Annotated in this window: 147 protein-coding genes, 3 tRNA genes, 1 pseudogene and 1 riboswitch; of the genes and pseudogenes, 61 read left to right on the top strand and 90 right to left on the bottom strand. The window is 71.8% G+C overall.

All coding sequences use genetic code 11. The features are described from left to right. Nucleotides 1–533: 533 nt before the first annotated feature. Nucleotides 534–1,025: pseudogene (locus ACZ5FU_RS01845) on the bottom strand (response regulator); the annotation flags it as partial. 160 nt (nt 1,026–1,185) lie between these two features. On the opposite strand from ACZ5FU_RS01845, the gene ACZ5FU_RS01850 reads away from it, so the two are divergent. After that, nucleotides 1,186–1,257, top strand: a tRNA-Arg gene (locus ACZ5FU_RS01850). Nucleotides 1,258–1,478: 221 nt separating this feature from the next. Here the strand turns inward: ACZ5FU_RS01850 and ACZ5FU_RS01855 are convergent. The 10 genes from ACZ5FU_RS01855 to ACZ5FU_RS01900 all read right to left on the bottom strand — a co-directional run bounded on the left by ACZ5FU_RS01855 (nt 1,479) and on the right by ACZ5FU_RS01900 (nt 7,928). Further along, nucleotides 1,479–2,885 (bottom strand): tyrosine-type recombinase/integrase, encoded by a 1,407-nt coding sequence (locus ACZ5FU_RS01855; protein ID WP_469044194.1) that lies wholly within the window; start codon nt 2,883–2,885, stop codon nt 1,479–1,481. Continuing rightward, nucleotides 2,882–3,052: a helix-turn-helix transcriptional regulator gene (locus ACZ5FU_RS01860; RefSeq protein WP_033526530.1), complete on the bottom strand. Its 171-nt coding sequence runs from the start codon at nt 3,050–3,052 to the stop codon at nt 2,882–2,884. Before ACZ5FU_RS01860 ends, ACZ5FU_RS01855 begins: the two co-directional genes overlap by 4 nt. After that, on the bottom strand, nt 3,052–4,416 hold the full coding sequence (locus tag ACZ5FU_RS01865) for a replication initiator (RefSeq protein WP_469044196.1): 1,365 nt from the start codon (nt 4,414–4,416) through the stop codon (nt 3,052–3,054). Before ACZ5FU_RS01865 ends, ACZ5FU_RS01860 begins: the two co-directional genes overlap by 1 nt. 101 nt (nt 4,417–4,517) lie before the next feature. Then, a complete protein-coding gene (locus tag ACZ5FU_RS01870) occupies nt 4,518–4,808 on the bottom strand; it encodes a SpdD protein (protein WP_469044197.1) in 291 nt (96 codons plus the stop codon). A 24-nt stretch (nt 4,809–4,832) separates the two neighbouring features. After that, nucleotides 4,833–4,988: a hypothetical protein gene (locus ACZ5FU_RS01875; RefSeq protein WP_382783691.1), complete on the bottom strand. Its 156-nt coding sequence runs from the start codon at nt 4,986–4,988 to the stop codon at nt 4,833–4,835. Between the two features lie 16 nt (nt 4,989–5,004). After that, the gene (locus ACZ5FU_RS01880; RefSeq protein WP_142265456.1) at nt 5,005–5,184 is read right to left on the bottom strand and encodes a mobile element transfer protein; all 180 of its coding nucleotides are present in this window, start codon (nt 5,182–5,184) and stop codon (nt 5,005–5,007) included. Between the two features lie 13 nt (nt 5,185–5,197). Beyond that, on the bottom strand, nt 5,198–5,890 hold the full coding sequence (locus tag ACZ5FU_RS01885; RefSeq protein ID WP_469044199.1) for a DUF2637 domain-containing protein: 693 nt from the start codon (nt 5,888–5,890) through the stop codon (nt 5,198–5,200). Between the two features lie 24 nt (nt 5,891–5,914). After that, a complete protein-coding gene (locus ACZ5FU_RS01890; protein ID WP_469044201.1) occupies nt 5,915–6,133 on the bottom strand; it encodes a hypothetical protein in 219 nt (72 codons plus the stop codon). Between the two features lie 80 nt (nt 6,134–6,213). Next, on the bottom strand, nt 6,214–7,575 hold the full coding sequence (locus tag ACZ5FU_RS01895) for an FtsK/SpoIIIE domain-containing protein (protein ID WP_469044202.1): 1,362 nt from the start codon (nt 7,573–7,575) through the stop codon (nt 6,214–6,216). A 5-nt stretch (nt 7,576–7,580) separates the two neighbouring features. Next, nucleotides 7,581–7,928, bottom strand: coding sequence for an SCO3933 family regulatory protein (locus ACZ5FU_RS01900; protein ID WP_366062107.1), 348 nt, complete (start codon nt 7,926–7,928; stop codon nt 7,581–7,583). A 323-nt stretch (nt 7,929–8,251) separates the two neighbouring features. Here ACZ5FU_RS01900 and ACZ5FU_RS01905 point away from each other — a divergent pair, with 323 nt between their 5' ends. Beyond that, on the top strand, nt 8,252–8,803 hold the full coding sequence (locus tag ACZ5FU_RS01905; protein WP_469044203.1) for a DUF4760 domain-containing protein: 552 nt from the start codon (nt 8,252–8,254) through the stop codon (nt 8,801–8,803). 138 nt (nt 8,804–8,941) lie between these two features. Here the strand turns inward: ACZ5FU_RS01905 and ACZ5FU_RS01910 are convergent, their stop codons facing one another. From ACZ5FU_RS01910 to ACZ5FU_RS01925, 4 genes are all read right to left on the bottom strand, one after another. After that, nucleotides 8,942–9,766, bottom strand: a complete 825-nt coding sequence (locus ACZ5FU_RS01910; protein WP_469044205.1) for an integrase — start codon at nt 9,764–9,766, stop codon at nt 8,942–8,944. Beyond that, nucleotides 9,763–10,614: a sigma-70 family RNA polymerase sigma factor gene (locus ACZ5FU_RS01915; RefSeq protein ID WP_469044206.1), complete on the bottom strand. Its 852-nt coding sequence runs from the start codon at nt 10,612–10,614 to the stop codon at nt 9,763–9,765. The genes ACZ5FU_RS01910 and ACZ5FU_RS01915 overlap by 4 nt, the downstream gene beginning before the upstream one ends. A 175-nt stretch (nt 10,615–10,789) precedes the next feature. Further along, nucleotides 10,790–11,191 (bottom strand): ATP-binding protein, encoded by a 402-nt coding sequence (locus ACZ5FU_RS01920; protein WP_469044208.1) that lies wholly within the window; start codon nt 11,189–11,191, stop codon nt 10,790–10,792. Between the two features lie 95 nt (nt 11,192–11,286). Continuing rightward, entirely contained in the window at nt 11,287–12,135 is an 849-nt protein-coding gene (locus ACZ5FU_RS01925) for a helix-turn-helix domain-containing protein (protein ID WP_469044209.1), read from the bottom strand. 577 nt (nt 12,136–12,712) lie between these two features. Between ACZ5FU_RS01925 and ACZ5FU_RS01930 the strand changes: the two genes are divergently transcribed. The 4 genes from ACZ5FU_RS01930 (at nt 12,713) to ACZ5FU_RS01945 (ending at nt 16,006) form a co-directional block, all read left to right on the top strand. Next, nucleotides 12,713–13,927: a DUF262 domain-containing protein gene (locus tag ACZ5FU_RS01930; RefSeq protein WP_469044211.1), complete on the top strand. Its 1,215-nt coding sequence runs from the start codon at nt 12,713–12,715 to the stop codon at nt 13,925–13,927. A gap of 14 nt (nt 13,928–13,941) precedes the next feature. After that, complete coding sequence (locus ACZ5FU_RS01935) at nt 13,942–14,457, top strand: HEPN domain-containing protein (RefSeq protein WP_469044213.1); 516 nt, start codon at nt 13,942–13,944, stop codon at nt 14,455–14,457. 146 nt (nt 14,458–14,603) lie between these two features. After that, nucleotides 14,604–15,677 (top strand): HNH endonuclease, encoded by a 1,074-nt coding sequence (locus ACZ5FU_RS01940; RefSeq protein ID WP_469044215.1) that lies wholly within the window; start codon nt 14,604–14,606, stop codon nt 15,675–15,677. After that, a complete protein-coding gene (locus ACZ5FU_RS01945) occupies nt 15,674–16,006 on the top strand; it encodes a hypothetical protein (RefSeq protein ID WP_469044216.1) in 333 nt (110 codons plus the stop codon). The genes ACZ5FU_RS01940 and ACZ5FU_RS01945 overlap by 4 nt, the downstream gene beginning before the upstream one ends. 82 nt (nt 16,007–16,088) lie before the next feature. Here ACZ5FU_RS01945 and ACZ5FU_RS01950 read toward each other — a convergent pair whose 3' ends face one another. From ACZ5FU_RS01950 to ACZ5FU_RS01960, 3 genes are all read right to left on the bottom strand, one after another. Continuing rightward, nucleotides 16,089–16,454: a hypothetical protein gene (locus ACZ5FU_RS01950; protein ID WP_469044218.1), complete on the bottom strand. Its 366-nt coding sequence runs from the start codon at nt 16,452–16,454 to the stop codon at nt 16,089–16,091. After that, entirely contained in the window at nt 16,454–18,451 is a 1,998-nt protein-coding gene (locus ACZ5FU_RS01955; protein WP_469044219.1) for a hypothetical protein, read from the bottom strand. The genes ACZ5FU_RS01950 and ACZ5FU_RS01955 overlap by 1 nt, the downstream gene beginning before the upstream one ends. Nucleotides 18,452–19,318: 867 nt before the next feature. Beyond that, the gene (locus tag ACZ5FU_RS01960; RefSeq protein WP_469044221.1) at nt 19,319–19,702 is read right to left on the bottom strand and encodes a DUF6083 domain-containing protein; all 384 of its coding nucleotides are present in this window, start codon (nt 19,700–19,702) and stop codon (nt 19,319–19,321) included. A 429-nt stretch (nt 19,703–20,131) separates the two neighbouring features. Here ACZ5FU_RS01960 and ACZ5FU_RS01965 point away from each other — a divergent pair, with 429 nt between their 5' ends. After that, nucleotides 20,132–22,888, top strand: coding sequence for a SpoIIE family protein phosphatase (locus ACZ5FU_RS01965; protein ID WP_469044718.1), 2,757 nt, complete (start codon nt 20,132–20,134; stop codon nt 22,886–22,888). A 115-nt stretch (nt 22,889–23,003) separates the two neighbouring features. Here the strand turns inward: ACZ5FU_RS01965 and ACZ5FU_RS01970 are convergent, their stop codons facing one another. The 4 genes from ACZ5FU_RS01970 to ACZ5FU_RS01985 all read right to left on the bottom strand — a co-directional run bounded on the left by ACZ5FU_RS01970 (nt 23,004) and on the right by ACZ5FU_RS01985 (nt 27,587). Further along, nucleotides 23,004–23,843: an ABC transporter substrate-binding protein gene (locus ACZ5FU_RS01970; protein ID WP_469044223.1), complete on the bottom strand. Its 840-nt coding sequence runs from the start codon at nt 23,841–23,843 to the stop codon at nt 23,004–23,006. 252 nt (nt 23,844–24,095) lie between these two features. Further along, a complete protein-coding gene (locus tag ACZ5FU_RS01975) occupies nt 24,096–25,175 on the bottom strand; it encodes a LacI family DNA-binding transcriptional regulator (protein ID WP_469044225.1) in 1,080 nt (359 codons plus the stop codon). Between the two features lie 138 nt (nt 25,176–25,313). Continuing rightward, nucleotides 25,314–27,071, bottom strand: a complete 1,758-nt coding sequence (locus tag ACZ5FU_RS01980; RefSeq protein ID WP_469044226.1) for a beta-galactosidase — start codon at nt 27,069–27,071, stop codon at nt 25,314–25,316. 129 nt (nt 27,072–27,200) lie between these two features. Continuing rightward, complete coding sequence (locus ACZ5FU_RS01985; RefSeq protein ID WP_469044228.1) at nt 27,201–27,587, bottom strand: hypothetical protein; 387 nt, start codon at nt 27,585–27,587, stop codon at nt 27,201–27,203. A gap of 442 nt (nt 27,588–28,029) precedes the next feature. Between ACZ5FU_RS01985 and ACZ5FU_RS01990 the strand changes: the two genes are divergently transcribed. Next, nucleotides 28,030–28,269 carry a hypothetical protein gene (locus tag ACZ5FU_RS01990; RefSeq protein WP_469044229.1) on the top strand — a complete coding sequence of 80 codons (240 nt, stop codon included), beginning with the start codon at nt 28,030–28,032 and terminating at the stop codon, nt 28,267–28,269. A 407-nt stretch (nt 28,270–28,676) separates the two neighbouring features. Here the strand turns inward: ACZ5FU_RS01990 and ku are convergent, their stop codons facing one another. Continuing rightward, nucleotides 28,677–29,696 (bottom strand): non-homologous end joining protein Ku, encoded by a 1,020-nt coding sequence (ku, locus tag ACZ5FU_RS01995; RefSeq protein ID WP_469044231.1) that lies wholly within the window; start codon nt 29,694–29,696, stop codon nt 28,677–28,679. Nucleotides 29,697–29,886: 190 nt separating this feature from the next. Further along, nucleotides 29,887–30,693, bottom strand: a complete 807-nt coding sequence (locus tag ACZ5FU_RS02000) for a nuclease-related domain-containing protein (protein WP_468642366.1) — start codon at nt 30,691–30,693, stop codon at nt 29,887–29,889. Nucleotides 30,694–30,802: 109 nt separating this feature from the next. Between ACZ5FU_RS02000 and ACZ5FU_RS02005 the strand changes: the two genes are divergently transcribed. The 9 genes from ACZ5FU_RS02005 (at nt 30,803) to ACZ5FU_RS02045 (ending at nt 40,643) form a co-directional block, all read left to right on the top strand. Then, nucleotides 30,803–31,309 (top strand): protein-tyrosine phosphatase family protein, encoded by a 507-nt coding sequence (locus ACZ5FU_RS02005; protein WP_451525548.1) that lies wholly within the window; start codon nt 30,803–30,805, stop codon nt 31,307–31,309. A gap of 306 nt (nt 31,310–31,615) precedes the next feature. Further along, nucleotides 31,616–32,428, top strand: coding sequence for a hypothetical protein (locus ACZ5FU_RS02010; protein WP_451525547.1), 813 nt, complete (start codon nt 31,616–31,618; stop codon nt 32,426–32,428). Further along, nucleotides 32,425–33,867, top strand: coding sequence for an ATP-binding protein (locus ACZ5FU_RS02015; protein WP_469044233.1), 1,443 nt, complete (start codon nt 32,425–32,427; stop codon nt 33,865–33,867). Before ACZ5FU_RS02010 ends, ACZ5FU_RS02015 begins: the two co-directional genes overlap by 4 nt. A 174-nt stretch (nt 33,868–34,041) precedes the next feature. Continuing rightward, nucleotides 34,042–35,409, top strand: coding sequence for an FtsW/RodA/SpoVE family cell cycle protein (locus ACZ5FU_RS02020; RefSeq protein ID WP_469044234.1), 1,368 nt, complete (start codon nt 34,042–34,044; stop codon nt 35,407–35,409). A gap of 173 nt (nt 35,410–35,582) precedes the next feature. Next, nucleotides 35,583–37,040, top strand: coding sequence for a peptidoglycan D,D-transpeptidase FtsI family protein (locus tag ACZ5FU_RS02025; RefSeq protein ID WP_468642359.1), 1,458 nt, complete (start codon nt 35,583–35,585; stop codon nt 37,038–37,040). Between the two features lie 257 nt (nt 37,041–37,297). Beyond that, entirely contained in the window at nt 37,298–38,236 is a 939-nt protein-coding gene (locus tag ACZ5FU_RS02030; protein ID WP_451525543.1) for an AurF N-oxygenase family protein, read from the top strand. 35 nt (nt 38,237–38,271) lie between these two features. Next, the gene (locus ACZ5FU_RS02035) at nt 38,272–38,922 is read left to right on the top strand and encodes a TetR/AcrR family transcriptional regulator (protein ID WP_451525542.1); all 651 of its coding nucleotides are present in this window, start codon (nt 38,272–38,274) and stop codon (nt 38,920–38,922) included. A 14-nt stretch (nt 38,923–38,936) separates the two neighbouring features. Continuing rightward, nucleotides 38,937–39,227: a hypothetical protein gene (locus ACZ5FU_RS02040; RefSeq protein WP_451775522.1), complete on the top strand. Its 291-nt coding sequence runs from the start codon at nt 38,937–38,939 to the stop codon at nt 39,225–39,227. Nucleotides 39,228–39,440: 213 nt separating this feature from the next. Further along, nucleotides 39,441–40,643, top strand: coding sequence for a C40 family peptidase (locus tag ACZ5FU_RS02045; protein ID WP_469044235.1), 1,203 nt, complete (start codon nt 39,441–39,443; stop codon nt 40,641–40,643). On the opposite strand, the gene ACZ5FU_RS02050 is transcribed toward ACZ5FU_RS02045, so the two are convergent. Genes ACZ5FU_RS02050 through ACZ5FU_RS02075 form a run of 6 tightly spaced genes read right to left on the bottom strand, consistent with a single transcriptional unit; the run spans nt 40,616 to nt 47,878 of the window. Further along, a complete protein-coding gene (locus ACZ5FU_RS02050; protein ID WP_469044236.1) occupies nt 40,616–42,085 on the bottom strand; it encodes a hypothetical protein in 1,470 nt (489 codons plus the stop codon). The two genes, ACZ5FU_RS02045 and ACZ5FU_RS02050, sit on opposite strands and share 28 nt — an antisense overlap. Before the next feature lie 54 nt (nt 42,086–42,139). Beyond that, on the bottom strand, nt 42,140–43,393 hold the full coding sequence (locus ACZ5FU_RS02055; protein ID WP_469044237.1) for a styrene monooxygenase/indole monooxygenase family protein: 1,254 nt from the start codon (nt 43,391–43,393) through the stop codon (nt 42,140–42,142). Between the two features lie 13 nt (nt 43,394–43,406). After that, the gene (locus ACZ5FU_RS02060) at nt 43,407–44,054 is read right to left on the bottom strand and encodes a GTP-binding protein (protein WP_451525537.1); all 648 of its coding nucleotides are present in this window, start codon (nt 44,052–44,054) and stop codon (nt 43,407–43,409) included. Then, nucleotides 44,035–44,466 (bottom strand): DUF742 domain-containing protein, encoded by a 432-nt coding sequence (locus tag ACZ5FU_RS02065; protein ID WP_451525536.1) that lies wholly within the window; start codon nt 44,464–44,466, stop codon nt 44,035–44,037. Before ACZ5FU_RS02065 ends, ACZ5FU_RS02060 begins: the two co-directional genes overlap by 20 nt. Further along, nucleotides 44,463–44,969: a roadblock/LC7 domain-containing protein gene (locus tag ACZ5FU_RS02070; RefSeq protein WP_451525535.1), complete on the bottom strand. Its 507-nt coding sequence runs from the start codon at nt 44,967–44,969 to the stop codon at nt 44,463–44,465. Before ACZ5FU_RS02070 ends, ACZ5FU_RS02065 begins: the two co-directional genes overlap by 4 nt. After that, nucleotides 44,966–47,878: a sensor histidine kinase gene (locus ACZ5FU_RS02075; protein WP_469044239.1), complete on the bottom strand. Its 2,913-nt coding sequence runs from the start codon at nt 47,876–47,878 to the stop codon at nt 44,966–44,968. The genes ACZ5FU_RS02070 and ACZ5FU_RS02075 overlap by 4 nt, the downstream gene beginning before the upstream one ends. A 368-nt stretch (nt 47,879–48,246) precedes the next feature. On the opposite strand from ACZ5FU_RS02075, the gene ACZ5FU_RS02080 reads away from it, so the two are divergent. Then, nucleotides 48,247–49,032, top strand: a complete 786-nt coding sequence (locus tag ACZ5FU_RS02080; RefSeq protein WP_451775510.1) for a hypothetical protein — start codon at nt 48,247–48,249, stop codon at nt 49,030–49,032. A gap of 42 nt (nt 49,033–49,074) precedes the next feature. Here ACZ5FU_RS02080 and ACZ5FU_RS02085 read toward each other — a convergent pair whose 3' ends face one another. Further along, nucleotides 49,075–49,590 carry a MarR family winged helix-turn-helix transcriptional regulator gene (locus ACZ5FU_RS02085; RefSeq protein ID WP_469044241.1) on the bottom strand — a complete coding sequence of 172 codons (516 nt, stop codon included), beginning with the start codon at nt 49,588–49,590 and terminating at the stop codon, nt 49,075–49,077. A gap of 309 nt (nt 49,591–49,899) precedes the next feature. After that, on the bottom strand, nt 49,900–52,323 hold the full coding sequence (lon, locus tag ACZ5FU_RS02090; protein WP_451525531.1) for an endopeptidase La: 2,424 nt from the start codon (nt 52,321–52,323) through the stop codon (nt 49,900–49,902). 176 nt (nt 52,324–52,499) lie between these two features. Here lon and ACZ5FU_RS02095 point away from each other — a divergent pair, with 176 nt between their 5' ends. Next, complete coding sequence (locus ACZ5FU_RS02095; protein ID WP_451525530.1) at nt 52,500–53,183, top strand: GNAT family N-acetyltransferase; 684 nt, start codon at nt 52,500–52,502, stop codon at nt 53,181–53,183. A 94-nt stretch (nt 53,184–53,277) separates the two neighbouring features. Here the strand turns inward: ACZ5FU_RS02095 and ACZ5FU_RS02100 are convergent, their stop codons facing one another. Further along, nucleotides 53,278–53,937, bottom strand: a complete 660-nt coding sequence (locus ACZ5FU_RS02100; protein WP_469044243.1) for a rhomboid-like protein — start codon at nt 53,935–53,937, stop codon at nt 53,278–53,280. A gap of 303 nt (nt 53,938–54,240) precedes the next feature. Between ACZ5FU_RS02100 and ACZ5FU_RS02105 the strand changes: the two genes are divergently transcribed. From ACZ5FU_RS02105 to ACZ5FU_RS02135, 7 genes are all read left to right on the top strand, one after another. Further along, the gene (locus tag ACZ5FU_RS02105; protein WP_451525528.1) at nt 54,241–54,918 is read left to right on the top strand and encodes a spermidine synthase family protein; all 678 of its coding nucleotides are present in this window, start codon (nt 54,241–54,243) and stop codon (nt 54,916–54,918) included. Nucleotides 54,919–55,041: 123 nt separating this feature from the next. Continuing rightward, nucleotides 55,042–55,782, top strand: a complete 741-nt coding sequence (locus ACZ5FU_RS02110) for a response regulator transcription factor (RefSeq protein ID WP_451525527.1) — start codon at nt 55,042–55,044, stop codon at nt 55,780–55,782. After that, complete coding sequence (locus ACZ5FU_RS02115; RefSeq protein WP_451525526.1) at nt 55,779–56,882, top strand: sensor histidine kinase; 1,104 nt, start codon at nt 55,779–55,781, stop codon at nt 56,880–56,882. Before ACZ5FU_RS02110 ends, ACZ5FU_RS02115 begins: the two co-directional genes overlap by 4 nt. A gap of 312 nt (nt 56,883–57,194) precedes the next feature. Further along, complete coding sequence (locus ACZ5FU_RS02120; RefSeq protein ID WP_451775502.1) at nt 57,195–61,010, top strand: multifunctional oxoglutarate decarboxylase/oxoglutarate dehydrogenase thiamine pyrophosphate-binding subunit/dihydrolipoyllysine-residue succinyltransferase subunit; 3,816 nt, start codon at nt 57,195–57,197, stop codon at nt 61,008–61,010. Between the two features lie 206 nt (nt 61,011–61,216). Next, nucleotides 61,217–61,396 carry a DUF6104 family protein gene (locus ACZ5FU_RS02125; protein ID WP_073491365.1) on the top strand — a complete coding sequence of 60 codons (180 nt, stop codon included), beginning with the start codon at nt 61,217–61,219 and terminating at the stop codon, nt 61,394–61,396. Nucleotides 61,397–61,576: 180 nt separating this feature from the next. Next, nucleotides 61,577–62,512 carry a DUF4097 family beta strand repeat-containing protein gene (locus ACZ5FU_RS02130; RefSeq protein ID WP_469044245.1) on the top strand — a complete coding sequence of 312 codons (936 nt, stop codon included), beginning with the start codon at nt 61,577–61,579 and terminating at the stop codon, nt 62,510–62,512. Nucleotide 62,513: 1 nt separating this feature from the next. After that, nucleotides 62,514–63,626: a PadR family transcriptional regulator gene (locus tag ACZ5FU_RS02135; RefSeq protein ID WP_469044247.1), complete on the top strand. Its 1,113-nt coding sequence runs from the start codon at nt 62,514–62,516 to the stop codon at nt 63,624–63,626. Between the two features lie 167 nt (nt 63,627–63,793). Here the strand turns inward: ACZ5FU_RS02135 and ACZ5FU_RS02140 are convergent, their stop codons facing one another. The 4 genes from ACZ5FU_RS02140 to ACZ5FU_RS02155 all read right to left on the bottom strand — a co-directional run bounded on the left by ACZ5FU_RS02140 (nt 63,794) and on the right by ACZ5FU_RS02155 (nt 67,247). Further along, nucleotides 63,794–64,360, bottom strand: a complete 567-nt coding sequence (locus tag ACZ5FU_RS02140) for a Clp protease N-terminal domain-containing protein (RefSeq protein WP_469044248.1) — start codon at nt 64,358–64,360, stop codon at nt 63,794–63,796. Further along, nucleotides 64,360–64,569: a helix-turn-helix domain-containing protein gene (locus tag ACZ5FU_RS02145; protein ID WP_382793163.1), complete on the bottom strand. Its 210-nt coding sequence runs from the start codon at nt 64,567–64,569 to the stop codon at nt 64,360–64,362. The genes ACZ5FU_RS02140 and ACZ5FU_RS02145 overlap by 1 nt, the downstream gene beginning before the upstream one ends. 126 nt (nt 64,570–64,695) lie before the next feature. Continuing rightward, the gene (locus tag ACZ5FU_RS02150; protein WP_451525521.1) at nt 64,696–65,661 is read right to left on the bottom strand and encodes a zinc-binding dehydrogenase; all 966 of its coding nucleotides are present in this window, start codon (nt 65,659–65,661) and stop codon (nt 64,696–64,698) included. A 353-nt stretch (nt 65,662–66,014) separates the two neighbouring features. Next, nucleotides 66,015–67,247, bottom strand: a complete 1,233-nt coding sequence (locus tag ACZ5FU_RS02155; protein WP_451525520.1) for an NAD(P)-dependent malic enzyme — start codon at nt 67,245–67,247, stop codon at nt 66,015–66,017. Nucleotides 67,248–67,848: 601 nt separating this feature from the next. Between ACZ5FU_RS02155 and ACZ5FU_RS02160 the strand changes: the two genes are divergently transcribed. The 4 genes from ACZ5FU_RS02160 (at nt 67,849) to ACZ5FU_RS02175 (ending at nt 71,444) form a co-directional block, all read left to right on the top strand. Further along, nucleotides 67,849–68,817, top strand: a complete 969-nt coding sequence (locus ACZ5FU_RS02160) for an ABC transporter substrate-binding protein (RefSeq protein ID WP_451775495.1) — start codon at nt 67,849–67,851, stop codon at nt 68,815–68,817. Nucleotides 68,818–68,855: 38 nt separating this feature from the next. Then, nucleotides 68,856–69,794: an amino acid ABC transporter permease gene (locus ACZ5FU_RS02165; protein ID WP_451525518.1), complete on the top strand. Its 939-nt coding sequence runs from the start codon at nt 68,856–68,858 to the stop codon at nt 69,792–69,794. Beyond that, complete coding sequence (locus tag ACZ5FU_RS02170) at nt 69,791–70,564, top strand: amino acid ABC transporter ATP-binding protein (protein WP_451525517.1); 774 nt, start codon at nt 69,791–69,793, stop codon at nt 70,562–70,564. Before ACZ5FU_RS02165 ends, ACZ5FU_RS02170 begins: the two co-directional genes overlap by 4 nt. Before the next feature lie 250 nt (nt 70,565–70,814). Next, nucleotides 70,815–71,444: a CGNR zinc finger domain-containing protein gene (locus tag ACZ5FU_RS02175; RefSeq protein WP_451525516.1), complete on the top strand. Its 630-nt coding sequence runs from the start codon at nt 70,815–70,817 to the stop codon at nt 71,442–71,444. Here the strand turns inward: ACZ5FU_RS02175 and sodX are convergent. Beyond that, nucleotides 71,348–71,782 carry a nickel-type superoxide dismutase maturation protease gene (gene sodX / locus ACZ5FU_RS02180; protein WP_451525515.1) on the bottom strand — a complete coding sequence of 145 codons (435 nt, stop codon included), beginning with the start codon at nt 71,780–71,782 and terminating at the stop codon, nt 71,348–71,350. The two genes, ACZ5FU_RS02175 and sodX, sit on opposite strands and share 97 nt — an antisense overlap. A 146-nt stretch (nt 71,783–71,928) precedes the next feature. Here sodX and sodN point away from each other — a divergent pair, with 146 nt between their 5' ends. Together sodN and ACZ5FU_RS02190 are read left to right on the top strand one after the other, a co-directional pair. Beyond that, complete coding sequence (sodN, locus tag ACZ5FU_RS02185; RefSeq protein ID WP_385061796.1) at nt 71,929–72,324, top strand: superoxide dismutase, Ni; 396 nt, start codon at nt 71,929–71,931, stop codon at nt 72,322–72,324. 184 nt (nt 72,325–72,508) lie between these two features. Then, nucleotides 72,509–73,267 carry a VOC family protein gene (locus ACZ5FU_RS02190; protein WP_468837738.1) on the top strand — a complete coding sequence of 253 codons (759 nt, stop codon included), beginning with the start codon at nt 72,509–72,511 and terminating at the stop codon, nt 73,265–73,267. An 84-nt stretch (nt 73,268–73,351) separates the two neighbouring features. Here the strand turns inward: ACZ5FU_RS02190 and ACZ5FU_RS02195 are convergent, their stop codons facing one another. From ACZ5FU_RS02195 to ACZ5FU_RS02210, 4 genes are all read right to left on the bottom strand, one after another. Then, a complete protein-coding gene (locus ACZ5FU_RS02195; RefSeq protein ID WP_451525513.1) occupies nt 73,352–73,600 on the bottom strand; it encodes a hypothetical protein in 249 nt (82 codons plus the stop codon). 18 nt (nt 73,601–73,618) lie between these two features. Beyond that, entirely contained in the window at nt 73,619–74,203 is a 585-nt protein-coding gene (locus ACZ5FU_RS02200; RefSeq protein ID WP_451525512.1) for a dihydrofolate reductase family protein, read from the bottom strand. Nucleotides 74,204–74,522: 319 nt separating this feature from the next. Beyond that, a complete protein-coding gene (locus ACZ5FU_RS02205; RefSeq protein ID WP_469044249.1) occupies nt 74,523–75,647 on the bottom strand; it encodes a family 2 encapsulin nanocompartment cargo protein polyprenyl transferase in 1,125 nt (374 codons plus the stop codon). A 109-nt stretch (nt 75,648–75,756) separates the two neighbouring features. Then, nucleotides 75,757–77,163, bottom strand: a complete 1,407-nt coding sequence (locus ACZ5FU_RS02210) for a family 2B encapsulin nanocompartment shell protein (protein WP_451525510.1) — start codon at nt 77,161–77,163, stop codon at nt 75,757–75,759. Between the two features lie 174 nt (nt 77,164–77,337). On the opposite strand from ACZ5FU_RS02210, the gene ACZ5FU_RS02215 reads away from it, so the two are divergent. Next, complete coding sequence (locus ACZ5FU_RS02215; RefSeq protein WP_469044251.1) at nt 77,338–78,249, top strand: 1-aminocyclopropane-1-carboxylate deaminase/D-cysteine desulfhydrase; 912 nt, start codon at nt 77,338–77,340, stop codon at nt 78,247–78,249. 28 nt (nt 78,250–78,277) lie between these two features. Here ACZ5FU_RS02215 and ACZ5FU_RS02220 read toward each other — a convergent pair whose 3' ends face one another. Continuing rightward, a complete protein-coding gene (locus ACZ5FU_RS02220; RefSeq protein WP_451525508.1) occupies nt 78,278–79,876 on the bottom strand; it encodes a Na+/H+ antiporter in 1,599 nt (532 codons plus the stop codon). Nucleotides 79,877–79,937: 61 nt separating this feature from the next. Here ACZ5FU_RS02220 and ACZ5FU_RS02225 point away from each other — a divergent pair, with 61 nt between their 5' ends. The 3 genes from ACZ5FU_RS02225 to ACZ5FU_RS02235 all read left to right on the top strand — a co-directional run bounded on the left by ACZ5FU_RS02225 (nt 79,938) and on the right by ACZ5FU_RS02235 (nt 82,033). Beyond that, nucleotides 79,938–80,198, top strand: a complete 261-nt coding sequence (locus ACZ5FU_RS02225; RefSeq protein WP_451525507.1) for a UBP-type zinc finger domain-containing protein — start codon at nt 79,938–79,940, stop codon at nt 80,196–80,198. A gap of 270 nt (nt 80,199–80,468) precedes the next feature. After that, nucleotides 80,469–80,882, top strand: coding sequence for an ATP-binding protein (locus ACZ5FU_RS02230; protein ID WP_366057168.1), 414 nt, complete (start codon nt 80,469–80,471; stop codon nt 80,880–80,882). Nucleotides 80,883–80,899: 17 nt separating this feature from the next. Beyond that, entirely contained in the window at nt 80,900–82,033 is a 1,134-nt protein-coding gene (locus ACZ5FU_RS02235) for an RNA polymerase sigma factor SigF (RefSeq protein ID WP_468837725.1), read from the top strand. 30 nt (nt 82,034–82,063) lie between these two features. On the opposite strand, the gene ACZ5FU_RS02240 is transcribed toward ACZ5FU_RS02235, so the two are convergent. Further along, nucleotides 82,064–82,549, bottom strand: coding sequence for a hypothetical protein (locus tag ACZ5FU_RS02240; RefSeq protein WP_451775482.1), 486 nt, complete (start codon nt 82,547–82,549; stop codon nt 82,064–82,066). A 146-nt stretch (nt 82,550–82,695) separates the two neighbouring features. Between ACZ5FU_RS02240 and ACZ5FU_RS02245 the strand changes: the two genes are divergently transcribed. Together ACZ5FU_RS02245 and ACZ5FU_RS02250 are read left to right on the top strand one after the other, a co-directional pair. Next, entirely contained in the window at nt 82,696–83,664 is a 969-nt protein-coding gene (locus ACZ5FU_RS02245) for a diacylglycerol/lipid kinase family protein (RefSeq protein WP_451525505.1), read from the top strand. Between the two features lie 319 nt (nt 83,665–83,983). Beyond that, nucleotides 83,984–84,241 (top strand): WhiB family transcriptional regulator, encoded by a 258-nt coding sequence (locus tag ACZ5FU_RS02250; protein ID WP_006142322.1) that lies wholly within the window; start codon nt 83,984–83,986, stop codon nt 84,239–84,241. A 169-nt stretch (nt 84,242–84,410) separates the two neighbouring features. Here ACZ5FU_RS02250 and ACZ5FU_RS02255 read toward each other — a convergent pair whose 3' ends face one another. Continuing rightward, on the bottom strand, nt 84,411–85,877 hold the full coding sequence (locus ACZ5FU_RS02255) for a sensor histidine kinase (protein ID WP_451525665.1): 1,467 nt from the start codon (nt 85,875–85,877) through the stop codon (nt 84,411–84,413). A gap of 583 nt (nt 85,878–86,460) precedes the next feature. On the opposite strand from ACZ5FU_RS02255, the gene nagB reads away from it, so the two are divergent. After that, a complete protein-coding gene (nagB, locus tag ACZ5FU_RS02260) occupies nt 86,461–87,246 on the top strand; it encodes a glucosamine-6-phosphate deaminase (protein WP_451525504.1) in 786 nt (261 codons plus the stop codon). An 89-nt stretch (nt 87,247–87,335) separates the two neighbouring features. Here the strand turns inward: nagB and ACZ5FU_RS02265 are convergent, their stop codons facing one another. From ACZ5FU_RS02265 to ACZ5FU_RS02280, 4 genes are all read right to left on the bottom strand, one after another. Continuing rightward, nucleotides 87,336–88,829 (bottom strand): glycoside hydrolase family 3 protein, encoded by a 1,494-nt coding sequence (locus tag ACZ5FU_RS02265; RefSeq protein WP_468642335.1) that lies wholly within the window; start codon nt 88,827–88,829, stop codon nt 87,336–87,338. An 8-nt stretch (nt 88,830–88,837) separates the two neighbouring features. Further along, on the bottom strand, nt 88,838–89,704 hold the full coding sequence (locus tag ACZ5FU_RS02270) for a carbohydrate ABC transporter permease (RefSeq protein ID WP_451775478.1): 867 nt from the start codon (nt 89,702–89,704) through the stop codon (nt 88,838–88,840). Further along, nucleotides 89,701–90,690: a carbohydrate ABC transporter permease gene (locus ACZ5FU_RS02275; RefSeq protein WP_451525501.1), complete on the bottom strand. Its 990-nt coding sequence runs from the start codon at nt 90,688–90,690 to the stop codon at nt 89,701–89,703. Before ACZ5FU_RS02275 ends, ACZ5FU_RS02270 begins: the two co-directional genes overlap by 4 nt. 292 nt (nt 90,691–90,982) lie before the next feature. Beyond that, nucleotides 90,983–92,266: an extracellular solute-binding protein gene (locus ACZ5FU_RS02280; protein ID WP_468642332.1), complete on the bottom strand. Its 1,284-nt coding sequence runs from the start codon at nt 92,264–92,266 to the stop codon at nt 90,983–90,985. 422 nt (nt 92,267–92,688) lie between these two features. Between ACZ5FU_RS02280 and ACZ5FU_RS02285 the strand changes: the two genes are divergently transcribed. The 5 genes from ACZ5FU_RS02285 to ACZ5FU_RS02305 all read left to right on the top strand — a co-directional run bounded on the left by ACZ5FU_RS02285 (nt 92,689) and on the right by ACZ5FU_RS02305 (nt 99,284). Continuing rightward, nucleotides 92,689–93,453 carry a GntR family transcriptional regulator gene (locus tag ACZ5FU_RS02285; RefSeq protein WP_451525499.1) on the top strand — a complete coding sequence of 255 codons (765 nt, stop codon included), beginning with the start codon at nt 92,689–92,691 and terminating at the stop codon, nt 93,451–93,453. A gap of 130 nt (nt 93,454–93,583) precedes the next feature. After that, nucleotides 93,584–93,850, top strand: coding sequence for a DUF3311 domain-containing protein (locus ACZ5FU_RS02290; protein WP_451525498.1), 267 nt, complete (start codon nt 93,584–93,586; stop codon nt 93,848–93,850). Continuing rightward, the gene (gene mctP / locus ACZ5FU_RS02295) at nt 93,847–95,481 is read left to right on the top strand and encodes a monocarboxylate uptake permease MctP (RefSeq protein WP_451525497.1); all 1,635 of its coding nucleotides are present in this window, start codon (nt 93,847–93,849) and stop codon (nt 95,479–95,481) included. The genes ACZ5FU_RS02290 and mctP overlap by 4 nt, the downstream gene beginning before the upstream one ends. 164 nt (nt 95,482–95,645) lie before the next feature. Next, nucleotides 95,646–95,781, top strand: a riboswitch (cobalamin riboswitch). A 123-nt stretch (nt 95,782–95,904) separates the two neighbouring features. After that, nucleotides 95,905–98,274 (top strand): ribonucleoside-diphosphate reductase subunit alpha, encoded by a 2,370-nt coding sequence (locus tag ACZ5FU_RS02300; protein WP_451525496.1) that lies wholly within the window; start codon nt 95,905–95,907, stop codon nt 98,272–98,274. Then, nucleotides 98,274–99,284 carry a ribonucleotide-diphosphate reductase subunit beta gene (locus ACZ5FU_RS02305; protein WP_451525495.1) on the top strand — a complete coding sequence of 337 codons (1,011 nt, stop codon included), beginning with the start codon at nt 98,274–98,276 and terminating at the stop codon, nt 99,282–99,284. The genes ACZ5FU_RS02300 and ACZ5FU_RS02305 overlap by 1 nt, the downstream gene beginning before the upstream one ends. On the opposite strand, the gene ACZ5FU_RS02310 is transcribed toward ACZ5FU_RS02305, so the two are convergent. Continuing rightward, nucleotides 99,197–99,403, bottom strand: coding sequence for a hypothetical protein (locus tag ACZ5FU_RS02310; protein ID WP_451525494.1), 207 nt, complete (start codon nt 99,401–99,403; stop codon nt 99,197–99,199). The two genes, ACZ5FU_RS02305 and ACZ5FU_RS02310, sit on opposite strands and share 88 nt — an antisense overlap. Before the next feature lie 92 nt (nt 99,404–99,495). On the opposite strand from ACZ5FU_RS02310, the gene ACZ5FU_RS02315 reads away from it, so the two are divergent. Next, the gene (locus ACZ5FU_RS02315) at nt 99,496–100,458 is read left to right on the top strand and encodes a GlxA family transcriptional regulator (RefSeq protein ID WP_451775471.1); all 963 of its coding nucleotides are present in this window, start codon (nt 99,496–99,498) and stop codon (nt 100,456–100,458) included. Between the two features lie 25 nt (nt 100,459–100,483). On the opposite strand, the gene ACZ5FU_RS02320 is transcribed toward ACZ5FU_RS02315, so the two are convergent. The 10 genes from ACZ5FU_RS02320 to ACZ5FU_RS02365 form a co-directional block, all read right to left on the bottom strand. Beyond that, a complete protein-coding gene (locus ACZ5FU_RS02320; protein ID WP_451525492.1) occupies nt 100,484–101,854 on the bottom strand; it encodes a bifunctional albaflavenone monooxygenase/terpene synthase in 1,371 nt (456 codons plus the stop codon). Next, nucleotides 101,851–102,966 carry an epi-isozizaene synthase gene (cyc1, locus tag ACZ5FU_RS02325; protein ID WP_451525491.1) on the bottom strand — a complete coding sequence of 372 codons (1,116 nt, stop codon included), beginning with the start codon at nt 102,964–102,966 and terminating at the stop codon, nt 101,851–101,853. Before cyc1 ends, ACZ5FU_RS02320 begins: the two co-directional genes overlap by 4 nt. Before the next feature lie 301 nt (nt 102,967–103,267). Continuing rightward, nucleotides 103,268–103,918, bottom strand: coding sequence for a peptide deformylase (gene def, locus ACZ5FU_RS02330; protein WP_451525490.1), 651 nt, complete (start codon nt 103,916–103,918; stop codon nt 103,268–103,270). A gap of 70 nt (nt 103,919–103,988) precedes the next feature. Then, nucleotides 103,989–104,969 carry a tetratricopeptide repeat protein gene (locus tag ACZ5FU_RS02335; RefSeq protein WP_451525489.1) on the bottom strand — a complete coding sequence of 327 codons (981 nt, stop codon included), beginning with the start codon at nt 104,967–104,969 and terminating at the stop codon, nt 103,989–103,991. 105 nt (nt 104,970–105,074) lie between these two features. Beyond that, nucleotides 105,075–106,334, bottom strand: a complete 1,260-nt coding sequence (locus tag ACZ5FU_RS02340) for an HD-GYP domain-containing protein (protein WP_451775468.1) — start codon at nt 106,332–106,334, stop codon at nt 105,075–105,077. A 151-nt stretch (nt 106,335–106,485) separates the two neighbouring features. Beyond that, the gene (locus ACZ5FU_RS02345; protein WP_451525487.1) at nt 106,486–107,886 is read right to left on the bottom strand and encodes an HD-GYP domain-containing protein; all 1,401 of its coding nucleotides are present in this window, start codon (nt 107,884–107,886) and stop codon (nt 106,486–106,488) included. Nucleotides 107,887–108,164: 278 nt separating this feature from the next. Further along, the gene (rsrA, locus tag ACZ5FU_RS02350) at nt 108,165–108,467 is read right to left on the bottom strand and encodes a mycothiol system anti-sigma-R factor (protein WP_451525486.1); all 303 of its coding nucleotides are present in this window, start codon (nt 108,465–108,467) and stop codon (nt 108,165–108,167) included. Next, nucleotides 108,464–109,159, bottom strand: coding sequence for an RNA polymerase sigma factor SigR (gene sigR, locus ACZ5FU_RS02355; protein WP_451525485.1), 696 nt, complete (start codon nt 109,157–109,159; stop codon nt 108,464–108,466). The genes rsrA and sigR overlap by 4 nt, the downstream gene beginning before the upstream one ends. Before the next feature lie 248 nt (nt 109,160–109,407). Continuing rightward, a complete protein-coding gene (locus tag ACZ5FU_RS02360) occupies nt 109,408–109,995 on the bottom strand; it encodes an alpha/beta hydrolase family protein (protein ID WP_469044720.1) in 588 nt (195 codons plus the stop codon). 277 nt (nt 109,996–110,272) lie between these two features. Further along, the gene (locus ACZ5FU_RS02365; protein WP_468837706.1) at nt 110,273–111,088 is read right to left on the bottom strand and encodes an SOS response-associated peptidase; all 816 of its coding nucleotides are present in this window, start codon (nt 111,086–111,088) and stop codon (nt 110,273–110,275) included. Nucleotides 111,089–111,138: 50 nt separating this feature from the next. On the opposite strand from ACZ5FU_RS02365, the gene ACZ5FU_RS02370 reads away from it, so the two are divergent. The 4 genes from ACZ5FU_RS02370 to ACZ5FU_RS02385 all read left to right on the top strand — a co-directional run bounded on the left by ACZ5FU_RS02370 (nt 111,139) and on the right by ACZ5FU_RS02385 (nt 114,725). Beyond that, complete coding sequence (locus ACZ5FU_RS02370; protein WP_451525482.1) at nt 111,139–111,861, top strand: M50 family metallopeptidase; 723 nt, start codon at nt 111,139–111,141, stop codon at nt 111,859–111,861. A 117-nt stretch (nt 111,862–111,978) separates the two neighbouring features. Beyond that, a complete protein-coding gene (gene aroA / locus ACZ5FU_RS02375; protein WP_469044255.1) occupies nt 111,979–113,304 on the top strand; it encodes a 3-phosphoshikimate 1-carboxyvinyltransferase in 1,326 nt (441 codons plus the stop codon). Nucleotides 113,305–113,315: 11 nt separating this feature from the next. After that, nucleotides 113,316–114,326 carry a ribosome small subunit-dependent GTPase A gene (gene rsgA, locus ACZ5FU_RS02380; RefSeq protein ID WP_451525480.1) on the top strand — a complete coding sequence of 337 codons (1,011 nt, stop codon included), beginning with the start codon at nt 113,316–113,318 and terminating at the stop codon, nt 114,324–114,326. A 75-nt stretch (nt 114,327–114,401) separates the two neighbouring features. Further along, entirely contained in the window at nt 114,402–114,725 is a 324-nt protein-coding gene (locus ACZ5FU_RS02385) for a DMT family transporter (protein ID WP_398099137.1), read from the top strand. A gap of 451 nt (nt 114,726–115,176) precedes the next feature. Here ACZ5FU_RS02385 and ACZ5FU_RS02390 read toward each other — a convergent pair whose 3' ends face one another. Both ACZ5FU_RS02390 and ACZ5FU_RS02395 read right to left on the bottom strand, forming a co-directional pair. Then, nucleotides 115,177–116,676, bottom strand: a complete 1,500-nt coding sequence (locus ACZ5FU_RS02390) for an RICIN domain-containing protein (RefSeq protein ID WP_469044257.1) — start codon at nt 116,674–116,676, stop codon at nt 115,177–115,179. A 61-nt stretch (nt 116,677–116,737) separates the two neighbouring features. Next, entirely contained in the window at nt 116,738–118,159 is a 1,422-nt protein-coding gene (locus ACZ5FU_RS02395) for a pectinesterase family protein (protein WP_469044259.1), read from the bottom strand. Between the two features lie 433 nt (nt 118,160–118,592). Between ACZ5FU_RS02395 and ACZ5FU_RS02400 the strand changes: the two genes are divergently transcribed. Further along, nucleotides 118,593–120,776: a sigma-70 family RNA polymerase sigma factor gene (locus tag ACZ5FU_RS02400; protein ID WP_469044260.1), complete on the top strand. Its 2,184-nt coding sequence runs from the start codon at nt 118,593–118,595 to the stop codon at nt 120,774–120,776. A 218-nt stretch (nt 120,777–120,994) separates the two neighbouring features. Here the strand turns inward: ACZ5FU_RS02400 and ACZ5FU_RS02405 are convergent, their stop codons facing one another. Beyond that, nucleotides 120,995–121,651 carry a TetR/AcrR family transcriptional regulator gene (locus ACZ5FU_RS02405; RefSeq protein WP_469044261.1) on the bottom strand — a complete coding sequence of 219 codons (657 nt, stop codon included), beginning with the start codon at nt 121,649–121,651 and terminating at the stop codon, nt 120,995–120,997. Between the two features lie 252 nt (nt 121,652–121,903). On the opposite strand from ACZ5FU_RS02405, the gene hisN reads away from it, so the two are divergent. Beyond that, complete coding sequence (gene hisN / locus ACZ5FU_RS02410) at nt 121,904–122,704, top strand: histidinol-phosphatase (protein ID WP_451525475.1); 801 nt, start codon at nt 121,904–121,906, stop codon at nt 122,702–122,704. A 142-nt stretch (nt 122,705–122,846) separates the two neighbouring features. Next, a complete protein-coding gene (locus ACZ5FU_RS02415; protein ID WP_451525474.1) occupies nt 122,847–123,242 on the top strand; it encodes a CBS domain-containing protein in 396 nt (131 codons plus the stop codon). Nucleotides 123,243–123,313: 71 nt separating this feature from the next. On the opposite strand, the gene ACZ5FU_RS02420 is transcribed toward ACZ5FU_RS02415, so the two are convergent. Beyond that, nucleotides 123,314–124,765 carry a catalase gene (locus ACZ5FU_RS02420; protein ID WP_451775450.1) on the bottom strand — a complete coding sequence of 484 codons (1,452 nt, stop codon included), beginning with the start codon at nt 124,763–124,765 and terminating at the stop codon, nt 123,314–123,316. A 144-nt stretch (nt 124,766–124,909) separates the two neighbouring features. Here ACZ5FU_RS02420 and ACZ5FU_RS02425 point away from each other — a divergent pair, with 144 nt between their 5' ends. Next, on the top strand, nt 124,910–125,338 hold the full coding sequence (locus ACZ5FU_RS02425; protein WP_451525473.1) for a Fur family transcriptional regulator: 429 nt from the start codon (nt 124,910–124,912) through the stop codon (nt 125,336–125,338). Between the two features lie 170 nt (nt 125,339–125,508). Here the strand turns inward: ACZ5FU_RS02425 and ACZ5FU_RS02430 are convergent. The 4 genes from ACZ5FU_RS02430 to ACZ5FU_RS02445 form a co-directional block, all read right to left on the bottom strand. Beyond that, nucleotides 125,509–125,582: transfer RNA gene (locus ACZ5FU_RS02430), tRNA-Met, on the bottom strand. 113 nt (nt 125,583–125,695) lie between these two features. Next, on the bottom strand, nt 125,696–127,567 hold the full coding sequence (locus ACZ5FU_RS02435; RefSeq protein ID WP_451525472.1) for a tetratricopeptide repeat protein: 1,872 nt from the start codon (nt 127,565–127,567) through the stop codon (nt 125,696–125,698). Between the two features lie 207 nt (nt 127,568–127,774). Continuing rightward, nucleotides 127,775–127,848: transfer RNA gene (locus ACZ5FU_RS02440), tRNA-Met, on the bottom strand. A 41-nt stretch (nt 127,849–127,889) separates the two neighbouring features. Next, entirely contained in the window at nt 127,890–130,865 is a 2,976-nt protein-coding gene (locus ACZ5FU_RS02445; RefSeq protein WP_469044722.1) for a UPF0182 family membrane protein, read from the bottom strand. A gap of 164 nt (nt 130,866–131,029) precedes the next feature. On the opposite strand from ACZ5FU_RS02445, the gene ACZ5FU_RS02450 reads away from it, so the two are divergent. After that, nucleotides 131,030–131,572, top strand: a complete 543-nt coding sequence (locus ACZ5FU_RS02450; protein WP_451525471.1) for a PPA1309 family protein — start codon at nt 131,030–131,032, stop codon at nt 131,570–131,572. 45 nt (nt 131,573–131,617) lie between these two features. On the opposite strand, the gene ACZ5FU_RS02455 is transcribed toward ACZ5FU_RS02450, so the two are convergent. From ACZ5FU_RS02455 to ACZ5FU_RS02470, 4 genes are all read right to left on the bottom strand, one after another. Further along, complete coding sequence (locus ACZ5FU_RS02455) at nt 131,618–132,718, bottom strand: YlbL family protein (RefSeq protein ID WP_451775447.1); 1,101 nt, start codon at nt 132,716–132,718, stop codon at nt 131,618–131,620. Nucleotides 132,719–132,781: 63 nt separating this feature from the next. Beyond that, nucleotides 132,782–132,946: a hypothetical protein gene (locus ACZ5FU_RS02460; RefSeq protein WP_451525469.1), complete on the bottom strand. Its 165-nt coding sequence runs from the start codon at nt 132,944–132,946 to the stop codon at nt 132,782–132,784. Nucleotides 132,947–133,103: 157 nt separating this feature from the next. Beyond that, nucleotides 133,104–133,562 carry a molybdenum cofactor biosynthesis protein MoaE gene (locus ACZ5FU_RS02465; protein ID WP_451525468.1) on the bottom strand — a complete coding sequence of 153 codons (459 nt, stop codon included), beginning with the start codon at nt 133,560–133,562 and terminating at the stop codon, nt 133,104–133,106. Nucleotides 133,563–133,765: 203 nt separating this feature from the next. Continuing rightward, nucleotides 133,766–134,875, bottom strand: a complete 1,110-nt coding sequence (locus tag ACZ5FU_RS02470; RefSeq protein WP_469044263.1) for an SDR family oxidoreductase — start codon at nt 134,873–134,875, stop codon at nt 133,766–133,768. Between the two features lie 193 nt (nt 134,876–135,068). On the opposite strand from ACZ5FU_RS02470, the gene ACZ5FU_RS02475 reads away from it, so the two are divergent. Continuing rightward, nucleotides 135,069–136,550, top strand: coding sequence for a zinc-dependent metalloprotease (locus ACZ5FU_RS02475; RefSeq protein ID WP_451775446.1), 1,482 nt, complete (start codon nt 135,069–135,071; stop codon nt 136,548–136,550). Further along, nucleotides 136,547–137,068, top strand: coding sequence for an NUDIX hydrolase (locus ACZ5FU_RS02480; RefSeq protein WP_451525465.1), 522 nt, complete (start codon nt 136,547–136,549; stop codon nt 137,066–137,068). Before ACZ5FU_RS02475 ends, ACZ5FU_RS02480 begins: the two co-directional genes overlap by 4 nt. 61 nt (nt 137,069–137,129) lie before the next feature. On the opposite strand, the gene ACZ5FU_RS02485 is transcribed toward ACZ5FU_RS02480, so the two are convergent. The 4 genes from ACZ5FU_RS02485 to ACZ5FU_RS02500 form a co-directional block, all read right to left on the bottom strand. Then, a complete protein-coding gene (locus ACZ5FU_RS02485) occupies nt 137,130–137,885 on the bottom strand; it encodes an AIM24 family protein (protein WP_451525464.1) in 756 nt (251 codons plus the stop codon). 18 nt (nt 137,886–137,903) lie between these two features. Then, a complete protein-coding gene (locus ACZ5FU_RS02490) occupies nt 137,904–138,584 on the bottom strand; it encodes an AIM24 family protein (protein WP_392240808.1) in 681 nt (226 codons plus the stop codon). Nucleotides 138,585–138,595: 11 nt separating this feature from the next. Next, nucleotides 138,596–140,272, bottom strand: coding sequence for a TerD family protein (locus tag ACZ5FU_RS02495; RefSeq protein ID WP_469044265.1), 1,677 nt, complete (start codon nt 140,270–140,272; stop codon nt 138,596–138,598). 136 nt (nt 140,273–140,408) lie between these two features. After that, the gene (locus ACZ5FU_RS02500) at nt 140,409–141,008 is read right to left on the bottom strand and encodes a M48 metallopeptidase family protein (protein ID WP_451525462.1); all 600 of its coding nucleotides are present in this window, start codon (nt 141,006–141,008) and stop codon (nt 140,409–140,411) included. 240 nt (nt 141,009–141,248) lie between these two features. On the opposite strand from ACZ5FU_RS02500, the gene ACZ5FU_RS02505 reads away from it, so the two are divergent. Both ACZ5FU_RS02505 and ACZ5FU_RS02510 read left to right on the top strand, forming a co-directional pair. Next, the gene (locus ACZ5FU_RS02505) at nt 141,249–142,466 is read left to right on the top strand and encodes a TOMM precursor leader peptide-binding protein (protein WP_451525461.1); all 1,218 of its coding nucleotides are present in this window, start codon (nt 141,249–141,251) and stop codon (nt 142,464–142,466) included. After that, nucleotides 142,459–143,829 carry an ABC1 kinase family protein gene (locus ACZ5FU_RS02510; protein ID WP_468642304.1) on the top strand — a complete coding sequence of 457 codons (1,371 nt, stop codon included), beginning with the start codon at nt 142,459–142,461 and terminating at the stop codon, nt 143,827–143,829. Before ACZ5FU_RS02505 ends, ACZ5FU_RS02510 begins: the two co-directional genes overlap by 8 nt. A 175-nt stretch (nt 143,830–144,004) precedes the next feature. Here the strand turns inward: ACZ5FU_RS02510 and ACZ5FU_RS02515 are convergent, their stop codons facing one another. The 4 genes from ACZ5FU_RS02515 to ACZ5FU_RS02530 all read right to left on the bottom strand — a co-directional run bounded on the left by ACZ5FU_RS02515 (nt 144,005) and on the right by ACZ5FU_RS02530 (nt 147,576). Further along, entirely contained in the window at nt 144,005–144,331 is a 327-nt protein-coding gene (locus ACZ5FU_RS02515) for a hypothetical protein (protein WP_451525459.1), read from the bottom strand. Further along, nucleotides 144,328–144,696: a WhiB family transcriptional regulator gene (locus tag ACZ5FU_RS02520; protein WP_451525458.1), complete on the bottom strand. Its 369-nt coding sequence runs from the start codon at nt 144,694–144,696 to the stop codon at nt 144,328–144,330. Before ACZ5FU_RS02520 ends, ACZ5FU_RS02515 begins: the two co-directional genes overlap by 4 nt. Before the next feature lie 177 nt (nt 144,697–144,873). Further along, the gene (locus ACZ5FU_RS02525; RefSeq protein WP_451525457.1) at nt 144,874–145,200 is read right to left on the bottom strand and encodes a hypothetical protein; all 327 of its coding nucleotides are present in this window, start codon (nt 145,198–145,200) and stop codon (nt 144,874–144,876) included. A 165-nt stretch (nt 145,201–145,365) separates the two neighbouring features. Continuing rightward, entirely contained in the window at nt 145,366–147,576 is a 2,211-nt protein-coding gene (locus ACZ5FU_RS02530; protein WP_451525456.1) for an ATP-dependent DNA helicase UvrD2, read from the bottom strand. A gap of 186 nt (nt 147,577–147,762) precedes the next feature. Here ACZ5FU_RS02530 and ACZ5FU_RS02535 point away from each other — a divergent pair, with 186 nt between their 5' ends. Beyond that, entirely contained in the window at nt 147,763–148,005 is a 243-nt protein-coding gene (locus tag ACZ5FU_RS02535; protein WP_382784432.1) for a mycoredoxin, read from the top strand. A gap of 94 nt (nt 148,006–148,099) precedes the next feature. On the opposite strand, the gene nudC is transcribed toward ACZ5FU_RS02535, so the two are convergent. The 5 genes from nudC to ACZ5FU_RS02560 all read right to left on the bottom strand — a co-directional run bounded on the left by nudC (nt 148,100) and on the right by ACZ5FU_RS02560 (nt 158,653). Beyond that, the gene (gene nudC, locus ACZ5FU_RS02540; protein WP_451525455.1) at nt 148,100–149,044 is read right to left on the bottom strand and encodes an NAD(+) diphosphatase; all 945 of its coding nucleotides are present in this window, start codon (nt 149,042–149,044) and stop codon (nt 148,100–148,102) included. Nucleotides 149,045–149,199: 155 nt separating this feature from the next. Further along, on the bottom strand, nt 149,200–150,603 hold the full coding sequence (locus ACZ5FU_RS02545; RefSeq protein WP_469044268.1) for a dipeptidase: 1,404 nt from the start codon (nt 150,601–150,603) through the stop codon (nt 149,200–149,202). Nucleotides 150,604–150,646: 43 nt separating this feature from the next. Next, the gene (locus ACZ5FU_RS02550) at nt 150,647–154,180 is read right to left on the bottom strand and encodes a UvrD-helicase domain-containing protein (protein WP_469044270.1); all 3,534 of its coding nucleotides are present in this window, start codon (nt 154,178–154,180) and stop codon (nt 150,647–150,649) included. 223 nt (nt 154,181–154,403) lie between these two features. Beyond that, a complete protein-coding gene (locus ACZ5FU_RS02555; RefSeq protein WP_451525452.1) occupies nt 154,404–157,922 on the bottom strand; it encodes an ATP-dependent helicase in 3,519 nt (1,172 codons plus the stop codon). A gap of 317 nt (nt 157,923–158,239) precedes the next feature. After that, entirely contained in the window at nt 158,240–158,653 is a 414-nt protein-coding gene (locus ACZ5FU_RS02560) for an MGMT family protein (RefSeq protein ID WP_451525451.1), read from the bottom strand. 185 nt (nt 158,654–158,838) lie between these two features. Between ACZ5FU_RS02560 and ACZ5FU_RS02565 the strand changes: the two genes are divergently transcribed. Next, complete coding sequence (locus ACZ5FU_RS02565) at nt 158,839–161,544, top strand: lysylphosphatidylglycerol synthase domain-containing protein (protein ID WP_451525450.1); 2,706 nt, start codon at nt 158,839–158,841, stop codon at nt 161,542–161,544. A 233-nt stretch (nt 161,545–161,777) separates the two neighbouring features. After that, nucleotides 161,778–163,340: an alpha/beta hydrolase gene (locus tag ACZ5FU_RS02570; protein ID WP_469044273.1), complete on the top strand. Its 1,563-nt coding sequence runs from the start codon at nt 161,778–161,780 to the stop codon at nt 163,338–163,340. 65 nt (nt 163,341–163,405) lie between these two features. On the opposite strand, the gene moeZ is transcribed toward ACZ5FU_RS02570, so the two are convergent. The 5 genes from moeZ to ACZ5FU_RS02595 form a co-directional block, all read right to left on the bottom strand. Continuing rightward, nucleotides 163,406–164,584: an adenylyltransferase/sulfurtransferase MoeZ gene (gene moeZ, locus ACZ5FU_RS02575; RefSeq protein WP_451525448.1), complete on the bottom strand. Its 1,179-nt coding sequence runs from the start codon at nt 164,582–164,584 to the stop codon at nt 163,406–163,408. A gap of 63 nt (nt 164,585–164,647) precedes the next feature. Then, on the bottom strand, nt 164,648–165,397 hold the full coding sequence (locus ACZ5FU_RS02580; RefSeq protein WP_451525447.1) for a spherulation-specific family 4 protein: 750 nt from the start codon (nt 165,395–165,397) through the stop codon (nt 164,648–164,650). After that, the gene (locus tag ACZ5FU_RS02585; protein ID WP_451525446.1) at nt 165,385–166,347 is read right to left on the bottom strand and encodes an NAD-dependent epimerase/dehydratase family protein; all 963 of its coding nucleotides are present in this window, start codon (nt 166,345–166,347) and stop codon (nt 165,385–165,387) included. The genes ACZ5FU_RS02580 and ACZ5FU_RS02585 overlap by 13 nt, the downstream gene beginning before the upstream one ends. A 220-nt stretch (nt 166,348–166,567) precedes the next feature. Beyond that, nucleotides 166,568–167,674, bottom strand: a complete 1,107-nt coding sequence (locus tag ACZ5FU_RS02590; protein WP_469044275.1) for a hypothetical protein — start codon at nt 167,672–167,674, stop codon at nt 166,568–166,570. 275 nt (nt 167,675–167,949) lie between these two features. Beyond that, nucleotides 167,950–169,800 carry a DUF3492 domain-containing protein gene (locus tag ACZ5FU_RS02595; RefSeq protein ID WP_469044276.1) on the bottom strand — a complete coding sequence of 617 codons (1,851 nt, stop codon included), beginning with the start codon at nt 169,798–169,800 and terminating at the stop codon, nt 167,950–167,952. Nucleotides 169,801–170,001: the final 201 nt, after the last annotated feature.

A 170,001-nucleotide genomic window follows, 5' to 3' on the forward strand; every position in this document is an offset into this window, starting at 1 on the left:
GTCGCGAGTCGTGAGGGGCGAGTCGTGAGGGGCGAGAGGCGAGGGGCGAGTCGTGAGGGGCACCGCCGGAGGCGGAGACAGCCGGTGGCTCACTCGACGACGGGCTCGGCCAGGGGTGCGGGAAGGGAGACGGGACCGGAAGGCGCGACGGGGCCGGGAACGCGGAGGGGACCATGGTCGGACGGGGACTCATCGAGGTGCCTGTGCCCGTTCCGGTGCCCCTGCCCGTTCCGGTGCCCCTGTTCCTGCCCGTAGCCGTGCTCGCATCCGGGCTCGTGCCCGGACCCGGGCCGCTGTCCCTGCACGTGTCCGTCGCGCAGCCCGAAACCGTCGGCCTCCTCACCACCCCCGACTTCGCTTTCGACTTCACCTCCGGCTCGGCTTCCGCCTTCGCTTCCGCTTTGACTTCCGTCCCGGCTTCCGTCCTCGCCTTCACCTTCGCCGCTGGGGGTGAGGTCGTGGCTCAGGGTGTGGGCGGGCCCGGAGCCGCGGCCGTGGGCGGTACCGGTACTGACACCGGTACCGCGGCAGGCCCCGGAAGCTGCGCCGAAGAGGAGACCGGGGACCGCACCGGAAGAGGCCCCGGGCCCGGACCCCCCGTCGACGCCGGCCGGACCCCCAGGAACGTCACCCCCGCTCCCCTCCCCTCGCTTCCCCTCGATGAGCCGACGCACGAGGCTGACGAGGTCGGCGGGGTCGAAGGGCTTGGAGAGGAAGGCGTCGACGCCCGCTTCGAGGCCGGACTCGACCTCGTACTGCGTGCAGGCGCTGATGATGGCGAGGGGAAGGTCGCGCGTACGCGGATCGGCGCGGAGCCGCGCGGCGGTCCGGAGGCCGTCCAGCCGGGGCATGACGACGTCGAGGGTCACGAGATCGGGCCGCACCTGATGGACGACTTCCAGGCACTCGGCACCATCGGACGCGGTCACGACCTCGAGGCCCTCAAGCTCGAGGTTGACCCTGATCAGCTGCCGGATGACCTTGTTGTCGTCGACAACAAGCACCCGGCCCGAAGCGCCTGACACCACTCGAGAGTAGGTCGGCCCCGGCCACCGCGTCCGGGTTTTCCCCACTTCCACCCCCTCCGGGGCGCCCGCCCCGCCCCCACCCCGGGAAACCCGTTCCTGATCACCCCGAGGGAGCTGGTAGTGTTCTGTCCGTCGCCGCGAGCAACGCGACCGACACGCCCCCGTAGCTCAGGGGATAGAGCAACGGCCTCCGGAGCCGTGTGCGCAGGTTCGAATCCTGCCGGGGGCACCTTGCAGAAGGTGCCCAAAGACCCCGTCACCAGCGGAAGCGCTGGAGCCGGGGTCTTCGCGTATGTGCAGCCGTGTGCCGCTCAGAGCGGGCGTATGTCAGGCGCTGTGGACTATGCGTGGACTGGCCGCAGGGCCTGAATCCGCAGGTCACGCCCGGCAAACGACGAAGCCCCCGGACCGTGGTCCAGGGGCCATCATGCCGCAGGTGTGCGTCTCGGGTCAGGGTGTGTCGCCGGGCTCGTCCTCCTGGTCGTCGTTCTCGCCGAGGAGTTCGGCGATCCGCCGATTGGCGACGTCCTGCCGGCCGTCGAGGCACTTGGCGTACCGGCTCAGCAGCACTTCGACACTGTTGCCCGCCCGCTCGGCAACCTCGGTGGGGTCCACGCCGGCGTTGAGCCAGGACGACAAAGCGGCGTGCCGCAGGTCGTACGGCCGGGCAGCCAGCGGAGAGGCCACCTGTTCCGGCGTGAGCGCCAGGTGCCGCGCCTCGTCCCAGACACGCCAGTACGTCGTCGAGGCGACCACTCCCCCGCGCTCGTTGGCGAACAGCCGGCCGTCCTTGGCCGTGCCGAATTCTTCGATGTGGGTTCGGAGCATGCGCACGAGGCGCGGCGGAATCGGAACGATGCGGGTTTCGTTCGCAGGCCGGTTCTTGAGCCCGCGGTTGTCGTGCACCTCCCCCGTTCCGGTCCAACGCTTGCCGACGGTGGGACGGCTCTTCTCCAGGATCAGCGAGCCCCATCCGGTGTCCGGCAGCGTGCAGTCCGGACGACGCAGGGCCACGGCCTCCGCCGGCCGCAGCCCACCGAAGTACATGCAGGCGAAGAGAGCGACGAGACGGCGCCCACGAGCCCGGCGGTACCCGCCGACGTACGAGACCGCGGCAAGGAGTTCGGCAGCCTGTCGAGGGTTCACCACGACCCGGCGGTCCACTTCCTTGGTGACCTTCGGCAGCTTCCACTTCACGAGCGTGACCGGGTTCTCAGGAAGTTCCCCCAGCTCAACCGCGTAGGCCAAGGCGTTGAAAAGGACGGCCCGCTTGCGCCGCACCGTCTCGGCGGCGGCAGAAGTCCCGGAGAGCGTGAGCTTGAGCGAGTCGAGGACGCGGCGGATGTCCGCCGGATTCTTGAGGGTCGACAACGGCAGCGACGCCTTGGCCACCCAGCGGAGGGCATTCGCGATGTCCACCGGCGGAGCATCCTCGCTCTCGGCCTGGACGACGAAGGCCCAGCCACGCAGAGCACGCCGCAGCACATCATCTGCCGGACGGCCGGGGCGGTCCCCAAGGAGCTGAGTCGTGACGAGCGTCAGCGTCTCGTTCAGGCTGTCCCGAGAGTTCGGAGCCGCATGCGGCCACTTCATGGCCACATAGGCCCGTCCGAAGTCGTACCAGGTGAGGGATTCTTTGACCGGCGCCATGGAGTCCGGCAGACCGGTTTCCGTGTCGAAGGCCTCCCCCTTCTGCGCAGCCCGGAGCAGCTTTGCGCGGAAGTTGTCGGCGAGTGCCTTCGTGCGGAAGGTCTCGGAGAACGGCGGAGCGGCGGCAACCTTCCATCGCACGTCGTACGACGGCGTCTTGTACGGCCGCTTACGGATGCTCCACACCTTCACGTCGTGCGACTTCACGCCGCCTCCCCGAGGCCGTGGAGCCATGACGTGAAGTCGCTCCGCCACACGCGGAGTTCGCCGTTCGGAAGCTTGATCGCCTCAGGCGCCTGCCCGAGTTCGCGCCAGCGGTAGAAAGTACGGCGGGAGACTCCGCCCAGCTCGGCGAGGATCTGCGGGACAGTCATCAGTTCGTCACGTCGGCGGTCCACGCCGAGTCTCCTTCCGTGTCGGGGGTGTCGGGTCGCCGTGAGGCAGCGAGCCAGGATTCCGCGGCTGTCAGGCCGGTGCCGGCGAAACGCCAGTGGGAGAGGACAAGGACGGTGTCCGGGTCCGGGAGGGGGTGGCCGGCTGCGGCGGCGCGTTCGCGGGTGAGGGCTTCGTTGCGGTCGGCGCGTTCCTGGCGGAGGGCGCCGAGGGTGACGGAGTAGGCACGGGATTTGGTGGAGAAGTGGCCGCGGAAGCCGAGCATGTGGGCCCACTTGCGCAGGCGGAGGTCTTCGAGTTCGGGCAGGGCGCCGAGGTGCCAGCAGGTGAGGATCAGTTGCCGGGCGTGGTCGGTGACGCCGGAGCCGATGAGATCGGTGATCGGGTTGCGGATGGGGCGGTCGAGGGTGCCCGCGGTCTCGGCGCCCTTGGTGGCGTACTTGGCGATATAGGCGGCAACAGCGTGGCTGGACAGGTCGGAGGTGCCGGCGAAGTCGGCGGAGCGGATGGGGCGGATGTCGAGCTGTGTGCCGAAGCGGAAGGCGTGGGCGCGGCCGTCGAGGAGCGGGCCGGGTGTCTCGGCGAGGTGGGCGGCCGAGCGGATCGCGTCGGTGAGGAGTTCCGTCGTGGCCCAGTGCGGCGGGGCGTCCTCGGCGCCTTCGGGGCCGTCGAGGCGGATCACGGCATGGAAGTGGACAGCGCCGCGCCGCTGGTACTCGGCGACCTTGGCATAGGACACCTTGAGGCAGTGGCGCAGCGCTGAGCGACCGATACCCGCGCGGGAGGCGAGCTGCTGGCGCAGGTAGGTGGTGAAGCGGGCCCACAGGGCGCCGGCGTGCGCGTTCCACAGGACGGCGGCGCGGTAGTCGTAGCGGTCGGGGTGCAGGGGTGTGCCGAGGGTGGGGTCGTCGTCGGCGTGGAGGCGGCCGCAGCGGCAGCGTCCGCCGCCGGGGCGGTTGTGGACGGGGCCGAAGGAGGGGGCGGTGAAGGTGGCGAAGACGCGGGGGTGCCCAGCGACGGTCGGGCCGATGCCCTTGCCGCCGCTGAGGCCAGCCGTGATGAGGTGGAAGGTGTCTTTGCGGTAGACCTCGGCGCAGGCGGCGCACCGGGTGGCACGGCGGTTGTTGCAGCGGATGAGGAGCTGTCCGGCGGGAAGGTCGCGGTCGACGACTTCACGGACGATCTCGCCGGTCGCGGCGTGGACGTCGAGGCGGTGGCCCTCCATCCGTACGGGCCGTTCGCAGCCGCCGAGCCGTTGGATCTGCCGTGCGTAGCCGCTGAGGTCGCCGAACTGGGCGAGGTTCGCCACCTGACGGACGACTCCGGTCGGAGTCTCGGGGCGCATGTGCGGGTTCCTCCAGGAAGTGACGGAGCTTGGGGCAAGTACCTCGGCTTGTCCAGGGGGCTAGACAGTGTGGGCAAGCCGAGGTGCGGGAGGCGATGAGGTCAGCGGCGGTCGCTCTTGAGGATCGAGCGGACGGTGACCGCGCAGACGGCCACGGAGGCGGCGGTGATCGCGACGGCGAGGAGCATGGAGACCAGGACCGCACCGACGACGAGGACCAGGGCGCCGCCGCCGGCCGCGAGGGCGAGGGTGCTGCCCGCGGTGAGCTGGACGGCCGGGCGGTTGGACGCTGAGGCCGGGGCCGGGGCGTAGGGCGTCGGGCTATAGGTGACCGGGGCCGAGGTGGTGGGGAGCGGGGCGGTGTCCTGCGGCGGGTACTTGGGGGTGAACACGTGGGTGATCCCTTCTGTGGGCGGTCAGTCGAGGAGGGTGGCGACGGCGGGGGCGAGGATGCTGTTGGCGACGAGGTAGCCGCCGAGGAGGAGCAGGGCGACCAGCCACCACGGCGGGCGGGCGAGCTGGATGCCGAGGACGGCGACGACGAGGACGGCGAACCAGAGCGGGACGTCCATGGCGGTGATCTCCTTCTCAGGCCTTGCAGCGGTGGGTGCGGGCGGCGAGTTCGGCGGCGGCGCGGCTGTCGTACTCGGCGGAGAAGTCGCAGTTCGGCGCCGTGCAGGCGGCGAGGTGGCGGTTGCGGCCGCGGGCGAGGTACGAGGCGACCTGTACGGGGCCGATGCGGCGGACGTTGCGGAAGCGCGGGTTCACGGGCGGTCCCTTCTCAGAGGTGGGCGGCGACGGACGGCGTCATGGAGGGCGGGAGGCCGAGCCGCGCGCGTACGGCGTCGGGGTCGGCCGCTTGTCCGGTGGTGGTGCGGTGTTCCTCGGCGAGGGCCTGGACGCGGTCGATGAGGGCGGGCGGCAGGGCGATGGGGGGAGCGGGCGGCGGTTCGGTGGCGAGGGCGGCGGGAGGCTCGTCGGCGGCCGGTTCCGTGGTCGGCGGCGGGAGCGCGTCACGGTCGGGTGCGTCGACCACGGGGAGCGGCTCTGAGGGCTCCGGGAGCTGCGGGGCCGCAGGTTCCTTCGGGGTGCGCGGTGTGTGCGGTGTGTGGGCCAGGAGGGTTCCGCCGAAGAAGGCGACGGCGGGCCAGCCGGCCACCACGACGCGGAGCGATGCGGGGACGTCGTCCAGGTCGAGGAGTCCGGCGGTGGCGACGTTGGCGCCGAGGGAGGCGGCCAGGGCGACCAGGAACCACAGCCGCGGTCCCCCGGCCGGGTGTCCGGCGCGCTGTGCTTCGCGCATCCGGCGCCAGGCGGCGACCAGGAGCAGGTCGACGCTGACGGGGTAGGCCCACGCCTTCCAGCCGCCCTGTCCGGCCGCTTCTGCGAGGTCGTGCAGGTGGGAGAAGGACAGGGCGCCCGCGATGACGGCTTGGACGATCACCGCGTCCACGCGGGTGAGGTGGGCACGCATCGGCTCGCGCTCCCTTCCGTGCGGTCAGTTGGCGGACGTGAGCGAGTCGGCACGCTCACGGGCCAGACGGGCCACCTCGGCGGCGCCGACGTCGCCGGGCGTGCCGGCCGCGATGCGCTCCAACAGGTCCGCCTTACGGCTCATGAGCGCCACGTACTCGGCGGAGGTGTGGTGCGGGTTGCGGCCGAGCGCGGCCAGGTCGGCGAGGAGTGCGCTGACTTCGGCGATAGAGGGGCGTGACACGGGAATTCCTTCCGGTTCGAGGCATGGGAGGGGTAGGGACGTGGCGCGAGGCGGTCACGCCGGCCGTGGGAGGGGTGTGGTTACTCGGTCACCGGGCGAGCGGTGGGCACGGGAGCGGCAGGAGTGGCCGCATCGGCGGGCTCGGCGGCGACGACCGGCCGGAAGGAATCGAGGCGGGGCAGCTCCGGCACTAGGGCGGCAGTTGCGCGGCAGACGGCCGCCGCCTCGTCGAGGGTGAGGTGCGGGGAGCGGGCGCGGGACCAGCCGCCGGAGGAGTCGCCGAGGATCGCGACGCCGGGCCGCTCGGCAGGGATGGCGGTGGCGGCCAGCGCCGCCTCGGGGGAGATGTCGGCCAGCGCCATGCTCGCCGACGACTCGTCGTTGACCCGGTGGCAGACACGGCCGGTGAGCTGGGCCCGGAGCATGGTGGCGCCCTTGCCGAGTTCGGAGCCGAAGCGCTGCCCGCACACCTCCAGATAGATGCCGGCCGCGCGGCCAAGCTGGGCGATGCGAATGAGCTTGGTGACCATCGCGTCGCGCCGCTTCTCGTCGTCCCTACTGGCCGCGAGGAAGAGTTCCGCCACCTCGTCGACGACGACCACGACCGGCACCGGCCGCACCTTGTCCGGCAGCCCCCACACGTCCGAGGTCAGGACGGTGTCCGGTCCGGCGGAGGCGAGACCGATCAGGCGGAACCGTGCCTCCATCTCTTCCAGCAAGGCGTCGAGGAGTTCGTTCGCCCGGTCCGGGGTGTCGGCGAGGGCCGACACCCGCGGAGCGAACGGCGCGAGTTCGACGCCCCACTTGCAGTCGATCCCGACCAGGACGACCGGTTGCCGGGCCAGGCCGCACAGCAGGTTGCGCAGATAGACGGACTTGCCGGACTGCGTTGCACCGAGGATGAGTTCGTGCGGCACGGCGCGGAAGTCCCGTACGTGCCAGCGTCCGTCATCGCGCAGCGCCAGCGGCAGGGAGAGCAGGCCGCCGCTCTGCTGCCGGGGACGCCGTACGTCCGCGAGGACGTCCCAGCCGATCAGCCGCAGTTCGAGCCGGCCCGGCTTGGTGGGACGGATGTGGACGGCATGAGCGGACCAGGCATGGCGCAGCCGGTCGGCCGAGGCCATGAAGTCCTCCGGTGCCTGCCCGGTCGCCATCCGCAGCCGCATAACGAGTCCGGACCCGGTCGGCACCGGGAACGACCGACGAGGCGGTACGGGTGCCGCTTCCCGCCCGACCATCCGGGCCGTGGCCCGACGGACGGCCGAAGCCGGCACCGTCAGACCACAGGCGTCCATGGTGGCCCGGTAGGTGGCGAGCACGCGCAGCGCGACGAGCGGATAGCCGACGAGCCACCAGAAGGCGACCGGCGTACGACGGCGCAGCACCAGCAGCGCGGCGAGTGCCACCAGGCAAAGCGTCAGTGCCCACAGGGTGTCGGTCACGGCGCTCAGCCCTTGACCGGGGCGGGAGCGTTGACCATGACGGCGTCCGCCCGGTAGGCGATGCCGTGCCGCATCCGGCCGCCGAACTCGCTCTCCCACGGCCGGGCGACAAGGCCCGACAGGATGACCGGAGCGCCCATCACCAGGCCCTCACCGATGCCCGCCTCCGGAACGGTCACCTTGATCATGTCCGAACCGCCCTGCGCGATGAACACCAGCTCCAGCACCATGAGCCGCTGGTTGGTCACCGGGTCCACGGCGACCTCACCGGTCTGGCGGTCCTTCACCTTCACTTCCGGCAGCTTCGTGACGAGCAGCGTCGCGGCCGAGACGTCCACGGGGATGACGCGCATTTTCTAAACCTCACTGGTTGGCGGCGCCGGTTGACCGGCACCGTTCCGACTGGATACCCCCCTAGACAGCACGGGGAGTGGCCCGCCCTAACTGTCTAGGGGGGTTGACGGCAACAGTAGACCTACGGCCCGTCAACTGTCTAGGGGGGTTGACGAGAGGGTGACCGGAAGGCGCGGACCTCTCGGTCGATCCGACGAACGCCCCGGTCTGTGGCGTACAGCAGAACCAGGGCAACACGGGCCTCCACGACCCCCGCAAAACCGCCGTCTTTCGTCCGAACCAGCTCGGGCGGTAGCACTGATTCCGCACCTACGATCAGAGAGTGGATGCAGCAACCTGGCTTAACGTCCTGGCCCTCGCGATCTCCATCTGCGCCCTAACGACCTCAGTTTGGTTGGCGGGTCACCAAGTGCGCGCAGCGCGGCAAGCCAACTGCCTACCAGCGTTCCTTGAGTTGCTGTCCGGGTTCCGCTCGCCAGAGTTGCATGATCAATACGACTACGTGTGCAGTCGATTGAGTCAGGAACACTCTCCTGACGGTGGCCTACGCGGCCTCCCGACCGGGCCCCGTGGTATCGCCTACAACGTCGCATACTTCTTTCAAACTTTTGCAAGCCTGTACGCACTTGGCATCATCGATGAGAACACGGCGATCATCATGATTCGAAGCCGAGCAATCAAGGTTTGGGAAGCCCTTCGCCCCTACGTCGAACGCGAGCGTCAGTACCCGGACGTCGATCCGAGCATGCTGTCGCTGCTGGAGGCGTTCGCGCGCATATCAGCTGAATACCGTGGCCCCACAGCCACCCAGGTCATGAACACTCGTCACAAGCGTGCCTCTTTGCTTCGCCGACTCCTCCCTCCACGCCTGTGAGAACGCCCCGCTCCTAGCAATCTGGGATGTCGAACGATGAGGGCAGTCGCTGCATGCTGGAGCGACAATTGCGCCGACCACTGACGGCAGAGACGTAGGTGAGTGGACCCATTCCCCTCCTTCGCTGAAACGCCGTAGTCACTGGCCCAGCGCCCAGTGAAGAACCGTGGCGTCATCGTGTGCTTTGCCCCGCGGCCAGCGTCGCCCGTCAGGGTCGCCGGCTTCGGCTTCCCGCACTCCGCGGATCAGCTCGGACGGCCCGGACGAGTCGAGGACGGCCACGGTCTCTTGCCAGGTGGTGAGTTCGAAGCGGTCGACGAGTCGCGTCGCTCCGTCGCTCAGCAGCGTCACGGAGGACAGGGAGTCCAGCTCTACTGTCCCCGTGAGGGCGTGCTCGGCCGCGCGAGGATCGGGCCCGGCGATCCAGAAGCCGTCCGGCCGGTTGCGCAGGCCGGTCAGCGCGTCGCGGTACTCGGCCAGGGCGGCGGCATGCTCGGGCGAGCCGGTGGGAAGTGCGTCGACCGGTCCGCGCAGCCGTTTGCCGACGTCGTCCAAGCGCCGGTCGGTGACGACAGCGACCCCCGTCCCCTTGTCCACGAGGAGGAGGGAGGAGTCACCGAGGACGAGGTATTCCAGAGCTCCAGCGCTGGTCCGGACGGCGACGACCGTACTGGTCGGACTGGCCCGGTGGACGAGGTCGCAGGCGTCCTCGTGCAGCGATCTGACGGCGCCGATCGCGTCGGCCAGGCATGCGGCCAGCGGCCAGGCGGGATGCGCGGTGATGGTGCTCAGCAGCAGCCCGCCCAGCGTCGCGGAGAACCAGGCGACGCCGTGCGTGCACCCAGTTTCCGCATCAGCGACGCCGGCGCCGTCCAGGAGAACGGCCGCTCCGGGAGCGGCGGCGGCGAAGTCCTCGTTCTCCCGGCCCGGTTCGGCGGGCAGCGAGCCGAGGGTGACCCTCACGCCGTCGGCTCCTCGTCGTGCCGGTAGAGGGGGGTGAGCAGCTCGACGGATCGCGGTTCGCTGGTATCGGGGTCGTATTCGACGCCGACCAGGGTGGAGAAGCGGTGCTCACCCACCTGCCCCCACACCGTGTTCAGGTCGGAGGCGAGCAGCTGGACGACGCCGAGGGAGCCTTGCGTGTGGATACCGGCGATGGCGAGCAGCGAGCCCTTGCCGTCGGGGCGTGGCAGCCGGCCGACGTATCCGACGTCGTACGGGCGGGCCGGATCGCTGTCCTGTCCGGACCGGTGCACCGTGCCGGTCCGGTGGTCGACGAGCGTCCACGGCCCGTCTTCCGCGCGCTCCCAGCGCAGTACCGGATCCTGCGCGTACGTGTCCCACATCTGCTGGGACATCCGCGGACCGCAGATGACGACCAGGCCGTCACGGTTGAGGTCGATCTCACCGGACACCGGCACATGCTCAGAGGTAACGTCCAGACCGTACGACCGGGCGAGGTCCTCGAGACGCTTACCCGAGCTGACATCATCCACAGCGACAACCGTGCGCCCGCGCTCGTCATCACGCCGCAGAGGGGTGGCGACGACGACGGAACCGCGCCCCAGAAAGGCACCTTCCGGCGCCGGGCCGGTATGGCGAATCTGATGGATCCGGCCCCGGCTCAGGCCGGCTTTCGTGGCGATCTGCGCGTACGAGAGCCCTTGCGCGTGGAGGTCCTGGACCACTCGGCGGCGAAGCCGGGCGAGTTCGGTCACCTCCTGCTGCGCGTCGGCCAAACGCGTCGTGACCTCCCGCAGAAGCAGGTACGGGTCATCGATCGCCATAATGCGCCGCAATTCGTCCGACATGGCTTCACCTCCTATGACTACCCCGGAGTCTAGGGCCCTAGACAGAAAGGGCGCGAGCCGCCGTCCAGACGGAATGCCGATCACGTAGAACCCAGCCCTTCGACGGGGCACCCCGCGAGGGCTCACCCTCCACCACCCGACGGGCAGAGACAGAGCACCGGGGCGCAGGCCGCCATCAACCGCTCACCCGCACCAGGTCGACCCAGACGCAGCGCGCACCGCCGGCCCGATCCTTCACTCCCCAGTCCTTGGCGTACGCGTCGATGAGCAGGAGACCACGGCCGCCCTCGTCTACCGGAGTGTTCACGCTGCGCACCATCGGCTCTTCGTCGCCGCCCTGGTCGGTCACCTGGATGCGCAGCAGATCGTCAGTGAAGCCGATGACCACGAGGAACCATCCGCGGTACCACCCGCTTCGCGTGTGCTGAACGGCGTTGGTCGCCAGTTCACCGATGACCAGGACGGCATCCTCGACGAGGTGCGAGTCCTCGCCCTCGAGGAGAGCGGCGACGAAGTGGCGCGCTTCCGCCACGTGCTCGGCTTGACCGGGGAACATGCGGGCCCACTTTTTGGGCATGGGAAAACTCCAGTTCGTCTAGGGGGCTAGACAGCACAGCGGCAGAGTATTCCCATGCACCGATCCCAAGCTAGGCATCTTGAGGAATTATTCCTCTAACGGGTGGTGGAGGACTCCAGCTCCCGGAACTCCCCCATCACTCGGAGCAGCAGTTCCCGCACCTCAGGCCCAAAGACCGCCGCCTCTTCGAAGCGGCTGAACATCTCCTCGTACGCGGCCACTTCGGCGGAGTCGTCCACGACCTGTTCGCCGCGGAAGGTCTCGACGACCACCGCGCGCGAGTCGCACAGGGTGAAGCCGTGCCGAGGCATCACCGGCACAGGCCGATGCCACGGGATGACGCCGAGGCGGACGGTGCTCAGGCTCTCCACGGCCAAAAGCCGGTCGAACTGGGCGAGCATCAGCGCAGGACTCCCCGGCCACGTCCTCAACACACCCTCCGTCAGCATGAACACCGACTCGCGCCCAGGCTCGTACAAGAGGCTCTGCCGCTCGATGCGGGCAGCAACGGCACGACCGACCGCCTCAGGAGTCGTGCGGGGTGCGCTGTCGAAGACGTGCCGGGCGTACTCCGCACTCTGGAGCATGGCCGGCAGGACGACGCATTGGAACGACCGGACCAGCCGGGCGGATCGCGCCGCTTCATAGAGGGTTGCTTCGTCAGGAGCCTCATTGGAAGCCTTGCCGGTCTCCGGTGCGGCCATCACCGCGACCAGGAGGTCACGCACCTCACGAGTGGTCACCCCGTCCAGGCCGAGAGCGTCCGACAGACGTTCCAGGACGTCGACACTCGGGACCATCCGCCCGTTCTCCACCTTGGACACGGTCGGTTGCCCTACACCGGCCCGCTCCGCCAAGGCAGCACCCGTCAGGCCGGCTTCTGCACGCAGCCCACGAAGACGTGCCCCAAGCGCCTTCATCAGCTCTCGCCGCTCACTCCCCATGCCAGGGTTCTACACCACGAGGGACGCGGTACCGGCCAACAGAAGCCAGTTCAGCACCGGCAGAGCAGCCATGATTCAAACTTTCTCTACTGGTTCAAGGCCCGCGCACGGCGCGGGCGCGCGCCGCCTGGCGCGGCCCGCCTCCTGTCTTCGCCCCGGCCGGCCGCGCCAGGCGGCGCGCTGCGTGCATGCGGCCTGAGGCAGGAAACCCACTGTGGCTGGGGCGGTCGGCTACGCGACTTTAGCCAGCCACTTTGGCGCGAGCCTCGAAGATCATGGCCCCAACGTCGTGCTTTACCGGGCAGGTCCACAGACTGCCCGACGCGCCAGAAGCTTACGGGGCCATGATCACTCGCGCCAAAGCAGCTCCCGGCCAAAGTCGCTACGCCGACCGCGCGTCTGGCACACCGCACAGGGTTACCGGACAACACGAGCCGTGGCCTGTTCCCATCCCTGGTACAGCGAACCCGCCGCACCGCCCGCACGGATCGTCATCTCTCCTTCGTATCTGCTCCCCTAGCGCCTGACACATCGTTAAAGTGTCGATCTACGCATCGGCATGTCAGGGAGCAATCTAGTGACGGAGCAGGACCTCGACGAGCACGGACTCGACCAGGAGTCCGACCTCAAGCATCTCAACGTCACGGAACTTTCCGAGGACGAGGTCGTCAGCCAGATCGACGAGTACGAGATCGTCGCCTCACCTAACGATTTCAACACCCGGACAATCAATAGTTTCATCGAAGAAGGCGCGATCAAGATCCCCCCCTTCCAGAGGAATTACGTGTGGGATCGGAAGCGGGCATCAAAACTAATCGAGTCACTCATCCTTGGCCTTCCCGTCCCGCAAGTATTCCTTTACGAAGAAGGAAACAATGACTTCCTCGTAATCGACGGCCAGCAGAGGCTGATGACCGTTTTCTTCTTCGCTAAGGGAAGGTTTCCACGCAAGGACAAGCGCAGCACTATCCGCAGGCTCTTCAACGCGGAAGGTGGGATTTCTGAAGAAATCCTCCAGGATGATGAGTATTTCGAGACTTTTAAGCTCAGCCTCCCCAGCATTCCCGGAGAGAAGAAGAATAAGTTTACGGGGCGGACTTACTCCACGCTCGACGAATTCAAGCGCCAATTCGACTTGCGGACAATTCGGAATGTGATCGTGAAGCAGGTGAGCCCTGCGGATGACGACTCTGCCATGTTCGAGATGTTCAACCGATTGAACACTGGAGGCGTGAACCTCAATCCTCAGGAAATCCGCGCCAGCTTGTATCATTCAAATTTCTTTCAAGAGATTTTCGGCCTGAACGAAAACGCTAAATGGCGCGATCTTCTCGGATCTTCAGAGCCCGACTCCCGCATGAAAGATATGGAGATCATCCTCCGCAGTCTTGCTTTGCGGGAAGGGACCGATGGCTACGCAGGCTCCATGACTGGTTTCGTCAACCGATTCTGCAAGAAGTCAAAGAAGTTCGGCCCTGAAAAGATCAAGCAAACCGCAGATGAATGGTCCTGGTTCATGAAACTGAACCGCGATTGCTCTCGGAGCACGTATCAGGCGGGGTCCGCCCGCTTCAGCCCCCTGCTCTTCGAAGCCGTCTATGTAGCTGCACTGGGACTACAAGAAGAAGGGGTGGAAATTCCTCCCCTCCGACCTGAGTGGATTGAGCACATCGGAAGGGACAAGCGCTTCAGCCAGTACGCCCAAGAGGGGTCGACCAAAACTGCTAATGTAAAGGGGAGACTAGCCGAGACCAAGCAACTTCTTAATGAGCTCATCGGCAGCGCCTCATGAGCAGGGTCGCGAGGATGTACGCCGACCACCGGAGCGTACTTGACTACCTAAGCGACCAACAACAGGCATCCCACCACGCCACTTTGCAAATCACCTTGCCGAAGGTGCTCCTCCTTGCTGCAGCCAGTGAATTCGAAGATAGGGTGTGCCAGGCCCTCAGGGATCATATTGCCGAAAACACTCTGGACTCGAAGATCGTTGATCTGGTAGACCAGACTGCAATCCGCAGAAAATATCACACACTCTTCAATTGGGACACTCGAAACGCGGGGCAGTTTTGGTCCCTTTTCGGTTCTGAGTTCAAAGTGGGGATGAAACAATATTGCCGCGAAGACTCGGAATTGACTAACCAGATAAGCGCCTTCATGGAACTCGGATCGCTCCGCAATAACATGGTCCACAACAACTATGCGAGCTTCGTCCTGGACAAGACGCTGGCCGAGGTGTACGGGCTTTATGAGCTTGGCGACTTGTTCGTTCAGCGTATCCCCGAGTTACTGAAGCTTTCCTTCAAAGAGGCCGAAGAGTGAAGAGGGCGGTCGTTCTTATCTCTGCGTAGCTGTGCCGGCCGCTCTCAACTCGACCGTCATCCGATTCGGCCCGAGGAAGACTACGAACTGGACGATCAGAACGAGAGTACTCCCGCACCGGCAGTCCCCTGCCTTAGTCTTCAGCCATGCGTAGAGGAGCGATCACCCGGGGGTCCGTGCTTAAGGCTATTGCCGAGCACGATGAAACAGGACGCGAGGCTTTCCTGTCGAAGTACGGCTTCGGCGAGGCCCGCTCGTACGTTCTAGTCTACGAGGGGCGGGAATACGACTCGAAGGCCCTTGCCGGAGTAGCACACAAATGGGACCAAGGGCGGGCGCTGGCTCCCAATGAGTTCAGTGGTGGCAAGGAGCACGCAGCCGCTTGGTTGAGGCGCCTAGGCTTCCAAATCAGAGCCGTCAAGAACCCCGACTGGGCACGCGATGAGATCATCCTCGCTTGTGATCTGGTCATGGGAAATAGCTGGAAGGGTCTGGACGCGCAAGATCCAAGGGTCGTCGAACTGTCTGCCTTGCTCCAGCTGCTGCCTATCCATGCGGATGCGGACCGCAACGACAGGTTTCGTAACCCCAACGGTGTGGCCCGTAAGACGTTCGACATTGCTACCCGGCATCCTGACTACCGTGGCAAGCCCACGAACGGTGGTGCCCTGGATGTGGAAGTCCTCCATGAATTCCTCGCGCGTCCAGACCGGATGACTAAGGTGGCGCGTCTCATCCGCGAAGGCATCAGCACTGGCGAGCTTCAGGATCTCACCCAAGCTGACGACGAGGAGTTTGACGACTTCAGCGCGCCCGAAGGGCGGTTGCTGCTGCGCCGGCACCGGGCGCGGGAACGGAACAAGGGGCTACGCAAGAAGAAGATCGACTCGGTCATCCGAAAGGGCGGCAGCCTAGCGTGCGAGGCATGCGGCTTCGACTTTGAGGAGGTCTACGGCGAGCGCGGAGCCGGTTATGTGGAGTGCCATCACGTCGTACCTCTGCACGAAGCCGGCGAAGGAAAGACCAGGCTCAGCGATCTAGCACTCATCTGCGCGAACTGCCATCGCATGATCCATCGTCGTGCACCTTGGCCGACTCCTACCGAGCTGAAGGCCGCCATTGAACACCGCGGCGCATCGCGACTTCGTGGTGCCGCCACCGTCGGGAGGCAGGGCGGCGAAGCCGCCGTGCGTTCCCCCGTTCAGGAGGGCCAGCGATGACCGATCCAGCGGACCCCGTGCTGCTCTTCGACGAGGATGGCCGCATGTTCATCGTGCATGAGCCGGCTCTGGCTGATGAACTGCTCGAGTCAGCAGACGAATTTTTCGAAGGCTATGACGGCCTCGGACGCCCAGTCTGCGCGTACGGAGACCCCGGACACGTTGCCCTAGCTCTGGCCTCGGCAGAAGCGCAGGGCGACGAGGTCCGTGGCCGAGTCGAGCGCTATTACGATGTATTTGCGGCCCGGCATCCCACACGAGTCCCTCCCCAAGAAGCTGACCTATCGAATTTTATTCGCGCCGTGGCAGAAGACTGGGTCGAGGAGTAGGACGCCGAGCATAAGCGAGCGTTTCCAAATAAGCCTGGGTGGCCGGGAGATTTCTGCCGCGGCCACCCGGCGTTCCACTTTTCTAGCCAGCTTGCGGCCAGCGTTCACGGTCATACGGAAGGAGCCATCCGGCGATATCCCCGCCGATGCTCCTTACTTCGGGCTCAGGCGTGTCAGGCCTGAGTGGGAGGGCGTACACCCCTGCCCACTTCTCCGCCTTGGGAAGGTCTGCCAGGTACTCAGCAACGTGGCTGCCCAGTCCCTGGGTGTCACTAGGCCTGCACACGGAACCGACATAACAGACGGCGTCGCGCTCGTCGACCGCCACATACACCGCACACGAGGCGAGCGGCATGGCCTCAGGGCTGGGCATCAGCCGCTCCGGCATCGGGCACAGCAGGTAGGGCCCGCACAGATCCGCGAGCGCCGTGTAGGTGCCCTTCTTCATCAGGCGGCCTCGTCCTCGTCGTCCTCATCCTCGTCGTCCTCCACCTCGGCCACGAGGGACGACGAGGAGGTGCTTTGCGCCTCAACCGCCTTCTCCCACCAGTCCTGGGCTTCTGCAGCAAGGTTCTGCAGCTTGTCCATGAGGAGCCGGGCGTGGGACTTCCCTTCCCGCTCAATCAGCGGCACGCCGTCGTCGTCCACCAGACCGGCCAGGTTGCGCATCTCCGCCTCCAGGCCGCGAAGGGCATCCTTGGTGGCCAGCACGCCGCGCTTGTAGTGCTCGTGCACTGCCTTGTCGGGGCTCAGGGGCGGCGGAGTCTGTCCGCCCTTCGGCGCGAGTTTGGTGCGCAGGAAGTCGTTGTCAATGGGGAGGTCGTTGCCCTCGCCATCCTTGCGCGGCTGGCCCTGGTCATCGACCTGGCGGGGCGGGAGCCCGGACCGGTCGTCTTCGATCACCTGACGCAGGTGGCGAAGTCCCTGCTCCGTGTCAGCCAGCGCCTCCATGACAGCCCCGGCTCGACGGCGGTCACCGCCGGCCCCCACGTCGTGGCGCGGCCCGCTAATGGCGTTGTGCTTAGCGAGGACGTAGGCAGCGCGCACCCACAGTTCGATACCGGCAGGCCGTTCGTCCTTTACTTCCTCGATCTCCTTGAGAGCTGCCTGATAGAGCTGCTCGGGGGAGCGCTTGGTCGGGCGCCACGGCGTCTTCTGCAGGTCGGCGGGAAGGGCCTCCGTAAGCACCTTGCGGAAGCGGTCAAGCTCGCCGTCAGACGAAGCACCCCTCTTTTCCCTGACGATGAGCTCAACGGCCAGGGGCAGCTTGGTCTTGGTGGTGACTCGGGTGCGCTTGCGGCCAGTCGGTTCGTTGGTGAGGACCAGGGCGATCGGCTGACGGACGGCGTTGTGGATCTGCTTGTCATCGGTGGTGAACAGGTGAACCGCACGGGCCGCGCGGTCGTCTCCGAACGCTACGATCTTGCGTGCCTCAGCCTCCTTGGGGGTGAGGCGACCTCCCAGCCAGTCTGCCTCCGCATCACTGGAAATGACCCCTGCGGCGCGGGCAGAGAGCAGGCACTCTTCGGCGAGGGCGGTGTGTTTGGCGGCGTCGGTCCAGGGCTCCTTGGTGTTGAGGTGGTCCTGGGCCACACGGGCCTTAATGGCCTGCGACAGGTCCACCGCTCCGGCTACGTCCGGCACCACGCCGATGATGAGCTCGAAGTCCGTGACGGCGCAGCGGATCGCGCCCTTCTCCGTCGCGGAGATGTCCTCGGCAGGCTTGCTGACGTAGCTGTTGATCTTGTCGATGTGGGCCTGCATTGAACTGGCGTTACGAGGAAGGGAGAAGAGAACCTCATCAGCAGTCGCGCCCACGTTGTACAGGCCGTGGCTGGTCCGACTGGAGCCCTCGCGGACGAAGATGTGCGTGGTCGGTGTCTCATCCGTGTCGTCGTAGAACACGGTCGTAGCCACGCCGATCGGCGGGTCCATGATGCCCTGTTCAGCAATGTCCGGCTGCGGACTGTTGCGGTTGCGGGTCGTCTCGATCGCCCAGTCAACCTGTTCGATAAGCGCGTCGCGGCTCTCGACGCGGATAGCCAGCTCGCCCTCACCCTCCTGCACGGCCGGCACCAGGGTGGCCGGCGGCGCGCCCTTGGCCTGGGCGAGCGCGAACTGAACATGGTCCAGGTTGCGCGGGTTGAGCGGATCGGGCACGAGCCGCGACGTGTAAACCGAGCCCGAAATCACGAGCAGGTACGCGCCCGGGATCCGACGGCGCTGGGGGTTATCCACCTGAGGCAGCACCGCAGCCGGATCGGTCCAGATCGTCGAGATAGCGCCGGCCACGCGATCCGCCATCCCCCGCTTCTTCAGAGCGGCGCGAAGATCCTTGTGCAGGGTGGGGTCGGGAATGGGAGGAACGCGACGGAGAGGCTTGGAGAGCTCGGTCCGTTCGCCGTTGACGGTCGGCTCGCCGCTGGTTGAGGGGTTGGGTGCCATGAGAGGGCCTCCTTGCCGGCTCCCTGCACCGCGAGAGTCGTTCTCCCGCGGTGTCACTTCACGCGGGAGCCAGGCACGCCGAACACCAGCCCTCGCACCCACGCCCGCGGATCCGGCCCGCATCGGTGGGAGCGGCACGAAACGCATCCAGACTGCGCTAGTCCGGCCTCGACACTCGCGTACGAGCGGTGGGGGTGGGCCTCGCTGCACTCCACAGAAGTCGGCGCTTCACAGGAGGGCGCAGTCACGCGTGTCTCGCGTCACTGCGCAGCAGTCTCAGCCCTCATGAAGATGCCGTGCAAGTCAAATGCCGATATCCATAAAAGACTTGACGTAACATCAGGTTTAGCGCTATAAGCCTGCGGACTGTCCTCAGGGCGTGGGTACGGCTCATGTGGATCGATGTGCGCGCGGCAAAGCCACCCGGATTTTGGTCGGACCTACCGGGGCGGCGGCCCCTACCCTTCACCCAAACTGCCCGATCCTGGCCGAACGCACGTCGTTACTTCGGCAATGCCCTGCCGACGCCAGCTCCGGCCGTGAGACACGGTGACGCCGGGTGTGCTGCACCGTGGACCATTCGTGGACTGGTAACCCGAGCCCGAACGGATGCAGGGGTGTGAGCTGCACATACGTGAGGTACGTCAGCGGCCTCCGGAGCCGTGTGCGCAGGTTCGAATCCTGCCGGGGGCACCCTGTATGAGGTGCCCAAAGACCCCGTCACCAGCGGAAACGCTGGAGCCGGGGTCTTCGCGTTTGTGCAGCCACATGCAACGCTGAGCGGCTTCATGACGAGGTCCGTGGGCTCTCGCGGGCGGGGCCTTCGGGCGTTTTCGCTGATCAGGCCTGGAGTTTCCGAGGCTTGCGTCAGCCGGCGTGCGGCCACTCCTCGGGAGGCGGGGGTGGCTCCGGGGCGCCCTGCCGCTCCGCTCGCCGCGCGTTCTCCTCCCGTAGGGACGTCAGCCACCGCCAGAGATCCGGCAGCGGCTGCGCCGGGCAGGCGAGACGGTGCTCGATGCGGCATCGCTGGAACTGATCCGGCGGACTGACCCCGTAGACCGTCACCCGCCCGTCGGACAGCTCGATCCACCGGTGCTCCGCCGGGACCGTGTGAGCCGGCGGGCGCGTGTCCGGCTCCAGCGGCACCCAGTCCTGTTCGAGTGTCGCCACCCGTTCCTGCGGCAACCCGCAATGCGGGCAGTGGGACTGCCCACCACCCAGCCGTCGCGACTTCTCCTCCGGGACCCCCATACAGTGAGGGTCGCCAGTCCGGCGGTCCAGGCGTAGAGCGCGAACCGGACGTAACTCCCGGGACGACCGTCCGCCGGCGGGACGGAACGCGACGCGGCAGGTGCGGACGGCAACCGACGACCGACGGCACACGGCCGGGACACGGCGAAGCCCTCCGGCCCGAGCGGGCTGGAGGGCTGGGGGGCTGGAGGGCTGAGGACCTGGGCGCGTGATCACTCGTACGCGTGCAACGACTTCTCGCCGCCCGCGGCCTCGGCGCGATGCGTGTCCGCCGCCGGGTCCGCGTGCGGGCCGCTCCTCGCACGCCACGGCACCGCCCCGGCCAGGCCCGGTCCACCGGGCAAGACCGGCCCGCGCCCGTCCTGGGCCGCGCCCGTCAGGGTGGTCACTGATACTGGGGAAATGGGTAGAATTGGGCGATACGCCCCGATGGGCCGACGGAACGGCCGGGTGCCGCCGGAGGCCGGGCCGCCTGAAGCCGGACCGGAGGCTCCTCGCCCTTCGGCCCCCCGGCGCGTGCTGGCGTCGTTGAAGCCGCGCAGTGTCGCCGGGCAGGTCTTCCTGCTGCAGTTGGTGGTCGTCCTGCTGCTCATCGCCACGGCCGTGGTGGTGCTCGTGGTCCAGGACCGCAACCGTGCGATCCAGGAGGCCGGCGACCGGTCGCTGGTGGCGGCCGAGTCGTTCGCGAACGCCCCGGGCACCGCCAAGGCCATGGAGAGCGACGACCCGACGGCGGCGCTCCAGCCGCACGCCGAGGCGGTGCGCAGGAGAACCGGTGTCGACTACGTCGTGGCGCTGAGCCCCTACGGCTTCCGGTGGACCCACCCGGACCCGGACCAGATCGGGAAGCACGTCTCCACCTCCTACGACGAGGCGCTCGGGGGCGAGCCCCACCAGACCACGTTCGACAGCAGCCTGGGCAAGGCGGTCGACTCGACGGTGGCCGTCTTCGACGAGAAGGGGACCGCGGTCGGCCTCGTCACCGTGGGCGTCACGGTGGGCAAGGTGACCAGTGTGGTGCGGCACCAGCTGCCGGTGATCTTCGTCGCCGGCGGTGTCGCGCTGCTGCTGGCCGCGGGTGGGTCGGCACTGGTCAGCGGACGTCTGCGGCGCCAGACCCGGGGCCTGGGGCCGGTGGAGATGACCCGCATGTACGAGCACCACGACGCGGTGCTGCACGCGGTCCGTGAGGGCGTGATCATCCTGGACGGTGCCGGAAGGCTGCTGCTGGTCAACGACGAGGCGCGCCGGCTGCTCGCGCTGCCGCCGGAGGCCGAGGGCAGGCCGGTCACGGGCCTCGGGCTGAACCCGGCCCTGGCCGGACTGCTGGGATCGGGCCGGGCGGCCACGGACAAGGTCTTCCTGGCCGGGGACATCCTGCTCGCGGTCAACGTACGGCCGGTGGACCCGAGGGGCGGCAGCGTGGCCACCCTGCGGGACACCACGGAGCTGCGCGCTCTCGCGGGCCGGGCGGACGTGGCGGGCGGGCGCCTGCGACTGCTCTACGAGGCCAGCACGCGGATCGGCACCACCCTGGACATCGAGCGCACCGCCGAGGAGCTGACCGAGGTGGCGGTGCCGCGCTTCGCCGACTTCGCCACCGTCGAGCTGATGGAGCCCGTGCTGCACGGTGGGGAACCGACGGGGGCGAGTACGCAGATGCGCCGTGTCGCCGCCGCGGGCATCCGGGGGGAGACGCCCCTCCATCCCGTCGGGACGCTGATACGCCACGTGCCCGGCAACCCGGTGGCCGTCGGCATGGCCACCGGCCGGCCGGTCCTGGTGGCGCGTCTCGCCACGGCCGACGGATGGCGTGCCCAGGATCCGGAGCGGGCCCGGAAGGTCATCGAGTACGGCATCCACTCCATGATCTCGGTGCCGCTCCGGGCCCGGGGCCAGTTGCTGGGGGTCGTGGAGTTCTGGCGTTCGCAGCAGGACCTCTTCGAGTCGGACGACCTGTCCCCCGCCGAGGAACTCGCCGCCCGGGCGGCCGTGTGCATCGACAACGCGCGCCGCTACACCCGCGAGCACACCACGGCCGTCACCCTCCAGCGCAGCCTGCTGCCCGGCGTGCTCCCCGAGCTGTCCGCCCTGGAGGTCGGACACCGGTACCTCCCCGCGCAGGCGGGGGTGGGCGGGGACTGGTACGACGTCATCCCGCTGCCGGGGGCCCGGGTGGCCCTGGTGGTCGGCGACGTCGTCGGACACGGTCTGCACGCCGCCGCGACGATGGGCCGCCTGAGGACCGCGGTGCACAACTTCGCCGCCCTGGACCTGCCCCCGGACGAGCTTCTCGCGCACCTGGACGACCTGATCACCCGGATCGACCAGGACGCGGCGGCGGAGGGCAACACCGAGGCCGTCACCGGTGCCACCTGCCTGTACGCGGTCTACGATCCGGTCTCCGGGGGCTGTGTTGTCGCCCGGGCCGGTCATCCCGGTCCGGCGCTGGTCTCGTCCGACGGCTCCGTGACCTTCCCCGACGTCCCCGTCGCCCCGCCTCTCGGCGTGGGAGGGGGCCTGCCGGTCGAGACGGCCGAACTCCGGCTGGCCGCCGACAGCCGGCTGGTCCTCTACACCGACGGCCTGGTCGAGGCCCGCGGCCGTGACATCGACGTCGGACTCGGCATGCTGAGGGAGGCGCTCGCCGGCACGGACGGCGCCACTCCGGACGACACCTGCCGGACGGTGCTCGACGCGATGCTGCGCGCCGGGTCGAGTGACGACGTCGCCCTGCTCGTCGCCCGCACCCGGCTGCTCGACCGGGAACAGGTCAGGGAGTGGGAGGTGCCCGACGACCCCGCGGCCGTCCCCCGGATCCGCGCCGAGGCCACCCGCAGGCTGGAATCCTGGGGGCTCGGCGAGAGCGTCTTCACGACCGAGCTGATCCTCAGCGAACTGGTGACGAACGCCATCCGGTACGGCGGGACCCCCATCAGTCTGCGGCTGCTGCGCGACCGCGACAGCCTGATCTGCGAGGTCGGCGACGGCACCAGCACCTCCCCGCACCTGCGCCGCGCGACCTTCACCGACGAGGGGGGCCGTGGTCTGTTCCTGGTCGCGCAGCTGTCCCGCCGCTGGGGGACCCGGTACACCGATCGAGGAAAGATCATCTGGGCCGAGCAGGCGCTCGACGCCGGAGCCGGCGGGGACCTGAGCGGTCTCCTGACGGCGGACCTCCTGTGACGCGGGCCTCCTGTGACGCGGGCCTGCGGAGCGGCACGGAGACCGGACCGCCGTCCGCCCCTGAGCCCGGGGCCCGGGGGCCCGGGGCCCGGGGCGTGCGCACGCCCCGGAGCGTTCAGGAGCCGTCGTCGACCGTGAAGTACCGGATCTTGGCCGGGTCCTGGCCGAAGGCGGCCCCGAGATAGACGGCCGACAGTTTGGTGAGCGTCCCGTCGTCGATCAGCTGCCTGATGATCCGGTCCAGCTCGTCCTTGTCGGGCGACCCCTTCGGATACAGGGCGCCGTACCCCTGGTCGGTCCTGTACTGGCCCACGAGGCGCACCCTGCCCTCCTGTTTCCGGGGGTACGCCAGCAGGATCGTCGTGTCGTGGACGACCGCGTCGATCCGCCCCTCCTCCAGCGCCGTGACCATCTCCGGGTCGTTGGCGAAGGCGGTGACGGGCTTGGTCGGATCGAGGCGGTTCTCGACGAACTCCTCGCCCGTGGTGCCCTCGGCCACCCCGATGCGGACGTCACGGATGTTGCCCCCGTCGATCCGCTCACCGTCCCTGATCAGCACTCCCAGGGTGGAGGAGAGGTAGGGCGGGGAGAACTCGGCGACCTCGCTCCTCTCCGGGGTGATCGTGATCTGTGCCAGGGCCAGGTCGAAGTCCGAGGTCCGGCCGGACACGACGTCCGGGAAGGGGGCGTTCTGCACCTTCACCCGGTCGAGTCCGGACCGGTAGGCGATGTTGGCGGCCATGCAGTACTCGTAGCCGCTCTTGACGGAGTCCGGCGTGTCGCCGTTCCACCAGCCGGGCGCGGGCAGGGTCGTCCTGACCGTGAGGGCGCCCGGCGTCTCGGGCGACAGGTGGAACTCCCCGTGATGTCCCGACACCTGGCAGCCGCCGTACCGGACGTCCGACGACTGCGCCCCGCCCTGGTCGCAAGCCGATGTCGCGAAGATGAGTGCCACGCTGACAGCCGGAGAGACGATCGCTGCCGCGGCGCGCATCATTGCACCTCCGGTGGGGGCGTACTCCTTGAGCCACCATAAAACACCCCGAACCATACGACTGCCGGAGCCACGGGGGAGGCGTCCCGGACCCCTGCCGGCTCCCCCGTCGGGTCACGGTCCGCGCCCGCCCTACGCGCCGCGGGAGAGATCATCCCCTGCGCTCCGGGGCTCCCGGGCTCCCGGGCTCCCGGGATTCTGCGCGCCCGTGCTTCAGCGCTTCCGTGCCGGTGCCGACGTGCTCTCGCGGACGAGGAGGTCCACGGGGGTGACCGTCAGGGGCGGCGGGGGTGCCGTCGGGGTGTCGATGCGGGCGAGGAGGACGTGGAGGGCGCGGGTGCCGATGTCCGTGAAGTCCGTGCGGACGGTGGTCAGCGGGGGGAGGAAGTGGGCCGCCTCCGGGATGTCGTCGTAGCCGACCACGCTGACGTCGTCGGGGACGCGGCGGCCCCCCTCGTGCAGGGCGCGCAGGACGCCCAGGGCCATCTGGTCGTTGGACACGAAGACCGCCGTGATCTCGGGGTCCCGCGCCAGTTCGCGGCCCAGGTCGTAGCCGGAGTCGGCGCTCCAGTCGCCGAGGAGGGGGGCGGGGACCGGGGCGCCCGCGGTCCTCAGGGTGGCCAGCCAGCTCTCCGCCCTGCGGTCCGCCGACGCCCAGCCCCTCGGGCCGGCCACGTGCCAGACCGTGGCGTGGCCGAGGGACAGGAGGTGTTCGGTGGCCTTGCGGGCCCCGGCGCGGGCGTCCGAGGTGACCACCGGGGTGCCGTCGCCGAGGTCGTTGTCCAGGACCACCAGCGGGGTGTCCAGGCGGGCCTCCGCCAGCGCCTTCGCCACGCGCAGCTGCGGGGCGATCGCGATCACGCCGTCCGCGCCCTCTGCCGACAGACGGTCGGCCGCCCGTACGACCGTGTCGCGGTCGACGGTGTTCAGGGCGATCGAGCTGACCAGGTAACCGGCCTCCTGCGCGGCCGCGTTGATCGCGGTCAGGGTGGAGGCGGGGCCGTAGCGGGCCGCGTCGAACGAGATCACCCCGAGCATCCGGGTCCGGCCGCTAGCCAGCGAGCGGGCACTGCGGCTGGGGCGGTAGCCGAGCGTACGCATCGCCGCGAGGACCGCCTCGCGGGTCTGCGGGCGTACGGCCGGGTGGTCGTTCAGCACCCGCGAGACCGTCTGCTTGGAGACGCCGGCCAGTTGCGCCACGTCGGCCATCACGGGGCGCGCGCCCGCGAAGTTGCGGCGGCTGCGGCCGCCTCCCTTGGTCGCCGGGCCGTCGTCGGCGGCGCTTGGGGTCATCCTGGGTGCCCTCTTCTGCTTGCTGTCCCTCGCCGGGTCCCGCTCCCGCCGGTCCACAGGATAGGCCGGTCGGTGCCGGGGGCCGTGGTCAGGTGGCGGGAGCGGGCCGGTGGTGCGGGCGGTGGTGCGGGCGGAGGGTCAGTGGCCCGCCGGGCCGAGGTCCGGCGCGTCCGTGAGGTGGGCGCGGGTGGCGGTGGTGGCCTGGAGCTCCAGGAGGACCAGGTCGTTGGTGCCGGGGCGCAGGACGGGCGCCGGGACGTACAGCGTGCGCTGGGGGCCGCGGTTCCAGTAGCGGCCCAGGTGGAAGCCGTTGATCCAGGCCTGGCCCTTGGTCCAGCCGGGCAGGGAGAGGAACGTGTCCGCGGGGGTCGCGACCTCGAAGGTGCCGTGGTGGAAGGCCGGTTCCGCGGACAGGGGGGCGGGGGCCGGGGCGTAGGGCAGCGGCGGCGGTACGTCCAGGGGCAGGGGGTGGCAGTCCCAGCCGTGCAGGGGTGTGCCGTCGAAGGTGACCGGCCCCAGCAGGCCCTTGGGGGTGCCGATGCGGGGACCGTAGTTGACCCGCCCCATGTTCTCGACCAGGACGTGGAGTTCGGCGCCGGCTCGTGGCACCCGGACCGGCAGGGTCTCCTCCTGGCGCTCGCGTTCGAGTACGCCGACGGGGGCGCCGTCCACGAAGAGCTGGGCGCGGTCGCCCACTCCGCCGGTGAAGTGGAGGAGGCCGAGTCCCTCCGTGGGGAGCGTGGTGCGGTACAGCGCGTGACCGGCGCGCAGGCCGAGGGCGTCGGCGGAGAGGGGGTCCGCGGGCGCGGGGACGGCCTTCGCGGGGACCGACGCGAGGAGGGGCCTGCGGTGGGTCAACTCCACTGTGGTCGGCGGCAGTTTGCGCGCCGGAGCGGGGGCCGGCTCGTCCGGGACGGGTGCGTGGCGGGCGATGACCTCGCGGAAGGCGTGGTACTTCGGGCCGGGGTCGCCGTGCTCGGTGAGGGGGGCGTCGTAGTCGTAGGAGGTGACGGTGGGGGCGTAGGTGTGGTGGTGGTTGGCGCCGTTGGTGAAGCCGAAGTTGGTGCCGCCGTGGAACATGTAGATGTTGACCGAGGCGCCCGCGGAGAGCAGGCGGTCCAGGTCGGCGGCGGCGTCGGCCGCGTCCCGGCCGTGGTGCGGGCCGCCCCAGTGGTCGAACCAGCCGATCCAGAACTCCGAGCACATCAGCGGGCCTTCGGGCTGGTGCTCGCGCAGGCGCTCCAGGGAGCGGTCGATCCGGCTGCCGAAGGTGCCGGTCGCGAGGACGCCGGGGAGGCTGCCCTTGGCGAGGTGTTCGGGGTCGGCCTGGTCGCAGGTGAAGAGGAGTTCCTCCACGCCACGGGTGCGCAGGGCGGCTTCCAGGTGCTTGAGGTAGTCCGTGTCGTCGCCGTAGGCGCCGTACTCGTTCTCCACCTGTACGGCGATGACCGGGCCGCCGGACGCGGCCATGTGCGGGAGGAGCGGGGGGAGGAGGAGGTCGAGGTAGCGGTCGACGGCGTCCGTGAAGCGGGGGTCGCTGCTGCGCGGGCGGATGTCGGGGTCGGCGGTGAGCCAGTGGGGCAGGCCGCCGCCGTCCCACTCGGCGCAGATGTACGGGCCGGGGCGGAGCAGGACGTTCAGGCCCTCGTCGGCGGCGAGGCGCAAAAAGCGGGGCAGGTCGAGCAGGCCGTCGAGGACGAGGGTGCCGGGCTCGGGCTGGTGGAGGTTCCAGGGGATGTACGTCTCCACCGTGTTCAGCCCCATCAGACGGGCCTTGCGGAGGCGGTCGGACCAGTGGTCCGGGTGGATCCGGAAGTAGTGGAGGGCGCCGGAGATGATCCTCAGGGGGGCGCCGTCGAGCAGGAAGCCGTCGGGGGTGGTGGTCAGGGCGGGCATGTGCGGTCCCTTCGAGGGCTGGAGGGGGACTGAGAGGGCTGGTGGTCGGGGGCTGGGGGCCGGGGTGGAGTGCGGGCGGAGGTGGAGGGGCGGCGGACGGTTGCGGGTGCCGCGCGGGTGTCCGGGGCGTCAGCGGCCGAGGGCGTCGGTGGCCGGGAAGGGGCGGTGTCCGGGGCCGGTGTCGGCCGTGCGGGTCGCCCGGACCAGCCGGAGGGCGGCTGCCGGGCAGGCCGCGGAGACCACGGTCGTGAGGAGGTGGGAGGCGGCGAGGAGGTGGGAGACGGCGAGGATCGGCCTGTCGCCGATCCGGCCGTGGCGCCGGCCGAGGAGGAGGACGCCTGCCACGTCGCCGACGAGGTGGGCGCTGAGCGCCGGTCCGGCGGTGGAGGGCGACGGCCCGAAGTTCCCGCGGAGGGCCGGGACGGCGGGGCCGTGAAGCACCCGGAGCGCATCGACCGGGACGCCCCGGGCGCAGGAGGCGGCGGTGGCGGGCCGGTCGAGGACGGGGGCGGGCACGTGACGGGCTCGTGGCGAGTGACGCACCGTGGGCTGACAGGTCACTCGGACTCCTGGGCGGTGGCTGGGCGCGGTGCGGCTCCGACGGGGAAATATGTTACCGGTAACAAAGGCGTCCGGGTCAAGATGTTCGCGGAGCGAGCGTGCGGCGAGAGGCGGCCGGCCGCCGCCCACCGTGCGAGACCTGCCGCACCCGTGAACGTTCCCGCTGGTCAGCGCCCACGCCTCACGATCACTCGTCGCGGTGAAGGGGGGTGGATCCGGCGAACCTGACGGGCGGCGCGGCTGTTGCTCCGATGTCGTCCGCGGAACGACAGATCGAGCCGATGCGCCACGACTCCCTCCGCACACTCCTCCGCCACGGCAAGGCGTGTGCCCAGCCGTTCGTCAAGGGGATCAAGCGCGCCGGCCGGTGCCACCACGTCACGAAGCGAGTCCCGGCATGATCGAGCAGCAGCGTCAGCAAGAGTCGGGGGCTCGCCCCGAAGCGCGGTGGAGGCGGAACGGGATCGTCGCCCTCTTCTGCGGGCTCGGCACGTCACTCGCCTTCTTCGCCTTCTTTCCCGGCCTGCCGCACGTCATCGACGCGGGTGCGGTCGTCGTCTCCCTCGCGGTGGGGGTGTCGACCCGGTGGGGCTTTCGGACGTGGTGGGGGCGTCGATCGGGAAGGGGCGGCGGGTGAGCAGCGCCGAGTGGGCCGCAGGCATCGCGGCCGGCGGCCGGGAAGTGGAGCGACGATGGCACGCCGACCGGGCGGAAGCCGGAGGGGACCGCCCGAGACCGGGCGGCGCGCACGGCGTGGGTGCGAGGCCTGCGGCTGCGGGCCGATCGCCCACGGTGCGGGGCTTCATCTGAGACCGGGCGGCGCGGACGGCGTGGGTGCGAGGCCTGCGGCTGCGGGCCGATCGCCCACGGTGCGGGGCTTCATCTGAGACCGGGCGGCGCGGACGGCGCGGGCACGGGGACACGGGGCGCGCAGGGCGGGACGGGGCCGGCGCAGGGCGGGACGGGGCCGGCGCAGGGCGGGACGGGGCCGGCGCGGGGCGTGTGGAAGAGGCCGCCCGAGGGGGTCCGGTTCGGGCCGGACCCTCACGCCGGCCGTTTGCGTGTCGTCGTCTTCTTGGTCGTCGGCTTCTTCGCCGTGCCGCTCGCCGCAGCCGTCCTCTTGGCCGTCGGTACCGGCTTCTCCGGCGGCTGGGTGGACTTCGTGGTCTTCCTCGGAGAGGCCGCCGCCTTCTTCGCCGCCGACGTGGACTTCTTGCCGCCGGTCCGTTTCGGGGCCGCGCGGGCCGCCCCTCGTCCGGTCCCGGCCTCCTCCCGCCCCGCCGGCTCGCCGCGTGCCTCCCGTACGGCGCGGACGCTGTTCTCCAGGGCCGTCACCAGGTCCAGGACCCTGCCCGCGGGGGCGGTGCCGGGCGCCTCGGGGGGTGCCTCGCCCGCCACCTTCGCGGCGACGACCTCCTCGACGGCCGCGCGGTACTCGTCGCGCAGGTCCGCCAGGTCGACCTCGCCGAGGGCGTCCATCAGGGCGTCCGCGAGGTCGAGCTCCCTGCCGCGGACCGTGACGTCGGCGGCGGGGGCCATGCCGTCCGGGGTGAGGACCTCGTCGGGCCACAGCAGGGCGTGCATGGCGATCGCGTCGCCGACCACCCGGAGCATGCCGAGGCGTTCACGGCCGCGCAGCGCGTACTTGGTGACGGCGACCTTGTTGCTGCGCTTGAGCGCCTCCCGCAGCAACGTGTACGGCTGGGCCGCGAGGACGCCGCCCGCCTGGAGGTAGTACGCGGCGTCCATCTGGAGCGGATCGATCCGGTCGGCCGGGACGAAGGCCACGATCTCGATCGTCCTGGCCGTGGGGAGCGGCAGGTGGGACAGGTCGTCCTCGGTGATCGGGATGATCGTCCCGTCGGCCGCCTCGTAGCCCTTGCCGATCTCCGCCTGGCTCACCTCGCGGTCCTCCAGCTCGCAGACCTTGCGGTGGCGGATGCGCCCGCCGTCCTCGACGTGGACCTGGCGGAACGGGATCGAGTGGCTCTCGGTGGCGTTCACCAGTTTGACCGGGATGCTGACGAGGCCGAACGAGAGGGCACCGTTCCATAGGGATCGCACGTGCAGCACCCTCCCGGTCTCGCCGGCCAAAGCCACCTATGAGACATATGGGAACCCGTGCGGGCCATCCTCGCAATTTCTGCCGTGCGGCGCCCGTCGCGGACCCGCCGTGGGCCCGTCACCGAGGGGGGAGGGCGACGGCACCCGTCTCCCGCGCACCTGTTCGCGAGCCCCGCGCGCGGGACGCGGCTCAGCCGCCGGAGGCCCACGTCCCTCGGTCGCGCGCCATCGCGTACAGCGCCTCCACGTCCGCGGGTTTCAGTACGCCGCCCAGCCGCGCCAGCCCCGCCAGTTCCGTGTCCCGCAGCACCCGCACCTCGCGCGGCGCGCCGTCCACGCGTACGTCGGCCGGGCCGACCAGGGCCAGTACCGGGCGGACCTCCGCGGTCAGCGCGTGGGAGGCGCGGTCGGCGTCGGCGCGGACCCGGCGCAGCAGGGGCCGGGGTTCGTGGCGGCCGACGGCGACGAGCGGGCCGGATACGCGGACCCGCTGCCTGCGGGCGTGCACGGTGTGCACGGCGAACAGTCCGGCGGGGCCGATCGCCAGGTGGTGGACGCGGTCGCCGCCGGGCAGCGGGACGGAGTGCAGGGTGTGCCAGCCGGCGCCGTCCAGCCGGTCCAGCAGTCCGCCGACCGTCTGCTCGGCCTCCAGGGCGCGGCGGCGCGGGTCGGGGCGCAGCAGACGGGTGGGGCCGGGGTCGCGCTCGAGGTCGATCAGGAGGGCCTCGCCGGGGCGGTTGGGGGCGAGGTCGTCGTCGGGGTGGAGGGTGAGGCGGGCCAGTTCGGCGGGGGTGGGGACGGGGGGTGGGCCCACCGTGACGGAGCCGGTCAGGAAGGGGCCGAGCGCCTCCAGGACGTCCGCCCGGCGGTCGTCGCTGAGGAGGCTGACCCGGCCGGCCTCCCTGTCGTACCAGGCGATGTTCCTGCCGTCCCGCAGACAGACGTACAGCCGCTCCCGGCCGTGGCGCCAGGCCGGTACGACGCGCAGTCCGTTCATGCACCATCACCCCATGACCATGGGAACAGGCGGGTGCCGCGGCGGCAAGAAGGCGATTACCTTGGGGAGGAGTTGGGCATGCCCCAGGGACGCGGTTGGGGAGGCGCCGTTGCGGACCCGCAGGAAGCAACCCGACGTACCGGCTCCGGACAGCCCGTGGAACGAGATCGTGCCCGGCCTGTGGATGGGCGGACACGAGTTCCGCGGTCGGAGCGGACAGCGGGAGTTCGCCGTGGTACGGGGCGAGTTCGATCTCGTCCAGACCTTGTTGCGGCTGCCCGGACACGGGCCCGACCGGGGCGTCGCGCACCATGTCTGGCCCATCCCGGACGGGCCCCTGGACGGCACCCAGCTCGCCGGGGTGATGCGGCTGGCGCAGGCGGCCGGTGAGGCGTTGGACGAGGGCCGTTCGGTGCTGGTCCGCTGCTGGCACGGGTACAACCGCTCGGGTCTGGTCGTCGCCCACGCGCTGGTGGGCCGGGGCCACTCGCCCGACGAGGCGATCGGGCTGATACGGTCGCGGCGCTCTCCCTGGGCCCTGCACAACGAGCTGTTCGTGGAGTACCTGCGGGCGGGCCTGCCGACGGCCCGGTTACTGGAGGAGCTGGCCGAGTAATCGTTTCTCCCGGCGGTACGCGACCGACCTCCCCGAGGGTCCGCGACCGCCTCCCCGGCTGCCCCGCGGCGGTTCCCCGGTCGTCCCGCGGCGGTTCATCCGGCCGCCCACGGACGGCCGGCCCACGGACGGCCGGCCCGAGCTCGCCGGTCGTCCGACGGTCGGGTCCGAAGGCCGGGGCCGACCGTCGTCCACCGGCCGGACCCGTCGGCCGGACCCGTCGGTCGTCCGCCACTCGTCGGCCGGTCGTCCCGGGCGGGCCGTCGATCGGCGCCCGATCGGTACGCAAAAAGGACTTCCTTACGAATGGCGTGCATAAGGTGTACGGGGCCGCCCGTCACCCCTGATCACAGGAGCCCCGTGCCGCACCCGCGCCCCGCCCGCACCGCCCTCGCGCTGGCGGCCGTCGCCCTGCTCGCGTCGGCGACCGCGGCCTGCGGCGACGCCGGCGGGCTGCGGAGCGCGGGGGCGACGCCGACGGCGGTCAGCCCGGAGAAGCTGTGGCCGGACCTGCCGGCGGCGTCGAGTCCGGCGTTCGACATCGACGAGGTGAACACCGCGGTCGTGAAGGGGGTCGCCGTCCCCGCCGACGACGTCCGCCGGGTGGACCCGGTGGACGTCGTACGCCGGGAGATCGCCGCGCATCCGGGCGACTACGAGGGCTCCGGGGCGCCGTACCACGAGACGGCCGACCGGCTCGCCGACTGCGCCGGGAGCGGTGCCGGGCGGAGTCCCTGCCCGGTGCTGCGGCCGTACTACCGCGATCTGACCGGTGACGGGCGGGACGAGTTGACGCTGGGCTTCCGGCGGCTGCCCGGCGATCTGACGGCTGTGCGCGTGTACACGGTCGACGGGCACCGGCTGGTGCAGGTCATGGGGTGGGAGGACGCCGTGAGCGCGGTGGAGCTGGCCGGGCGGTCGGTGATCATCCGCTCGCCCTCCGAGGTCGCCGGGTACGAGTACCGCCTGCAGTGGACGTGGGACCAGGACCAGCGGGCGATGCTGCTCACGCACGACGAGATGGTGCGGACCGGGGTGCGGGGCGGCGGGCGGACCCGGCCGCCCCGGCCGACGGCCGGCTCGGGGGTCTCCCCCTCGGCCTCGGCGAGCGGCCGATGAGGCCCGCGCTCCCCCGGTGGTCGGGCACGCTCGCCGTGAAGGCCGCCGTGTTCATCACGGTGATGTGCTGTGCGCTCGCCGCGCTGCTCGGCGTCCTCGTGCACGTCTCGGTGACCCGCCAGACCGTCGGCGAGGCCCGCGGTCTCGCGCTGTCCCGGCTGGAGGACGCCACCACGGCGTTCGAGGCGGGGGACACGCTCGGCTTCGGCGCGGGCGTCGACCCGCCGGGGCTGCCCGCGGCGTTGCGGGACCTGGCGGTGGCGGGAGAGCGCGGCACGATGGTCGCCGAGCACCGCGGGCGGCCGACGATGTGGGCCGCCGGGCCCGCCGACGGCGGGCGGGGCGGGACCGCGGGGCGGGGCAGGGCCCTCGCGGTCGCCGTCGACTACGCGCAGAGCGCCCGCACCATCGAGGCGCTGGACAGCGCGATCCTGGGGTCGTCGGCGCTCGCGATCGGGGCGACGCTGCTGGTGGGCGCGTTCGCGGTGACCCGGGTGACGCGGCGGCTGCACGCCACCGCGCGGGTCGCCCGGCGGATCAGCGCCGGTGACCTGGACGCGCGCGTGGACGATCCCCGCACCAAGGACGCGACCCGCCCGCAGGACGAGGTGGCCGCCGTCGCCGTCGCGCTGGACTCGATGGCGGCCTCGCTCCAGGGCAAACTGCTGAGCGAGCAGCGTTTCACCGCCGACGTGGCGCACGAGCTGCGCACCCCGCTGACCGGGCTGCACGCGGCGGCCGAACTGCTGCCGCCGGGACGGCCGACGGAGCTGGTGCGCGACCGGGTGGCGGCGCTGCGCACGCTCACCGAGGACCTGCTGGAGATCTCCCGCCTGGACACCGGCCGTGAGCGGCTGGAGCCGGACACCGAGGACCTGGGGGCGGTGGCGCGCCGGGTGGTACGGGCGGCGGCCTCCTCCGGCGCCCCGCCGGGCGGCCCCGCGGGTCCCCGCCCGGTCACGGGCACCGACACGGGCACGGGCACCGGCACCGGCACCGGCACCGGCACCGGCACCGGCACCGGCACCGAGGTCAGGGTCGTCCGGGACGCCCGGGTCGAGACCGACCGGCGCCGCCTGGAGCGGGTGCTGGGGAACCTCGTCGCCAACGCGCACCTGCACGGGCGGGCGCCGGTGGTGCTGACGGTGGACGGGCCGGTGGTGACCGTGCGGGACCACGGGGACGGCTATCCGGAGTACCTGACGGCGCACGGGCCGCAGCGGTTCCGCACCGAGGGGGGCGCCAGGGGGCACGGCCTCGGCCTCACGATCGCGGCCGGCCAGGCGGAGGTGCTGGGCGCCCGGCTGACCTTCGGCAACGCGCCGGACGGTGGCGCGGTGGCCACGCTGACGCTGCCTCACGCACCGCCCCCGGAGACGGTCGCCCGCGGCGGGACCACGCCCCCCGGCGGCCGCGGCCTCCCCGATGGCGCAGCGTGACGGGCGACCGGCGGCGACCGGTCCCAGGATGACGGCACGTCGGTTCCGTCCCCCGCCGGAGGCGCCCCGCGCCCCCGCGCCCGCCCGCACCCGGTCCGGCCCGACGCCACGCCGCCGCTGACACCGATCGTCCACCACGGCTCACAAGGGGCCACATTTGGGTAAGTTCCGGACATGACGCAAGCCGGAGCCGAAGCCATCGCCCCGACGGCGGACGCGCCGGCCCCGGTGGTGCGCCCGCCCGGACGCCGCGGCGTCGAGCTCTGCCTCATCGTCCTGGCCGTCCTGCTGTCGGTGTACGGCTACTGCGCCGTCGGCCTCGCCAGGAACGGCACCGTCCCGCCCGGCGCCGCCGGCTACGGCGCCGGGCTCGGGGTGCTCGCGCTGCTGGCCCACCTGACGGTCCGGCTGCGCGCGCCGTACGCCGATCCGCTGCTGCTGCCCATCGGGGTGCTGCTCAACGGGATCGGGCTGGTGCTGATCCACCGGCTGGACCTGGAGACGCCCGGCGACCGGGCGGCGCCCGCCCAGCTCGTCTGGTCGACGCTGGGCGTGGCCCTGTTCGTCCTCGTCGTCGCCGCCCTGCGCGACCACCGGGTGCTCCAGCGGTACGCGTACGTGTGCGTGGTCGCCGCGCTGGCCCTGCTGACGCTGCCGATCCTCTTCCCGGCGGTCAACGGCGCCCGGATCTGGATCAGGATCGCCGGATTCTCCATCCAGCCCGGCGAGTTCGCGAAGGTCCTGCTCGCGGTGTTCTTCGCGGCGTACCTCGCGGCCAACCGCACCGCGCTCGCGCACGCGGGCCGCCGGATCGGGTTCGCGCAGCTGCCGACCGGCCGGGTCCTCGGGCCGGTCGTCGCGGTCTGGCTGCTGAGCGTCGGCGTGCTGGTCCTGGAGCGCGACCTCGGCACCTCGCTGCTCTTCTTCGGCCTCTTCGTGGTGATGCTCTACGTGGCCACCGGCCGTGCCGGATGGACCGCGGTCGGGCTGCTGCCGGCCTCGCTGGGCGCGGTCGCCGTCGGCCTGCTGGAGCCGCACGTCCACAGCCGGGTCGAGGACTGGCTGCACCCGTTCGCGTCGATCGAGGCGGGCGAGGGCCCCGGCCAGCTGGCGCAGTCGCTGTTCTCCTTCGCCGCCGGCGACACCTTCGGCACCGGTCTGGGGCGCGGCCACTCCGTCCTGATCGGCTTCGCCGTCAAGTCGGACTTCATCCTGGCCACGGCCGGCGAGGAACTGGGCCTGGCGGGGCTGTCCGCGCTGTTCCTGCTGTACGGGCTGCTGGTGGAGCGCGGCTACCGGGCCGGGCCGGCCCTGCGCGACCCCTTCGGCCGGCTGCTGGCGGTCGGGCTCGCCTCGATCTGGGCGCTCCAGGTGTTCCTGATCGCGGGCGGGGTGACCGGACTGATCCCGCTGACCGGGATGGCGATGCCGTTCCTCGCGCAGGGCGGCTCCTCGGTCGTCACCAACTGGGCGATCGTGGCGCTGCTGATCCGCATCAGTGATGCGGCACGACGCCAGGACGACGGGAAGGCCGCGCCGTGAACGGACCCCGGCGGGCGGACGCGGAGACGGGCGGGCCGGCGGACACGGAGACGGGCGGGGAAACGGCCGGGAGGAGCGCCGCGCGCCGCGCGGGGTCCCCGCGGCGGGCGGCCCCGCCCCGGGGGAACGGCCGTGCGCCGGAGCCGCCGCCCGCGGTCCGGGGTGGCCCCGTGATGACCCGTCACGTCCGCCACGCCGCGTTCTTCTGCGCCCTCCTCCTGGTGGCCCTGCTGGTCAACGCCGCCCGCCTCCAGGTCGTCCGGTCCGACACCTACGACGGCAACCCGGCCAACCGGCGCGCCGCCATCGCCCGCTACGGCCAGCCCCGCGGGAACATCCTGGTGGGGGGCGTGCCGGTCACCGGCTCCCGGGACACCCGGGAGCAGCTGCGCTACGAACGGACCTACCTGGACGGCCCGTTGTACGCACCGGTGACCGGCTTCGCCTCGCAGACGTACGGGACGACGTTCCTGGAGCACTCCCACGACGACGTCCTCTCCGGCACCGCCCCCGGGCTGGCGCCGTTGCCGCTGTGGAACGACGTCACCCGCTCCCTGCCCGCCGGCGGGAACGTGGTGACGACCCTGAACCCGCGGGCCCAGCGGGCCGCGTACGAGGGGCTGACCGGGCGCAAGGGCGCGGTGGCGGCGGTGGAGCCGTCGACGGGACGGATCCTGGCGCTGGTGTCGGCGCCGTCGTACGACCCCGCCGTGCTGTCCGGGAACGGGCCCGCGGTGGAGCGGGCGTGGGAGCGGCTGAACTCCGACCCGGACCGGCCCATGCTGAACCGGGCGGTGCGGCAGACGTACCCGCCGGGGTCGACGTTCAAGGTGGTCACCGCGGCGGCGGCGCTGGACGCGGGCGTGATCAGGGATCTGGACGCGCCGACCGACTCGCCGGCGCCGTACCGGCTGCCCGGCACGAGGACGCTGCTGGCGAACGGGGGCGAGGGCTGCGAGGACGCGCCGTTGCGGGAGGCGTTCAGGTGGTCGTGCAACACGGTGTTCGCGAAGCTCGGCGTGGACGTGGGGCTCGCCGGCATGGCGGGGACGGCTCAGGCCTTCGGATTCAACGCGGCGGACGTGCGCATCCCGTTCGGTGTCGCGCGGAGCACCTTCGACATCTCGGTGGACCGGGCCCAGCTGGCCCTGTCCTCGATCGGGCAGTACAACACGCGGGCCACGCCGCTGCAGATGGCGATGGTCTCGGCGGCCGTGGCCGACGGGGGGTGGGTGCGGACGCCGTACCTGGTGGAGCGGACGACGCGCGGCGGCGGGGCGACCGTCGCCTCGGCCGGTGTGCGTCCGGCGCGGCAGGTGCTGCGGCCGTCGACCGCGCGGCGGCTGCGGGAGCTGATGGCGGACGTGGTGCGCGAGGGGACCGGGAGGAACGCCGCGATCGCGGGCGCGACCGTCGGCGGCAAGACCGGCACCGCCCAGCACGGCATCGGCAACGCCGGGACGCCGTACGCCTGGTTCGTCTCCTGGGCGCAGGGCGACCGGGACATGGAGCCGAAGGTGGCGGTCGCGGTGGTGGTGGAGGACTCGGCGGCGAGGCGGCGGGACATCACCGGGGGCGGGCTCGCGGCGCCGATCGCGCGGTCGGTCATGGAGGCGGTGCTCGGCCCCTGAGGCGGGACTTCCCGCACCGGGCTTCCCGCACCGGGCCGCCCCGGCGGGGCGCCGCCGCGGGCGGCCGCGCGGGCGGTCCGGGAGGAAACCGTTGCCGCGAAGGGGATTGACGAGCTTGCTGACAGGCAGTCTCATAAGAGGTACTGGGCAAGTGAACCGCCGGTAACCCCTCGCACGACCGCGTCCCGCACCCCGCTCGACCCGGCCCGCTTGCCGTACGACCCGTACCCGCCCCCGTACGACGAGGTGGATCAGCCATGACGACCCTGACGGAAGCCGACGCGCTGGACGGCCTGCGCGACGCGCTCGGACTGCTCAAGGACCGGGAGCAGGTGGCCGAGCGGCTGCTCGCCTCTTCCGCCAAGCACTCCTTCGACCCCGACCGGGAACTCGACTGGGACGCGCCCTTCGAGGAGGGCAAGTGGTTCTGGCCGCCGGAGCTGGTGTCGCTGTACGACACCCCGCTGTGGAAGAAGATGGGCGAGGAGCAGCGGATCCTGCTGTCCCGGCACGAGTCCGCCGCGCTCGCCTCGCTCGGCATCTGGTTCGAGATCATCCTGATGCAGCTGCTGTGCCGGCACATCTACGACAAGGCGGCGACGAGCGCGCACGTGCGGTACGCGCTCACCGAGATCGAGGACGAGTGCCGGCACTCGAAGATGTTCGCCCGGCTGATCGCGCAGGGCGGCACCCCCTGGTACCCGGTGAGCCGCGCCCACCAGCAGCTCGGCCGCCTGTTCAAGACGATCTCCACCACGCCCGGCTCCTTCACGGCCACGCTGCTCGGCGAGGAGATCCTCGACTGGATGCAGCGGCTGACCTTCCCCGACGAGCGGGTCCAGACCCTGATCCGGGGGGTCACCCGCATCCACGTGGTGGAGGAGGCCCGGCACGTGCGGTACGCCCGTGAGGAGCTGCGCCGGCAGATGGTGACCGCGCCGAGGTGGTCGCAGGAGTTCACGCGGGTGACCTCCGGCGAGTTCGCCCGGGTGTTCTCGGTGGCCTTCGTGAACCCCGACGTCTACACCAACGTCGGCCTCGACAAGCGGGAGGCGCTCGCCCAGGTCAAGGCCAGCGGCCACCGCCGCGAGGTCATGCAGACCGGCGCGAAGCGCCTGACGGACTTCCTCGACGACATCGGCGTGCTGCGCGGGGTGGGACGACGGCTGTGGAAGTCCTCCGGGCTGCTGGCGTAGGCACACCGCGGGGGCGGGCGATTACGCTGCACGTCATGAGCCCCGCCGCCCCCGCCTACCGTCGCCTCAGCGTCGAGGAGCGCCGCAGCCAGCTGCTGGAGGCCGCCCTGTCGCTGTTCGCGCACCGCGTCCCCGAGGACGTCTCGCTGGACGACGTGGCCGAGGCCGCCGGGGTCTCCCGGCCCCTGGTGTACCGGTACTTCCCCGGCGGCAAGCAGCAGTTGTACGAGGCCGCGCTGCGGACCGCCGCGGACGAGCTGCGGGACTGCTTCGACGAGCCCCACGAGGGCCCGCCGCTCCCCCGGCTCGCCCGCGCCCTGGACCGCTACCTCACCTTCGTCGGCCGGCACGACGCCGGGTTCAGCGCCCTCCTCCAGGGCGGCAGCGTCGTGGAGACCTCCCGCACGACCGCCATCGTGGACGGTGTGCGGCGGGCCGCGGCCGAGCGCATCTACAGCCACCTGGACGTGTCCGACCCCGGGCGCAGGCTGCGGATGACCGTCCGGATGTGGATCACGGCGGTGGAGGCGGCCTCGCTGATCTGGCTCGACGAGGACAAGCAGCCGCCCGCGGACGAGCTGCGGGACTGGCTGGTCGACCAGTTCGTCGCCGTCCTCGCGGTGACCGCGGAGCGGGACGCCCAGACCGCCGAGCTGCTGCGCGGTGCGCTCGCGGCGGAGACCTGATCGACACTGGTGCGGTGAAGAGCGAAGACACCCCCTTCGAGGGCGGCCCCATGGACGGCCGTGTCCTCCCCGTGCTGCTGGGCCCGACCGGCCACCCGCCGAAGACGTACCGCATCCCGGTGCCGGACGCCGCCGGCGGCCCGCCCACCGTCCTCGTCTACCGGCGCGTCCCGCGCGGCCCCGGCGGGAAGCTCGGCCTGCGGCGGGGCTGGAAGTACGCCTACGACCCGGAGGGCGGGAAGGGGGACACCCGGCCGAAGTGGCCGTGGTCCAAGCCGGACACCGGGCCCGACGCCGCGCGGTGAAGGACCGGGGCCCGACGCCGCGCCGCGAGAGGCCTCGGCCCGATGTCACGCCGGAAGGGCCGGAGCCCGGCGCCGCGCCGCGGGGGGACCGGGACGACGCCGACGGGTGACCCCGTTGCGCCGAACCGCCCACACCCGGCGCGCGGGATCCGCGCGCGCACCCGATGCTCGCCGTGCGGGGCGGAGGGGCCGCCCCGCGGCGGAGGTGATGACGTGTCAAGAAGGCTGCCGGGTCTGCTGGGCGCCCTCTGTACGGCGGCACTGGCCGCGCAGGTGCTGCTGCCGCCCCCCGGGGCCGCCGCGGCCGCACCGCGACCGCCGCGGAGCGGCGAGCGGTCGGCGGCCGAGCTGCTGACGGACCTTCAGAAGCTGTACCGGGACGCGGAACGGGCTACCGAGACCTACAACGCCACCGAGGAGAAGCTCAAGGAGCGCCGGGCCGAGGCCGACCGGCTCGCCGCGGCGCTGGCCAGGACCCGTCTGTCCCTGCGGGAGAGCCGGGAAGCGGCCGGCCGGCTGGCCAGCCGGCAGTACCAGACCAGCACCGACCTCTCCCCCTACGTACGGCTGCTGCTCGCCCGCGACCCGCAGCGCGCCCTCGACCAGGGCCGTGTGATCGGCCGGCTGGCGCGCGAACGCGTGGAGACGGTGGGGCGGCTGGAGGGCGGCGAACGCAGGGCCGACGCCCTCGCCCGCCGGGCCCGCGCCGCCCTCGACGAGCAACTCACCCTCACCGAGCGCCGGAAGAAGGAACGCGACGCGGTGCGCCGCCGGCTGGACGACGTGGAGGAACTCCTCTCCTCCCTCACCGCCGGCCAGCTCGCGGCCCTCGCCCGCCTCGAACGCGACGGCGTCGCCGCGGCCCAGGACGAGATCATGGCCTCCGGCACGCTCGACGACGGCCGCAACCCGTCGGAGGAGGGCGACCGCGCGGTGCGCTACGCCGTGCGCCAGATCGGCAAACCGTACGAGTGGGGCGCGGAGGGTCCGGCGTCCTACGACTGCTCGGGCCTGACCTCCCGGGCCTGGCGGGCCGCCGGCTCCCCCATCCCCCGCACCAGCCAGGAGCAGTGGGCCGAACTCGAGCACGTCCCGCTGGCCGAACTGCGCCCCGGCGACCTGGTCGTCTACTTCCCCGAGGCCACGCACGTCGCGATCTACCTGGGCGGGGGGAGGGTCGTGCAGGCCCCGCGGCCGGGGACGGCGGTGAAGGTGTCCCCGATCGCGGCCAACCCGATCCTCGGAGCCGTACGCCCGGACCCGCTGGAGCCGCCCCGTCCCCGGTACGAGCCGCCCGCGCTCCCGGAGACCGCGACGGAGGGCCCCGACGCGGGCAACGACGTCACGACCGCTCTCCCCGCTCCCGACGCCGGGGCCCCTTCCGGGCGTCAGGAGGCCAGCAGGGCCGCGCAGTAGGTGTCCACGCCCATCAGCGGAAGCGGTGGAGCGGGTGGCCGGACGGCGCGGACGAGCCGCGGCACCTCGCGGGACCAGCGGCGCAGCGGGAGCCAGGCGGCGGCGTAGGCCTGCTCGCGGTCGGTGCCGCGGCGGCCACCGCCTCCGACGTCGTGGCGCAGTCGCGGCGTGCGGCCGCGGAGCTCGACCGCGTTGCGGGTGAAGGTGCGGGCCACGGCGCGCATGTCGTCCCGGGTGAACACCTCGGGCAGGCCGGGGGCGTCGTGGTAGAGGCAGAGGAAGTCGAGGTCGATGAGGGCGTGCGTGACGTCCTCGGGCACGGTGACCGCGCGGTAGGAGGGGCGGACGTCGGAACCGTCGGTCTTCGGCGAACCGGTCGCCCGCCACCCCTGGTGCACCCGGCCGAAGCCGGGCCAGTACGGCCAGACCGCCGCGCCGTCGGTGACGGTGAGGTCGCCGTGCAGGGCGCGGGCCATCGCGGCGGCGCGTTCGCGCCAGCGGGCCTCGCCGGTGACCACGGCGAGCTGGACGGCGGTACGGCCCATCGCGAGGAACTCGTTGGTGGGCAGTTCGGCGCCCGCGAAGGAGACCGGCTCGTCGGGCAGCCAGCGGTAGAAGCCGCGTCCGTCGTCCGTCGTCCCCCACTGCTCGTCGTGCACGCGCAGCGCGCGGTCCACCGCGTCGAGGTAGCCGTCGACGCGCCGCCGCACCGCTGCCGGTACGGCGTCCGGGCGGTCGCGGGCGAGCCGGGCCAGTCCCGCCATCGGGTAGGTGATCATGCCGGTCTGGGCGGCGAGCGAGACCGTGGCCGGCCGCACGGCGAAGGTGCCGGGGCGCAGGCGCCGGGGGCCGGGGACCGGACGGTCGTGCGGGACGAGCCGGGCGGTGACCGCGGTGCGCTGTTCGTACGCGGCGTACACGGCCCGGTCCGCCCGGCGCTCGTCCAGCGGGTCGAGAGCGAACCCCGTCACGTCCACGTCCGCGCGCTGGGGACCGGTCACGGTGAGGCGGAAGTGCCGGTCGCCGTCCGCCGTCACGGTGACCCGGGCGGTCCTGGCGTGCGGCGGGCAGACCGTGACCTCCAGGGCGGGCCGGCCGTCCGTGTCGCACAGGACGGCGGAGGCGGCGGTGAACTTGTGGGCGCTGCTCCACACCGGCAGGCTGCGGCCGCGGAAGTCGTGCGCGCCGCGCACGTCGTCGCGGGCCCGGAGCACCTGGTCGATCAGCTCCGCGAGCCGTTCGGCGTAGGCGGGGCGGCCGGTGCGCTCCGCCATCAGCAGGTGGCCCTGCATCCGCCACGAGGTGCCCCAGCCGATCACGCCGGTCTCGTTGTGGGGCAGCACGTGCGGGCCGTTCACTCCCACGAGATCGCGCTCGATCTCGTGGAAGGAACGTATTCCGGTGCGGCGCAGGCCAGTGAGGCGTTCTCCGAGAGAGGGCATCGCGCGAGTATGCCACCGCAGCGGAGGGCTGTCCGCGGCTTCGCGCGGCGGCCCTCAGGCCCCGGTGACCGAGGCCAGGTAGGCGGCCGTCCTCTCCGGCTCGTAGAAGAAGTCCTCGAAGTCCGCGGGGTCGTCGAAGCCGTTGGCGAAGCGGTCGGCGACCGGCGGGAGCGCGCCCGCCGCGCCGATGAGGTTCAGGACGTGCTCCGGCGGCGGGGCCAGCATCGCGTTCGTCCACTTGGTGACGTGCCGGGCGGTGTCCCAGTAGCGGTCGAACGTCGCCTGCATCCAGGCCTCGTCGAACTCCTTCTCGCCCTGCTCGAGGATGGAGGCGAGGTAGGAGGCCGCGCACTTGGACGCGGAGTTGGAACCCTGGCCGGTGATCGGGTCGTTGGTGACGACGACGTCGGCGACGCCCAGCACCAGGCCCCCGCCGGGGAGGTGGCCGACCGGGTTGCGGACGGTGGGGGCGTAACGGCCGGCGAGGGTGCCGCCGGCGTCGGTCAGCTCGACCTTGGTGGCCCGCGCGTACTCCCAGGGGAGGAACTTCTCCATGAGCTCCAGGGTCAGGGCGAGGTGCTCCGAAGGATCCTTGACGCCCTTGAAGACGTCCAGCGGACCGCCGGGGACGCCCTCCCAGAACAGGATGTCGGCGCGGCCCGAGGTGGTGAGCGTCGGCATGACGAACATCTCGCCGACGCCGGGCACCAGGTTGCAGCGGACCGCCTCCATGTCCGGGTGCTCCGGGCGGGGGCCCAGGCCGTGCACGTAGGCCACCGCCAGCGCGCGCTGCGGCTCGCCGTAGGGGGAGCGGGAGGCGTCGCGGCCGAACATCTGCACCAGCTCGCCCTTGCCCGCGGAGACCAGGACGAGGTCGTAGGCGCGGGAGAAGTAGTCGAGGTCGGAGACCGCCGCGCCGTGGATCACCAGCTGGCCGCCGCGCTGCGCGAACGTCTCCATCCAGCCGGCCATCTTCACCCGCTGGTCGACGGACTGCGCGTAGCCGTCGAGCCTGCCCACCCAGTCGATCGCGCGCTGCGTGGGTCCCGGGTCGTGCGAGCCGGGGGCCGCGACCGAGACGCCGAGGCCCTCGATCTTCGGGGCCTGCTGCTCCCAGAAGTTCAGCTGGAGGTCGCGCTCGTGCTGGAGGGCCGTGTGGAACATGCACTGCGTCGACATCACCCGGCCGGCGCGGATCTCGTCCGCGGTCCGGTTGGACATCAGGGTGACCTCGTACCCGTGGGACTGGAGGCCGAGGGCGAGCTGGAGGCCGGACTGGCCGGCTCCGACGACGAGTATCTTCCGCATGCGGGGCTGTCTCCTACTCGGGGGTTTCGTCGAGCGCGTGGCCCACCAGGGCCAGGAGGGTCTCGATCACGGATATCCGGCGACGCGCGTCCATGATCATCACGGGTATGTGCCGCGGGACGGTCAGTGCCTCCCGCACGTCCTCCGGCTCGAACAGCTCGCCGTCGTCGAAGTGGTTGACGGCCACGACGTACGGCAGTCCGCAGCTCTCGAAGTAGTCGAGCGCGGGGAAGCAGTCCTTGAGCCGCCGGGTGTCGGCGAGGACGACGGCGCCGATCGCGCCGCGCACCAGGTCGTCCCACATGAACCAGAACCGCTGCTGGCCCGGCGTGCCGAACAGGTGGAGCACCAGGTCGTCGTCGAGCGTGATGCGGCCGTAGTCCATGGCCACCGTGGTGGTGACCTTGTCCGGGGTGCCGGTGAGGTCGTCGGTCTCCTCGCTCGCCTCGGTCATCAGCGCCTCCGTCTGGAGGGGCGTGATCTCCGAGACGGCCCCGACGAGGGTGGTCTTGCCGGCGCCGAAGCCGCCGGCCACCACGATCTTCGTGGCGACGGGGGCCCGGGTGCGGTCCGTCTGCCAGGACTTCAGTTCCTCGTCCGGTTCGTCGAGGAGCGGGGACACACCGAAGGGGGTGTCGGCGTCAGAGACGACGGAGTCCACTCAGCACCCTTTCCAGCAGAGCGCGGTCGGGACGGCCCGTACCGTGACCGGTCCCGGTGCCGTACACACGGATCTTTCCCTGGTCCGCGAGGTCGCTGAGGAGCACCCGGACCACGCCGAGGGGCATCCTCAGCAGCGCGGCGATCTCGGCCACCGTGCGCATCCGGCGGCACAGTTCGACGATGGCCCGCATCTCCGGCATGACCCGGGTGGTGAGCGATCCGTTCGTCAGTTCCCTGCGCCTCTCGGGCGCCTCGAGCTCGGCCGTGGTCGCCACGAACGTCTCGACCAGCAGGACGTGACCGAAGCGGGTGCGGCCGCCGGTCAGCGAGTAGGGGCGCACCCGGGCCGGCCTGCGGTCGCCGCCCCGGACGGGGAGCTGCTGCCTGCGGTTCTGCGGCGTCGTGCTCATCGGCCGCTCCCCGTCGTCTCCTCCGACTCCAGGGATTTTCGCAGTTCACTGCGGAGTTCGGGGGTCAGGACGTGACCGGCGCGGCCCACGAACAGGGCCATGTGGTAGGCCACCACGTTCATGTCGCAGTCGGCGGAACCGTGCACGCCGAGCAGCGAGCCGTCGCTGATCGACATCACGAAGAGGCTGCCCTCGTCCATGGCGGTCATCGTGTGCTTGACCCCGCCGAACCCGATGAGCTTGGCGGCGCCGATGGTGAGGCTGCCGATGCCGGACACGATGGTGGCCAGGTCGGCGGCGGAACCGCGCGGGCCGGTGGGCCGGGCTCCCAGCGACTCGCGCGCCGCGTCGTGGCGGCCTGGGTCCGAGGAGAGCAGCAGCAGGCCGTCGGAGGAGACGACGGCGACGGACCGGATGCCTGGCACCTCCTCCACGAGGTTCGTCAGCAGCCAGTGCAGGTTGCGGGCTTCACTGCTCAGTCCGAAGGTACTGGACGCGGTCAACTGCTTGCCTCCTCGACTGTGCCCCCCGTGTCTTCTGCGGCGTGTGCGTGTGTTTCCTGGGGTGACGGCACCTTGTCGCGGGCCGTCCGTTCGGCGATCTCCGCCTCCACGTCGCGGTATCCGGCCTCCGCCCCCCGGCGGAAGCCGCCGAGACGGCGGCGGAGAGCGTCGGCGTCCACGGATCCGCTCCGCCGGCCGGGGGCCGGGGCGGGTGAGGTCAGTCTGGGGGTGCGCTTCGGGAGCCCCTTGTCGGTGACGACGTCCTCCGAGGCGTCGGGGGTCCTGGTGTGCTCCGCCCGGTCGGCGCCGCCGTGGGCGGCCTCCGGTCCGGGGGCGGTTTCGGGGGCGGGGTCGGCTTCGGGACCGGGAGTGGCCTCCGGCTCGGGGGCGATCTCCGGCTCGGGAGTGACCTCCGGCTCGGGAGTGACCTCCGGCTCGGGGGCTGCCTCGGGCTCGGGGGCTGCCTCGGGCTCGGGGGCTGCCTCGGGCTCGGGGGCTGCCTCGGGCTCGGGGTCGGTGGGTCCGGAGACCGTCGGGTCCGTCTCCTGCCCGGCTTCCGCGTGCGCCTCGGAGTCCGCGTGCGTGTCCGAGTCCGTGTCCGCGTCGGAGTCCGCGTCCGCCGGGAGGAGGAGTTCCATCGTCGTCTCGGCCGGGGTCTCCGGTCCCGTCTCCCGTACGGCCCGCTCGGCGGCCTCGACCAGCGGGTCGCCGCCGGGCTCGGAGCGGCCGCCGGGCAGGACGTTGGAGTTGGCCTCCGCGTCCGCGCCGGGCAGGGCGAAGGTGTGCGTGCCGGCCCCCGGGGCCGACCCGGGGACCGCGGTGGCCGGCGAGGCGGCGAGCAGGGGCGTCGGGAGGACGACGACGGCCGCGATCCCGCCCTTCTTCTGCTCGCGCAGCTGCACGCGCACCCCGTGCCGGTGGGCGAGCCGTGCCACGACGTACAGACCGAGGCCGAGGCCCTCCTCGCCCTCCTGCTCGTACGGCGAGTCCGGGGTGAACTCGGCGAGGCGGGCGTTGAGGCGGGACAGGCGCTCCTCGGCCATGCCTATGCCCTCGTCCTGGACGGAGAGCATGACCTCGCCGTTCTCCAGGAGCCAGCCGGAGACCTCGACGGGCAGGTCCGGCGGGGAGAACGCGGTGGCGTTCTCCATGAGTTCGGCCAGCAGGTGGCTCAGGTCGTCGGCGGCGAAGCCGGCCACGTGCGCGTGCGGCGGCAGCGCGGAGATGCGGACGCGCTCGTAGCGCTCGATCTCGCTGACGGCGGCGCGGACGACGTCGACCAGCGGGATGGGTCCGGCGTGCTGCTGGACGTGTTCCGTGCCGGCGAGGACCAGGAGGTTCTCGCTGTGCCGGCGCATGACGGTGGCGAAGTGGTCGAGCTTGAAGAGGGTGGCCAGCCGGTCGGGGTCCTGCTCGCGCTCCTCCAGGCCCTCGATGACGGCGAGCTGCCGTTCGACGAGACCGAGCGTGCGCAGCGAGAGGTTGACGAAGGTGCCGCCGATGCTGCCGCGCAGCCGGTCCAGCTGGGCGGCGGAGTCGGCGAGTTCGGTGCGCAGCGCCTCGCGGGCGTCGGCCATCCGCTGGCGCTGCCCTACGAGGTGCTTGCGGTCGGACTCCAGGGTGGTGACGCGCTCGTGGAGGGCGGCGGCGTGCTCGTGCAGGGCGTTGACGGAGCGGACGACCTGGGCGAACTCGTCGTTGCGGCCGGTGAACCGGACGGGCTCCTCGGCCGCCGGGTTCTCGGCGCCGGCCAGCCGGGCGGAGCCGATGCGCAGGACGGCCAGCGGGCGGGTGAGGCTGCGGGCCATGCCGGTGGCGATGCCGACGGCCAGCAGGATCAGCGCGCCGAGCAGGGCGATGCGGATCTCCAGCGCGGTGACGTCGTCGTCGCGCAGCTGGGCGAGGTCCTTGGTGCGGCGGTCGTAGAGGGCGGACTCGGCGCCGCGCATCAGCTCCACGCGTGCGGCGAGCGCCGCGTCGAGCTTCTTGGTGCTGGTCCGCAGGTCGTCGTCGCTCAGTTCCGGCTGGTCGGTGAGGGACGCGAGGTACTTCTCCGCGGCCTCCACGTCCGTGCCGGTGACCGTGGAGTCGTAGGAGTCGACGGCCTGTTCGGGGCCGTTCTCCCGGAAGGCGGCGAGTGAGGCGTCGGAGCGCAGGCGGGCCTGCTGGGCGGCGGCCGTCAGGGCGTCGCGGCGCTTCGCGTCGGCGTCGGAGGAGACCTTCTCGGTGGAGGTCCCGCCGGTGACGGGGTCGTAGACGCTCTCGGTGGACGTGGGCACGTTCAGCGCGGCGAGCAGCAGTCCGCGGGTCGCGGCGGCCTGCTGGACGGCGGTGTCCAGTTCGGCGAGGGCGTACGCGCCGGAGCCCGCGCGGGGCGGCATCCGCTCGGCGAGCAGCTCGGCCAGACCGTGCAGCGCGGTGATCGCCTTCGAGTAGGCCTGGTGGGCCTGGAGCGCGGTGCTCCGGCCGGTGAGGGCCTCCTGGCGCACGGTCGCGATGCCGTCGAGGTCCTCGCGGAGCGCGGCGGGCGTGTCGGTGCCGGCGGTCAGCTCGCGCACCTGCCGGTCCACGCGGGCGCTGCCCTCCGGGGAGGGGGCCCTGGACTTGGTCCGGCCGGCCGCGACGTAGACGGTGACCTCGTCGCGTTCGTCGGCGAGCGCCTGGGCGAGCGCGAGCGCGTCCTGGGTCTGTTCGGCCAGGGTGACCAGTTCCTGGGAGTCCTTCAGCCGCCCGGAGGCGTCGAGGACGGAGGGCGCGCCCGCTCCGGCGATGGCGGCGGCGACGACGGTCACCGCGACGATCAGCCGGTTGCGTACGTGGGTGGGGCGGCCCTTGCCGACGGGGGTGGGCTCCGCGCCCCCCTCGGAGGCCGTGTTGCTGCCTGGGCGCCGAGGCCGCGTCTTCTGCACCGGTGCTCGCATTCCTGACTCGTGTACCCATGGGCCGGATGACACACCGTCAACTGGCATGTCCTGTCCGGTACGGTTCCCGACCCTCCCAGTGCCGGTGGGCAGGGGACGCGCATCGCATGCCCCGCCACCCGAAGGAGTGAACATCGGAGGAGAGTTGGCGGGCAAGTTCCCCTGGCGCGTGCGACGGCGGTGCCCGGCGGGCCGGTTGGACGTGGGCGGCAGCCTTTGGCAGTATTCGCCGCCACGCCTTCCCGGAGTGCTTCATTACCGTCCAAAACAGGCGTCTGACCTGCGGGGGTGCACCGGCCCGGCGAACATCGCGGGCCTTTCGCGGAGGGCGTGGAGGGCTCGTGCAGACTGGCCGGATGCGTACGGAGCTTGTGTCGGAACCCGGCGACCGCGGCCGGCCCAACGAGGACTTCGCGAGTGTCGGGCTTCCCGCCTCCGGACAGGGCGGCGCGCTGGTCGTCCTGGACGGGGTGACGCCGCCCCGGGGCAGCTCGGGCTGTCTGCATTCGGTCCCCTGGTTCACCGCGCGACTGGGCGGGGCCCTGACCGAACTGACCCTTTCCCTCCCGGATGTTCCCCTGGCGGAGGCCCTGGGGCGCGCTCTCGCGCGTACCGCCGGGGCGCACGCCGGAACCTGTGACCTTTCTCACCCGCGCACCCCGCAGGCGACCGTGGCCGTGGCGCGCTGGTCGCCGGAGCGGGTCGACTACCTGGTGCTGTCCGACGCGGTCCTCCTGCTGGCCTCCCCCGGCGGCACGGTCACGGCGGTCCGCGACGACCGGCTCGACCGGGTGCCGCGGGCCCTGCTGGCCAGCGCGGAGATCTGCGACGCGCGCGCCCGCAACCGGGAGGGCGGCTTCTTCACGGCCGCCGCGGATCCGTCGGTGGCCGCCCGCGCGGTGACCGGTTCCGTCCCGCGCGGGGAGGTGGCGGCCCTGGCCGGTCTGAGCGACGGGGTGACCCGCTGGGTGGAGACGTTCCGGGAGGGCGACTGGACCGACCTGTTCGCCCTTCTCTCCGGGCAGGGGGCGCGGGCGGTGGTGGAGCGGGTGCGCGAGCGGGAACGGGCCGACACCGAGCGGGTGTTCCTGGGGCGGGCCAAGACGCACGACGACGCCACGGTCGTCCACGTGGAGCTGTGATCCCTCCTGGCGCGGGTCCCCGCGCGAGCCCCGGTGCGGGGCCTACTTGGCCATGCCCTGGTTCAACTCGTGCAGCAGGTGGGCCAGTTCGGCGACCGCGCCGCGGTCCCAGTGGGCGAGCTGGCTGACGTACCGCGCGCGGCGGGCCTCGCGGACGCGGCCGACCCGGGTCCGGCCCTCCTCGGTCAGGGCGACCAGCCAGGCCCGCCCGTCGGCCGGGTCGGGCTCGCGGGCGACCAGTCCCAGCTGTTCGAGGGCGCGCAGCTGACGGGACATGGTGGCCTTGCCGACGCCGATGTAGGCGGCCAGCTCGGTCGCGCGCTGCCGGCCCAGCTCCTCCAGCCGGACGAGGAGGCCGTAGGCGGCGGGCTCCAGGTCGGGGTGGACCTCGCGGGCCATCTCGCCCTGGTTGGCGCGGGCGCGGCGCAGCAGCACCGTCAGCTCCCGCTCCAGGGAGAGGAACTCCCGGTCCGCGCCGCCCGGCGACGCCTCGGGCGCACCGCCCGGCGACGTCCGGGGGGTGCGCCCGTGTCCGTCGCCGTTTCCGTCCTCGTGCACGTCAGCACTCCTGATCAGGCCTCCCGCGCGGGAGGTCCTCGCCCGTTTCCGCCATTGCCGCAGCTCTCCCAGTATTTCGCAGGCGTGGATCCGCGGCGCCTGGCGACCCCCTCCCCCGCCTCCCGTCCCCGCGCGCGGCCGCTTCCGGCACGGGCGGGGCGGCGACCGGCACGCGTACGACGGCTGCGGCCGGCGCGCGCGGGGCGCCGGCACCCCGGTCCGCGCACGGTGAAGGCCCGGGCCTCCCTCACGGAGCCCGGGCCTTCCCTCATCCGGTCCCCGCACGGGCGGGACCCGCCGGGACCGGCGTCACGCGGCGACCGGGACCTCCGGCACGACCCCGTCCGCCGCCGGGGCCAGCGCCAGCTCCAGGACCTGGCGGACGTCGGTGACGGCGTGGACGTCGAGCGTGTCCAGCACCTCCGCCGGGACGTCGTCCAGGTCGGGCTCGTTGCGCTTGGGGATGACGACGGTCGTCACACCCGCCCGGTGCGCGGCGAGCAGCTTCTGCTTCACCCCGCCGACGGGCAGGACGCGGCCGGTGAGCGAGACCTCGCCGGTCATCGCCACGTCGGTGCGCACGAGCCGTCCGCTCAGCAGCGACGCCAGGGCCGTCGTCATCGTGACGCCCGCGCTCGGGCCGTCCTTGGGCACCGCGCCCGCCGGGAAGTGGATGTGCACGCCCCGGTCCTTCAGGTCGGCCACCGGCAGTTCCAGTTCGGCGCCGTGCGAGCGCAGGAAGCTCAGCGCGATCTGCGCCGACTCCTTCATCACGTCGCCGAGCTGACCGGTCAGGGTCAGGCCGGCGGCGCCCGTCTCCGGGTCGGCCAGGGACGCCTCGACGAAGAGGACGTCGCCGCCGGCGCCGGTGACCGCGAGCCCGGTGGCGACACCCGGCACCGCGGTGCGCCGCTCGGCCGGGTCCTGGGCGGACTCGGGCACGTGGTGCGGCCGGCCGATCAGCTCGCGCAGGTCCTCCGCGCGGACGGTGAGCGGCAGCTCCCGCTCGCCCAGCTCGTGCCGGGCGGCGACCTTGCGCAGCAGCCGGGCGACGGACCGCTCCAGGGTGCGCACGCCGGCCTCGCGCGTGTACTCGCCGGCCAGCCTGCGCAGCGCGTCCTCCTCGATGATCACCTCGTCCTCGGCGAGACCGGCCCGCTCCAGCTGGCGCGGGAGCAGGTGGTCGCGGGCGATGACGACCTTCTCGTCCTCGGTGTAGCCGTCGAGGCGGACCAGCTCCATGCGGTCCAGGAGCGCCTCCGGGACGGCCTCCAGGACGTTGGCGGTGGCCAGGAAGACGACGTCGCTCAGGTCCAGCTCCACCTCCAGGTAGTGGTCGCGGAAGGTGTGGTTCTGCGCCGGGTCCAGCACCTCCAGCAGGGCCGCCGCCGGGTCGCCGCGGAAGTCCGACCCCACCTTGTCGATCTCGTCGAGCAGGACCACCGGGTTCATGGACCCGGCCTCCTTGATCGCGCGCACGATCCGGCCGGGCAGCGCGCCGACGTACGTACGGCGGTGGCCGCGGATCTCGGCCTCGTCGCGCACGCCGCCGAGGGCGACGCGGACGAACTTGCGGCCCATGGCGTGGGCCACGGACTCGCCGAGGCTGGTCTTGCCGACGCCGGGCGGGCCGACGAGCGCGAGCACGGCGCCGCCGCGCCGGCCGCCGACGACCCCGAGACCCCGGTCGCTGCGGCGCTTGCGCACCGCGAGGTACTCGGTGATCCGCTCCTTCACGTCCTCCAGGCCGGCGTGCTCGGCGTCCAGGACCGCCTTGGCGCCCCGGATGTCGTAGACGTCCTCGGTCCGCTCGTGCCAGGGCAGTTCCAGGACGGTGTCCAGCCAGGTGCGGATCCAGGAGCCCTCGGGGGACTGGTCGCTGGACCGCTCCAGCTTGTCGACCTCCTTGAGGGCGGCCTCGCGCACCTTCTCCGGCAGGTCGGCGGCCTCCACGCGGGCGCGGTAGTCGTCGGACTCCTCGCCCTCCTGTTCGCCGTTCAGCTCGCGCAGTTCCTTGCGGACGGCTTCCAGCTGGCGGCGGAGCAGGAACTCCCGCTGCTGCTTGTCGACGCCTTCCTGGACGTCCTTGGCGATGGTCTCGGCGACGTCCTGCTCGGCGAGGTGGTCGCGCAGCTGGCGGGTGGCGAGCCGGAGCCGGGCGACCGGGTCGGCGGTCTCCAGCAGCTCCACCTTCTGCTCGGTGGTCAGGAACGGCGAGTAGCCGGAGTTGTCGGCGAGGGCGGAGACGTCGTCGATGGCCTGGACGCGGTCGACGACCTGCCAGGCACCGCGCTTGCGCAGCCAGGCGGTGGCGAGCGCCTTGTACTCCTTGACCAGCTCCGCGGCGTGGCCGGGCAGCGGATCGGGTGCGCTCTCGTCGATCCTCGTCCCCTCGACCCACAGCGCCGCACCGGGGCCGGTGGTGCCGGCGCCGATCCTCACGCGGCCGCGGCCGCGGATCAGGGCGCCCGGGTCACCGTCGGCCAGCCGGCCGACCTGCTCGACCGTGCCCAGCACGCCGGTGCTCGCGTACGACCCGTCGATGCGCGGCACCAGCAGGACCCTGGGCTTGCCGGGCTCGGAGCGGGCGGCGGCCTGCGCGGCCTCGACCGCGGCGCGTACGTCGTTGTCGTTGAGGTCGAGCGGAACCACCATCCCGGGCAGCACGACCTCGTCGTCGAGCGGCAGCACGGGCAGGGTGAGCGGTGTGAACGCTGCGGACTCAGCAGCCATGATCTCCCCTTAGGCAGTCAAGTTGAGTTATGCCGACTCAATGCACGTGAGTCCCCGAATGTTCCCCGCCCCGGCCGCCGTTCGCTGTCGGCGATCACGCCTGTCACCGTCACCGGACGGCGGCATAAGCTCACCGTAATAGCCTAATAACGCGAGAGACCATTACGGGAGATGTCGTGGGCGGCGTCGTGCGGGCATGGGTGGACGGTTGGGTCGTGTCGCGCGGGGCGGCCCCTCCGGTGCGGGAGCCGTGGGGGTTCACCGTGGACGTCGGGCAGCCGGCGCACGTGTCGCGGCACGTCCTCGCGGCGGTCGGCGACGACGTCGAGGAGGAGACCGTGCGCGAGGTCGCGGGCGGTGTGCGGGCCGCCGGCGTGTGGCTGAAGGTGTTCCGGGACCCGGCACCGGTCGGGAGCTGGCTCGGGAAGGGCTGGTGGGTGGATCCGGAGCCCGGCTGGCTGATGACCGTGCCGCTGCCGGCCCGGGCGGGGCACCCGCGCGTGCCCGACGGGTACCACCTGCGCCGCTGGACGCGCGGCGGCGTCACCCGCCTCCTGGTCACCGCGCCCGACGGTTCCTTCGCGGCCCGCGGCCAGGTCGCCCCGACCGGCGCCACGGCGGTGGTCGACCAGGTAGAGACCGCGCCCGGGCACCGGCGCCGCGGCCTGGGCGGCCTCGTCGTGCGCCTGCTGACCGAGCGGGCGGCCGCCGAGGGCGCGGAGACGGGCGTCCTGGCGGGGACCCCGGCCGGCCGGGCCCTCTACGAGTCCCTGGGGTGGACGGTGACGGCACCGCTGACCAGCGCGAGATTCACGGGGCCCGGCGAGGCCGCCGGCCAGCCGCGGGCCCGTACGCGTTAGCCGCGGGCACGCGCGCGTCGGCCGCGGGCCCGTACGCGTTGGCCGCGGGCACGTACGCGTGGCAGGGCGCCGGGCACCGCCGGCCCCCCACCGCTCACCCGTGCCCCGCACGCGCACCGCTCCCCGGACGCCGCACCCACGGCCAGGTCGCGACGCCGATCGCCAGGGCGATCAGATGGCCCCAGTCGCTCAGCGGGTCGGCGAGGACGAGCAGGTTCCTCAGGAGGATCCCGCCGGACACCGCGAGGAGCAGCCGGCGCGGCCAGGGACCCAGCAGGCCGGCCAGCGCGCCGGCGCTCGCCGCGACGCCGAAGCTGACGCCGTAGTCGAGGCGGTGCAGCGAGCTGTCCGGAAGACGGCCCGCGAGGACGGCCAGACCCACCGGGACCTCGGTCGCCAGGGTGGCCAGGACGTGTCCGAGCAGGAAGACGCCGGCCGCGCGGGCGCCTCCGACGCGCCGCTCCAGCGCGGCGAGGACCAGCAGGAAGCCGAGCGTGAACGGCGACCCGATCCCGCCGGCCACCCACAGCGCGCTGGCCAGCAGCACCGGCACCGGGGCGTGCAGCAGGTGCGCGACGTCGGTGCTGGAGTTCTCGTGCAGGACCCGTACGAGCGCGGGGTCGGCGTGCGCGGCGACGTACGACGTGACGGCGAGGAGGAGGGCGTAGAAGAAGGTGAAAGGGGTGCCGGCGGGCGTGGGCAGCGGGTGCCGCGGGCGCGAGCGGGACCGGTCGCGCGCCGGGTCCCGGGACACGGACGGACCGTGCCGGCCGGAGAGCGGTGCCGGTGAGCCGGCCGGGCCGGGCGGTGCCGCGGTGCCGGCCGGCGCGCGTTCCGCCGTGGCGCACTGTTCCACCCTGGGGCGCTCCTTCCGTTCCCCGCGTCCCTCGAGGCCCTTGTCCCGTGTCCGGCGCCACGCGACGGCCGGTCCTCGGCGCCCCCGGACGGCGTCGGCACCGGCGTACGTCAACCGCGCCTACCCCGCTCACCCCCGTTCGAACACGCCTGCCCCCGATATTCCCCGACGAGCCGCCAGGTCCGGTGCCAAGATGGCCCGATGCCCGTCTCCTACGACTCCCCCGAAGTCCTGGACCGTCGTGAGGGCCCCTACGGCGAGGTCGTCCTGCGCCGGCACGGGGGGCTGCTCCAGATCATCGCCAATGGCTGTTTCCTGATGGACACCTCCGACGGCCGCTCGGAACGCCTCCTGATGGACGCCGCGCTCGCCGCGCTGGACGGCCGTCCCGCACCGGATGTGCTGATCGGCGGCCTGGGCGTCGGATTCTCGCTCGCACACGCCGCCGCCGACCCCCGGTGGGGCCGGATCACCGTCGTGGAGCGCGAGCGCGCCGTGATCGACTGGCACCTCGACGGCCCGCTCGGCGCCGTCTCCCGCGCCGCCCTCGCCGACCCGCGCACCACCGTCGTGGAAGCGGATCTCCTCGATCACGTCAATGAGACATCCGACACGTTCGACGCCTTGTGCCTCGACATCGACAACGGACCCGACTGGACCGTCACGGAGGGCAACGGCGGCCTGTACTCCCCGGCCGGACTCGCAAGCTGCGCAAGGGTGTTGAGGCCCGGCGGGGTACTCGCGGTATGGTCCGCACAGCCGTCTCCCAAATTCGAGGGAACCTTGGGGAATGCCGGGTTCCAACAGGTGCGTACCGAAGAGATCCCGGTTGCCCGAGGCGTGCCGGACGTCGTGCACCTCGCCGTCCGACCTGGATAGCAAAGCCGCGGTGACTCCCCGTACGCTGCTGCCCTGACGCAGGTCATCAAGGCGTCAACCGCAGTCATGCGCAGAAAAGGAATCACCCCACTGGTTCCGGAAAGCACACTTCAGGGGCGGGCGATGGAGCAGACACACACCGCGCACAACGGCACGGCGACGGCGACACCCGGCGCGCAGCGCCGGGTCCTGGTGGTCGAGGACGACCCCACGATCGTCGACGCCATCGCGGCCCGCCTGCGCGCCGAGGGATTCCTCGTGCAAACGGCGGGTGACGGCCCGGCGGCCGTCGACACCGCGGAGGCCTGGCAGCCCGATCTGCTGATCCTCGACATCATGCTGCCCGGCTTCGACGGTCTGGAGGTCTGCCGTCGCGTGCAGGCCGCCCGCCCGGTGCCGGTGCTGATGCTCACCGCGCGCGACGACGAGACCGACATGCTGGTCGGGCTGGGTGTCGGCGCCGACGACTACATGACCAAGCCGTTCTCCATGCGGGAGCTGGCCGCGCGCGTGCACGTCCTGCTGCGCCGCGTGGAGCGCGCCGCGATCGCGGCCTCGACGCCGCGCAGCGGGATACTGCGGCTCGGCGAGCTGGAGATCGACCACGCGCAGCGCCGGGTCCGGGTGCGCTCGGAGGACGTGCACCTCACGCCCACCGAGTTCGACCTGCTGGTGTGCCTGGCGAACACCCCGCGCGCGGTGCTCTCCCGCGAGCAGCTGCTGGCGGAGGTGTGGGACTGGGCGGACGCCTCCGGCACCCGCACCGTCGACAGCCACATCAAGGCGCTGCGGCGGAAGATCGGGGCCGAGCGGATCCGCACGGTGCACGGCGTGGGCTACGCGCTGGAGACCCCGACGCCATGAGCCGCGGGCCGGACGGACCGAGAAGCCCCGGGGGCCCCTGGGGCGGTGTACGCCCGTTCTCGATCAAGACCAAGCTGGGGGCGCTGGTCGTCATCTCGGTGCTGATCACCACCGGGCTGATGATGATCGCCATGCGCACCGAGACCGAGCTGCGCTTCATCACGGTCTTCTCGATGATCGCCACCCTGCTGATCACGCAGTTCGTGGCGCACTCGCTCACCTCGCCGCTGGACGGGATGAACACCGTGGCCCGGTCCATCTCGCACGGCGACTACACCCGCCGGGTGAGCGAGAACCGCCGTGACGAGCTGGGCGACCTGGCCCAGACGATCAACGTCATGGCGGACGAGCTGGAGGCGCAGGACCGTCAGCGCAAGGAGCTGGTGGCCAACGTCTCGCACGAACTGCGCACCCCCATCGCGGGTCTGCGCGCCGTCCTGGAGAACGTGGTCGACGGGATCGCCGAGGCCGACCCCGAGACCATGCGCACGGCGCTGAAGCAGACCGAGCGGCTCGGACGGCTGGTGGAGACCCTGCTGGACCTGTCCCGCCTCGACAACGGCGTCGTACCGCTGCGCAGGCGGCGCTTCGAGGTGTGGCCGTACCTGTCGGGGGTGCTGAAGGAGGCCAACATGGTCGCCTCGGCGCGCGCCACGATGGGCTCGGGCGGCAGCCACACGCGCACGGACGTCCACCTGCACCTGGACGTGAGCCCTCCGGAGCTGACCGCGCACGCGGACCCGGAGCGCATCCACCAGGTCGTCGCCAACCTCATAGACAACGCGGTCAAGCACAGTCCGCCGCACGGACGGGTGACGGTCAGGGCGCGGCGCGGGCCGCTGCCGGAGTCGCTGGAGCTGGAGGTCCTGGACGAGGGACCCGGCATCCCCCGTTCGGAGTGGCACCGCGTGTTCGAGCGGTTCAACCGGGGCGCCGTCCGCCGTCCGCACGGTCCGGGCAGCGACGGCGGCACGGGACTGGGACTGGCGATCGCCCGCTGGGCGGTCGATCTGCACGGAGGCCGGATCGGAGTGGCCGAATCCGAGCGGGGTTGCCGGATTCTTATCACTCTTCCGGGAGACTCCTCCGTTCCAAGTTGACGTAAAGTCTGCGGCGGAGCCACAAGATCCACAGGCGTTCGCGCGGGCGGATCCGTGGGGTCGGGCATCCCGCCGGCCCAGGTCGGCCCAGGTCCGCACGCTGAGCGCGCGTGACCCGCATCGACCTGCGTCGACGCACCCGTTCCAGTGCGCAACCGCGTTTGTTTCCCGCCATTTCCTCCCCCGAAACAGCCCTTGTGATGTGACTTACGCGACGATGCGGTGGCCCGGTCTGACCTTCACCGGCTGGGAGGCGTAGCCTTTATTCCCGCTGTCCATCACCTTGTGAAGCGGAAGAGGGCGGTTGCCGCCGTGTCGCCACAGTCCCCCAGTAACGCATCGAGCTCCCCCGGTCTTCGGCCGGGCGGTGCCCCCACGACCGACGCAGACCAAGCGGGCAGGAATCCCGCTGCCGCGTTCGGACCGAACGAGTGGCTCGTCGACGAGATCTATCAGCAGTACCTCCAGGACCCGAACTCGGTAGACCGTGCCTGGTGGGACTTCTTCGCCGACTACAAGCCGGGCGCGGCCGCGCCGTCGGCTCCGGCGGGTACTGCGGCCGCGGGGGCCGCAGCGCCCTCCACCGCGCCCGCGGCGCCCGCCGCCCCGGCGGCTCCGGCCGCCCCGGCCCAGGCCGCCCCCGCGCCCGCCGCCCCCGCGCCCGCCGCGCCGAAGCCCGCCGCCGCGGCTCCGGCACCCGCGAAGGCCGCGGCCCCGGCCGCGAAGCCGGCCGCCAAGGCCGCGCCCGCCGCCTCCCCCGACGGCCCCGAGTTCGTGACGCTGCGCGGCCCGTCCGCCGCGGTCGCCAAGAACATGAACGCCTCGCTGGAGCTGCCCACGGCCACGTCCGTGCGCGCGGTCCCGGTGAAGCTGCTGTTCGACAACCGCATCGTCATCAACAACCACCTCAAGCGCGCCCGGGGCGGGAAGATCTCCTTCACGCACCTGATCGGCTTCGCGATGGTGCAGGCCATCAAGGCCATGCCGTCGATGAACTGGCACTACGCGGAGAAGGACGGGAAGCCCACCCTCGTCAAGCCCGCGCACGTCAACTTCGGCCTGGCCATCGACCTGGTGAAGCCGAACGGCGACCGCCAGCTCGTCGTGGCCGGCATCAAGAAGGCCGAGACGCTGAACTTCTTCGAGTTCTGGCAGGCCTACGAGGACATCGTCCGCCGCGCCCGCGACGGCAAGCTGACGATGGACGACTTCACCGGCGTCACGGTCTCCCTGACCAACCCCGGCGGCCTCGGCACCGTCCACTCCGTCCCGCGCCTGATGCCCGGACAGTCGGTCATCATGGGCGTCGGCTCCATGGACTACCCGGCGGAGTTCCAGGGCACCAGCCAGGACACCCTGAACAAGCTCGGCATCTCGAAGGTCATGACGCTCACGTCGACCTACGACCACCGGGTCATCCAGGGCGCCGCGTCCGGCGAGTTCCTGCGGATCGTCGCGAACCTCCTCCTCGGCGAGCAGGGTTTCTACGACGACATCTTCGAGGCGCTGCGCATCCCCTACGAGCCGGTCCGCTGGCTCAAGGACATCGACGCCAGCCACGACGACGACGTCACCAAGGCCGCCCGCGTCTTCGAGCTGATCCACTCCTACCGGGTCCGCGGCCACGTCATGGCCGACACCGACCCGCTGGAGTACCGCCAGCGCAAGCACCCCGACCTCGACATCACCGAGCACGGGCTCACCCTGTGGGACCTGGAGCGCGAGTTCGCCGTCGGCGGCTTCGCGGGCAAGTCCCTCATGAAGCTGCGCGACATCCTCGGCGTGCTGCGCGACTCGTACTGCCGCACCACCGGCGTCGAGTTCATGCACATCCAGGACCCCAAGCAGCGCAGGTGGATCCAGGACCGCATCGAGCGCTCGCACACCAAGCCGGAGCGCGAGGAGCAGTTGCGCATCCTGCGCCGGCTGAACGCGGCGGAGGCCTTCGAGACCTTCCTGCAGACGAAGTACGTCGGCCAGAAGCGCTTCTCCCTGGAGGGCGGCGAGTCCGTCATCCCGCTGCTCGACGCGGTGCTCGACTCGGCCGCCGAGTCGCGCCTCGACGAGGTCGTCATCGGCATGGCCCACCGCGGCCGGCTGAACGTGCTGGCGAACATCGTCGGCAAGTCGTACGCGCAGATCTTCCGCGAGTTCGAGGGCAACCTCGACCCGAAGTCGATGCACGGCTCCGGCGACGTGAAGTACCACCTGGGCGCCGAGGGCACCTTCACCGGCCTGGACGGCGAGCAGATCAAGGTCTCGCTGGTCGCCAACCCCTCGCACCTGGAGGCGGTGGACCCGGTCCTGGAGGGCGTCGCCCGCGCCAAGCAGGACATCGTCAACAAGGGCGGCACGGACTTCACCGTCCTGCCGGTGGCCCTGCACGGCGACGCGGCCTTCGCGGGCCAGGGCGTGGTGGCCGAGACCCTGAACATGTCGCAGCTGCGCGGCTACCGCACCGGCGGCACGGTCCACATCGTCATCAACAACCAGGTCGGCTTCACCGCGGCCCCCGAGTCCTCGCGTTCCTCCATGTACGCGACGGACGTGGCCCGCATGATCGAGGCCCCGATCTTCCACGTGAACGGCGACGACCCGGAGGCCGTGGTCCGCGTCGCGCGGCTCGCCTTCGAGTTCCGCCAGGCCTTCAACAAGGACGTGGTGATCGACCTCATCTGCTACCGCCGCCGCGGTCACAACGAGTCGGACAACCCGGCCTTCACCCAGCCGCTGATGTACGACCTGATCGACAAGAAGCGCTCGGTGCGCAAGCTCTACACCGAGTCCCTCATCGGTCGCGGCGACATCACCCTGGAAGAGGCCGAGCAGGCGCTGCAGGACTACCAGGGCCAGCTGGAGAAGGTCTTCACGGAGGTCCGCGAGGCCACCGCGCAGCCCACCTCCGGCACCTCCCCCGACCCGCAGGACGGCTTCCCGGTCACGGTGGACACCGCGATCTCGGCGGAGGTCGTCAAGCGCATCGCCGAGTCCCAGGTCAACATCCCCGACCACATCACCGCGCACCCGCGTCTGCTGCCGCAGCTCCAGCGCCGCGCCTCGATGGTCGAGGACGGCACGATCGACTGGGGCATGGGCGAGACGCTGGCCGTCGGCTCCCTCCTCCTGGAGGGCGTCCCGGTCCGCCTGGCGGGCCAGGACTCCCAGCGCGGCACGTTCGGCCAGCGGCACGCCGTGATCATCGACCGGGAGACCGGCGAGGAGTTCACGCCGCTGATGTACCTCTCGGACGAGCAGGCGCGCCTGAACGTCTACAACTCCCTGCTGTCCGAGTACGCGGCGATGGGCTTCGAGTACGGCTACTCGCTGGCCCGCCCCGACGCGCTCGTGCTGTGGGAGGCGCAGTTCGGCGACTTCGTCAACGGCGCCCAGACGGTCGTGGACGAGTTCATCTCGTCGGCGGAGCAGAAGTGGGGCCAGACGTCCGGCGTCACCCTGCTCCTGCCGCACGGCTACGAGGGCCAGGGACCGGACCACTCGTCCGCCCGCCCGGAGCGCTTCCTCCAGATGTGCGCCCAGAACAACATGACGGTCGCCATGCCGACCCTGCCGTCGAACTACTTCCACCTCCTGCGGTGGCAGGTGCACAACCCGCACCACAAGCCGCTGGTCGTCTTCACCCCGAAGTCGATGCTGCGCCTCAAGGCCGCCGCGTCGAAGGCGGAGGAGTTCACGGCGGGCCAGTTCCGCCCGGTCATCGGCGACTCCTCGGTGGACCCGGCCGCCGTCAGGAAGGTCGTCTTCTGCGCCGGCAAGGTCTACTACGACCTGGACGCCGAGCGTCAGAAGCGCGGCATCACGGACACCGCGATCATCCGCATCGAGCGCCTGTACCCGCTGCCGGGTGCCGAGCTCCAGGCGGAGATCGCCAAGTACCCGAACGCCGAGAAGTACCTGTGGGCCCAGGAGGAGCCGGCCAACCAGGGTGCCTGGCCGTTCATCGCCCTGAACCTGATCGACCACCTGGACCTGGCCGTCGGCGCGGACGTGCCGCACGGCGAGCGCCTGCGCCGCATCTCGCGGCCGCACGGCTCGTCCCCGGCGGTCGGCTCGGCCAAGCGCCACCAGGCCGAGCAGGAGCAGCTGGTGCGTGAGGTGTTCGAGGCGTAGGCGTCCTCGACCGCGGACAGCGTCGGACAGCGGCGGGGCCGCACCTCCTCACGGGGGTGCGGCCCCGCCGTTTCGCGGGCGGGACGCACGGTTGTCGCACGGGCGGGGTGCGTGCTTGTCACGGGGCGGGGTTCCGTCGTTTCGCGGGGCGGTCCGGCTGCCGGCCGGGGGCGGTCCGGCCGGCCGCGCCCACTTATCCTTGACCCATGTACTTCACGGACCGTGGCATCGAAGAGCTGGAGAAGAGGCGCGGCGCGGAGGAGGTCACCTTCGAGTGGCTCGCCGAGCAGCTGCGGACGTTCGTCGACCTGAACCCGGACTTCGAGGTCCCGGTGGAGCGGCTGGCGACGTGGCTGGCCCGACTGGACGACGAGGACGACGAGTAGGTCCACCGACGTCACGCCGGTCGCGTGTGGGGGCGCCCCGAGGGGCGCCCCTTTTTGCGTGCCCGTCGGCCGCGGGAACGCCGTCACCGGAAAGAGTGCCTTGACTTCCGAGGTCCGCGATATATCGTGTTTTACGTGAGACGCGATATGGCGTGTCGTGTCGCCGAGGAGGTCGTCCCCATGCCCGAATGGTCCGTCACCGAGCCGAGGAAGCTCTCCTTCGACGAGCCGGTGAGCGAGCTGCACGTCCGCATCGTCGAGGGAACGGTCAACGTGGTGGGCACCGAGGAGGATTCGGCCCGCCTGGAGGTCTCCCACCTCGAAGGGCCCCCGCTCCTCGTGAGCCACCGGGACGGAGCGCTGACGGTGGCGTACGAGGACCTGCCCTGGAAGGGCTTCCTCGCCTGGCTCGACCGCAAGGGCCGGCGGCGCGATGCCGTCGTCTCGCTCGCCGTCCCGGCCGGCACCCGTGTGGAGGTGGGCGTGGTGAGTGCCGGCGCGGTGGTCTCCGGCATCGACGGCCGTGCCGCCGTGAGGGGGGTCTCCGGTGACACGACCCTCGTCGGCCTGGCGGGACCGGTCCGCGCGGACACCGTCTCGGGGAACGTGGAGGCGCAGGCCCTCACCGGCGACCTGCGCTTCAACTCCGTCTCCGGGGACCTGACCGTCGTCGAGGCGGGCTCCTCCGTGAAGGCCGACTCGGTGAGCGGCTCGATGATCGTCGACCTCGACCCGGCGAGCCGCCCCACCGACATCAGCCTGACCAGCGTCTCGGGCGAGATCGCCATCCGGCTGCCCCACCCGGCGGACGCGCGGGTGGAGGCGAACACCGCGAGCGGCTCGGTCTCCAACGCCTTCGAGGACCTCCGGGTCAGCGGCCAGTGGGGGGCCAAGCGGATCACCGGCCGTCTGGGCACGGGCAGCGGCCGTCTCAAGGCCACGACGGTCTCCGGCTCGATCGCCCTGCTGCGGCGACCCGCGGTGGAGGACGGACCGTGGGAGGCGGGGCCGGCTCCGGACGACGGCGAGTCCACCGGTCCGGGAGACTGTCCCCCGTCCGGAGACGGTTCAGCGTCCGGCCCGGACGACAGCACGACCGACAAGAAGGTGCTCTGACATGCCTCCCGTCTTCGCCCACGGCCGCCTCCGCCTCTACCTGCTCAAGCTCCTGGACGAGGCTCCGCGCCACGGCTACGAGGTGATCCGCCTCCTGGAGGAACGCTTCCAGGGGCTGTACGCACCGTCGGCGGGCACCGTGTACCCCCGGCTGGCGAAGCTGGAGGCCGAGGGCCTGGTCACCCACACCAGCGAGGGCGGCCGCAAGGTGTACGCCATCACCGACGCGGGCCGGGCCGAGCTCGCCGACCGCAGCGGTGAACTCGCCGACCTCGAGCTGGAGATCCGCGAGTCGGTCGCCGAACTGGCCGCGGAGATCCGGGCCGACGTGCGCGGGGCGGCGGGCGACCTGCGGCGCGAGATGCGGGCGGCGGCCTCCGAGGCCCGTCAGGGCACCGGGGCGGGCGCCGGATCCGGCGCCGGGCCGGGCGCCGGGGAGCACGGGGAGTACGGCGACGGGGAATCGTGGCGGGCCGCCAAGGAGGAGATGCGGCGCGCCAAGCAGGAGTGGAAGGAGCAGGCCCGCCGGGCCAAGGACGAGAGCCGGCGGGCCCGCGAGGAGGCCCAGCGGGCCCGCCGCCAGGCCAAGGAGGCCCAGGACCGGGCCGTGGCCCAGGCCCAGGAGGAGGTCCAGCGCATAGCGCGACGGGTGCAGGACCAGGTCCAGGACCACTTCGCGCGGGGCGACTGGCCGACGGGTGTCCGAGAGGGACTGACCGAACTGGCCAAGGAGTTCGGAGAGTTCGGGAAGGAGTTCGGCAAGGACTTCGGCTTCGGCCGGGGTGGCGCCGGGAGCCCGGAGCGAGCCGGGGAGGCCCAGGAGCCGAAGGCCGCCGCGGGACCGGCGGGAGGCGCGGGTGCCGCGGCCGAAGGCCCGGTCTACACCGAGACTCCCGAGGACTTCCCGGCCGGCTTCGAGCCGTCCTGGGCCCACGAGGCACCCGGCGACGACCCGGCCCGTGACCTGGACCGGCTCCTGGACCGTTTCCGCGACGACATCCGCGACGCGGCCCGCGACCACGGCGTCACCGCCGGCCAGCTCCGCGCGGCCCGCCGTCATCTGTCGACGGCGGCGGCCCACATCGGGGCGATGCTGCGGACGGAGGAGAAGTGAGCACGGGCACCCGGCACATCGGCTGACACGGCGGGCACCCGGCACGTCGGCTGAGGGCGGCGCCCGGCGCGTCGGCTGGGGACGGGTCACCGGCGCGTCAGCCACCGGGCGCCGTCCACCCCCACGGCCCGCCGTCCACCGTCCGCCCGCTCCCGCGCCCCGCGGCCTCAGCCGGCCCGGGCCTCTCCCTCGGCGTACAGGACGCGGGTCAGGGAGGTGTGGGTGACGCCGTGGTCGGCGAGGACCTCGGCGGAGGGTCCGGGGCAGGCGGTCAGCGCGAGCAGGAGGTGTTCGTCCCCGATGCGCCGGTCGCGATGGGCCAGGACGATGCGCAGCGACTTCTCCAGGACGCCCTTGGCCTCCCGCCCGAAGCCGGGACGGGAAGTCCGTCGGCCCTTGTCCCGCCGGTCCCCGGACATCGCCCCGGCCCCGTGCGCCTCCTCGACCCGGGAGACGATCTCCGACACGTCGATGCCGAGGCCGGCGAGGGCGTCGGCGTCCGCCCGGGAGAGGCCCGCGCGCCGGCGCGCCTCGTCCAGCGCCTCACGGACCGGCCCCCGGCCCTCCACCGGGAGGCCGAGCGCGGTCAGCGCGAAGGAACCTCGGCTCGCCTCGCGGTCCAGCAGGGCGAGGAGCAGATGCTCGGGGCCCACGGTCCCCTCGCCGGCGTTCCAGCAGTGCGCGACCGCGCCGCGCACCACGTCCCGGGCGTCCTTCGTGAACCGCTCGAACATCACTGCCTCCCGTACTTCTTGTGGACGGCCTGCCTGCTGACCCCGAGTTCTGCGGCGATCTCCTGCCACGACCACCCCTGATGGCGCGCACTGCGCACCTGCACCGCCTCCAACCGCTCCAGCAGCCGGCGCAGCGCGGCGACGGCGCGCAGTCCGACCCGTGGATCACGGTCGCCCGCGCGCTCGGCGAGATCCGTTGCTTCGGTCATGACGTCAACTTACGTTGACATCCGCCTTCACGTCAACCCGAGTTGACACGGGGTACGCGAAAGGCGGGTCCGGAATCCGGACCCGCCGTCAGGAGTGCGAGGAGCTGCCGGGAACGCGAGGAGCCGTCAGGAGCCGGTGAGGACGATCTTGCCGAACTGGTCACCGGAGGCGAGCCGTTCGAAGCCCTCCCGGGCACGGTCCAGCGGGAGCACCTCGTCGATGACGGGCCGGACCCCGGTCGCGGCGCAGAAGGCGAGCAGGTCCTCCAGTTCGTCCTTCGTGCCCATCGTGGAGCCGACCACCTTGAGCTCCAGGAAGAAGATCCGGGTCAGTTCGGCGTGGGAGGGGCGGTCGCCGCTGGTCGCTCCGGAGATGACGAGGGTGCCGCCGGGCCGCAGCGACTTCACCGAGTGGGACCAGGTGGCGGCGCCGACGGTCTCGATGACGGCGTCCACGCGCTGCGACAGTCGCGCCCCCGGCTCGACGGCCTCGACGGCACCCAGTTCCAGGGCCCGCTTCCGCTTGGCCTCGTCCCGGCTGGTCGCGAAGACCCGCAGTCCGGCCGCCTTGCCGAGCACGATCGCGGCCGTGGCCACCCCGCCCCCGGCGCCCTGCACGAGCACCGAGTCGCCGGGCCGCACCCCCGCGTTGGTGAACAGCATGCGGTAGGCCGTCAGCCAGGCGGTGGGCAGACAGGCGGCCTCCTCGAAGGACAGTTCCTTCGGCTTGGGCAGGATGTTCCAGGTCGGCACGGCGACCCGCTCGGCGAAGGTCCCCTGGTAGTGCTCGGTGAGGATGGACCGGGGCTCCCGGGGGCCGACTCCGTGGCCGGTCTGGCCGATGACGGAGTGCAGCACGACCTCGTTGCCGTCCTCGTCGACGCCTGCGGCGTCACAGCCGAGGATCATCGGCAGCTTGTCCTCCGGGAGGCCGACGCCCCGCAGGGACCAGAGGTCGTGATGGTTGAGGGAGGCGGCCCGGACGGTGACGGTGCTCCAGCCGGGGCGGGCGTCGGGAGCCGGTCGCTCCCCCAACTCCAGTCCGGAAAGCGGCTGGTCGCGGTCGATTCGAGCGGCGTAGACGGCGAACATGTCCCCGACGATAGGGTCCCGCGGCTCTCGGCGAAACCGGGAGGCACTGTGAGACACGCCCTCTTGCGCGACCGGCCCACGGACATGAACGGACACCTCCGAAGGGACGGAGAGGCGCGCGACCGGCCTTCGTGACCCGCGTCCGCCGCACGACAGCCATCACCGCCACCACCGCAGTCACCGCAGTCACCGCAGTCACCGCAGTCACCGCAGTCACCGCAGTCACCGCAGTCACCGCAGTCACCGCAGTCACCGAGGAGGAGGCTCCCCTCCCCTCAGGCCACCCGAACGGGCTCTCCGACGAGTAAAAACGGTCCCGCCCGGCGAACGGGCGGGACCGTCTCAGCCGTACGTCAGCGGCGGGCGACCCCTTCGGCGCGGGCCGCCGCGGCCACCGCCGCGGTGACCGCCGGAGCGACCCGCTCGTCGAACGGCGAGGGAATGACGTAGTCCGCCGCGAGATCGTCGCCGACGACACCCGCCAGCGCCTCGGCCGCCGCGATCTTCATGCCCTCGGTGATCCGGGACGCCCGCACCTGGAGGGCGCCGGCGAAGATCCCCGGGAACGCCAGCACGTTGTTGATCTGGTTCGGGAAGTCCGACCGCCCGGTCGCGACGACCGCCGCGTACTTGTGGGCGACCTCGGGGTGGACCTCCGGGTCGGGGTTGGCCATCGCGAACACGAAGGCGCCCTTCGCCATCGAGGCGACCGCCTCCTCCGGGACCGTACCGCCGGAGACGCCGATGAAGACGTCCGCGCCGGACAGCGCGTCCCCGAGGGAGCCGGTGAGGCCGGCCTTGTTGGTGAACCCGGCCAGCTCGCGCTTGACGTCGGTCAGGTCCTCACGGTCCGCGGAGACGACGCCCTTGCGGTCGGTGACCGCGACGTCTCCGACGCCCGCCTCGATCAGCATCCTGGCGATGGCGACACCGGCCGCACCGGCGCCCGAGATGACGGCCCGCAGGTCGGCGATGGAGCGTCCGCTCAGCCGGGCCGCGTTCCGCAGCGCCGCCAGCGTCACGACCGCCGTACCGTGCTGGTCGTCGTGGAAGACCGGGATGTCGAGCCGCTCCTGGAGCCGGCGCTCGATCTCGAAGCACCGCGGTGCCGAGATGTCCTCCAGGTTGACTCCGCCGAACGAGGGAGCGAGGCGCACCACGGTCTCGACGATCTCGTCCACGTCCGTGCAGGCGAGCGCGATCGGCACCGCGTCGACCCCGCCGAACTGCTTGAAGAGGATGGCCTTGCCCTCCATCACCGGAAGGGAGGCCTCCGGCCCGATGTCCCCGAGGCCGAGCACGGCCGTGCCGTCGGTCACGACGGCGACGACGGACGACTTCCACGTGTAGTCGTTCACCAGGTCCGGCTGTTCCGCGATCGCGGTGCACACCCGCGCGACGCCGGGCGTGTAGGCGAGGGACAGGTCGTCCCTGTCCCGGATCGGAACGGTGGCCTGCACGGCCATCTTCCCGCCCCGGTGCAGCGCGAACACGGGGTCGAACGAGTCGAGGGGCTCCGCACCGCCCTCCTGGCCCGTATGGTCCGTTTCGCTCTCGCTGCGAGGATTGACGATCTCCGCTGCCACTGTGTCTTACCCCTTAGGTCTTCATGGATGAGGGTGGCCACTCCTGGTTGAGAAGTGGGCGGGCGCCGCGCAGGACCCAGCGGTGATACGTACGGGCACTGCGCGTCGGGCGCGCCGCACACGCGCCCTGGGCCCCGGATGAGGGGTGTGAAGAACCTTCTTACCCGACGGACACCGCCGACGACGAGTCCATTCGGTGCAAGGTCACAGCCGCCACCGGCCGGACTCCCCCTCCCCACCTGCACCGTCATATCCCAGTGACATGACTCATGCATGAAGCGCGGACAAGTCTCGGCCAAACCCTTGACAAGGAGTGACTCCGGGGCCTGCGACGGAGCGTGTTCGTCCACATGGCGAGATGGGCCGAAGATCTTCCGGCGAGAAGCGGAGATGCCCGCAGATGGTCCGGCACGGTCCGGTCGTGATGTACCGGACTGGTCGGATTCGGGTGTCGCCCGTTATCCGATTTTGACATGGCTGGCCCCTCGATTGGCGTAGTCCGAATGGCAAGATGCCGTCATCACACGAGGTCGCGACACCCGAAGGTGTGTGTTCTCGTCGACCCATCGGCATCTCCATCCATCCGCCGGAGGCACCCACCATGACCGCACGCTCCATCCGCCGTACCACCGCCGCGCGCACCCGGCTCGCCGCGGTCGGAACCCTCGCGGTCACGGGCGCCCTGCTGCTCACCGCGTGCGGTGACCAGACCAAGGACAACGGCTCCGGAAGCAGCGACTCCGCCTCGGCCGCCGCGGCCCCGCTGGCCGGCAAGCTGCCCCAGGCCATCCGCGACAAGGGCGTCATCCGGGTCGGTTCCGACATCGCGTACGCGCCGGTCGAGTTCAAGGACAGCTCCGGCAAGGTCGCCGGCATCGACCCCGACATAGCGGCCGCCATGGGCGAGCAGCTCGGCGTGAAGTTCGAGTTCCAGAACGCCACGTTCGACACCCTCATCGGTGGCCTGGCGTCCAAGCGCTACGACATCGCCATGTCGGCCATGACCGACACCAAGGACCGCCAGGAAGGCATCGACGGCGACACCGGCAAGAAGGTCGGCGCGGGCGTCGACTTCGTCGACTACTTCACCGCGGGTGTCTCCCTCTACACCAACAAGGGCGACGACCAGGGCATCAAGACCTGGGACGACCTGTGCGGGAAGACGATGGCCGTGCAGCGCAACACCTTCTCCCACGACCTCGCCAAGGACCAGGCGGAGAAGTGCAAGAAGGACGGCAAGGCGGCCCTCAAGATCGAGGACTTCGCCACCAACCCCGAGGCCGAGACCCGGATGCGTTCCAAGGGCGCCGACGTCGTCTCCGCGGACTTCCCCATCGCCGCCTACTCCGTGAAGAACGCCGGGGGCGGCAAGTACTTCGAGATCGTCGGCGACCAGGTCGAGGCCGGCCCGTACGGCATCGCCGTCGCCAAGGACAACACCGAACTGCGCGACGCGCTCCAGGCGGCCGTTCAGGCGATCATCGACAGCGGCGAGTACAAGAAGATCGTCGAGAAGTGGGGTGTCGCGGACGGCGCGGTCACCGAGTCCAAGGTCAACGGCGGTTCCTGAACCGACACCGTTCGACTCGGCTCTGAAAGGCTCCACCCGTGACTGTTGACGTCAACAAGACGGACGGTCCCGACGCGACGCCCCCCGCCGGGCCGGAGGCCATCAAGGCCATCCCGGTCCGGCACCCGGGGCGATACGTTTCGGCGGTCGTCGCGCTGGCCCTGCTCGGCTCGGTCGTCTACGCCTTCGCGCAGGGCAACATCAACTGGGGCGCGATCCCCGACTACTTCTTCGACGACCGCATCCTGCACGGCGTCGGGAACACCCTGCTGCTCACCGTGCTGTCCATGGTGATCGGCATCTTCGGCGGCATCCTGCTCGCCGTGATGCGCCTGTCGAAGAACCCCGTGACCTCGTCGGTCGCCTGGTTCTACATCTGGTTCTTCCGCGGCACCCCGGTCCTGGTCCAGCTGTTCGTCTGGTTCAACCTGGGCCTGGTCTTCGAGTACATCAACCTGGGTCCGATCTACAAGGACTACTGGTCGTCGTTCATGACGCCGCTGCTGACGGCGCTCCTCGGCCTGGGCCTGAACGAGGCCGCCTACATGGCCGAGATCTGCCGCGCCGGCCTGCTCTCGGTCGACGAGGGGCAGACCGAGGCGTCGCAGGCGCTCGGCATGAGCCACACCAAGACGCTCCGCCGGATCGTCATCCCGCAGGCGATGCGGGTGATCGTGCCGCCGACGGGCAACGAGGTCATCAACATGCTGAAGACGACCTCGCTCGTCTCGGCGGTGCAGTTCGCCGACCTCTTCAAGGAGGCCCAGGACATCGGTCAGAACGCCGGCTCCACGGTGGAGATGTACTTCCTCGCCGCCGCCTGGTACCTGATCATGACCTCGATCCTGAGCGTCGGGCAGTACTACGTCGAGCGGTACTACGCCCGTGGTTCGAGCCGCAGCCTGCCGCCGACGCCGCTCCAGCGCGTCAGGGCCGCCGTCCTGCCGACGCGCCGCTCGAAGGGAGTCCCGGCATGACGCAGCCTTCCCACCCCATGGTGAGGGCCGAGGGCGTCCACAAGTCCTTCGGCCCCGTCGAGGTCCTCAAGGGCATCGATCTGCAGGTGGACTCCGGTGAGGTGTTCTGCCTGATCGGCCCGTCCGGCTCCGGCAAGTCGACCTTCCTGCGGTGCATCAACCACCTGGAGAAGGTCAACGCCGGGCGCCTGTACGTCGACGGTGAGCTGGTCGGCTACCGCCAGAAGGGCGACAAGCTGTACGAGCTCAAGGACAGCGAGGTCGCGCTGAAGCGTCGGGACATCGGCATGGTGTTCCAGCGGTTCAACCTCTTCCCGCACATGACCGCCGTCGAGAACGTCATGGAGGCCCCGGTCCAGGTCAAGCGCCAGAACAAGGGCCAGGCCAGGGAGCGCGCCATGCAGCTCCTGGAGCGGGTCGGCCTCGGCGACAAGGCCGGCAACTACCCCTCGCAGCTCTCCGGCGGTCAGCAGCAGCGCGTCGCGATCGCCCGCGCTCTGGCCATGGACCCGAAGCTGATGCTGTTCGACGAGCCGACCTCGGCGCTGGACCCGGAGCTGGTCGGTGACGTCCTGGACGTCATGCGCGACCTGGCGGAGTCCGGCATGACGATGGTCGTCGTCACGCACGAGATGGGCTTCGCCCGCGAGGTCGGCGACAGCCTGGTCTTCATGGACGGCGGTGTGGTGGTCGAGGCCGGCGACCCGCGCGAGGTCCTGACCAACCCGCAGCACGAGCGGACCCAGGCGTTCCTGTCCAAGGTCCTCTGACCTGACACGCCGCACGGCCGAGGGGCGGTACGGGGATCCGTCCCCGTACCGCCCCTCGCGTCGCTCCAGCGCCGGCACCAGCGCCGACCAGCACCGGTGCCGGCACCGGCACCGGCATTGAGGTGTCCGGGAACGATCCGGCATGGATCCGGGAGCCCTCTCCCACGCCGTCCGCGTAATACCCTGTAACCACGATCGGCCGTTACCCGGCCGCATCGAAGACCACAGGGCCCATTCGTAAGGACTTCACGTGGAACTGGCCTATTACTCGGACTACGCCGTCCGCCTCGTCAACAGCGAGGAACCGGCCCGGGGCAAGGACTCGCTGACCTCGGTCGAGGCCGTCCGCGGCCTGTTCGGCGGCAACGCGTCGGCGGCCCGCCGCGCCACCGACGCGGACGTCACCCGGTTCCGCTCGGTCCGGGCCCGGCTGCGCGCGGTCTTCGAGGCGGCCGACGGCGGCGACGAGACCCTCGCCGTCGACCTGCTGAACTCCCTCCTGCTGGAGTTCCCGGTCAGCCCGCAGATCTCCGGGCACGACCACCGCGACGGCGACGACCGCCCGCTGTGGCACATGCACCTCGCCGACCACCCCTCGAACGCGACCGCCGGCTTCGCGGCCATCGCCGCGATGGGCCTGGCCTTCCACCTGACGGAGTACGGCGTCGACCGGCTGGGCCTGTGCGAGGCGAGCCCGTGCCGCAACGCCTACCTGGACACCTCCACGAACCGTTCCCGGCGCTACTGCTCCGACCGCTGCGCGACCCGCGCCAACGTGGCCGCCTACCGCGCCCGCAAGCGCCTGGAGGCCGACCGGTCGGCGAGCACGGGCCTGGCCGCGGAGAGCGCCCAGCGCAGCGCCGCCAGCGGCGAACGCTGATCCGCCTTCCGGGGCCGGTAGCGGAACCGCACCTTCCCGAGGATCAGTTCGTCGGGCACGGTGCCGTAGTCGGTGCTGTCCCCCCCGGCGAACGCGTTGTCGCCGAGCACCCACCAGCCGCCGTCACGGCGCTCCACGGCCCGCTTGACGACGAGCAGGTCCTGTTGGAAGGGGTGCCGCAGCACGATCACGTCCCCGGGCCGCACCCGGACCCCGTAGCGCACCACCAGCTGGTCTCCGTGGCGCAGCGTGGGAACCATGGACGGGCCGGTGACCTCGGCCAGCCCGAACGGCGCGGCGGCCCTGCCGCGCTCGGCGTCCTGCGACGGCTCCGGCATCGCCGGCACCTCCCCTGCTCCGTTCCTCCACCAGTCTCAGTCTGACCCCGGACTTTTGTCCTAAGCCCACGGGGGCACTCGCGAAAACCGCTCCCTCAGGGAGTAATGTCCCACCTGAGAAGACGATCACGAGGAAGGAACGCTCCATGCTTTCCCGCCTGTTTGCCCCCAAGGTCACGGTCAGCGCGCACTGCGACCTGCCCTGCGGCGTGTACGACCCGGCCCAGGCCCGCATCGAGGCGGAGTCGGTGAAGGCCGTGCAGGAGAAGATGGCCGCCAACGACGACCCGCACTTCCAGGCGCGCGCCACCGTCATCAAGGAGCAGCGCGCCGAGCTCGCGAAGCACCACGTCTCCGTGCTGTGGAGCGACTACTTCAAGCCCCCGCACTTCGAGAAGTACCCCCAGCTGCACCAGCTGGTCAACGACACCCTCAAGGCCCTGTCGGCCGCGAAGGCGTCGACCGACCCGAAGACGGGCGAGAAGGCGCTGGAACTCATCGCCGAGATCGACAAGATCTTCTGGGAGACGAAGAAGGCCTGACACCCGGGCCGTTCCCGACACCGGCGGTCGGTGCACCACCGCGGGACGAGGGACTTCGGGGAGGGGCCCGGTCGGCACACGACCGGGCCCCTCCGGCGTGCCCGGGAGGGCGCGTGCCGGGAGAACGGCCGCGGACGCCCGGCGACCGGACCGCCCCCTGCGCGCACCGGCCTACGATCGCCGCATGAGCTCCCGCACCCGCACCCACGTCCGCTGGACGTACGTCTTCCTCGACCGGCCCGCCGAGCGCTTCGAGCGGGCCTGCGCGTTCTGGACCGCCGTCACCGGCACGGCCCTGTCCGAACCCCGCGGGGACGAGGACGAGTTCGTCACCCTCCTGGCGGAAGGGGCCGACGCCTGCGTGAAGGCGCAGGCGGTCGGTGACGGGGCGGGCGGGGCACACCTCGACCTCTGCGTCGAGGACGTGGCGGCCTTCGTCGCGGCGGCGCTGGACGCGGGCGCGCGCACGGTCGCCGTCCACGACGACCTGGCCGTACTACGTTCCCCCGCCGGCCAGCTGTTCTGCGCCGTCACCTGGCACGGCGAGTCCGTACGCCCGCCCGTGGTGGCGGGCAGCCGCCTGGACCAGGTCAGCATCGACGTCCCGCCGTCCGCGTACGGCGCCGAAGTCGCCTTCTGGGGCGGTCTCCTGCCCGACTGGACGTCCCGGCCGGGCTCACTGCCGGAGTTCCACGTGGTGGCGCCGCCGCCGGGACTGCCGGTGCGGATCCTGCTCCAGCGCCTCGGCGAGGAGCGACCGGTCTCCGCCCACCTCGACCTCGCGTGCGGCCCGGACATCGCGACGGTGCGGGCCCGGCACGAGCAACTGGGCGCACGGTTCGTCGCCGGCCACCCCCACTGGACGGTGCTGCGCGACCCGGCGGGCGGCCTGTACTGCCTGACCGGCCGCGACGCGGAGACGGGCGGGCTGCCGCGCGGCTAGGCCACCAGGGGCACCACCGGCACCACCGTCGTCGGTCTCCGCCGCCTCTCCCCGGTGAGCCACCGGGGAACGCCCGGGCGGGCGTCAGGAGGCGGGGGCGGCGGGGGTGCCGGGTTCGTCGGCGCGCTCCCGGGGAGCGGGGCCGCCGTGCTGTTCGACGGATTCGGAATGGCCGTGCTGTGCGGTGCCGGGTTCGAGGAACGACCCGCAGTCGGAGTTGTGGCACGGGCCCGCCACCCAGCGCGGTACCCATGTGCCCAGCGTCTTGTGGCGCCGGACCACCGTGTCCACGGTCTGCCCGCAGTCGGGACAGACGTGCTTTTCCCTGTCCATGCCCTCAGGGTAGGCCGGTCATCGCTTCCGCGCGTATCTACGGACGAGGACCCCGTTGGAGAACGTGCGCACGGACTCCAGGCTGAAGTCGGTCACGGAGAAGTCCGCGCCGAACATCGGCGTGCCGGAGCCGTAGACCTGCGGGTAGGTCTTGATGACGAGTTCGTCGATCTCGTCGAGCAGTGCGCCCGCGATGCGTGAGCCGCCGCAGAGCCAGATGCCCAGCTCGCCGTCCTCGGCCTTGAGCCGGCGCACCCGGCCGACCAGGTCCGTGTCGATGACCTCGACGTTCGGGTCGGGAGAGGGGCCGAGGGTGCGGGAGGCGACGAACTCGCGCAGGTGGCCGTAAGGGCTGGTGATGCCGGCGTCGAGGGCGAGCTGGTAGCTCGCCCGGCCCTGGATCACGCTGTCGAAGTTCGGGTTCCCGGCCCCTTCCAGGCCCAGCTGCTCACGGCCCTGGACGGCGATGGTGTCCGGATACTCCGAGGCGAGGTAGCCGAGGAACTCCTCGTCCAGGAAGGCGAACATCGACGACGCGTCGCCCTGCGGGTCTCCGATGAAGCCGTCGATGGAGCAGGCGATGTAGTAGGTGAGCTTGCGCAAACCGGTCTCTTTCCGTGGTCCGAATAGAACAACTCCATGTGTAGTACTTCACTTGTAGTGATGACAAGTGTTTTCCGGAACCGGTCCGGCGACCGCGGCAAGTGGGAGAAGGGATTCCGCACGGCCGGGAGCCCGCTCACCGGTCCGCACATGGACACACGAGGAGACGGACACGCGAAGAGGCGGGTCCCGCGCGCCGTGGGGATGCGCGGGACCCGCCGGGCCGGACCTCTCGGCACCGTACGGAGTCAGGAGCCGTACGGTGCCGGGGGCCCGGGGACCGCGAGAGGCAGGGGGCCGCCTCGGTGACGGCCCCTCCTCATACGCTGCGGCGCGTCACGAACTCCGCCAGGGACAGCAGACCGCCCGCCGCTTCCGGGTCCGGAACGGCACGGGCCAGCTCGGACATCGCCCGGGCCATGCGGTCAGCCGCCTGTTCCTGGGCCCACTCCCGGCCACCGGCCCGCTCGACGGCCAGCGTCATGCGCTCCACGTCGTCCCCCTGCTCTCGGGGGGACGCGTACAGCTCCGCCAGTTCCGCGGCGGCCGGGGTGCCGGAGCCGAGCGCGGCGACCACCGGCAGGGACTTCTTGCGGGCGACCAGGTCCGCGCCGACCGGCTTGCCGGTGTGCCGGGGGTCCCCCCATATGCCGATCACGTCGTCGATGAGCTGGAAGGCGAGCCCGGCCTGACGGCCGAACGCGTCCAGCGCCCCGACGTCCTCCTCCGCCGCCCCCGCGTACAGCGCGCCGAGGGCGCAGGCGCAGCCGAGCAGGGCCCCCGTCTTGGCCTCGGCCATGGCGAGCACCTCCTCGAGGGTGACCTCGGCCGGACCCCGCTCCTCCAGGGCGGTGTCCGCGTGCTGGCCGGCGCACAGCTCGATCACGCAGTCCGCGAGCCGGGCGGCGGCGGCAGGGGACGCCGGATGCGGGTGCGCGGCGAGCCTGCCGAGGGCGAGCGCCTGGAGCGCGTCCCCGGCGAGGACGGCGGCGGCGTCGCCGAACACCGTCCAGGCGGTGGGGCGGTGCCGGCGGGTGGTGTCACGGTCCATCACGTCGTCGTGCAACAGCGTGAAGTTGTGGATCAGTTCGACGGCGGCGGCCGCCGGGAGAGCCGCCGTCCTGGCCGCCGGGCCACCGAGCGCGGCGGCCGCGGCGAGCACCAGCGCGGGCCGGATCGCCTTGCCCGCGTTGCCCGTGGCCGGTGTGCCGTCCGCGTGCTCCCAGCCGAAGTGGTAGCGCGCGATCCGCCGCATCGGACCGGGCAGCGAGTCGATCGCCGCACGGAGCCCGGGGTCGACGTGCCCCCGGGTCTCCTCCAGGATCACGGCCGCCTCATGGCCGTCGAGTGCTCCGGGATCGCCGTCGGTCCGGCTCGGAACGACTCTCCCCCTCCCTCGCGCCTCACCGGGGTGCGGTCTGGCCCGCGTCACGTGCTCGGTCATCGGGTCCCCCTCGCCGGGTCCGCGCACGGCGGCGGAGGCTCGGCCGCACGTGGACCCTTCGGGTGCACCCGCCCGGATGGGCGGGCGCACGGCGACCGCACGGGTGAGGTCACCGCCAGCGGCCGATCTCGACGTTCTCCAGGACACCCAGCGCGTCCGGAACCAGCACCGCGGCCGAGTAGTAGGCCGTGACCAGGTACTTGATGACGGCCTGTTCGTTGATGCCCATGAACCGCACGGACAGGCTCGGCTCGATCTCGTCCGGGATGCCGGACTGGCGCAGGCCGATGACGCCCTGGTCCTGCTCGCCGAGACGCATCGCGATGATCGAGCTGGTGCGCGCCTCGGTCACCGGGATCTTGTTGCACGGGTAGATCGGCACCCCGCGCCAGGTGGGGATCCGGTTGCCGGCGACGTCGATCGTCTCGGGGACGAGCCCCCGCTTGTTGAGTTCGCGGCCGATCGCGGCGATCGCGCGCGGGTGGGCGAGAAGCATCTTGGTGCCGCGCCGGCGGCTGAGCAGCTCGTCGAGGTCGTCCGGGCCCGGCACGCCGTCGTGGGGCTGGATCCGCTGGTCGTACTCGCAGTTGTGGAGCAGGCCGAACTCACGGTTGTTGACCAGCTCGTGCTCCTGGCGCTCCTTCAACGCCTCCACCGTCAGACGCAGTTGCTGCTCGGTCTGGTTCATCGGCTGGTTGTAGAGGTCGGCCACGCGCGAGTGGATGCGCAGGACGGTCTGGGCGATGCTCAGTTCGTACTCGCGCGGACGGGCCTCGTAGTCCACGAAGGTGTGCGGGATGTCCGGCTCACCGGCGTGCCCCGCGGCCAGGTCGACGGCCTTCTCGCCGTAGCGGTTGGTCGGCTGAGCGGGGATCGAGCGCAGACCGCGCAGGTGCTCGGCCAGTGAGCCGGCGCGCTCGGCGACCTGCTCGAAGTCCTGGCGGGACAGGATCAGCACGGTGCAGGCCGTGTCCGCGCGGGCGGTGTACTCCCAGATGGCGTCCGGGTCGAGCAGCGCCTGGTCACCGAAGTACGCGCCGTCGGCGAGGACTCCGAGGACCTGGTCGTCGCCGTAGGGGCCGGTGCCGACCTTCTCGATCCTGCCGTGCGCGAGGAGGTGGACCTTGTCGGCCCGGCTGCCGAAGGAGACGACGACCTCGCCCGGCGCGTACTCCCGCTGCCGGCATCGGGAGGCCAGCTCCGAGAGCACGTCCTCGTCCCCGTAGGACCGCAGCGCGGGCAGCTCGCCCAGCTCCGCGGGGACGACCTCGACACGGTCCCCGGTCTTGACGAAGGTGACGCGACCGTCGCCGACGGCGTACGTCAGACGCCGGTTCACCCGGTACGTGCCGCCCTGCACGTCGACCCAGGGAAGATTCCGCAGCAGCCAGCGAGAGCTGATCTCCTGCATCTGCGGTACGGACTTGGTGGTGGTGGCCAGGTTCCGCGCGGCCGCGGTGCCGAGGCTCTGCTGCGGCTCGTCCTGCTCCGCGCGGACTTCTTCGCCTACCGACATAGAGAATTGCCCTCCCGGTGATACGCCGGAGCCGTACTGCGCCGACGCACTGTTCTCGCGGACAAGCCTTCCATCACTCAGTGTGTTCGTGCCATTACACGAAAGAGCGGGAATGGATCAACGACGGTGTGGGCACGGCGGCTCTCCGCACGACCGGTGTTCGACAATGAGGGGGTGACCAGGCCCGTTCCGTTCGACTCCGCCGCCCTGCGCCCCCGACTGCCCTCGCCGCTGGAGGAGGTGGCCGACGACCGGTTCGCCCGGCACGGCGTACGGCTGCTCCTCAAGCGGGACGACCTGATCCACCCGGAGCTGATCGGCAACAAGTGGCGCAAGCTCGTGCCGAACCTGGAGGCGGCGGCCGGACGGCCGGTCGTCACGTTCGGGGGCGCCTACTCCAACCACCTGCGGGCGACGGCCGCCGCCGGCCGGCTGCTGGGCCTGCCCACGATCGGGGTGGTGCGCGGCGACGAGCTGGCCGCCCGCCCGCTGAACCCCTCGCTGGCCCGCTGCGCGGCCGACGGGATGCGGCTGCACTTCGTCGACCGGGGGACCTACCGCCGCAAGGACGACCCCGCCGTGCTGGCGGCGGTCCTGCGCGCGGCGGGCGTCGAGGACGCGTACGTGGTGCCCGAGGGCGGCAGCAACGCGCCGGCCGTCCGCGGCTGCCGGGCCCTCGGTGAGGAACTGCGCGCCCACGCCGATGTGGTGGCCCTCGCCTGCGGCACCGGCGGCACCCTCGCGGGCCTCGCCGCCGGCCTGGGCCCCGGCCGGCGGACCCTCGGCGTACCGGTTCTCAAGGGCGGCTTCCTCGGTGACGCGATACGGGCCCTGCAGCAGGAGGCCTTCGGCGGCCCGGTGGGCGACTGGCGGCTGGACGAGCGCTTCCACTTCGGCGGGTACGCCCGCAGCACGCCCGCGCTCGAGGACTTCGCGCGGGACTTCGAGGAACGGCACGGCCTGCCCGTCGAACGTCTCTATGTCGCCAAGTCGCTGTACGGACTCGCCGTCCTCACCGAGGAGGGCGCCTTCCCGCGCGGGACACGGCTCGCGGCGGTCGTGACGGGAGCACCGTTCACCTCCTGACCGGCCCGCGTGTCCCGGGCCGGCACACCTAGCCCGCCTCCCGGTAGGCGGCGGCCTCCTCCAGGTCCAGCCTGCGCAGCAGCGTCCGCAGCATCTCGTCGTCGATGTACCGGCCGTCGCGCAGCCGCACGAAGACCTCCCGTTCGGCGCTGATCATCTCTCGGGACAGCCGGCGGTAGGTGTCGTCGACGGTCTCGCCGGTGGCCGGGTTGACCTGGCCGAGGCGTTCCCAGACGGCGTTGCGGCGGCGTTCGAGGACGGCGCGCAGACGGTCGGCGAGAGGCGGGGGCAGCGCGTTGCGTTCGTCGGACAGCAGTTCCTCCAGCCGCTCCTCGGCGACCCGGGAGGCCTGGGCCTGCGCGTTGGCCTCGGCGAGGGTCGCGGCCTGCGGATCGGGGTCGGGGAACTTCAGCAGGCGGATCAGCGGGGGCAGGGTCAGCCCCTGCACGACCAGGGTGCCGATGACCGTGGTGAAGGTCAGGAAGAGGATCAGGTTGCGGTGCGGGAAGGGGGCCTCGCCGTGGTCCACGGTGACGGGGACGGAGAAGGCGATGGCCAGCGACACCACGCCGCGCATGCCGGCCCAGCCGATGACGATCGGTCCCCGCCAGGTCGGGTTCTCCTCGCGCCTGCGGACGCGTGCCGACAGCATCCGGGGCAGGAAGGTCGCCGGGTACACCCACAGGAAGCGGACCGCGACGACCACGAGGAAGAGGGCGACCGCGTACAGGCCGGCGTCCAGGCCCTCGTAGTCGCCGAGGCCCCGCAGGACGATCGGCAGTTGCAGGCCGATGAGCGCGAAGACCGCCGACTCCAGCACGAAGGCGACCATCTTCCACACCGCCTCCTCCTGGAGCCGGGTGGCGAAGTCGACCTCCCAGGCGCGGTGGCCGAGGTAGAGGGCGACGACGACGACGGCGATGACGCCGGAGGCGTGGAACTGCTCGGCGGCCGCGTACGCGACGAACGGGATGAGCAGGGAGAGGGTGTTCTGCAGGAGCGGTTCCTTCAGACGGGTGCGCAGCCAGTGCAGCGGGGCCATCAGGATCAGGCCGACGGCGGTGCCGCCGACCGCCGCGACCAGGAACTCCTCGATCCCGCCGGCCCAGGACGCGCCCTCGCCGACGACGACCGCGAGGGCCACCTTGTAGGCGGTGATCGCGGTCGCGTCGTTCAGCAGGGACTCGCCCTGGAGGATCGTGGTGACCTTCGACGGCAGGCCCACCCTGCGTGCCACCGCCGTCGCCGCGACGGCGTCCGGCGGCGCCACCACCGCGCCCAGCACCAGTGCCGCGGTCAGCGGCAGCCCGGGGACCATCAGGTAGGCGGCCCACCCGACGGCGAGCGTCGCGAAGAGGACGTACCCGACCGACAGCAGCGCCACGGGCCGCAGCTGGGCACGGAGGTCGAGGTACGAGCTGTCGGTGGCGGAGGTGTACAGCAGCGGGGGCAGCAGGAGCGGCAGCACGACGTCCGGGTCGAGGGTGTAGTCCGGCACCCCGGGGACGTACGACACGGCCAGGCCCACGGCGACGAGCAGCAGCGGCGCCGGCACCGGTGTGCGCCGGGCCGCCCCGGCGACCGCCGCACTGCCCGCCACCAGCAACAACAGTGGCATCACGTCCATGTCCCGCCCACCCTCGCTTTTTCCGCGCGGTCGTCCGTACGACCGTCGTAATCTGGCAATCATGAAACAGTGCACGCACGCCGAAGCGCTGCCGCACCCCGAACCCGTCCCGCTCGGCGAGACGTGCCCGGAGTGCCTGCGCGACGGCACCCACCCGGTGCAACTACGGCTCTGCATGACGTGCGGCCACGTGGGCTGCTGCGACTCCTCGCCGGGCCGCCACGCCACCGAGCACCACAAGGACTCGGGCCACCCGATCATGCGGACCTTCGAACCCGGCGAGAACTGGCGCTGGTGCTTCGTCGACCACGTCCTCGTCTGAACCGTGCGGGGGACGGCCCGTCCGTCCACCGGGTACGGTTCGGGCATCTGACGCCTGGGTACGTCAACCCGGCGCGCCCTCTTCCCTTTTGGGCCGGCAGACCCCTAGACACGGAGCGTATTCACAGCTTTACTGTGAGTGACGACAGGGGGGCGGGGTCCCGGGACAGGACGGTTGGGAGCGCGGTAGCGTCACCGCTGCACCACACACGCGTTATCCCGGGGGGCGACCCTCGGCCCCCGGAAAGCTTGTACCACCTTGGAGGTGAGGGTGTCCCAGATCGCAGGCGAGCCCGCGACCCAGGACTTCGTGGAAGTCCGGCTGCCGGCTGCGGGTGCCTACCTGTCGGTGCTGCGGACGGCCACGGCCGGCCTCGCGGCCCGTTTGGACTTCACCCTGGACGAGATCGAGGACCTGCGCATCGCGGTGGACGAGGCCTGCGCGATCCTGCTCCAGCAGGCCGTGCCCGGTTCGGTGCTCAGTTGCGTCTTCCGTCTGATCGACGACTCGCTGGAGGTCACCGTCTCGGCGCCGACCACCGACGGCCACGCCCCCGCGCGCGACACGTTCGCGTGGACCGTGCTGTCCGCCCTCGCGGGCAAGGTGTCCTCCGCCGTGGACGAGGACAAGACCGTTTCGATCAGCCTCTACAAACAGCGCGGCGCGGGACCCGGGCCGGCGTGACGAACGGGGACGGGCCGGTGCGGGACGAAGAGCGCGGCACACAGGAGCTGCCGGCCGAGAGCGCCGGGACGGCGGTCTCGGCGGGCGGTTCCCGACGCATGGCGGACGGCATCGACGGCATTCCCGAGCAGGCCCGGCCGCATCCGGAGGACGACCCGGCCTCCGCGGGGACCGGCTTCTCCGGGAGTGCCGAGCAGGAGCCGCCTCGGGAGAGGCGGATCGGGGGCACCCCGGGCCGGGCCGCGGAAGAGGCTCGACACAGGGCGACGGGCGGGACGATGAGCGAGCACGAGCGAGACCATGAACACGGCGTGCCGGGCACGCGGCACGAGCCCCAGCAGGCCGCGCCGCACCGGCTCGCGCCCCAGCAGCAGCCGGTCCCCCAGGCGCGCGAGCCCCAGGACCGCAGCGGGGCGCGTGCGAAGTTCGTCGAGCTGCGCGGGCTGAGGGAGGGCAGCCCGGAGTACGCGGAGCTGCGCAACCAGCTGGTCCGCATGCACCTGCCGCTCGTCGAGCACCTCGCGCGCCGCTTCCGCAACCGCGGGGAACCGCTGGACGACCTCACCCAGGTCGCCACCATCGGACTGATCAAGTCGGTCGACCGTTTCGACCCGGACCGCGGCGTGGAGTTCTCGACGTACGCGACGCCTACGGTCGTCGGTGAGATCAAGCGGCACTTCCGCGACAAGGGCTGGGCGGTGCGGGTGCCGCGCCGGCTCCAGGAGCTGCGGCTGTCGCTGACGACGGCCACGGCCGAGCTGTCCCAGTTGCACGGCCGCTCGCCGACCGTGCACGAGCTGGCCGAGAGACTGGCGATCTCGGAGGAGGAGGTCCTGGAAGGCCTGGAGTCGGCCAATGCCTACTCCACCCTGTCGCTCGACGTCCCCGACACCGACGACGAGTCCCCGGCGGTCGCCGACACTCTCGGCGCCGAGGACGAGGCGCTGGAGGGCGTCGAGTACCGCGAGTCGCTCAAGCCGCTCCTGGAGGATCTTCCGCCGCGCGAGAAGCGGATCCTGCTGCTGCGCTTCTTCGGCAACATGACGCAGTCGCAGATCGCGCAGGAGGTCGGCATCTCCCAGATGCACGTCTCCCGCCTGCTGGCGCGCACCCTGGCCCAGTTGCGGGAGAAGCTGCTCGTCGAGGAGTGACCCCGCCGCGGCGCAATCCCGTGGCGGTCGCTACTTCTTCTCCCCGCCGGCCGCGCCGGGCCCCCGGATGCCGAGGGCCCGGGTCGTCTCGCCGTTGACGATCAGGACCAGCGCGGCGACGGCCGCGGCGGCCAGCGCGATGCCCGCCGGGATCGCCATGCTGTCGGCCTGGAGCAGGTTGTAGGCGACGGGCAGCGCCATGATCTGGGTGATGACGGCCGGCCCGCGGCTCCAGCTCCGGCAGCCCAGCAGCCCGCGGGCGGCGAGCAGGGGCAGCAGGGCGAGGACCATCAGCGTCACCCCGCCGGTGACGGCCTGCTGCCGGTCGTCGGGATCACCGGTGACGCCGAGGACGAGGATCCAGAGCCCGCCGACGACCAGCGCCAGCCCCTCCAGGGCGACGAGCGCGGCGGCGTACGTCAGACGGCGCGGGCGGGGGCCCACGGGGTTTGCGCCCTCCGTCCGCCCGGCGTTCTCCGTGTCGTTCGGGGTGGCGGGTTTCCGCTCGCTGCTCACCCCAGAAGGGTAGCCGCCGCTCCCGGCCCGTCGCCGTGCCCCTCCGGCCCCGCGCATCCCGTCGTGTCACGGCTCACGCCGTCGGCGCGGGCCGATCCCCGTTCGGCCTTGTGTCCCGGTACCACCCAGTAGGTACGCTGCCCTCCATGCGTGCACTCCTCGTGGTCAACCCGGCAGCAACCACTACCAGTGCACGGACGCGTGACGTCCTCATCCACGCGCTCGCCAGTGAGATGAAGCTGGAGGCGGTCACCACCGAGTACCGCGGGCACGCGCGGGACCTGGGGCGGCAGGCCGCGCAGAGCGACGACATAGACATGGTCGTCGCCCTCGGCGGCGACGGCACCATCAACGAGGTGGTCAACGGACTGCTGCACGCCGGCCCCGACCCCGAGAACCTGCCAGGCATCGCCGTGGTCCCCGGCGGCTCCACGAATGTCTTCGCCCGTGCCCTCGGCCTGCCCAACGATCCCGTCGAGGCGACCGGCGCCCTGCTGGACGCCCTGCGCGAGGGCCGGGAGCGCACGGTCGGACTGGGACTCACCTCCGGTACGCCGGGCACGGAGGACGAGGCGGTGCCGGCGCGCTGGTTCACCTTCAACGCCGGTCTCGGTTTCGACGCCGGGGTCGTGGGCCGGGTCGAACAGCAGCGTGAGCGCGGCCGGAGGTCCACCCACGCGCTCTACGTCCGCCAGGCCGTGCGCCAGCTCCTCGGCGAGCCGCAGCGACGACACGGTTCGATCACGCTGGAGCGCCCGGGTGCGGACCCGGTGACCGATTTGGTGCTGTCCATCGTGTGCAACACGGCTCCGTGGACCTATCTGGGCAATCGCCCGGTGTACGCATCGCCTAAGGCCTCGTTCGATACCGGGCTCGACGTACTCGGCCTCAGCCGCCTGTCCACCGCTTCGGTTGTCCGGTATGGGACCCAGTTGCTCACTTCGTCCCCCGACCGGGGCCCTCACGGCAAGCACGCCGTGTCCTTGCACGATCTGGACCAGTTCACCTTGCATTCGAAGGCCCCGCTGCCCCTTCAGATGGACGGTGACCACCTGGGGCTGCGTACCAGCGTGACGTTCACAGGCGTACGCCGTGCACTGCGTGTGATTGTGTGAGCAGAAAGGGCTGAAGTCCTTTCACTCGAACGTTTAGACCAGGGTCCACCCCATGGAAGTACGGCTGTGACCTAGTCGACACCGAGGAATCAAAAAAAACTTTCCGGAAGGGGTTGTATCCGCCGCTGAGGTTTGCGAGTCTCTACGTGGCGATCGGGACGGCCCGCAGGACCGGCCTCCACTGATCACCGGAACCCCTCTTCAATCCACAGGACCGCGCCGGGAAACCTGGCTGATGGCCCTTCACTTGTTGAGGGATTCGTGAAAGCGTTCACATTCACAAGCAACGTGCATGTAATACCAAGGAGAGGTAGCAGCCATGGACTGGCGTCACAACGCCGTTTGCCGCGAGGAAGACCCCGAGCTCTTCTTCCCCATCGGCAACACCGGTCCTGCGCTGCTGCAGATCGAGGAAGCCAAGGCCGTCTGCCGTCGCTGCCCCGTTATGGATCAGTGTCTGCAGTGGGCGCTCGAGTCCGGTCAGGACTCCGGCGTCTGGGGTGGCCTCAGCGAGGACGAGCGCCGCGCGATGAAGCGCCGCGCCGCCCGCAACCGGGCCCGTCAGGCCTCCGCCTGACGACACCCGCCCCGCAAGCCTGAGCTTGGCGGCGCGTACAGCGTGTACGCATCTCCCGCCCCCGAGCCGCAGCGCGCAGTACCCCCGATGCGCAGCACACGCTGCCAACGAGCATTCGAGCCCCGGACCCCTGAGCGGTCCGGGGCTTCTTGCTGTCCCCGGCCGGGGATCACTTCTGCGCCCGCACCGGAATGTCCAGGATCACCTGTGTGCCCCGCTCCGGAGCCGGGACCATGTCGAAGGATCCCCCCAACTCCCCCTCCACCAGCGTCCGTACGATCTGGAGGCCGAGGTTTCCGGAGGTGTGCGGGTCGAATCCCTCGGGCAGGCCGACGCCGTCGTCCTGGACCGTGACCAGCAGGCGGCCCTCCTTCGTGGTGCCGCCGCGGACCGCCGAGACCTCGACCGCGCCGGTGTCGCCCTCGCGGAAGCCGTGTTCCAGGGCGTTCTGGAGGATCTCGGTGAGCACCATGGACAGCGGGGTGGCGACCTCCGCGTCGAGGATGCCGAAGCGTCCGGTGCGCCGGCCGGTCACCTTGCCCGGCGAGATCTCCGCGACCATCGCCAGGACGCGGTCGGCGATCTCGTCGAACTCCACGCGCTCGTCCAGGTTCTGGGACAGCGTCTCATGGACGATGGCGATCGAACCGACGCGCCGGACCGCCTCCTCCAGGGCCTCCCTGCCCCGCTCGGACTCGATCCTGCGGGCCTGCAGCCGCAGCAGGGCGGCCACGGTCTGGAGGTTGTTCTTCACCCGGTGGTGGATCTCCCGGATGGTGGCGTCCTTGGTGATCAACTCACGCTCGCGACGACGCAGTTCGGTGACGTCCCGGCACAGGACGAGCGAACCGATGCGGACGCCCTTGGGCTTGAGCGGGATGGCCCGGAACTGGATGACGCCGTCGTGCGCCTCGACCTCGAACTCGCGCGGCGCCCAGCCGCTGGCGACCTTGGCGAGCGCCTCGTCCACCGGGCCCCGGGTGGGGGCGAGTTCCGCGGTGGTCAGGCCGAGGTTGTGGCCGACCAGGTCGGAGGCGAGGCCCATCCGGTGGTAGGCGGAGAGCGCGTTCGGGGAGGCGTACTGGACGACTCCGTCGGCGTCGAGGCGGATCAGGCCGTCGCCGACGCGCGGGGCCGCGTCCATGTCCATCTGCTGGTCGGGGAACGGGAAGGAGCCGGCCGCGATCATCTGCGCCAGGTCGGAGGCACTCTGGAGGTAGGTCAGCTCCAGGCGGCTCGGGGTGCGCACGGTGAGCAGGTTGGTGTTGCGGGCGATCACACCGAGCACCCGGCCCTCGCGCCGCACGGGGATGGACTCGACCCGGACGGGGACCTCCTCGCGCCACTCCGGGTCGCCCTCGCGCACGATCCGGCCCTCGTCGAGGGCGGCGTCGAGGAGGGGGCGACGGCCGCGCGGGACGAGGTGGCCGACCATGTCGTCCTGGTAGGAGGTGGGGCCGGTGTTGGGCCGCATCTGGGCGACGGAGACGTAACGGGTGCCGTCGCGCGTGGGGACCCACAGGACCAGGTCGGCGAAGGACAGGTCGGAGAGCAGCTGCCACTCCGAGACCAGCAGGTGCAGCCACTCGAGGTCGGAGTCGCCGAGTGCGGTGTGCTGGCGTACGAGTTCGTTCATGGAGGGCACGTCTGTGAGCGTACCTGGGGGTATGTCCGGGGCCTAAAAACGCCGGCGCGCGTGCCCGGAGACACCCGCGGGCCGCGGCGCCTGGGAGGGACCCTCAGCCCTCCCGGCACCGCAGCCCGGAGCAATATCGGCCGCGGGGTGTGCGGTCCCGTCGGCCGAGGGTCGAGGATCCGGGGCAGTCAGGGCAGAGAGCTCCGGGTCCTCGGTCCGCCTTCCTGTGCGGGGAAGACGGAAGTCTGCTGTACGACCCCACCATTGTGGACTAGACCACTTCGGCTGTCCATGTGCGGGACCCCGCGCGTTCGCCGTCCGGGGTGCGATGTTCGGACGCCCCGGCATGCACGACGCAGCCTAGCCTGTGCGGGCCCCCCGTGGAGCCGGACGGCGGGGCGGTTTCCGGACCTCCCGGAACACGGCCGGCCGGCGCCGCCCTCCTCGGCCCCCTCGGCCCCTCTCCCGGCCGCCTCCGGCCCCGCCGTCGCCTGGGCGGGGATACCCGATTCTGTTAGATTGGTCTAAACCACATAGGCCCTTCCGGGCCCCGTCGAGCCCCTCTCCAGAACGGCAGGCCAGCGTGGAAGTTGTCATCGTTGCGGACGCCAGGTCGGGCGGCGAACTCGTCGCCGAGGCCGTCGCACAGCTGCTGCGGCGCAAGCCCGACGCCCTGCTCGGAGTGGCCACCGGTTCCACCCCGTTGCCCGTCTACCAGGCGTTGACGGCTCGGGTCCGGTCCGGTGCCGTCGACACCTCGCGGGTGCGCGTCGCCCAGCTCGACGAATACGTCGGCCTGCCCGCCGAGCACCCCGAGTCCTACCGCTCGGTGCTGCGCCGGGAGGTGCTGGAGCCGCTCGGCATCGGCATGGACGCCTTCCTGGGGCCGGACGGCACCGCCGAGGACGTACAGGCCGCGTGCGAGGCCTACGACCGGGCGCTGGCCGCCGCCGGCGGGGTCGACCTCCAGCTGCTCGGGATCGGGACCGACGGGCACATCGGGTTCAACGAGCCCTGCTCCTCGCTGGCCTCCCGGACGCGGATCAAGACGCTCACCGAGCAGACCCGGATCGACAACGCGCGGTTCTTCGACGGGGACGTCGAGCAGGTCCCGCACCACGTCGTCACGCAGGGCATCGGGACCATCCTGGAGGCACGGCACCTGGTGCTGCTCGCCACGGGCGAGGGCAAGGCGGACGCCGTCGCCGCGACCGTCGAGGGGCCGGTGGCGGCCGTCTGCCCCGCCTCCGCGCTCCAGCTGCACCCGCACGCCACCGTCGTCGTCGACGAGGGCGCCGCGTCCAAGCTGAAGCTCGCGGACTACTTCCGCCACACGTACGCCGACAAGCCGCGATGGCAGGGGATCTGAGGGGACCTCCCCGTACGGGCCCCACGACGGCGCGGGCGCCGGCCCCCTCGAAAGGGGTCCGGCGCCCGCGCCGTCGTGGGGGCGGACCGTCACCCGCCCGCGATGACCTCCGCCGCCGCCCGTCCGCAGACCCGGGCCGCGCCGTGGGTGGCGAGATGGAGGGCGCCGCGGGCCGGGGCCCGGGGGACGCCCATCTCGACGACGATCGTGTCGGGGCGGGCGGCGAGGAGGGTGTCCAGGGCCGCCGTCATCCAGGGGTGGCGGTGCTCGTCGCGGACCACGGCCACGATCCGCCGCTCCCCCGCCGCGACCAGTGCCGCGTGTCCCGCGTCCTCGCCGGCGAAGCTGCCCGTCCCGGTGCCGGGCAGGAGCCGGGCGAGTTCCGCGGCCACGCCCCAGGGCGTCTCGTCGCCGACGGCGATGTTGGCGACCGGGGTGAGGGCGGCCACGTACGGGGCGTCGGTGAGCGGGGCGAAGGGGGCGGCGGCGGTACGGCGCAGGGCCCGGCGGGCGGCCACGAGGCCGATGTCGGGGTGCGCGCCGGTCCGGCCGGCGGACCGGGAGGCCGCGGCGGAGGCGGTCCACCGGGCCAGGGCACGCACCCGCCGCGCCGCGTCGGCGAGGCGTTCCTCCGGGAGGTCGCCCGTGCGCACCGCGGCGACGAGGGCGTCGCGCAGGCGTCGTACCGTCTCGTCGTCGGCGAGGCCGCCGCCCACGCAGATGGCGTCGGCGCCGGCCGCGACGGCCAGGACGCTGCCGCGCTCGATGCCGTAGGTGCCGGCGATCGCCCGCATCTCCATGCCGTCGGTGACGATCAGGCCGTCGTAGCCGAGTTCGCCGCGCAGCAGGTCCGTCAGGATGCGGCGGGACAGGGTCGCCGGGTGGTCCGGGTCCAGGGCCGGGACCAGGATGTGCGCGCTCATCACGGCCCGGCTGCCGGCCGCGACGGCGGCGCGGAACGGGGCCAGTTCGCGCTCGGCCAGCACGGCCGGGTCCGCGTCGATGCGGGGCAGGGCGAGGTGGGAGTCGACGGCCGTGTCCCCGTGACCGGGGAAGTGCTTGGTGCAGGCGGCGACGCCCGCCGCCTGCAGACCGGTGACGTAGGCCGCGGTGTGCCGGGCGACCAGGCCGGGGTCGGCGCCGAAGGAGCGGACCCCGATCACCGGGTTGTCCGGATTGGAGTTCACGTCGGCCGAGGGGGCCCAGTTGAGGTCGACCCCGCAGGCCGCGAGGCGGCGGCCCAGTTCGAAGGCGACCTCGCGGGTCAGCTCCACGTCGTCCACCGCGCCCAGGGCGTGGTTGCCGGGGAAGCTGGAGCCGGTCCGCACCTCGAGGCGGGTGACGTCGCCGCCCTCCTCGTCGATCGCGACCAGCACGTCGTCGCGTTCGGCGCGCAACTGCGAGGTCAGCGCGGCGAGCTGTTCGGGGGAGGCGATGTTGCGGCCGAACAGACCGACCGCGGCCAGGCCCTCGCCGAGCCGGCGCAGCAGCCAGTCGGGGGCGCTGGTGCCGGCGAAGCCGGGCTGGAGGACCGTCAGGGCGTCGCGCGTCAGAGTGTCGGGGGCGCTGGCGAGTGTCGTCATCGGGGGCGTTATCCCTTCACGGCGCCCGCGGTGAGACCCGCGGCCATCTTGCGCTGGACGAGGAGGAACAGCACGACGATCGGGACGGCCATCATGGTGGCGCCGGCCATCATCGGGGCGTACTCGGTGCCGTGCTTGGTGGTGAAGTTGCCGAGCCAGACGGTCGCGGTCTGGTTCTTCTGGCTGAGCAGCATCAGGGCGTAGAGGTACTCGTTCCACGCCTGGATGAAGCCGTAGACCGAGGTGGCGACCATGCCGGGCGCCAGCAGCGGGAAGACGACGCGGACGAAGGCGCCGGTGCGGGAGCAGCCGTCGACCATCGCGGCCTCCTCCAGCTCCTTGGGGATGTTGACGATGAAGCCGCGCAGGGTCCACACGGTGAAGGGCAGGACGAAGGTCAGGTAGGTGATGATCAGGCCGGTCAGCCGGTCGTACTGCCCCAGGTCGTTCAGGAGCAGGAAGACCGGGATGATCATGGCGACCAGCGGGACCATCTGGACCGCGAGGATGCCGACGATGACGATCTTGCGGCCGCGGAAGGCGAACCGGGAGATGGCGAGGGCGGCCAGCATGCCGACGACGACGCCGATCGCGACGACCGCGAGCGAGACGACGAGGCTGCGGGCGACCGGGCCCCAGAAGTCGGCGATGTCCATCGCCCGGCCGAAGTTGGAGAAGGTCAGCGAGGTGGGCAGCAGGCTCGGATCCGGGTCGATGGCGTCCTTCGCCGGTTTGAAGGCGGTGTTGAGCATCCAGTAGACGGGGAAGCCGACGACGGCGAAGACCAGGAGGCCGACGAGGTTCCAGCCGAGCTTGGACCTCCGGCGGCCCGGGCCGCCGCCGGAGCCGCTCTTCGCGGTGGCGATGGCGCTCATTCGACCTCTCCGATCTTCAGCATCTGGCGCATGTACACGGCGACCACACCGAGCAGCAGGAGCACGGTGATCAGGGCGATCGCCGAGCCCTGGCCGTAGTCGTTGACGACGAAGGCGCGGTCGTAGGAGTACGTCGTCAGCAGCTGGAACTCGGCCTCGGGATGGCCGTTGCGCATCACGAAGACCTGCGGGAAGACGCCCATGTCCCAGATGACCGACAGGGTCGTGAGCATCACGACGATCGGCTTGAGGACGGGCAGGGTGACGTACCGGAAGACGCCCCAGGCACCGGCGCCGTCGAGGCGGGCGGCCTCCTCCAGTTCCCTGGGGACCTGGGTGAGACCGGCGCTGAGGGTGATCACGACGAACGGGACGGCTCCCCAGATCACCAGCAGCATGATCACGGCCAGGCCCTGCGGCCCGCTCGCGAACCAGTTGTGGCCGATCAGGTCGACGCCGGGCAGCCTGCTCAGGACCGCGTTGAGGATGCCGTAGTCGGCGTCGAACAGCCATTTGAAGACCGTGGTGGCCACGATGATCGGCATGCCCCAGCTGGCCACCAGCGCGATGTTGACGAGCGTCTTCACCCAGCCGGAGACCCGCTGGAGCAGCAGCGCGATCAGCATGCCGGCGACCATCGTGAAGACGACGCAGCCGGCCGCGAAGACGACCGTGCGCACGACGACCGCCCAGAACTCGCCGTCGCCCAGCACCTCGGTGAAGTTGTCGAACCCCGCCGACTCGGCCGGCTGGAAGCCCCACAGCTGGGACTGCCCGAACTTCTGGAAGGAGAGGGTGACCAGACGGACGAGCGGATAGCCCATCACCAGCAGGAGGATCAGCAGGCAGGGGGCGAGCAGCAGCCAGGGGGTGCCGCCGGAGACGGAGGCGCCCCGGGCGCGGGGACGTCGTGGTGCGGACGGCGGCGGGGGTGCCGGCCGCGGCGGCGGCACCTTGGTGGGGGTGGTCGTGTCTGCGGCACTCATCGCGCGCTCCTCAGCGGTCCCTCAGGTCGTACGGAGGCCGGGCCCCGTGGGTGGTGGGTGCACGGCGGCGAGCCCCCGCAGGCATACGGCGGCCGGGGCCCCGCGGGCCGGACGGGAGGCGGGGTCCCGCGGGCCGGACGGCGGCGGGGCCCCGCGGGGTCGAAGGCGGGGCGGGTCCCGTGGGCCGGACGGCGGGGACGCCGCGGGGCCGGGCCCCGTCGGGTGTGCGGGGTGGACGCCCCGCGGGTCGTACGGACGGCGGGGCTCCGCCGCGGCGGAGCCCCGCCCGTCGTCACTTGGTGTTGATGACCTTGTCGATCGCGGCGTCCGCCTCCTTCGCGGCCTGCTCGACGGTCTTCTTGCCGGTGCCGATGCTCTGCAGCATGGTCTGCAGGACCTGGGCCTTCTCGACCTGGCCCCAGCCGGGCGCCATCGGGACGAACCAGTTGGACTCGGCCGCGGTGGCCGGCACGACCGTCTTGGGGTCGTTCTTCAGGGTCGCGAGGTCGGTCTTGTTGTTGGGCAGGTTGCCCTTGGCCATCAGGCCCTTCTGGCCGGCGGGACCGGTGAACGCGTTGATCCACTCGGCGGCGAGTTCCTGCGCGTCCGACTTGACCGGGACGGCGAGGTCGGAACCGCCCAGGAAGACGGGGAGGTTCTTGCCGGACGGGCCGGGCATCACGAAGTTCTCGAGGTTGCCCTTGAGCTTGCCGCTCTTGTCGTTCTCGGGGGCCTCGGCGCTCCCGCCCTCCCAGGCGGCACCGAAGATCATGCCGGACTTGCCCTGGCCGTAGACGATGTGCCGGTCGGACTCGTCCTTGGTCTTGTCGCCGTGCATGTACGTGTCGACGACGTTCTTGAACTCGGTGAGGCCCTTGAGGGACTCGGGCGAGGAGAGGCTGCCCTTCCACTGGCCGCCCTCCTCCTTCGCGATGGAGCCGCCGGCGTCGTAGACGAAGGACATGGCCGCGTACCAGTCGCGGGTGGGCTGGTACCAGGCGCTGAACTTGTCGCCCTCCTTCTTCTGGACCTTGTCCAGGGCGGCGGTCAGCTCGGCGTAGGTCTTCGGGGCCGTCTTGACGCCGGCGGCGGCGAAGAGGTCCTTGCGCCAGTTGCCGACGCGGCCGCCCGCGTAGTAGGGCACGCCGTAGGTCTTGTCCTCGTAGGTCACCGAGGCCTTGAGGCCGTCCAGCCAGGCGGAGGAGTTGTCGAACGCGGAGGCGTCCAGGGGGGCGAAGGCACCCTTGACCATGTAGCCGAGCATCTCGGTGTTGCCCATCTCGACCACGTCGGGGGCCTTGTCGGTGGCGAGCACCGCGTCGAGCTTGGTGTTCTTGTCGGGCCAGCCGTAGTACTCGTGGGTGATCTTGACGCCGGGGTGCTTCTTCTGCACCGCCGCGTCCGCGGCCTTCACCAGGTCGGGCCAGTTGTTCTGCGCGTCGACGGTCAGCCAGACCGTCAGCTCCTTGGCGTCGGCGCCCTTGTCCGAGCCCCCGCTGTCCTTGTCGTCCCCGCACGCCGCGATGGAGACCATCATGCCCGCGATACCGATCGCGGCTATCAGCTTGCGCTTCACGCCAACCCTCCTCAGGGATGCCACAAACCCCCCTGCCTCCCCGCCGCGGTCGAGCGTCAACGCGTACCGTCCGTGGGGCCAGGACCTGGACCAATGGTGTAGACCAGTACCGGGAGCTTGGCTCAGACCAATAGGGCTGTCAAGGGTGTCCGAGCGGGGTCGAGTCGTCCGTTACGGGACCGCGATATGCAGGAACTTTTCAATTCCGGGGCGGCCGATCGGGCCCCTCCGGCGGAACGAACCACCCGGGCCCGAAAGCGTGCTGGACTAGACCAACGAGGGTCCCGGAGGTATACAGAGGGGATCACGGAGCGTGCGGGGTCACCGCACCGGACACCCCGCCCGCGCACCCGTGCCACGATGTGAGCCGCGGCCGACGTCAGCGTCGGCCCGTTCGGCACCCGGAGCCGGGAAGGCAGGCCATGAGCACCGACGTCAGCAGTGCGGAGAACGAGGGTGGGGCGACCGTCCGTACCGCGCGCGTGCCCAAGTACTACCGCCTGAAGAAGCACCTCCTCGACATGACCGAGACGCAGTCGCCCGGCACCCCGGTGCCGCCCGAGCGCACGCTGGCGGCCGAGTTCGACACCTCGCGCACCACCGTGCGCCAGGCGCTCCAGGAACTGGTCGTCGAGGGCCGGCTGGAGCGCATCCAGGGCAAGGGCACCTTCGTCGCCAAGCCGAAGGTCTCCCAGGCGCTCCAACTCACCTCGTACACCGAGGACATGCGCGCCCAGGGCCTCGAACCCACCTCGCAGCTGCTGGAGATCGGCTACATCACCGCCGACGACCGCCTCGCCGGGCTGCTCGACATCACCGCGGGCGGCCGCGTGCTGCGCATCGAGCGGCTGCGCATGGCCAACGGCGAGCCGATGGCCATCGAGACCACCCACCTGTCGGCCAAGCGCTTCCCGGCCCTGCGCAGGTCACTGGTGAAGTACACGTCCCTCTACACCGCGCTCGCCGAGGTCTACGACGTCCACCTGGCCGAGGCCGAGGAGACCATCGAGACCTCCCTGGCCACCCCGCGCGAGGCGGGCCTGCTCGGCACGGACGTCGGCCTGCCGATGCTGATGCTGTCCCGCCACTCCGTGGACAAGGAGGGCCGGCCGGTGGAGTGGGTGCGGTCGGTGTACCGGGGGGACCGGTACAAGTTCGTCGCGCGGCTCAAGCGGCCGGTGGACTGAGGAGCGGCCGCGTCGGGCGGTCGTGTGGAGGGACGGGAGTGATATCCGGACAGGGTCTTCCGCTTCCCTTTATCCGTCACCTACATTTCGTGCGCGTTGCACGTGATCTGCCAGGAGACGGAGCCGCCCGATGCCAGAAGCCCCAGAAGTGACCGCGAGGCCGGTGGTGACGCCGTTGCGCGTCGTCATCGGCCTGTGCCTGTTCGCGCCCTTCGTGGCGATGCTGTGGGTCGGTTCGTACGCGAAGACCGACCCCACGTTCATCGGCATTCCCTTCTTCTACTGGTACCAGATGCTGTGGGTGCTGCTCTCCACCGCGCTCACGGTGACCGCCTACAAGCTGTGGCAGCTCGACCAGCGCGGCCGCGGCAACCGGGGCGGGGGTGCGGCGAAGTGAAGGACGGCGTGAACGGCGTCGCACTCGCCGTCTTCATCTTCTTCTTCCTGGCCGTCACGGTCATGGGCTTCCTGGCCGCGCGCTGGCGCAAGGCCGCCGACGAGCACAGCCTCGACGAATGGGGCCTGGGCGGCCGGTCGTTCGGCACCTGGGTCACCTGGTTCCTGCTCGGCGGCGACCTGTACACCGCCTACACGTTCGTGGCGGTCCCGGCGGCCATCTACGCGGCCGGCGCGGCGGGCTTCTTCGCGGTGCCGTACACGATCCTCGTCTACCCGCTGATCTTCACGTTCCTGCCACGCCTGTGGTCGGTGTCGCACCGGCACGGGTACGTGACGACCTCGGACTTCGTGCGCGGCCGGTTCGGCTCCAAGGGGCTGTCCCTGGCCGTGGCCGTCACCGGCATCCTGGCCACCATGCCGTACATCGCGCTCCAGCTCGTCGGCATCCAGGCCGTGCTGGACGTGATGGGCGTCGGCGGCGGCGAGAACACCAACTGGTTCGTCAAGGACCTGCCGCTGCTGATCGCCTTCGGCGTGCTGGCGGCGTACACCTACTCGTCGGGTCTGCGGGCGCCCGCGCTGATCGCGTTCGTGAAGGACGCGCTGATCTACCTCGTCATCGCGGTGGCGATCATCTACATCCCCATCAAGCTCGGCGGGTTCGACGACGTCTTCGCCAAGGCGGGCGACGCCTTCGCGCAGACCAACCCGGCGACCGGCAAGCCGCGCGGGGCGCTCGCCCCGGCCGAGGCGGGCCAGTGGACGTACGCCACGCTGGCGCTGGGGTCCGCGCTGGCGCTGTTCATGTACCCGCACTCGATCACCGCGACGCTGTCCTCGCGCAGCCGTGACGTGATCCGCCGCAACACCACGATCCTGCCGCTGTACTCCCTCATGCTCGGCCTGCTCGCCCTGCTGGGCTTCATGGCGATCGCCGCCGGGGTGAAGGTCACCAACGGCCAGCTGGCGATCCCGCAGCTCTTCGAGGACATGTTCCCGGCCTGGTTCGCGGGCGTGGCCTTCGCGGCGATCGGCATCGGCGCGCTGGTACCGGCCGCCATCATGTCGATCGCGGCCGCGAACCTGTTCACCCGCAACATCTACAAGGACTTCATCAAGCCGGACGCCACGCCCAAGGAGGAGACCCGCGTCTCCAAGCTGGTCTCGCTGCTGGTGAAGGTGGGCGCGCTGGTCTTCGTCCTCACCATGGACAAGACGGTCGCCATCAACTTCCAGCTGCTGGGCGGCATCTGGATCCTGCAGACCTTCCCGGCCCTGGTGGGCGGCCTGTTCACCCGCTGGTTCCACCGCTGGGCCCTGCTGGGCGGCTGGGCCGTCGGCATGGTCTACGGCACGGTCGCGGCGTACGGCGTCGCCTCCCCGACGCAGGCGCACTTCGGCGGCTCGTCGAAGGAGATCCCCGGCATCGGGGAGATCGGCTACATCGGCCTGACGGCGTTCGTGCTGAACGTGGTGGTGGCGGTGGCGCTGACCTTCGTCCTGAAGGCGCTGAAGGCCCCGGAGGGCGTCGACGAGACGTCCCCGTCGGACTACACGGCGGACGCCGGCGACCCGGGCGTCCAGGTGGAACTGCCGCCGGCGACCGCGGGGACGGCCGCGGGGCACTGAGGCGTCTTCGAGATCCCGCAGCGGGCCGCCGGGGCATGTCCCCGGCGGCCCGTCGGCGTAGGCGCCCGTGCCGCCGGGACGGGCCCACGTCCTCACGGAGTTGACGCTGCGAAGCCGGTCCGACACAACATCTGGGGGTCGCGCGGCGACCCGGCACAAGATGTATGCTCATGCTCGCTGTCGCCGCAGGGGAATCCGGTGCGAATCCGGAACTGTCCCGCAACGGTGTACTCGTGTGCGCGCCCCTCCATGCGCGCCCGCACGGTCAGTCCGAGCACCTGCCGGCAGCGCACCCGGTCCGTCCGGCTCGGGTGCCCTGACGTCCGGGCCTCGCGGAATGGGCCGGTGGACGCGACGCGCCCCCGCGCTCGTGTGCTGCCCCCTGCTCTGCGCAAGGCCCCGCCGAGCGAGGGAGAGCCCCACGTGACCATCGCGCCAGCCGAACCGGCTTCAGCGGCCCCGGAGACCGACGGTCCCGGAGCCGCGCTGCTGCGGACCCTGACCGAACTGACCGCCGACCTCCCCGACACCGACCCCGGCCGGGTCGCCGCCGCCGCCCTGCGGGGCCGGTCCGCGCGGGCGGACGAGGCGGAGCTGCGCGAGCTGGCCACGGAGGCGGCCGCCGGCCTGATCTCCGAGGACCCCGCCTACTCCCGGCTGGCCGCCCGGCTGCTGACGATCGGCATCCGCGCCGAGGCCGCCTCGCAGGGCGTCACCTCCTTCACCGGGTCCGTCGCCGTCGGCCACCGCGAGGGCCTGATCGCCGACCGCACCGCCGCGTTCGTGCGGCTGCACGCCGCCCGGCTCGACGCGCTGGTCGACACCGACGCCGACGACCGCTTCGGCTACTTCGGCCTGCGCACCCTGCACAGCCGCTACCTGCTGCGCCACCCGCTGACCCGCAAGGTCGTCGAGACGCCCCAGCACTTCCTGCTGCGGGTGGCGTGCGGCCTGGCCGAGGACGACACGGCGAGGAGCGTCGACGAGGTCGCCGCGCTCCACGGGCTGATGAGCCGGCTGGACTACCTGCCCTCCTCCCCCACCCTGTTCAACTCCGGCACCCGGCACCCGCAGATGTCGTCCTGCTACCTCCTCGACTCCCCCCTGGACGAGCTGGACTCCCTCTACGACCGCTACCACCAGGTCGCCCGCCTCTCGAAGCACGCCGGCGGCATCGGGCTGTCGTACAGCCGCATCCGCTCGCGCGGGTCGCTCATCCGCGGCACCAACGGGCACTCCAACGGCATCGTGCCGTTCCTGAAGACCCTGGACGCCTCGGTCGCCGCCGTGAACCAGGGCGGCCGGCGCAAGGGCGCGGCCGCGGTCTACCTGGAGACCTGGCACGCCGACATCGAGGAGTTCCTGGAACTGCGCGACAACACCGGTGAGGACGCGCGCCGTACGCACAACCTCAACCTGGCGCACTGGGTGCCGGACGAGTTCATGCGGCGGGTCGACGCCGACGGGCAGTGGTCCCTGTTCTCCCCGGCCGACGTGCCCGAGCTGGTCGACCTGTGGGGCGACGAGTTCGACGCGGCCTACCGCGCGGCCGAGGCCGCGGGCCTCGCGAGGAGGACCCTCCCCGCCCGCGACCTGTACGGGCGCATGATGCGCACCCTGGCGCAGACCGGCAACGGCTGGATGACCTTCAAGGACGCGGCCAACCGCACCGCCAACCAGACCGCGGAACCGGGTCACGTGATCCACTCCTCGAACCTGTGCACGGAGATCCTGGAGGTCACCGACGACGGCGAGACGGCGGTCTGCAACCTGGGTTCGGTGAACCTCGGGGCGTTCGTCGACACGGCCCCCGGCGCCCCCGACGTCATCGACTGGGAGCGGCTGGACGAGACCGTCCGCACCGCCGTCACCTTCCTCGACCGGGTCGTCGACATCAACTTCTACCCCACCGGGCAGGCGAGCCGCTCCAACGCCCGCTGGCGCCCCGTCGGGCTGGGCGCGATGGGCCTCCAGGACGTCTTCTTCAAGCTGCGGCTGCCCTTCGACTCGCCCGAGGCCAGGGCGCTGTCCACCCGGATCGCCGAGCGGATCATGCTCGCCGCGTACGAGGCCTCCGCCGACCTCGCCGAGCGCAACGGCCCGCTGCCCGCCTGGGAGAAGACCCGCACCGCCCGGGGCGTACTGCACCCGGACCACTACGGTGTCGAGTTCGCCTGGCCGCAGCGCTGGGCGGCGCTGCGCGAGCGCGTCGCGGCGACCGGCATGCGCAACTCGCTGCTCCTGGCCATCGCGCCGACCGCCACCATCGCCTCCATCGCCGGCGTGTACGAGTGCATCGAGCCGCAGGTCTCCAACCTGTTCAAGCGCGAGACGCTGTCCGGCGAGTTCCTCCAGGTCAACTCCTACCTGGTGCGCGACCTCAAGGAGCTGGGCGTCTGGGACGCCCGCACCCGCGAGGCCCTGCGCGAGGCGAACGGCTCGGTGCAGTCCTTCACCTGGATCCCCGAGGACGTACGGGCGCTGTACCGCACGGCGTGGGAGATCCCGCAGCGCGGCCTGATCGACATGGCCGCCGCCCGCACCCCGTACCTGGACCAGGCCCAGTCCCTGAACCTGTTCCTGGAGACGCCGACCATCGGCAAGCTCTCCTCGATGTACGCGTACGCCTGGAAGTCGGGCCTGAAGACGACGTACTACCTGCGCTCCCGCCCGGCGACCCGCATCGCCCGCGCGGCACAGGCGCAGGCGCCGCTCCCCGCCCAGCAGCCGGCCCCCGAAGAGGCCGTCGCCTGCTCCCTCGAAAACCCCGAGTCCTGCGAGGCCTGCCAGTAATGACGGAGAACAAGAACCTGCTCGACCCGGGCTTCGAGCTGACCCTGCGCCCGATGCGCTATCCCGACTTCTACGAGCGCTACCGGGACGCCATCAAGAACACCTGGACCGTCGAGGAGGTCGACCTCCACTCGGACGTCACCGACCTGGCGAAGCTGACGCCCGCCGAGCAGCACCTGATCGGGCGGCTGGTCGCGTTCTTCGCGACGGGCGACTCGATCGTGGCGAACAACCTGGTGCTGACGCTGTACAAGCACCTCAACTCCCCCGAGGCACGGCTCTACCTGAGCCGGCAGCTGTTCGAGGAGGCCGTGCACGTCCAGTTCTACCTGACCCTGCTGGACACCTACCTCCCCGACCCGGAGGACCGCGCCGCCGCCTTCGACGCGGTCGAGAACATCCCCTCCATCCGGGAGAAGGCCGAGTTCTGCTTCCGCTGGATGGACTCGGTGGAGAAGCTGGACCGGCTGGAGTCGGCGTCCGACCGCCGCCGCTTCCTGCTCAACCTGATCTGCTTCGCCGCCTGCATCGAGGGCCTGTTCTTCTACGGCGCCTTCGCCTACGTCTACTGGTTCCGCAGCCGGGGTCTGCTGCACGGCCTCGCCACCGGGACCAACTGGGTCTTCCGCGACGAGACCATGCACATGTCCTTCGCGTTCGAGGTCGTCGACACCGTCCGCAAGGAGGAGCCGGAGCTGTTCGACGACAGGCTCCAGGAGCAGGTCACCGACATGCTGCGGGAGGCCGTCGAGGCCGAGCTGCAGTTCGCCCGCGACCTGTGCGGGGACGGCCTGCCGGGCATGAACACCGACTCGATGCGTCAGTACCTCGAGTGCGTCGCCGACCAGCGGCTGAGCCGCCTCGGCTTCGCCCCGGTGTACGGCTCGGAGAACCCGTTCTCCTTCATGGAGCTGCAGGGTGTTCAGGAGCTGACCAACTTCTTCGAGCGCCGCCCGTCGGCGTACCAGGTCGCGGTGGAGGGCACCGTGGACCTGGACGAGGACTTCTGAGCCCGCGGTCCGCGCAGCCGGCGGTCGATCCGGCGCTCGTGGGCCAGTCCCGCGAGCGCCGGACCCGTGAGGAGGAGGAAGACGGCCAGGACCGTGAGGATGTCGGTGAGTGCGTTCATGAGGTAAGCATCGTGCGAGCGCGACACTCCTGACAGTGGCAGGACTGCCGTACACCTTTGAATTCCTGCCACCCCGGGTGCACACTGACCGCATGCTGAAGAACGTGGCCGCGGTCCTCCTCGACGGCGTGCACCCCTTCGAACTGGGCGTCGTCTGCGAGGTGTTCGGCATCGACCGCAGCGACGAGGGGCTGCCGGTCTACGACTTCGCCGTCGCCTCGGCCGAGGGGCCCACCCTGTCCACCCACGCGGGGTTCACGGTGGGCACCGCTCACGGGATCGAACGGCTGGAGAGCGCCGACCTGATCGCCGTGCCGGCCGGCGACACGTACGCGGCGCGGGAGTTCCCGCCCGAGCTGCTCGACGCGCTGCGCCGGGCCGTGGACCGCGGGACCCGGGTGCTGAGCGTGTGCTCCGGGGCGTTCGTGCTGGCCGCCGCGGGACTGCTGGACGGGCGGCGCTGCGCGGTGCACTGGCGGCACGCGGAGCAGCTCGCCCGCGAGCACCCGCGCACGACCGTCGAGCCCGACGTGCTCTACGTGGACGAGGACCCGGTGATCACCTCGGCCGGCACGGCCGCCGGCATCGACGCCTGCCTGCATCTCGTGCGCAAGGAGCAGGGGCCCGAGGTCGCCAACGGGATCGCCCGGCGGATGGTCGTACCGCCGCACCGGGACGGCGGCCAGGCCCAGTACATCCAGCGGCCGCTGCCGCGTTCGTCCTGCGACACCGTGGGCGAGGTGCTCGCGTGGATGGAGCGGCACCTCGACCGGGAGGTCACCGTCGAGCAGCTCGCCGCCCGCGCCCACATGGCACCGCGCACCTTCGCCCGGCGCTTCCAGCAGGAGACCGGCACCACGCCGTACCGCTGGATCCTGCGCCAGCGGGTGCTGCTCGCCCAGCACCTGCTGGAGGCGTCCGACGAGACGGTGGACGCGATCGCCTGGCGCACCGGCTTCGGCACGGCGGCCGCGCTGCGGCACCAGTTCGTCCGGGCGCTGGGCACCACCCCGAACGCCTACCGGCGTACGTTCCGCGGCCCCGAGGCCGCCTGAACGCACGCCGGCGGCGCGCACGGTCTCAGCGCGGGACGGGCCGCAGCAGCAGCCGTTGGGGGCGCAGCGTGATGCCCACCCGGGTCGCGTCGTCCGAGCCGGGGACCTGCTCGAAGCGGAACCCGTCCGCGAGGACCGCCGTGACCAGCGTGAGCAGCGCCATCGAGAAGTGGTCGCTCGGACACTTGCGGTTGCCCACGCTGAACGGCCGCATCGCGTACTTCGGGATGTCCTTCGACCGCTCGGGGCGCCAGCGGTCGGGGTCGAACTCCAGGTGCCGCTCGTAGGACCGCGGGTCGCGCTGGATCGCGTACGGGCTGTACACGATGTCGGCCCCGGCCGGAATGCGACAGCCACCGAGTTCGGTGTCGGTGATCGCCCTCCGCGTCAATATCCATACGGCCGGACGCAAACGCATGGCCTCGACGACGACGTTGTTGGTGTGCGCGAGCCGGCGCACGTCGTCGAATGCCACGGGCCGTCCCCCGGTCACCTCCCGAACCTCGGCACGCACTTTGTCCGACTGTTCAGGGTGCTCCGCGAGCACCAGCAGCAAGGACATGATCGTGGAAGCGATGGTTTCACTGCCCGGGGTGAGGATCGCGACGACCTGGTCGTGGATCTCCTGTTCCCCGATCGGGTCGCCATTGTCGTTCTTCGCCTCCAGCAATGCCGTCAGCAGATCGTCCGGCTTTTGACCGGATGCCCGGCGTTCGGCGATGATCTCGTCGACCAGGAGATGCAGATCGGCCAGTGCGCGGTTGAATTCGCGGTTGGCCGGAAGCGGCAGCCGGTAGAGCGGTCCGAGGGGCACCACCATCCGGTGGTACATGCCCTGGAAGACGCTGGCGAGCGCGATGCACAGCCGCTCGGCCCGTTCGTCCATGAACCGCCCGCGCAACAGGCAGCGGGCCGCGACCCGCACCGCGATCCGGAACGACTCCGAGGTGCAGTCGATCGTCTCGCCGCCCTTCCAGCGCTCGACGAGCGCGCGCGTCTCCTCCTCCATGATCGGCCCGTAGGCCGGGATGGCGTCGAGCCGGAAGGCGGGCTGGACGGTGCGCCGCTGGCGGCGGTGGAGCGGACCGTTGGCCGTGGCCACGCCCTCCTTGCCGAGCAGGCCCTCCAGGGATTCCCACAGGGGCCCGGCGATGATGTAGTCGGGGCTCAGGGCCAGCGCCCCGGTGAGGGCCGGCGTCGTGACGGCGTACACCGTCTTCGGCCCGAGCCTGATGCGGACGACGTCGCCGTGGTCGCGCAGCTGCGCCATGAAGGCCAGCGGGTCGCGGGCGAGTCTCCAGCCGTGGCCGAGAAGCGGAATCCCGCCACCGGCCAGGGGCGGTTCGCGCAGTTCCGATGCGCCGGACGTCACGGGTTTCACGGACTCGACGGTCATTTCTCACCTGCCGCTTCGTTGTCGACGTACGGGGGCGTGGACCGGTCGTCCCAGCTGTCGACCATGTAGCGGCCGGACTCGTGGTGGAACCAGTAGACGGAGCTGAACCAGTTCCGCATGTTCGCGAGACAGGCGCGCACGGCGGCCCCGAGTTCCTTTCCGGGTACCGTTCCGTCGGCCAGCCGGTCGGCCAGTGCCAGGACGTCCTTCTCGACGACGAGGAATTCGGAAACGCATTCCTCGACGCGCCTCCTGACTTCCCCGACCGCTTCCTCGAGTGTCATTCCCTCATGGGTGACGAGACTGATTCCGAGATTGTGCACCTCGTCGCCCGCTATTTCCTTGGGAAGTGAGCAGAGGTCGTTGTACCAGGCGGCGAATTCCTGGCTCAGTAGAGCCGCACGCCGGTAGGCCGGATGTTTCCGCACCGGGTCCGGGAGTTCGCAGCCCGCGCTCGGCTCCAGCAGGTCCGTCCAGATCCAGTGCGCGAAGGTGAGCCGGCGCAGGGCCAGGTACTCCCCCACGTCCGGGACGCGCCCCGCCGTCCGGTTGTGGAATTCGCGGTCGTACGCCTCGATCACCTCGTGGAAGTGCCGGGCGAAGCGCGCGTTCCACGTGTCGGGGAGGAAGGAGTACAGCCGGCAGACGCTGTCCGCGAGTCCGGCGACCAGCGGATCCTCGTGCCGCAGGTGTTCCTTCGGGGAGTCGAGGGCCGCGTGCAGGCAAAGCCGCGACTCCCGCCAGGCGGCGGCCCGGCCGTGCACGACGTCACGGTCGTGCCGGTCGTCCCAGACGAAGAACCACGCGCTGTAGTCGGCGATGGCCTGCATGACCTCGTCGGGTGCGCCGAGGTAGTAGCCCGCCATCAGGTCGGTGTAGCACAGGCCGTCGGCATATTCCGCGACCTTGTCCGCGGGCATGAGCCGCCTTTCCAGCAGCCAGGATCGCGTGTTCTCCTGCAACTGGGGCCAATACGGGTGCAGTTGCCGGGGAAACACCGCCTCGACCACCGGAAGGGAGAGCGACGGGGGGACCGCGGTCACGGTCCCCGCGGTCCGGTACGTGGTGCGATATGCCGTGCTGCATGTGGTGCTGTATGGGAAAGCTGGCACGAACAACCCCTCTCAGCCGCCAGTTGGCACACACCCCTCCCGCCGTGCCGGGCGTGCGCCGTCGCGTATCCCCGCGCTCCCCATTCAGCACTACAACTGACCGTTCTGGGAACGGATTTGCTTCATTCACTACCCCGACACGCCGAGATTCCCCCGTGCGTGATCCGTCCGGGATCCGTGGACACACAAAGGCAGTCGCACGTGTGCCGGGCACACGGACGACGCCCGGCCGGTGACGGTCACGGCCGGGCGTCGGGCGGGGTGCGGGGTGCGGGGTGAAGGATGCGGGGCGCGGGGTGCCTCAGTCGTTGGCGACCACGGGGTAGCGCGGCTCGTTCTCGGCCATCTGCCGCAGGGCGTCCTTGCGCTCGCGCTTGGAGAGGCGGTCGATGTACAGGTAGCCGTACAGGTGATCCGTCTCGTGCTGCAGACAGCGGGCGAAGTAGCCCGTGCCGCGCACCTTGATCGGGTTGCCCTTCTCGTCCTGGCCGGTCACCTCGGCGTAGTCGGGGCGGGCCAGCGGCGCGTACGCGGTGGGCACCGACAGGCAGCCCTCGTTGCTGTCGTCCAGCCGGCGCCGGTCCGCGGGCAGCTCGACCAGCTCGGGGTTGCAGACCACACCGGTGTGCCGGACGCCCTCGTCGTCGGGGCAGTCGTAGACGAACACCTTGAGGTCGACGCCGATCTGGTTGGCGGCCAGGCCCACGCCCTCGGCGGTGTGCTGCGAGGCGAACATGTCCGCGACGAGCTGCTGGAGCTCCTCGCCGAACTCGGTGACGTCCTTGCACTCCTTGTGCAGCACCGGATTCCCGACGACGGTGATGGGCCGCGAGGTCCCGGCCTCGCGCCAGGTCCGCTCGCGCTCCTCCGTCTCCTCGGTGTCGATGACGAAGCCCTCGTCGTCCACGGGGAGCACTCCCGCGTGCTGCTGATCGGTGTCCTGCTGCGCCATGACCGACGTATGCCTTCCTGCAACCTGGAGAAACCTGTGAGTACAGCCTAAAGGGATCCGGCTCCGGGTCTCAGCAGACCTCTTCGAGGTCCCGCCAGTCCCGGGAGTCCGGGCTGTCGGCGACCCAGCCGTCCAGCAGCCCCCTCACCAGCGACGCCGGCGCGGCCACCCCGCACTCCCGCTCGGGCACCCACAGCTGCCCGTCGGTGCGGTGGCCGAGCGGCCCGGGATGCCCCGGTTCGCTGTGGTCGTGCGGGTCGAGATGCTCGCCGTCGCCCTCGTCGGACGGCATCCGCGACTCGGAGCACATCCGGCACAGCAGCCGTACGGAGGACGACCAGTCCTCGGCGGCGAAGCCCGCGTCGGCGGCGAGCTGCTCCAGCGCGTCGCGGTCCGTCTCCGTGGCCGCCTCCAGCAGGACCACCCAGGTGGGGACGGGCGAGGGCGCCCACAGCTCGATCTCGTCGAAGACGGGGTAGGAGTGCCCGACGGAGGTGGTGCGCTCGCCGTGCGGCACCCCGTCGTGCAGGACGACCTCGCCCCAGCGCCGCCCCGAGGAGGGCAGCGGGATCGACAGCACCTCGGTCCGCGCGGGGTCCAGCCGCCGCCCCCACACCACCTCGGCCTCCCCCTCGGGCGACAGCCGTACGGCGGCGCTGCCCAGGTCCATGCCGAGCGGCTCGCCGACGGCGGCGGCACCGCCCGGGACGTGCAGCCCGTAGGCCTGCCAGGAGCGCCGGGCCAGCGGCCAGTCCTGGAGGGCCGTGGCGGCGATGCCGACGTTCCACCAGTCGGGGGCGCCGGCCCCCCGGTCGAGCAGGGCGACGGCGCGGAGTCCCGCGGTGCGGGCCTGCTCCCAGTCGTGCCGGAACTTGTGCAGCAGGGCGAGGTTGAACCAGGACTCCGAAAGCCAGGGTTCGAGGTCGGCGGCACGGGTCAGCAGTGCGCCCGCGTCCTCGTACCGGCCGTCCCCGATCAGCGTGAACGCGCGATCGGTGGCCTGCCGCCAGGAAGCGGAGGGCCGGTGCCGTCCCTTGCCGAAGATCCTCACGATTCCCGCCTGCCAGTTCCGTTCTGTGGGCTGGCCAGTGCCCCCGGACACTCTCTCCCTCGCATCCAACCACGTGTGGCCGGAAGGCCGCTCATTACCCATGGGTTACCCACCCGGGGGCAGGGTCAGACAGTCCCGCGTCAGGACCCTGGCCAGGGCTTCCACCACGTCGGGGGCGTACTCCCCGCCGGCGCCCAGCCGCAGTTCCTCCAGCGCGTCGAGCGGCCCGCCGGGGCCGGCGCCGCGCACCTTCTCCTCGTAGGCGTTGACCACCCGCACGATCCGCGCGGCCGTCGGCTGCTCCGGGTAGGGGTCCGCCTGGCGCTCCACCACCGCCGCGACCCGCGCGCTCACCCCGGTACGGCGGACGACGGCGCCGCCCAGCAGCGCGATGCGCCGCTGCTCGGCCGCCGGCAGACCGGCCGTGGCCCCGGCCGGGACCGGGTCGACGAGGCTGAGCTGGCCGATGTCGTGCATCAGGGCCGCGTGCTCCAGCACGGCCAGCTCCGGTTCCGTCAGGCCCAGGTCCCGGCCGACCTCCTGGCTGAGTCCGGCGACCCGGCGGGCGTGCCCGGCCGGGGTGTACCCGGCGATCTCGGTGGCGCGGGCCAGGGAGGCGATGGTCTGCCGGTAGGTGGCGCGGACGGCGGCGTACCGGCGCAGGGACACCTGGGTGAGCAGCAGCGGTACCGAGAACACCGGCAGTGCCCACAGGCCGACGACGGCCACCGCCAGCGCCATCACCGCGCCCGTCGCGCACACCGCCGAGCCGATCCCCGGCACGGACCGCAACTCGTCACGGAGCAGTGGCGGGAACGGCCAGCCGGTGCGGGAGTGCGCGAGCGCGGCGGCGACGACGGCTTCGCACAGGGCGGTGAGGACGAGCAGGGCGAGCAGCAGGAGCGCGTAGGCGGGGCCGCTCCAGTGGTCGAACACCCCGCGGTTGTAGAGGGGCTGGAAGCAGACGGCGGCGAACCCGACGGCCAGTACGCGGCGGACGAGGTGGTCCAGGACGCGCCCCCGCCCCCGTGCGAGATGCGGCACGCTGCCGAGCAGCGAGGCGACCACCACGACGGAGACGACCTGGGCGGCCCCGTGCCGCGTGGCCTGTCCGGCGTGCTCCCCGAGCAGCGCGTACGCCAGGGAGGCGGCGGCCCCCAGCGGGGCGGACTCGCGCGGCCCGGTCCCGCTCCACCGGATCACCTCGCCGACGGCCACCAGCACCCCGAACGCGAGCGCGACCGGCCGCTCCGCCAGGCCCGAACGCAGGACGGTCAGGAGGGACGCCCCGACGGCGAGACCGGCACAGGCGTGCAGCACGCGCAGGGGCTCGCAGGCCCGTGCCGTACGGCGGCGGCCGCTCACCGCCGGGCTCCGTGCCGTGCCGGAGCGGCTCGGGGCGGCGCCGCGGGACCGCCCGTCGTCCGGGGCGGGCGCGGTGCCGGTCCGGGCCCGGCCGGCGGATGCCGGACCGTCCCCGGTGGTTCCCCGGCCGCCCGCGGGCGCCCCGCGCCCCTCACCGCCGGGCCTCCGGCCGCTCGGCGAACGGAGACGGTGGCGGTGGCGGTGGCGGCGAGGGTGGAGACGGTGACGAGGCAGGAGTCGTGAACGGGGCAGAAGCCGTGGACGGCGGCGAGGACGGGGCGGGGGACGGCGCCGGCAGGCGGGGCTCGTCGGCGGTGACGATCGGGTGCCAGCCGTCGCGGGTGATCACACGGGTCAGCGCGGTGACCATGCGGGGGTCGAAGTGGGTCCCCGCGCACCGCTGGAGTTCCTCCAGCGCCACCCGCACGGGGCGGCCCCGGCTGTAGGAGCGGTTCGAGGTCATCGCGTCGAAGGCGTCGGCGACCGCCACCACCCGGGCGGGTTCCGGAATCTGACCGCCCGCCAGCCCGTAGGGGTAGCCGCTGCCGTCCAACCGCTCGTGGTGGTGGAGGATCGCCGAGCGGGCCTCGCCGAGGAAGGAGATGCCCCGGGTGATCTCGTGCCCGTACTCGGGGTGCAGTTCGATCACGCGCCGTTCCTCCGGCGTCAGGGGACCGTCCTTGCGGAGCAGGCGGGTGGGGACGCCGAGCTTGCCGACGTCGTGCAGGATCCCGGCGAAGCGGATGACCTCGACCCGGTCCTCGCCCATGCCCAGTTCACGGGCGATCATCGTCGAGGCCTGTCCGACGCGCTCGCTGTGCCCGCGCGTGTAGCCGTCCTTGATGTCCACGGCCTGCACCAGCGCGCGGATCGTCGCCTGGTGGGCGGCGCGCTCCCGGTGGTACTGGGCGAACACCCACCACGACACGCCCATCGGGAACAGCACGAGCAGCGCGGCGACCGGCCCGTAGGGGCTGTGCCACAGGACGGCCATCATCAGGCCGGCGAGTCCGTGCACCCCCAGGGGCGCCAGGGAGCGCGGCACCAGGCCGTGCCAGGCCCGCCGCGGCGGCAGCCTGTCGGCCAGGGCGAGCATCCCGCCGTCCAGGGCGGCCAGCACCAGGCACAGGACCAGGACCGCCGCCCCGGCCGGCAGGAGGAGGCCGGGGCTGCCGGACGCCTCGACGGCGTCCCGGCCGCCCAGCGCGTCGTGGGCGCGGGAGGCGGCCCACACGCCGAGCGCCAGCCGGGCGCCCCGCCACACGCGCCGCAGCGTGCCGGGGCGCCGGCCCACCGGGGACAGCAGGGCGCCCGGCAGTGGCACGAGCGCGGCGGTCGCCGCCGGCAACAGAAAAGCCCCGGCCAGCAGGACGGGGTAGAGCGTGCCGGCGAACCGGCGGCCGGCGACGCGCTCACCGCCCGCGTACAGCGGGGCGAGCAGCAGGACCGGCCACCAGGGACCGTGGTCCGTCGGCGACAAGACCAGGCAGCACACCGCACCCAGGGCGGCGCAGACGACGTACACCCGCGCCCGTACCGGAATGCCGTCCATGTCGCCCTCCCCCGGCCACGGCTGATCCAGGCTCCGGAGCCTAGGGTGGCGGGGGGTGGCGACGCGGGCGCATCACGCACGGATTAGCACATTCGGGTGATCTCGGCCGATCCCGGGGAGACGTACGGACCCGAAGACGTATGAACCCGAAGACAGGAAGACATGAGGACCGGGAGTCCTACGGACCGGCGGGCCCGGTCGCCGGGAGGCCGTGGGTCTCCCGGTCCGGGGAAGTCCGCGGACTGCGGTCCCGAAGGTCTCAGGCGTCCCCGAAGGCCTCAGGAGTCCTGAGGGGTGACCGCCGCGTCGTGCTCGGGCACGGCCTGGCCGGAGCGGATCAGCTCCAGTCGGCCCATCACCTTCGAGCGAAGGTCGCTCGGCACGTCGTCGTGGCCGCAGCAGCGCTTGACCAGCTTCTTGACGGCCTCTTCCAGTCCGTACTTCTCCAGGCACGGCGAGCACTCGCTGAAGTGCTGCTTGAACTTGTCGCGGTCGACGTCCGGCATCTCACTGTCGAGAAACTCGTAGAGATGGTCGAGGACCTCACCGCAGTCCGTCTCGTGCGGCTCTCCGCAGCTCATGAGCCCGAGCCTTTCGCTTCGTTCGACTCTCCGGCGCCGGCCGGGACCAGTCCGCGCTCGCGGGCGTAGTCCTCGAGCATGCCGCGCAGTTGACGGCGGCCCCGGTGCAGCCGGGACATCACCGTACCGATGGGTGTCCCCATGATGTCCGCGATCTCCTTGTACGCAAAGCCCTCGACGTCCGCGAGGTAGACGGCGATGCGGAATTCCTCGGGGATCGCCTGGAGTGCCGACTTCACGTCCGAGTCGGGCAGGTGGTCCAGCGCCTGCGACTCGGCGGAGCGCAGACCCGTGGACATGTGCGACTCGGCGCGCGCCAGCTGCCAGTCCTCGATCTCCTCGGCCGCGCTGCGCTGGGGTTCGCGCTGCTTCTTGCGGTACGAGTTGATGAAGGTGTTGGTCAGGATCCGGTACAGCCAGGCCTTGAGGTTGGTGCCCTCGCGGAACTGGTGGAAGGACGCGTACGCCTTGGCGTACGTCTCCTGCACCAGGTCCTCGGCGTCCGCCGGGTTGCGCGTCATGCGCAGGGCGGCCGAGTACATCTGGTCGAGGAACTCGAGCGCGTCCCGCTCGAAGCGCGCGCTGCGCTCCGCGGTGGACTCCGCGCCCGTCCCCGCGTCCGTGCCCTGGCCCTCGGGCAGCTCCGCCTGGCCGTTGTCGGTCCCTGCGTCGGTACCGGTGACCGGACCCACCTCCTCAAGATCGCGGGCAGAACCGAAACCGGTCCCACTCGAATCGGAGGATAGACGACTACCCGTCCCACCCGCCGCTCGAATAGGAGCGGTCCTGGCCGCGTGCAGCACCGTCCAGTCCAGGTCGGTGCGGCTGGGGCAGATCGTCGAACCCATGCGCCGGACTTCCTCTCCTACGACATCGGTGCTGCGTGTTCAGCACTTCTGTCCGGCTCAACAGCCGTCGGCCCCGCGACATTCCCCGGCGTTCACCCGAGTGACGCGGCCCACCCGACGACCGCGGCGGTGATCGTCCCCAGGGCTTGCTCCTGGGTGAGCCGAGCCCTTCGGGTCACGGCGAACCCGTGATCGCCACCGGGCACCTCGACGAGTTCGTACGTCCCTTCGGGGAACTCCCCGGGCCTGCCGAAGGGGTCGTTGCCGCCCTGGACGACGAGCGTGGGCACCCCGGTGCCCAGCAGTTCGGCGGCCCGGGACCGCTCCGGCCTGCCGGGCGGGTGGAGCGGGAAGCCGAGCGCGAGCACGGCGTGGGCACCGAGTCCGGCCGCGGTGCGGCAGGCCACGCGGGCGCCCGCGCTGCGCCCGCCGGAGATCACCGGCAGGCCGGTGTCCGCGACGGCCGCCCAGATCCCGCGCCAGCCGACGTCGAGCGTCTTCGGCGCGGGCGCCACCTTCTTCCCGGCGACCCGCCAGGGCTGCTCGACGAGGGCGACGCTGACGCCGTGCCCGGGGAGGACGTCGGCGAGCGCGCGCAGGTCGCGCGCCTCGATGCCGCCGCCGGCCCCGTGGCCCACGGCGAGGACCAGCCTCGGCCGCTCCGCCCGGTGCCAGGTGATGCGGGCCGGCCCGGCGTCGGTGCCGACGGTCTGGACCGTCCCGGCGGCCGCGGTGCCCCCGGCTGCCCCGGCTGTCGCGGCTGTCGCGGCTGTCGCGGTGGCCCCGGCGCCCCCTGTGGTTCCGGCTGTCGCGGTGGCCCCGGCGCCCCCTGTGGTTCCGGCTGTCGCGGTGGCCCCGGCGCCCCCTGTGGCCCCGGTGATCTCGGGCATCTCGTCCTTCTCAGTGGTCACGTCTGTCGCATTCATCCAGTCGGTCACGTCAGCCACGTCAGCCACGTCAGAAGAGTGTGCCCTCCTCGGGGCCCTCCAGCTCCTGCAGCAGCTCCGGGCCGTTGTTGCGGACGTTGCTCACGGCGGTCGGCACCGGGTAGGCGCGCATCAGGCCGGGCGGCGGCGGTTCGAGCAGGGAGCGCAGGTCCCTGGCGTCCGTCCGGGACGGGTCCAGCCAGGCGTCCCAGCGGTCGGGGGTGAGCATCAGGGGCATCCGGGGGTGGATGTCGTACAGCGTGCGCGGGCCCTCGGCCAGGGGTACGGCGAGCGGGCTCGTCTCCGCCTCCGTGGTGATCACCGAGCAGGTCGCCCACCACGCCTGCGGATGGTCGTCCGGCAGGGTGCGGTCCCGCCAGAACTCGTACAGCCCGGCCATCGCGAAGACCGAACCGTCGGCCGGGAGCACGAAGTAGGGCTGCTTGCGGGGCCGCTTCCTCCGCCCCTCGACCTCCAGGTCGCGCTCCTGCCGCCCGGTGACCCACTCGTAGTAGCCGTCGGCCGGGATCACACAGCGACGGGTGGCGAAGGCGCGGCGGAACGACGGCTTCTCGTGGACGGTCTCCGCGCGTGCGTTGATCATCCGGGCGGCACCCTCGGGCGTCTTCGACCAGGACGGGACCAGCCCCCACCTGAGTCTGCGCAGCTGGCGAACCGGGCGCGGATCCTGCACGTCCTTCAGGGGGCGGTCCAGAACCACGTGGACCTCCTTGGTGGGGGCCACGTTGTAGTCGGGCCCGAGGGCCTCCTCGGGGTCCCACTTCTCGATCTCGAAGGCTTCTGCGAGATCCTCTGGCCTGCGACTCGCTGCATACCGTCCGCACATACGTGCCACACTGCCAGATTCCGCAGCACGAGAGGGAGCCACCGGAAACCATGGACAGCACCGCCGCCACCGCGCTGCCCGACCTCTGGGACCGGCTCGTCGGCACCCAGTCCGACCCCGACCTGTGGGTGGTGATCGCCACCATGGCCGCCGCGCTGGCGGTGGTCGTCCCGCACACTCTCTGGCGACTCTCCCGTAACGCCGTCACCATCGCCCACGAGGGCGGTCACGGTCTGGTCGCCCTGCTGACCGGCCGTCGGCTGACCGGCATACGGCTGCACTCCGACACCAGCGGCCTGACCCTCAGCCGGGGCAAGCCGCACGGCCTCGGCATGATCCTGACCGCGGCCGCCGGTTACACCGCTCCCCCGCTGCTGGGCCTGGGCGGCGCCGCGCTGCTCGGCGCGGGCCGCATCACGCTGCTGCTGTGGCTGGCGACGGCGCTGCTGGTGGCGATGCTGGTGATGATCCGCAACGCGTACGGGGTGCTGACGGTGTTCCTCACGGGCGGTACGTTCCTGCTGGTGTCCTGGCTGGCCGGCCCCCAGGTGCAGGCGGCGTTCGCGTACGCGGTGGTGTGGTTCCTGCTCCTGGGCGGCGTGCGCCCGGCCTTCGAGCTCCAGGCGAAGCGGTCCCGCGGCGGCGCCGGGGACTCGGACGCGGACCAGCTGTCCCGTCTGACCCACGTGCCGGCGGGCCTGTGGCTGTTCCTGTTCCACGCGGTGAGCCTGTGCGCCCTGCTGGGCGGCGGGCGCTGGCTGCTGGGGGTGTGAGGGGCGCCTTCGGGGGCGCGTGAGGGGGCGCGGACCGCCCGGACACGAGCACGCGCCTCCCCCGGCCGGCCCCCACGCGGGACAGCCCGGACCATGCCCTGCTTATACAGTGGGCCCATGGCCCCGAACCCCGCCCACACCGCCCTCTGGCCCGCCCCGCACGCGAGCGAGGCCGTCGACGCGACGGTCCACGTGCCGGGGTCCAAGTCGGTCACGAACCGTGCTCTCGTCCTGGCCTCGCTGGCCTCCGAGCCCGGCTGGCTGCGCCGTCCCCTCCGCTCCCGCGACACCCTGCTCATGGCGGCCGCCCTGCGCGCGATGGGCGTGGGCATCGAGGAGGGCGTGGGCCCCGACGGAACCGGCGAGGCCTGGCGCGTGCTGCCCGCGGGGCTCCGCGGCCCGGCCACCGTCGACGTCGGCAACGCGGGCACGGTGATGCGCTTCCTGCCGCCGGTCGCCACGCTGGCCGACGGTCCGGTCCGCTTCGACGGTGACCCGCGGTCGTACGAGCGTCCCCTGGCCAGCGTGATCGACGCCCTGCGCGCGCTCGGCGCCCGCATCGACGACGACGGCCGGGGCGCACTGCCGCTCACCGTGCACGGCGGGGGCGCGCTGGACGGCGGCCCGGTCGAGGTCGACGCCTCCTCCTCGTCGCAGTTCGTGAGCGCCCTGCTGCTGTCGGGGCCGCGCTTCAACCAGGGCGTCGAGGTCCGGCACACCGGCGCCACGCTGCCCTCCCTGCCGCACATCCGGATGACGGTGGACATGCTGCGCGCGGTGGGCGCCCAGGTGGACACCCCCGAGTCGGGCGGCGAGCCGAACGTCTGGCGGGTCACGCCGGGCGCGCTGCTCGGCCGGGACCTGACCGTCGAACCGGACCTGTCCAACGCGCAGCCGTTCCTCGCGGCGGCGCTGGTGACCGGCGGCCGGGTCGTCGTCCCGGACTGGCCTGCCCGGACCACCCAGCCGGGGGACCGGCTGCGGGAGATCTTCACCGAGATGGGCGGTTCCTGCGAACTGACCGAGTACGGTCTGGCCTTCACCGGGTCGGGCGCGGTCCACGGCATCGACGTCGACCTGAGCGACGTCGGCGAACTGACACCGGGCATCGCGGCGGTCGCCGCCCTCGCCGACTCCCCCTCCACCCTGCGGGGCGTGGCGCACCTGCGGCTGCACGAGACGGACCGCCTGGCCGCGCTCACCAAGGAGATCAACGAGCTGGGCGGCGACGTCACCGAGACCGCCGACGGCCTGCACATCCGCCCGCGCCGGCTGCACGGCGGGATCTTCCACACCTACGACGACCACCGCATGGCCACGGCCGGTGCGATCATCGGCCTGGCCGTGGGGGGCGTGCAGATCGAGAACGTGGCGACGACGGCGAAGACGTTGCCGGACTTCCCCGACCTGTGGACCGGCATGCTCGGGGCGTCCGGGGTATAGGGACTTCCGCCATGCGCCGCTACGGCAAGCACACCGACGAGGACGACATCCGCAGCCGCCCGAACCGCAAGGGCAACCGGCCGCGCACGCACATCCGCCCCAAGCACGAGGACGCGGCCGACGGCATGGTCCTCACCGTCGACCGGGGCCGGCTCACCTGCCTCGTCGAGGACCGCGTCGTGACGGCGATGAAGGCCCGTGAACTGGGCCGCAAGGCCGCGGTCGTCGGTGACCGGGTCGCTCTGGTCGGCGACCTGTCGGGCGCCAAGGACACCCTCGCGCGCATCGTCCGCATCGCGGAGCGCACCTCGGTGCTGCGCCGCACCGCGGACGACGACGACCCGTACGAGCGCGTGGTGGTCGCCAACGCCGACCAGCTCGCGATCGTCACCGCCCTGGCCGACCCCGAGCCGCGCCCGCGGCTGATCGACCGCTGCCTGGTCGCGGCGTTCGACGGCGGCCTGACCCCGCTGCTCGTCATGACGAAGTCGGACCTGGCGTCCCCGGACAAACTGCTGGAGCTGTACGGCCACCTCGACATCCCCCACGTCGTCACCAACCGCGAGCAGCTGGCGAGCGGCGCCGCTGCGGAGCTGGTGCGCGAGCAGCTGGCCGGGCGCACGACGGCGTTCGTCGGACACTCGGGCGTGGGCAAGACGACCCTGGTGAACGCGCTGGTCCCCGAGGAGCGGCGCCGGGTGACGGGCCACGTCAACGCGGTCACGGGCCGCGGCCGGCACACCACCACCTCGGCGCTCGCCCTGCCCCTGTACGGCACCGACGACTGGGTCATCGACACCCCGGGCATCCGTTCCTTCGGGCTGGCCCACATCGACCCGTCGCGCGTCATCCTCGCCTTCCCCGACCTGGTGCCGGGTACGGAGGGCTGCCCGCGCGCGTGCAGTCACGACGAGCAGGACTGCGCGCTGGACGCGTGGGTGGCCGACGGGCACGCGGATCCGGCGCGGCTGTACTCGCTGCGGCGCCTGCTGTCGACGAGGGAGCGCACGGAAGGCGACTGACCTTCGCGTGTTTGTGGGTGCCGGGGTTCGGTAAGTGCATAATCGCACCGAGCCGCTCACACGGGAGGACAGCACATGGCGTGGCTGCTGGTCGTCGTCGCGGGAATGCTCGAGACCGGCTTCGCCGTCTGCTTGAAGCTGTCGCACGGTTTCACCAGGCTGTGGCCGACGATCGCGTTCTGCGTGTTCGCCCTGGGCAGCTTCGGTCTGCTGACCCTCTCCCTGAAGAAACTCGACGTCGGCCCGGCCTACGCGGTCTGGACCGGTATCGGCGCGGCCGGCACCGCGATCTACGGAATGATCTTCCTCGGCGACCTGGTCTCCGTCCTGAAGATCGTCTCGATCAGCTTCGTGATCATCGGCGTGATCGGCCTCCAGCTGTCGGGCTCGGCCCATTAGGCCGTGCATCGAAAATGGATCTTGCACATGAGGTGTCGGCACGCCGCCGGGCCCCCTGGCCCTCGCGTCCGGACGTTCGGTCGAGCTCACCGAGCCGCGCATGTCTTCGACCTGTGGGGGGATGCTGGAGGGCCACCCGTGCAGACCCATCGACGACATCAAGGTCAGGGGCCTCCGACGGCAGGCTGAACATGGGGTTTCCCCCCGCCGGTCCATCCGGTTCCCCCTCCTACGATCACCCGGAGCGGGCTGCCGGCGCCTTCCGTCGACAGCGGTCGCCCCTGAACCCCCTGACACACCCCGTGCCCCCGCTCCCGCAGGAACGGGATCCGTCGCACGCTCCGTCCGTCCTGCACGGCCCATCACCGGCCCGCCTGCGGTCCGTGCCGCCTGTGGGGTGTGTGCGCGCCCGTCGTCGGGCCCCGGACGTCGCCGGGACCCGACGGCGGGGCTACTGCCCGATGTTGCTCTGGGGTCCTGCGTACTTGCCCAGGATCGCCGGGACGTCCTTGGCGGCATCGAGGGTGTAGCTGTAGTGGGTGCGGGGATCGAAGGTGGTGCCGCCCGTCCTCTGCTTGCCACGGGAGGCCACCACGACGGAGCCCTTCTGCGACAGGGAAGCTGCGGAGGTGTCGATGTCGTACGGGTTGGCCACGTTGTCGTAGTAGCTGTTCTCGATGACGACCTTGGACTTGCCGCGCGAGAGGTTGCCGTACGAGGTGATGTTCTTCAGATAGTTGTTGTAGAGGTGGGCCAGGGCCACGTTGTCGATGCTGGGGTTGCGCTGGTTGGTGTCGTGGATCCAGTTGTGGTGGATCGTCATGCGGGCGGTGACGTTCTCGGTCCAGCCGATGCCGAAGGCCTTGTTGGACTCTCCGATCCTGTTCCAGGACACGGTCAGGTAGCTGGTGTCCTTCCGGCTGTCGATCAGGCCGTCGTTCATCCGCTCGATGGTGTTGTGGTCGATCCAGATGTGGTTGGCGGTGTCCATCTGGATACCGTCGTAGTCGTAGAGTTTGTCCTCCGGGTCGTCGTCGGTCATCCGGGTATCCCGGATGGTGAGGTTCCGGATGATCACGTTCTTGGTGCCGGAGCCGAGGAAGAAGCCGCCGTTGACGATGTGGCCGGAGGTGCCGACACCGACCACCGTCTTGTTCGACTTGACGGGTATCTCGTGGCCGTACGGGGTGACCTTGATGGTCCCGGCGACCTTGATGGTGTAGGCCTGGGTCGCCGTCGCGTACTTCACGAGGTCCGCGTAGTTCTTCACGGTGACCGTGGTCCCGGCCGCGCCGCCGCTGGTGCCGCCCCCGGTGGCCGCGAAGCCGTCAGCGGTGTTCGACCAGGACCGGCCACCCCCCTCCCCGTTTCCGGCGACGGGGGTGAAGGCCCACTGTTTGTTGCTGTTGTGGGTGCAGGTCTCCTGGATGACGGCGGCACCGCTGGCGGTCGAGGCGCCCTTGTCGGAGAGGCAGAGCCCGGACTTGACGTTGATGATCTGGTAAGTGCCGGCCCCGGAGGGGGTCAGACGCCACTGCTGGTGGCTCTTGCCCGTGCCACAGCCCCACTGCACCACCTGGGTCCCGCTGACCGTGGAACCGGCGGGGACGTCGACGCACAGCTTGCTGTCGACACCCACCAGGGTGTACACACCGGCCCCCGCGGACCTGAGGGTGAACTGCTGCCAGGGGGAGTTCGCGGTGCAGCCCCACTGCTGGAGCTTCGCACCGTCGGCCCGGGAGGCACCGGGCACATCGATGCACTTGCCCGACTTCTTCACCACGAGCTGATAGGAGACGCCGGTCGCGGGCAGTGCCGCGGCCTCGGCCGGCACCGTCCCCGCCGCCGACACGGCCACCCCACCCACCACCACCACGGCGGAGACGATCGCGGCGATCCTGCCCTTGCGCCGCCGGTGGCATCCATTGCGCACGGTACTGCGTTCACTCATGCCTGCCGTCCTTCGTATGCAGATGGTCTGGGGGTGTCGCGAGGCGGGGCCGGGTGCCGGCTCATCCGACCGGGTTCCAGCCGTCCTTGCCGGCCAGGTACTTCTGCGGCGTGTACTGCGAGGCGCGGCTGTCCGCGAGCTGTGGACGGTTGCCGTTGACGCCCGCGCCCGCACCGGTGTTGCGGTATTCGAGGAAGCGGGCGTTCTTCCAGGTGCTGCTGGACATGTCCGTCCACGGCTTCGCGGTGGTGATCGCCGCGGACAGGTTGGACTCGCGGAACAGGACCTGGGCGTTCTGCCGCCACGGACGGCCGAGCTGGGTCTTGCCCGTGTTGGCGCCGGTGATCGTGGAGCGGTAGAAGAGGAAGCCGTAGGCACGCTCGGCCGGGGTGCTGGCCGCGGTGATCGGACCACCGGTGGAACGCTTCTCGTGGATGCGGCAGCGGTCGAAGACGGCGATGCCGCCGCCGTAGATGAAGTCGACGGTGCCCTCGACGTAGGAGTCGCTGACGTAGACGCGCGCCTTGTCGTTCACCAGGAAGGTGTCCTGGTCGCCGAGCAGCCGTACGTCGTCCAGGGTCGCCCGGTCGGCGTCCAGGTAGAGAGCCAGCGCCTGGCCACCTGGTTGAGAGCTGCTCTCGTCGTAGTCGTTGGCCATCGTCAGCCCGGCAGCGCTGAAGTCGTGCCCGAGAGCGACGACCGTGGCACTGCCCGACGTTCCGTAGCCACCGGCGTGCCGGTTGCCGACGATCACCACGTCGTCCGGGGAATCGCCGTTGCCGCGGAGGGTGACGTAGGGCTTGTCCGCCGGAATGGTGACCTTCTCCCGGTACGTGCCGGGCTTGATGGTGATCGTCACCCGCTTGGTGTTGCCCGCAGGGACCGCGTCGACCGCCGCCTGCACCGTCCGGTACCTGCCGGTCCCGTCGGCCGCGACCGTGTAGGGCGAGTTGGACCCGCCGTTCACGGGGGTGAAGGCCCACTGTTTGTTGCTGTTGTGGGTGCAGGTCTCCTGGATGACGGCGGCACCGCTGGCGGTCGAGGCGCCCTTGTCGGAGAGGCAGAGCCCGGACTTGACGTTGATGATCTGGTAAGTGCCGGTCCCGGAGGGGGTCAGACGCCACTGCTGGTGGCTCTTGCCCGTGCCACAGCCCCACTGCACCACCTGGGTCCCGCTGACCGTGGAACCGGCGGGGACGTCGACGCACAGCTTGCTGTCGACACCCACCAGGGTGTACACACCGGCCCCCGCGGACCTGAGGGTGAACTGCTGCCAGGGGGAGTTCGCGGTGCAGCCCCACTGCTGGAGCTTCGCACCGTCGGCCCGGGAGGCACCGGGCACATCGATGCACTTGCCCGACTTCTTCACCACGAGCTGATAGGAGACGCCGGTCGCGGGCAGTGCCGCGGCCTCGGCCGGCACCGTCCCCGTCGCCGACACGGCCACCCCACCCGCCACCACCACGGCGGAGGTCAGAGCCACGCGGCGGATTCGCCGGCGGGCGTGCCGGGACCTGGAAGGCGCGTGCTGTTCGGGGGCAGGCCTGCGGAATGGGACCAGTGTCATGGGTCGCTCTTCCTTTCTTCGCTGCCGACGGGCCCGTGCGCCCCTGGTGGAGGGGAAGAATCGAACCCGGTCGTGGGGGGTGCTGTCGGCGGAGGCGCCGCAGCGAAGAGGTAGACGCGGCGCACTGGCGCGGATAACAAAAAATGGAAAATCCTGCCCCATGTGATGTACATCACTTATCTGTCGAGGTGTCAGGAGTTCCGCTCCGGCTGCTTTACAGGCGGTCACCACCGTGTCAGGCTCTCCACCCTGCAAAGGTCAGATGCTCGAACGGGGCCCGGAGGCGACAAGGCCACCGACCGAAACGCACCGCCGCAGCGGTGCGCAGGGCGAAGGAGACCTTCTCCGCATGGATCTCGACCCCCTTCCCGGATCCGCAGAGGGCACCACTGCGACCGATGCCGATGCCACTGTGAGCGGAACCTCCCCGCACGGCATCGCCCTGGTCCGGGCGGCAGGAGCGGGCGACCGGGCGGCGCTGGAAGAACTTCTCGCCGCTTGTCTGCCGCTGCTCCACCGGATCGTCGGGCGGGCTCTCGACGGCCACACCGACGCGGAGGACGTGGTGCAGGAAGTCATGCTGCGGATCGTGCGAGGGCTGCCCGGGCTCCGCGAACCGGAACGCTTCCGCTCCTGGATCGTGGCCATCGCCTACCGGCAGGTACAACAGCACCGCCGGCGCCGCCCGCATGACCTCCCGCCCCGACAGCAGGTCCAGGAATGGGACGCCCCCGCAGCGGACTTCGCCGAACGGACCGTCGCCGAAATGACCATGACCGGCCAGCGCCGCGAAGCCTTGCGTGCCACACAGTGGCTGGAACCTGCTGATCGTCACCTGCTCGCCCTGTGGTGGGAGGAGACCGCCGGCACGTTGGATCGCGGCGAACTCGCCGCGGCCGTGAAACTCTCCCGCAGTCACGCCGCGGTGCGGGTGCAGCGGATGAAGGAGCAACTGCGAACATCCCGCACTCTCGTTCGGGCACTCGCCGCCACCCCCCGCTGTCCGGGTCTCACCACCGCCGTACAGGGGTGGAACGGCGATCCGAGTTCTCTGTGGCGCAAGCGGCTGAGCCGGCACGTCCGCGACTGCCCGGTGTGCGGAGCCCTGAGCAGGGAACTGATCCCGCCGGAACACCTGCTGCCCGGCATCGCCGTCCCGGTCGTCCCGGCCGGCCTGCTCGCCGGGATCGGACCACTGCTGGACTCCGTCTCCGCAGGGGGGGTCAAAGCCGGTGCCGGGGGATTGCTCGACCGCGTCACCGACGCAGCCCGGCACCTCCGCCCCAGGACCGCTCTTGCCGCCACGGTCTGCACCGCGGTACTGCTCGCCGGTTTGGCCCATCTCGTCCGGCAGGAACCTGCGCCGGACGACGCCCCACGCGCCCTACCGACCTCGGCGGCCACCCAGCCCGTCGCACCGGCGACCGCGACAGCGTCGAGGTCCGTGCCCGCGCCCCCTGTATCCGCCGAGGGCAGAGCGCCGACCGTCCTGCATGTCGCACCCGACGGCTCCGACACGGAAGGCGACGGCAGTCTCACCCGCCCCTACGCCACCCTCGGCAAGGTGGTCGGTTTGGTCCGCCCGGGCCAGACCATCGCCCTGCGCGGCGGCACCTACCGGCCTACCGAACCGGTCACCATCGACACCGACGGGACCGCCCGGCGCCCGATCGTGCTGACCGCCTACCGCGACGAGCGGCCGGTACTCGATGTCTCCGCCGTCCCCGACGGACGATGGGCGGTCACCCAGCGCACGAACCACTGGACGGTGCGCAACGTCGAGGTGCGGGGTTCCCGCAGCCACGCCTGGGTGTGCAGCGGGTGCGCGCACAACGTCTTCAGCGGCCTGACGATGCACCACAACGCAAGGTCCGGACTGGTGCTGCGCGACGCCGGCACCGTGGGCAACACCGTCGCGGACAGCGATTTCCACCACAACCGGGACGCCACCGGCGAGGGCTCGGGGCTGGCGATCGTCTTCGGATCCGGGGCCGGCAACACGGTTCGGCACTGCCGCACCTGGGAGAACGGGGGAGACGGCATCGACCTGGGCGGCTTCACGAGCCCCACCGCCCTCGAAGGCAACTGGTCCTACCGCAACGCCAACGGCTTCACCTTCGGAGGCGGTCACGGCCGCGCCGCGGTGGCACACTTCGCGAGGAACAACATCGCCTGGGACAACGAAGGCTACGGCTTCAACGACGAGGGCAACCCCGGCGCACTCACCCTGGAGCGCAACAGCGCGTACCGCAACGGCATCGCCGGTTTCCGGATCACCGCCGCCGCAGGCACTCTCTCCGGCAACGCCGCCTGGAGCAACCAGCGCGAGACGGACCTCGGCCCGTCCGTCCGCTCCTCCGCCAACACCTGGGACGATACGGGAACGTCGTTTCCGGTGACCGGACTTCGCTCGACGGATCCGCGCGCCGCCGAGGGACCACGCGGGAAGAACGGCGCTCTGCCCACTTCGACGTTCCTGGTGCCTCGCGATCCGCGAGCCGCGATCGGCGCCATCATGCCGACCGGCTCCTGAGATGCCCCGCTCCGGGTGACCTGATGAGCGGAGCGCTCCGGGGCCCTGGCCGGGGCACCGACACCGATCGCTCGGTCTCGCTCAGGACCAGCGGTTCCAGCCCTGCTGTCACCCCCGGCCGACCGACAGCGCACCGAAGCCGACCGGCACCCGTCGGCCGAACCCACGAAGTGGTACGCAGAGCGACCCACGGGGTGCCGAATCGGCTCACGCCCACCTCATCGGGCCGTGTCCGGCGGCGGCCCCGGCACCTCGCGGTCCGCGTACGCCCGGTCCGCGTACGCCCGGTCCGCGTACGCCCAGGACAGGACCCCCCGCACCACCTCCCCCACCGCGCCCCCGGCCCTCTCCCCCGGCGGCGCGGTCACGCAGGACAGTGCGAGCCGCACCGCCACCTCGCAGACCGGCCCCGCCTCGCCCCCGCCCACCACGGCCGCGGCCCGGTCCCGTACGGCCGCCACCAGATCTCCCGGCGAGGGCAGCGCCGCGTCCGCCCGCCGCTGCGCGGGCACGGCGGAGGACGACGCCACCGCGGCCAGGTCGAACGAGGGCAGCCGTGTGCTCCAGCACCCGGTGAGCAGCGCCCGGACCACCGTGTTCCCCCGGGCCGCGGAGACCGTCCACTCCGCGACCGCGACCAGTCGCTCCCGCCCGTCGCCCGGTGTCCTCAACGCCCGCTCCACCCCGGCGAGATACGCGTCGGCCTCCCGCCGGACGAGCGCCCGGACCAGCCCCTCCTTGCTCCCGAACTCGTTGTAGAGGGTCTGCCGGGAGACCCCGGCCGCCGAGGCGACGTCCACCATCCGCACGGCGGCCCACGGCCGGCGTGCGAGCGCCGCGAAAGCGGCGTCCAGCAGTGATTCCCGCGCAGGCATCGTCGCCTCCCTGGGACGAGCGGCTCTGCGCCCAGGTTTGACGCGCCGACAAGCACTGTCAAGGGTCCGCGGAAGGCGGTCCGCCCCGGTACACGGCCCTTCGCCCACCGCTCCCGCCACCGCCGCGCGCCCCCTTGCGCCCTGAGACGCGCGCCCCCGCGCCCGCCCCGCCAGGTGCCCGCAAGACCCTCGCGAGGCCACCGCCGGGTCCTGTGTGGCCCCACCCCCACCATGGCGGATACCGTTCGTCCCATGCCGGACTACCACGACGACCTCCGTCTCGCGCACGTCCTCGCGGACGCCGCCGACGCCGCGACCATGGCCCGCTTCAAGGCCCTCGACCTCAAGGTCGAGACCAAACCGGACATGACCCCGGTGAGCGAGGCGGACAAGGCCGCCGAGGAGCTGATCCGCGGGCAGCTCCAGCGCGCCCGCCCGCGCGACGCGGTCCTGGGCGAGGAGTACGGCGTCGAGGGGACCGGCCCCCGCCGCTGGGTGATCGACCCGATCGACGGCACGAAGAACTACGTGCGCGGCGTCCCCGTCTGGGCCACCCTCATCTCGCTGATGGAGGCCGCCGAGGGCGGCTACCGGCCCGTCGTCGGCGTCGTGTCCGCCCCGGCCCTGGGCCGCCGCTGGTGGGCCGCCCTGGGCCACGGCGCCTACACCGGCCGCAGCCTGACCTCCGCGAGCCGTCTGCACGTCTCCCGCGTCTCGCGGCTGTCGGACGCCTCCTTCGCGTACTCCTCGCTCAGCGGCTGGGAGGAGCAGGGGCGGCTGAACGGCTTCCTGGACCTCACCCGCGAGGTCTGGCGCACGCGCGCGTACGGCGATTTCTGGCCGTACATGATGGTCGCCGAGGGCTCGGTCGACCTCTGTGCGGAGCCCGAGCTGTCGTTGTGGGACATGGCGGCCACGGCGATCGTCGTGACGGAGGCCGGCGGTACGTTCACCGGCCTCGACGGCCGTCCGGGCCCGCACAGCGGCAATGCCGCCGCGTCGAACGGGCTGCTCCACGACGAGCTGCTGGGTTACCTCAACGAGCGCGACTGACCGACACGAATGAGCGCGCACGCCCTCAACTGGACGCGCGCGCCCTCTTGTTGGCCCCTGCTTTACCTGCCACTCTGACGACACCCCCACTTGTGCATTTGTGAATCCGCGCACCGGCGGATTCGTAGGAGGTGTTCAGCCCATGCTCGTCCGTGACGCCATGAGCACGGTGGTGCTCACCATCGGTCCCGCACACACCCTCCGGCAGGCCGCCGCCCTGATGTCCGCACGCCGCGTCGGCGCGGCCCTGGTGCTCGACCCGGACGCCGGCGGCATCGGCATCCTCACCGAGCGGGACATCCTCGACTCCGTGGGCCGGGGCGAGGACCCGGAGACGGAACGCACCCACGCCCACACCACCAACGACGTCGTCTTCGCCGCCCCGACCTGGACCCTGGAGGAGGCGGCCGCGGCCATGGCCCACGGCGGCTTCCGGCATCTCATCGTCCTGGATCGCGGGGAGGCCGTCGGCGTCGTCTCCGTCCGCGACCTCATCCGCTGCTGGGCCCCCGCCCGGCAGCCCGCTCCGGCCCTGTGAACACGGACGGGCCGGACCCCCGAGGGGGGTCCGGCCCGTCCGGTCACGACAAGCGGTCCAGTGCTGGATGATCAGCCGCGCAGGGCCTGGACCGCGGCCTCCAGCCGCTTGCCGTAGTCCGCGTCGGCCCGACGGAAGTTGCCGATCGCCCGCTCCACGACGTCGTCGCGGGAGACCTTGGCGATGAAGCCCGCCAGGTTGCCGATCAGGCGTTCCTTCTCGTCCTCCGACATCAGCCGGTAGAGGGCGCCCGCCTGCACGAAGTCGTCGTCCTCGGCGTGGACGGGCGTCGGGTGGTTGCCCGTGCCGCCGGTCACGGCGGTCTCCGACCACAGCGGACGGCCCGTCTGGAACGGTCCGCCGAAGCTGTTCGGCTCGTAGTTCTTCGCCCCGCCGTGGCGGCCGTCGTACAGGAGGCCGTCCCGTGCGTGGGTGCGCGCCACGGTGGCGTGCGGGCGGTTCACCGGCAGGTGGTCGGCGTTGACGCCGACGCGGTAGCGGTGGGCGTCGCCGTAGGCGAAGAGGCGGCCCTGGAGCATCTTGTCCGGCGACGGACCGATGCCGGGCACGAAGTGCGCCGGCGAGAAGACCGACTGCTCGACCTCGGCGAAGACGTTCTCCGGGTTGCGGTCGAGCTCCAGCTTGCCGAACTCGATCACCGGGTGGTCCGCGTGCGGCCACACCTTGGTGAGGTCGAACGGGTTGAACCGGTACGTCGCCGCGTCCGCCACCGGCATGATCTGCACGCCCACGGTCCAGGTCGGGTGATCGCCGCGCTCGATGGCCTCGCGCAGGTCCCGCTGGTGGGAGTCGGGGTCCTCACCGGCCAGCCGGCCGGCCTCGGCCTGGGTGAGGTTCCTGATGCCCTGGTCGGTCTTGAAGTGGTACTTGACCCAGAAGGCCTCGCCGGCCTCGTTGTTCCACTGGTAGGTGTGCGAGCCGAAGCCGTCCATGTGGCGGTAGCTCGCCGGGATGCCCCGGTCGCCGAACAGCCAGGTCACCTGGTGGGTGCTCTCGGGGCTGAGGCTCCAGAAGTCCCAGACGTTGTCCGCCTCCTGCGAGCCCGTGTACGGGTCGCGCTTCTGGGTGTGGATGAAGTCGGGGAACTTGATGGCGTCCTTGATGAAGAACACCGGGGTGTTGTTGCCGACGAGGTCGTAGTTGCCCTCCTCGGTGTAGAACTTCAGCGCGAAACCGCGCGGGTCGCGCACGGCGTCCGCGGACCCGAGGCTGCCCGCCACGGTCGAGAACCGCAAGAACGTCTCCGTCCGCTTGCCGACCTCGGAGAGGAACGCCGCCCTGGTGTACGGGGTGACGTCGGCGGTCACCGTGAAGGTGCCGTAGGCGCCGGCACCGCGGGCGTGCACCACGCGCTCCGGAATGCGCTCGCGGTTGAAGTGCGCCAGCTTCTCCAGGAGCAGCTGGTCCTGGAGGAGCACCGGGCCGCCGACGCCCGCGGTCTCGCTGTTCTGGTTGTCGGCCACCGGCGCGCCGGCCTCCGTCGTGAGCGGTCCCTGCGTCACGTGCGTCTCCTGCGCCATTCCCGACCATTCCTGTTGCCCGACCAAAACCAGGATTGATCCTACAATGGACATTGTCCAAGTCAAGCAAGCATCCAAAGTCACACCTGTTCGGGACTCGTATCCCCCTCCTGTTAGGCTGGTGCCATGAGCGACCTTCTGGAACGGCTGCGCGGACGCGGATGGCGAATGACCGCGCAGCGGCGCGTCGTGGCCGAGGTCCTCGACGGCGAACACGTCCACCTGACGGCCGACGAGGTCCACGCGCGGGCCGTCGCCAAGCTGCCCGAGATCTCCCGGGCGACCGTCTACAACACGCTCGGCGAGCTGGTCTCCCTCGGCGAGGTGCTCGAGGTCGCCACCGACAGGCGCGCCAAGCGGTACGACCCGAACGCGCACCGGCCGCACCACCACCTGGTCTGCGCCCAGTGCGGCGCGATCCGCGACGTCCACCCGAGCGGCAACCCGCTGGCCGACCTCCCCGACACCGAGCGCTTCGGCTTCACGGTCTCGGGCGTCGAGGTGACGTACCGCGGCGTCTGCCCGAACTGCGCGTCGGCGGCCGCGCCCGCCTGATCCACGCCACACAGAAGCCCCGGCATCCGTCCTGGACGCCGGGGCTTACGCATGGCTCCGACACCTCGTCGTTCCCGCACCGCGCTGTTCCGGCACCACGCGCGTCCGAACACGCCGGAACACGGACAGAGGGCCGGAACCCTTTCGGAATTCCGACCCTCTGCCTTCAGTAGCGGGGACAGGATTTGAACCTGCGACCTCTGGGTTATGAGCCCAGCGAGCTACCGAGCTGCTCCACCCCGCGCCGTTGAATGCAACGTTACGTCACGGGAACAGGAAGAAGCAAATCGATTCTCCGCGCCCCGCCGTCGCAGGTCAGGGCGCATCGACCGGGACGGCGGCGACGGGACCGGGGCCTCAGGCCGACAGCTCCTCCCGGAGGGCGTCCCGCAGCCGCGCGGCCCGCTCCGCCACCTCCTCCGGTCCGAGCGAGACCGCCCGGTCCGCCCACCGCTGTCCCTCCGCCAGCTCCCCCCGGCGCGCGTAGACGAGGGCGAGCCGCAATGCCGCCCGCCCGTGCCCGGCGTCGGCCGCACGGGCCCACCACACGGCGGCCTCGGGCTCGCTGCCCTCCCGCGCGAGCAGCAGCCCCAGGTTGAAGGCACCGTTGCGCGACCCGGCCTCCGCGGCCGTGCGGTACCACCGCGCCGCCTGCACCACGTCGCCCCGCGCGGCGGCCAGCATCCCGACCCGCACCTGCGCACGCCGGTGCCCCTGGGTCGCCGCGCGCTCGTACCACTCCTCGCACTCGGTCTTCTCGTGCACGATCTCGCCGAGCTCGTGCGCCGGCTGGGGCGGCCGGCGCGCGTCGAGCACGGACGCCAGCCGGTACGCCGCCTCCGCGCTGCCCCCGCCCGCCGCGCACCGCAGGTGCCGTTCGGCGGCCTGTTCGTCGCCCTCCCGCAGCCGGGCGATGCCGACCTGGAGCGCCGCCTCGGTGTGCCCCGCCGCCGCCGCCCGCTCGTACCAGCGCAGCGCGACCGCGTCCTCGCCCCGGCCGGCGAACAGGATCCCGAGGTTGAAGGCGGCGTCGACGCTGCCCGCCTCCGCGGCCTTGGAGAACCACGGCTCGGCCCCGGCCGCGTCCCCGCCCTGGAGCAGCAGGACGGCCAGCGCGTTGGCCGCCTCGCGGTGCCCGGCGTACGCGGCGCGCCGGTACCACTGCTCGGCCTGCGCGGTGCGGCCCTGCTCGACGCAGAGCAGGGCGAGGTTGTAGGCGCCGTTGTCGTCCCCGGCGTCCATGGCCGCCCGGTACCAGCGTTCGGCGGTCTGGGTCTGGCCCCGCTCGGCGTACAGGGCGCCCAGCGCGTTGGCCGCGTTGCCGTCACCGTTCTGGGCCGCGCGCAGCCACCAGACGGCGGCGTTCTCCGTGTCGCCGGCGTCGCGCAGCAGGAACCCGAGGGCGCAGGCGGCCTGGGGCTCGCCGTCCTTGGCGGACGTCAGGTACCAGCGTCCGGCCTCCTTCAGCTCGCCCCGCCGCTCCAGGATGGCTCCGAGGTGCAGCGCGGCCCGCCGGTGTCCGCGCGCGGCGGCCTGGCGGTACCACTGCTCGGCCTCCGCCGGCACGGCGGCACCGGTGTCCGCCGCGTCCCAGCGTCCGTCGGCGAGCTGCGGCTCCCTGCGGTCGAGCGCCCGCGCGAGGCGGTACGCCGCCTCGCGGTGCCCGCGTTCGGCGGCGGCCCGCATCCACCGCTCGGCGCCGGGGTGGTCACCACGGTGCTCCAGCAGGTCGGCGAGGGCGTAGGCGCCCAGGACGTGTCCCTGTTCGGCGGCCTGGCGCAGCCAGTACTCGGCGGCCGGCTCGTCGCCGCGCTCGCGGTGGTGACGGCCCAGCGCGTGCGCCGCGGGCGCGGAGCCGGCGACGGCGGCGACCCGCCACCAGCCGGCCGCCTCGTCGGGGTAGCCGCGCTGGTGGAGGAGGACCCCGAGGTTGTTGGCGGCGGCGCGGTCGCCCCCCGTGGTGGCGGCCCGCAGATGGGGTTCGGCTCCGTCGAGGTCGCCACGACGCAGCAGCAGGGCCCCGAGGACGCTCATCGCCTCGACGTCGCCGGCCTCGGCCGCGAGCCGTCGGCGCGCCTCCTCGACGGCCTCCCCCGTCTCGTCCCGGCTCTCGTCCCGACCCATGTCCGGAGTCTCCTCCGAGGTCTCGTCCGGGGTGCCTTCCTCATCGGAAGGCTGCACAAATCGCCCTGTCTCGAACAGAGTTGCCTTGTCCCCCATAACGTCCATCGTCGCACCACCTGCAACCCGGCCACACCTGGTATACCGCAGTCCGTGAGGTCACTTCAGCGTTTTGTCGACATGCCCACAGAGAGACAAGTCAAACACAGATACCTCAACTCCCCACGCCGGCACGGCGGTACCTCATGCGGGAACATGCGTTCGCACACCACGAAGGCCCGGATCCTTTTTCAGGATCCGGGCCTTCGCCTGGAGTAGCGGGGACAGGATTTGAACCTGCGACCTCTGGGTTATGAGCCCAGCGAGCTACCGAGCTGCTCCACCCCGCGTCGTGTTCCACAACCGTACCACGACGCGGGGTGGCCCATGATCAGCCGCTGGGACTGCCGCTCGGACTCGGCTCGGCGCCGGCGCCGGCGCCGGCGCCGGGCTTGGCACTCGCGCTCGGCGAACCGCTCGGACTCGGGCCGGCGGTACCGTTCCTGCCCGCCGCGGCCTGCGCGTCCTCGGCCCGCTTCAGCGCGGCCTCGAGATCCGCCTGCGCCTTGGCGTACGCCTCCCAGTCGGGCTTCTTGAGCGCCTCCTGGCCCGCGATGAAGGCCTCCTGGGCGTCCTTCAGCGCCTCCTGGACCGTCGCGTCGCCGGTCGCCGGTGGCGGGGTGGTGGTGCCACCGTCGTCCGCCGGCGGCTTCGGCGTCGTCCCCTCGGTGCCGAAGACCTTGTTGAGGGCCTCGTCGAGGGAGTCCTCGAAGGCGGTGACACCTCCGTAGGACACCAGCACCTTCCGCAGCAGCGGGTACTTGAGTCCACCACCGCGTACGTAGACCGGCTCCACGTACAGCAGTCCTCCGTCGAGCGGCACCGTCAGCAGGTTGCCGTACTCGACCTCCGAGTCACCGCCCTTCAGCAGCCTGATGGACTCGGCGATGTCCTGTTCGGAGTTGAACTGGCTCTGCACCTGTTTGGGTCCGTCGACGGTCGTGCTGGTCGGCAGTTTCAGAACTCTGATCTTGCCGTAGCCGGAGGTGCCCGCCTCGGAGTCGACGGCCATGAACGCGCTGAGGTTGTCCCGGCCGTTGGGCGTGAACGTCGTCGTCAGCGAGAACGCCTGCTCCTTCTGGTCGGGCATCTTCATGCTCAGGTAGTACGGCGGCACCGCGTCGTTCGACTGGTTGGTCGGGTCGTTGGGCACCTGCCACACCTCGCTGCCGCTGAGGAACGTCGTCGCGTCCTTCACGTGGTAGCGGGTGAGCAGCTCGCGCTGCACCTTGAACAGGTCCTGCGGGTACCGGAGATGGGCCATCAGCGCGGCGGAGATCTCCGACTTCTTCTCCACCGTGCCGGGGAAGGCCTTCATCCAGGTCTTCAGCACCGGGTCCTTGGTGTCCCACTGGTAGAGCTTGACCTCGCCGGTGTACGCGTCGACGGTCGCCTTCACCGAGTTGCGGATGTAGTTGACCTGGTTCTGCTGGGCCACCACCGCGCGGTTGTCGTTGGTGGCGGTCAGCGAGTCGGCCGTCGTGTCGCCGAGGGTGGTCCGCGAGGCGTACGGGTAGCCGTTGGTGGTGGTGTACGCGTCGACGATCCACTGCACCCGGTCGCCCACGACCGCCGGGTAGGCGTCGCCGTCGATGGTCAGCCACGGGGCGACCGCCTCGACGCGCTCCTTGGGCGTGCGGTTGTAGAGGATCCTCGAACCCTCGCCGATCGCGCCGGAGTACAGGATCTGCGGCTCGCCGAACGCCACCGCGTACGCCGCCCGGTTGACCGTGTTGGAGAGGTTGACCCCGCTCTTGCCGGTGTAGCTGGTGGTCTTCTCACCCTGGTCGTCGGAGTAGTCGATCTCCTTCTGGGGACCGCCGACGATCGAGTACGTGGTCGTCTTCTCGCCGTAGTAGATCCGCTGCTCGTACTTGCCGAGCACGCCCTCCGACGGCAGGTTGGACTCGGTGAAGGCCGGGCGGCCGTCGGCGTCGGCGGTGGTGCCCTTGGCGGCGACCACGCCGTAGCCGTGGGTGTAGCGGAAGTGGTTGTTGATCCAGTTCTGCTTGTCCACACCCGCGAGGTTCAGCTCGCGCAGACCGATGACCGTGTCCTGGTCCTGGCCGTCCACGCGGTAGCGGTCGACGTCCAGGTTGGTCGGGAAGGCGTAGTACTTCCGGATCTGCTGGAGCTGCTGGAAGGTCGGCGACACGATGTTGGGGTCCAGGACACGGATGCTCGCCGTGCCGGCCACGTCGTCGCGCAGCGTCGTCTTGTCCTCGGTCTTGCTCGTCCCCGAGTAGTCGGCGACCTGGGTGCCCTCGATGCCGTAGGCCTCGCGCGTCGCCTTGAGGTTCTTCTCGACGTACGGCGCTTCCTTGGCCTGCTCGTTGGGCTGGACCTGGAACTTCTGGACGATGGCCGGGTACAGGCCACCGATCAGGATCGCGGAGAGCACCATCAGGCCGAAGCCGATGACGGGAAGCTGCCAGGTGCGCCGCCACAGCGTGGCGAAGAACAGCAGGGCGCAGATGACCGCGATGCAGAACAGGATCGTCTTGGCCGGCAGGTAGGCGTTGGCGTCGACGTAGCGCAGGCCGGTCCAGTTGTCGGTGGCCTTGAAGTCGCTGGACTTCACCGCCAGGCCGTACCGGTCGAGCCAGTACGCGACCGCCTTGAGGGCGACGAAGACGCCAAGCAGCACCGACAGGTGTCCGGTGGCCGCGGCCGTGGCGCGCGCGCCGGGACTGGTGACGCGCAGCCCGCCGTACAGGTAGTGGGTGAGCGCGGCGGCGATCAGCGAGAGGATCGTGGCGGCGAAGCCGAAGCCGAGCAGGAACCGGTACCAGGGCAGGTCGAAGGCGTAGAAGGACACGTCGAGGTGGAACTGCGGGTCCTTCTCCCCGAAGGACACACCGTTGACCCACATCAGCCAGGTCCGCCACTGCCCCGACGCCGAGGCGCCGGCGATCAGCCCGACGAGGGCGGTGATCCCGAGCAGCAGCCACTTCTTGTACGGCGCGATGCCCATGCGGTACCGGTCGAGGCTCTGCTGCTCCATCGACATGGCGCTCAGCGGCGGCCGCAGGCGGTGGGCCAGCCAGATGTTGAACCCGACCGCGAGGGCCATCAGCAGACCGAAGACGAAGAAGAGTCCGATCTTGGTCGACAGGGTGGTCGTGAACACGGAGGAGTAGTTCACCGACCGGTACCAGAGCCAGTCCGTCCAGAACCCGGCGAACATGGTGAACGCCATGCCCAGGACGGCCAGCACGCCCAGTGTCATGAGCAGAGTCCGGACCCGCCGGGACGGGCGGCCCACTCTGATCCGTGGCCCGGTCGGGCCTCCGCCGCGGTCCGGCATCTGGAAAGCCAAGGTTCGCACCCCGAAGTTCGCTGTTGATCCGTCAGGCCCGCGTCTTCGTGGACCCTCCGTGGCCCCCCGTGATCGTGGGCCCACACCTATGCAACTTACTCACCCTTTACTCGGTTCCCGATTCCGGCCGGGAACGAGGCAGGATTGTGACCATGTCCAACACTCCCATGGCGGCGAGCCCGCTCACCCGGGCCGTGCTCGAGATCGACGAGTACGCCTCCGGCCTCGGCTGGGACCAGCCCGCCCGCCTCTTCGCCCTCGTAGACACCGCACGGCTGCGGACCCAGGAACCCGCGCTCGCCGCCCAGCTCGGTCTGGAGGACGCGCCCGAGACCACCGGTCTCACCCCGATCGAGCAGGACGAAGTGCCAACGGACAAGCCGCTCGACGAGTTCCTCGCGACGATCGCCTGGCCCGACGCCGTGGTCGGCTGCGCGCTGACCGTGGAGCGTCTGATGCTGCCCCCGTCCGCCGAGGCCCAGGTCCCGCAGGGGCTGAGCGGGGCGAAGCTGACGCGGTGGGTGGCCGATCACCCCGACCGCCAGGAGGTGCGGATGACGGTGGCGGTCCTGCGTGACGGCACCCGGGACTCGGCCCTGCGGCTGCGCGAGAAGGACTCCCCGACGGAGGTCCTCACCGGCTCGGAGCTGGTCCCGGGCCTCGCGGAGGCACTGTCGACGACGTTCGAGGAGTAGACCCCACGGCGTCGCCTCACGGCCCGGCGGCCTCCCGGCGGCGGCTCAGGAGGTGCCGGCCGTGCACTTCGGCAGGTCGGCGGTGTCGCCGCCGCGGATGTCCTCCAGGGCGCCCAGGGCGTCCTGGATGGTGTCGACCTTGACGAGCGTCAGCCCGCTCGGGGTGTCCTTGGCGGCGGACGCGCAGTTGTCGGCCGGTGTCAGGAAGTACCGGGCGCCCTTGTCGCGGGCGCCGACGGTCTTCAGCTGGATGCCGCCGATCGGGCCGACCTTGCCGTCGTCGTCGATGGTGCCGGTGCCGGCCACGAACTTCCCGCCGGTCAGACTGCCCGGGGTGAGCTTGTCGTAGATGCCGAGCGCGAACATCAGGCCGGCGCTCGGGCCGCCGACATCGGCGAGCTTGATGTCGATGGTGAACGGGAACGTGTGGTCGGTGCCGGCGGAGATCCCGACGACGGCCCGCTTCTCCGCACCGTCGTCGGAGGCCGCCGTCCTGATCGTGATCTTCTGCGTCCTGGTCGCCGTCCTCCGCGCCTTCTCGGCTGCGGCCTGCTCCTTCGCCGGCACGATGGTGAAGACGACGTCCTCGCCGGGCTTGTGCTTCGTCACCAGCTTCGCGACGTCGGAGGGGGCTTTCACCGCCGTACCGTCCACGTCCTTGATCACGTCTCCGGCGTGCAGCCGGCCCTCGGCGGGCGAGCCCTTCACGACGGTGGAGACGATCACCCAGGACTGCACCGGGACGTCCAGCTGCTTCAGGGCGGCGACCTTGGCGCTCTCCTGGGACTGGCTGAACTCCTCGGCGTTCTCCTGGGTGGACTGCTCCTCGGTCTTGCCGTCCGGGTAGAGCGTGTCGTGCGGGACGACCTTGTTGTCGTGCGCCAGCCAGCCGTAGACCGCCTCGACGAGGTTCATCCGGTAGTCGGCGCTGGTCACCCGCACGGTCGTCATGTTGAGGTGACCGTCGGTCGGGTAGGTCTTGCGCCCGGCGATCTGGAGCACCGGCTCACCGCCGTGTTCCCCGAGCGTGTTCACCGTCGGCCCCGGGGACATCTCCGCGTACGGCACGCGGATGAGTACTCCCGCGCAGAGGAGCGCGATCAGCATCAGGGTGGAGGCGAGCATCGTCGCGGTGCGGCGTGGCATGACTCGACAGTACGGGACGCCTCTGTCGGCGCACCGTCAGGGCCGCTGCCCGGGGCACGGACCTCAGGTGCCCGAGTGGGACTTCTCCATGGCGGCGCGGAAGCGGGCGTAACCGTCCAGCTCGGGGCCGTCACCGCGGGCTCTGCGGGTGCGGTTGGCCCAACTGCCCCACAGCCCCGCGCCGACCGCGGCGACCAGCGGAACCAGCAACCAGGCGAGCGCCCCCATGCCGACCTCCCAACCCCACGTGCGACTGCAGCTGACCGATCAGCAGATTAACCTTCCGCACGGACAACGCTCACGGCAGGGGCGGGGTTACGCAACCGGACGGGCGGCCTGTCCGGCAGCCCGTCCCCCGCCCTTCCGTCGCCCCTCGAGGAAGGCGCTACACGCCGACCCATTCCTCGGTGCCGTCGGAGAACCTCTGGTGCTTCCAGATGGGCACCTCGTGCTTGAGGTCGTCGATCAGCTTGCGGCAGGCCTCGAAGGCCTCGCCGCGGTGCGGACAGGACACGGCGACGACGACCGCGAGATCGCCGACCCTGAGGTCCCCCACCCGGTGCACGGCGGCGAGCGCCCGCACCGGGTACTCGGCGACCACCTTCTCCGCGATCCGCCGCATCTCCGCCTCCGCGCCGGGGTGGCTGGAGTATCCGAGACCGTCCACGTCGGCGCCGCCGTCGTGGTCGCGCACGGTTCCCACGAACAGCGCCGTCCCGCCGGCCGCGTCGTCCCCGACGGCCCGGAAGACCTCGTCCAGGGACAGCGCGCCGTCCCGGATCGCGATCAGCTTGACGGGATCCTGCGCGGTCCGCTCACCGGGATGCTCGTTGCTGGGTGCCATGGGTCCATCGTGCCGCACCCCCGGGACGGGGGGAACAGCGGAATCACCCGGTACGCGCGCGCAAGGCTCAAAGCCTCCTCCGTCCAGGAGGGTCCCCGCCCATCCGCCGGGCCCCTCGCCGGGAGGGCCGGGAGGGGCAGGGGCGGCGGGGGCGGTGAGGGGCAGCCTCCTGGAGGGCCGGCGCGCTCCGGCCGGCGCGACCGCTACCGCCGCCGCGCCTTGCGCGCCCGGCGCACCACGGCGGCGGCGCCGAGCAGGGCCACGGTCGCCCCCGCGGCCCCCGCGGCCGTCGCGTCCTTGCGGCCCAGTCGCCGCCCGGCCACGGTGTGCCGCCCGGAGACCTCCTCCAGCAGCTCCGCCAGCACCTCCTCGTTGGTCCAGCGGGGCCGCCACCCGGCGTCGTGCAGCCGGCTCCCGCTCACCACCCACGGGTACATCGTGTACGCCAGGTCCCCCGCCGGGGACGGCGTGAGCCCGATCCGGTGCAGCCGGGCCGCCGCGCCGAGCGCCACCGCCGACGGCAGCTCCATCCGCCGGATCCCGCTCAGCTCCTCGACCTCCTCCTGCTCCAGCCATCCGTCGCAGCCGACGGCGAGTTCCCCGTCGACCTTCTCCAGGACGGCGTACTCCAGCGCCCCGCACAGGTCCTCCACGTGGCAGAACTGCCAGACCGGCCGCGATCCGGCGACGACCAGCAGCCGGGGCGACTCGAAGTACCGGGTCAGCGCGGTGTCCGTACCGCCCACCAGCACCGCCGGCCGGACCACGGTGACGTTGAGACCCGGATGCGCGCGGGGGGCGCGGCGGGCGAGCCGCTCGATCTCCAGGAGGTCCCCGACGCCGGTCGCCTCCGCCGTGGCCTTGAGCTCCGCGTCCTCCGACAGCGGCAGCTCGTTGTCCGGCAGCGCGCCGTAGACCATCGCGGAGGTGCACAGGACCACGCGATGCACCCCGGCGGCCGCGGCGGCGGTCAGCACGGTCTGGGTCCCGCGCACGTTGTAGGCCGTTCGGGCGGCGGCTTCGCTCCCCAGGTCGAGATCGAGCGCCAGATGGACGACGACGTCCGCGCCGCGCAACTTCTCGGCGATCGCCGGGTCGCGCACGTCGAGGATGTGCCACTGCGCCGCGTCGCACTCGCCCCGCCGCTCGTCGACGGCGATGACCTGCTTGATCTCGTCGGACGCGGCGAGCCGCTCGGTCAGCAGCGCGCCCACCCCGGTCGCGGCGCCGGTCACGGCGACGACGGGGCCGCGCGGCCCGCCCGGGGGCGACGGGTTTCGCGCTGCGCGAACCTGCGGATCTGGGGAACTCACCAGGTGTCTCCAGCGGTTGTTTTCCATACGGGCGCGAGTGACGCGTTCGTACCAGGTGGCATCCATCCTGCCGCAGGCCGCGAGTCGGCGGAGCACCGAGGCCCGATCGAGCCCGGGTGTCTACGCTGGGTGGTGTTGCAGGGCAGCCGCGCCGCCGGACCAGAACCGGTGGCCTTACCAGCCGAGGAACCCCGTGAGTGACACCCCATTCGGATTCGGCCTTCCGCCGGAGGAGCCGGACGACGGCGACGAGGGCAAGAAGAAGGACCCGCAGGGCGGCGGTGGTCAGGGACCGGCCAACCCGTTCGGCTTCAGCGGGCTGCCCGGTGCCGGAGGCTTCGGCGGCCCGGGCGCGGACAATCCCCTCGCCGCCATGTTCGGCTCGCTGAACCCCACCGACCTGGGCGCCGCGTTCCAGCAGCTGGGCCAGATGCTCTCCTACGAGGGCGGCCCGGTGAACTGGGACATGGCCAAGCAGATCGCCCGCCAGACGGTCTCCCAGGGCACCGCGGAGGGCGTCAAGGACGCGAGCGTCGGCCCCGCCGAGCGGACCGCCGTGCAGGAGGCCGTCCGCCTGGCCGACCTGTGGCTGGACGACGCGACCTCGCTGCCGTCCGGCGCCGGCTCCGCCGTGGCGTGGTCGCGCGCCGAGTGGGTCGAGGCGACGCTGCCCGCGTGGAAGGAGCTCGTCGACCCGGTCGCCGAGCGGGTCGGCGCGGCCATGGGCGATGTCCTGCCGGAGGAGATGCAGGCCATGGCCGGCCCGCTGATCGGCATGATGCGCTCGATGGGCGGCGCCATGTTCGGCTCGCAGATCGGGCAGGCCGTCGGCGTGCTCGCGGGCGAGGTCGTCGGTTCGACCGACATCGGCCTGCCGCTCGGCCCGGCCGGCAAGGCCGCGCTGCTGCCGCTGAACATCGAGTCGTTCGGCAAGGACCTGGGCGTCCCGAAGGAGGAGGTGCGGCTCTACCTGGCCCTGCGCGAGGCCGCCCACCAGCGCCTGTTCGCGCACGTGCCGTGGCTGCGCTCGCACCTGTTCGGTGCGGTCGACGGCTACGCGCGCGGGATCAAGGTGGACACGGCGAAGCTGGAGGACGTGGTCGGGCAGTTCGACCCGCAGAACCCCGAGCAGCTTCAGGACGCCCTTCAGCAGGGCATGTTCCAGCCGGAGGACACTCCGGAGCAGAAGGCCGCCCTGGCCCGTCTGGAGACGGCTCTGGCGCTGGTGGAGGGCTGGGTCGACGCGGTGGTCCACGCGGCCGCCAAGCCGCGCCTGTCGTCCGCGGACGCGCTGCGCGAGACCCTGCGCCGCCGTCGTGCCTCGGGCGGTCCGGCGGAGCAGACCTTCGCGACGCTGATCGGGCTGGAGCTGCGCCCGCGGCGCCTGCGGGACGCCTCCCGGCTGTGGGCCTCGCTGACGGACGCGCGCGGTGTGGACGGCCGTGACGCGCTGTGGGCGCACCCGGACATGCTGCCGACGGCCGCCGACCTGGACGACCCGGACGGCTTCGTGCACCGCGAGCAGATGGACTTCTCCGAGTGGGACAAGATGCTCGGCGAGGCGGCGAGCGGCGGCACGGGTTCCGCTCCGGGCGCGGGTTCCGGTTCCGGGGAGAAGCCGCGCCTGAAGAAGGACGACGGCACCGACGACGGCAAGGGTGACGACACCGAGTGAGCCTGCACGACGACGCGGTTCTCGTGCTGAAGGCGTACGAGGGCCAGGACGAGTTGCGCCAGGAGTACCTCGACCACCTGGCGGCGCACCCGGACGCCCTGTGGAAGGCCTGCGGGGCCGGGCACCTGACGGCCAGCGCCCTGGTGATCGACCCGGAGCGGGGGCAGGTGCTGCTGACCCTGCACAGGAAGCTGCGGATGTGGCTCCAGATGGGCGGCCACTGCGAGCCGCAGGACGCCTCCCTGCCGGCGGCCGCTCTGCGCGAGGCCACCGAGGAGTCCGGCATCCCGGGCCTGACCCTGCTGCCCGGCGGCCCGGTCCGGCTGGACCGCCATCCGATCCCGGCCCCGTGCCACTGGCACTTCGACGTCCAGTACGCGGCCCTGGCCCCGTCCGGCGCCACCCAGGCCATCAGCGACGAGTCCCTCGACCTGCGCTGGTTCCCCTACGACGCGGTCGCGGAAGTGGCGGACGGGTCGGTCGTCCGCCTGCTGGAGGCGGCACGGACGCGCCTGTGAGGCGGAAGGCGTGAGGGGCGGCCCGCCAGGCGGTCGCCCCTCACGTCCGCCTTCCGGACGGTCAGCTCCAGGCGTTGCCCTGGTTCTGCGTCCGCACCCCCTGCTGGCCCATGCCGTACTGCGCGGCGAGGCCGGAGCCGATCTGGGCGTTCTGCGGCGGCAGCAGTTCACTCGGCTGGACGAGCGCGAAGCCGGTTCCCATGAAGCTCAGCTCCCAGCCCTCACCGGTGTTGCCGCGGCGCCGCCACACCCCGGAGGAGTGCGTCTGCGCCTGCATCTGCACCCGCAGCCCGGTGGACCAGGCGACGATGGCGTCCGCGTCGCAGTTGACGTACTTGTCGGGCGTGACCTGCATCATCAGGGGCGCGCCCGAGGTCATCAGGGCGACCCTGCCCCGGCCGGTGATGTTGAGCTGGTACTTCCCGGAACCGGAGATGCCGTAGAGGCTGTCCACGGCGACGACCTCGTGGTGCAGCGCGGAGTCCATGGCGAGGACGTAGCTGCTGTCGACGGTCAGCCCCTCGTGGTCGACCTCCACGACGTGGACGTGCTGGGCGAGGTTGGCGAGGTAGACGATGCCCTGCCCGTGGCAGCGCATCAGGTCCAGGCCCTCGCCGGTCCGCGCACGCGCGCGTGACTGGCTGTTGCTCTGGAACTCGGCGTCGAACTCGACGAGTCCCTGGTAGGCGACCATCGTGCCCTTACGGGCGAGGACGTCGTCGTGGCCTTCCAGGGCGACGCGGAGCATCTGCTTGTTCTGCAGGCTCCAGCGTTCCTGGGTCTGCTGGTCGTTGTAGGCGAAAAGCGGGCTCTGCATGGTGACTCTGGCTCCCCCTCAGCCCCGGACCCGAAGGCGGTCGGTGCTGTCCTCGCTGGGCTGGACGACGACGATGCCCTCTCCGGAGAAGGCCATCTGGTAGGCCTCGCCGCTGCCCCGGCCGATCAGCGACTGTGCCTTGAAGCTGCGCTTGCCCTTGACCTTGAGGTTCGGGGACCAGGCGACGAGCGCGTCCGGATCGACGTAGGTCTCGTTCTCGCCGCCGCCGCAGTCGACGACGATCGGCTTGCCCCGGGAGGTCAGCGCGACCCATCCCTGCCCGGAGATCCTGGTGTTCCACAGGCCCTGCCCGGCGAACTTCGCCATCCCCTTGACCCTCTCGACCCCCCAGGTGAGGTGGGCGTCGAAGGCGAGCAGGTTGGTGGCGTTGACGGAGATGCCGTCGCCGTTGAGGTTGATCACGACGACGTTCGCGCCGTAGTCGGCGAGGTAGAGCAGTCCGTCGCCGGAGCACTTCATCAGGGGCGCGCCCTCGCCGGTCATCCAGTCGCGCGCGATCTGGCGCACGGCCGGCGGGTTGGGCTCGTACTGGATGAAGCCCTCGTAGGCGACCATCGAGCCCACGCGCGCGAGGAGGTCGTTCCCGGTCTGGAGGGCCACCTTCAGCATGTGGTTGCCGTGGTTCTCCATGCGGGCGGTGACGGGTGCGGGGGCGTGGCCCGCGAGCGGCTGGTTCATGACGGGCTCCCTCAGACCTCGTACGGCTGGACGACGATGAAGTTGCCGGGAGCGGCCCGGAACTGGAGGTTCACGCTCTCTCCCGTGTCGCCCGGATAGGCGTTGCGGCGCATGCGCACCTGGCTGGAGACGACGACCTGGGCCGCGGCCGACCAGGCGACGACGGCGTTGCAGTCGGCGAAGGTCGTCGGCGTGACCGGCAGGACGACGGGCGTGCCGTGCGTCTTGACGACGATGGTGCCGGTGCCCGTGAACTGCATGGTGAAGAGGGCGCCGCCGGGAATGCCGTGCCCCTCGATGCGGCGCACCTCGTACTGGAGGCTCTCGTCGAAGGCGAGGACGTTCTCCGCGGAGACGCAGATGCCGTCGCCCTGGAGCTCGATGGGGTGCAGCATCGTGGCGTCCTCGGCGAGGAACACCTGTCCCTGGCCGGTGCAGCGCATCAGCTGCATCTCCTGACCGGTCGTGTTGCCGACGATCCGGCCGGCGAAACCGGCGCCCTTGTAGCTGAAGTCGACCTTGCCCTGGTAGAGCACCATGCTGCCCTGCCGGGCCAGCACGGGCTGACCGCCGACACCGAGGTCGACGCGGATCAGCTTCCGGTTCTGCTGCGTCCAGCGCTGTCCGGTCGGCGTCTCCTTGAACTGCTGGAGGGCCGCGGTCACACCGGCGCCGCCCTGGGGCACACCCTGCGGCACGCCGTAGGACTGCTGGCCCGGCACCTGGCCGAACACCGGCTGCTGTCCGTAGCCGGGCGGCGGGGTCGGCTGCCCGTAGCCGGGCGGCGTGGGGACCTGCGGCGCGTGCGGCTGGCCGTAACCGGGGGGCGGCGGGGCGGTCGGCGCGCCGGGCTGACCGTACGGCTGCTGCGGCGGCTGCGGCGGCTGCTGGCCGTACGGCGCGGGGGCCGGGGCCGGCGGCGGGACCGGTACTCCGCCGGGCGGGGTCATGGGCGCGACGATCGTCGGTGCGGCGTGCACCGGCGGCTGGGGCGCGGCCGGCGGGGCGAAGCCCTGGGCCGCGGGCTGCGGCTGCTGCGGGGCGGGGGCCGGCGCGGGGGCGGACGGCGCGCCGAATGCGGGCGGCGCGGACGCCTGGGCGGGCGGGGCGAAACCGGGAGCGGCACCGGACTGCGGCTGGGGCGCGGCGGGCGCCTCCTCCTCGGCGACCTCGCCGCCGAAGTTCTTCAGCAGTGCTTCCAGACCTCCGTCGAAGCCCTGCCCGACGGCCGCGAAGCGCCACACGTCCTTCAGGTAGAAGTCGCCCAGCATCACGGCGCGCTCGGTGGAGAACTCCGAGCCGTCGAAGGAGTAGCGGGCCACCTCTTCGCCGCCCGCGACGATCCGCAGGTAGCCGGGGGCGATCTGCGACATCTGGCCGGCGCCGTCGAGGGTCGCGGTGAAGGACAGCTTCCGGATCTGCGGGGGGATCCGGTCCAGAGTGACGCGGAAGGACTCCGTGTCGCCCGCCTGGGTGCCCAGGAGCTGGACCGACTCCTCGGGGGTCTTCGGCTGGTTGAAGAAGACGAAGTACCGGTCGTCCGAGAGCCGCTCGTCGGCGTCGAGACCGAAGCAGCTGATGTCGAAGGACAGGCCGGGACCGGAGATCTGCACGCCTACGTACAGATCAGTGCCCGCGGTGAGGTCACTGATCCTGGCCTTGTGGCCGCGTTGGAATTCCCTGGACATGCGTAACGACCGTCCCCCATCCCGATTGCGAGTGCGTCGCGTCAGGCTAACCGCAAACCCGGAGATCGGACGATGTCGGTACAGACCCGGTACACAACCCGCGCGGGACGACGCCGGACGTCACACCCGCGAAGGCTCACTCCCCGCGGGTTCCGGGCGGGTGGGGCAGGCGCCCGGCCGCGACCACCCCTTCCAGGTAGCCGCGGGCCCGCTCGGTGCGCGGGTACGCCTCCAGCAGCTGCCAGAAGTCGGGGCCGTGGCCGGGCACCAGCAGGTGCGCCAGCTCGTGCAGGAGCACGTAGTCGACGACGTACTCCGGCATGCCCTTGAGACGGTGCGACAGGCGGATGCTGCCCTCGGCCGGGGTGCACGAGCCCCAGCGGGTGTTCTGGTTGGTGACCCAGCGCACCGTGGCGGGCCGGGCCCGGCCCGCGAAGTACTGGGCCGACAGCCGCTCGGCGCGTTCGGCCAGCTCGGCGTCGCCGGGGGCGCGCCGGCGGCTCTCCTGGGCGGCGAGCTTGTCGAGCATGACGCTCACCCAGCGTTGCTCCTCGGCCTCGGACATCCGGGCGGGGATGAGCACGACGGTGCGATCGCCCTCGCGGTAGGCGGAGACGGTCCGGCGTCGACGGGCACTCCTGCGGACTTCGATCGCGCTCGCCCACGAGCCGCTCGGCGGCTGGCTCGTCGTGCTGCGCTGTGGCGTTCCGGCGCGGTGCGGTGGGTCGGCGGGCACGCCCCGACGTTACCCGCTGCGCACGCGGGAAGTCCCGACTCCGGGACGGTTCGGCTTCGATCCCGCGCCTCACTTTTGCCTCATATGACGGATTCATACGATGAATCCCGTTCCCTGTGGACAACTTTCTGCACCCTCCTCCGCCGCCGGGCATGCTGGCGGTCGTCGGCACAGCCGGGTCGCTCCACGCGGCCACGCTCCGCCGGCGTACGGGGAGATTCCAGGCGGACGGGGCCTTCGATGCATCCGATGGTGAAGCCCGCGCTGCGGCGCGGCTGGCGTGACCTGAACACCGTGCAGTTCGGGCTGGCCCCGGCGCACGCGCTGACACTCGGCCCGGTGGACACGGCGACGGGCAGTTTCCTGGACCTGCTGGACGGCACCCGCGGGCTCCCTCTGCTACGTGAGGAGGGGCGCCGGATGGATCTGCCGGACGGACACGTGGATCAGCTGGTGCGACGGCTGGCGGGGGCCGGGCTGCTCGACGACGCGCGCGGGGGCGGGACGGAGGGGGCCACACTACGGGAGAAGAAGGACGTGATGGAGCGGCTGCGCCCGGACCTGGCGTCGCTGTCGCTGACCACGTCGGAGCCGGGCGAGGCCATCGAGCACCTGGCCGCCAGGCGTCGGCTGCGCGTGCAGGTACGGGGTGCGGGCCGGGTGGGCGCCGTGGTGGCCTCGCTGCTCTCGGGCGCCGGGGTCGGTGAGGTGGACGTGCGCGACGGCGGCGTGGTGGAGGCGGGGGACGTCGCCCCGGGCGGGCTGCCCGCCGAGGCGGTCGGCGAGCGCCGGGACGAGTCCGCCCGTCGTGCGGTGCGCCGGGCCGCGCCGGACAGGCCGCCCCGCAGGAGCGCCGGCTCACCTGCCGGGACGGACGTGCCCGGTTTCTCCCTGGTGATCCTCGCCCCGAGGGACGACGTGTCCGTGCACGCTCCGGCTCCGTCCGGGACGGAGTCCCTGATCGCCTCGGGCACACCGCATCTCCACGCCGGGGTGGTGGAGGCGACCGGAGCGGTGGGCCCGCTCGTCCTGCCCGGCGAGACGGCCTGCGCGGGGTGCCTGCACCAGACGCGTACCGACCGGGACCCGGCCTGGCCCCGACTCGTCGCGCAGTGGCACTCCGGGACGCGGCGCGCCGTCCGCGCCTGCGACCTGACGCTGGCCACCACGGTCGCCGGGCTGGCGGCGGCACATGCGCTGGCCTTCCTCGACGGCTCGCTCCCGTCCAGCGCGGGCGCACGCTGGGAGGTGTCCGTGCCGGCCCTCCAGTGGCATGCGCGACCGGTGTGGGCGCACCCCGCATGCCCGTGCGGAGCGGCGGAGAAAGGTAATGCGGAACACACCTTCTCCAAGGACGCGGAGTCGCGCGCGACAATGACGGAGCAACGGCATTCGAAGGAGTTACGCCGTACGGCAGACGCGGCGCGGCTTTCTGGGACCTGGAGGGCGCATGTCTGATCTTCCCCGGAAGGCGGTCACCCGGACCGCCAAGCTCGCCGCGCTCCCGCTCGGCATCGCGGGCCGGGCCACCTGGGGCCTGGGCAAGAGGATCGTGGGCGAGTCCGCGGAGATCGTCGGCCGTGAACTGCAGCAACGCACCGCGGAGCAGCTGTTCAAGGTCCTGGGCGAGTTGAAGGGCGGTGCGATGAAGTTCGGACAGGCCCTGTCCGTCTTCGAGTCCGCCCTGCCCGAGGAGGTCGCCGGCCCCTACCGCGCGGCCCTCACCAAACTCCAGGAGGCGGCACCGCCCATGCCGACCCGCACGGTGCACTCCGTGCTCGCGGAGCGGCTCGGCGAGGACTGGCCCGAACTGTTCCTCACGTTCGACGACAAGCCCGCCGCGGCCGCCTCGATCGGCCAGGTGCACCGTGCGGTGTGGCACGACGGACGGGAGGTGGCGGTCAAGGTCCAGTACCCCGGCGCCGGCGAGGCCCTGCTCTCGGACCTGAACCAACTGAGTCGTTTCGCCAAGCTGCTGGGGCCCCTCATCCCCGGCATGGACGTCAAGCCGCTGATCGTCGAGCTGCGGGACCGCGTCTCGGAGGAGCTGGACTACGGGCTGGAGGCACAGGCCCAGCAGGCCCACGCCGAGGAGTTCGCCGACGATCCCGATGTCGTGGTCCCGGCGGTGGTCCACCAGTGCGACCAGGTCCTCGTCACGGAGTGGATCGACGGCGTCCCCCTGTCGGAGGTGATCTCCGCCGGCACCCCCGAGCAGCGCGACCGCGCCGGCCAGCTGCTGTCGCGCTTCCTCTTCTCCGGGCCGGCCCGCACCGGCCTGTTGCACGCCGACCCGCACCCCGGCAACTTCCGCCTCGTGCCCGGCGGCCCACAGGGCGAGAACGACTGGCGCCTGGGCGTCCTGGACTTCGGCACCGTCGACCGGCTCCCGGGCGGTCTGCCCGAGACGATCGGCACCTCCCTGCGCATGACCCTCGACGGCGAGGCGGGAGCGGTCTACGAGCAGCTGCGCGAGGAGGGCTTCGTCAAGGAGTCCATCGCGCTGGAACCCGACGCCGTCCTCGACTACCTCCTGCCGATCATCGAACCGGCGGTGGTCGAAGAGTTCACGTTCACACGCGACTGGATGCGCAGCCAGGCGGCCCGGATCGCCGACCCGCGCTCTCCCGCCTACCAGCTGGGCAGGCAGCTCAATCTCCCTCCGGCCTACCTGCTGATCCACCGGGTGACGCTCAGCACGATCGGCGTACTGTGCCAGCTCGGCGCGACGGTGCGTCTGCGAGAGGAACTGGAGGAGTGGCTTCCGGGATTCGTCGCCGACGAGGACCCGGAGACGGAGAAGTCGATCGCCGAGGCGTGAGCGGCCGCCGGGACGGCGGACCGCACGGCCGAGCCGGCCGCCCCGCTCCTCACCACCGCGTCACCGGCATCCGTGGCTCAACGCGCCGCGGGGGCCGGTCCGTTCGGACGGACCGACCCCCGCGGGGAGAGCTTCGCCTCCCCTGTCGGGAGGCCACCGCTTCAGGTGAGAAGGGTCACTGCATCACGGCCATGGCGAGCGCCCGGCGAGCACGCAGCGAGGCGCGCTCGGCCCGGCGCTGCATCCGGCGGGCGGTCACCAGGCGCATGGCCCGGCGTTCCCGCTCGGCCTCGTGCAGCCGGTCGTGCATATGCGCACGAGCCAGGGCTTCTGGGATGAGTTGCATCTCGCGGGTCCTGTTCTGACGCGAGTCGTTCGCGCCGGTGGTGGTGACGTCTTGGGTCGCGGAGCCTGCGGGCTCGCTGGTGGACGGCTTCATCGGGGCCTGCTTCTTGGGGTCGTGCGTGAAGGGACGGTCGATCGTTCCTGCGATGGTGTTCATGCCATGACCGGGTTCTTGCGCGGGCGGCCGCGCGGCCGCTTCCGGGCGACGACGACACCCTGGACGAACAGCTCGCCACCCCAGACACCCCAGGGCTCGCGCCGCTCCTTGGCGCCGGCGAGGCAGGCCTCGACCAGCGGGCAGGTGCGGCAGAGGGACTTGGCGTACTCCACGTCCGCGGGCGACTCGGCGAAGAAGACCTCCGGGTCGTAGGAGCGGCACGGGACGGGCACGCCGAGGTTCTCGATGGCGTCGTCGAGCGCGGTGAGCGCCGTGAGCGGGGTCAAGGTGGAGTCCTCCGTGAGGCCGGGCGGGGAGATCGTTTCGGAAGGCGGTACGGACGGGGCGTGCGCTTCGAGTTGCACGGGTCGTCTTCCTCGTCTGGTCGTTCCGGCCCTGTTGGGCCGACTGGCGGCTTGGTACCGGGTTCTTTTCTTGTCCCGAGGCCCCTTCGCCCTGCCGCCCCCGGTCGGGGACAAACAGAAGGGCCGCGGATCCCGGGTGGGGTTCCGCGGCCCTGAAGGCGCCGGCCTGATCGACGATCAGGCTGGATCACTCCAGGGTTCTGGCCCACGGAAGGCCCACATCAGGTGGTGCTGCGTCGTCTGCTTCCGGGCTCCGGCACCGGTCGCCGTAAAGGCATAGGCCTTCGCCTGTGCCTCTACTGCCGCTTCCAGTGCCTCGGTCGGTCGCTCATTGCGGTCGCGGGCGACAAGGCCCACGGGGGCAACGGAGGAGGACGCCGGCAGATCGGCACGAATGCCGGACAGACCGGTGCCCAGGTTCGAGGCGGCGAGAATGCACGTGGAGACGTTCGAGCGATCGGTCAGTTTGGCGGTGCTGACGGAGCTGGTGTTGATGATGATCACTGGAATCGCCTCCTCTCGGCGTCTCGGGGGACCAGGACGAACCGGTCCGACGGATATGCAAGTACAGCACGGAACCGGGGCCTCGGAGAAGGCCTCTGTTCTCGTGCCTAAGAACCTATGGGGATTCCCGGGGCATGCGCAAACTATTTTTCCGACGAGTTCGGATCAGTCGTCCCCGTCCTCCGCCGCCAAGTCCTGACCTGCGCAGATGGCCAGGACATCGGTTCCGTAGCGGTTGAGCTTGCGGGTTCCGACGCCCGGGATCCGCGCGAGTTCGCCCGGTTCCTCGGGGGCGGTCTCGGCGATCGCGATCAGCGTCTTGTCCGTGAAGACGCAGAACGCGGGCTGCCCGGCCCGCCGGGCCTGGACCGCACGCCAGGACCGCAGCCGCTCGTAGAGCCCCTCGTCCATGTCGGAGGGACAGTCCTCGCAGCGCATCAGTTTCATCTCGCCGCCGTCGGTCAGGGTGCGCCCGCACATCCGGCAACGGGCCGGAGTGCGCTGGGTCCGTCGCGGCCCGACCGCCACGCCCGCGACCGCGCTCCCGCTCCCGAACCCACGCTCGACGCCCCCGGCACCGGCGCCGGTGCCGCGACCGGACGCGCTGCCCGAGCCGGGACGCAGTCCGTCGAGGAACCGGCTGGGCCGGCGGTTCGGACGACCGCCCGGCGAACGGCAGAGCGCCCAGGAGACGTGCAGGCGCTCACGGGCCCGGGTGACGCCGACGTAGAGCAGGCGGCGCTCCTCCTCGATCTGCTCGTCGGTACGTGCGTAGGTGATCGGCATCATGCCCTCGGCCACACCGACCAGGAAGACGACGTCCCACTCCAGGCCCTTCGCCGAGTGCAGGGAGGCGAGGGTGACGCCCTGGACCGTGGGGGCGTGCTGGGCGCCCGCGCGCTCGTCGAGTTCGGCGATCAGGTCGGCGAGGGTCGCGTCCGCCCGGGCGGCGGTGAAGTCCTGCGCCAGGTGCACCAGGGCGGCCAGCGACTCCCAGCGCTCCCGGACGGCACCGGAACCGGCCGGCGGCTGGGGCGTCCAGTTCTCGCCGGACAGGACCGCGCGCACCTGGGAGGGCAGGTCGACGACGTCCTCGAGAAGGGCGTCGTTGGCGCCGAAGCGGGCTGCGGCGCGCAGGGCGTTGATCGCCTTGCGCACCTCGGGGCGGTCGAAGAACCGCTCGGCGCCGCGCAACTGGTAGGGGATGCCGGCGTCGGCGAGGGCCTGCTCGTAGGTCTCGGACTGGGCGTTGGTCCGGAACAGGACGGCGATCTCGGCGGGCTGCACGCCGGCGGCCAGCAGCTCGCGGATGCGGCGGGCCGCGCCCTCGGCCTCGGCGGGCTCGTCGCCGTACTCGGTGTAGACGGGTTCGGGTCCCGGCGCGCGCTGGGAGACCAGTTCCAGGCGGTGGTCGGCGGCCCGGCCGCGGGCCTGGGACAGCAGACCGTTGGCGAGGTGGACCACCTGGGGCGTGGAGCGGTAGTCGCGGACCAGCTTGACGACGGTGGCCCCGGGGTGGCGGGTGCGGAAGTCGAGGAGGTGGTCCGGGGTGGCGCCGGTGAAGGAGTAGATCGTCTGGCTGGCGTCGCCGACCACGCACAGGGAGTCCCGGTCGCCGAGCCACAGCTCCAGCAGACGCTGCTGGAGGGGGCTGACGTCCTGGTACTCGTCGACCACGAAGTGCTGGTACTGGGCGCGGACCTGCTCGGCGATGTCCTGTCGGTCCTGGAGGACGGCGACGGTCAGCAGGAGCACGTCCTCGAAGTCGATGACGCCGCGCTCACGCTTGAGATCCTCGTAGGCCGCGTACAGCTGAGCGATCTCGGCGGGTGCGCGAGGGGTGTCGCGGCCGGCCTTCGCGGCGGCCGCCGCATAGTCGGCGGGAACGGTCTGGGTGACCTTGCACCACTCGATCTCCGCCGTGGTGTCCCGCAGCTCGCCCCGGTCGAGGCGGATGCGACAGGCGGCCGCCGCGTCGGCGACGAGCTGGACCTTGCGGTCGACGAGGCGGGGTAGGGAACCACCGATCGCTTTCGGCCAGAAATACTGCAGCTGACGCAGGGCGGCGGAGTGGAAGGTGCGGGCCTGGACGCCCTGGGCGCCGAGCTGGCGCAACCGCCCGCGCATCTCTCCGGCGGCCCGGTTGGTGAACGTGACGGCGAGGACGCTGGAGGGATGCAGGATGCCGGCGCGCACGCCGTAGGCGATGCGGTGGGTGATCGCCCGCGTCTTGCCGGTACCGGCTCCGGCCAGCACGCACACCGGCCCGTGCAGGGCGGTGGCCACCTCGCGCTGCTCGGGGTCGAGCCCTTCGAGCACCGCGTCGGCCGAGTCCGGTACCTGCGGGAAAAGGGTGGAGTGCGTTGCTGCTGTCACACAGCCATGCTGCCAGGTCGCCGGAGACACGTGAGCCGGTTGTCCACAGGCGGGCACCGATGGTCGTACCGATGCGGCGAGGGTCACCCTCCGTCGTCCGCACGGCGCGGGAATGGTGTGCCGTGCGCGGACGTTCTCCCCCTGCGACCACCTGTTACCCGGACCCGCCGAAGGAGCACGAGAGACATGCTGGGCACTGTGACGATGTACAGCACCACGTGGTGCGGTTACTGCCAGCGGCTGAAGAAGCAGCTGGACCGCGAGGGCATCGCGTACACCGAGATCAACATCGAGCAGGACCCGGAGTCCGCGGCGTTCGTGGAGAAGGCGAATGGCGGAAACCAGACGGTGCCCACGGTGCTGTTCGCCGACGGTTCGACGCTGACGAATCCCTCGCTGGCACAGGTCAAGCAGAAGATCGGCGCATAGCCTGCCGGACGCCCCGGCGGTGCGGCGGAGGCGAGAGCGAAGAACGAAGAGGGCGGTCCCTGGGTGTCAGGGGCCGCCCTTCCCGTGTCCGGTCTCACATGACGTTGCGGGTCGGCAGCGGCTTGCCGTACCAGAGTTCGATCAGGCGGGCCGCGATGGAGATGCCGTAGGGGGGCAGGACCTCGCCGGACTCGAAGGCCGCGCCGAGTTCGTCGCGGGAGAACCAGCGGGCCTCGTGGATCTCGTCACCGTCGACGTCGATGTCGGTGGAGGTGGCGCGCGCCATGAAGCCGAGCATCAGGCTGGACGGGAACGGCCAGGGCTGGCTGGCGACGTACTCGACCTGGCCGACGGCGACGCCGGCCTCCTCGAAGACCTCCCGGCGCACCGCCTGCTCGATGGACTCGCCGGGCTCGACGAAGCCGGCCAGCGTCGAGAAGCGGCCTTCCGGCCAGTGGACCTGGCGGCCGAGCAGGATGCGGTCGTCCTTGTCCGTGACCGCCATGATCACCGCCGGGTCGGTGCGCGGGTAGTGCTCGGCGCCGCAGGCGGGGCAGCGGCGGATGTGGCCGGCGGCGGCGATGACCGTGCGCTCGCCGCAGCGGGAGCAGAAGCGGTGGGTGCGCTGCCAGTTCTCCAGGCCGACCGCGTGCACCATGAGACCGGCGTCGCGCGGCGACAGCAGCAGTCCGGCCTCGCGCAGGCCCGCGGGGCGGGCGGACTGGTCGATGCGGCCGGGCAGCGCGTCCTTCTGGAGGGCGAAGTAGCTGACGCCGTCGGTGTCGGTGCCCAGGAAGTAGCGGTGGGCCTCGGTGAGCGGGGCCTCGAAGGAGGGCGTCATGACGAGTTCGGTCCGGCCGTCGGACGTCTCGTCGATGAGGACCTGACCGCCGGAGACGACGAAGCAGCGTGTCGTGGGGTGGCTCCACGCCGCCGCGAGCCAGGCCTCGTCGAGCCGGTGGTGGGCTGCGCGGTCGATGCCGCTCGGGGCGGTGAGTGAGATGGGTCGGTCGGCGTTCTGGTCGGTCCAGGTGGTCACAGGTGCTTCCAACTCCCCCGGTGGAACGGTTGTTTCGGCGGGCGGTTCAGCGGGTCGTGCGGCAGGGGGTGACCGGGCCGGGTGCGGTGTCGTCGTGCGGGGCGGCTTCTCCAGTGTGCGCCGCGCGCGGTGTCGCTCCGGACCGGGCGGGGACGTCAGGGCGCGTGGCGCCAGGTGTCGGCGAGGTCGCCCCAGAGGTAGGCGGTGGTCTCGACGCCCTTGAGGAGGAGGTCCAGTTCCACCTTCTCGTTCGGCGCGTGCCAGCCGTCGGAGGGGACGGAGACGCCCAGGAAGAGCACCGGGGCGCCGAGCACCTCCTGGAGGTCGGCGGCGGGGCCCGAACCTCCCTCGCGGGTGAAGCGGACGGACCCTTCGAAGGCGCGGCCCATGGCGCGCACGACGGACTGCAGGGCCGGGTGGTCCAGCGGGGTCAGGCACGGGCGCGTGGCGGGGCGGAACGTGATCTCGTGGCGGATGCCGACGGGCACCTGCTGGTCGGCCCAGGCCCGGACCGCCTTCTCCACGTGGTCGGGGTCCTGTCCCGCGACCAGCCGGAAGGACAGCTTCACGAAGGCGGAGGACGGGACGATCGTCTTGCTGCCGGGCCCCTGGTAGCCGCCGCCGATGCCGTTGACCTCGGCGGTGGGGCGGGCCCAGACGCGCTCCAGGGTGGTGTGCCCGGCCTCGCCGTGGGTGGCGTGCGACTTGGCGGTGCGCAGCCAGCGCTCCTCGTCGAAGGGCAGCTCGGCGAAGAGCTCGCGTTCGCGGTCGGTGAGTTCGACGATGCCGTCGTAGAAGCCGGGAACGGTCACGCGGGCGTGCTCGTCGTGCAGGGCGGCGACGAGGCGGGCGGCGGCGGTGGCCGGGTTGGGCACGGCGCCGCCGAAGGAGCCGGAGTGGATGTCCTGGTCGGGTCCGGTCAGGCGGATCTCGCACTCGGCGAGCCCGCGCATGCCCGTGCACACCGTCGGGGTGTCCTCGGACCACATGCCGGTGTCGGAGACGATCACGGCGTCGGCGGCGAGCCGCTGGGCGTGTTCCTCGACGAGGGCGCGGAAGTTCGGGGAACCGGACTCCTCCTCGCCCTCGATCAGCAGCTTGAGGTTGACGGCCGGGGCGGTCCGGCCGGTGGCGGCGAGGTGGGCGCGCACGCCCAGGGTGTGGAAGAAGACCTGACCCTTGTCGTCGGCCGCTCCACGCGCGTGGAGGCGGTTTCCGCGGACGACCGGCTCGAAGGGGTCGCTGTCCCAGCCGTCCTCGCGGGCGGCGGGCTGCACGTCGTGGTGGCCGTAGACCAGGACGGTGGGTGCCTGCGGGTCGACGGACGGCCACTCGGCGAAGACGGCGGGCGCGCCGGGCGTCCGCCAGACCTCGACGGTCGGGAAGCCGGTCTCCCCGAGCTTGGCGGCGAGCCAGTCGGCGCTGCGGCGTACGTCGGGCGCGTGGTCGGGCTGGGCCGAGACCGACGGGATGCGCAGCCACTCGGCGAGGTCGTCGAGGAATGCCGCACGGTGGCGCTCGATGTACGTGCGGACGGCGCTGTCCGGGGTCTGGCTCATGGTCACGAGCCTATCCGGCCGCGTCGGCCTCCCGGCCGGGCGCTTACACACGGTTTACTTTCGCGGCCGGTCCCCCGTGGTCGTCCGCCGGGGCCTCCTCCCCCGTCAACAGGCGCTCCAGCGCGGCCCGGTCCGGCAGATTCCCCGGCCGGACGACCTCGCCGGTGCGCACGTACACGAACGCCGCTGTGACCGATTCCACGGGCACGCCCTGCTGCTCGGCCCACGCGAGCCGGTAGACGGCGAGCTGGAGCGGGTCGCCGTCACGTCCCCGGCCGGTCTTCCAGTCGACGATCTCGTACGTCACGCCGTCGTCGTCGCCGACCTCGTAGACGGCGTCGATACGGCCCCGTACGACGCGGCCGGCGAGGGCGAGCTGGACGGGGACCTCGACACGGCAGGGGGTCCGGTGGGCGTACTCGGTGCGCTCGAAGGCGTCCTTGAGCGCTTCCAGGTCGCGTTCGTCGGCGATCTCCGCGTCCTGGCCGGGCAGCTCCTCCGGTTCCAGGAAGGGCAGGGGCAGCTCCTCGAAGCGGGCCTCCACCCACGCGTGGAACCTCGTGCCCCGGCGCGCGGCCGGCTGGGGCGGGCTCGGCATGGGGCGTGCGAGTTCCTGGGCGAGGCCGTCGGGGTCGGCGGCCAGGCGCAGCACCTGCGACGCGGTCAGTGTCACCGGCAGGGGTACGTCCGTGACGCTCTGCCGGGCCCGCAGCAGCTCGCCGGTGAGCGCGTCCAGGTCGCGGTCCCAGGAGGCGACCGTGCGGGCTTCCTCGGGCGTGAGGCGGGCCGGGCGCCGCTCGGGGGACGACGCCTGGTGCGGGACGACGGGGCGGGTGGTGGCCCGCTCGCCGCCGCGGGCCGGGGGCCGGGGGTGGCCGGGGGCGGCCTCCGCGAAGGGGTCCGGTTCGTCGTAGAAGTCCGGCTCGTCGTACGGGTCCGGTTCGCCGTAGGGGTCCGGGTCGTCGTACGGGGCCGGGTCGTCGTACGGGTCCGGGTCGTCCTCGGTCGGTGGTGGGGGCCAGTCGGGGTCGTCGTGGAGCTCAGGGTCGGGTACGGCCGTGGGTGCGTCCGTCCCGGCCGCGGCGAGGTTCTCCAGGTGGGTGAGGACGGTCCCGGCGGCGGCGCGGCGGCGGGCCAGCGCGGCGTCGTCCAGGGGCAGCGGCCAGACCTGGTCGGCGGACGCCCAATGGAGGACGGGGTTCTCCTCGTCCTCCCCGGGTTCGTCGGCCCAGACCTCGATCTCGCCGTGACCGGCGGCGCAGTGGTCGTGCAGGGCGTGGAGGAAGGCGGAGGGGCCGCGGGGCTTCTTCTGGGTGGGGCCCCACCAGTGGCCCGAGCCGAGGAGCAGGGAGCGGGGACGGGTGAAGGTGACGTAGCCGAGGCGCAGTTCCTCGGTGTGCTGGTGGTCCTTCATGGCCTCGTGGAAGGCCTTCATGCCGCGGGAGTCCCAGTCCTCGACGTCGGGCAGCGTGTCGGCGTCGCCGCGCAGCCCGTGCGGCAGCACCTTGGCCTGGGCGGTCCACTTCTCGCGGCCCTGGCCGCTGGGGAAGGTCCCGGTGACCAGTCCGGGTACGGCGACCACGTCCCACTCCAGGCCCTTGGACCTGTGCGCGGTGAGGACCTTGACGGTGTTCTCCCCGCCGGGCAGGGCGTTGTCCAGCCCCTTCTCGTACTGGGCGGCGGTGCGCAGGAAGCCGAGGAAGGCGAGCAGGCTCGCCTCGCTCTCCGCGGCCGCGAAGGAGGCGGCGACGTCGAGGAAGTTCGACAGGGTCTCGCGACGGCGGGCGGCCAGGGCGTGCGGGGACGCGGACAGTTCGACCTCGAGGCCGGTGACGGCGAGAACGCGGTGCAGGACGTCCATCAGCGGATCGGCCAGGGAGCGGCGCAGGTCGCGCAGTTCCGCCGCGAGCCGGGCGAAGCGCACGCGCGCGTCCGGCGAGAAGGGCAGCCCGTCGTCGGTTCCCTCCAGGGGTGTCTCCAGGAAGGTGTCCAGGGCGTCCGTGAGGGATGTCACCTCGGAAGGGTCGACCCCCTCGACGGCCTCGGCGAGACGCCGGTCCGGATCGTCGCCGTCGCCCCCGCGCGTGCGGGACACGAGCAGCCGCGCGCGTCGCCCCAGCAGGGCGAGGTCGCGGGGGCCGATGCGCCAGCGCGGGCCGGTGAGCAGACGGACCAGGGCGGCGTTGGCGCCGGGGTCCTGGAGGACCTCGCAGACGGCGACGAGATCGGCGACCTCGGGCAGGTGCAGCAGACCCGAGAGGCCCACCACCTCGACGGGTACGTCACGGGCGACCAGGGCGCCCTGGATCTCGGCGAAGTCGGTGGCCGTACGGCACAGGACGGCGATCTCGCCGGGCGCCTTGCCGGTGTTCACCAGGTGCGCGACGGAGTCGGCGATCCAGTCGATCTCCTCGGCGTGGGTGGTCAGGAGCGCGCAGCGGACCGTCCCGTCGCGCTCGGCGCCGGGGGCGGGGCGCAGTGCCTCCACGCCCGCGTGCATGGCGCGCAGCGGTTCGGCCAGGCCGTTGGCGAGGTCGAGGAGGCGGCCGCCGCTGCGGCGGTTCTCGCTGAGCGCCTGCCGGGTCGCGGGGCTGCCGTCGGCGAGGGCGAAGTGCTCGGGGAAGTCGTCGAGGTTGGCGACGGACGCGCCGCGCCAGCCGTAGATGGCCTGGCAGGGGTCGCCGACGGCGGTGACGGGGTGGCCGGTTCCGTCGCCGAAGAGGCCGGCCAGGAGGGTGCGCTGGGCCACGGAGGTGTCCTGGTACTCGTCCAGGAGCACCACGCGGAACTCGTCGCGCAGGGCGCGGCCCACCTCGGGGATCCGGGCGAGCCGGGCGGAGAGGGCGATCTGGTCGCCGAAGTCGAGCAGGTCGCGCTCGCGCTTGGCGGCCCGGTAGCGCAGCACCAGCTCGGCGAGCTCGCGCCGGGCGGCGGCGGTCTCGGGCACTTTGCGCAGATCGGCGTTGCTGAGCCTGGTGCCCTCCAGGGTGCGCAGCAGAGCGGCGTCCCACGCGAGCAGGTCCTGCGGGCGGACCAGGTGCTCGGACAGCTCGGAGTCGAGGGCGAGCAGGTCGCCGACCAGGTCGGCGAAGGAACGGGTGAGTGCCGGGTAGGGGCCGGGCGCCTCGCGCAGCACGCGCGCGGCGAGTTGGTAGCGGGTGGCGTCGGCGAGCAGCCGGGACGTCGGTTCCAGGCCGATGCGCAGGCCGTGGTCGGTCAGCAGACGGCCCGCGAAGGAGTGGTAGGTGGAGATCACCGGTTCGCCCGGCGGGTTGTCCGGGTCGATGACGTCGGGGTCGGTGACGCCGGCCCTGACCAGGGCCTTGCGGACGCGCTCGGCGAGTTCGCCGGCGGCCTTGTTGGTGAAGGTCAGGCCGAGGACCTGCTCGGGGGCGACCTGGCCGGTGCCCACCAGCCACAGCACGCGCGCGGCCATCACCGTCGTCTTGCCCGACCCGGCTCCGGCCACGATCACCTGCGGGGCGGGCGGTGCGGTGATGCAGGCCGTCTGCTCCGGGGTGAAGGGGATCCCGAGGAGCTCCTTGAGCTGCTCGGGATCGGTGATGCGGGCGGGCATGGGGAGAGGCTAACGGCGGCCGCCGACAGTCGATGACAAAACGCCTGCCGCGGCACGGAAAGCGCAGGCCAGGGCGGTCGGTGCCGTCCGTCACACCGGACCGCCCACATCCCGCCGCACGGCTCGCACCCCGTCGCGCGCCGCCCCGCTCGCCCCTGCTGCCCCGCTCACACCCCGTCGCGCGCCGCACCGGCCGTTTCCGCGCCGTGGCCCACCGGCGGGCTCACTCCACCACGTGGCGTCCCTCGGGCCGGGCGCTGCACGAGGCACGGAAGGCGCAGTGCGTGCAGTGCTGGCCGGCGGTGGGCGTGAACCGTTCATCGAGGACCTTGCCGGCCGCCGTGGCCAGCAGATCACCGACCCACTCGCCTTCGAGCGGCTCCTGCGCCTGGACCTTGGGCAGGGTCTCACCGCCGTCCCGCTTGGCGGCGCCCTGGCGCAACTGCACCAGTTCGGCGCCGCCCGGCTCAGGGCGGGCACCGTCGAAGACCTCGTCGACGGCGCCTTCGCGCACGGCGAGCTGGTACACGGCGAGCTGTGGATGCCGCTCCACCTCGCGCGCGGTGGGCGCCTGCTTGCCGGTCTTGAAGTCGACGACGTAGGCGCGGCCGTCGCCGTCGGCCTCGACGCGGTCCATCTGGCCGCGGATGCGGACCTCGTACTCGCCGGCCTCCAGGGTGACGTCGAAGTCGTGCTCGCTGGCGACGGGCGTGCGGCCGGCGCGGTCCATGACGTGCCACTTCAGGAACCGTTCGAGCGCCATGCGCGCGTGCTCCTTCTCCTGCGCCGACTTCCAGGGCGCGTCGAAGGCGAGCGCGTTCCACACGGAGTCGAGGCGCTCGGTGAGAACGGCGAGGTCGGCCGGGGTGTGCCCGGAGGCGACCTCGTCGGCGAGGACGTGCACCACGTTGCCGAAGCCCTGGGCGACCGTGGCGGGGGCGTCGGCCTTCACCTCGCGGCCCAGGAACCACTGGAGGGCGCAGGTGTTGGCGAGCTGGTCGAGGGCGCTGCCGGAGAGCACGACGGGCCGGTCGCGGTCGCGCAGCGGCACCTTGCTCTCGGTCGGCTCGAACATGCCCCACCAGCGGTAGGGGTGCGCCGACGGCACCAGGGGCCGGCCGTCCTCGTCGGTCAGGGCGGCCAGTCGGGCGAGACGGCGGGCCGCGGCCTCCCTGAGCGGCTCCGAGACGCGCGGGTCGACCGTGGTGGCACGCAGTTCCGCGACCAGCGCGGCAACCGACAGGGGGCGGCGCGGGCGGCCGGTGACGTCCTTGGGCTCGACGCCGAGTTCGGTGAGGAAGCGGGAGGGCTGGTCGCCGTCGTCCGCGGGCGCCTTGACCGCCGTGACGACGAGCCGGTCACGCGCGCGCGTGGCGGCCACGTAGAACAGGCGGCGCTCCTCCGCGAGCACGGCGCCCGGCGTGAGGGGCTCGGCGAGTCCGTCGCGGCCGATGCGGTCGGCCTCCAGCAGGGAGCCGCGGCGGCGCAGGTCGGGCCACAGCCCCTCCTGCACGCCCGCGACGACGACCAGGCTCCACTCCAGCCCCTTGGCACGGTGCGCGGTCATCAGACGTACGGCGTCGGGACGCACGGCGCGCCGGGTGAGGGTGTCGGCGGCGATGTCCTCGGCCTCGATCTCGGCCAGGAAGTTCAGCGCGCCGCGTCCTCCGGTGCGCTCCTCCGCGCGCGCGGCGGTGGCGAACAGCGCGCACACGGCGTCCAGGTCGCGGTCGGCGTTGCGGCCGGCCGCGCCGCCGCGGCGGGCGGACCGCTCCAGGCGCGCGGGCCAGGGCGTGCCCTCCCACAGGTCCCAGAGCGCCTCCTCGGCCGTGCCGCCGCCCGCCAGGCGCTCCCGGGCCTTCCTCAGCAGCGCGCCCAGCCGCTGGGCCCCGCGCGCGTACACGGGGTCGTGAACCGCTAGGCGCTCCGGTTCGGCGAGGGCGCGCGTGAGCAGTTCGTCCGACGGCGGCGGCAGAGGGTCGCCGGCGGCCCGCTCCTCGTCCCGCAGGGCACGTCCGAGGCGGCGCAGGTCGGCGGCGTCCATGCCCGCGAGGGGCGAGGTGAGCAGGGTGAGGGCGGTTTCGGTGTCGAGCCAGGAGGCGTCGGGTGCGGCTCGCCCGGTGTCGGCGGTGTCAGTGCCGGTATCGGTACCCGCGTCGGGGCCGGTGCCGTCAGTCTCGGGTGCGTCCATATCGGGTGCCTCGGTGCCCTGTGCCTCGGCGTGCGCCTCACCGTCGGTGTCGGCGTGAAGGGCCTCACCGTCCACGGGGCCGCCGCCCCGCCCCGAGCCGTCGCCCTCCCGCGAGCCGTCCTCTCCCGGGCCGTCGGGCCGCACCGTGCCCGAGGCCGCCTCCGCCGTGGCCACCGCGCGCAGCGCCGTCAGCAGGGGGGCCACGGCGGGCTCGTGGCGCAGGGGCAGGTCGTCGCCGTCGATGTCGAGGGGGACGCCCGCGGCCGTCAGGGCGCGGCGGACCGTGGGAATCGTACGGGAACCGGCCCGCACCAGGACGGCCATCTCACCCCAGGGCACGCCGTCCTCCAGGTGCGCCCGGCGCAGGATGTCGGCGATGTTGTCGAGCTCGGTGCCGGACGTCGGGTACGTGTAGGCCTCGACACGACCGCCCTCGCGCACGGGGGCGAGGTCCCGGTGGGCTCGGACCTTCTCCGCCGGGAGGCGGGTCAGGGGCATGCGCTGGGTCACGAGCCGGGTGGCGGCCAGCACCGCGGCCGCGGAACGGCGGGAGGTGCGCAGGACCTCCACGGGGGCCGGACGCCCGTCGAGGCGCGGGAAGGCGCCCGGGAACTCCAGGATGCCGTTCACGTCGGCGCCCCGGAAGGCGTAGATCGACTGGTCCGGGTCCCCGAAGGCGACCAGGGTGCGGCCACCGCCCGCGAGGGCGTGCAGCAGCCGTACCTGGGCGGGGTCGGTGTCCTGGTACTCGTCGACGTAGACGGCGTCGTACTGCGCGGCGAGCCGCCGGGCGATCTCGGGGCGGTGGGCCAGCAGGACGGCGCGGTGGACGAGTTCCGCGTAGTCGATCACGCGGTGCAGGTCGAGGACGTCGAGGTACTCGGCGAGGAAGGAGGCCGCGGCGCGCCAGTCGGGGCGGCCTGCGCGGCCGGCGAAGGCGTCCAGGGCGTCGGGGCCGAGGCCCAGTTCGCGGCTGCGGGCGAGCACCGCCCGGACCTCGTCGGCGAATCCGCGCGTGGTGAGGCAGGCGCGGAGGTCGTCGGGCCAGCGCACGTGCGCGAGGCCCTGCCGCTGGAGTTCGATCTGGCCGCCGAGCAGCTCACGGACGGCCACGTCCTGTTCGGGGCCGGAGAGCAGCCGCAGCGGTTCGGCGAACAGGTCGCCGTCCTGTTCGGCGCGGACCAGGGCGTAGCAGTACGAGTGGAAGGTGGTGGCGCGGGGCGCCCGGGCGGCGCCCATGCGCAGCGCCATCCGGTCGCGCAGTTCGACGGCCGCCTTGCGGCTGAAGGTCAGCACGAGGACGCGCGCGGGGTCGCCGCCGCGCGCCACGCGGGCCGCGACCGACTCGACGAGCGTGGTGGTCTTCCCGGTGCCCGGCCCCGCGAGGACCAGCAGCGGACCGGTGGTGTGGTCAACCACGGAGCGTTGCGCGGCGTCCAGACGAGGGGGGACCACCCGCACCGGCCGGGTCCGGACCAGCCGGTACGCGCCACGGCTCCCCTGCCGCCCCTGGGGGTGCGGCAGGCGCCTGGTGGAGGAAGAGGAGCTCACGTGGTTCGCCGGTCCTGGTGGGTGTGCAGATCGTCGCGTCCGGCGCGGGGCGCCGTCGCAAGGGGTTCGTGGTGGGACGGGTGCCGTCCGAGGCGGGCGGGGGTCCCGGGATGAGGGCGACGCGTGCGGCCGACGCTACGCCGACGGGCGGCTCGGAAGGACGACTTCCCCTTCCTCCCTTCCTTTCCTCGGGACCCGTGCGCCCCGCGGGCCACCCGGGTCCCTCGCCTCTCGAACGTACGCCATGTCACGGGCGTGCCCCGTTTCCCCCGTACGGGCCACAACCTCCCCTCGGGCGGGGTCGATGGCGGAAGCTGTCAGATGTGACCCTCCGCACGCTCGCCGCCGTCCCACCTCGCCCGTCTCATGTCCAGGCGCGGCAGGTGCCCCTCGGCGGCCCGGCTCGCCTCCTTCAGGGGCGTGCCCTCCGCGCGGTACCGGTCGAGGGCCCGCAGTTCGTGGCCCGGCAGCAGTACTCCGTCGGCGCGCACGACACGCCACCAGGGGACGGCCCCGCCGTAGAGGGCCATCACCCGGCCCACCTGCCGCGGACCGCCCTCCTCGAGCCACTCGGCCACGTCGCCGTAGGTCATGACCCGCCCGCGCGGGATCAGCTCCGCGACCTCGAGGACGCGCTCGGCGTACTCCGGCAGGGCGTCGTCGGCATGGTCCGGCGGCGTGTCGCCGCGGTACGCCGGGCGGGCGGCGTCCGGAAGGCTCTGCTCGCTCATCCGCCCCATCCTGCACCACCCCACCGACAGCGCGACGGGTGCGCGCCTCCGTGTGACCCTCGCCCCACGGCAGCCCTTCGGGCAGACTGTGCGCCCCGCCTTCGCACCCTGATGCCCCTGTGCGTCGGTGCGGCATGCCACCATCGTGCGGGCGGTGACCGGTGATACGAGACCAAGAAGAGACGATGAAGCAGCAGGGTGTGCATCCTGAGGACGCGGAGGGCACCTCCGACGCTGCGTCGCGCCCGGACACCGCCGGTCCGGCGGGAGAGGACGAGGACCTGGTCGAGGTGACGCACATCGACGAGGTCGAGGGGGACGAACCACTCCTTCCCGCGCGTGTGCACCGTCCCTCCGACCTCATGCGGCTGCTGGTCGGCGTACTGGCCGTCGTGGTCCTGCTGGGCATCGCCGCCTTCGCGCACGGGACGACCTCGGGCCTGGAGCAGGACATCAACAAGGGCACCGGACAGGCGCCCGACCTCCTCATCAAGATCGCGGGACTGGCGTCCAGCATCGCTATCCTGCTGGTGCCCGTGGCGTTCGCGATCGAGCGGCTCATCAAACGGGACGGGCTGCGGATCGCCGACGGCGTGCTCGCGGCGGTCCTCGCCCACGGAGTGACGCTCGCCACCGACCTGTGGGTGGCCAAGGCCGCCCCCGGCTCGATCCAGGAGGCGCTCACCCAGCCCTCCCCGGGCGACGTCCACGCCCTGACCGATCCCGTCCACGGCTACCTGGCGCCCGTGATCGCCTACATGACGGCCGTCGGCATGTCGCGGCGCCCCCGCTGGCGCGCGGTGCTGTGGATCGTGCTGCTGCTCGACGCGTTCTCGATGCTCGTCACCGGCTACACGACACCGTTCTCGATCATCCTGACGGTGCTGATCGGCTGGACCGTCGCGTACGGCACGCTGTACGCGGTCGGCTCGCCCAACGTCCGGCCCACGGGGCGGACGCTGATGGCGGGTCTGCGGCACGTCGGCTTCCGCCCGGTGAGCGCCGCGCGCCAGGAGGTTTCGGAGAACCCGGAGACCGGCGACCGCGGCCGGCGCTACTTCGTCACGCTGGAGGACGGCCCGCCGCTGGACGTCACCGTGGTCGACCGCGAGCAGCAGGCGCAGGGCTTCTTCTACCGCGCGTGGCGCAATCTGACCCTGCGCGGCTTCGCCACCCGCAGCAGCCTCCAGTCGCTGCGCCAGGCGCTGGAACAGGAGGCGCTGCTGGCCTACGCGGCGATCGCGGCCGGAGCCAACGCGCCGAAGCTGATCGCGACGTCCGAGCTGGGCCCCGACGCCGTCATGCTCGTCTACGAGCACACCGGGGGCCGCACCCTGGACTCGCTGGCCGACGAGGAGATCACTGACGAGCTGCTGCACGACACCTGGCACCAGGTGCGCGCCCTGCAGTCCCGTCGTATCGCGCATCGCAGGCTCGTCGGCGACGCGATCCTGGTGGATCGTTCCGGCACGGTGATCCTCACCGACATGCGGGTCGGCGAGATCGCGGCCGGCGATCTGCTGCTGCGCATGGACACCTCTCAGCTGCTGGTGACGCTCGGCCTGCGGGTGGGAGCCGAGCGCGCGGTGGCCTCCGCGGTGAGCGTGCTCGGTCCCGACGCCGTCGCCGACTGTCTGCCGATGCTCCAGCCCATCGCGCTGAGCCGCTCCACGCGCGCGACGCTGCGCAGACTCGCCCGGGAGCGGGCGCAGCGCGAGCGGGACGCCGTCCTGGAAGCCTCCCGGCAGGCCAAGCAGGCCCGCCAGGAGGCGGCCGGACACGAGGCCGGGCCACCCGCGGACAAGGTCGAGAAGAAGGCCGTGCGCGCGGAGACACGGGCCGAGAAGCGGGCCATCGACGAGGCGCTGGAGGAAGCCCGCGAGGAGGATCTGCTCACCCAGATCCGGCACGAGGTGCTGCGCATCCGTCCCCAGGCGCCGGTGGAGCCCGCCCGGCTCGAGCGGGTGCGGCCGCGCACGCTGATCAGTTTCATCGCCGGCGCGATCGGCGCGTACTTCCTGCTGACACAGCTCACCCACATCGAGTTCGGGCCGCTCATCGCCAACGCCGAGTGGGGCTGGGTCGCCGCGGCCGTGCTGTTCTCGGCGGCGAGCTACGTGGCGGCCGCGATGAGCCTGCTGGGTTTCGTGCCGGAGCGGGTGCCGTTCCCGCGTACGGTGGCCGCGCAGGTGGCCGGGTCCTTCGTGAAGATCGTCGCACCGGCCGCGGTCGGCGGGGTCGCCCTCAACACGCGGTTCCTCCAGCGCGCGGGGGTGCGGCCGGGGCTCGCGGTGGCGAGCGTCGGCGCCTCCCAGCTGTTCGGGCTGGGCTGCCACATCCTGATGCTGCTGTCGTTCGGCTACCTGACGGGCACCGAGAAGACGCCGTCGCTGTCACCGTCCCGGACCGTCATCGCGGGCCTGCTGACGGTGGCGGTGCTGGTGCTCGTGGTGACCTCGGTGCCGTTCCTGCGGAAATTCGTCGTCACGCGGGTGAGGTCGCTGTTCGCGGGGGTCGTGCCGCGCATGCTGGACGTGCTCCAGCGGCCGCAGAAGCTGGTCACCGGCATCGGCGGCATGCTGCTGCTGACGGCCTGTTTCGTGATGTGCCTGGACGCGTCGATCCGCGCCTTCGGCGACGAGACGACCTCGATCAGCATCGCCAGCGTCGCCGTCGTCTTCCTCGCCGGCAACGCGCTCGGTTCCGCAGCCCCGACGCCGGGCGGTGTCGGCGCGGTGGAGGCGACCCTGACGGTCGGTCTGATCGCCGTCGGCCTGCCCAAGGAGGTCGCCGCCCCCGCGGTGCTGCTGTTCCGGCTGCTGACGCTGTGGCTGCCGGTGCTGCCCGGCTGGCTGGCCTTCACCCAGCTCACCCGCAAGGGCGCCCTCTGAGGTCCTTCGTTCGGATCAGGCTGGGTCGGGGGGCCGGGTCCGGTGCCGTGCATCACGAGGCGGAGGCGGGCACCACGACGCCCGAACGGTCTGCTCCCGACTCCCTGAGATTCGAAAAACTCGCAGGTCAAACGGTTTTCCACAGGCTCCGACGAGTGCGCGGCGGTCCGCCTACCATGGCCTGACAGCCGTCCGCCGCAGGTGCGGACGGTTCCGCGAGGGGGGAAACGCACATGGCGCGATTCGTACGGTGGACGGCGCTGGGGGCCGCCGCCGCGCTGCTGATGACGGGCTGCGGCGGCTCGTCGGACGACGGGGGCGACGACAAGGGCGGTACGGCCGATGCGCGCCCGTCGGCCCCCTCCCCCGGCGCCGCGGACACGGCGGCGCCCCTGCCCGCCTCGCTGACCGGGCAGAAGCCCGACTGGGGCCGCTGCGGGGCCACCGCCGACTCCCCGGCGCCGGGGAGCGAGTGGTGGTGCGCGAAGCTGAAGGTGCCGCTGGACTGGTCGAAGCCGGAGGGGGAGACGATCGATCTCGCGCTGATCCGCGCCGGTTCCCGCGCCACCGGGGGCAAGCGCATCGGCTCCCTGTTGTTCGACTTCGGCGGCCCGGGCGCCTCCGGGGTGTCGACGATGCCGGCGTACGGCTCCACGGTCTCCTCCCTCCGCGAGCGCTACGACCTGGTGAGCTGGGACCCGCGCGGGGTGGGCGCCAGCGAGGGCGTGCGCTGTCGCAGCGACAGGAGGATCCAGGCCGCCGAGTCGGTCGACTCCACCCCGGACACCGCGACCGAGGAGAAGGACTACCTCCGTGACGCCGTCGACTTCGGCAAGGGCTGCCAGAAGGACGCCGGAGCGCTGATGGCGCACGTCTCGACCACCGACACCGCGCGCGACATGGATCTGATGCGCCAGGTGCTCGGCGACGACAAACTGCACTACTTCGGCATCTCCTACGGCACCGAGCTCGGCGGCGTCTACGCCCACCTGTTCCCGAAGAACGTGGGGCGGGTGGTCCTCGACGCGGTCGTCGACCCCCGTGCCGACGCCGTGGGGCACGCGAAGAACCAGGCGAAGGGGTTCCAGCTGGCGCTCGACAACTACCTGAAGTCGACCGGTCAGAACCCCGCCCGGGGCAGCCGCAGGATCGCCGACCTGCTGAAGCGGATCGACGCCGACCCGCTGCCGACGTCCTCCGGACGGAAGCTGACCCAGACGCTCGCGGTCACCGGCATCGTCCTGCCGCTCTACAGCAAGCAGGGATGGCCGACCCTGACCAGTGCCCTGGAGGCGGCGCAGGAAGGCGACGGCTCCGAACTGCTCACCCTGGCCGACGCCTACAACGAGCGGGACGGCGAGGGGAAGTACGGCACGACGACCCACTCGCAGCGGGTCATATCGTGCCTGGACGACAAGCAGCGGCCGACGGTGGAGGAGACGAAGAAGCTGCTGCCGGAGTTCGAGAGGATCTCCCCCGTGTTCGGTGCGTTCCTCGGCTGGGACACGGCCGGCTGGTGCCACGACTGGCCGGTGGCCGGACAGTTCGACAGCCCGGAGGTGAGCGCGGCCGGGGCGGCGCCCGTCCTGCTGGTCGGCAACACCGGCGACCCGGCGACGCCCTACGAGGGCGCGCGGCGGATGGCGGACGAACTGGGCGAGGGTGTCGGTGTGCTGCTCACCTGGAAGGGCGAGGGCCACGGGGCGTACGGCAGCGGGAGCGACTGCGTCGACTCGACGGTGGACGACTACCTGCTCGAGGGCACCGTGCCGAAGGACGGCAAGGTCTGCTCATGACGACGGCGGGGGCCGCGGGCACTCGTGGTGCGCGCGGCCCCCGCCGCTCGGGCAGGCAGGCCGGCTCAGTAGACCGGCTTGCTCGGCTCGATCTGGTTGACCCAGCCGATCACACCGCCGCCGACGTGGACGGCGTCCGCGAAGCCCGCGGACTTCAGCACCGCGAGGACTTCCGCACTGCGGACACCCGTCTTGCAGTGCAAGACGATCTTCCGGTCCTGGGGCAGGCCCTCGAGGGCGGTGCCGAGCAGGAACTCGTTCTTCGGGATCAGCTTGGCACCCGGGATGGAGACGATCTCGAACTCGTTCGGCTCGCGGACGTCGATGATCTCGATGCTCTCGCCCTCGTCGATCCACTCCTTGAGCTGCTTGGGAGTGATCGTCGCACCGGCCGCCGCCTGCTGGGCCTCCTCCGACACGACGCCGCAGAAGGCCTCGTAGTCGATGAGCTCCGTGACGGTCGGGTTCTCGCCGCAGACCGCGCAGTCGGGGTCCTTGCGGACCTTGACCTGGCGGTACTGCATCTCCAGGGCGTCGTAGATCATCAGACGGCCGACCAGCGGCTCACCGGTGCCGGTGAGGAGCTTGATCGCTTCGGTGACCTGGATGGATCCGATGGACGCGCAGAGCACGCCCAGCACGCCGCCCTCGGCGCAGGAGGGAACCATGCCGGGGGGCGGGGGCTCCGGGTAGAGGCAGCGGTAGCAGGGACCGTGCTCCGACCAGAAGACGGACGCCTGACCGTCGAAGCGGTAGATCGAGCCCCACACGTACGGCTTGTTCAGCAGCACGGCGGCGTCGTTGACCAGGTAGCGGGTGGCGAAGTTGTCCGTGCCGTCCACGATCAGGTCGTACTGGCTGAAGATGTCCAGCACGTTGTCGGCCTCGAGCCGCTCCTCGTGCAGGATCACGTTCACGTACGGGTTGATGCCCAGGACGGAGTCGCGCGCGGACTCGGCCTTGGAGCGGCCGATGTCGGCCTGGCTGTGGATGATCTGGCGCTGGAGGTTCGACTCGTCGACCTCGTCGAACTCCACGATGCCGAGCGTGCCCACGCCCGCCGCGGCCAGGTACATCAGCGCCGGCGAGCCCAGGCCGCCGGCGCCGACACACAGCACCTTGGCGTTCTTCAGCCGCTTCTGCCCGTCCATCCCGACGTCGGGGATGATCAGGTGGCGGGAGTACCTGCGGACCTCGTCTACGGTGAGCTCGGCAGCCGGCTCGACCAGGGGTGGCAGCGACACGGGGACTCCGTTGGTCGGTCAATCACTACGGTTGTTCTCCCCGTAACACTGCCACGGCCTTCTTCATTCCGAGACACCCGTTCCGATCCGCGAGACGATTTCGTCCCAGTAGCCGGGCATGGCCTCCCACGGGTCGAACGCGCCGTCGTGGTCGTGGCGGTCGGTGACCCAGATCGTGGCCGCTCCCTGCCAGCGGGCGATCCGCAGCGCCTCGTCGAGGTGGCCGCGGGGCACGCCGTGCACGAAGTGACAGAACCGCTCGGGCGGGTGGTCGGCGGTCCACCCGGCCGCCTGCGACCAGCGGTAGTCGCTCCAGGGCCCGGAGAACGTGACGAGCTGATCGGCGTTCTCCGCGTACCCGGGATGCGGATGGACGCCGTGGCCGAGGACGATGTGAGGCGCGTCACCGAGCGAGCGCAGGGTGCCGACGGTGCGGCGGATCTGCGGGAGTTCGGCGCGTTCGGTCGGGCAGCGGTCCAGGAGGAAGCCGTCGACCCGGTACCAGTCGAGGTGGCGGCGGGCGTCGGAGACCACTTCGGCGAGGGCGCGGGCGCCGTGGACGGCGTCGAGTCGGCCGAGGACGCGGACGCCCGCGTTGCGGAGCCGGCCCGCGGCCTCCAGGCAGTGCGGGTCGGGGCGGACGCCGGGTCCGTCGGCGACGTCGAGGACGACCCAGTGCAAGGGCCTGCCGGGACGGGCGAGTTCGCCCCACTCGGCCGGCGCGACGAGGGGGTGCGCGAAGCCGGGGACACCCAAGCCGGTGCGGACGTCGGTGCTCGCGGCGCCCGCTCGGGTACCGGTCAGATACGACATGCCGCCTCCATCCAGATGTCGGCGAGGGACTCCTCGAGGTTGATCCGCGGCCGCCAGCCCAGCCGGTCGCGGGCGGTGCGGACGTCGGCCTGCTGCCAGTTGCCGCACCCGTCGGGGTACGACCACGCGACCGGAGCCGCGTGGTCGGAGTCGGGACGGGGGTGGCCGACGGCCGTCCTGAGGTGGCCGCCGGGCGGTCCGTCGAGTTCGTGGAGTGCGCCGCCGTATCCGGCGACGCGGGCGAGGACGGCGGCGGCGTCCCGGAGGCGGACGGCGCGGCCGGAGCCGATGTTGATCACGCCCTGGGCGGCGGACAGCGCGGCGGCGTGCACGGCGCGGGCGACGTCGCGGACGTCGATGAAGTCGCGCTGGGCGCCGAGACCACCGAGTTTCAGCTCGCCGTCGCCGGACTGCATGGCGCGGCGCATCGCCTCGGCGAGCCGGCCCAGCGGGGAGCCGGCCGGGGTGCCGGGCCCGGCCGGGGAGAACACCCGCAGCACGACCGCGTCCAGACCGGAGCCCAGGACGAGTTCGGTGGCGGCGAGCTTGCTGACGCCGTACGGGCCGCCGGGGCGCGGCACGGCGTCCTCGGCGGTCGAGGACCCGGGCTGGCTGGGGCCGTATTCGGCGCCGCATCCGATGTGGACGAGACGGGCGCCGCAGCCGCTGCGGCGCAGCGCCTCGCAGACGGTGGCGACGGCGACGGTGTTGTGCCGGGTGAGTTCCCGGGCTCCGCCTCGGGTGGCGCCGGCGCAGTTGACGACGACCTGGGGGTGGACCGCGTCGAGGAAACGGGTGAGGGCGCCGGGGCTGCCGCTCGCGAGGTCGAAGCGGACGTCGGCGTCGTCGCCGCGGCCGAGCGCGGTGAGCTGGACGGCCGGGTCGGCGAGCAGACGGTCGGCGACGAAGCGGCCGACGTAACCGTTGGCTCCGGTCAGCAGGACCCTCATCGCGCGGCTCCCCGGGTGTGCGTCACGACTGCTGCGGTGATCGCGCGGGCTCCTGCGACCGCGGGTGTCCCGGTGGCTCCGGTCGCTCCGGATCGGGAGGTGGTCATCTGGTCTCTCCTTATGGGGGTTGCATGGGTGGAGGAGCGCGTGCGTCGTGCGGTCCGTGCACGGTGGGGGTGGCGCGGCGCGCGGTGGTCGCGGGCGGGCGGACGGCTCCGGGTCAGCACGGTCGGCCCGATGACACGTGGGCCGAGGCCCTGGTGAGGGTGCGCATCGCGTGGATCAGCAGGGCGAGGGCGGCTGCCCCGCAGGCGAGGACGGGGACCGCGGCGGGGCCCCGGGCGGCCACGAGGGTGTCGACGGGCACGGCCAGGAAGCCGCAGCCGGGCAGCCGGCCCGCGAAGAGCAGGGCCGGGGCGATCGCCTCGGCCGTCCCGGCCGCCCTGAGGGCGACCACCGGGGCGCGGGTGAAGCCGTGGACGGTGAGGAGCCGGGAGAGGAGGAGCAGGGCGCCCAGGGTGAGGGTGCCCGCGTGGGCGGCGGGTTCACCGAGGACGGCCGCGCAGACGCCGGTGAGGACCGCGAGGGCGCACAGGAACAGGACGAGGACGCCGAGCAGCGGCGGCCGTACGGCGGCGGCGAACTCGTCGAGACCCCGGCTGCCGGCGAGTCCGTGCCGGACGCGTACGGCGAGGAGGTGCGCGCACCACGCGGCGGGCACGCAGGCCAGGGCGAGGGTCAGGAGCGGGGCCGTGGCGAGCGGCCAGGGCCCGTCGGCCGTTCCGGTGGGCAGGGCGTCGGGGCCGCCGTCGGCCGCGGCACGCAACAGGCCGTCGCCGAGGGCCGCGTAGGCGAGGAGCCACCCGGTCCAGCCGCCGGTGCGGTGCCGGCCTGCGTGCCTGCCTCCGCGCGGGATCGACGGGCCCCGGCCACCGCTGCGGCTCAAGGGGCCCCGGCGGAGGGCGGCCCGCAGGGCGAGGGCCACCGCCAGGACACCCGCGGTGACCACGAGGAGGCGGGTCCGACCGTCGGTGAGACGAAGGCCGGCGAGGGTCGCGGCGCCCAGGACTCCGGGCGCGAGGGCGAGCAGCGCCCAGTCCGGGCGGGCCCGTGGCGTCGGCGCGGGCTCCGGACACGGGTGCGAAGGCGTGTCGCCGTCCCTGGGGACGCGGGCGTACATCTCCTCCGCGAGGGAGAAGACGTCCCGGTGGCGGAACCGCGCGGCGGTGCGGTCGGTGACACCGTGGGCCTCGAGCCCCGCCGCGATCTCCAAGGGATCGACCGCCCGTTCGCACAGGTCCCGGTGGCGGTGCATCAGCGCTTTCACCGGGTCCGCGGCTCCGTCTCGCCCAGGGCCTCTCGTTGGGATCAGGCCGGGCTCGCAGGCCCCGGGGCCGGCGTGCGCCGCGGTGACCGGTGCGGGACGCCCGGGCCGCGCGGCCCCCACCGGCCCACCGGGGCCGGACGACTGCCCGTCGGGGCCGGACGGCAGCTCGCCGAGGCCCGCAACGGTGTCCTCGTGCACCCGCCACTCCTCGGACCGTTCGTCCCGGGCACCGGCGGGTTCGGGTGTCGCGGGGCGGTCGAGTTCGTCCAGGCCGCTCATCGGGCCCCCTCGGTCGTGGCGGCGGGAGAGGTGACGCGGGGCGCGGACGGGCCGGGCGGTGGGACGGAACCACGTGCCGCCACCGTGCCGGGCGCCGTGCCCGCCGCCGGCGTCTCCGCCGCCCAGCCGGGCGGGTTCCGGGGAGCGGTCCGTCCGCCGGAGCCGGTCCACCGGCCGGGCAGCCAGGCCTCGGCCGGGGCCGCGAAGGGCCGGGGTTCCCCGGCCGCGTCGAGGACGACGCGGCGGACCGGACTGCGGGAGACGATCTCCAGGTAGACACCGTGGAACGCCGCGGCGTTCTGCTCGACGGTGAACAGTTCGAGGGCACGGGCCCGCGCGGCCGCGCCCAGGCGTGCGCGGCGGCCGGGGTCGCGCAGCAGGGCCGTGCACGCCTCCGCGAGCGCCCTCGGGTTGCGCGGCGGGACGACGAGTCCGGTGCCCCCGATGACCTCGACCACCGCGCCGACGTCCGTGGACACGGTCGCGCGCCCGCAGAACATCGCCTCGACGAGACCGACCGGGAACCCCTCGACGACGCTGGACAGGACCACGACGGCACCCGTCGCGTACGCCTCGGCGAGTCCGGGGGCCTCCGGGCCGCCGATCTCCTCGAAGGACACCGGGTTGTCGCCGACGGCGTGCGGTCCGGCGGCCTCGTCGGGGAAGAGCTGCGCGGCGAGCACCCGGCAGTGGCCGAGGTAGGCCTCGCCCTCCGCGCCGGCCGCGCTGCCGAAGATCCGCAGCCGGGTCCCGGGTTCCTCCCGGTGGATCTCGGCGAAGGCGTGCAGCAGGGACACCAGGTCCTTGGCCGGTTCCACTCTGCCGACCCAGACCAGCGTGCGCGGGTCGGCGGCGTCCGGGGACTCACCGACCTCGGCGAAGCGGGAGGCGTCCATGCCCGGGGGGACCGTGCGGAGCCTGGCGCGGTCGGCGCCGCAGCGCTCCTGCCAGCGGCGGGCGTGCGCGTTGCCGGGCGTGACGCACGCCGCCTGTCGGTACGCCTCGGCGGCGAGCCGTCCGTGGAAGGTTGCGAGCAGGGACCGTACGGCCGGGGCGTACGGCGCCGGGGCAGCGTCCGGGGCGGGGCCGGAGCCGGGCTCGACGGCACCGCCCGTACCCACGCTCACTCCCGCACCCGCACCCAGGTAGTGCGTCCGCAACCGGACCCCGTACTCCGTCACCAGCAGCGGCACGCCGAAGAAGTGACGGGCGAGCAGGCCCACGAGCGCCGCCGCGCCCCCGGAAGCCGCATGGCAGAGGTCGACCGAGCCGAGCCCGTCGTCGCCGGCGTCCTCGTACCAGTCGAGCGAGAGGGGGCGCAGGGCGCGTTCGAGGTGCGCGGCGACGGCGAGGAGATCGGGGACGCGCGCCGCGCGCGCCGCGCCGAGCGTGCCGGGCGCACGACAGGCGCGCTCCAGGGCACGTACGGCGTGCTCCGAGCGGAGCGCGCCCACCAGGCCGCCCTCGTCGCGGGCGAGGTCCGCGAGCCCGTACAGCGCGTTGCCGAAACGGTCCGCCTGCGGTCCGGCACGGTACGCCTCCGCGTCGGCGGGGGCTCCCTCGCACAGGACGGACACCAAGGCGCCGTAGTGCTCGGTGAAACGCCGGCGCGCACGCCGCCCGTGCACCACCCCGTCGTCCTCGGCGGTCCACAGCGGCGCGGTGCGCACGCGGGTGACCTGTGACGGCAGCGCGACCCGGCCCGCGACCTCCTGACGCTCGCTGCGGCTGAGCGCGTAGACGTCGAACTCGTGCTGCCCGAGCCCGCGCACGAGCCGGTCGCACCAGAGCCCCGCATCACCGCTCACATACGGATACCCACCCTCCGTAAGCAGTCCGATGCGCACGCGCGCACCCCCGATCTCCCTTTTGGGGAGCCGCCGTTGACCCGGCGGCTCGCAGCGGGACGAACGTATGCGGACAAGGTGGTGGGGGGGGGGGGGGGGGGGGGGGGGGCCCCCCCCACCCCGGGCGTTAATATAAAACCGCGGCGGGGGCGGGGGGGGCGACAAGGCCAAAAAAAACAGAAAAAAAAACACGACGCCCCG

The sequence above is a fragment of the Streptomyces sp. NPDC031554 genome (assembly GCF_055580685.1).

Excerpts from the sequence above, each read along its gene's own strand:
- ACZ5FU_RS01860 (WP_033526530.1), bottom strand. The coding sequence starts at position 3,052 with ATGACTGTCCCGCAGATCCTCGCCGAGCTGGGCGGAGTCTCCCGCCGT.
- ACZ5FU_RS01865 (WP_469044196.1), bottom strand. The coding sequence starts at position 4,416 with ATGCGCCCCGAGACTCCGACCGGAGTCGTCCGTCAGGTGGCGAACCTC.
- ACZ5FU_RS01875 (WP_382783691.1), bottom strand. The coding sequence starts at position 4,988 with ATGGACGTCCCGCTCTGGTTCGCCGTCCTCGTCGTCGCCGTCCTCGGC.
- ACZ5FU_RS01885 (WP_469044199.1), bottom strand. The coding sequence starts at position 5,890 with ATGCGTGCCCACCTCACCCGCGTGGACGCGGTGATCGTCCAAGCCGTC.
- ACZ5FU_RS01900 (WP_366062107.1), bottom strand. The coding sequence starts at position 7,928 with ATGCGCGTCATCCCCGTGGACGTCTCGGCCGCGACGCTGCTCGTCACG.
- ACZ5FU_RS01915 (WP_469044206.1), bottom strand. The coding sequence starts at position 10,614 with ATGTCGGACGAATTGCGGCGCATTATGGCGATCGATGACCCGTACCTG.
- ACZ5FU_RS01920 (WP_469044208.1), bottom strand. The coding sequence starts at position 11,191 with ATGCCCAAAAAGTGGGCCCGCATGTTCCCCGGTCAAGCCGAGCACGTG.
- ACZ5FU_RS01925 (WP_469044209.1), bottom strand. The coding sequence starts at position 12,135 with ATGGGGAGTGAGCGGCGAGAGCTGATGAAGGCGCTTGGGGCACGTCTT.
- ACZ5FU_RS01935 (WP_469044213.1), top strand. The coding sequence starts at position 13,942 with ATGTACGCCGACCACCGGAGCGTACTTGACTACCTAAGCGACCAACAA.
- ACZ5FU_RS01940 (WP_469044215.1), top strand. The coding sequence starts at position 14,604 with ATGCGTAGAGGAGCGATCACCCGGGGGTCCGTGCTTAAGGCTATTGCC.
- ACZ5FU_RS01945 (WP_469044216.1), top strand. The coding sequence starts at position 15,674 with ATGACCGATCCAGCGGACCCCGTGCTGCTCTTCGACGAGGATGGCCGC.
- ACZ5FU_RS01950 (WP_469044218.1), bottom strand. The coding sequence starts at position 16,454 with ATGAAGAAGGGCACCTACACGGCGCTCGCGGATCTGTGCGGGCCCTAC.
- ACZ5FU_RS01955 (WP_469044219.1), bottom strand. The coding sequence starts at position 18,451 with ATGGCACCCAACCCCTCAACCAGCGGCGAGCCGACCGTCAACGGCGAA.
- ACZ5FU_RS01960 (WP_469044221.1), bottom strand. The coding sequence starts at position 19,702 with ATGGGGGTCCCGGAGGAGAAGTCGCGACGGCTGGGTGGTGGGCAGTCC.
- ACZ5FU_RS01965 (WP_469044718.1), top strand. The coding sequence starts at position 20,132 with ATGGGCCGACGGAACGGCCGGGTGCCGCCGGAGGCCGGGCCGCCTGAA.
- ACZ5FU_RS01975 (WP_469044225.1), bottom strand. The coding sequence starts at position 25,175 with ATGACCCCAAGCGCCGCCGACGACGGCCCGGCGACCAAGGGAGGCGGC.
- ACZ5FU_RS01980 (WP_469044226.1), bottom strand. The coding sequence starts at position 27,071 with ATGCCCGCCCTGACCACCACCCCCGACGGCTTCCTGCTCGACGGCGCC.
- ACZ5FU_RS01990 (WP_469044229.1), top strand. The coding sequence starts at position 28,030 with ATGATCGAGCAGCAGCGTCAGCAAGAGTCGGGGGCTCGCCCCGAAGCG.
- ACZ5FU_RS02000 (WP_468642366.1), bottom strand. The coding sequence starts at position 30,693 with ATGAACGGACTGCGCGTCGTACCGGCCTGGCGCCACGGCCGGGAGCGG.
- ACZ5FU_RS02010 (WP_451525547.1), top strand. The coding sequence starts at position 31,616 with ATGGCGTGCATAAGGTGTACGGGGCCGCCCGTCACCCCTGATCACAGG.
- ACZ5FU_RS02015 (WP_469044233.1), top strand. The coding sequence starts at position 32,425 with ATGAGGCCCGCGCTCCCCCGGTGGTCGGGCACGCTCGCCGTGAAGGCC.
- ACZ5FU_RS02020 (WP_469044234.1), top strand. The coding sequence starts at position 34,042 with ATGACGCAAGCCGGAGCCGAAGCCATCGCCCCGACGGCGGACGCGCCG.
- ACZ5FU_RS02025 (WP_468642359.1), top strand. The coding sequence starts at position 35,583 with ATGACCCGTCACGTCCGCCACGCCGCGTTCTTCTGCGCCCTCCTCCTG.
- ACZ5FU_RS02030 (WP_451525543.1), top strand. The coding sequence starts at position 37,298 with ATGACGACCCTGACGGAAGCCGACGCGCTGGACGGCCTGCGCGACGCG.
- ACZ5FU_RS02035 (WP_451525542.1), top strand. The coding sequence starts at position 38,272 with ATGAGCCCCGCCGCCCCCGCCTACCGTCGCCTCAGCGTCGAGGAGCGC.
- ACZ5FU_RS02050 (WP_469044236.1), bottom strand. The coding sequence starts at position 42,085 with ATGCCCTCTCTCGGAGAACGCCTCACTGGCCTGCGCCGCACCGGAATA.
- ACZ5FU_RS02055 (WP_469044237.1), bottom strand. The coding sequence starts at position 43,393 with ATGCGGAAGATACTCGTCGTCGGAGCCGGCCAGTCCGGCCTCCAGCTC.
- ACZ5FU_RS02065 (WP_451525536.1), bottom strand. The coding sequence starts at position 44,466 with ATGAGCACGACGCCGCAGAACCGCAGGCAGCAGCTCCCCGTCCGGGGC.
- ACZ5FU_RS02080 (WP_451775510.1), top strand. The coding sequence starts at position 48,247 with ATGCGTACGGAGCTTGTGTCGGAACCCGGCGACCGCGGCCGGCCCAAC.
- lon (WP_451525531.1), bottom strand. The coding sequence starts at position 52,323 with ATGGCTGCTGAGTCCGCAGCGTTCACACCGCTCACCCTGCCCGTGCTG.
- ACZ5FU_RS02105 (WP_451525528.1), top strand. The coding sequence starts at position 54,241 with ATGCCCGTCTCCTACGACTCCCCCGAAGTCCTGGACCGTCGTGAGGGC.
- ACZ5FU_RS02110 (WP_451525527.1), top strand. The coding sequence starts at position 55,042 with ATGGAGCAGACACACACCGCGCACAACGGCACGGCGACGGCGACACCC.
- ACZ5FU_RS02115 (WP_451525526.1), top strand. The coding sequence starts at position 55,779 with ATGAGCCGCGGGCCGGACGGACCGAGAAGCCCCGGGGGCCCCTGGGGC.
- ACZ5FU_RS02125 (WP_073491365.1), top strand. The coding sequence starts at position 61,217 with ATGTACTTCACGGACCGTGGCATCGAAGAGCTGGAGAAGAGGCGCGGC.
- ACZ5FU_RS02130 (WP_469044245.1), top strand. The coding sequence starts at position 61,577 with ATGCCCGAATGGTCCGTCACCGAGCCGAGGAAGCTCTCCTTCGACGAG.
- ACZ5FU_RS02135 (WP_469044247.1), top strand. The coding sequence starts at position 62,514 with ATGCCTCCCGTCTTCGCCCACGGCCGCCTCCGCCTCTACCTGCTCAAG.
- ACZ5FU_RS02140 (WP_469044248.1), bottom strand. The coding sequence starts at position 64,360 with ATGTTCGAGCGGTTCACGAAGGACGCCCGGGACGTGGTGCGCGGCGCG.
- ACZ5FU_RS02145 (WP_382793163.1), bottom strand. The coding sequence starts at position 64,569 with ATGACCGAAGCAACGGATCTCGCCGAGCGCGCGGGCGACCGTGATCCA.
- ACZ5FU_RS02150 (WP_451525521.1), bottom strand. The coding sequence starts at position 65,661 with ATGTTCGCCGTCTACGCCGCTCGAATCGACCGCGACCAGCCGCTTTCC.
- ACZ5FU_RS02160 (WP_451775495.1), top strand. The coding sequence starts at position 67,849 with ATGACCGCACGCTCCATCCGCCGTACCACCGCCGCGCGCACCCGGCTC.
- ACZ5FU_RS02170 (WP_451525517.1), top strand. The coding sequence starts at position 69,791 with ATGACGCAGCCTTCCCACCCCATGGTGAGGGCCGAGGGCGTCCACAAG.
- sodX (WP_451525515.1), bottom strand. The coding sequence starts at position 71,782 with ATGCCGGAGCCGTCGCAGGACGCCGAGCGCGGCAGGGCCGCCGCGCCG.
- sodN (WP_385061796.1), top strand. The coding sequence starts at position 71,929 with ATGCTTTCCCGCCTGTTTGCCCCCAAGGTCACGGTCAGCGCGCACTGC.
- ACZ5FU_RS02190 (WP_468837738.1), top strand. The coding sequence starts at position 72,509 with ATGAGCTCCCGCACCCGCACCCACGTCCGCTGGACGTACGTCTTCCTC.
- ACZ5FU_RS02195 (WP_451525513.1), bottom strand. The coding sequence starts at position 73,600 with ATGGACAGGGAAAAGCACGTCTGTCCCGACTGCGGGCAGACCGTGGAC.
- ACZ5FU_RS02205 (WP_469044249.1), bottom strand. The coding sequence starts at position 75,647 with ATGACCGAGCACGTGACGCGGGCCAGACCGCACCCCGGTGAGGCGCGA.
- ACZ5FU_RS02210 (WP_451525510.1), bottom strand. The coding sequence starts at position 77,163 with ATGTCGGTAGGCGAAGAAGTCCGCGCGGAGCAGGACGAGCCGCAGCAG.
- ACZ5FU_RS02220 (WP_451525508.1), bottom strand. The coding sequence starts at position 79,876 with ATGGACGTGATGCCACTGTTGTTGCTGGTGGCGGGCAGTGCGGCGGTC.
- ACZ5FU_RS02225 (WP_451525507.1), top strand. The coding sequence starts at position 79,938 with ATGAAACAGTGCACGCACGCCGAAGCGCTGCCGCACCCCGAACCCGTC.
- ACZ5FU_RS02245 (WP_451525505.1), top strand. The coding sequence starts at position 82,696 with ATGCGTGCACTCCTCGTGGTCAACCCGGCAGCAACCACTACCAGTGCA.
- ACZ5FU_RS02250 (WP_006142322.1), top strand. The coding sequence starts at position 83,984 with ATGGACTGGCGTCACAACGCCGTTTGCCGCGAGGAAGACCCCGAGCTC.
- ACZ5FU_RS02255 (WP_451525665.1), bottom strand. The coding sequence starts at position 85,877 with ATGAACGAACTCGTACGCCAGCACACCGCACTCGGCGACTCCGACCTC.
- ACZ5FU_RS02265 (WP_468642335.1), bottom strand. The coding sequence starts at position 88,829 with ATGACGACACTCGCCAGCGCCCCCGACACTCTGACGCGCGACGCCCTG.
- ACZ5FU_RS02270 (WP_451775478.1), bottom strand. The coding sequence starts at position 89,704 with ATGAGCGCCATCGCCACCGCGAAGAGCGGCTCCGGCGGCGGCCCGGGC.
- ACZ5FU_RS02275 (WP_451525501.1), bottom strand. The coding sequence starts at position 90,690 with ATGAGTGCCGCAGACACGACCACCCCCACCAAGGTGCCGCCGCCGCGG.
- ACZ5FU_RS02285 (WP_451525499.1), top strand. The coding sequence starts at position 92,689 with ATGAGCACCGACGTCAGCAGTGCGGAGAACGAGGGTGGGGCGACCGTC.
- ACZ5FU_RS02290 (WP_451525498.1), top strand. The coding sequence starts at position 93,584 with ATGCCAGAAGCCCCAGAAGTGACCGCGAGGCCGGTGGTGACGCCGTTG.
- ACZ5FU_RS02305 (WP_451525495.1), top strand. The coding sequence starts at position 98,274 with ATGACGGAGAACAAGAACCTGCTCGACCCGGGCTTCGAGCTGACCCTG.
- ACZ5FU_RS02310 (WP_451525494.1), bottom strand. The coding sequence starts at position 99,403 with ATGAACGCACTCACCGACATCCTCACGGTCCTGGCCGTCTTCCTCCTC.
- ACZ5FU_RS02315 (WP_451775471.1), top strand. The coding sequence starts at position 99,496 with ATGCTGAAGAACGTGGCCGCGGTCCTCCTCGACGGCGTGCACCCCTTC.
- ACZ5FU_RS02320 (WP_451525492.1), bottom strand. The coding sequence starts at position 101,854 with ATGACCGTCGAGTCCGTGAAACCCGTGACGTCCGGCGCATCGGAACTG.
- def (WP_451525490.1), bottom strand. The coding sequence starts at position 103,918 with ATGGCGCAGCAGGACACCGATCAGCAGCACGCGGGAGTGCTCCCCGTG.
- ACZ5FU_RS02345 (WP_451525487.1), bottom strand. The coding sequence starts at position 107,886 with ATGGACGGCATTCCGGTACGGGCGCGGGTGTACGTCGTCTGCGCCGCC.
- rsrA (WP_451525486.1), bottom strand. The coding sequence starts at position 108,467 with ATGAGCTGCGGAGAGCCGCACGAGACGGACTGCGGTGAGGTCCTCGAC.
- ACZ5FU_RS02365 (WP_468837706.1), bottom strand. The coding sequence starts at position 111,088 with ATGTGCGGACGGTATGCAGCGAGTCGCAGGCCAGAGGATCTCGCAGAA.
- ACZ5FU_RS02370 (WP_451525482.1), top strand. The coding sequence starts at position 111,139 with ATGGACAGCACCGCCGCCACCGCGCTGCCCGACCTCTGGGACCGGCTC.
- aroA (WP_469044255.1), top strand. The coding sequence starts at position 111,979 with ATGGCCCCGAACCCCGCCCACACCGCCCTCTGGCCCGCCCCGCACGCG.
- rsgA (WP_451525480.1), top strand. The coding sequence starts at position 113,316 with ATGCGCCGCTACGGCAAGCACACCGACGAGGACGACATCCGCAGCCGC.
- ACZ5FU_RS02385 (WP_398099137.1), top strand. The coding sequence starts at position 114,402 with ATGGCGTGGCTGCTGGTCGTCGTCGCGGGAATGCTCGAGACCGGCTTC.
- ACZ5FU_RS02390 (WP_469044257.1), bottom strand. The coding sequence starts at position 116,676 with ATGAGTGAACGCAGTACCGTGCGCAATGGATGCCACCGGCGGCGCAAG.
- ACZ5FU_RS02400 (WP_469044260.1), top strand. The coding sequence starts at position 118,593 with ATGGATCTCGACCCCCTTCCCGGATCCGCAGAGGGCACCACTGCGACC.
- ACZ5FU_RS02405 (WP_469044261.1), bottom strand. The coding sequence starts at position 121,651 with ATGCCTGCGCGGGAATCACTGCTGGACGCCGCTTTCGCGGCGCTCGCA.
- hisN (WP_451525475.1), top strand. The coding sequence starts at position 121,904 with ATGCCGGACTACCACGACGACCTCCGTCTCGCGCACGTCCTCGCGGAC.
- ACZ5FU_RS02415 (WP_451525474.1), top strand. The coding sequence starts at position 122,847 with ATGCTCGTCCGTGACGCCATGAGCACGGTGGTGCTCACCATCGGTCCC.
- ACZ5FU_RS02425 (WP_451525473.1), top strand. The coding sequence starts at position 124,910 with ATGAGCGACCTTCTGGAACGGCTGCGCGGACGCGGATGGCGAATGACC.
- ACZ5FU_RS02435 (WP_451525472.1), bottom strand. The coding sequence starts at position 127,567 with ATGGACGTTATGGGGGACAAGGCAACTCTGTTCGAGACAGGGCGATTT.
- ACZ5FU_RS02445 (WP_469044722.1), bottom strand. The coding sequence starts at position 130,865 with ATGCCGGACCGCGGCGGAGGCCCGACCGGGCCACGGATCAGAGTGGGC.
- ACZ5FU_RS02450 (WP_451525471.1), top strand. The coding sequence starts at position 131,030 with ATGTCCAACACTCCCATGGCGGCGAGCCCGCTCACCCGGGCCGTGCTC.
- ACZ5FU_RS02455 (WP_451775447.1), bottom strand. The coding sequence starts at position 132,718 with ATGCCACGCCGCACCGCGACGATGCTCGCCTCCACCCTGATGCTGATC.
- ACZ5FU_RS02460 (WP_451525469.1), bottom strand. The coding sequence starts at position 132,946 with ATGGGGGCGCTCGCCTGGTTGCTGGTTCCGCTGGTCGCCGCGGTCGGC.
- ACZ5FU_RS02465 (WP_451525468.1), bottom strand. The coding sequence starts at position 133,562 with ATGGCACCCAGCAACGAGCATCCCGGTGAGCGGACCGCGCAGGATCCC.
- ACZ5FU_RS02485 (WP_451525464.1), bottom strand. The coding sequence starts at position 137,885 with ATGCAGAGCCCGCTTTTCGCCTACAACGACCAGCAGACCCAGGAACGC.
- ACZ5FU_RS02490 (WP_392240808.1), bottom strand. The coding sequence starts at position 138,584 with ATGAACCAGCCGCTCGCGGGCCACGCCCCCGCACCCGTCACCGCCCGC.
- ACZ5FU_RS02495 (WP_469044265.1), bottom strand. The coding sequence starts at position 140,272 with ATGTCCAGGGAATTCCAACGCGGCCACAAGGCCAGGATCAGTGACCTC.
- ACZ5FU_RS02505 (WP_451525461.1), top strand. The coding sequence starts at position 141,249 with ATGCATCCGATGGTGAAGCCCGCGCTGCGGCGCGGCTGGCGTGACCTG.
- ACZ5FU_RS02510 (WP_468642304.1), top strand. The coding sequence starts at position 142,459 with ATGTCTGATCTTCCCCGGAAGGCGGTCACCCGGACCGCCAAGCTCGCC.
- ACZ5FU_RS02515 (WP_451525459.1), bottom strand. The coding sequence starts at position 144,331 with ATGAACACCATCGCAGGAACGATCGACCGTCCCTTCACGCACGACCCC.
- ACZ5FU_RS02535 (WP_382784432.1), top strand. The coding sequence starts at position 147,763 with ATGCTGGGCACTGTGACGATGTACAGCACCACGTGGTGCGGTTACTGC.
- ACZ5FU_RS02545 (WP_469044268.1), bottom strand. The coding sequence starts at position 150,603 with ATGAGCCAGACCCCGGACAGCGCCGTCCGCACGTACATCGAGCGCCAC.
- ACZ5FU_RS02550 (WP_469044270.1), bottom strand. The coding sequence starts at position 154,180 with ATGCCCGCCCGCATCACCGATCCCGAGCAGCTCAAGGAGCTCCTCGGG.
- ACZ5FU_RS02560 (WP_451525451.1), bottom strand. The coding sequence starts at position 158,653 with ATGAGCGAGCAGAGCCTTCCGGACGCCGCCCGCCCGGCGTACCGCGGC.
- ACZ5FU_RS02565 (WP_451525450.1), top strand. The coding sequence starts at position 158,839 with ATGAAGCAGCAGGGTGTGCATCCTGAGGACGCGGAGGGCACCTCCGAC.
- ACZ5FU_RS02570 (WP_469044273.1), top strand. The coding sequence starts at position 161,778 with ATGGCGCGATTCGTACGGTGGACGGCGCTGGGGGCCGCCGCCGCGCTG.
- ACZ5FU_RS02580 (WP_451525447.1), bottom strand. The coding sequence starts at position 165,397 with ATGTCGTATCTGACCGGTACCCGAGCGGGCGCCGCGAGCACCGACGTC.
- ACZ5FU_RS02585 (WP_451525446.1), bottom strand. The coding sequence starts at position 166,347 with ATGAGGGTCCTGCTGACCGGAGCCAACGGTTACGTCGGCCGCTTCGTC.